Here is a 230686-nt window from a genome sequence, read left to right as displayed (position 1 = left end):
TCGCGCCCTTGCTGCGCCCGGTGGTGCCGCTGGTGTACAAAATCGCGGCCATGTCGTCAGCCTGTCGGGCGACGACTTCATGCCGGTCGCTGCAATGCGCGGCGCGCTCCAGCAGCGAGCCGGTGCGGTCATCGTCGAGCGTGAAGACGTTTTGCGTGCCGGCCTTGAAGGCGATCTTGCTGACCCAGCCAAAATTGGCGCTGCCGCAGACCACCACCGACGGCTCGGCGTTGCCTAGAAAATACTCGATCTCGGCGCTCTGGTAGGCGGTGTTCAGCGGCAAAAACACATAGCCGGCGCGCAGCGTGGCCAGGTAAAGCACCATCGCCTCGACCGATTTCTCGACCTGCACGGCAATCCGGGCGCCTTCAGGAAGATTGAGCGACTGCAGCAGGTTGGCCATCATGGCGCTGCCGTGCTCCAGGTCGCGCCATGAATACAGCAGGCCGGGGCCGGTTTCAATGGCGACTTCGTCCAGGTCGCCGGGAAAGGCCGAACGCAGCGCGGCAAACAGGTTGTGGTTGGTCATGGAATTGGGGATGTCAAAAATGGGGAATGCAGCCATCTAGGTGCTGAAGGCCGGCGGACGCTTTTCCATGAAGGCGCCTATGCCCTCACGGTGTTCGCCAGAGGCCGCGTAGTCATACGCGGTCGCTATTATATTAATAGCTGCTTGCGCAGGCGGGACGTGCGCAAGAGCCCGAAATGATGCTTTATTCAGGCGCGCGGCCTGCGGCGCCAGCTGCCCGATGCGCTGGAGGCGCTCCTGCACCGCAGCGCCCAGCGCATCAAGCGCCAGCACCTGGTTCAGAAAGCCGCGCTGTTTCATCTCGGCCGCGTCCAGAACGGCGGCCGACAGCAGCATTTCGCGCGCCGTCAACTCGCCCACGGCGCGCATCACCAGCGCCGCCTCGCGCGGCGCCATCGGAAAGCCCAGCTTGCCAATCGGCGCGCCAAAGCGGGCGCTGTCGGCGGCGATGCGCAGGTCGCAGCAGCTGGCGATCTCGACGCCGGCGCCCATGCAATTGCCCTCGATGCGCGCCACGATGGGCACGTCGCAGTCGAGCATCGCCTGCAGCCCGCCCCAGACGTCGTTTTCATGAAAGTCGCGCAGGCTGGCTTGCTCGAAGCGGAAACCGGCGTATTCGGAAATGTCGCCGCCCGCGCAAAAGTGGCCGTTCTCGCCCTGGACCAGCACGCAATGCACATCGCGACGCTGCTGGATGGATGCAAACACGGTGCGTAATTCGCGCCACATCACACGCGACATGGCGTTGAACTTGCCGGGATGCGACAGCGTCACCGTCGCCAGCGAACCCGAAACCTCAAGAAGTACAGCGCCACTCATCGAATCAATTTCCTGCGGCAAGTTTCAAGCATGGTGAAAGGCAGCATTCCCCAGCCAGCAGGGGCCGTGGAACCGGCTTCGCCGGGCCACAGGCGCAGTGGCCCCCTCGGGGGGCAGCGAACCACACGAAGTGGGGAGCGTGGGGGCAACACCCTGCAGCGAACCACGCGAAGCGGGGAGCGTGGGGGCCATTCCTAGTCGAGTTTGGCGCCAGAGGCTTTGACGACAGCCGCCCAGCGCTTGACTTCGGCGCTGACAAACGCGCCGAACTGCGCGGGCGTCAGGTTGCCGAACTCGGCGCCGTTGCTCGCCCAGATGGTTTTCAGCTCGTCGGTCGCTGCGGCCTTGCGCAGGTCTTCGACGATGCGCGCCTGCACCTCAAGCGGCGTGCCCTTGGGCGCCCACATGCCGTACCAGGTGGTGACGGTGTAGTCGGGCAGGCCGAGTTCGGCCGCGCACGGCACGTCGGGGAAAGCCGGGTTGCGCCTGGCGCCCGAGACCATCAGCGCCTTGATGCGGCCGCCCTTGATGTGCGCCGCCGACGAGCCCAGGCCGTCGAACATCATGTCCACGTTGCCCGAGATCAGGTCCTGCAGCGCGGGCCCCGCGCCCCGGTAGGGAATGTGCGTGATGAAGGTTTTTGTCTGCTGCTTGAACAGCTCGCCGGCCAGATGGTGCGAGGTGCCCGCGCCCGCCGAGCCGTAGTTGAAGCGGGCCGGCTTGGCGCGCACCTGCGCCAGGAAATCCTTGAAGTCGCCCGGAAGGTTCTTCGGGTTGACGACCAGCACCTGCGGCACATTGGCCACCAGCGCCAGCGGCACGAAGTCTTTTTCAATGTCGTAGTCAAGCTTGGGGTACATCGACGGCGCAATCGCATGGTGAACCGCGCCCATGAACAGCGTGTAGCCGTCGGGCTGCGCACGCGCCGCAATGCCGGCGCCCAGCGTGCCGCCCGCGCCGCCCCGGTTGTCGATGATGAGCTGCTTGCCGGTCAGCTTGGCGAATTGCGCCGACAGCGGGCGGGCAAAGGCGTCGGTGCCGCCGCCGGCCGGAAACGGCACGATGACGGTGACGGGCTTGGCAGGCCAGGCCGACTGGGCGTGGCTTGCCCAGGACAGCGCCGCCATGCCGGCTGCGGCGGCGCGCAGGATGCTGCGTCGGGTGCCGCTGTTCTCAATGTGAAATGTCATGCAAGTCTCCTTTTTATTTCTAGCTCGGGCCTGTTGAAGGCAAGTTGTCAAATATACAAATCATGGATCTCGGTGGATACCGGGACTTTCCCCTGCGCCAGCATGGCCCGGTGCTTGTCGAGGCGCTTGAGGTCGTACAGGTAGTTCACCATCAGTCCGTAGGACTGCTTGAGACCCTTGGGCGACGGGTCGGCGGCCCAGTTGAGCCGCTCGACCCGGGCGCCGTTGCCCAGGTGGAAGCGCGCCACCGGGTCGAGCGGCTTGCCGTCCTTCAGCCCCTGCCCGAGGTAGTGCGCGGCACATTGCAGCAGCAACTGGCGAACCGGCGAGTTGTCCGCCAAGTCCAGCGGATGTTCAATCGCCGCCAGGAAGCTGCCCGGCGTGGGCGCGCCGGTCCCAATGGCATGGCCCAGCGCCGCACGTTCCTTGTCGGTCAGCCCCTCAAACAGCGCTGCGGCATTCCTGCCCAGCCAGCCGCGCAAACCCGGAATCGGCGACAGCGTGGCAAACACCTTGAGCTTGGGAAATTCGTCCTTCAGCGTTTCCGCCACGCGCTTGATCAGCGAGTCGCCAAAACTCACGCCGCGCAAACCGGGCTGGGTGTTGCTGATCGAATAGAAAATGGCCGTCGTCGCCTTGCCCAGGTCGGCCGCAGCCGCCTGTTCGTCCAGCAGCGGCATGATGCCTTCGGCCATTTCATCGACCAGCGCGACCTCGACAAAAATCAGGGGCACCCCTGGCAGGCGCGGGTGAAAAAACCCGTAGCAGCGGCGGTCGCTGTCCAAGCGGTTCTTCACATCGGACCAGCTCTTGATGTCATGCACCGCTTCGTACTCGATCAGTTTTTCAATCAGCGACGCCGGCGAATCCCAGCTGATGCGGCGCAGGTCCAGAAAACCCACGTCGAACCAGGTCGAGAACATGTACTCCATTTCCACATCCAGCGCCATCAGCCGCTTGTCAGCTTTGAGAAAAGGCAGTATTTCGGCGCGCAGTTCGACCAGGAACTGAACGCCCTGCGGGTACACGCTGAAGCGCTGGAGCAGGCGGCGGCGCGGCGACACGGTGGCGCGGCGGTAATGCACCTCGGCCACGGCTTCGTCAGGCGTGCCGACTGCGGCGGCGAACCGGGCCTGGGCCTCTTTGGCTTTTTGCGCATCGGCGACAAACATCTCGCTCATCAGCAGCCACAGGTCGCGGCGCTGCGCCAGCGGCGCGCTGGCATGCCAGGCGGCCACGTCCATCGCGCGGCGCCCGCCCTCGATCTCGCTCACACGCGGGTCGATGATGGCCTGGAGTTCCTCGAAGGCCCGGCGCAGCAGGCGCGGCGACAGCGCCTCGCCTTCCTGGCGAAGCGTGGCGTCCAGGCGCGCCTGAGTGGATCGGGCGGCCGGCGCTGGCGTTCCCGATGTGCCGCTCGCAGCCTGCGCGTCAGCCTCCGGTTTCGGCGAGGCGCCAGGCAGCAGCCGGGAGACGCTGCGGCCAATCCAGTTGCTGGTGCTCATGGAAGAAACTCCTGGAAGTGACGGAATGCCGGCATTCCTTGCCGTTCCGAAAAAAGGAAAAATCTGATTTGCTATTAAATAAATAGCTGCCTACGCCCGTGCTATATGCGCAAAGCCCTGTTTGAGGCCCAAACCCAGAGCCAGACACCCGCTGCGATCATGGGGATGCACAGCCACTGTCCCATGCTCATGCCCAGCGCCAGGATGCCCAGGAAATCATCGGGCTCGCGGAAAAACTCGGCAATGAAACGGAACACGCCATAGCCGACCAGGAAGGCGCCCGAGACCTGGCCCATCTTGCGCGGCTTGCGCGCATACAGCCATAGCAGCACGAACAGCAGCAGGCCCTCCATCAGGAACTGGTAGACCTGCGACGGATGGCGCGGCAGCATCGAGCCGCTGTGCCTGAAGACCATGCCCCACGGCAAATCAGGCGCGCTGAAGCGGCCCCACAGCTCGCCATTGATGAAGTTGCCGACGCGCCCTGCGGCCAGTCCGGTCGGCACGCAAGGCGCGATGAAGTCCATCACCTGCAGCCATGGCCGGTGGCGCGAGCGGGCAAACCAGAGCTGCGACGCCAGCACGCCCAGCATGCCGCCGTGAAAGCTCATGCCGCCCTGCCAGACATAGAAAATTTCCAGCGGATGGGTGGCGTAGTAGCCGGGCTTGTAGAACAGGCAGTAACCCAGCCGCCCGCCAATCACCACGCCCATCACGCCCAGGAACAAGATGTCCTCGATGTCCCGGCGCGACCAGGCACCCGGCCCGGAGATGGACGCATACGGTTCGTGTCGCAGGCGCAGGCTGGCCAGGAAAAAAAACAGGCCAAAGGCGGCCAGGTAGGTCAGGCCGTACCAGTGAATGGCCAGGGGGCCAAGTTGCAGCGCAACAGGATTGATTTCAGGATGAATGAGCATGGGGTGCCATTGTGCATGCAAGCCAGGCCACCGCTGGCGCCCGCAGCCTTCAGACTTCAGGCGCCACGGCTAGCGCCGGCCTGGCCTGCAAGGCGAGTCGCTCGCCAACGGTTGCCAGTATTTCTTCCACCTCGCGCACCCCGGCCGGCTTGACCAGATGGTAGGAAAAACCGGCGTTTCTGGAGCGCTGCCGGTCCGACTCGCGTCCATAGCCTGTCAGGGCGACCAGCACGGTGTTTTTCAGCGCGGGTTCCTGGCGCAACTGCCTGGCCACCTCGTAACCCGTGAGCCCCGGCAGGCCAATGTCGAGCAGCACCACGTCGGGGCGCATGGCCAGCGCGGCTTGCACGGCGCCGGGGCCGTCGTAGGCGACTTCAACCTCGTGCCCGGACAGCCTGAGCAGCCTGGCCAGGAACTCCACCGCATCGACGCTGTCATCGACGGCCAGCACCCGGCAGCGCCTGCCCGCAGGCCTGGCCGGCCTGGCCACAGCCGGCGGCAAGGACAGCAGCCGCGCGGCAGCCTGCCCGACCGGCAGGCGCACGACAAATTCACTGCCCTGCCCCAGGGTGCTGTACGCCTTGACGCTGCCTGCGTGCAGCTCGACCAGTTGCCGGACCAGGCTCAAGCCGATGCCCATGCCGCCTTGCGAGCGGTCGATGGCGCGCTCGGCTTGCGTGAACAGGTCAAAGATGTGCGGCAGCAGTTCGGCGGCGATGCCCATGCCGTTATCGCGCACCTTGATCACGGCCACCGCCCCGCCGGCCGTTGCATCGCCTTCCTGCACGACGCTCAGCCACAGGTGGCCGCCCTCGTCGGTGTACTTGGCGGCGTTGTTGAGCAGGTTCACCAGCACCTGCTCCAGCCGGGTGGCGTCGGCATCGAGCCAGACCGGATGCGGCGGCAGCGACACGGTGAGCTGTTGCCGTCGCCTGGCGATCAGCGGCTGGGCCGTTTCCAGCGCCCTTTCGACGATATCGGCCACGCGGACCGGCTCCTTGCGAAGCCGCACATTGCCGCTGGTGATGCGGGAAACCTCCAGCAGGTCATCGATCAGGTGCTTCATCTGGCTCACCTGCCGCTCGATGACCTGACAGGCCTGCCGGTACACCGGGTCCTGGTTCTCCTGTCGCCCAAGCAGTTCCGCCGCGCTGGTCAGCGGCGCCAGCGGGTTGCGCAGTTCATGGCTGAGCATCGCCAGGAATTCGTCCTTGCGTCGGTGCAAGTCAGCCAGGGCCTGCGCCTGCGCCTGCGTCTGCCGCTCCAGGCGGCTGCGCTCGGTGATGTCGTAAAAGCAGTTGATGGCGCCGGTAATCTCGCCCCGGTTGTTCTTGAGCGGAACAATATTGCCGACCACAGCCTTTCGCAACCCGTCGGACCTTTCAATGACCACTTCAACGTTATGCGCCGCCGTGATCTCACCCCTCAAAACCTTGGCCATTCCGGTTTGCGCGTAGGAGCGCAAGCTGCCGTCAGGGTGATGGAATTTGAACGAGCCGCGAAACTGTTCGTCGGTTTCCCCTGGCTTTGGTTTGCGTCCCCATAAATCGACGGCGCCGCGGTTGAATTCCAGAATCGTTCCGGAATGGTCGCACGAGTGCATTGCGACCGGGCCCCAGTCGAACAAGGCGCGAAAACGCTGCTCGCTTTGGAGCAGGGCTTCGGCTGCCCTGCTGCGTTCGGTGATGTTGTTGAAGACGATGGCGACTTTTCGGCTTTCATCGCTACCCAGCGGCGCGGCATAAATATCGAACTTGATGCCAAGCGCTTTTTCATCGTGGGTGAACCGAATGGGTTGGCCTGTCAGGGCCACCTTGCCGCAAGTTTCCAGCCATCCCGCTTGATGGTCCGGGGCGATTTCACGCAGGCGTTTTCCGGCAATGCCGTGTATTCCCGTCTGCACCGAAAAAGCCGGATTGACTTCCACAAAGCGGCAATCCACCGCTTGTGCCCGGTCGTTGAACACGATGTCAATAATGCAGAAACCCTCGTCCATCGAATTGAACAGCTTGCGGTAGCGTTCATCGCTTTCGCGCTGGGCGTTTTCGGCCAGTTTTCGTTCGGTGCAGTCGTCATGCACGATGACGATGCGGACCGGCCCGGCGCTCTGGAAGCGCGTGACCCGCATGACAAACCAGCGCTTCTCGGTCGGCGAGTCACAAGGGTATTCCATCTCGAAGCGCATGCGCCGTCCGGCGATGATGTCCTGGATGGCCAACGCATAAGCCGGGGTGTCGCCACCCTGCAGCAAGGTCTGCCGGCAATGATCAAGGTAATTGACGCCGATCCCGATGCCGGACGCAGCCACGCCCGGCGGCTGGTTTTCATCGGCAAAGCGTTGCCAGGCCTCGTTGATTTCCAGAATCGTTCCCGACTCATCCAGCACGGCGATATGGCCCGACAAGGCATCAAGGGAGGAGCGCAAAAACCGTTGCGATTCGCACAGGGCTTTTTGCGAGCGCTGGCGCTCGGTGATGTCGCGAACAAGAACGGCGATGGTTGCACTCTCCGGCCCGCCGATCCGGCAGGCATAGCCTTCCAGGCAGCGGTCCAGCGCTTTCGAGGGGTTGACAAAGCGGATCGCCTCGCCGGTCCGCAAGACTTTGGCATACATCTCGATGCCGTCCGCTGTCTGACCCGGGGCGATCTCGCTGATCCGTTTTCCTGCCGCGCCGCAGATGCCGGTATGCCTCTCAAACGCCGGATTTGCTTCCAGACAGAGGCAATCAACCGGCTGCCGGCTTTCGTCAAAGATCAACTCGATGATGCAAAAGCCTTCGTCAATCGAATTGAACAAGCGGCCATAACGCTCCTCGCTCGCGTCCTGCGCCGTCTCGGCCCGGCGTCGGCTGGCCCGCTCCCACCGCAGGCAGACCAGCAGCAGCAGCAGCGCGAAACCGCCCAGCGCGCTGGTCAGCAAAAGCGATTGACTCGACTTGCGATTGTCAGACTGGCTTTTGATGACGCGGTCTTTCAAGAATTGCATCTCTTGCGCCTGCGCTTGGGCCACCAGCAGGCGAATCTGGTCCATGGTCGACTTGCCTGACCCCACCATGAGCGACTCGCTGGCAGCCTGCAATCCTTTAGCCTCGCGCAGCGCAACAAGCGCTTTCATATCGGCGAAATTAGCTGCGGCCAGCGGCACGAGCGCGGCGAGCCGTTGCTTCTGCTCATCGGGATTGGCTGCTGTCAGGCGGCGCACTTCCGCCAGCCGGACCGGGAAGGTTTTCAGACTTTCATGGTACGACGCCAGGTAGTCAGGATTCCCGGTGATGATGAAGCCGCGCTGCCCGGTTTCGGCGTCCTTGAGGCTGGAGAGCAGTTCGCCAAGTTCCTGGATCACCACGCGGGTGTGCGCTTCCCAGCGTTCGGAATCGGTTGCGGCCTGCATGTTTCGGTACGCCAGCCAACCCACGCCCGCCAGGCAGCCGAGTACAAACACCAGCAGGGCTCGGACCAGCAGGCGTTTGTTGATGAAGGCCGGCAGTGCTTTACCGGGCAAGCTTGCGCAAATGCCCGCACTGCCCGGGCCGCGCAAGGCCTTGTCCGTTTGCGGACCCGACGCGGTCATGCCGGCATCCAGGCCTGAAAGAAAGCGTTCGTCATTGCGTGAAGCCTTTCAAAGGCGGAAACATAACTGGCCATAGAGTAACAAAAGTAATTTTCACTACCTAGCACGCCTAACGTTACGCCTTTTAGCCTTCATGCACCTTGCAAATTTCAACTTCCGGCCGGGACCCGCAAGGCATGCTTCCTGTTCGGCCAGCGAAATGCCGTCAGCCCGGTGCAAACGCCATGAAGCGCAGCAGGGCCGGCCCGCCAGGCACTGGATAATCTCCCCTGACGTCACTCTTTTGAAAACCTCAAGGCAAACCCATGGAAACCAAAGTCATCCAGATCAACCGCCGTTCGGCCAACATCACCGAAGGCAAATCGCGCGCCCCGAACCGCTCGATGTACTACGCCATGGGCTACGAAGCCGATGACTTCAAAAAACCCATGATCGGCGTGGCCAACGGCCACAGCACCATCACGCCGTGCAACAGCGGCCTGCAGAAGCTGGCCGACGCGGCGATTGCCGCGATTGAAGAAGCCGGCGGCAATTCGCAGGTGTTCGGCACGCCGACGATTTCCGACGGCATGGCCATGGGCACCGAAGGCATGAAGTATTCGCTGGTCAGCCGCGAGGTCATCTCGGACTGCATCGAAACCTGCGTGCAGGGCCAGTGGATGGACGGCGTGCTGGTCGTCGGCGGCTGCGACAAGAACATGCCCGGCGGCCTGATGGGCATGCTGCGCGCCAACGTGCCGGCGATTTACGTCTATGGCGGCACCATCCTGCCCGGCCATTACAAGGGCAAGGACCTGAACATCGTCAGCGTGTTTGAAGCCGTCGGCGAGAACGCCGCCGGCCGCCTGAGCGACGAAGACCTGCTGCAGATCGAGCGCCGCGCCATTCCCGGCACCGGCAGCTGCGGCGGCATGTACACCGCCAACACCATGTCCAGCGCCTTCGAGGCGCTGGGCATTTCGCTGCCCTACTCCAGCACCATGGCCAATCCGCATGACGAAAAGCTGAACTCGGCCCAGGAGTCGGCCCGGGTGCTGATCGAGGCGGTCAAGAAAGACATCAAGCCGCGCGACATCATCACCCGCAAATCCATCGAAAACGCGGTGGCCGTCATCATGGCCACCGGCGGCTCGACCAATGCGGTGCTGCACTTCCTGGCGATTGCCCATGCCGCCGGCGTCGAATGGACGATTGACGACTTCGAGCGCGTGCGCCAGAAAACCCCGGTGCTGTGCAACCTGAAACCATCGGGCGAGTACCTGGCGGTGGACCTGCACCAGGCCGGCGGCATTCCGCAGGTCATGAAGATGCTGCTGGTCGCCGGCCTGCTGCATGGCGACTGCATCACCATTTCGGGCCAGACCATTGCCGAAGTGCTGGCCGACGTTCCCGATGCGCCGCGCGCTGACCAGGACGTGATCCGCCCCATCGGCAAGCCGATGTATGCCCAGGGTCACCTTGCCATCCTTAAGGGCAACCTGTCGCCCGAAGGCTGTGTGGCCAAGATCACCGGCCTGAAGAATCCGGTCATGACCGGCCCGGCCCGCGTGTTCGACGATGAGCAGTCCGGCCTGAAGGCGATTCTGGACGGCAGGATCGTGGCCGGCGACGTGATGGTGCTGCGCTACCTCGGCCCCAAGGGCGGCCCCGGCATGCCGGAAATGCTGGCCCCCACCGGCGCCTTGATTGGCGCCGGCCTGGGTGAAAGCGTCGGTCTGATCACCGACGGGCGTTTTTCCGGCGGCACCTGGGGCATGGTGGTTGGCCATGTGGCGCCTGAAGCGGCAGCTGGCGGGAACATCGCCTTCATCCGGGAAGGCGATTCGATCACCATCGATGCCAAGCAACTGCTGCTGCAACTGAACATCAGCGACGCCGAGCTCGAAAGCCGCAAGGTCGGCTGGACGGCACCGGCACCGCGCTACACGCGCGGCGTGCAGGCCAAGTTCGCGTTCAACGCGTCAAGCGCCAGCAAGGGCGCCGTGCTGGACGACTATTGATGCCTGAGCGCTGAGATGCGCTGAAAAAAGCCCGTGAGTTACAAACTTCACGGGCTTTTTACCTTGCTCAAAGCAGCCCTATTGCGGGTGCAAACCGACGGCTTCAAGGCCGTTTTTTAGATGTCAGGCCCATGGCCGCGCGCTGCCTGTCGATACGTTTTTGCTTGCGGCCATCCATCTTTTCAATTTCCTTGCGCTTGGTGTAGCCTGAGGCGTCAGCCCATGCCCACCAGGCGACAGCCAGTGCAAACGGCGACAAAACCAGCCACCAGCTCAAACCGGCCACCGGTTCGACGGCCAGGTATTTCAGGGCCAGTCCCAAAACGCCAATCAATAACAAATACATGCCGAACTCCTGAAAATCGGGCGGACCCTCTGCGGTCTGTGACCAAGGTATATGGTCAACGCCCGCCCCTACAATCGCGTTAAATCACTGTAACCGAATCCATCACCCTTTACGACTGAGGCAAGCCATGAAACTGAAACGCACTCTTTTGACAATTGCTTCCGTGGTGGCAACCTGGACAGTCTGCGCTCCGGCCATGGCTGACCTGCAACTGGCAACGGCAAAAAACTGCATGGCCTGCCACGCTGTTGACAAGAAGCTGGTTGGGCCTTCCTACAAGGAGGTGGCGGCCAAATATGCCGGACAGGCAAACGCAGTGGCCAAGCTCGAAGCCAAGGTACTCAAGGGAGGAGCTGGTGTCTGGGGCCCCGTTCCCATGCCGGCCAATGCGCAGGTCACGCCGGCAGAAGCCAAGCAGCTGGTCGCCTGGATCCTGGCGCAAAAGTAGCGTCTCGCAGTCGCTGGAATGCCCTGGATTCAGGGTGGACAAGTAAAAAAAGCCCGTCAATGACGGGCTTTTTCAATGGTCGGCCTGGCCTGTAAAAAGCTTACAGGTTCTGCGACAGTTGCTCCAGAATCGCTGGATTTTCCAGCGTCGAGGTGTCTTGCGTGACCGCTTCGCCCTTGGCCACGCCGCGCAACAGGCGGCGCATGATCTTGCCGCTGCGCGTCTTGGGCAGGTTGTCGCCAAAGCGGATGTCCTTGGGCTTGGCAATGGGGCCGATCTGCTTGCCGACCCAGTCGCGCAATTCCTTGGCAATGGCCTTGCCTTCTTCCCCTTCAGGACGCGAACGCTTGAGCACGACGAAGGCCACGATGGCTTCGCCGGTCAGGTCGTCGGGACGGCCGACCACGGCGGCTTCGGCCACCAGCGGATGGGCCACCAGCGCCGACTCGATTTCCATCGTGCCCATGCGGTGCCCCGACACGTTCAGCACGTCGTCGATACGGCCGGTGATGCGGAAGTAGCCGTTGTCAATGTTGCGCACCGCGCCGTCGCCGGCCAGGTAGATCGTGCCGCCGAGTTCTTCAGGGAAATAGCTCTTCTTGAAACGCTCGGGGTCGTTCCAGATGGTGCGGATCATCGACGGCCAGGGGCGCTTGACGACCAGCAAGCCGCCCGAGCCGTTGGGCACGTCGTTGCCGGTTTCATCGACGATGGCGGCCATGATGCCGGGCAGCGGCAGCGTGCAGCTGCCGGGCACCAGCGGCGTGGCGCCGGGCAGCGGCGTGATCATGTGGCCGCCGGTTTCGGTCTGCCAGAAGGTATCGACCACCGGGCAACGCTCGCCGCCGATGTTTTTGTAGTACCACATCCAAGCTTCGGGGTTGATCGGCTCGCCGACCGAGCCCAGGATGCGCAGGCTGCTCAGGTCGGAGCGGTCCGGATGCACGTCAGCATCGGCGTCGGCGGCCTTGATCAGCGAGCGGATGGCGGTCGGCGCGGTATAGAAGATCGAGACCTTGTGCTTTTCGATCATCTGCCAGAAGCGGCCGGCATTCGGGTAGGTCGGAATGCCTTCGAACACCACTTGCGTCGCGCCGGCGGCCAGCGGGCCGTAGGTGATGTAGGTGTGGCCGGTGATCCAGCCGATGTCGGCGGTACACCAGAACACATCGCCAGGCTGCAGGTCGAAGGTCCAGTCCATGGTCAGCTTGGCCCACAGCAGGTAGCCGCCGGTGCTGTGCTGCACGCCCTTGGGCTTGCCGGTGGAGCCGGAGGTGTAGAGCACGAACAGCGGATGCTCGGCGCCGACGAATTCGGGCTCGCACACCGGGTTGGCCTTGTCCATGACTTCATGCATCAGGCTGTCGCGGCCTTCGACCATGTTGCACGCGCTCGGCGTGCGCTGGTACACGACCACGTTCTTGATCGACTCGCAGCCGCCCATCGCAATGCCTTCATCGACGATGGCCTTGAGCGGCAGTTCCTTGCCGCCGCGCAACTGGTAGTTGGCGGTGATGACCGCCACGGCGCCGGCGTCCTGGATTCGCTCCTGCAGGCTCTTGGCCGAGAAGCCGCCAAACACCACCGAATGCGTGGCGCCGATGCGGGCGCAGGCCTGCATGGCGACGATGCCCTCGACCGTCATCGGCATGTAGATGACCACGCGGTCACCCTTCTGGACGCCCATTTCCTTCAGGGCGCTGGCAAACTGGCTGACCTTGGCGTGCAGTTCCTTGTAGGTGACGTTGGTGACCTTGCCGTCGTCGCTTTCGAAAATGATGGCTTTCTTGTCTTCCGTCGGCGTGCCGAGGTGGCGGTCCAGGCAGTTGTAGGAGGCATTCAACTCGCCATCGGCAAACCACTGGTAGAACGGCGCATTGGATTCATCCAGCACCTGGGTAAACGGCTTGTTCCAGCTCAGGTTTTCACGCGCCAGCCGGGCCCAGAAGCCTTCGAAATCATTTTCGGCTTCGGCGCACAGGGCGTTGTAGCCTTCCATGCCGGAGATTCGGGCGGACTGCACGGTGGCATCGCTGGGTGGAAACACGCGGTTTTCAACCAATGTGGACTGGATGGAATTGTCAGGGGTGCTCATTAATCATGTCTCCTTGGGTCATTGAATCGAGCGTACTTTCGGCCTTCGCACTTACAGGCCACTGACGTGCTTCACCCTTAATCCATGCAATTCGGCCGGAGTTCGGCGCGCCCTACAATTCCCAGCCTCTCATAACGGTTTGCCCCATGTCCCTGCCCATCCCCCCAAAACTCACGCCGCTGCGCCCTTTGCCCAACCTGATCTTCGCCAGCCGCTGGCTGCAGGTGCCGCTGTATCTGGGGCTGATCGCGGCCCAGGGTGTCTATGTCTTCCATTTCCTGGTGGAGTTGCTGCACCTGGTCGAGGCGGTCTTTGGCAGCCAGACGGCCTTGCAGGCGCTCGTCACGAGCATTGGCTACAAGACCGGCGCGCCGGTGACCACGCTGAACGAGACCGTCATCATGCTGGTGGTGCTGGCGCTGATTGACGTGGTGATGATTTCAAACCTGCTGATCATGGTCATTGTCGGGGGTTATGAGACCTTTGTCAGCCGCCTGGACCTCGAAGGCCACCGCGACCAGCCGGAGTGGCTGAGCCATGTGAATGCCTCGGTGCTCAAGGTCAAGCTGGCCACGGCCATCATCGGCATCAGCTCGATCCACCTGCTCAAGACCTTCATCAATGCCGACAACTACACCGACCGGGTGCTGATTGCGCAAACGGTGATCCACATCACCTTCCTGCTCAGCGCCCTGGCGATTGCCGCAACCGACCGCATGATGTCGCAGAACCAGAACTCCCACTGAACCCGTCAGAAGGCTCCACATGACCCTCCTGCTCTTCATAGGCGGCCTGATCGGCCTGGTTGTGGGAGCCGAACTGCTGGTGCGGGGTGCGTCGAAGCTGGCGCTGTCTTTCGGCATTTCGCCGCTGGTGGTGGGCCTGACCATCGTGGCCTTTGGCACCAGTGCGCCCGAGATGGCGGTATCGACGGCTGCGGTGCTGAACGGCCAGACCGACATTGCCATCGGCAACGTGGTCGGCAGCAACATCTTCAACGTGCTGTTCATCCTGGGTTTGTCGGCGCTGATCACGCCGCTGGTGGTCAATATCCAGCTGATCCGCCAGGAAGTGCCGATCATGATTGGCGTGTCGCTGCTGCTGCTGGCACTGGGACTGGACAGCCGGATCAGCCTGATGGATGGCGCGATTCTGTTCTCGCTGCTGCTGGCGTATACGGTGTTCCTGGTCGTGCAGTCGCGCGCCGAAAGCAAGGCCTCGCAAGACCACTATTCGGCTGAATACAAGCCTGCCGCGCCCGGCGGCTGGGACTCGAAACTGCCGGTCCAGCTGCTGCTGATCGCTGTCGGCCTGGGCCTGCTAGTGCTCGGTTCGGACTGGCTGGTCACGGCATCGACCATTTTTGCCAAGGCGCTGGGCGTGAGCGACCTGGTGATTGGCCTGACCATCGTGGCCGCAGGCACGTCCATGCCCGAAGTGGCCACCTCGGTCATGGCGGCCATCAAGGGCGAGCGCGACATCGCAGTCGGCAATGTGGTCGGCAGTTGCACCTTCAACATTCTGGGCTGCCTTGGCCTGGCAGGACTGGTGTCCGGCAATCTTGGCCTGGCCGTGCCGGCGCCCATCCTGAATTTTGACATCTGGGTGATGATTGCCGTGTCCCTGGCCTGCCTGCCGGTCTTCATGACCGGGCGTGAAATCGCCCGCTGGGAAGGCGGCGTGTTCCTGCTGTATTACCTTGCCTATGTGACCTACCTGATTCTGGCCACACAGAAGCATGCGGCGCTAAGCCTGTTCTCGACGGCCATGATGAGTTTCGTGGTCCCGATCACGGTGATCACGCTGGTAGTGGTGCTGGTCAGGCGCGGCAACCGTCCGGGCAAACACGTCTTGAGCAAGATCACGAGCGCCATCTTTGCACGATGCGCTGATGCATTGGAAGCCCGCATGGCCGGTGATTGTCGTGCTCCGGAATCGACCCCTGGAATAAATCGTCTCTCAACCAGAGAAAACGCCAGACCTTGTTACTGCTGATCATTTTCCTGCCGTTGCTGGTGGGCACCCTGGCCACCGGCTGGAGCGGCGCCCAGCGGTCCGCCGGCCATCGCGGCCGCACCGCCTGGCTGGCTGCGGCCATCACCGCTTCATGCCTGGCCTTGCTGCTCTGGCAGACGCCGTCGGTCATGCGTGGCGAGGTGCTGTACGACTTCATTCCCTGGGTGCCGGAAATCGGCCTGAACCTGGGCCTGCGGCTCGATGGCCTGTCGCTGATGTTCGCGCTCCTGATCACCGGCATCGGCCTGCTGATCATCCTGTACGCGCACTTCTACCTCGGCAAGGACGATCCGGTCGGCAAGTTCTACAGCACGCTGATGCTGTTCATGGCGGCGATGCTGGGCATTGCGCTGTCGGACAACCTGCTGCTGCTGATCGTGTTCTGGGAACTGACCAGCATCTCGTCGTTCCTGCTGGTCGGCTACTGGCAGCACCGCGCCGATGCGCGCGAGGGCGCGCGCATGGCGCTGGCCATCACCGGCGGCGGCGGCCTGGCGATGCTCGGCGGCTTCGTGCTGCTCGGCCAGATCGCCGGCACCTATGAGTTGAGCCAGATGCTGGGCCAGGGCGCGGCCATCCAGGCCGATCCACGCTATCCCGCCGCGCTGCTGCTGATTTTGCTCGGCTGCTTCACCAAAAGCGCGCAGTTCCCGTTTCACTTCTGGCTGCCGCAGGCCATGGCCGCGCCCACGCCGGTGTCGGCCTACCTGCATTCGGCCACCATGGTCAAGGCCGGCATCTTCTTGCTGGCGCGCCTGACGCCGGTCATCGGCGGCACCGACCTGTTTTCCGGCCTGGTCAGCACCACCGGCTTGGCAACGATGGCGTTTGCCGCCTTCATCGCGATTTTCAAGCACGACCTCAAGGCCCTGCTGGCCTACTCGACCATCAGCCATCTGGGGCTGATCACGTTCTTGATCGGCCTGGGCTCGCCGCTGGCGGCAGTGGCGGCGCTGTTCCACATCCTGAACCATGCCAGCTTCAAGGCCTCGCTGTTCATGATTGCCGGCATCATCGACCATGAAACCGGCACGCGCGACATGCGCCTGCTCGGCAACCTGGGGCGCCTCATGCCCTGGACAGCGACACTGGCGATGGTCACGGCAGCGGCCATGGCCGGCGTACCGCTGTTCAACGGCTTTGTGTCCAAGGAAATGTTCCTGACCGAGGCCGTGACCTTTGGCCAGGCGGGCGGCTGGCGCTGGGTCGTGCCGGCCCTGGCGACCCTGGCGGCGCTGCTGAGCGTGGCCTATTCGGTTCGGCTGGTCCACGACATTTTCTTCAACGGACCAGCGCGCGATCTGCCCAAGGCGCACCCGCATGAGCCGCCCCTGGGCATGAAGGCCCCGGTGATCCTGCTGGCCGTGGTCTGCATCGCGGTCGGCATCCTGCCGTCGCTGCTGCTCGGGCCGATGGTGCTGGTGGCCGCCACCGCCATGCTGGGCACGGCGCCGCCTGCATTCCACCTGGCGATCTGGCACGGCTTCAACCTGCCGCTGGCGCTGAGCGTGCTGGCGCTGGCCGGTGGCGCGGCGCTGTACTTCGTGCTGGCGCGCGGGGGACTGCTGCATCGCCTGAATTCCGAAAATTGGTTCGGCCTGCTGACCGGCCTGAAGCTGTTCACGCGGGGAAGCGACCGCCTGTTCGAAAGCGCCGGCCGGCTGACGGGACTGCTGGAAACCGCGTCGCTGCAACGCTACATCGCCTGGATGCTGATCGCCACCGTGGTCGTGGCAAGCACGCCCTTGCTGTCTGGCGATGCGCCGGGCACCGGCTCGCGCACCTTGCTGCCGGTCAACCTGCCGGCGCTGGTGCTGTGGGGACTGGTGCTGATGTCCTGCGGGTGGCTGGCGCTGCGCCACCACGACCGCTTCCAGTCGGTGGTGGTCGCCGGGGTGATCGGCCTGGTCACGGCCATGACCTTCGTCGGCCTGTCGGCGCCCGACCTGGCGCTGACCCAACTGACGGTCGAAGTCGTCTCCACCGTGCTGCTGCTCATGGGACTGGCGCTGCTGCCCCGGCAGACGCCGCGCGAATCGAGCGTGGCCCGCCGCTGGCGCGATGGCGTGCTGGCGCTGGCCGGCGGCTCGGGCATGGCCTGGCTGGCCTGGGTCATGCTGACGCGCGACCACGATTCAATCGCCTGGTATTTTCTGAACAACTCGGCCGTGGCCGGCGGCGGCACCAACGTGGTCAACGTGATTTTGGTGGACTTCCGGGGCTATGACACCTTTGGCGAAATCACCGTGCTGGCCATCGCTGCCGTCGGCGTTCTGGCGCTGATGGACGGCATGCGCGCGCGCCGCCCGGCGGTCGATGGCGGCGGCCTGCCCTGGACCTTTGCGACGCAGCCGCTGATGCTGCGCGTGGCGGCGCGCATGCTGCTGCCGCTGGCGCTGGTGGTGACGCTCTACATCTTCATGCGCGGCCACAACCAGCCGGGCGGCGGCTTCATTGCCGGCTTGATCACCGCCGTGGCGCTGGTGCTGCAGTACATGGCCATGGGACAGTCGCGCGCCGAGGCGCTGCTGCGGGCCGATGGCGGCAGCCGCTTCGTACGCTGGATCGGCATGGGGCTGGGCATCGCGGGGCTGACGGGCATCGGCGCTTTCGTATTCGGCCAGCCTTTCCTGACCAGCGCCCACGGCCATCCGTCCGTGCCGCTGCTTGGCGAGCTGCCGCTGGCCACCGCCGCGCTGTTTGACCTGGGCGTGTACATCACCGTGGTCGGCGCCACGCTGCTGACGCTTTCCACCTTGGGCACCGTGTCCCGCGAAACCGGCACGCCAGCGCCGGCACGCCCCTTGAAAGAAATACAACCATGAGCCTCGAATTCCTGGTGGCCAGCGGCATTGGCGCGGTGACCGCCGCCGGCATCTACCTGATCTTGCGCGGGCGCACCTGGCCCGTCGTGCTGGGCATGACCCTGCTCGGTTATGCGGTGAACGTGTTCCTCTTCGCCATGGGCCGACTCTGGCAGGATGCGGCCCCGATTCTCTCAAGCGCCGGGCGCGTTGCCGACCCGCTGCCGCAGGCGCTGGTGCTGACCGCCATCGTGATCGGCTTTGCCACCACCGGCTTCGTGGTCGAACTGGCGCTGCGCAGCCGCCATGAAACCGACAGCGACCATGTGGACGGCCACGAGCCCAGCCACCGCACGGGCCATGCCCGGGACGATGCCGCATGAGGGAACTGCTGAGCCTCTTTTTTGAAACGCACCTGCCGGTGCTGCCGGTGCTGCTGCCGATGTTCACCGCCGTGGCCCTGCTGCTGATGGGCGACGAGGGCGGCGAAGCCAACCACGGCGGGCGGCTGCTGCAACGCCGGCGGCTGCTCAGTTTTGCCTCGGTGGTGCTGGGCGCCGTGCTGGCCTGGCGGCTGATGAGCGAAGCCGCACTGGGTGGGCTGAACGTGTATCCCCTGGGCGGCTGGCCCGCGCCCTTTGGCATCGTGCTGGTCGTTGACCGGCTGAGCGCGATGATGCTGGCGCTGACCTGGACCATCGCGGTGCCGGTGCTCTGGTATGCCGCCGGCGGCTGGGACTCGCGCGGACGGCATTTCCACACCATGTTCCACTTTCTGCTGATGGGCCTGTCGGGCGCCTTCGTGACGGGAGACCTGTTCAACCTGTTCGTGTTTTTCGAGGTGCTGCTGATCGCCTCCTATGTGCTGCTGGTGCATGGCCAGGGGCAGGAGCGTTTCAAGGCCGGCGTTCACTATGTCGTGCTGAACCTGGTCGCCTCGGCGCTGTTCCTGGTGGGCCTGGCGATTATTTACGGCGTGGCTGGAACGCTCAACATGGCCGACCTGGCCTTGCGCGTGGGGCGGCTTGACCCCGAACAGGCCTCGCTGTTCAAGGCCGGCGCCATGGTGCTGCTGGTGGTGTTCGGCCTGAAGGCGGCCATTGTGCCGCTTTACCTGTGGCTGCCCAAAACCTATGCGGCAGCCAGCGCGCCGGTCGCGGCCATGTTTGCCATCATGACCAAGGTCGGTGTGTACAGCATCATCCGGGTGCATGGCGTGATTCTGGGCGAAGGCGCGGGCCATGCGGCGCTGGCGGCCGAGCCCTGGCTGCTGCCGGTGGCGCTGCTCACCATCGGCCTCGGGGTGCTGGGCGCGCTGGCCGCGCACAGCCTGGCGCGGCTGGTGTCTTACCTGACCGTGGCGTCGGTTGGCACCGTCCTGGCGGGCGTTGGTTTGTACACGCCGGCCGCCCTGTCGGCAGCGCTTTACTACATGATGCACAGCACGCTGGTGGCGGCGGCGCTGTTCCTGCTGGTCGAGCTGGTGGCCACCCAGCGCGGCGAGTCCGGCGACCGCCTGCAGCCCGCAGCGCCTGTCGCGCAGCCGGTACTGCTCGGCATCATGACGCTGCTGGGCGCGGCCTCTGTGGCCGGCCTGCCGCCGCTGCCCGGCTTCCTGGGCAAGCTGATGATCCTTGAAAGCTCGGCGCTGACGCCTGCGCATGCCTGGGTCTGGAGCGTGGTGCTGGTGACCAGCGTCATGACGCTGGTCGGGCTGGCGCGCGCCGGCTCCATCCTTTTCTGGAACGTGCTGCCCGAGGGCCGGCATTCGATCCGCGCCGGTTCCAGCGTGCGCCTGACCCGGGCCACGCTGGGGCTGCTGGGCCTGAGCCTGGCGCTGGCCGTGGCGGCGTCTCCGCTCAAGCGCTACACCGATGCCGCCGCGGTGCAACTGGTCGACCGCGACGCCTACGCGCAGGCGGTGCTGGGCAAAGTCGGCGGCGCGGCGGCGGACACCACCCGGCCCTACCGGGGCGGAGAAGGCGAAGTGATCCTGCCAAAGCCGAAGGGAACTCCATGAAAAACCCGCGCTGGCTTCCCCACCCCTGGCTGACGGTGCTGCTGGCGCTCAGCTGGCTGCTGCTGCAGCACACGCTGGCGCCCTTCCACCTGATCTCGGCCGCGCTGATCGGCCTGGTCGTGCCGCGCCTGCTCAAGGGCTTTCTGCCCGCCGCGCAACCGGTCCGGTTGCTTCCCTCGGTGCGGCTGCTGGGGGTCGTGTTGTGGGACATCGTGACGTCGAACATCACCGTGGCGCGGCTGGTGCTGGGTCCGATGTCGCGGCCGCACCCAGCCTGGTTCAAGGTGCCGCTGGAACTCACGCACCCGACCGCCATTTCCCTGCTCGCCAACATCATCACCACCACGCCTGGCACCGTGTCATGCACCGTTGACGAGCCGGGCCGCTACATCCTGGTCCATGCGCTGGACTGCAGCGACCCGGCGCAGATGGCGGCCGACATCAAGGCGCGCTACGAACTCCCCCTGCTCGCCATCTTTGAATTCACCCCGCCCGAAGCAGGGCAAGCTGCCAACCCAGGAGAAGCCCCATGAAACTCAATCTTCTGCCGCTGGCACTGGACATCGCCTTTGGCATGGTGGCGCTGGCGCTCGCGCTGTGCGCCTGGCGCCTGGTGCGCGGCCCCGGCATCATGGACCGCGTGCTGGCCATCGACACGCTCTACATCAATGCGGTCGCATTGGTGGTGCTGCTGGGCATCCGCCAGCAAAAGCCGGTGCTGTTCGAAGCTGCGCTGATCATGGCGATGCTCGGGTTTGCGTCCACCGTGGCGCTGGCGCGCTACCTGACGCGCGGCGATGTCATCGAATGAAACAGAGGGCATGAGCATGGAACTTCATCCTGTTGTCGAAGCGCTGGCGGCCGCCTTGCTGCTGGTAGGCGCTTTTTTCCTGCTGGTGGGGGCCATCGGCCTGGTTCGCCTGCCCGATTTTTTCATGCGCCTGCATGCGCCGACCAAGGCGTCCACGCTGGGCATTGGCAGCTTTCTGCTGGCCAGCATGCTGCTGGCCGCCACCCAGGGCCGGGCCGGCTTTGCCGAGTTGCTGATCACGCTGTTTGTGTTCGTCACCGCGCCGGTGTCGGCCAACATGATGGCGCAGGCCGCGCTGCACCTCCTGGTGCCGGTGAAGGTGGCGCCTCCCGAGGACGTTGTGCCCGAGCGCCGGCCCTCCTGACTTGCGCAGCAGCGTCCTTGAGGCCGCTCTTCTCAAGCCAAAAACCTTATTCGGATGCAGAAAATAGGCTAATGGGTATAATCCGACCTCGATTTACAACCTGAAACATAGCTAATCACCTCTCACCCGAGGTAAAACTTCAGGCCGGCCGCCGCGCCAGCCCTGATTTCCCGGCGCCATGCACCGCATGTCGCCTGCGCAATTCAAGAGTCCTCTGCCCAGACCTCTTTTGTTGAAGCGCTCCACGGCACCCGAATGGCCTTGCCGCCAAGTCGGGTTGCCGTAGCAGATATCCCGTCTGTCCGCCCTTTTTCCGTGCTGTGCCGGCGTGCCCTTGCACCCGGCCCGGCAGCCGCATCAGGATTTTTTTTGAATCCCCCTGCCCGGCTGCCGCATGGCGCAAGGCTTTTTATCTTTCAACCCGGAGAGAACCCGCCGCATGGCCAAACAAATCATCATCGACCAGGTATTCAAGGTGTTCGGCGACGAGCCGCAAGCCGCGCTTGAACTGGTCCGCCAAGGCGTCCCCAAGCAGGACATCCTGGCCCGCACCGGCTGCTCCATCGGCGTGTTCAACGCCAGCCTGACCATCGAGGCCGGCGAAATCTTCGTCGTCATGGGCCTGTCGGGCTCGGGCAAATCGACGCTGGTGCGCATGCTCAACCTGCTGATCGAGCCGACCGCCGGCCGCATCCTGGTGGACGGCACCGACATCAACGCGCTGTCCGACAAGGCCTTGCGCGCGCTGCGGCGCAAGGACATCAGCATGGTGTTCCAGTCGTTCGCGCTGATGCCGCACATGACCGTGCTCGACAACACCGCACTCGGCCTGGAACTGGCCGGCGTGGGCCGCGACGAGCGGCGCGAACTGGCCGGACAGGCGCTGGAGCAGGTCGGCCTGAACGGCTGGGGCGAGAGCTACCCCGACGAACTCTCGGGCGGCATGCAGCAGCGCGTGGGACTGGCCCGCGCCCTCGCCTCCGACCCGTCGATCCTGCTGATGGACGAGGCGTTTTCCGCGCTCGACCCGATCATCCGCACCGAGATGCAGTCCGAGCTGCTGCGCCTGCAGAAGGTCAAGCGCCGCACCATCGTCTTCATCTCGCACGACCTGGACGAGGCCATGCGCATCGGCGACCGCATCGCCATCATGAAGGACGGCCAGGTGGTGCAGGTCGGCACGCCCGAGGAAATCCTGCGCAACCCGGCCGACGACTATGTGCGCAGCTTCGTGCGCGGCGTCGATGCCTCGGCCGTCTTCAAGGCCGGCGACATTGCCCGCAAGAGCCTGGTCGTGGTGTCGGAGCAGCCCGGCAAGGGCTCGCGCGCCGCCCTGAAGCTGCTCGAAGACCAGGACCGCGACTATGCCTATGTGGTCAGCCCCTCGCAGCGCTACCTCGGCGTGGTGTCGGCCGAATCGCTGCGCTCGGTGCTCGACGGCCATGTCGGCCCGCTGGGCCTGGCGCCGGCGTACCTGCCCGATGTGCAGCCGATTGCAGCCAGCGAGCCGGTCAGCGGCCTGTTCGGCCAGATTGCCAAAACCCCTTACTCCGTGCCAGTCGTCGCCGATGACGGGCGCCTGCAGGGCGTCATCAGCAAGACCACCTTACTGAAGTTCCTTGACCGCGACACCCCGCCCGTCCCGGCGCATGCCGCCTGAAGAAAGACCTTTCATGAATCCAATCCAAGAAACCCAGGAAACCCTGACGCCGCCGGCGCAAGACATGGCGGCGCCAGCCGCTCCCCAGGTCGATGCCTGGGGCATGCCGATGCAGGCGGCAGAGGCCGGCGCGCCAGCCGCCCAGTTGTCCGATTCGCCCGCCGATGCCTGGGGCTCGGCGCCGCCGGCTGGCGCGGAGAGCGCGATGGACGCGGCCAGCAGCGGCAGCGACTGGCTTGACGCGCCCGCCAGCGCCCTTGATGCCGCAGACACCGTGACCGGCTTCCAGATCCAGCAGCTCTGGGACGGCTCGCTCCCCGTCGAAAGCTGGATCAACCAGTCGCTCGACTGGGTGGTGCTGAACTTTCGCCCGTTTTTCCAGACCGTGCGCGTGCCCATCGACAACACCCTGGGCGGCGTCGAAGGCGTTCTGCTAAGCATGCCCGCATTGGCAATGATCGGCCTCATCGCCCTGCTGGCCTGGCAGTTCGCCGGCCGCGCCGTGGCCATAGGTGCGGCCGTGTCGCTGCTGCTGGTGGCGATGCTGGGCATCTGGCCCGAAGCCATGGTGACGCTGTCGCTGGTGCTGACCTCCCTGGCGTTTTGCCTGGCCGTCGGCCTGCCCATTGGCATCTTGCTGGCCAGCAGCGACCGCCTGCAGCGCTTCACCCGCCCGCTGCTCGACGCGATGCAGACCACGCCGGCCTTTGTCTACCTGGTGCCGGTGGTGATGCTGTTCGGCATCGGCAACGTGCCCGGCGTGATCGTGACCATCATCTTCGCGCTGCCGCCGCTGATCCGCATGACCAACCTGGGCATCCGCCAGGTCCGGCCCGACCTGATCGAGGCGGCTAGAGCCTATGGCGCCTCGCCGCTGCAGCTGCTGACCAAGGTGCAGCTGCCGCTGGCCATGCCGTCGATCATGGCCGGCATCAACCAGACGCTGATGCTGTCGCTGTCGATGGTCGTCATCGCCTCGATGATCGCGGTGGGAGGCCTGGGCCAGATGGTGCTGCGCGGCATTGGCCGGCTCGACATGGGCCTGGCCACCGTCGGCGGACTGGGCATCGTGCTGCTGGCCATCACGCTTGACCGCATCACGCAGTCGATGGGCCAGCCCAGCCGGGGCGTTCGCCACTGGTGGCAAACCGGCCCGGCCGGCCTGGTGTGGCGGCTGATGCAACGCAAGCCCAGCGCCCCGGCCCCAAAAACTTCTGCGCCATCGCAATCCGCACCCATGCTTTCACCCCTTGCGCAGTAACGGCTATCCGCCGGTCAACTGCTTTTTCGCACCCCCTCACAAAGGACTTCACCGAATGATGAACAAACGACATTTCACCCGCACCCTGATCGCCGGCAGCCTGCTGGCCTTGAGCCTGGCCGCCCACGCCGCCGACCTGCCCGGCAAGGGCGTCAAGGTGCAGCCGCTGCAAAGCGCCATCGCCGAGGAAACCTTCCAGACCCTGCTGGTCAGCCGCGCGCTGCAAAAGCTGGGCTATGACGTGCAGCCGATCAAGGAAGTCGAGCCCGCCACGGCGCATATCGCGATTGCCAACGGCGACGCCACCTTCCTGGCGAACCACTGGAACCCGCTGCATGCCGACTTCTACAAGAACGCTGGCGGCGACGCCAAGCTGACGCGAAACGGCACGTACTCGGCCAATGCCGCGCAGGGTTACCTGATCGACAAGAAAACCGCCGACCAGTACAAGATCACCCGCATCGACCAGCTCAATGACCCCAAGCTGGCCAAACTGTTCGACACCAACGGCGACGGCAAGGCCGACCTGACCGGCTGCAACCCCGGCTGGGGCTGCGAAAGCGTGATCGAGCACCAGCTCACGGCCTTCAAGCTGCGGGACAGCGTGACGCATGCACAGGGCAGCTATTCGGCGCTGATGGCCGACACCCTGACGCGCTTCAAGCAGGGCAAACCGATTCTTTATTACACCTGGACGCCCAACTGGGTCAGCGGCGTGCTGCGCCCGGGCCAGGAAGTGGTCTGGCTGGAAGTGCCGTTCTCATCGCTGCCCGGCGAGCAGGCCAAGCTGGACACCAAGCTGCCCAACGGCAAGAACTACGGCTTCACGCTGAACAACCAGCACATCATGGCCAACAAGACCTTCGCCGAGAAAAACCCGGCTGCGGCCAAGCTGTTTGAAGTGATGGCGCTGCCGATTGGCGACATCAACAGCCAGAACCAGCGCATGAATGCGGGCGAGAACAAGCAGCAGGACGTGGCGCGTCACACCGACGGCTGGATCAAGGCGCATCAGAAAACCTTCGACGGCTGGGTCGCGCAGGCCATGGCGGCCGCCAAATAAGCATCAAACAAACCTCTTGCGCAAGCTGGACGGGCGCTACCAGCTATTTAAACCATAGCAGGTAGCGCTTTTTCAGGACGGTGTCGCATCCTGTTGTGCGGCGTGCCCCATCGTTGGCTTTTGTGCCGCTGGCGCGCTGCGCATGGCGCAGCCAGTTCAGCCCGGCCTGGCCTGACGCTCTGACAGCGCGGCCGCGCGCAGGCACTCCAGATCGGGCTCAAACAGGCCGGCATGCGCGGCCCGCTGGATGGCCTCCCGGGAGATCTGATCGAGCACCGGGTTGAAGGCCGCATGGTTCAGCCGCCGGAGGGAAGCCAGGGCGTGCTGCAGCGCCACGCCCACATCCACCGCCAGAGCGCCATGGCGGGCCAGCGGGTCAAACACATCGGTCAACATGCCCGCCTCCCGCAAATCCGGCGCGGACACACGGTCAAACTCGGCTTGAACAGCCTGGGAGTCATCGGGCAAAGTGGATTTGTTTGGCGCCCGCTGCCCATCGACCCAGTAGATCATCGTCCTGACGGCGGTCGCCAGCACTTCGATGGCCGTGCCGGGGTCATTTACAGCCGGCGACAAGGCGCGTGCGGCGATCTCGCCCATCACCCGCAGGCCAAAGCGCGGGTCGTAGTCGAAAGTCCTGGCCGCACCAATCAACACGGCATCAGCGACTGCCTTGCAGCCTTCGGTATCGAGCGCTCGCGTGCTGCTGGCGATCACCGTCGAGGGCTCGACAAAGTCCCCCGGCTGAACATGCAGGTGAATCATGGCGTCCGTGCGCTCTGCGCATTCCTGCAGGATGTCCATCGACACATGCTGTACAAAACCGGTGGCCGGGGCACGCAGGGTCTGCTCGCCACTGGCGCCTTCAGCTTGCTTTCGTCCCCCCATAAAAGGCTTTTGCAGGCGTTGCGCCATGGCCTTGGTGGTGGCTGCTTCGACCCGGCTGATGGTTTCGCCCATTCGCCCCAGCACCGACAGATAGTCCAGCCAGCGCAGCAGCACGATCACTACCACCAGCAGGATGACGAGGGTGAAACCAAAAAGCACCAGACGCCCGCCACCGCCATAAATCTGGGCATTGAGCCCGACAAGGGCAATCACGCTGTATAAAAAAGCCCCGACAAACGTGGCCAGCGTATTTTGGATGGTGCTGTCTTCGATCAACAACTGGGACGCGCGCGGCGTGGCCGTACTGGCCACGGCCGCAAACGAGGACACCATGGTGCTGGCAGAAAAAACCGCCACGGTCAGCATGCTCGTGGCAAGGATGTTGAGCAGGCTGCCGATGGAGTCGGAGCCCAGCTTGAGCGCAATGTCTTCGGGAATGAACTGCCCGAACAGCTTCGCCAGCGTCACGGCCAGCAGGGCCACCAACGAAAACAGCGCGCACCGCAACCAGGTTTTGCGCAGCAGCCGCTGCAGAAGGTAGAGAAGCTTTTCCGACATGCAGGAAGTATCGCGCTGACTGCCTACCGACCGATCATCTTCGCCGGATCGACCCAGGCGTCAAACTGCGCCGCCGTGACATGGCCTGACGCCAGCGCCGCTTCGCGCAGGCTCGTGCCTTCGTGGTGCGCCTTCTTGGCGATGAAAGCCGCCTTGTCGTAGCCGATGTGCGGGTTCAGCGCCGTCACCAGCATCAAGGAGCGGCTGACCAGCTCGGCAATGCGCTCGCGGTTGGGTGCTATGCCCACGGCGCAGTGGTCGTTGAAACTCACCATGCCGTCGGCCAGCAGGCGCACGCTTTGCAAAAAGTTGTAGGCCACCATCGGCCTGAACACATTCAGCTCGAAGTTGCCCGACGCGCCGCCGAAATTGATCGCCACGTCGTTGCCGAACACTTGCGCAGCCAGCATGGTCAGCGCCTCGCTTTGCGTCGGGTTCACCTTGCCCGGCATGATCGACGAGCCCGGTTCGTTCTCGGGAATGCTCAGCTCGCCGATGCCGCTCCTCGGGCCGCTGGCCAGCCAGCGCACATCGTTAGCGATTTTCATGAGGCTGGCGGCCAGTGTCTTCAGCGCGCCGTGGGCATGGACCAGCGCGTCGCATGAAGCCAGCGCCTCGAACTTGTTCGGCGCGGTGACAAACGGCAAGCCGGTCAGCCGCGCCAGCTCGGCCGCCGCCTGTTCGGCATAACCCTTGGGCGCGTTCAACCCCGTCCCCACCGCCGTTCCGCCCAGGGCGAGTTCATATAAATGCGGCAGCGCCGCCCGCACATGCGCATCGCCGTGCGCCAGCTGCGCCGCGTAGCCCGAGAATTCCTGGCCCAGGCTCAAGGGCGTGGCGTCCTGCAAATGGGTGCGGCCGATCTTCACGATGTCGTCGAAGTCACACGATTTCTGCGCCAGCGTGGCGCGCAGCTTTTCCATCGCCGGCAACAGTTTTTCAGTGATGGCAATGACCGCCGACAGATGCATCGCCGTGGGAAACACATCGTTCGACGACTGGCTTCGGTTCACGTCGTCGTTCGGATGCACCAGCCGCGCATCGCCGCGCTCGCCGCCCAGCAGTTCGCTGGCCCGGTTCGCAAGCACTTCATTGACGTTCATGTTGGTCTGCGTGCCCGAGCCGGTCTGCCAGACCACCAGCGGAAACTCGTCCGGATGCTGGCCGCTGATGACTTCATCGGCCGCCGCCACGATGGCATCGGTTTTTTTCGCATCCTGCAGGCCCAGCGCCTGGTTGACCAGCGCCGACGAGCGCTTGATCTGCGCCAGCGCCCGGATCAGCTCGACCGGCTGACGTTCGCCCGAGATGTCGAAGTTCTGCAAGGAGCGCTGGGTTTGCGCGCCCCACAGCCGGCCGGAGGGGACCTCGATCGGCCCGAAGGTGTCGCGCTCAAGGCGCGTGGTGGCGGTTGTACTCATGGTGTAAGCCCTGACCTGTCAAAATAGAGGGGGATCGTTTCAGCATAGCCGCTAATAAAAGTAATCAAAAGCAAACCCCGTCAACGGGCGTTGCCTTCATTCACTCTACCCACCCAAGCCATGACCACCATCAAACAAGCCGACCTCATCGAATCCGTTGCCGCCGCCCTGCAGTACATCAGCTATTACCATCCGACCGACTACATCGCCCACCTGGCGCGCGCCTACGAGCGAGAGCAAAGCCCGGCCGCCAAGGACGCGATTGCGCAAATCCTGACCAACAGCAAGATGAGCGCCACCGGCCACCGCCCGATCTGCCAGGACACCGGCATCGTCAACGTGTTCCTCAAGGCCGGCATGGACGTGCGCTGGGAAGGCTTCACCGGCAGCATTGACGACGCCATCAACGAAGGCGTTCGGCAAGGCTACAACCACCCCGACAACACGCTGCGCGCCTCCGTCGTCGCAGACCCTCAGTTCGACCGCAAGAACACCAAGGACAACACGCCGGCCGTGATCTTCACCGAGATCGTTCCCGGCAACACGGTTGAAGTTACCGTCGCGGCCAAGGGCGGCGGCTCCGAGAACAAAAGCAAGATGGTCATGCTCAACCCCGGCGACTCGGTGGTGGACTGGGTCTTGAAGACCGTTCCCACGATGGGCGCCGGCTGGTGCCCGCCCGGCATGCTGGGCATCGGCATCGGCGGCACGGCCGAAAAAGCCGTGCTGATGGCCAAGGAAAGCCTGATGGACGACCTGGACATGTACGAGCTGCAGGCCAAGTCGGCGGCCGGCGAGGCGCTGACCAAGGTCGAGGCGCTGCGCCTGGAACTGTTTGAAAAGGTCAACGCGCTGGGCATTGGCGCGCAGGGCCTGGGCGGCCTGACCACGGTGCTCGACGTCAAGATCAAGCTGTACCCGACGCACGCCGCCAGCAAGCCGGTCGCGATGATCCCGAACTGCGCGGCCACGCGCCACGCCCATTTCGTGATGGACGGCAGCGGCCCGGTCTACCTCACGCCGCCGTCGCTCGACACCTGGCCCGACGTGAACTGGACGCCCGATTACGTCAAGAGCAAGAAGGTGGACCTGAACACGCTGACCAAGGAAGAAGTCGCCAGCTGGACGCCCGGCCAAACCCTGCTGCTCAACGGCAAGATGCTGACCGGCCGCGACGCCGCGCACAAGCGCATTGCCGACATGCTGGCCAAGGGTGAAAAGCTGCCGGTCGATTTCACCAACCGGGTGATCTACTACGTCGGCCCGGTCGATCCGGTCAAGGGCGAAGCTGTCGGCCCCGCCGGCCCCACCACCGCCACGCGCATGGACGGCTTCACCGAAATGATGCTGGCGCAGACCGGTTTGATCTCGATGGTCGGCAAGGCCGAGCGCGGCCCTGTGGCGATTGAAGCCATCAAGAAGCACAAGAGCGCCTACCTGATGGCGGTCGGCGGCGCCGCCTACTTGGTGTCCAAGGCCATCAAGCACGCCGAAGTCGTCGGTTTTGCCGACCTCGGAATGGAAGCGATCTATGAATTCGACGTGGTGGACATGCCCGTGACCGTGGCGGTCGATTCGGGCGGCACCAGCGCCCACATCACCGGCCCGGCCCTGTGGCAGGAACGCATTGCCACCGGCGAGTTCAAGAACATCGCCGTGACCAACGCCTGACCAGCGGCCGGGTGGCACGTAACCGTGGGGGCCATCTCCCTTCAAACAGGGGCCGCGGATCTGGCTTAGCCAGTCCGCAGGCGCAGCGGCCCACTCGGGGGGCAGCGCAGTACGCGAAGCGACAAGCGTGGGGGCCAGTGTTTTGATCGGCGTGTTTGACAGCGGCATCGGCGGCCTGAGCGTGCTCAAAGCGCTGCGGGCCGACATGCCGCACGAAGACTTCATCTACATCGCCGACAGCGGCCACGCGCCCTATGGAGAGCGGGACGTAGCGCATGTGCTGGCCCGTTCGCGCGCCGTCGTGCAGTATCTGGTGAGCCAGAATGTCAAGGCGCTGGTGATAGCCTGCAACACGGCCACGGCCGCCGCGATTCATTTATTGCGCGCCGAGCATCCGGGGCTGGCGCTGATCGGCGTCGAGCCGGCGCTGAAACCGGCCGTGGCGCTGAGCCGGACCGGGCGCATCGGCGTGATGGCCACGCGCGGCACGCTGGCCAGCGACAAATTCCAGGCGCTGCTGGCGGCGCAGGCCGCAAACACCCAGTTCGTCCTGCAACCCTGCGACGGTCTGGCCCACGCCATCGAGGCCAGCGCCGACACGGGCGACGCTACCAGAACCATAGCACTCTGCGCACACTACGTAAGCGCCATGGGCCGATTTGGCACTGAAACAGGCGAAATTGACACGCTGGTGCTCGGCTGCACGCACTATCCGTTTGCCAGCGAACACCTGCGCGCGCTGGTCGGCCCTGGCGTGCAGTTCATCGACAACGGCCAAGCGGTGGCGCGCCAGACGCGGCGGCTGCTGCCCGATGCCTTGATGGCGGCGAACGCGCCGCCCGGACAGGTCAGCCTGTTCGCCACCAGCCAGGCGCGCACGCTGCAAGCAGCGGCGCAACGCTGGCTGGACTTGTCGGTGCCGGTCAGCTTACTATCGTTTTAATAGCTGTTTGCGCACGCCCATCATGCGCAAACAGCATAAAACATCAATTTTTTATCCGCCATGCACTGCTGGTGGAAGTGAAAGCCTTGCAGCCTACGGTTTGGGCGCAAGCGCTGCATTCGCCACCGGCGCCGCCTCGCCGGGTTCCTTCCAGCCGCCGCCCAACACTTTGTACAGCGTGACCTGGCTTTGCAGCTGCGCCAGCCGGGTTTGCACCACGGCCTGCTGCGCGGTGAACAGCGAGCGCTGCGCATCGAGCAGGTCAAGCTGGCTGGCAATGCCGCTCTGGTAGCGCAGGTTGGACAGCCGGTAGCGAACGCCTTCGGCACTGGCCTGGGCCTGCTGGGCGCGCAGTTGCTCGCCCAGCGTGGCGCGGCCGGCGAGTGCATCGGCGACTTCGCGAAACGCTGTCTGTATCGATTTTTCGTATTGCGCCACGGCAATGTCGCGCCCGACTTTGGCCGACGCCAAGCCGGCACGGTTGCGGCCCGCGTCAAAAATCGGCAGGAACAGCTGCGGCGCCAGCGTCCAGCCAAAGCTGCCGCTCTGGAACAGGTTGCCCAGGTGCGAGCTGGCGCTGCCGGCGCTGGCAGTGAGCGAGATCTTCGGGAAAAACGCCGCCCGCGCCGCGCCGATATTGGCGTTGGACGCCAGCAGCAACTGCTCGGCCTGGCGCACGTCAGGGCGGCGCGTCAGCAGATCGGACGGCAGGCCCGCCGGCACGTCGGCCATCACCGGCATGTCGGCCAGGCCCTTGCCGGCCGGCAGGGCCACGGCCAGCTCGCCGGTGGCGGGCTGGCCCAGCAGCAGCACCAGCGCGTTCTGGTCAAGCGCACGCTGGCGCGCCAGCTGCGCCAGCGACACGCGCGCCGCTTCAATCAGCGACTCGGCCTGGCGAACGTCGAGTTCAGAACTCACGCCATTGTCAAATCGCAGCTTGCTCAGGCGAAACGAGTCCTCGCGCGTGGCCAGCGTCTGCCGGGTGATGCCGATCAGTTCCTCGTCGGCCAGCAGGCTGAGGTAGGTGTTGGCGACGGCCGCAACCAGGCTGATCTGCGCGGACTTGCGCCCTTCCTCGGTGGCCAGGTACTGGCTGAGTGCGGCTTCCTTCAGGCTGGCGACGCGGCCGAAAAAGTCGAACTCGTACGACGTCATGGCCAGGCCGGCGGTGTAGACGCTGGTGATGCCTTCGTTGGCTCCAGGCTGGCGCGAGCCGGTCACGGCGGCGCCCACTGTTGGCAACTGGTCCGCACGGCGAATCTGGTATTGCGCCCGGGCCTGCTCGATGTTGAGCACGGCCACGCGCAGGTCGCGGTTGTTGCGCAGCGCCGCGTCAATCAGCTGGCGCAGCCGGGGGTCGCTGAAAAAGCCCTGCCACTCGATGTCGGCGGCAGCGACGCCGCTGCCAGTCGTTCCGGCCGCAGCCGCAGCACTGAGCGCGGGCCAGTCAGTGGCGATAGGTGCGGCCGGACGCTCGTAGGTCGGGATCATCGAGCAGCCGGCCAGCAGCACTGCGGCGCTCACGGCCAGGCGTTGGAAAAGTCTTGTCTGGTTCATGTTGTGGCTTTCATTCATGGCCGCCGACCCCTGCCGACTTGGCATGCTCTGCGTAAACTTGCTGCTGCCGCGCGCTGCCCTTGAAAAAGCCGCGCACCACGACAAAGAAAATCGGCACGAAGATCACGGCCAGCGCGGTGCCGGTGATCATCCCGCCAATCACGCCGGTGCCGATGGCCCGCTGGCTGGCCGAACTCGCGCCGGTGGCAATCGCCAGCGGCAGCACGCCCAGCATGAACGCCATCGAGGTCATGATGATGGGCCGGAACCGCAAATGCGCAGCGGTCAGCGCCGACTCGATCACGCCCTTGCCCTGCGCCTGCAGGTCCTTGGCGAACTCGATGATCAAAATCGCATTCTTCGCCGACAGGCCAATGATGGTGATCAGGCCCACCTGGAAATACACGTCGTTGGCATAACCCCGGAACAAGGTCGCCAGCAGCACGCCGACCACGCCCAGCGGCACGACCAGGATCACCGCCAGCGGAATCGACCAGCTTTCATACAGCGCGGCCAGGCACAAAAACACCGCCAGAATCGCAAAGCCGTACAGGATCATGGCCTGCGAGCCGGCGAGCTTTTCCTCGCGCGACTGGCCGCTCCATTCAAAGCCGAAACCCTGCGGCAGCTGGGCCGCCATCTTTTCCATCTCGGCCATGGCGGCGCCCGTGCTGTAGCCTGGCGCGGCGGCGCCGCTGATGCGCATCGCCGGGTAGCCGTTGTAGCGAACCGTCTGCATTGGCCCCTTGACCCAGTGCGTGGTCGCAAAGGCCGACAGCGGAACGGATTCGCCCCGGCTGTTGCTGGCATTGATCTGCAGCAGGTCATCGGGCTGCATGCGGGCTGGCGCGTCCGCCTGCACCACGACGCGCTGCAGGCGGCCCTGGTTCGGGAAGTCGTTCACATAGCTCGAACCGAGCGAGGTGGACAGGGCGGTGTTGATGGCGTCAAAGCTCACGCCCAGCGCGTTCGCCTTGTCGCGATCAATGTCAAGCTGCAACTGCGGCGCGTCTTCCAGGCCGTCGGGCCGCACCTGCGCCAGCACCGGGTTCTTGCCTGCCATGCCCAGCAACTGGTTGCGCGCCGCCAGCAGCGCCTCGCCGCCCACACCGGAGCGGTCCTGCAGGCGGAAGGTAAAGCCGCTGGCCGAACCGAGTTCGGGAATCGGCGGCGGGCTGAGCGGAAACACGAACGCGTCGCGAATGCCCGATAACGCGCCAAAGGCCCTTCCGGCCAGCGCATCGGCCTTCTGGCTGGCTTCCTTGCGTTCGGACCAGTCCTTGAGCGTCACGAAGGCCAGTCCGGCATTTTGCCCCTGGCCGGAAAAGCTGAAGCCCAGCACGCCGACCATGCCCTCGACCTCGGGCTGCTTGAGCATGAAGCCTTCGACCTGCTCCATCACGGCGCGGGTCCGCTCCAGCGTGGCGCCCGGCGGCAGCTGCACGTTGACCAGCAGCGTGCCCTGGTCTTCGGCCGGCAGGAAGGATGTTGGCAGGCGCGTGTAGACCAGCGCCACGACGCCAATGATGGCCGCGTAAATCACCAGGTAGCGGCCGGCGCGTTTCAGCAGGCGCGCGACCAGGCTTTCATAGCCCTTGGCGGTGCGCGAAAAGCCCCGGTTGAACCAGCCGAAAAATCCGGTCTTTTCATGGTGATGGCCGGCTTCGACCGGCTTGAGCAGCGAAGCGCACAAAGCCGGCGTGAGCGACAGCGCCAGAAAGGCCGAAAAGCCGATCGAAGCGACCATGACGGCGGAAAACTGGCGGTAGATGTTGCCCACCGAGCCGGCAAAAAACGCCAGCGGGACGAACACCGAGATCAGCACCACCGTCACGCCGATGATGGCCCCGGAAATCTGGCCCATCGCCTTGCGTGTGGCCTCTAACGGCGGCAGGCCTTCCTCGCTCATGATGCGCTCGACGTTCTCGACCACCACGATCGCATCATCGACCACGATGCCGATCACCAGCACCATGCCGAACATCGTCAGCACGTTGATGGAAAAGCCCAGCGCCAGCAGCGTGGCAAAGGTGCCCAGCAAGGCAATCGGCACGACGATGGTCGGAATGACGGTGTAGCGCCAGTTCTGCAGGAACAGGAACATCACCAGGAACACCAGCACCACCGCTTCAATCAGCGTGGTGGCCACCTGTTGAATCGAGATGCTGACGAAGCGCGAGCTGTCATAGGGAATCGAATAGTTCACGCCCTGGGGAAAGTAGGGCTTGAGTTGTTCCATCTTGGTGCGCACGGCCTTGGCGGCATCCAGGGCGTTGCCGCCCGGCGCGAGTTGCAGGCCGATGCCGGTGGCCGGCTTGCCGTTGAGGCGGGCCGAAGTTGCATAGGTTTGCGCGCCGAGCTCGATGCGCGCCACGTCCTTGAGCCGCACGGTCGAGCCCTGGGTCGTGGCGCGCAGCACGATGTTGCCGAACTGCTCGACGCTGGACAACTGGCCATTGACGACCACCGTGGCGGCAATGCCCTGGCCGGCCACATTGGGCAAATCGCCAATCGTGCCGGAGGCGATCTGCGCGTTTTGCGCCCGGATGGCATTCGTGACGTCAGCCGACGACAGCGCAAAACCCGCGAGCTTGGCCGGGTCGATCCAGATGCGCATGGCGCGCTCGGTTCCGAAAAGTTGGGCCTGGCCGATGCCGGTCAGGCGCTGGAGTTCGGGAATCACGTTGCGCGATGCATAGTCGCCCAGCGCCACCGGATCGATCGCCGGATTGCTGGATGCCAGCATGGTGAACAGCAAAAAGTTCGAGCGTGACTTGTCCACCCGCACGCCCTGCTGCGTCACCGCCTGGGGCAAGCGCGGCGCGGCGCGCGACAGCCGGTTTTGCACATCGACCTGGGCCAGATCGGCATTGGTGCCGGTCTCGAAGGTCAAGGTCAAGGTGCCCGAGCCGTTGGCCTGGGCCACCGATTCCATGTAGATCAGACCGGGCGAGCCATTCATCTCACGCTCGATCACGCTCAGCACGCTGTCTTCCAGCGTCTTGGCGGATGCGCCGGGGTAGCTGGCCGACACCACGATGGAAGGCGGCGCCACCGGCGGGTATTGGGCAATCGGAAGCTGCGTGACCGCCACGCTGCCCAGCACCAGGATGAACAGGGCAATCACCCACGCGAAGATGGGCCGATCAATAAAAAACTTTGCCATGCGGTGTTCTCCTTACTTCGCTGCGGCAGAGGCGGCAGGGGCGGCAGGCGCTGCGCCTGGACCGGCCGGAGCCGAAGCGCCTGCCGCGGGCGCGGAAGCCGCGCCCGCGGCGGCGGGTGCGCCCGCAGGCTGCCAGGGCACGGCCTTGACCGGCGTGCCCGGCGGCATCATCTGCAGCTTCTGGAAGCCATCGACCATCACCTGCTCGCCGGCTTTCAGGCCCTCCAGCACCACCCATTGCGAGCCTTTGGCCGAGCCGATCTTGATCGGGCGCGGCGTGACCTTGCCATCGCTGCCCACCACCATGACGGTGTCGCCCTGCGCCGTGCGCGTGACGGCCTGCTGCGGCAAAGTGATGGCATTGGCAGCCTGGGCCTGCTCCAGGCGTACGCGCACATACAGGCCGGGCAACAGCTGGCCGCCCGGGTTGGGCACTTCGGCCCGCAAGGTGATCTGTCCGGTGGTGGCATCGACCGTCAGGTCTGAAAACAGCAATTTGCCAGGCTGCGCGTACTCGGTGCCGTCTTCCAGGACGATGCGGACACTGGCCGCATCGGCGCCGCTGGCCCGCTTGAACTGGCCGCTGGCCATCGCGGAGCGCAGCTTCATCACATCGGAGGCCGACTGGGTGAAGTTCACATACATCGGATTGATCTGCTGGATGACGGCCAGTTGCGTGGCGTCGCCCTGCCCCACCAGCGCGCCTTCAGTGACCAGCGAGCGGCCGATACGGCCGGAGATCGGCGCCGTCACCGAGGCATAGCCCAGGGTGATATTGGCAGTCTGCACATTGGCCTTGCCCACGGCCACATCGGCGGCGGCCTGCTTTTGCGCGGCGACGGCGTTGGCGTATTCCTGCTTGCTGATGGCGTTGGCTTCAACCAGTGGCTTGTAGCGCTCGGCCAGTGCCGTGGCCTGCGCCAGATTGGCCTCGGCGCGCGCCTGACCAGCCCGGGCGCTCGCGGCGGCGGCGGCATAAGGGGCGGAGTCAATGGTGAACAGCGGCTGGCCAGCCTTGACGTCACTGCCTTCGCGGAACAGGCGTTTTTGCAAAATGCCGGCGGCGCGCGCCCTGACCTGCGCGACGCGCGAGGCCTCCAGACGACCGGGCAACTCGGTGAGCAAGCTCACATCGCCAGGCGTGACCGTCACCACCCCGACCTGGGGCGGCGGAGGCGCGGCGCCTGCGCCGGCAGCCGCAGCCGGCGCATTGCCCTTGCCGCAGCCAGCCAGAAACAATGCAAGAACCGCAGCCAGTACAAGCGACTGCTGACGCCCGAACCTGACGGGCAAAAAAGAAGGGGCAACGCGGGGCGTAGGCATATCTATTCCTCGGATTTTTAGGGGAAAAGGCGAAAAAAGTAGTGCGGTACCGGCAGGAACAAAACAAATCTGCCGAAAACGAAAAATCTAATAGTAAGGGTTTACGAGTGATATAGTTTACATACGTTTTTGAATGTATGTAAAAGTTAATTGAAATCGATTTCAGGAGATGTCCATGGTCCGTCGAACCAAAGAGGAAGCGCTCGAAACGCGCAACAAACTGCTGGACTCGGCGGAAGGCCTGTTTCAGTCCCAAGGCGTTTCACGCACCACGCTGCAGGACATTGCCCTTCACGCAGGCGCCACGCGCGGCGCCGTTTATTGGCACTTCAAGGACAAGGCCGACCTGTTCGACGCCATGATGGAGCGGGTCACGCTGCCGCTGGAAAGCTACTTCAGCCACGAACAGAGTCCGGAGGAAACCAGCAGCGATTCCGGCACCCAGGCGCTCATGCACACGCGAAGCGCGATCCTGAAAGCGCTTCACCAAATCGTGAACGACCCGCAGACGCGCCGCGTCTTGGAGATCGCCACGCAAAAGGTGGAGTACGTGGAAGGCATCCGGAACATTCGCCTTCGCCACCTGACCGCCTGCAATGGTTTTTTGTGCCGGGTCACCCAAGGGCTGGACATGGCCGCGCGGCAGAAAAACCTGACGATGCCCGTGCCAAGCGCCCTGGCGGCGCGGGGATTGCACGCCCTGATTGATGGCTTGATACAAAACTGGCTGCTCGATTCGCAAGCGTTCGACCTGCTGGAAACCGGTCAAAGCACGATGGACATTTACTTCAAGGGCCTGGGATTCACCATCGGGTAGAAAAGCCCTGCGCCACTCCAGTGGAAATGGACCAAAAAAAACGCGCAACCGGTGAAGATTGCGCGTTAGATTTGGCGGAAACGGAGGGATTCGAACCCTCGATGAGGCTCTACACCCCATACTCCCTTAGCAGGGGAGCACCTTCGGCCACTCGGTCACGTTTCCAATTCAAAGATTATCGCACGACTTCGGTGCTGTTTCAGTCAACGGGCTGATCGAGGTCAAATGCCTTGTGCAGCGCGCGCACGGCGAGTTCCATGTATTTCTCGTCGATCACGACCGAGGTCTTGATTTCGCTGGTCGAGATCATCTGGATGTTGATGCCCTCTTCGGCCAGCACGCCAAACATCTTGCTGGCAATGCCGACATGGCTGCGCATGCCGATGCCGACGATGCTGACCTTGCAGATCTTGGCGTCGCCGGTGACTTCCTGCGCGCCCAGCGCGGGCACGACCTTCGATTTGAGCAGGTCCAGCGTCTTGGCAAAGTCGTTGCGATGCACGGTGAAGCTGAAGTCGGTCAAGCCGCCCTTGCTGATGTTCTGGATGATCACATCGACTTCGATGTTGGCCTCGGCCACGGCGCCCAGGATCTGGTAGGCGATGCCCGGGGTGTCGGGCACGCCGAGCACGGAGATTTTGGCTTCGTCGCGGTTGAATGCGATGCCCGATACGATGGCTTGTTCCATGTTTTCATCTTCCTCAAAACTGATCAATGTGCCTGATTTGGCTTCTTCGTCGATGTCGATATCCCAGTCGGTAAAGCTGGACAGCACCCGCAGCGGCACCTTGTACTTGCCGGCAAACTCGACCGAACGGATCTGCAGCACCTTCGAGCCCATCGAGGCCATTTCCAGCATTTCCTCGAAGCTCACGGTCTGCAGGCGGCGCGCCTCGGGCACGACGCGCGGGTCGGTGGTGTACACGCCATCGACATCGGTGTAGATCAGGCATTCATGCGCCTTGAGCGCGGCGGCAACCGCCACGGCCGAGGTGTCGGAGCCGCCACGGCCCAGCGTGGTGACGTTGCCGCCCTCGTCCATGCCCTGGAAACCGGTGATGATGACGACCTTGCCGGCGTCCAGGTCGGCACGGACCTTTTCGTCGTCAATCGACTCGATGCGGGCCTTGGTGTAGGCGCTGTTGGTCTTGATGGTGACCTGCCAGCCGGCATAGCTCACGGCCTGCATGCCCTCGGCCTGCAGGGCAATGGCCAGCAGCGCGCTGGAAGCCTGCTCGCCGGTGGCGGCCAGGGCGTCGAGTTCGCGGCCGTAGGCTTCGTCGGATTTCGTGGGGGCCAGTTCCTTGGCCAGGCCCAGCAGGCGGTTGGTTTCGCCGCTCATGGCGCTGGGAACCACGACCATCTGGTGGCCGGCGCGTGCCCACTTGGCAACGCGTTTGGCGACATTGCGGATGCGCTCGGTCGAGCCCATCGAGGTGCCGCCGTATTTGTGAACGATCAAAGCCATGGCGGTTGGTCAATCAGGAGTTGGTGGTGAAATTTTTTTTCCTGCTGGCGGTCCGGAAAAAGAGCTTCAGAAAAAGCCCGCTGTTCAGCTCGGCAGCAAAGCTTTCAATTATAGCCAGCGCAATTTTCGTTCAGCGCCCTGCCGGGGCGGCCGCGTAGTGCAGGCTGCCGCCCTGCCGCGTCACACGGCCCGTCGCCACTTTGAGGTGAATCCGGTGGCCGCGCGTGGTGCAGGCGGTGACCTGGTGCAGCAATTGGTCCAGCTGCGCCGCGCTCGGCGTGGCCTGTTGCTGCAGCAGCCAGTAGCGCAGCAGATTGGCCTGGCGCGCTGGTGACAAAGCCTGCAAAGCCTTGATGGCGGGCGGATTGCCGGCGGCGGCCAGGTCCAGCGCGGCAACCTCGACCAGCACCGCCTGCGCCTGCGCGGCATGGCGGGCGCTGCGCGCGAACGTGGCCCGAAACTGCGGAAACGCCTGCGCCAGCGCGGGCAGCAGGCGCGCCCGGATGCGGTTGCGCGTGTAGCGTTCGTCGATATTGGTCGGGTCGTCCACAAATTCAATCGGCTGGCGCACCAGCCATTCACGCAGGACGGCGGAAGGAATCTGCAGCAGCGGCCGGTAAAACACCACGCCGCCGCGCTCGAACCGCGCCGGCATGGCCGACAGGCCGGGCAGGCCGGCGCCCCGGCTCAGCGCCAGCAGCAGGGTTTCGACCTGGTCGTCGGCGTGTTGGCCGAGCAGAATGCCGTGCATGCCCCGGGCTGTCGCCGCCGTGGCCAGCGCGGCATAGCGCGCGCGCCGTGCCGCGTCTTCGGGGCTTTCGCCGCAGGCATGGCGGGCATCGACCTGAACAATATGCAGGGGCAAACCAGCCTTGGCGCACACCGCTTCGCAGACGCGTACAAAGTCATCGGCAGCGGCCTGGAGCCCGTGGTGAATGTGAAAGGCCTGAACCTGCCCCGGCCAGCGCTCGGCGGCGGCCAGCAGCAAGGCGGTCGAGTCGGCGCCGCCGCTGTAGGCCACGCCCAGCGGCAAAAATGGATCGGCGGGAAAAAGGGCGTCAATACCCGCCAGCGCCGGATTCAGCGACTTGATGAGGCGCGCCGCGCCGGGCGGCGGCGTATGCAACAGGCTATTTTCCGGCGTCGGCTTTGGTGTCGGTGAAGCGGCCATAGCTTTGCAGCCGGTCATAGCGACGGTTGAGCAGTTCCTTGACCGGCAGGTCGCTGACCTGGCGGAAGGCATCGTTGAGCGCACGCTTCAGGAAAGCCGACATCTGCTTCGGGTCGCGGTGCGCGCCGCCGACCGGCTCGTTCACGATCTTGTCGATGACGCCAAGCGCCTTGAGCCGGTGCGCGGTAATGCCCAGCGCCTCGGCCGCATCCTGCGCTTTTTCAGACGTTTTCCAGAGGATGGATGCGCAGCCTTCAGGGCTGATGACCGAATAGATCGAATACTGCAGCATCACGACCTGGTCGCCGACCGAAATCGCCAGCGCTCCGCCGGAGCCGCCCTCGCCGATGATGGTGGTGATGATGGGCACCTCAAGCTGCGCCATTTCAAAGATGTTGCGGCCGATGGCCTCGGACTGGCCGCGCTCCTCGGCTTCGATGCCGGGATAGGCGCCGGGCGTGTCAACAAAGGTGAACACCGGCAGCTTGAATTTTTCTGCCGTCTTCATCAGGCGCAGCGCCTTGCGGTAGCCCTCGGGCTTGCTCATGCCGAAGTTGCGCAGTCCACGTTCCTTGGTGTCGCGCCCCTTCTGGTGGCCCAGCACCATGCAGGCATTGCCGTTGAAGCGCGCCAGGCCGCCGACGATGCTCAGGTCGTCGGCGAAATGCCGGTCGCCGTGCAGTTCGACAAAGTCGGTGAAGATGTCCCGGATGTAGTCCAGCGTGTAGGGCCGCTCGGCATGGCGGGCAATCTTGGTGATCTGCCAGGGCGTCAGGACGCTGTAGATGTCCTTGGTGAGCTGCTGGCTTTTTTTGGCCAGCTGCTCGATTTCGTCCGAAATATCGACCGCTGACTCGGTTTGCACATAACGCAATTCTTCAATTTTTCCTTCAAGCTCCGCAATCGGCTGCTCGAAATCGAGAAAGGTCTTTTTTGCCATGGTAATCCTCAGACTTTTAATTCTTGATCAGGCAGATTGCGAAGCGAACTGCACACCGTTGCTCAGGCGCCGGGCACGATTTTAGGGTCCAGCGACCGCCAAATATACCAAGTCGCCACGCTGCAGTATGGCGTCCAGGCGGCGGCGACTTCGCGCGCATCGCTGCGGCTGACCGATTCGCCGGAAAAATAGTTGTGGCTGATGCCGTTGATCAGCCCGACGTCATCGAGTGGCAGCACGTTGGGCCGCGTCAGGTAAAACATCAAAAACATCTCGGCCGTCCAGCGGCCGATGCCCCGGATGGCGATCAGCTCGGCAATGATGGTTTCATCGTCCATCGCCTGCCAGTCCTGCACATGGACGCGGCCGGCGTCGAAATGGATCGACAGATCGACCAAATATTCGACCTTGCGCGCGCTCAGGCCGGCCGCGCGCATGTCGTCGATCTTCAGGCGCAGCACATGGGACGGCGTCATTTCGGCGGGCAAGGCGGCGAAGCGGTGCCAGACGGTCTGCGCGGCCTTCACCGAAATCTGCTGGCCGACAATGCTGCGCGCCAGCGTGCTGAACGCGTCGCCACGCGACTGCAGGCAAGTGTTGCCAAACTGCGGAATCAGGCGTTTCATGACCCGGTCCTTCTTGACCAAGTGCTTGCAGGCGTCCTGCCAGTACGGCGGCACGACGATGGCCGGCTCGGGCGCGCCGGCCTTGTCGGTCAGCTCGATGGGCGCCGGGCTGGCAGTTTCAGCAATTACTATGTTTTTCATAGCTGCTCACGCCCGCTACACGTGCGCAAAAGGCCTGAAAGGCTGAAGAATTCTGAACGTTTCACGATTTCACCTCCCAGGTCGTTCCCTGGGGCGAGTCCTTGAGCACAATGCCCTGGTCCAGCAGATCGGTGCGGATGCGGTCGGCGGCCGCAAAGTCCCGGGCTTTCTTGGCATCGGCGCGCTGCACGATCAGGGCCTGGATGCTGGCGTCGTCCAGCCCGGCACCGGCCTGCAGGTAGGCTGAAGGATCGGCCTGCAGCAAGCCCAGGCAGGCGCCCAGGCTTTTCAGCAGCCCGGCCAGCTGGGCGGAACCGGTCCGGTTGACTTCGCCCGCCAGGTCGAACAGCACGGCCACGGCTTCGGGCGTGCCGAAGTCCTCGTCCATCGCGGCCTTGAAGCGGGCGGCAAACGGCTCGGCCCAGTCGATTTCGACTTCGGCCGGCGCCGCCAGGCCGAGCGCGGTGTACAGGCGCTTGAGCGAATTGCGGGCGTCGTCCAGGTGCGCGTCGCTGTAGTTGAGCGCGCTGCGGTAGTGCGCGCGCAGGATGAAAAAGCGCACGGTTTCGGCGTCGTACTTGGCCAGGACCTCGCGAATGGTGAAGAAATTGCCCAGCGACTTGGACATTTTCTCGTTGTCCACGCGCACGAAGCCGTTGTGAACCCAGAAGCGCGCCAGCGGCTTGCCGTTGGCGCCTTCGCTCTGGGCAATCTCGTTTTCATGGTGCGGAAACTGCAAATCAGCCCCGCCGCCGTGAATGTCAAAGGTCTCACCCAGCGTCGCGCAGCTCATGGCCGAGCATTCGATGTGCCAGCCCGGCCGGCCCCGGCCGTAGTCGTGGCCCAGCGCGGCGCTGTCCCACTTGGCGTCCTCGGGTTCGCTTTCCTTGGCCGACTTCCACAGCACGAAGTCCAGCGGGTCATCCTTGCCTTCAAGCACGGCCACGCGCTCGCCGGCGCGCAGCTCGTCGAGCGACTTGCCCGACAGCTTGCCGTAGCCCGGAAACTTGCGCACCGAATAATTCATGTCGCCGCCCGATCCGCGGTAGGCCAGGCCCTTGCCTTCCAGCGTGCCGATCATCGCCAGCATCTGCGGCACGTACTCGGTCGCGCGCGGCTCCAGCGTCGGCGGCTCGATGTTCAGCGCGCCGATGTCCTGGTGCATGGCGTCGATCATCTCGTCGGTCAATGCGCGGATGGTGATGCCGCGCTCGACGGCGCGCTTGATGATCTTGTCGTCGATGTCGGTGATGTTGCGCACGTAGGTGACCTGGTAGCCGCTTACCTTGAGCCAGCGCTGCACCACGTCAAAGGCCATCATCATGCGCGCATGGCCGATGTGGCAGAGATCGTAAATCGTCATTCCGCAAACATACATGCGGACCTGGCCGGGAACAAGAGGGGAAAAATCTTCTACGGCACGCGACAGCGTGTTGTAAATGCGAAGGCTCATGGAAATTGTCTGGATGCGTGGTCTGACGTTGGAATGCCAGGGGGAGGAAAAAGGAAAAACCTGAATATCCGGGCGCCACCGGCGGCGATGGCGCTGAAACGGAAGCGAAATCCTTGCGGTGGAACCGGGAAAGAACATCACGGCAAGGAGGGTGACTATACCCCCTCGGCTAGAATTAAACAGTATATCGAGCCGGGCCCGGCGCCTGTTGCGGCGCTGCAAACCCGGCCCGGGGCGGCTTGTCTTGCGGCCACCTTCCGCCCCGGCGCGGCCCCCTGTTTCCCCAAAAACAACGAGAGTCTTATGCCCACGCGAGCCGTCCTTTTCCGCCGTCCCCTGTCATTCCTGTCGGCCAGCCTGCTGCTGCTCGCGCTTTTTGGCGCGCCGGGAGTCCATGCCGACGAGTACACCGATGTCAACCGGCTGATCAGCGCCAAACAGTTTCCCCAGGCCCTGGCCGGCGCCGACAAATACCTGGCCGCCAAGCCGCGCGATCCGCAGATGCGTTTCCTGAAGGGCGTGATCCAGAGCGAAACCGCCCTGACCGCCGAAGCCATGGAAACCTTTGCCCAGCTCAACCGCGACTATCCGGAACTGCCCGAGCCCTACAACAACCTGGCCGTGCTGTACGCCGGCCTGGGCCAGTTCGACAAGGCCCGGGAATCGCTGGATATGGCTATTCGCCTGAACCCGCGCTATGCCACGGCCCACGAAAACCTGGGCGACATCCATGCCCGGCTGGCCAGCCAGTCCTACAGCCGCGCGCTGCAGCTCAATGCCGCCAACGCCGCGCTGCCGCCCAAGCTGGCGCTGGTCAACCAGTTGCTGACACCCGCCGCCAAGGCTGCCGCGCCAGCCAAGGCACCTTGAGTTCCAATTTTTACCTTTTGAAAAAGAACCACTTCATGAATATTCCAGGCACCGCTTTCACCCGCCGCAGCGCCACCCTCCTGCTGGCCGCCCTCACCCTGAGCGCCGGCGCGGCCCTGGCGGCCGACCCCGCTGCGCCCAAGGTCAAGTTCGCCACCAGCGAAGGCGACTTCGTGGTCGAGGTCTATCCCGACAAGGCGCCCAAGACGGTCGAGAATTTTCTCCAGTACGTCAAGGACAAGCACTACGACGGCACGGTGTTCCACCGCGTGATCAACAACTTCATGGTGCAAGGCGGCGGCTACGACGCCGCCTATGCCGAGAAGAAAACCCGCGCCCCGGTGGTGCATGAAGGCCGCGAGGCGCTGGCCAAGGGTGGCCCGAAAAACGTCGTCGGCACGCTGGCCATGGCCCGCACCAATGAGCCCAACTCCGCCTCGTCGCAGTTTTTCATCAACGTGAAAGACAATGACTTCCTGAACCCGAACGCCCTGGCCCCCGGCTACACCGTGTTCGGCAAGGTCACCAGCGGCATGGACGTGGTCAACAAGATCAAGTCCGTGCCCACCGGCAGCGGCGGCCCCTTCCCGTCGGACGTTCCCAAGACGCCCGTCGTGATCAAATCCGCAACCCTCGTCAACTAACCCACTCCAAAGGACAACTCCATGAGCAACCCGAAAGTCGAACTGCACATTGCCAAGCACGGCGTCATCACCCTGGAACTCGACGCCGACAAAGCGCCCAAGTCGGTCGCCAACTTCCTGAACTATGTCAACAAGGGCCATTACGACGGCACCGTGTTCCACCGCGTGATTCCCGGCTTCATGGTCCAGGGCGGCGGCTTTGCCGTCGGCATGACGCAAAAGCCGACCGACGGCGAGATCGAGAACGAAGCCACCAACGGCCTGAAGAACGACATGTACACCGTCGCCATGGCCCGCACCAATGCGCCGCATTCGGCCAGTTCGCAGTTTTTCATCAACGTTGGCAACAACGGCTTTTTGAACCACACCGGCCAGAACGCGTCGGGCTGGGGTTACGCCGTGTTCGGCAAGGTTGTTTCTGGCACCGACGTCGTGGACAAGATCAAGGCCGTCAAGACCGGCCGCAAGGGCTTTCATGACGACGTGCCGGTTGAAGACGTCGTGATCGAAAAAGCCGTCGCGCTGGCTTGATTGGGCAGCCGGACTGAGCTTGTGTGAGCTTGATTGAGTCCGACATGCACCCTTTTTCGACCGTGCCCCCCCTGGCCGAGCTTGCTGCTTCGCCATCGTGGCGCACGGTCGATTTCATTTCCGACCTGCACCTGTTCGCCGACGAGCCCGCGACCTTCAGCGTGTGGCAACACTATCTGCAGCACACGCCGGCCGATGCGGTGTTCATCCTCGGCGACCTGTTTGAAGTCTGGGTCGGCGACGACGCCGTCAGCGCCGACTTTTCCGCCCCTGCCCAAACCAGTTTTGAAAACCGCTGCGCCCGCGTGCTGGCCCAGGCGGGCAGCCGGCTGGCGCTTTTCTTCATGCACGGCAACCGCGACTTCCTGGTCGGCCCGGCCTTCATGGACGCCTGCCACGCTACCTTGCTCGACGATCCGACGGTACTGAGCTTTGCCGGCCAGCGCTGGCTGATGTCGCACGGCGATGCGCTCTGCCTGGACGACCTTGACTACATGGAATTCCGCCAGCAAGTGCGCAGCCCCGGCTGGCAGCGCTCTTTTCTGGCTAAGCCGCTGGCCGAACGCCAAGCCATGGCGCGCGAGATGCGCCGGCAAAGCGAGGCGCGCAAGCGATCAAGCATGGACTACGCCGACGTGGACATTGACGCCGCCCGCCAGTGGCTGCAGGCAGCGAATGCCCCCACGCTGATCCACGGCCACACCCACAAGCCCGCGCTGCACGACCTGGGCGATGGCCTGTCGCGCGTGGTGCTGAGCGACTGGGACGCGCAGGCCAGCGTGCCGCGCGCCGAGGTGCTGCGCCTGGACAGCAGCGGCCTGCGGCGCATCGCCCTGCCTGTCGCATGAGGCCGGCGCCATGCTGAACTGGCTGAAAAACCTGGCCGGCGCACTGGGCCTGCCCGGCGCCCGGCCCAAGGCGATTCCCGAAGCGCTGTGGCAGTCCACGCTGCGGCATTACCCTTTCCTGGAAAAACTTTCCGCCGCCGACCGGCAGGCGCTTCGCCTGCTGGTCGGCCGCTTCCTGCTGCACAAGGAATTCACCGGCGCGCACGACCTGGAAGTGACCGACGGCATGGCCGTGGCGATTGCCGCGCAGGCTTGCCTGCCGGTGCTGCGCCTGGGGCTGGGCTGGTATGACGATTTCACCGGCATCGTCGTACACCCGGGCGCGATGCTGGCGCGGCGCAAGGCCATCGACCCCGCCGGCGTGGTGCACGACTACCGCGAAGCGCTGCTCGGCGAGGCGATGCACGGCGGCCCGGTCACGCTGAGCTGGCAGGACGTGGCCGCGTCGGGCGCGTCGGCCGAGCGCGGCCACAACGTCGTGATCCACGAATTCATCCACAAGATCGACATGAAGGACGGCGCGGCCGACGGCTGCCCGCCCCTGCCGTCCCGCGCCGCCCAGGCGCACTGGCAGGAAGTCATGCAGGCGGCCTACGACCAGTTTCGCGAGCGCGTCGCCATGGCCGAGCGCTTCGGCGCCGAGCCGCCCTGGCTGGACGCCTATGGCGCCAGCGCGCCGGCCGAGTTCTTTGCCGTGGCTTGCGAGGCTTACTTCGTGAACCGCGAACGCTTCACCGAAGACTTTGCGCCGCTGACCGATCTGTTCGACCAGTTTTTCAAGCGAAACAAGGCTGTTTCGCAGGCTGCAACTGCACAGCCTGCTACTGATTAAGTAGCAGCCCAGCGTGCCGCACCGACCGGCAAGGCGACGGGGTAACCCGCATCACCAAGTGCTTGTAAAGCCCGCCAGTACGGACACAAAAAAAGCGTAAATTCCAGCCACGTTCGGCACAGGTGATGGTGGCTAGTGCTGCCAGGCGGAAAAACAAAAAAAAACAGCCCATTTCCATGAACATCTTCAGCCAGCTTTTTGGGCGCTTCCTGGCCTCGCGCCGCACCAGCCATCTGTTTCGCAGCCGGGCGATTTTCGAGTCGCTGCCGAAACAAGGCCGCGCCGGGGCGGTGCCCGATCCCTTGTCCCGGCAACTGGAACGACAGGCACGGGACGACCTGGGCAGCGTGCTGGCGCAACTGGGCAGCCGCAAGGAAGGTCTGAGCGACGCCGAAGCCGACGCCATCCGCGCCCGGGTCGGCCCGAACGAGGTCGAGCACGAAAAGCCGATGCCGTGGTGGCTGCACCTGTGGCTGAGCTACAAGAACCCGTTCAACCTGCTGCTGACGCTGCTGGCGGTCGTGTCGTATGTCACCGAGGACCTCAAGGCGGCCATCGTGATCGGCAGCATGGTGGCGCTGTCCACCCTGATCCGCTTTGTGCAGGAGCGGCGTTCCAACCAGGCCGCGCTGGCGCTGAAGGAGCTGGTCAGCAACCAGGCCACCGTGATCCGGCGTGGCGGCGCCGGGGCACCCGCCGCGACCGGCATGCCGCCGGCCGGCCAGGTCGAGCTGGCGATCAGGCAGCTCGTGCCCGGCGACATCGTGCTGCTGTCGGCCGGCGACATGATTCCGGCCGATGGCCGCGTCATGAGCGCCAAGGACCTGTTTGTCAGCCAGTCGGCCATGACCGGCGAATCCCTGCCGGTCGAGAAATTTCCGGAGGCCGGGGCCAAGGCCGGGAGCGCGCTGGAAATGGCCAACCTGGTGTTCATGGGCACCAACGTGGTGTCGGGCTCGGCAACCGTCGTCGTGCTGGCCACCGGCAACCACACCTACTTCGGCGCGCTGGCCACGCGCATCACGGCCGACACGTCCGAGGTCAACGCCTTCCAGGCCGGCGTCAACCAGGTCAGCTGGCTGCTGATCCGCTTTGCCTTGGTCATGGTGCCGATTGTTTTCCTGATCAACGGCTTCACCAAGGGCGACTGGCCGCAGGCTTTTTTGTTCGCGCTGTCGGTGGCGGTCGGGCTCACGCCCGAGATGCTGCCCATGATCGTCACGTCCACGCTGGCCAAGGGCGCGGTGCTGCTGTCGCGCAAGAAGGTCATCGTCAAGCGGCTCGACGCCATCCAGAACTTTGGCGCCATGAACGTGCTGTGTACCGACAAGACCGGCACGCTGACGCAGGACAAGATCGCCCTGGCGCGCCACACCGACGTGTTCGGCCGCGAATCGGAGGAAGTGCTGGGCTTTGCCTACCTCAACAGCTACTACCAGACCGGCCTGAAAAACCTGCTCGACCACGCGGTGCTGGAGCATGCCGAAGTCCACCAGGCGCTGCAGCTGGCCGAGAACTACCAGAAGATCGACGAGATTCCGTTTGACTTCCAGCGCCGGCGCATGTCGGTCGTGGTGTCCGAACGCAACCACCACCACGAGCTGATCTGCAAGGGCGCGGTGGAAGAAGTTACCGCCATCTGCACGCAGGTGCGCGATGGCGACAACATCGTGGCGCTGGACGCTGCCATGCTCGAGCGCGTGCACCGCGTCACGCGCGAGCTGAACGAGAAAGGCCTGCGCGTGGTCGCCGTGGCGATGAAGGAAATCCCGCCCAGCCAGTCGGTGTATTCGGTGGCCGACGAGTCGGCGCTGATGCTGATGGGCTACATCGCCTTTCTCGACCCGCCCAAGGAATCGACCGCGCCGGCGCTCAAGGCGCTGGCGGTCCACGGCATCACCGTCAAGATACTGACCGGCGACAACGAACTGGTGACGTCCGAGGTCTGCCGCCAGGTCGGCCTTCAAGTGCAAGGCATCGTGCTCGGTCCGCAGATCGACGCCATGGACGACCCGGCGCTGGCCGAAGCGGTCGAGCGGCACACCATCTTTGCCAAGCTGTCGCCGATGAACAAGGAGCGCATCGTGCGCAGCCTGCGCGCCAATGGCAATGTGGTCGGATTCATGGGCGACGGCATCAACGACGCGCCGGCGCTGCGGGCCGCCGACATCGGCATTTCGGTCGATACGGCAGTCGATATCGCCAAGGAAGCGGCCGACATCATCCTGCTCGAACGCAGCCTGATGGTGCTCAAAGAAGGCGTGCTCGAAGGCCGCAAGACCTTCAGCAACATGCTGAAATACATCCGCATGACGGCCAGTTCGAACTTTGGCAACGTGTTTTCGGTGCTGGTGGCCAGCGTTTTTTTGCCGTTTTTGCCGATGTTGCCGCTGCAGCTGCTGGTGCAGAACCTGCTGTACGACGTGTCGCAAATCGCCATTCCGTTTGACAACGTCGATGCCGACCAGGTCAGCCAGCCGCTGAAGTGGAACCCGGACGACATCGGCCGCTTCATGGTTTACTTCGGGCCGATCAGCTCGATCTTCGACATCACCACGTTCGCGCTGATGTGGTTCGTGTTCAAGGCCAACGCCATCGAATCGCAGACCCTGTTCCAGTCGGGCTGGTTCGTGGTCGGGCTGCTGACGAAAACCCTGATCGTTCACATGATCCGCACGCCCAGGATCCCGTTCATTGAAAGCCGCGCCGCCTGGCCGCTGCTGGGAATGACGCTGCTCATCATGGCCGCAGGCATTTTCCTGCCGATGGGCCCGCTCGCCAGCTACTTCAAGCTCCAGGCGCTGCCGCCGGCCTACTTTGGCTGGCTGGCCGCGATCTTGCTCGGCTATGCGCTGCTGGCGACGCTGATGAAGCGCTACTACCTGCGGCGCTTTGGCTGGCAATAGGCTGCGCCTGCTTTGGCGGCTAAGCCACCGGCCAGAAGCTCGGTTAGCCAGAGGCAACCTGGTCAGCCGCCGCCGCTGTCGCAGCGCCAGCCGCAGCCAGCGCCATGCCTTTTTTAGGCGACAGCGCCGGCTTTTGCAAGATCAGCTGCAGCTTGCCGGTGGCCCAGCCAAAACTCCATATCCATTCCGCCAGCATGGCCTGCCCCTGGGGATGCCGCAAGGCCCGCGACAGCGCTGCCCAGGCGCCTGCCGGCAGCGACCGGGCCATGGACACCAAGTGCCGGGGCAAACTGAGCCGGCCCATCGCCGTTCCATAGTGGTGGTGCAGCCGGGTGGTGTCGCGCCCCCAGTTCTGCCCCTGGCGAAACCGCGCCATGAGCGACGACTTTTCGCGGTAATGCACCAGCGCTTCGGCTTCAAAGTGCAGCGCATAGCCGGCCAGCTGCGCCCGCCAGCAATATTCCCCGTCGTGAACAATGGGGAAATCGATGTTCAGCGGACCCAGCCTCTCGTAAATCGAGCGGCTCAGGCCAAAACCACAGGCGCTGGCCGAGAACAAATGCGGCGCCACCGGCATGCGAAAAAGCCCTGCCGACTGGTAGCCCTCGCCGTGCGGCGGATGAAGCCAGTCGGCGTTCAGCTTGCGGTGGTCCAGCCGCGCCAGCACAAAGTCATGCGCCGTCAGGGCGCGGCCCATGGCGGCCAGCCAGCCCGGCGCGACTTCATCGTCGGCCTCGCAAAACACAAACGCATCGCCCGTGGCCGCCTTGATGCCCGTGTTGTAGGAATGCGGCACGCCCAGCCGGGGCGTGCCGGGTACATACGCCTCGACGATTTGCAGCACGGGAAGCCGCGCCCGGTAGGCCTCGACCATCGCCATGGAGCCGTCGGTCGAGCCGTTGTTGACGACGATCAGTTCCCAGCCGCCCGGCCAGTCCTGGAGCGTGAGCGCCTCAAGCTGCACGGCAAGCGTGGCCGCACCGTTGAAGCACGGAAGGATGACGCTCAATTTCAGAACATCCGGGACTGATCTGCTTTGCATGCTGTGGCGCTTCTTGTTGTTGAGTTTCCCTGAATTATTGAATTCCGACACGCTTTTAACAAGTTGACGCGTTAGCCTCTTTGCCCTATTGAAGAGGTGAGGCCAGAACGCACCGGATGACCTGAAAATCTCCAGTTTTGAGAAAAATAGGCCGTTTGCGCACGTCCCGCCTGCGCGAGCAGCTATTTATTTAGTAGCGCCCTGCACCTTGGCGCGCTGCAGGTTCAGGGCCAGCAGGCGCTTGAGAATTTCCTCGTCCGGCAGGTCGGCGCGGTAGTCAAGCCAGCCATAGGCGGCGGCCACGGCGTCGTCGAGCGCCTGGTGGGCGGCATCGAGCCACGCTGGGCGCTGGTTGTAGAGCTTGGTCAGCGTGCGTTCGGCCAGTTCCTTTTCGTGGCCGTTTCTGGGCACGATGCGGTCGGGGTACGGCGACGCGTCCATGCCCAGCGGAATCACCTCGGGCAGGCGCTGCGTCCATTCGGGCGGATTGAGCCAGTTCTCGCGCAGGTCGTTCAGGCGCTTGGCGGCGCGGGCGATGTGCATGGCGTGTTCGCGAATCGCTATGCTTTTAATAGCTGCCTGCGCCCGTGCCTTCTGCGTAAGAGCCTTTTTTGGTGCTGAAATATCGGCCGGGATCAGCGCCCCGCCCTCGATGGCCTCGGTTTTCTGGTGCGCGGTGTCGGCGGGGGTCAGGCCTGCGGGGAAGGGGAAGGTTTCGAAGCAGGATTTGGCGTTGTAAGTTGGATCGTTACCCACGCCATGCATTGACGCCTGCGCTAGCGACCAAACTTCGTGGATGCGCGAGCTAAGAATGCCAAAACTTCCGTCATCCAAGCGAGCGAAAACGTTCAAACGGGTATCCGGCAAAATCGTTGAATCCAAGAAGCAGAAATATCGATGCTTTGACACGCGCACCGTAGCGACATAACGGGAAAGTGGCAACATAGCAATGCGCATGGCCCCGCGTGGACGTTCATGCAACCACCACTTTTCGGTCAGATTTGCTTTCATCCGTTCGGGCTTTACCACACGCTGAAGGTGTGTAAAAGGTGCTTCGAACAATACAGCTTCGAATTCGCTTGCCTCTGAGCCGAAATCAATAATCCAAGTGTCGGTTGGCCTCTTGGCAAGGCCTTGTCCGTTACGCCACGGCTTAACCACCTCGGAATTGGGCCGACCGTGTGGGTTGGGCTGTAGCAACCAAGAGCGAGCCAGTTCACCCGAAATATCAAAATCGCCGTATTTTTTGGTGCCTTCAAAGCTGGTGCCGGAATTTTCAACCAGCGGCTTGGCAAGTGACATATCATACCAATCCCGTGTCATGAAATAACCGAAGCCGAGGGCAGCACTGCCCAGCTGCGGGAGCACAAAGAGCGGATGGCGCCAGGGATTTGCGTGAAGGCATTCCAGGCGTCGCAGCAGGCGTCAACAATCTGCTCGTAGCCGTCGTAGCAGCGGTTGGCCAAGTGCCGGTCGCGTAGTTGCGCCCACACCTGCTCGGCCGGGTTGAGCTCGGGCGACCCCGCTGGCAGCGGCAACAATGAAACGTTCGGGAACTGCGGCAGTTTGGGCGTGGTGTGCCATCCCGCGCGGTCCAGCACCAGCACGGCATGGCGTCCCGCAGGCACCGCTTCGCTCAGGACCTGCAGATGATGGCTCATCGCCTCGGTATTGGCGTGCGGCATGACCAGACCGATGGCACTGTCCTGCCGTGGACAGACGGCGCCAAAGATGTACGCCGATTCGGACTGCTGCTGGCGCACCACCCGGGGCCGCGTTCCCTTGCGCGCCCACAGGCGCGTTTGCGTGCCGCGCTGGCCGATGCGCATTTCATCCTGGAACCAGATGTCCACCTGTTCAGGCGCAACGCCTGGCGGCAGCGTTGCGGCGACTTCCTGGACGAAGTTTTTTTTTGAATTCGGCTTGTGCAACCAGATCGGCGTAGGGACTGACGGCGCGGGCCGAAATCCATACCAGCCCCAGGCGCTTCATCAGGTCATACACACCGTTCAGGCTGTAGGCCACGCCAAACTGCCCGGCCAGCAACTGGCGGATGTCTTCGCCCCGCACCCGACCGCCGCCGCGTTCGCCCTGCAGTTGCTCGACCGCCTGGCGAAACGCTTCCTCCTGTGCTTTGGCAAGGCGCTGCGTGCTCCAGTCATGCGGCATGCCGGCCAGACGGGCCACGCCGCCAGCGAGGAACCATTGCACCCAGCGCATGACCGCGTGGCGGGTCACGCGCAATGCAGCCGCCACTTCGGTATAGCTCTTGCCGTCCTTTAGGTGCGCCAGCGCGATCAGGCGCAGTCGCCGGCGCCCATCCTTTTCCTTGTGGGCCAGTCGGTCGAAATCATAGGGCTGCAGCTGATCAATGATGTGCTGAGATAACATTTTCGTAACCTCCTGCGAGAGCCAATATGTCTCAGACTCCGATCGCTGGCTTTGGTTCTTTGTCTGTCGGGATTGGTATCACTCGCCACTGAATCACCCAGCTCTGCGGTAATTTGATCGACCCGTTTACCGTTCAAAAAGCAACCTTCGCCCATGCCAAAACTTACCAGCGAAACTCTTACGGCCGCACCGTCGTTCACCCAAGCCTCGTCACTCCATGCGTCAAAAATTCGGGTTTGTTTTCTGATGGCAATGGGGACCGCGCGGTTTGAGCCGCTTCGGATACTTTGCGTTGTCACCATTCCAGCAGCGCCTAAATCGTTGCATTCAATAGCAACTCGGGCCTTTTCAAACCAGTAGCAAACCAAATCCGCGCCAGCGGGAACACGCCCAGCAAACACGGTTGACAAGGCTTCAAAGTACCCATCGCCCAGTTCGCGGCGCTTCTTGCTGCCGCCCAGAAACGGCGGATTCCCCATCACCACGCTGGCTTTCGGCCATTCGGCCTCGACCGGCACGGCGCCGCCAGCCCCAAATGCCAGCAGCGCGTCGCGGCACTCGATGTGGTCGAGCGGTTCCAGCACCGGGTTGGTCTTGAACTCGTAGCCGTGCAGCAGCCACCATTGCAGCTCGCCAATCCACACCGTGACGCGCGCCAGTTCGGCGGCGTATTCGTTCAGCTCGATGCCAAGCATGTTGTGCGGGCCGGTCACCAGGTCGGCTTCGCGCTCAAGCCCCAGCGTGGCCGCCTCGATGTGGCTTTTGTGCTCGATGTCCTTGAGCGCCTTCAGACCCATGAACAGGAAATTTCCGCTGCCGCAGGCCGGATCCAACACGCGGAAGTCTTTCAGCTGGTCGAGCTAGCCGATGAATTTGACTTGCGCGGCCTTGTAGTTTTTATCGCCTTTCCGGGTGCTTTTGGCCAGATGCGCTTGCAGCACGGGCACGAGCTGCTCCCAAACCTGTAGCAGCGGGCGCTTCAGCACCGGCTCGACGATGCGCTCGATGGTGGCCGGGTCGGTGTAGTGCGCGCCGAGCTGGCTGCGTTTGCCGGGGTCGAGCCCGCGCTCGAACAGCGTGCCGAAGATCGACACGTCAATCGCGCTCCAGTTCAGGCCGGCGGCATTGCGCAGCTCGGTCATTTCCATCACGCTGAGCGGCGGCACCTTGATGGTCTTGAACAGCCCGCCGTTGAACCACGGAATGTCGTCGTTGCCGTACAGCCCGCCGTCACGCATCACGCTGAACAGGTTGTGCATGCCGCCGGTCAGTTTTTCGCTGGTGAGCTTGCGGTTGTTCACCAGCCCCTCGAACATGCGGCCGGGCAGCAGGCCCACGTCTTCGGCAAAAAAGCAGAACAGGCATTGCGTGAGGAAATGCGCGACCTCGTCGGCATGCGTTTGCCAGCCCTGCGGGTCGGCGTCTTTCGCCGGGCCGCGATTGCGCATGCCTTCGGCCAGCGTGGCAAAGCTGCGCGCGGCGGCCTCGGTGATGTCGCGGCTGGTTTTCTTCGGGCGAAAGCTCTCGGGCGCCGTCCAGATGCGGCGCAGCAGCGCCAGCTTGTCGGGCTGCGCCAGCTCGGCCAGCAGCACCGTGTGCGTTTCGGTCGGGTGGCCGGTGAACTGGGTGTGGATGCGGATCGTCAGGCGGTCGCAGACCACCTGAATCGGCGGGTTGCTCAGGGCGAGGCTGTAGCTGAGCAGCTGCTTGAGCGCGGCGTCCAGGTTCTTGCCGGGTGCCTTGTTTTCCCAGGCAAAGGCGCCGGCCTGAACACGTCGGCATAACCCGTGCGCCCGCCAATGACGCTGTTCTTTTCCTCGAACAAGTAGCCCGCTTCGCTGCCGGGCTTGGGCACGGCCAGCAGTTCGCACAGGTCGAGGAAATGGCTTTGCGCGCCCTGCTCTTCGTTCAGGCCGCAGGCCGGGCCGCCGGGACCCCATTTTTGAATAAAGTCCTGGGGCGTCATGGCGTCCTGGCGTTGGAGGGAATGAGGGGAATCGGAGTGGGCGCGGGCTGGGCGGGCAACAGGCAAAAACCCGGCACCAACGCCTTGAAAAACGTCGGTGCCGGGTTGCCGTGCAGTGTTAGGGAAGCGGAAATTTCCGATGTAGCCATGTCATGCCGGGCTGAGCCTGCCCCGGACCTGATCCGGGGACCCGGCATCCATGAACCCGGGGCCATGGATTGCGGGTCAAGCCCGCAATGACAGCCAATTGAAACCGGCACTTTTCAATTTCCGTCTCCTTTAGCCCGGAAGCGCGCGGCTTCAGCGCTTGAGCAAGGCCTTCAGCGCGTTCTGCAGGCGCCGCGCGTTGCCGGCGTCGAACTCGGCGGCCAGCACCTTGGCGGTGTCTTCGCCCCAGGTTTCGGTCGGTGCGGGCGCATTGCGGCGGGTCAGCAACTGCAGTTGCAGCATGCGGCGCGCGCTGATGTGCTCGGCTGGCGTCGGCAGTTCGGCGGCCATTTCCAGGCGCAGCAGCGATTCGGCGGCATCTTTTCCAGCCGGCTCGCCCAGCGCCTTCACCCAGCTGGTGCGCACCGCAGGCGCGACCTGCTTGCCCAGTTCCTGCACGGCGGGCAGCTGCTCGGGGTCGCGCTTTTCCCATGCGGTCAGCAGGTTGGTCAGCACTTCGCCGTGGGCCTGCATGGCGAGCTTTTTCAGCGCATGGTTGGCGGCCTCGAAAGCCTCGCGCTGGGCGCGGAAGGCGGCATCGCCCAGGCGCGGGCCGCGCTCTTCAAATGCCGGACGCTCGCTGCGTTCGCTGAAACGCTCGGTGCGCTCGGGGCGGTAAGGCTCGAACTTGTTGTCGGTGCTCTGGCGCGGGCCGCTGGGCTTGCCGCCCGGACGCGCGTCCTTGCGGTCGCCAAACTTGCCGCCACGGCCGGCGGCGGCGGCGGGCTCGGCCTTGCGGGCGCCGGGACGGTCGTCGCCGCGCATGGCGATGATCTTCTTGGGGGCAGGTTTCGGCGGGGCAGCAGGCTCTGCGGGCGCGATGGCGGGTTCCGAAGATTCGGAAAAACCGGCCTCAATGGCTTCAGGCGTCGGGTTGCCGTCGGCATCGACTGTAGCGTCGGCTGCTATGCTTTCAGTAGCTGCCTGTGCAGGCGCATCCTGCGCGGAAGGCTGATTTTGCTCAGAAACCGAGGATTCGGCGCGGCTGGCGGCGGCATCGGCCACGTCGGCGGCGGTCTTGGCATCGGCTGCGGCGGCGGCAACCTGCCCGCGCACGGCGGCTTCCAGCGCCTTGGCGGCGGCGTGGATTTTTTGCGCGTCGCCGCTGGCGGTGGCCAGCTCGACGGCCTTGGCGGCCTCCAGCACGTAACGGTCGTGTTCGCCCAATGCAGAGGCGGCTTTTTCGCGCTCGACGGTCTTGCGCTGGAAGGCGTCATCAATCGGCTTGCGGAAGGCGTCCCAGAGCTTTTGCTCCTGCTTGCGCTCGATCGGCACGCTTTGCGCTTCATGCTGCCAGCGCTGCTGCAGCGACTTGACGGCGTCGATGCGCAACTGCGGCTCGGCGCCCAGCACCGAGGCTTCCTCGATCATGGCGCGGCGGCGCGCCAGGCTGGCGCCTCTAGCGGCGGTCAGGCCGGCATCGGCCTGGTCCATCGCGGCTTTCCAGACCGGCTGGATTTCGGCAAACGCCTTGTCGCCCAGGTGGCCGGCTTCGCGCCATTTCTCGACAAAGCCGTTCAGGCTGCGGATGTGCATTTTCCAGTCGGCGTTGTCCTTGTGGGCTTCGGCCCAGGCCAGCACTTCGTCGATCAGCGCCTGGCGCTGGGCCTTGTGGGCTTCGGCCTGTTCCTTGACCTTTTCCAGCCAGGCTTCGACGACCTTGTGCGCTTCGTTGCAGGCGTCGTCAAAACGCTTCCACAGCGCGTGGTTGGGCGTGCCGCCCTGGTCGCTGGTCTTCCACTGCTCGCGCATGTGGCGCAGCGCGTCCTGCTGCTTGCGACCACCCAGCGGCTTGGCGAGCAGCGCTTCGGCCTTGACGACCAGTTCCTCGCGGATCTGGTCGGCACGCCAGCGCTGCCAGCCTTCGAGTTCGCCAGCGGCGGTCAGCGCGGCATGCGCGGCGGCCTCTAACTTGCTGTCGATGTGGCGGATGTTGTCTTTCAGCGCCTGGCGCAGTTCGGCGGCGACCTTGGGCGTGGACTTGCCGTGGCCTTCGGTGACTTCATGCTCCAGCTTGGCGAGCGCCTGCTGCACGATGGCGGACGACTTGGCGCGCAGGTCGTTCAGCGCGGCCGGGTCCATTTTGGTCTTGGGCGCGCGGGCCGGCTGGCCGGCGTCGGCAGCGCTGTGTTGTTCGGATTTCGAGGTCGGCTGGCCGCGCGCGGCGCGCAGCTCGTCGGCCCAGACCGGCACGGCGGGCAGTGGCGCAGTCGCATCTTCAGCAGCTTTCATGGCCACGGCCAGCGCGCTTTGAAAGGCTTCCCAGACGGCCAGCAGCTGGCCGCGCGAAGCTTCCAGCAGCGGCGGGAACTTGCCATCGACGCTGGCCCAGTTGGCATCCTGCGTCAGTTCGTCGGCCTGGGCCTGCCAGTGCGCGACATCTAGGCGCAGCGTTTCGAGCACGGACTCGGCATCGCGCCACGGCTTGATCGACAGCACTTCGATGCGCTGGGCGATCAGCACGGCGGCCTCGCGCTGAACCTGGGTGCGGTGCTGCAGGTCTTCAATCGTCTTGACGCGCTCGGCGAGCTGCACCTTCAGGCCGGCCAGCGGCTCCTTGGACAGCGGCGCGCCGGCCTTGGCGGCATCGCGCTGCCAGGCCAGGGCGTTGGCCAGGTTGAGCTTGGGCAGCGCCAGTAGCGCCTGGGCTTTTTCAGCCCATTCGGCGGCGACGGCTTCCTGGCCCCTGCTGCGACGGGCTTCGTCGAGCTTTTCCTTCAGGGGCTTGGCGGCGCCCTTGTCGCGGTTGGCCAGGTCCTTGTAGACCTCGGCCATCTGCTCGACGCTGGGGTCGGTGGCTAGCCACTGGCGGATGCGGGAAGCCCGCTCGCCCGAGGTGGAGGCTGAAAAAGCGCCGCCCGTCAGGCCGTCCAGCGGATGGACTTCGGCACTTTTGCCGGGGCTGGTTTTCACGGCGGCGGCCGGCGTGGTGTCGGCTTTGGAAGATTTGGACAAGGGAAAGCGCAGCATAGTTAACAATCGTTTCGGAAAAAAAGCCGCCAGCAACAGCACCTGCGCCACGCATTCAAAGCCCCAAACCAGCGTGCCTGCCGGCAGCGTCAAGACTCAAGGGGCGAAGAACAGGAAGTTCTGTCAGCGAAGAAAAATTTGGTTTGTGGCTTGCAAGGCCTGGCTACCTACAGCTTTAGACATTAAAGCAATCCGCGTATTTTCGCTGTTTTTACGGCATTGCCAAATTAAGTTCGGCATGCGGCGTCCATTTGGCGTCTGGCGGCACGGCTTTGGCCGCGCCCAGGAACAGCCGGGCGGGCGGCAAGTCACGCGAAACCAGGTAATCCTTGACCGCCTGGCCGCGCTTCACAGCGAGCTGGCGCAGGTCTTCGGCGCTGACCGCAATGCCGGAGAGCAGCAGCTTTTCCATCTCGCCGACCGGCAGGTCCCGGGCCAGGCCGACCAGGTTGCGCGGCTTGGGCAGCTCGCTTTGCCGGTACACCGCCTTGAGCAGCGCCGGGTATTCGTCCGCACCGACGCTGGCGGCTTCAGTCGCGGCGCCGCCCTGCTGGCGGCGCTTTTCGGCGCGCACGCGTTCGGCCAGCTGCTCGCGCTGGTAGGCGTCGCGCTCGGCATCCAGGCTGCCGGTGCCGACCACGGTGAGCTGCAGCGCCGGGCGCTCGGCCAGTGCCTTGGCGACCTTGTCGAGTCCGGCGCGGGCGTCTGGCGACAACTGCGCGCTGCCGGCCGCGAAGTTCACCGTCGCCAGTTCGTCGCCGCCGCCGCCCAGCGCGCGGGCCAGCAGGCTGAAGGGCGCGGTGATCGCCTTGGTGATGACATTGAGGATCACCTTGACGATGACCGGCCCCAGGCTGAACTGCGGGTCGTTGAGCGAGCCGCTGATGGGCAGGTCCAGGTCGATCACGCCGTTGCGGTCGGCCAGCAGCGCCACGGCCAGCTTGACCGGCAGGCTGGCCGTGGACCCTTCGGCCTTGTCGCCGAAACTGAGCTGGTTCAGCACCAGCTTGTTTTTGGCGGTGAGCTGCCCGTTGGGCAAGACCACGTAGTTCACATCGACGCTCATCTTGCCGCGCTCGATGCCGTAGCCCGCGTACTTGATGGCATAGGGCGACAGCGGCGGCAGTTCCAGGTCGCGCACCTTGCCGGTGATGTCCAGCGCCAGCGGCGTGACCAGCGGGTTGAGCTTGCCGGTGATTTCAAGCGACGCGCTGCCTTCGGCCTTGCCGCGCAGTTCCAGGTCGGCCATGGCGGGCGCCGCCGCCGCGCCGTTGGCCGGCGTGGCAGGCGCTACGGAAGAAAACGCGCTGAGCGTGCCGGTCAGCTCGCTCAGGTCGGCCGAGTAGTTGGGCTTGACGAAGCGGTCGGAAAACCGCACCTGGCCGTTGAGCAGGCTGATCGGGCCGAAGTTGATGACCGGCTTGGGGCCGGACGGCGCGGCGGCGGCAATTTCCGGGTTTTTCAAGTTTTTTAGGCCGTTTCCGCTGGTCTGTATTGCGTTTTCAGCTATGTTTTTTGTAGCATCGGCTGGGGTTTTACCGGCCCCGGTCGTTGCCGGCTTCACCAGGTCCTGCAGGTTGATGCGGCCGTCGGGCAGGATGATGACGCGGGCAAAAAAGTCGCTCAGCACGGTTTCCCGCACGTCCACCCGCGTCGGCCTGGCCGGTTCCAGCGCCACCTTCAGGCCGCGCACGTTCAGCGACTTCCAGGCCAGCAGTTCCTCGGCCGGCGCCAGGGTGTTGGCGCTGAACGACTCCAGCGCCGCGTCGCCCGCCACCTCGGCCTGCGGCCCGGCGGCGGTGTCGCGGTAGGCGACCCGGCCCTTGAAGCTGGCATCGGCGCGCAGCAGTTCGATGTTCAGCGCGCCGGCAAAATAAGGCTCGAACGCCTGCACCGGCAGTCGCTCGACCGCCAGCTGGCCTTTGGCCTGCAGCGGCGCCAGGGCCAGATCGCCCTTGAAATCGAGCTTGCCCGGCGCAAACCGGCCGCTGGCCAGCCGCAGCGAAGCCGACAGCGGCATGGCCTGCGCGGCCTGCTTGCGCCCGGCCGGGCGGTCGCCCAGCACCAGCGCGCCGAGCCGGGCATTTGCCGCCGTGACCTCGAAGGCCACCGGCTTGTCGCCGGCCTTGTCGGAAAACGACATGGCGCCGCCGTCCAGCACCACTTCATCGATGGCGACGGCCCACGAAGGGGCGGCCGGCTTGGCAGATGCGGCGGCGGGCGCTGCGGCTGACGGTTCGCGGGCCACCAGCCAGCGTTCAACCATCCAGCGCTTGCCGGCATCGCGCTCGACCTTCGCCCGGGGCTGGCCGAGCTGCAGGCTGGCGGCGCTGAAGGACTGGCCCGGCAGGTCGATGTCCACGCCGGCCAGTTCCGCGCGCTGCACCGACACCAGCGCGTCGCCGCCTTGCGCCAGTTGCACATCGCTGAGCGCCAGCGCGGGCGCGATGATGCGCAGGGCCTGCGGCTTGCCGGCCTGGGCGGCCCGCCATGTCAAGCCGATGTCGGCATCCAGCCGGCCGCTGAGCGCGGGCAGCAGGAACTGGCCGACGTATTTCGCCGCCATGTCGAGCGGCCAGGCACTGACGGTGGCCGTGGCATTGGCGGCCGTGTCGGTGGCCGAGCCCTTGAAGGTGAAAAGCGTAGCAGTTGGCGGACTTGACGGCGGCACGGCGGCAACGGCGACCTGCGGTTTCGTGGCCGACCTTGCAGCGGTTTTGACCTGCACGGGCAAAGAAGCCGGCATGGACGGGGCTAGCCCGAGCGAGCCGCTGAACTGGAGCGGCGCGTTGTCCGCGAACGGAAAGGCGATTGACGTGGCATTCAGCGTCAGGTCCTTGAGGCGGATGCGGGCAGGCGACGGCAGGCTTTCATCGCGCCAGTCCAGCGCGCCGCCCTTGACGTCCACGCTGTCCACCTGGATGCGCCAGGGTTGGGCGGAAGTCGTTGCGGCCTGATTTTTAGCATCATTTTGGCCTTCTCCGCTTGCTGGACGTGAGCTTGCAGCTACGCTTTTTGTAGCAACCGGCTGCCCGGCCGGCAGCAGGTTAAGCCGCCCTGCCCGGTCGCGCGTGACGGAGAGCAGGGGCGCGCCCAGTTCCACCGCCGACAGCTTGACCAGTTGCTCCAGCGGCCGCACATCGTCGAGCACCAGATGCAGGCGGTCAAAGGCCAGCAGTTCGGGACCGGCGCCGGGCGCGCTGCCGGGCGGCCGGGCTTCCAGCAGCCGCACCTTGCCGGCCGTGACGCTTCCGGAAATCTTCAAGCTTGGCGCGGGGTTCTGCTCGAACGCGAGCTGGATGTCGGCCTGCAGCACGGCGCTTTGCAGCCGGAACGGCAGGCTGTCGGGCCAGTACGCCAGGTAGGGCTGCAAGTCAAGATCGCGCAACTGGAGCGTTGCGTCGGTCTGGCGCGTCGGCGCGAACGGCGTCGCCACGGCGGCCGTGTCAAACCGGCTGCCGTTGAGCACGAACGCCAGCCGGGGCGCGGTCTTGATCTCGCGCTGAGAAGGCAGATTGCTCAGGAAGGGCACCGCCAGGTGCAGGTCGTGCAGGCTGTGCGTGGCGTGGACCGATTCATCGGCAACGTCCACCCGGCCGCCGCTGAGCACCAGGTTGTAAAGCGCAAACCGCGCGCCGTCGCCGGCCGGTTGCGGCTCGGCCGTCTTGAGCCGCTCCAGGATGCCGTCGATGTCATAGCGCCCCTGGCCGAAATAGGTCAGCGAGAGCGCCGGCTCCTCGACCGCCAGCGCATCGGCGACAGGCGCCAGCCGCAGCAGCGACGCCAGTTCCGCATCTATATAGAGGCGGCGGATTTTCAGCTGGGGAACGGCCTGCGGGGAAGCCGGCTCGGCAGCGGCCGGACCGGCTTTGGCCACCGCCAGGTCATGCACCGTCAGCTCCAGCGACCAGGGCCTGAAATCCACCGAACCGACACTCACCCGGCGACCCAGCTTTTCAAAACCCAGGCGTTCCAGTTGCGACTTGACGAGCAGCGGCACGGCCACATAGGCCAGCGCCCAGACCAGCAGCCAGATGCCGACGGCCCAGGCCACGCGGCGATGCCAGCGGGGCGAACGAAGCACCGCGCCGGCGCCGGCCCAAAAAGTGTTTAGACGGTTGCGCCACCCGGGATTGATTGCATTGCCTGACATAGGGGCCTAGTTTTTGACACCCGGCGCCAAAGGTCAATGCCCTGCCGTGAAGCGTGTCGCCGGAAAAAAGAAAAACCCCGGTCAGCAGAACTGGCCGGGGTTGATGGCGGGCATAAAACCCATGCCATCTGGCTTCGCAAAAGGAGAGATGAATCGTCTCGCAGTGCGATGGAAGCAAGTGATTGCTTCCGGGTATTACCGGGACTGGTTACCCGGTTGGCATCCGAATAACTCGGACAACTGAAGGTTAAAGCCGCCGCATCATGCCGGCAAGCCTAATTTTTCAATCACGCAAACCGGGGTGATTGAGATTTTCTTTGGCCATTTTCAGGCTGCAGCCGAAGCACTGCCCAAACCCATCGGCCCCAAACGTTACCTGAAGCAAGCTTTGCAAAGAAACACAGCAAAGCATGAAATGAAGCATTATTCCACGAAAAAAGCCATCTTCAAACATTATTAGATATATCAAACAAATTCTTTATTATTGACAGGTTATTTAACCGGAAACTAGAATGCGCTCAAGTCCCACAAAGATAAGGGCTTACCCGAACGCGCTGCCTTCCCCGGCAGTATCAACGAGGGTCAACAACCGGCAGGCATCTGCCTGGTTTGATGGCGACCCAATCAAAGCCTGCGCAACCCTCCAAGGTCTGCATGCAAAGAAAGGAGTGCTATGACAGCGCTAGTGAACAACCGTCCTGATTTCAACGTCAAGGATCTTTTTAAGAATGTGCGGAGCGGCCTTGGGACGGTTGCCGACGACATTGCCCGCGGATTTTTCGTGATAACGCACAGCAGTTTTGCCCTTCTGGGCCTGGTCGTGGCCTTTGCGGTGGTCACGCTGATGGCCCGGCCCGACCTGCGCGACACCGGCGAGGTCAAGCTCATGGCCTGGCTGCAGGAACGGCGCGCAATCGTGGTTGAACCGGAAAGCTTCACGCCCCGGGAAACCGTGGTCGTGGTGGCCGAGCGGCCGGTAGCCGACAAGCCCAAGGCACTGTCGAGCCAGCAGGCGGCCGTCGCCTCGTGGATCAGCAAGAAGTATTCGGTGGCGCAAGAGCCCGTCGGAACGCTGGTGGCCGAAGCCTTCGAGATCGGCCACAACGTCAAGCTCGACCCGACGCTGATCCTGGCGATCATGGCGATCGAATCGGGTTTCAACCCGTTCGCCCAGAGCCCGGTGGGCGCCCAGGGCCTGATGCAGGTGATGACGCAGGTCCATCATGACAAATACGCCAAGATCGGCGGCCGACTCGCGGCCTTCGACCCGGTGGCCAACCTGCGGGTTGGCGTCAAGGTGCTGCAGGAATGCATCACACGCGCCGGCTCCATCGAAGGCGGGCTGAAATACTATGTGGGCGCCGCCAATCTGGAAAGCGACGGCGGCTATGCGAGCAAGGTGATGGCCGAACGCGCCCGCCTGCTGGCCGTGGTCGGCGGCAAGCGCCCGCCCACCACCACGCCGCGCTTTGTTGCAGCGTCAGCGCCCGCGCAAACCACATCGGTGTCCTTTCCAGCCGAGACCCAGCGCCAGTCATCCGACCGCAAGCCTTCACAGGATGTGGCGCAACTAGACCAGTCCTGAAGGCTTGAGAACTGGCCGGGCAAGCACCCTGCGCTACACTAGCGCGGTGCGCGACTGGCGATAGGCACCGGGGTTTTACAACCATCGGTGCGGACGTGGGACACCACGGGGAAGCGCACCGTTTGCGGCCATTTGGCCAAAAAGCGTTCAGCCGTTCGCCTGGGCAGCCCTTGCTTCCTCTGCTCTGAAACAGAGCCAAAGGACAAGGAACCGAAGTCTTGAAGGACTGCCATGTACCACCGCAACATTCTCATCGAACAGACCGACCCCGAAATCTTTGCCGCCATCCAGGCTGAAAACGCCCGCCAAGAGCACCACATCGAGCTGATTGCCAGCGAAAACTACGCCTCGCCCGCCGTCATGGCCGCGCAAGGCTCGCAGCTCACCAACAAATACGCCGAAGGCTACCCCGGCCGCCGCTACTACGGCGGTTGCGAACACGTCGATGTGGCCGAGCAACTCGCCATCGACCGCGTCAAGCAGATTTTTGGCGCCGATGCCGCCAACGTGCAGCCCCATTGCGGTGCGTCGGCCAATGAAGCCGTGTTCCTCGCTTTCCTCAAGCCTGGCGACACCATCATGGGCATGAGCCTGGCCGAAGGCGGCCACCTGACGCACGGCATGTCGCTCAACATGAGCGGCAAGTGGTTTAATGTCGTGTCCTACGGCCTGAACGACAAGGAAGAAATCGACTACGACGCGATGGAGCGCAAGGCCCACGAAAGCAAGCCCAAGCTGATCATTGCGGGCGCGTCGGCCTACAGCCTGCGCATTGATTTCGAGCGTTTCGCCAAGGTGGCCAAGGATGTCGGCGCGATTTTCCTGGTGGACATGGCGCATTACGCCGGTTTGATTGCCGCCGGCATCTACCCCAACCCGGTGCCGCATGCCGACGTGGTGACCTCGACCACGCACAAGAGCCTGCGCGGCCCGCGCGGCGGCATCATTTTGATGAAGGCCCAGCACGAAAAGGCCATCAACAGCGCCATCTTCCCCGGCCTGCAGGGCGGCCCGCTGATGCATGTGATTGCGGCCAAGGCCATCGCCTTCAAGGAAGCACTGTCGCCCGAGTTCAAGACCTACCAGCAGCAAGTGCTGAAAAATGCGCAAATCGTTGCTGAAACGCTGACCGAGCGCGGCCTGCGCATCGTCAGCGGCCGCACCGAAAGCCACGTCATGCTGGTCGATTTGCGCGCCAAGGGCATCACCGGCAAGGAAGCCGAAGCCGTGCTGGGCAGCGCCCACATGACCATCAACAAGAACGCCATTCCGAACGACCCGGAAAAGCCGATGGTCACCAGCGGCGTGCGCATTGGCACCCCGGCCATGACGACGCGCGGCTTTGGCGACGAGGAAGCGCGCATGACGGCCCAGCTGATTGCCGACGTGCTCGACAATCCGCGCGATGCGGCCAACATCGAAGCGGTTCGCGCCAAGGTTCACGCCCTGACCAGCCGGTTTCCGGTTTACGGCTGAACGCCATGAACGGCGCGGCAGCTATTGAATCGATAGCTGCTTGCGCCCGTGGCTGTTGCGCAAACGGCCTGAAACGCTTCAAAAATTGCCGGGAGGACGCATGAAATGTCCTTTTTGCAGTCACCTTGAAACCCAGGTGGTCGAAACCCGGGTTTCAGAAGACGCCGAATTCATACGCCGCCGCCGCCAGTGCGCGGCCTGCGAAAAGCGCTTCACCACCTACGAGCGCGCCGACGTCAGCTTTCCGGCCATCGTCAAGAAGGACGGCCGCCGCACCGACTACCAGCGCAGCAAGATACTGGGTTCGATGACCTTGGCGCTGCGCAAGCGCCCGGTCAGCACCGCGCAGATCGATGCGGCGGTCGAGCAGATCGAGGAAAAGCTGCTGAGCCTGGGCCTGCGCGAGGTAGCCTCAAACCGCCTGGGCGAACTGGTCATGCTGGAACTCAAAAAACTCGACAAGATCGCCTACATCCGCTTTGCCAGCGTGTACCGGAGTTTTGAGGATATTGACGAGTTCAGGGCGATGGTGGATGAGGTGGGGCGGTAGACGTATAGGCTAACAAATAGTCGCCATAGTTACGCTTATCCGCCATTTTTAACCATCTGTCGGATCCTGCCTAAATAAGTGTGAGGCGCAGATACACTTCGGCTATGCAACGATCTGGCCAGTTCCTCCATCTACAAAAAAATCAAGGATTTGCCTTGATAGAAATTCTGGTTTCTCTGGTGATTTTTGCTATCGGGATGCTGGGAACGGCAGGCCTGCAACTCGCGACTTTACGCAGCAACCAGTTCTCGACCCAAGCCGCTACTGCAACACAACTCGCCCGGGATTACGAAGAAATCGCGCAGTTGGTTCCATCGGCCTCAATCTCAGCGTCCGAAGGCACAAGCGCTTTAAGCGTTCTGGATACCAGCATTGCAAACACAGGCACGATAACGGAGTGCAAAGGCACCTCGGCTGCGTGTACGCCAGCCCAATTGACGGCCTTCATGCTCAATGAATGGAAAAACAGGGTAACTACAGACCTTCCCGGAGGACGTGCAAAAGTTTGCCGGGATAGCGCGCCTAAAGACACTTCGGGTTCTAGTGAAGGCCTGTATCGCTGGGCCTGCGACGACCAGGGCGACATGATCATGATCAAGTTGGGATGGGCGGCCAAGACCGCTAAGAACGACAAAGTCATGCAGGCAATCGCAACGGATGATCGCCCCAGGATTGTCATTACCGTGTTTGGAAATCAAAAAGATTTCGAGGATTGACGATGACGCCCGCTGCCCTTTTTGCGCAACGTGGTCTCACCCTAGTTGAACTGCTGGTTTCGCTGGTCCTGGCCAGCCTGATCACGTTGGCTGCGACAGCACTATATTCCGTGACACTTTCAAGTTATCGAACTGTAGACGCCGGCCAGGAAATTCAGGAAAACGGACGCTTTGCGCTTGAAGTCATTGGTCAGGCGGCACGCTTGGCAGGCTATCAGAACTACACCCAGCGCGATGGAGATGGAGATGACAATAGTCGGCGTTTCGTGGCTTCCTCGTTCCCGACCGTGCGTGGATTCAACAATTCTAAAGTTACCGTAGCCACCAGCATCACGAATGACGGAGCAACGAACAACGGAGGGATCAACCAGAGTGACACACTTGCTTTACGGTTTCACGGCTCAAGCTTAGCCACCGACGCTACCAAACCTGACGGATCCATGATCGACTGCCAGGGCGTTGCCCAAAATTATCCGCTCAATGCTGATGATGTGGCCCTTAGCCTGTTCTGGGTTGCTAACGATAGTACAGGCGAGCCGTCGCTGCAGTGCATTTCACGTGGAGATCCGACAGCAACAACCCTGACCCGCAATACGCAACCCATTCTCAAAGGCGTGGAAACATTCCAGGTCATGTACGGCCTGGACACCAACGGCGACAGCGTGCCCCGGCAATGGGTGAGCGGACAAAGCGTTACCAATTGGCAGCAGGTGGTTGCTATCCGTGTTGGATTGGTTATTCGTGGAGACTTGGGCAGTTCTCAAGGTCAATCCGCCACAGCGACTGAAAACAATCTTTATCCTTTGGGAAAAGAATTTACAGGTAGCAGCACCGAGGCAGGCCTGGTATTCACTGCACCGAATGACGGCAGACTCAGGCGCGTGTTCAACGCAACGTTCAAACTGCGCAACCCCCAGGATTGATGGTCATGGTTGCCAACCGACTTGTTTTTCATGCTCAACGCTCCGGCCAGCGGGGCATGTCGCTCATTGTCGTGCTCATCATGCTCAGCGCGATTTTTATGATGACGGCATTTGGCGCGCGCCTGACCTTGCTGAGCGAAAAGGCTGCGCGCAACGACCGGGACCGGCAAATTGCCTTTCAGGCTGCCGAAGCGGCCTTGGGCGATGCCGAGATAGACATCATGGGTCCCAACACAGAAAGCAACAGCCGTGAGGCTGAGTTGGACAGCCGCAACCTTCAGTTGTTTGCCCAAGGCTGCGGCGCTACGGCCGAAAACCGTGGCTTGTGCAATACCAATACATCGACAACCACGCCCTTTTATCAATCCATTAATTTTGAAGACACCGGTTCCTCCAGGCGTTACGTTACGTTGGGTGAATATACCGGGCGCGGCAGCGGCTTCTCTACGGGTAACAGTGCCCTGCCCGCAAAGTTGCCCCGTTATATCGTGGAGACAATTCCATACCACGTTCCGGGCGGCTGCACCAATCAAAAAGCGTTTCTGATCACGGGTCTGGGTTACGGCATGAACCAGCAAACCCAAGTCATGCTGCAGAGCGTGGTCTTCAAGCCGAGCCCGATACTCAAATGCTGAAACTATGAAAATCCGCAAAACACTCTCATGGTTTGCATGCTGCGCTGCAGCGATGCTTGTAGCTGGAAGCGGTGCGCAGACCACGCCTATTCCCTCAGTCGATCTCAGCCTGGGTCCGCTGACGGTCACAGCGCAGGCAGTGAACATTGCGCTGGCTTTGTCGGTAGAGTTTCCGACCGCAGGGGCTGCTTACCGTTCAGGCACCTACGATCACGCCCAAGAATACTTGGGCTACTGGGACCCGAAAGGATGCTACGAGTATTTCGATGCCAATGACACCAGTGTATTAAAGGGCGAGTATTTCCGGCGTACTGGTTCTGTTGATAGCAATAAATACTGCAACGTGTCTGGAAGTGGCACAGGCTACAGCGGCAATGTACTGAACTATGCCGCGACCTCTTCGATTGACTTGTTGCGTTATGCGCTCACCGGGGGAAACCGAGCATTGGATATTGCCAATAAAACTGTATTGGGAAGGGCTTACCTTCCCTCCAATTTTGGCGGCATACGCAATGCCACTTACTTTCCGCAAAAACAGGTTAATTCCGATCTGGTCGGCAAGGTAACGCCGCAGTTCGTCACCCCTGGCGCAACAAGCAATTACAGTGGCACAGTCTATTTTAATTCGTGCAACAACTTGATGTACGTAGGCAACGCCAGTTCAGGCGGCGATTGCACCACGCCAGGCAATACCAACATCTTTGCACCGCTTGTTCCTAATCTGAACAGTACTCCCACGATTCAATACTTTCCGTTTATACCCACGAATACAGCCTCCATCATCTATGTGCTCGACCCCGCAGGCAGCAAGCAATGGGTTCGCAACGTACCGGAAGCCACGACAACTGTCATGCCCACGGGTACTGACCCGGTGGCTGGTACCCTGGTGCCAGAAGCGGTGAGTCCGACGCCGCGCAACATGGCGGTTGTAACTGGCACATCTACCACCCCACAGCGCACAGGTGACAATCCATCTAGTTATAGCTATATCCCAACCGGGCAATTGACGAACGTTATACCACCGACCGACGCACCAGACACAAGTATTCAGAGCTATATCTGGCAAGACAACACGGGAGCCCATGGAACAGCCTATTACGAAGGCATCAAGGAAGAACTCAATTCCTCAAACTGGGGTAGCGCTGGGGCCGTTGGAACACAATCCCACAACACCACCCATCGTGTTTGTCGTTCTGGCTCTGGCGCCAATGTCACAAATGTTCGACTCCGAATTAATTCTTCGGATGACAAGTGTCCCGATGGAGGTAATGGATCAAACATAAACAACATTCAGACTTATCGGCTTTACACCCGCATGGCTCAATATAAGGCATATTTCAGCACGCCTCTTTATAACTACTACCAGGAAACTCCGACTTGGTACCAAGCCAGTGTAGGCACCGGCTATAGGGCTTACACCAATGGTACGTCGCCGGCCAAGATGAAAGCCTACGTTCAGGTGTGCGACAACACCGAAGGCCCGAGCCGGCAAGGTTCGGATGGCGTTCGTTTTTGCAAGCGTTACCCGAATGAGACAGCAAGCTCTGGCGTTTACAAACCTATTGGCGAGCTGCAAACCAGAGCCGAAGGCGTTCGGGTATCCGCTTTTGGATACGCTCTTGAAAATGGCAATGGCCGCTATGGCGGCGTACTGCGCGCACCCATGAAGTTTTTAGGCTCGCAATACCGCGATACCAGTGGCGTTCTCCAATCCAACACCCAAGCCGAATGGGATGCCAGCACCGGCGTTTTTGTCACGGACCCGCTTAATGCCGTCGGCGGATCAAGCGCCTTCCCCGCAGGAGCACCCGCCTTTACCACCAGTGGGGTGACCAATTACCTGAACAACTTTGGCAGCACTGGCATTTACAAAAGCAATGATCCGGTAGGCGAGTTGTACTACGAGACACTGCGCTATTTTCAGGGCCTGCAACCCACGGATACGGCGGTTGGCAATCTGACGACAGCCGCCATGTATGACAACTTTCCGATTTACAAGACCTGGACCGATCCAATTCAGAATGGCTGCCAGCGACGCAATTTCATTTTAGCCATTGGTGATGTCAACACCCACTATGACAAGCAACTGCCAGGGCACGGAACTGGTGGTGTGTCTGAGACCAGCACTGATCCCGCCAGGGCAGCGCTGGCCATCCCGGGTTCATCCACTAAAACTTTCAGTGCGGTGGATTGGACAAATCTGCTGACAGGCTTTGAAACCGGCGTCAGCTACCCCTATACCGATGCTTTGGGCCGCGCTCAAAATACCTTGGGCAACCCGAATGTTGTTTCAGACAACACCACACTGCAAAGCAAGAGCACCGGATCGCAATCCAGCGCCTATTACTGGGCGGGTGCAGCCTACTGGGCCAACACCCAGCCTATCCGCGAGGACTCGCTCACCGTGGATGGCAAGACGCAATCGCTCAAGGACATTCGCGTCAAGACCTTCACCATTGACGTTGACGAAGGAGGAAATGGCTTGATTGACGGCAATACGCGTGGCATCAAGCCACGCAACAGCAGTTTCTACCTAGCAGGCAAATATGGCTGGTTCAGCGACGCCAATGATGATGGCAACCCGTTTAAGACCTCAGGCGGGCAGATCAATAACAAGGAATGGGAAGACCCCTCCCTGGCCAACGTACCCGATGGCTATGCACTGGCCAGCCAAGCCCAACGCATGATCGCTGGCATCCGCAAGTTTTTTGCCTCGGCTAGTGCTCAAAGCGGAACGGTGTCGGTGTCCTCGCTCAGTTCCCAACGCTTCAGTACCAGTTCGCCAAATGGGGATCTTTACGCCCCGCGCTTCGATTCTCGTGACTGGTCGGGTACGGTGATCAAATCGTCATTGGCACTCAACACCACCACAAACACCATCGACGCCCTGCAAAATGTGGCATGGGATGCCGGCACGATACTGACAGCAGGCTCAACCCTTGTCACATCGACTGCGGCGGTTGATCCGTATGTCAAACCTGCTGAAAGAAAAATCTTTACCTATCGGAGGCAGGCCAGCAGCAACCCGGGCATTGCGTTCACCCCTGAAAACCTGGACCAATTTGATGCCGTCATGCGTGATGGACTCAATGCGAATCCGTTAACTGGCACAGCCGATAGCCTTGGAGCTCTGCGGGTCAGCTACCTCCGAGGAGACAGGTCGCAGGAAGGCGCTGCCAGCAACACCTTCCGCCGCCGCACCAGCCTGATGGGTGACATCATTAACTCAGGCCCGATATACAAGAGGGAAGCCGATCCAAGCCTTGTGGGCGATGATGACTATCTGGCTTTTTCAAGGACAGCAGCCACGCGAACAGCCGCTCTTTACGTGGGCGCAAATGACGGCATGCTGCATGCCCTCCGAGCTTCCGATGGAAAGGAGCTGTTTGCCTATATTCCACTGGCCGTAGCCAAAAACCTCAATCAGTTGACCAGCGTTGCTTACCAACACCGCCCTTTTGTCGATGGAGTTCCCCAGGTGGGGGAAGCAAAGTTGGGAACGGGTTGGCGCACCGTATTGGCAAGCGGCATGGGAGGCGGTGCGCAAGGCATCTTTGCGCTTGACGTGACCAACCCCAATACATTCGAAGATGGCTCTACAGGAGCGAGCAAAATTCTTTTCGAGTTCACCGACCAGGACGACCCCATGATGGGAAATGTTGTAACGCAACCCAAAATAGTCAAATTGAAGATTCCTGCCAACACGACAGGCGGGACACCAAGCTATAAATGGTTTGTTGCTGCAGGCAGCGGATACAACAACTATGTGAACGACGGGTCAGGAAGGTACACCACTACCGGGGATCAAGCGCTGTTCCTGCTTAGTCTTGACAAGACTCCTGGCGAATCTTGGACGGAAGGCACCAACTACTTCAAAATCGTGGTTCCAGCAGCAAGCACGAGTCTTGCCAATGGCTTGGCAAATCCGGGCTTTTTAGTTGGGGATGCTGGGGAAACAACCACTATATATGGCGGTGACTTACAGGGCCAACTCTGGAAGTTTGACTTCACTGAGGGACTGAGCAGCGCAAACATCAGCAACAACAAAATTGTCAAGGTAAATGCAGGGGCCAAGAAGCCACTTTTCACGGCTCTGGACAGCGCAGGAACGCGTCAACCTATAACGATTGCGCCGGTAATCACCACTGCCAAGCAGCGCGGCGTCATGGTGGTTTTTGGATCTGGTAAGTTCATAGAACAGGCTGACGCATCGTCCAGTGGCACGCAGACCATCTATGGCGTCTGGGACAGCGGCGGCACAGCCACATCCGATTATGGGTTGCTTAGGAACAGCCTTCAGCAACAGACAGCGGCAGAAAGCACCAGCGCCGTTACCATCACAATAACAAACTTTACGCTCGGTACGGGTTCTGGCGAAAAGAAAGGCTGGTATTTCGATCTGCCCAACGGTCGTGAGCGCATCGCAGTCGAAGGAGATCAGGGCTTAACCTCAGTGACCTTGAACTCAATCATTCCTTCGGGAGATTGCTCTGGTGACGGGAACGGAAGAAGTTACACACTCAATTCACTGACTGGTGAAGCTGCGGGCACTATACAGGTCAGCAGTTCCATAGGACTGTTGAGCCGGCCAAACTACATTTCACTGGAGTTGGACAACGCCTACACAACCCGCCGTGCGGACGGAACACGCAAATACACGGTCCGCGATACCGTTGTCAGCACAGGAACACGCCTCACCAGCGCCGGAAACGTCGGTTCCCAGACCACCACTCCAACAGCAAGCCAAATTACGGCTGGCCGTATCAGCTGGCGGGAAATAAGAAATTTCAAAAATTGACATGAACCATCACCGGCAACACGGCAGCGACGGATTTACCCTGATCGAATTGATGATCACGGTTGCCATCATTGCAATCTTGGCATCCATCGCGTATCCGGCATACACCGAGCAGATTCGCAAAGGTAGAAGGGCAGAGTGCCGCAGCGGCTTGCTCCAATCAATGCAACAGCAGGAAAGGTATTACACGCAATTCAATCAGTACGTTACGTTTGCGACTGGCGCCGCCACGTCAAAAACCCAGTCGTTTTCTGGCGATTCTCTGGCCGCAAGTGCATGTAGCATTGCTGCAGTTCAATGCACAAGCGGCACTACAGCCGTGGCGCTCAATCAGTGCGTTGAGTTGCAGGCAAGCATGCGGTCAGGCAATGACCCGGTCAGCCTGCTTTACATCACAAGCAATGGCGATAAGGGCTGCACTTACAACGGGACAGCCCGAACAGAGAATGAAAAGCAATGCTGGCCTTGACGCGTTCCTATCCTGCAAAAACGCAGGGCTTCACGCTGATTGAACTCATGGTCGTCATCGCATTGATTGCCATCATCGCCGGTCTTGCAGCACCTGATTTCCAGCGCATGATTGCTCGGCAAAAACTCAACGTCACTGCGAGCGATCTTTTGGTTTCCGTCATGCAGGCACGCGGCGAAGCCATCAAGAACAATAGGCAAGCCATTGTGCAGCCGCTAGTTTCTACTGACTGGAGTCGGGGCTGGCGCGTCTACGTTGACATGAATAATGACAAGGCCTATACCGAGGGAACCGACACACTTATTACCACCGTCAGGGAGGCAGACAGCAGTGTCTTGCAATATCAAGTTGCCCGAAACACAACCGTTGGAAACTTGATCGGTTTCGACGCGAGTGGCTTTGTTCTTGGCGCCGATGCCGGCCGGGTGGTTTTTTCTTCCAACATTCTGGGCACGAGCTACCGAAAAGGTGTCGTCATCTCCAGAACGGGACGGGGGCGCATATGCACCTACTCAGCACCCTCTTCAGGCACTGATCAATGCGCGGGTGCCAGCGAATGAAACGCACACTGGCGCTCGCATATGACGCCTTGCGGCTGACATCACCAAATCCACGTGTTGGCGCGCTTATCAGTACGAACGATGGCACCATTCTGGGCCAGGGCCACACCCAGCGCGCCGGCGGCCCGCATGCCGAAATCATGGCTCTGCTCGACGCAGCCGCCCAAGGCCATTCAGTCGAAGGCGCAATCGCCTACGTCACCCTTGAACCCTGCTCCCACCACGGCCGCACCGGCCCGTGTTGCGATGCACTGATTGCCGCAGGCATCAAGAAAGTCGTCGCCTCCATCGCCGACCCCAACCCGCTGGTATCAGGCCAGGGCTTTGCACGCTTGCGCGCCGCCGGCATCGAGGTCGAAGTCGGCCCCGGCGCTGCTGAATCCCGTGAACTTAACATCGGGTTTTTCAGCCGCATGATCCGCCGCACGCCGTGGGTGCGCATGAAAATGGCGGCGTCGCTCGATGGCACGACGGCGCTGTCCAATGGTCAGAGCCAGTGGATCACCTCGCCTGACGCCCGCGCCGACGGCCATGCCTGGCGCGCGCGCGCCTGCGCGGTGTTGACAGGCATCGGCACGGTGCTTGAAGACAACCCGCGCCTCGATGTGCGCGAAGTCGCCACGCCCCGCCAGCCGCACATCGTCGTGGTGGACAGCCGGCTTCAGACGCCGCTGGACGCTCATCTTTTCATAGCTGGTCGCGCTTGCCTGATATACGCTGCAGTCCAAAATGATGCAAAAAAAGCGGCACTGGAAGCGCGTGGCGCGACGGTGGTCATGCTGCCTGACGCGAATGGCAAGGTGGACCTGGCCGCGATGATGCGCGACCTGGGCCGCCGCGAGATCAACGAGTTGCATGTCGAGGCCGGCAGCAAGCTCAACGGCTCGCTGATCCGCGCCGGGCTGGTCGATGAGTTTGTGCTTTACCTGGCACCCAAGCTGCTCGGGCCGGGCCAGGGCATGGCGGCGTTCGGTCCCCTGCAGTCGCTGGCTGATGCGGTGGCGCTGCAGTTCCAGTCCGTTGACCGGGTGGGCGCTGACTTGCGCATCGTGGCCCGTGTCGCCGGGCGGGACCAGTTCTAGAAGCCTTCCTGCCCGAGTCGGTCCAAGGCCATCCGGCAGCCTTTTCAACGCCTTTACTGCCCGTCCAGGCGATATGGCTCTTTTCCCTGCGAAAATACGGCATGTTTACCGGAATCATCACCGGCATGGGGCGCATCGTCGCCATCCATCGCCTGGGCAGCTCTTCAGACCATGGCAACCGTCTCACCATCGAAGCACCTCCGGGTTATCTCGATGACGTGGGATTGGGCGACAGCATTGCGCTCAACGGCGCCTGCATGACGGCCACGACGCTGGACCCCGCCAACAACTGCTTCACCATCGACATTTCCGCCGAGTCGCTGGACAAGACCTGCGGGCTGGCCGAGCCCGGCGTCATCAACCTTGAAAAAGCCTTGCGCGCCCATGACAGGCTTGGCGGCCATATTGTGTCCGGCCATGTGGACGGCATTGGCCGCGTCACGCATTTCGCCCAGGTGGGTGAAAGCTGGGAGCTGCGTATCCGCGCGCCGCAGTCGCTGGGCAAATACCTGGCCTACAAAGGCTCCATCACCGTCAACGGCGTGAGCCTGACGGTGAACCGTGTACAGGATCTGGCGGGCCATGCCGAAGAGGCGCCGGGCTGCGAGATCAGCATCAACCTGATTCCCCACACCGTTCAAAATACCGCACTGGGCCAGCTGGGCCAGGGCTCGCCGGTCAACCTGGAAATCGACCTCATCGCGCGCTATGTCGAGCGCATGCTCCAGGACTCTCCCCTCAAACAAGCAACTCTCTAAATGACCCCTCTGATTTCCCCTGTTGAAGACATCGTCGCCGACATGCGCGCCGGCCGCATGGTCATTCTGGTTGACGAAGAAGACCGCGAGAACGAAGGCGACCTGGTGCTCGCCGCCGACCATGTGACGCCCGAGGCCATCAATTTCATGGCACGCTTCGGCCGTGGCCTGATCTGCCTGACGCTGACGCGCGAGCGCTGCGAACGGCTGCAACTCCCGCCGATGGTGGCGCGCAACGGCGCCCAGTACTCAACTGCCTTTACGGTGTCGATTGAAGCGGCCGAAGGCGTGACCACCGGCATTTCGGCCGCTGACCGCTCACGCACCGTGCAGGCGGCGGTGGCCAGCGATGCAAAGGCCAGCGACCTGGTGCAGCCCGGCCACATCTTTCCGCTCCAGGCCGTTGACGGCGGCGTGCTGATGCGCGCCGGCCACACCGAGGCGGGTTGCGACCTGGCAGGCATGGCCGGCTGTTCGCCGGCAGCGGTGATCTGCGAGATCATGAACGACGACGGCACCATGGCCCGGCTGCCGGACCTGCAGGTGTTCGCCGCCGCGCATGGCCTTAAAATCGGCACGATTGCCGACCTGATTGAACACCGCAGCCGCACCGAATCGCTGCTGGAGAAGGTCGGCAGCCGCACACTGCAGACCGCTTTTGGCGAATTTTCCGCACATGCCTTCAAGGACAAGACCAGCCACGACCTGCACCTGGCGCTGGTCAAGGGGCGATGGGGAGCCGACGACACCGTGGCGGTGCGCGTACACGAGCCGCTGTCGGTGCTCGACCTGTTAGAGACCGGCCGCACCATGCATTCGTGGAGCCTGGACCAGAGCCTGAAGCACATTGAGGCTGAAGGCCGGGGCGTGGTGGTGCTGCTGAACTGCGGCGAGAGCGCCGCGCAGCTAATGGCACAGTTTGAAGGCACCGCCAGAGCCGCCCAGGCGCCGGAACGCGGCCGCATGGACTTGCGCACCTACGGCGTGGGTGCGCAGATTTTGCGTGAATGCGGCGTGCAGAAAATGCAGCTGATGGGCAACCCGCGCCGCATGCCGAGCATGAACGGCTATGGCCTGGAGATCGTCGGCTACATCGGCAAGCACCAAGCCCAGCCCCAACCCGAAACCGTTTAAGGAAAGCGCACCATGCTCAATGCAGACAAAGGCCTGGGCGAAAATCTCGACGGCAAAAAACTCTCGATCGGGATCGTGCAGGCGCGCTTCAATGAAGGGATCACCAACATCCTGGCGGCAGCGTGCCGCCAGGAACTCGCTGCCCTGGGCGTGAAAGAAGAGAACATCACGCATGTGAAAGTGCCCGGCGCGCTGGAAGTACCTTGCGCGCTGCAGGCACTGGCGGAAACCGAAAACTTCGACGCGCTGATCGCCTTGGGCTGCATCATTCGCGGTGAAACCTATCATTTCGAACTGGTCGCCAACGAAAGCGGCGCGGCCGTGACGCGCCTGGCGCTGGACTACCAGTTGCCGATTGCCAATGCGATCCTGACGGTCGAAAACCTGGCGCAAGCCGAGGCGCGGCAAACTGAAAAAGGCCGAGATGCGGCGCGCGTGGCGGTCGAAATGGCGAATCTCCTCGAAGCGCTTGCCTGAACATCCCACCTTACAAAAATCCAACGGAGCTTCATGGCTGAACCCCTCATCAAAACCAAGCGACCGCCGCAATACCGCACCGGCCTGACCGATACCGGCGTCAAAAAGGCTGCCGACAAATCGGCCCGTACCCGCGCGCGCGAATTTGCGCTGCAGGGCCTGTACCAGCACCTGGTCGGCCAGAACCCGCCCGATTCGATCGACGCCTTCACCCGCGACCTGGTCGGGTTTCACAAGGCCGATTCGGCCCATTTCGATGCCTTGCTGCACGGCTGCATCGAATCGGAGACAACGCTCGACGCCGCCATCATTCCCTTGCTCGACCGGAAAATGGCCGAAATATCCCCGGTGGAGCATGCCATCTTGTGGATTGGCGCCTATGAATTCACCCATTGCGTGGATGTGCCTTACCGCGTCGTGATCAACGAATGCATCGAGCTGGCCAAGGCCTTTGGCGGCACCGACGGCCACAAATACGTCAATGGCGTGCTGCACAAGATGGCACCTTCGCTGCGCGCCAGGGAAGTCGCTGCCGACCAATCGCGCCAGGCCTGAAAACCTGTTCCTTGCCCTCCTGAAAGCCCAGCCTTGAAAATTTCCCAGCGGGCCGCCCGCATCGAGCCTTTCTACGTCATGGAAGTTGCCAAGGCCGCCAGCGCGATGGCGCAGCAGGTGGCCCATACCGCCGCACCAATGATTTTCCTGAACATCGGCGAGCCTGACTTCACCGCGCCGCCACTGGTGCAGCAAGCGGCCAGCCGGGCCATTGCGCAGGGCAACACGCAATACACCCCGGCGATGGGCCTGCCGGCCTTGCGCGAGCGGATCAGCGGCTGGTATGCGTCGCGTTTTGGTGCCGACGTTTCGCCCGGCCGCATCGTCATCACGGCAGGCGCTTCGGCCGCGCTGCAACTTGCCTGCCTGGCCTTGATCGAATCCGGCGACGAAATCCTGATGCCGGACCCCAGCTATCCGTGCAACCGGCATTTCGTCAGCGCCGCCGAAGGCACATCGGTGCTGATCCCGACCACCGCCGGCGAACGCTTCCAGCTGACCCGCGAGAAGGTCGAAGCCGCCTGGAACGACCGGGCGCGCGGCGTGCTGCTGGCATCGCCATCGAATCCGACCGGCACCTCGATTGCGCCCGAGGAATTCAAAAGCATTCACGAATTCGTCCACAGCCGGGGCGGCATTACGCTGATCGACGAGATTTACCTGGGCCTGAGCTACGAGGAACACTTCGGCCACTCGGCGCTGGCCCTGCCCGGCGAACTCGGCCAGAGCGTCATCAGCATCAACAGCTTCAGCAAATACTTCAGCATGACCGGCTGGCGGCTCGGCTGGCTGGTGGTGCCCGAAGCGCTGGCGCCGGTCATCGAACGCATCGCCCAGAACCTGTTCATCTGCGCCAGCACGGTCGCCCAGCATGCCGCGCTGGCCTGCTTCGAGCCTGAAAGCCTGGCCGAATACGAACGCCGGCGCGCGGAGTTCAAGGCCCGGCGCGACTACTTCATTCCCGAACTCAACCGCCTGGGCCTGCGCGTTCCCGTCATGCCCGATGGCGCGTTCTACGCCTATGCCGACTGCACCGCTGCGGCGGCCCGGCTGGGCGTGAGCGGCAGCTGGGATTTCGCCTTTGAACTGATGAAGCGCGCGCATCTGGCCGTCACGCCCGGCCGCGATTTCGGCCATGCCGCGCCAGAGCAGTTCGTGCGATTTTCAACCGCCAATTCCATGGCGCAGCTGAAGGAAGCCGTGACGCGGCTGGAGTCTGTGCTTGGTTGATCAAGTAAAAGAACCCCCCACATTCCAGTGGGATGTCCGCGTCTATTGGGAAGACACCGACGCGGGCGGCATCGTGTTTTATGCCAATTACCTGAAATTCTTTGAACGTTCGCGCACCGAATGGCTCAGATCACTCGGTATTCAGCAGCAAAGCCTGAAGGACAGCAGCGGCTGCATGTTCGTGGTGACCGACGCCACGCTGCGCTACCACCGCCCTGCCCGTCTTGACGATCAACTGGTGGTGACCGCCAGCATGATCGACATCGGCCGCGCGTCCATGACGCTCAAGCAGCAGGCGCTACTAAAATCAGAGCGCGCAGAGCACCCGCCGGCCACCTTGCTGTGTGAAGGATTGATACGCATTGGCTGGGTCCACGGCGCCAGCCTGAAACCCCGGCGCATCCCTGTTTCCATTCTGGACAGCTTGAAAAACTGATGATAAAAAAAGCTTCAACATGAACCAAGACCTCTCCATTGTCAGCCTCCTCCTCCATGCCAGCTGGGTTGTCCAGGCCGTCGTCGCCTTGCTGATCGGCATTTCGATTGCCAGCTGGGCGGCGATTTTCCGCAAAATCGTGGCGCTCAAGCGCGCCCAGCAACTCAATGATGAATTCGACCGGGGCTTCTGGTCGGGCACCAGCCTGAACGACCTGTTTGCCGGCGCGGCGCAGAACGCCAAGACCTCGGGCTCGATGGAACGCATCTTTGCCAGCGGCATGCGCGAATACCAGAAGCTGCGCGAGCGCCACATCAGCGACGCCGGCACGCTGCTCGACGGCGCGCGCCGCGCCATGCGGGCCAGCTACCAGCGCGAGATGGATGCGATCGAGGCGAATCTGTCATTCCTGGCGACGGTCGGCTCGGTGTCGCCTTACGTCGGCCTGTTCGGCACGGTCTGGGGCATCATGCATGCCTTCACCGGGCTGGCGGCGATGGAACAGGTGACGCTGGCCACCGTCGCGCCCGGCATTGCCGAGGCGCTGGTGGCCACGGCGATTGCGCTGTTCGCGGCCATTCCCGCCGTGGTGGCCTACAACCGCTTTGCGCATGACATCGACCGCATCGCGAACCGCCTGGAAACCTTCATCGAAGAATTCTCGAATATTTTGCAGCGCAACCTGGGCGCGCAATCGCCTTCAGGCCACTAAAGATATGGCCCCCACGCTTGTCGCTTCGCGTACTGCGCTGCCCCCCGAGGGGGCCGCTGCGCCTGCGGCCCGGCAAAGCCGGCCCCGCGGCCCCTGCTGGTGGGGAGAAGATGTCTCCACGCTTGTTGTAACGCGGCCCATGCTGCGGCCGTCACCGTCAGTTTAAGGAAACCGCCATGCCAGCAGTCAGTTCACGCGGCCGGGGACGCCGCACCATCAGCGAAATCAACATGGTGCCCTTCATCGACGTGATGCTGGTGCTGCTCATCATCTTCATGGTGACGGCGCCGCTGATCACGCCGAGCATGATTGCCCTGCCCAAGGTGGGCCAGGCGTCCAAGCAGCCCCTGAGCCCGGTGCGCATCGATATTCAGAAGGACGAAAGCCTGCAGATCCGCTTCAAGACCGACACGGTGTCGAGCACCGTGGGCGGTGTGGCGGCCGATATCGTCAGCCGGGAGCCCGACGTGAAAGCGCAAGGCGCCGAGGCCGTGCCGGTGGTGATCAGCGCCGACAAGTCGATCAAGTACGAAACCGTGGTGCAGGTCATGGACACGCTGCAAAAAGCCGGCGTGGCCCGTGTCGGCCTGTCGGTGCAAACCAGCAAGTAATTCATCCCGCCCAACCGCAAGCCCCTCCGGAAAGCCATGTCCAGCAACGCAGAACGCCTTGAATTTGCCCCGCCGCGCGACAAGGGATCGCCGCGCGCGTTCGGGCTGGCGCTGCTGGTCCATGTGCTGCTCATCGCCGCGCTGACCTGGGGCGTGAACTGGAAGCGCACCGACGAAGCGGCATCGTTTGAAGCCGAACTGTGGTCGGGCGTGCCGCAACCGGCGGCGCCCCGGCAGATTCAGGCCCCGCCGCCGCCTCCACCGCCCGCGCCGGCTCCAGCACCTGCGCCAGAGCCCACACCACCAGCCCCTCCCGCGCCAGCGCCGCCGCCCCGGCCTGCGCCGCCCGTTGCCACGGCGCCCGAAGTCAAGGAAACGCCGCCGCTGCCCGATGTGGACATTGCGCTGGAAAAAGAGAAGAAACGCAAGCTGCTCCAGCAGCAAAAAGAAGCTGAAGTGCTGAAGGCGCAAAAGCTGCAGGAAAAACGCGAGGCCGAACTGCAGGCCAGGCAAGCGCGGGAACTGGAGCGAAAGAAGGAAAAGGAACAGCAAGCCCGGGAAGACCTGGCCGAGCGCAAGGCCCGGGAAGTGGCTGAAAAGGCAGAGGCGAAAAAGCAGGAGGCCCGGCAACTGGCCAACGAGAGGGAAAGAGAGAAGGAGAAGGAGAAGGAAAAACGCACCGCCGCCGCCAATGCCGCCGCTGCCGAGAAGCAAAAGCAGGCCGCTGCCGCCTCTGCCGCCGCTGCGGCTGAAAAGCAGAAACAGGCAGCCGCTGAAAAACAAAAAGCTGCTGCTGCCGCAGCCACGGCTGCGGCCAATGCCGAAAAACAGAAAGAGGCAGCGGCCGCCGCCGCAGCCTCTAAACAAAAGGCCGCCGCAGTAGCGGCAGGCGCGGAAAAGGCACGCCAGGCGGCCATTCAGAAGCGCATCATGGACATGGCCGGCGCGGGAAATTCCGACGGACCGTCTGGCGCCGGTGCGGCCAAGGCCAGCGGCCCATCGGCGGGTTATGCCGGCAAGGTCAGGGCACGGGTCCTGCCCAATGTGGTTTTCAACGACGACATCCCCGGCAACCCCAAGGCGGAAGTCGAGGTGCGGACCACCGCCGATGGCACCATCATGAGCCAGCGCCTGATCGCGTCGAGCGGCAACAAGGCCTGGGACGACGCCGTGCTCAAGGCCATCGTTCGCACCGGCTCGCTGCCGCGCGATGTCGATGGCCGGGTGCCGACACCCATGATCATCGAATTCCGGCCCAACTAGGCCGGCTCTTACGGTTTGATCGTCACTATCAAATAGATAGCTGCTTGCGCCCGCCCATCCTGCGCAAAAGCACTATTTCATTCATAAACAATGCGCGCCAGGCCGTTGTCGGCCTGCGCCGTCCAGCTGGCCAGCGCCGCGTCGGTCGGGAAGAAACGGGCGGCGTCGCCCAGGTGCAGCTCGGCCGTCGCGCCTTGGCGGCGCAGGCTAAGCCGCACCGGCAGGCCGCGCACCGGCTCTGACGGATCGGCCAGGCCGCTCTGGCGCGGGGGGAAATCCCTGACCAGCCTTGAAATGTCCGGCGCCGTGCCGTTGACCGCCACGCGCAGGAACTTGCCGAAGCGGCAGCGCGCCGACTCCAGGTCCCACACCTGCGTGATCTTGAAGCGCCGGCCAAAGCGCTCGGACGCGCCCTGCAGCGTTCCCTGCACGACCACCAGCTCGTCTTCCTTGAGCAGGTTGCGGTTGGCGTTGAAGGTCGCCTCGTCCACCGACACTTCCAGCGCATCGGTCTTGTCGTCGAGCTTGAAGATGATCAGCTTGCCGCGGTTGCCGTTGATGATGCGCAGGTCGGTCACGATGCCGGCCAGCAGCTGCGATTCGCGCGAGTCGATCAGGTCTTCGATCTTTCGCTTGGCGAACTGGCGCACTTCCTGGTCCACCTCGTCGAACAGGTGGCCCGACAGGTAAAAGCCGATGGCGGTTTTCTCCAGCACCAGCCGCGCCTTGACGCCGAACATCGGCGCCTCGACCAGTTCGGGCTCCTGCGTGCTGGCCGCGTGCGAGTCGGACATGTCGAACAGCCCGCACTGGTTGGCGTTGGCCTGCGTGGCAGCGGAAAAGTCAAAGGCGCGCTCGACCGAGGCCAGCAAGGCGGCGCGGTTCGGCTCCAGATTGTCAAAAGCGCCGCCCTTGATCAGCGCTTCGACGGTGCGCTTGTTCATCTTGCTGCGGTCCACGCGCAGGCAAAAATCGAACAGCGAGGTGAACGGTCCGCCTTCCTTGCGGGCGGCAACGATGGCGGCAATCGCCTGCTGGCCGGTGCCCTTGATGGCGCCCAGGCCGTAGCGAACCGACTTGGACGTGATCGGCTCGAAGCGGTAGTCGCCCTGGTTGATGTCGGGCACCTCAAACGTCAAGCCCATCTTGTGCGCGTCGCCGAACAATATCTTGAGCTTGTCGGTGTCGTCCATTTCGACGGTCATGTTGGCCGCGAAGAACTCGGCCGGGTAATGCACCTTGAGCCAGGCCGTGTGGTAGGCCAGCAGCGCGTAGGCGGCGGAGTGCGACTTGTTGAAGCCGTAGCCCGCGAACTTTTCCATCAGGTCGAACACCTCGTCGGCCTTTTCCTCGGTCAAGCCGTTGATGCCGGCGCCCTTGCGGAAGATTTCCCGGTGCTGGGCCATCTCCTTCTCGTCCTTCTTCCCCATCGCGCGGCGCAGCATGTCGGCGCCGCCCAGCGAGTAGCCGCCCAGGATCTGCGCGGTCTGCATCACCTGCTCCTGGTAGACCATGATGCCGTAGGTTTCCTCCAGCATGGGCTTGACGCGCGGGTCCGGGTATTCGGGCACTTCCTTGCCCTGCTTGCGGGCAATGTAGGTCGGAATCAGGTCCATCGGGCCGGGACGGTAGAGCGCGTTCATCGCGATCAGGTCTTCGAGCCGGTCGGGCCGCGCGTCCTTCAGCATGCGCTGCATGCCGATACTTTCAAACTGGAACACGGCTTCGGTCTTGCCGTCGGCAAACAGCCGGTAGACCCGCGCATCGTCGAGCGGCAGGTCCTCGAACTTGAAGTCTTTTTGCGCCGGGTAGCGCGCCATGATGAACTCGCGCGCGATTTCCAGGATGGTCAGCGTCGCCAGCCCCAGGAAGTCGAACTTGACCAGGCCAATCGCCTCGACGTCGTTCTTGTCGAACTGGCTGACCGCCGACGTGCTGCCGGGCTGCAGATACAGCGGGCAAAAATCGGTCAGCTTGCCCGGCGCGATCAGCACGCCGCCGGCATGCATGCCAACGTTGCGCGTCAGGCCCTCTAACTTTCGGGCGAGCTCCAGCAGCGTGCGGACGTCTTCTTCCTTGCTCTCGCGCTCGGCCAGAATCGGCTCGGCCTCCAGCGCATAGACCATCTTGTCGTTTTTCTTGCGGTCGGCCGGAACCAGCTGAAGCGTGACGGCCTGGCCGGGCTTGTTCGGGATCAGCTTGGAAATGCCGTCGCAAAAGCCGTAGGGGAAATCAAGCACCCGGCCCACGTCGCGAATCGCCGCGCGCGCCGCCATGGTGCCGAAGGTCACGATCTGGCTGACGGCTGCGTGGCCGTACTTGTCCTTCACATAGTCGATGACGCGGTCGCGGTTGCTCTGGCAAAAGTCGATGTCGAAGTCGGGCATCGAGACGCGTTCGGGGTTCAAAAAGCGCTCGAACAGCAGGTTGTAGCGCAGCGGGTCCAGGTCGGTGATCTTCAGCGCATAGGCGACCAGCGAGCCGGCACCGGAACCGCGCCCCGGCCCGACCGGGCAGCCGTTGGCCTTGGCCCACTGGATGAAGTCGCCGACGATCAAAAAGTAGCCGGGGAAACCCATCTTCAGGATGGTGTTGATCTCGAATTCGAGCCGCGCCACGTATTCGGGCCGCTTGGCGCCGCGCACCGACGGGGACGGGTAAAGGTGCAGCAGCCGCTCTTCCAGCCCCTCGAAGGACGTGTGGCGGAAATAGTCTTCAGGCAGCATGCGAACGCCATTGACCTCGGGCGTCGGAAAATCGGGCAGCATCGGCTTTCCCAGCTCCAGCGTCAGGTTGCAGCGCTTGGCAATTTCGACCGTGTTGGCCAGCGCCGACGGCACATCGGCAAACAGCGCTTCCATCTGGCTTGACGACTTGAAATATTGCTCGCGGGTGAACTTGCGCACGCGGCGCGCATTGCCCAGGATTTCGCCTTCCGAAATGCAGACGCGCGCCTCGTGCGCCTCGTAGTCGTCGTAGGTCAGGAACTGGACCGGATGCGTGGCCACCACCGGCAGCTTGAGCTGCGCCGCCAGTTGCACGGCGGCGGTGACATGGCGTTCGTCATCGGGATGACCGGAGCGCTGCAGCTCCAGATAAAAGCGCTGCGGAAACATCGCCGCGAAATGCAGCGCGCATTCGGCGGCCCGCGCACTGTCGCCCTGCACCAGCGCCTGGCCGACGGCGCCGCGCTGCGCGCCCGACAGGGCCATCAGCCCTTCGTTGAGTTCCTGGAGCCATTGCAGCTTGACGACCGCCTGGCCCTGCACCACGTTTTTTGTCCACGCGCGGGTGATTAGCTCGCACAGGTTGAGGTAGCCCTGGCTGTCCTGCACCAGCAGCAGCAGGCGCGACGCCGGGGCGCCGGCGTCCTTGCCGGGCGATTCGAGCCAGATGTCGGCGCCGATCAGCGGCTTGACGCCGGTCTTGCGCCCTTCCTTGTAGAACTTGACCGTGCCAAACAGGTTGCTCAGGTCGGTGATGGCCAGCGCGGGTTGCTGGTCGGCGGCAGCAGCTTCAACAATTTCATCAATGCGGTTGGTACCGTCAACGACTGAAAACTCGGTGTGGATTCTAAGATGGACAAACATGCGCTTCATTTTAGGTCTGGGGAAACGGCCCGGATGCTGCCGCCCCGCCAGCGCGCCCGGGCCCTGCGCCGGAGCGCCTGCCTACAATTGCGCCATCATGAAAATTCTGAATATTGCCGCCTACAAGTTCGTGGCGCTCGACCGGTTGCCCGAACTGAAGGACGCCATCGCGCAGGCGCTGGCGGCGCGCCAGATCAAGGGAACGGTGCTGCTGGCAGAGGAAGGCATCAATCTTTTCCTGGCCGCCGACAGCGCCGCGATTCATGATTTTTTGGCATGGCTGCGGCTGGATGCGCGTTTCCAGGACCTTGACGTCAAGCAAAGCTGGTCGGCGGCCCAGCCTTTCGGCAAGCTGCTGGTCAAGATCAAACCGGAAATCATCCGCATGAACCACCCGGCTATCCAGCCCTCGGCGGGCCGCGCACCAGCGGTGAACGCGGCCACACTCAGGCGCTGGCTCGACCAGGGCCATGACGACGACGGCAGGCCGGTGGCGATGCTGGACACGCGCAACACCTATGAAGTCGATGCGGGCACCTTCCACCGGGCCATCGACTGGCGGCTGGAGAAGTTCACCGAGTTCCCGCAGGCGGTGCTGGACCACCGGGACGCGCTGGCCGGCAAGACCGTCGTGAGCTTTTGCACCGGCGGCATCCGCTGCGAGAAGGCGGCGATCTACCTGCGCGAAGCCGGCATTGAGCATGTCTACCAGCTCGACGGCGGCATCCTGAAATATTTCGAGGACTGCGGCCCCGCGCATTTCGACGGCGAATGCTTTGTGTTCGACGACCGCCGCGCGGTGGACGCGGCACTCAAACCCCGCGTCGATATTGGGGCATCGTCTGACAGCCATGCCCCACAGGCCGTGGGAAGCTTGCCAGCCTGACCCTGACGGAACCCGCCATGCCCTCCTTTCAAACCGCATTTCCCACCGCCGCGCCGGCATTGCCGCTGGCGCTGCGCTTCGAGCAGGTTCGCGCGCAAACCGAACGCCTGATCGGGCCGCTGACCGCCGAGGACTGCCAGTTGCAGTCCATGCCCGACGCCAGCCCGGCCAAATGGCACCTGGCGCACCTGACCTGGTTTTTTGAAACCTTCGTGCTGGAGCGCTTCGAGCCGCGCTTCAAGCCGTTTGACGCCGGGTTTCGCGTGCTGTTCAACAGCTATTACAACGGCGTGGGCGCCAAATACCCGCGCCCGCAACGGGGCCTGATCAGCCGGCCGTCGCTGAAGGAAGTGCTGGCCTACCGGGCGCAGGTCGATGCGCGCGTGCTTGACGTGATTTCCAGGGCCGGTGAGCCCGACCTTGCGGAACTTAGGCAGCTCATCGGCCTGGGCCTGCACCACGAGCAGCAGCACCAGGAACTGCTGCTGACCGACATCGGGCATGCGCTGTCGTTCAACCCGCAGCATCCGGCCTATGCCAGGCACTGGCCGCTGGCAAGCACCGCGCCCCAGCCGCTGCGCTGGCATGCCTATGAAGGCGGACTCGTCCACCATGGCTTTGACGCCGGGCTGGATGGCGAATTCACCTTTGACAACGAAACCCCGCGCCACCCGGCCTACGTGGCGCCGTTCGAGCTGGCCAGCCGGCTGGTCACCAATGGCGAGATGATGGCATTCATGGCGGACGGCGGCTACCAAAGGCCCGAACTGTGGCTGTCGATGGGCTGGGACTGGGTGCAGGCCGGGCAGCGGCAGCTTCCGCTTTACTGGCAAAACGACGCGTGCAGCTACCGCCATTTCACGCTGCAGGGGCTGCTGGAGGTAGACCCGAACACGCCCGCCTGCCACCTCAGCTATTTTGAAGCGGATGCGCTGGCGCGCTGGGCCGGGGCGCGGCTGCCGACCGAGTTTGAATGGGAACTGGCGGCGCGCCGGCTGCCCGCTTCCAGCGCCAAGCCGGGCAATTTCGTGGAAACCGGGGCGTACCATCCGCTGCCGCAGCAGCACGCCAGCCTGGACGCGCCCGCGCAGATGCTCGGCGATGTGTGGGAATGGACGCAGTCCAACTACAACCCCTACCCCGGCTACCAGCCCTGGGAAGGCCTGGTCGGCGAATACAACGGCAAGTTCATGTGCAACCAGTTCGTGCTGCGCGGCGGCTCCTGCGCCACGCCGCAAAGCCACATCCGCGCCAGCTACCGCAATTTTTTTCCGCCGGATGCGCAATGGCAGTTCAGCGGCGTGCGGCTGGCGCGCGACCTCGGCGCGAAATCAGCCTGACAGGTGATCACGGCGCGCAAGGCATCCGTCGTTTTTTGCTACTGAATTTATAGCTGCTTGTGCATGATGGATGTGCGGTAACGGCCTTTTTGATGAAAAAATTGTAATTACTTACGCTGCTGGTTTGACCGCTGCGGTTTCTGTTTCTGTTTCTGTTTCTGTTTCTGTTTCTGTTTCTGTTTCTGTTTCTGTTTCTGTTCTTGGGCTTTGGGTGGATTCTTTTGTGGATTAAGGGGTGAGCGCCTTAATCCACAGAAGAAACAGGCAAAAGGAGACGCAAACCTGTGCTTGGCCAAGCTAAGGACAACACCAGGGACCGATCAAGCCGTTGACCTGCAGCAAGGCAAGCAGTTACAAAAAATCTGATTGCTGGCAAAAACGGATGCGCGCAAAGAAGCAAATCAGAGGTAAAACGCTTTGGGCGGCGGCGCGGGTTGCGCCGGCTGCGGCCTGCGCTCGGGCAGCGGAATGAATTCAGGGTCGCCGGCGACCTGCCCCATCGTTTGCGCCAGCCAGTCGTCGCCGGCCTGCACGATGCGCTCCTTGCGGCTGGAGACAAAATTCCACCAGATATGGCGGTGCCCGTCGAGCGCATCGCCACCCAGCACCATGAAACGCGCCGGCGCTGCGGAGCTGATACGCGACGCCGTGCCAGGCGCCAGAATGGCCAGGGTGCGCGCCGCCAGCGCTTCGCCATCGACCGCCAAGTCGCCCTGCACGCCGTACAGCGCCAGTTCGTCTGCCAGCGGCGGCAGGTCGAGATGGCCCCCGGCGGCGAGGCTGATGTCGAGGTAAACGGTTTTCGAGAAGGTCTTGACCGGCGATGCCTGCCCGAATGCCTCGCCGATCAGCACGCGCACCTCGGCCGCCCCTAGAGTCACGACGGGAATGTCGCTGGCGGGCGTATGGACGAAGTCGGGCGCCGCCTCTTCATGCGCCTGGGGCAGCGCCGCCCAGAGCTGCAGGCCATGCTGCCGATAAGCCTTGTCCCGCAGGTCGTCGGGCGCCCTTTCGGAATGCACGATGCCGCGCCCGGCCGTCATCCAGTTGATGGCGCCGGGCTCGATGCGCTGGACCGACCCCAGGCTGTCGCGGTGCAGGATGGCGCCGTCGAACAGGTAGGTCACCGTGGCCAGCCCGATGTGCGGATGCGGCCGCACGTCATGGTTGGCACCGGCCTGCACCTGAAGCGGTCCGAAATGGTCGAAGAACACAAACGGCCCGACCGATTGCCGGCGGACCGCCGGCAGCAGGCGGCTGACCAGGAAGCCGCCGCCCAGGTCCTTGTCGTGTCCGGTCAGTTTGAGGTCGATGCTCATGGCAGCCGCTCCATCCGCGTGGTGATTTCCGTCGTGACCGTGGTCATGAGCTTGTGAACCGGGCATTTCTGCGCCACGGCTTCGAGTTCCTTCAGCTGCGCATCGCTCAGGGCGCCATGCACCTTCAGGGTGGTGGCCAGGCGGTAGATGCCCTTGCGCTCGTCGGCATCGTCGCGCTCGACCTGCACCTGGATGTCGTCGACGGGAATGCCTTTCTTGCGGGCGTACCACATCACCGTCAGGGCCTTGCAGGCGCCCAGCGCGGCATCGTAGAGGTCATGCGGGCTGGGGCCGGTGTCACCGCCGCCTTCGACCTCGCTGACATCGGCCACCAGTTCGTGGCTGCGGATATGCACCGTCTGCGCGAGCGTGGCGGTTTGGTCTAGCCGGAGTTCAATCGTCATGCGTTTTCCTTTTGAAAAAAATAGACAAGTCCCGAGATGCCGCAGGGCACCGCGCATCAGCGGTGGAAACGCTCTGCCACACCGGCCACACGTTCGCCGAAACTGCGCGCTGTTTCCAGGTCGCCGGGCGCCATTTCACCGGCGCCGGCGTCCGAGGGCGAATGCGCCATCGCGCCGCTGTAGGAGCCCAGAAAGTTCGGGTCGTTGCGCTGCGCGGCCTTGCTGTTGCTGGGCAGGATGCCCTGGCTGACCCAGATGCCGCCGTGCTGCATGGCCAGGGTGAACAGATAGTTCAGCGTGGACGACTTGTCGCCGTTGGGCGCCGAACTGTTGGTGAAACCGGCAAACAGCTTGTCCTTCCAGGACTCGGTGTACCAGGGCTTGGACGACGCGTCGGCGAACTTCTTGAACTGCCAGCTGACGCTGCCCATGTAGGTCGGCGAGCCCATGATGATGGCGTCAGCGGCGGCCAGCGCCTCCCAGCCGCCCGCCGGCAGGTTGCCTTCGGCATCAATGGCGATCAGTTCGGCGCCGGCACCCGCCGCAACGGCTTGCGCCATGCGCTGGGTGTGGCCGTAGCCGGAGTGGTAGATGACGACAACGAGCGGCTCGCTGGAAGCGGCGGCGCCTTGCATCACGCACCCCGCCGGTTGCCGTCAACGCTCCAGGCGCCAGCGCCCCAGGCGGCCACCGTCAGCAGGCCGCCGACCACGGCGATGTTCTTGAAGAAGGACTGCTGCTGCGCCATGACCTGCTCGGCCGGCACGGCCCAGAAATTGTGAAAGATGAAGGTGATGACGACGGTGAACAGGGCGATGCCGAGCGCCGCCCAGCGCGTCTGCCAGCCGATCAGCAGCAGCAGGCCCAGACCCAGTTCGACACCGACGGCGGCGGCGGCGGCCAGCTCGGGAAGCGGCACACCCTTGGAAGCGATGTAGCCCGCAGTGCCGGCAAAGCCGCCGATCTTGCTGAAACCGGCAGGAATGAACAGCAGCGCCAGCAGCACGCGGCCGATGAGCGAGAGGGGGTTTTGAAGCGATGCAAACATGTTGAGTCCTTGAAAAATTAACGGAATGATGAATTAAAAGAAGCCGCCGGGCAAGCCGGCTGCGTGGTTGACGGTGACCGGCCTGGCCTTTCAGGGCGCCAGGTCGAACACCAGTACCTCGGCGTCCTGGCCTTTTGCCAGGCTCAAGCGGTCTTCTGCCTGGAGTAGCGCAGCGTCGCCGGTATGCAGCACCTGCCCATTGACCTCCAGCTGGCCGCGCACCAGATGCACATAGGCTTTGCGCTTCGAATCGAGCGCCAGCACGGCGGATTCGCCGCCATCGAACAGTCCGGCATACAGCCTGGCGTCGGCATGGATCAGCACCGAGCCCTGCGCGCCATCGTTTGAAGCCACCAGCCGCAGGGCGCCGCGCTTTTCAGCCTCAAGAAACGTTTTCTGCTCGTAGCCGGGCGCAATCCCGGTGACGTTGGGCAGGATCCAGATCTGCAGGAAATGCGTGGTCTGGCCCTCGGCATGGTTGAACTCGCTGTGCTGCACGCCGGTGCCGGCGCTCATGCGCTGCACGTCGCCGGGCGGAATGCCCTTGACATTGCCCATGCTGTCCTTGTGCGCCAGCTCGCCGCTGAGCACGTAGCTGATGATTTCCATGTCGCGGTGGCTGTGCGTGCCAAAGCCCCGGCCGGCGGCAATGCGGTCTTCGTTGATGACGCGCAGGTTGCCAAAGCCCATGTGCTCCGGGTCGTGATAGCCGGCAAAGGAAAAGGAATGAAAAGACTTGAGCCAGCCGTGGTCGGCATAGCCGCGTTCGCCCGAAGGCCGTAAGGTGATCATGAAATGCTCCTTTCAAGGTGCGTTGCAATGCCTTTACTGTAGGTGCCGCCAGCGCTTGCATCATTGCGCCGGTTTGCTGGCATCATTCAAATTATTTGAAGGATTCTCATGCCAGCACCCCACAATCCGGTGCGCGACGCGCTGACGCCCGAAGTCATCCGGCTGATCGACAGCATCCACCGCAGCGGCAGCATGGCGGCGGCCGCGCGCGAACTGGGCGTGGTGCCCAGCGCCCTGACCTACCGCATCCGGCAGGTCGAGGACGCGCTTGACGTGCTGCTGTTCGACCGCTCGTCGCGCCAGGCCCGGCTGACCGTGGCCGGCCAGGAACTGCTGCGCGAAGGCAACCGGCTGCTGCTCGAACTCGACGCGATAGCCAACCGCGTCAAGCGCGTGGCCACCGGCTGGGAGCCGCAGCTCACGCTGGCGGTGGACAGCGTGATCTCGCGCACCACCGTGCTGGAACTGTGCGAAGCCTTCTTTGCATTGAATCCGCCGACGCGCCTGAAAATCCGCGAGGAAGCGCTGTCGGGCACGTTAGAGGCGCTGACATCGGGCCAGGCCGACCTGGCCATCGGCGTGGCGTTGGATCCCGCACCCAACCTGTCGGTGCAAAGCCGGCCGCTGGGCACCATTCACTTCGTCTATGCCGTCGCGCCGCACCATCCGCTGGCGCAGGCCGCCGAGCCGGTGCCCGATGCGCAGCTCATGCTGCACCGCGCCGTGGCGGTGGCCGATTCGGTCAAGCAGGGCAGCGGCGTGACCAGCGGGCTGCTGGGCGGGCAGGACATTTTCACCGTGCCTGGCATGCAGGAAAAGCTCGACGCGCAGTTGCGCGGGCTGGGCGGCGGCTTCTTGCCGGAATACCTGGCGCGGCCGCACATCGACGCCGGACGGCTGGTCGAAAAGCAGATGCAGCGCGCCCCGCGTGTGATTCCGATGCGCTATGCCTGGCGCTGCGCGACGCCCGCTGCCGAAGGACGGGCGCTGCAATGGTGGCTGGAGCAGCTCGGCCATCCGGCCACCCGCAAGGCGCTGCTGGAGCGCGCCCACTCGCTATAAATCCGCGCTTGCGGCCGCCAGGCACCGGCTGCGGTGTAGAGTGTGCGCATGGCGTTCGTTGATGCCTGACTTTTCGTCACGATGCCATTTCTTCCCGACCTTTTCCTTCACCTCAGAAAAAGTAAAAAAGTCATGACAAACAAACCCTTTACCGACTCCTTTTTCGAACCCGCCGCACAGCGCCACATCGCCGTGATTGGCGCCGGCATTGCCGGCATCACCTGCGCGCGAACGCTGGTCCAGGCCGGGCACCGCGTCACCGTCTTTGAAAAAAGCAAGGGCGCCGGCGGCCGCATGGCCACCCGCACCACCGAATTTGGCGGCTTTGACCACGGCGCGCAGTATTTCACCGTACGCGACGAACGCTTTGAGAAAGCACTCGCCACCGCCACCGGACTGGTGCGGCCGTGGAGCGCCAACAGTGTGCAAGTGCTGGACGACCTGGGCCGCGTAGTCGCCGCCTCGCTGCCGGCCAAGGAAGCCCACTGGGTGGCCAAGCCGGGCATGAATGCGCTGGTCCGCCAGTGGGCCCAGCCCTTGCTTGACGCGGGCCAGCTGGTGCTGGACACGCGCGTGGTCTATATCGAGGAAGACAAGCTCGACCCCAAGCGCTGGCAGTTGCAGACCGACGGCCCGGGCGCCGGGGTGCATTCCGGCTTTGACGCCGTGGTGCTGGCGATTCCCGCGCCGCAAGCCCATGCCCTGCTGCGCGATTCGGAGCAGGCCACGCCACTGCTGGCCGACCTGGCAGGCGTGAACGTGGCGCCCTGCTGGACGCTGATGGTGGCCTTTCCGCAGGCGCAGCAGCCCACTCTGTCGAGCCTGGGTCCGCAGTGGAACGTGGCGCGCAGCACGCATCACCGCATCGCCTGGCTGGCGCGCGAGTCGTCCAAGCCCGGACGCGGCCCGATCGAACGCTGGACCGTGCAGGCCAGCCCCGCCTGGTCGCAGCGCCACCTCGAAGACGATGCCGAACGCATCAAGGGCAAGCTGCTCAAGGCCTTCACCGAAGTCACCGGCATTCGCGCCGAACCGCCCTACGCGTCGGTACACCGCTGGCGCCATGCCCAGACGACCAAGCCGCTGGGCAAGACGCATGCGTGGGATGCCGAATCACGCATCGGCGCCTGCGGCGACTGGTGCCTGGGCCACCGGGTAGAGGACGGCTTCGTGTCGGGACTGGAAATGGCGCTGGCGATTCTTTGACGGGTTGAGGCGGACAGCATGGAGGCCAGCGAATGCCGCATGGAGGCGCACCCTCCCCACCAGCAGGGGCCACGGAACCGGCTTCGCCGGGCCGCAGGCGCAGCGACCCCCTCGGGGGGCAGCGAACCACACGAAGTGGGGAACATGGGGGCCACATCCTGCAGCGAACCACGCAAAGCGGGGAGCGTGAGGGCTTATATTGGCCGGTTTGCGCCTTCGCCTACCGGCCCGCTGCATGCCGGTTCGCTGGTCGCAGCGCTGGCCAGCTGGCTCGACGCCCGCGCGCACGGCGGCCAGTGGCTGGTGCGCATCGAGGACGTGGACACGCCGCGCTGCGTACACGGCGCCGAACTGACGATCCTCACGCAACTGGCCGCCTGCGGGCTGGTACCCGACGCGCCTCCGGTCTTTCAGTCGCACCGCAGCGCGCTATATCAGCGGGCGCTCGATCAGCTCATTGAAAGCGGCACGGCCTATCCCTGCGGCTGCACGCGGCAGGACATTGCGCGCGTGCTGGCCGCGTCGGGGCAAGCCCGGCAGCGGCACGGCGAACTGGTCTATCCGGGCACCTGCCGCAGGGGCCTGGACGGGCGGCCTGCGCGCGCCTGGCGCTTGCAGCTCGATAAAAATGAACATAATAGTGCTTTTGCGCAAACTGGGCGTTCGCTATCAGCTACTGAATTCATAGCAAATTCGGTTACCAACATGCTGGAAACAGAAGTCGTCTGGCACGACCGGCGGCTCGGCCCGCAACACCAGAACGTCAGCCGCGAGGTGGGTGACTTCGTGCTCAGGCGCGCCGACGGGCTGTGGGCCTACCAGCTGGCCATGGTGGCTGATGACGCCGCGCAAGGCATCACGCATGTGGTGCGCGGCGCCGACCTGGCCGACAACACGGCGCGGCAAATCCTGCTGCAGCGCGCGCTTGGCCTGCCGACGCCGCATTACCTGCACACGCCACTGGTGCTGGGCGCGAACGGCGAAAAACTCTCGAAACAAAACGGCGCGCAGGCGCTCGACACCCTCGATCCGCTGGCGGCGCTGAACCGGGCGGCTACCGTTCTGGGGCTGGCGGCACAGGCCGGCCCGGTGGCCGATGCGCTGGCCGCCTGGGTGAACGCCTGGCGGGACACACTGGCTTGCGAAGAAAACCCTCCGCTTCCCGGCATCCTTGCCAACCATCCCCACCAGGCGGTGCCCTGACATGCCCCCTTTACGCATCCTTTTGCTCACCGCAATGTCTATGGCCGCGTTTGCCGGCAATTCACTGCTCTGCCGGCTGGCGCTGAAGGAAACCGGCATCGATGCCGCGTCATTCACCGCCATCCGTCTGGTGTCCGGCGCAATGGTGCTCTGGGCGGTGGCGCGCGGCGCGCAAACGGGCAAGGGCAACTGGCTGTCGGCGCTGGCGCTGTTTTCCTATGCAGCGTGCTTTTCCTTCGCCTATGTCAGCCTGCCGACGGGAACCGGTGCGCTGCTGCTGTTCGGCGCGGTCCAGGCCTTGATGATCGGCTACGGCATCTGGTCGGGCGAGCGGCTGCGGCCGCTGCAACTCGCCGGCCTGGTGCTGGCCTTTGGCGGGCTGGCGGGCCTGCTGCTGCCCGGCGTGTCGGCGCCGCCGCTGGCCGGTTCGGTGCTGATGCTGCTGGCCGGCATGTCGTGGGGGATTTATTCGCTGCGCGGCAAGGGTGCAGGCGACCCGACGCGGGTGACAGCCGGGAACTTTTTGCGTGCCGCGCCGCTGGCCGTGGGGCTGGGCCTGTTCATGCTGCTGTCCCGTGGCGCCTCGCTGGACGCGGCGGGTGTCTGGCTGGCGGTGGCGTCGGGCGCGCTGACCTCGGGCATCGGCTACGCGGTCTGGTACACCGTGGTGCCCGCACTGAAAGCCACGAGCGCGGCCAGCGTGCAGCTGAGCGTTCCGGTGCTGGCCGCGCTCGGCGGCATCGCCTTTCTGGGCGAGCCGCTGACCCTGCGACTGGTGCTGGCATCAAGCGCCATTCTGGGCGGCATCGCGCTGGTGGTGCTGCAAAAGCGCGCCGCGCCCGCGCTGGCACCCGGCGGGCAAAAGGCGGCGCACTAAAATCGCCGGGTGATTGAATCTTCCTCCCCCACCCCGCCCGCCACGCCCGCCATGTCTGACATTCGCGAAGGCGCTCCCGCCGACGTGAGCCATCCGCGCACCATCCGCAGTTTCGTGCGCCGCACCGGCCGCACCACCGTCGGCCAGGCCAAGGCCTTCGCCGATGTCGGCCCGAAGTTCCTGCTGGCCTACACCGGCACGCCGATGGACTTCGCGGCTGTCTATGAACGCGCCGCGCCGACGATTCTTGAAATCGGCTTTGGCATGGGCGAAGCCACCGCGCATATCGCCGCCCTGATGCCGGAAAAGAATTTCCTCTGCTGCGAAGTGCATACGCCCGGCGTTGGCGCGCTGCTCAAGCGCATCGACGAGCACAGCCTGAGCAACATCCGCATCCTGCAGCACGACGCGGTCGAGGTGATCGACCACATGCTGCCCCTGTCCAGCCTGGACGGCGTACACATCTTTTTCCCCGACCCGTGGCACAAGACCAAGCACAACAAGCGCCGGCTGATCCAAAGCCCGCTGATCGTCAAGCTGGCCGCCCGCCTCAAGCCAGGGGGCTACCTGCACTGCGCGACCGACTGGCAGCCCTATGCGGAGCAGATTCTGGAAGTGCTGACCGCCGAGCCCCTGCTGGTGAACACGGCAGGCGCAGGAAGCGACGGCTACGCGCCCAAGCCCGGCTACCGCCCGCTGACCAAGTTTGAAAACCGGGGCATCAAGCTCGGCCACGGCGTGTGGGACGTGGTGTTCACGCGCGCGTGAGCCATTCCCTGGCCCACGGCGGTCTGCCAACGCGCCACGGCGTCAGCCCGAGTTGCGTCGGCTTGCCGGCGGGCGACTGGCCGACGTTCACTGATTTCCTGGTCGAGCGCTTTCCGGCCATTTCCCGGCAGACCTGGCTGGAGCGCATGGCGGCCGGGCTGGTGGCCGACGAGTTCGGCGGCATGGTCACGGCGCAGCGAGCGTACCAAGGCCACATGCGTCTGTACTACTACCGCGCCCTGCCGGTTGAAACGCGCATTCCGTTCGAAGCCGCCGTGCTGTTCCAGGACGAGCACCTGGTCGTGGCCGACAAGCCGCATTTTTTGCCGGTCACGCCTTCGGGCCACTACCTGCAGGAAACGCTGCTGGTGCGGCTGAAGAACCAACTCGGCATCGACAGCCTGATCCCGATCCACCGCATCGACCGCGAGACCGCCGGCCTGGTGCTGTTTTGCGTCCGGCCCGAGGAACGCGACGCCTACCAGGCACTGTTCCGGCGGCATGAAGTCGTCAAGCATTACGAAGCCATTGCCCCGTGGCGCGCCGATTTGCAATTTCCCCTGCGGCGAAAGACGCGCATCGTGGAAGACGAGCCTTTTTTCCGGCAACGCGAAGCGCCGGGCGAGGCCAACAGCGAAACACTGATCGAGGTGCTGCAGGTCCGGGGCGAACAGGCGCTGTATGCGCTGAGCCCCGTGACCGGGAAAAAGCACCAGCTGCGCGTTCACATGAATGCGCTGGGCCTGCCGATCTGCAACGACCGGATGTACCCGCCGGTTGAAGTGACGCCTGATGATGACCATGCCCAGCCGCTGCAGTTGCTGGCCCGGTCGATTGCCTTCACCGACCCGCTGACCGGTCAGGCACGCAGGTTTGTCAGCCGGCTTTCGTTGATGCAGCTGTGAGGCTGGAATCCATGCGCTGCCGCAGGCGAGTCTGAAAACTATCATTTCGATAGCTGCCTGCGCTGACAGGACCAGCGCAAAGGGCCAATTTGGCTTGAAAAATCAGCCCTTCAGCCGGGCACCGCGCGCGTCGGCCTCATACCAATCCCGACAGACAAAGAACCAAAGCCAGCGATCGGAGTCTGAGACATATTGGCTCTCGCAGGAGGTTACGAAAATGTTATCTCAGCACATCATTGATCAGCTGCAGCCCTATGATTTCGACCGACTGGCCCACAAGGAAAAGGATGGGCGCCGGCGACTGCGCCTGATCGCGCTGGCGCACCTAAAGGACGGCAAGAGCTATACCGAAGTGGCGGCTGCATTGCGCGTGACCCGCCACGCGGTCATGCGCTGGGTGCAATGGTTCCTCGCTGGCGGCGTGGCCCGTCTGGCCGGCATGCCGCATGACTGGAGCACGCAGCGCCTTGCCAAAGCACAGGAGGAAGCGTTTCGCCAGGCGGTCGAGCAACTGCAGGGCGAACGCGGCGGCGGTCGGGTGCGGGGCGAAGACATCCGCCAGTTGCTGGCCGGGCAGTTTGGCGTGGCCTACAGCCTGAACGGTGTGTATGACCTGATGAAGCGCCTGGGGCTGGTATGGATTTCGGCCCGCGCCGTCAGTCCCTACGCCGATCTGGTTGCACAAGCCGAATTCAAAAAAAAACTTCGTCCAGGAAGTCGCCGCAACGCTGCCGCCAGGCGTTGCGCCTGAACAGGTGGACATCTGGTTCCAGGATGAAATGCGCATCGGCCAGCGCGGCACGCAAACGCGCCTGTGGGCGCGCAAGGGAACGCGGCCCCGGGTGGTGCGCCAGCAGCAGTCCGAATCGGCGTACATCTTTGGCGCCGTCTGTCCACGGCAGGACAGTGCCATCGGTCTGGTCATGCCGCACGCCAATACCGAGGCGATGAGCCATCATCTGCAGGTCCTGAGCGAAGCGGTGCCTGCGGGACGCCATGCCGTGCTGGTGCTGGACCGCGCGGGATGGCACACCACGCCCAAACTGCCGCAGTTCCCGAACGTTTCATTGTTGCCGCTGCCAGCGGGGTCGCCCGAGCTCAACCCGGCCGAGCAGGTGTGGGCGCAACTACGCGACCGGCACTTGGCCAACCGCTGCTACGACGGCTACGAGCAGATTGTTGACGCCTGCTGCGACGCCTGGAATGCCTTCACGCAAATCCCTGGCGCCATCCGCTCTTTGTGCTCCCGCAGCTGGGCAGTGCTGCCCTCGGCTTCGGTTATTTCATGACACGGGATTGGTATCAGGCCTTGATTTCCTTGGCGGTGATCTGGTACTTGAAGTCATCCGGCGCGTACGAGTCAAAACGTCCGGCGGCGTTTTCACCCACGGGGTACATGAAGAAACCCAGTTGGCTGCCTTTGGCATGGGGCAGCGACACGTCATGCGCGGTGTTGTAGGCCATCCAGTTGCCTTCCCAGCCGCCGAACAGCGCCTTGTTGACCGGGGCCACCACGGGGTCGGTGGTGTTCTTGATCCAGTCGGCGGTTTCCAGGCGCATGACCTTGGCGACGTCGGCCGGGTCCATCGCGACCCAGCCGTAGCCCTTCAGGTAGGCTTCGCTTCGGCAGTGCTGCGCGCCCTTGAGGCTGGCCGGGTTGCCCGACAGTTCCTTGTAGCCAAAGCTTGACGGTACCAGCCGGATGCCGTACACGTCGCGCGCCGGAACGCCGGCGGCGCGGCACAGGCCGACAAAGATCGCATTGAGGTCGGCGCACTTGCCGCCCAGGTTGCCGGTTTCCAGCATGCTCTGGATGTCGCCTTCGCCACAGCCGCGCACCTTGGGTTCGCGGTAGGTGTTGGTGACCACCCAGTCGTAGATCTGCCGGACTTTTTGCAGGTCGGTCCTGGCGCCCTGCGTGGCTTCGAGTGCGGTCTTGCGCACGATGCCATCCGTCGGAATCAGGTCGGTGGCCCGGGTGAAATAGCGCAGCGTTTCTGCATCTTCTGCCTTGGCGGTTTTTTGCGACCAGTCCACGGCACGGTTTTGCGTCTGCACGCGGCTGGTGAGTTCGGCAAACGGCCTGGCCTCGCCAGGGGCGAAGTCAACGTACAGCATCTTGGCGCCGTCCTGGCCGTCCTGCAGAAACTTGCCGGCGCCGTTGCTGGAGAAGCTGCTTTCGAGCGAATGCTGGTAGCCGCTGTTGACCGACGGAATCGGCAGCCACACCCGGGTGGCGCCATTGGGCTTGGCAATGTCCACCCGGGTCGTGACCTCGAACGTGCGCCAGGCGCCGCTTTGCGGTGCAAACAGGGTGCGGGCGGGAGCGGCGGGCGCCTGGGCAAAGTTGAGGCTGGGCAGGGAGGCGGCCAGGGCGGCGGCAGCCGTATTTTTCAGAAAGCTGCGGCGTACGGTGGTCATCGATGAACTCCGGGAGGGATGGTGAAAGGGTCACAGCACCGGCGCAGGTAAAGATGCGCCGGGAAGTGGTGCCGGGCTGGACAGTCGCTGCAGGGCAGCGCGCCAGTCACCGGCAACCTTCGATTATCGCTGGAGCCGCCCGTGCAGCGGTTTTTCACGCAGGCAACGTGGACCCTACAGCAGGCTGGCGATCAGTTTCGCGGCCGCCGGGCCGGTCCAGTCCAGTTCGCCCTGCACCCGGTTCCTGGGACGGCCCCGGCGGTCAATGGTCAGCGTGGTCGGAAAAATCCGGACACCCCAGCGTCGGGCGGCCTGGCCATCGACATCGAGCAGCACCGGCAGCGTGATGCCGGCCCGCTCGGCGAACTGCAGGGCGCTGGCCGGTTTTTCCTTGAAGTTGATGGCCAGCACCAGCAGCCTGCCGGCGCCATGCAGGGCGGCCACCTGCTGGAGCGAAGGCATCTCGGCGCGGCACGGTTCGCACCATCTGGCCCAGAAGTTGAGCAGCACGGCGCGCCCCCTGAAGTCGGCAGCGCGCCAGATCTTGCCGGTGGTATCGACCAGTTCGAAGCCATCCACCGGACCGGCCCACGGGCTGACCTGATAAGCCTCGCCCGTCAGGTGCTGGGCGCCCGCTGGCAGCCACAACGGGGCGCTGGCGGCGGCACAAGTGGTTTGCAGGAAATGGCGACGCGACTGGAAGAGAGCAGGCATGCACCCGAGCTTACCCGTGAATCTGGAGCGCGCTCGGCAGGTCGTCAGGTTCAACCACCCTTCGCTCTTGAGCGCCGCGACGCGCGTGCGCACAGGCAATTGGACGCCGCGCTGCGCTCCGGCCGAAACGCCGACAGGCGCCAGGTCAGCGGCATTTATGCCTCGCTGTTCCAAGCGGCGGTCTTGGCATGCCTGATGCCGAATGCCCGACCAAGACCTAGGCCTGCGCTGCCCTCAATTCAGGCCGTGACGCAAGCGAAGTCGAACTCAGGATGGTGCGAGAGACGGGACTTGAACCCGTATGACCTTTCGGTCGGCAGATTTTAAGTCTGCTGCGGCTACCGATTACGCCACTCTCGCCGGTGATTTTTGGAAAATTTGTTGACTGAGCCAAGCTGTATTGTCAAACAAAAAGCCCCTTTTCAGGGGCTTGACGATCATCATTTGATGGAGGCGCGGCCCGGAGTCGAACCGGGCTAGCCGGATTTGCAATCCGGTACATAACCGCTTTGTTACCGCGCCCTTTTTTTCTTATTTTCCAACCAAAAAGGGCAGCATTTTGAAGTGCTGCCCTTTGAATTGGAGCGGGAAAAGAGGCTCGAACTCTCGACCTCAACCTTGGCAAGGTTGCGCTCTACCAACTGAGCTACTCCCGCGAGTCTAGCTATAAATTATAGCTTGGTTTTTCGCCATTCCAGCTTTTTCCAAATGAAAAACTGACGACCATCGTTTGATGGAGGCGCGGCCCGGAGTCGAACCGGGCTAGCCGGATTTGCAATCCGGTACATAACCGCTTTGTTACCGCGCCCTTTTTTTCTTATTTTCCAACCAAAAAGGGCAGCATTTTGAAGTGCTGCCCTTTGAATTGGAGCGGGAAAAGAGGCTCGAACTCTCGACCTCAACCTTGGCAAGGTTGCGCTCTACCAACTGAGCTACTCCCGCGAGTCTAGCTACATATTATAGCGTGATTTTTTACACTTTCCTGAATCACGGAGAAGTTTTCTCAATGCTTGACCGTGCCGACGGCTTGCGACGGGGCGGCGGCGCTGGCGGCGGCAATCAACGCAACTTCTTCATCGGTCAAGGGCACCGGCTGCCGCTCCAAGGCAACCTGCAGCACTTGGTCAATCCACTTCACGGGGATGATTTCGAGACCTGCTTTGACATTGTCTGGAATTTCCTGAAGATCCTTGGCATTTTCCTGCGGTATCAGCACGGTCTTGATGCCTCCGCGCAGGGCAGCAAGCAGCTTTTCTTTCAGACCGCCAATGGCAGTGACCTCGCCCCGCAGCGTGATTTCACCGGTCATGGCCACATCGCCACGGACAGGAATTCCAGTCAATGCAGAAACAAACGCGGTGGTCATGGCGGCCCCGGCACTCGGGCCGTCTTTGGGGGTCGCGCCGTCAGGGACATGGATGTGAATGTCACGCTTTTCAAACATCTCATCCTTGATACCCAAGCCCCTGGACCGGCTTCGAACCACGGTTCGGGCCGCCTCGACCGACTCTTTCATGACATCGCCCAATGACCCTGTGCGTGTGATGACGCCCTTGCCCGGCATGACGGCCGCTTCGATCGTTAGAAGGTCACCACCCACTTCAGTCCAGGCCAGACCGACGACCTGGCCCACCTGATTGTTCTTTTCCGCACGGCCGTAATCGTATTTCCTCACACCCAGGAATTCATTCAGGTTGTCGGGTGTGACGAGCACTTTTGGCGTCATCTTCTTGAGCTGTATGCCCTTGACGACCTTGCGGCAAATCTTGGACAGTTCCCGCTCCAGCGAGCGAACACCGGCTTCACGCGTGTAGTAGCGCACGATGTCGCGCACCGCCTGCTCCTGCACTTCCAGTTCGTCCTCCTTCACGCCATTGTTCTTGACCTGCTTGGGCAGCAGGTAACGCATGGCAATGCTGGTTTTTTCGTCCTCGGTGTAGCCCGATAAGCGGATGACTTCCATGCGGTCCAGCAGGGCCGGCGGAATATTCATCGAATTGGACGTCGCAACAAACATCACGTCACTCAGGTCAAAATCGACCTCGACATAGTGGTCGCCAAAGGTATGGTTCTGTTCCGGGTCCAGCACTTCAAGCAGCGCGCTGGAGGGGTCGCCGCGAAAATCAGTGCCAAGCTTGTCAATCTCGTCAAGCAGGAACAAAGGATTGCGCGTGCCGGCCTTGCTCAGGTTCTGCAATACCTTGCCAGGCAGGGCGCCAATATAAGTACGGCGGTGGCCACGGATTTCGGCCTCGTCGCGCATACCGCCCAAGGCCATGCGGACATACTTGCGACCGGTGGCTTTGGCAATCGACTGGCCGAGCGATGTCTTGCCGACACCCGGAGGCCCTACAAGGCACAGAATCGGCGCCTTTAGTTTGTCAACCCGCTGCTGCACCGCGAGGTATTCGACAATGCGATCCTTGACCTTTTCAAGGCCGTAGTGGTCCTCATTGAGCACGGCTTCGGCGTTGACCAGATCATGCTTGATCTTGGTTTTCTTGCTCCAAGGTAAACCCAGCAGCACATCGATGTAGCTGCGCACCACTGTGGCTTCCGCCGACATTGGCGACATCAGTTTCAGTTTCTTGAGTTCGCTTTCTGCCTTTTTACGGGCTTCCTGCGGCATTTTGGCGTTCTTGATCTTCTTTTCGATCTCTTCGAGATCAGCGCCTTCTTCGCCCTCACCCAGTTCTTTCTGGATGGCCTTGACCTGCTCGTTCAGGTAGAAGTCGCGCTGGTTTTTTTCCATCTGCCGCTTGACGCGACCGCGGATCTTTTTGTCCACATTGAGAATATCGACCTCGCGCTCGAGCTGCTCGTACAGATTCTCAAGACGCGCTTTGACATTGTCCATATCCAAAATGACCTGCTTGGCATCCAGCTTGAGCGGCAAGTGCGCAGCGATTGTGTCAGCCAGGCGCCCGGCATCATCAATGCTGGAGATCGATGTCAGTATCTCGGGCGGTATTTTCTTGTTCAGCTTGACGTAATGGTCAAACTGCTGCGTCACGGCGCGGCGCAAGGCCTCGATCTCGCTGCCCTTGCTACCCGCGACAACGGCCACGGGCTCGACCGGTGACACATTGGCGGTGAAATGCTGCTCGCCGTCCTCGATCTTGTTCACCCTGGCGCGCTGCTGCCCTTCTACCAGGACTTTGACCGTGCCGTCTGGCAACTTCAGGAGTTGCAGAATGGTGGCCACGCAGCCCACCTCGAACATGTCATCAACGGACGGTTCATCCTTGGCTGCGGTTTTCTGGGCCACCAGCATGATTCGGCGCTCGGATTCCATGGCCAGTTCCAAAGCCTTGATGCTCTTGGGCCGGCCCACAAACAGCGGGATCACCATATGCGGAAAAACCACAACATCGCGCAAAGGCAGCAAAGGCAGGTCAATAGGCGTGGGAGGAAGAAAAGTTTGTGCAGACATATAAAACCTTAAACCTTCATAACAAGGCAAAACGCGACGAGCCTTCTCAGGATCGGGCGAAATTGTAGTGACCGGGGACAAAGGCTGCCGTTTCAGGCACGTGCCTCGTCCTGTCCGGGACTCAGGCTTTCTTGGCGGCTTCGCGGTAGACCAGCAGAGGCGGCTTGTTTTCCTCGATCGTCGCTTCGTCAACGACCACCTTGTCAACATTGCTGGTGGTCGGCAAATCAAACATGGTGTCGATCAGGGATTGCTCCAGAATCGAGCGCAGGCCGCGCGCGCCGGTTTTTCGGGCAAGTGCCTTGCGGGCGATGGCCTTGAGGGCCGATGGCCTGATTTCCAGATCGACGCCTTCCATGGCGAGCAATTTGCTGAACTGCTTGACCACGGCATTTTTCGGCTCCGTCAGGATCCGGACCAGCGCATCTTCGCTGAGTTCGGCCAAGGTGGCGATGACCGGCATCCGTCCGACGAGTTCGGGAATCAGGCCGAACTTGATCAGGTCTTCGGGTTCGACATCCTTGAACGCTTCAGTCAGGCTACGGGCCTTTTTACTTTTGACGGCGGCGCCAAAACCAATACCCGAAGCTTCGGTACGGCCCTCGATGACTTTTTCAAGTCCGGAAAACGCGCCGCCACAAATAAACAGGATGTTGGTGGTGTCAACCTGCAGAAAATCCTGGTTCGGATGCTTGCGTCCGCCCTGCGGCGGCACGGAAGCCATCGTGCCTTCCATCAGCTTGAGCAGCGCCTGCTGGACGCCTTCGCCCGACACATCGCGGGTGATGGACGGGTTGTCGGATTTGCGAGAAATCTTGTCGATTTCGTCAATGTAGACAATCCCCTGCTGGGCGCGGTCAACCTCGTAGTTGCAGCTTTGCAGCAGCTTCTGGATGATGTTTTCGACGTCTTCACCGACATAACCGGCTTCGGTCAGGGTGGTGGCATCGGCCATCACAAAAGGCACGTTGAGGGTCCGGGCAAGTGTCTGTGCCAGCAACGTCTTGCCGGAACCCGTGGGCCCGATCAGCAAGATGTTGCTCTTGGTCAGTTCGACGTCATCCTTCTTGGCCGATTCCTTGTGGCGCAGCCGCTTGTAGTGGTTGTACACAGCAACGGCCAGCGTTCGCTTGGCGGGTTCCTGGCCAATGACATAGCCGTCCAGCGTCGCCTTGATTTCTGCTGGCGTTGGCAGGTCACTGCGCGTCTCGGTCACTTCGCTGCCTGCAGGCAATTCATCGCGAATGATCTCGTTACACAGATCAATACACTCATCACAGACAAAAACGGATGGACCGGCAATCAGTTTCTTGACTTCATGCTGGCTTTTGCCGCAAAAGGAGCAATACAACGTCTTTTCGCTGGAGGAGCCTTTTTTATCGGCCATTGTGGGGGACACCTTTAACGTGACATGGTGAAACTATGCGCTTCGCCAATGATAACCAATAAAAAAACGGCGTTTCTGTAACAGAAAAACGCCGTTATTGCAAAGCTGTCTTACGCTCTACAAGGCAGATCAGGGTCGTTTGGAGATTACCTGATCGACCACGCCATAGGCTTGGGCTTCGTCGGCAAACATGAAATAGTCGCGCTCGGTGTCGCGCTCGATTTTTTCAACCGTCTGGCCGGTGTTGTGCGCCAGGATGCGGTTTAACTGATCGCGTGTCTTCAGGATGTCTCTGGCATGAATTTCGATGTCCGATGCCTGTCCCTGCGCACCACCCGACGGCTGGTGAATCATGACGCGCGAATTGGGCAGCGAAAAGCGCTTGCCTTTGGTGCCGGCTGACAGCAAAAATGCGCCCATGCTGGCCGCCATTCCGACGCACAGGGTGGAAACGTCGGGCTTGATGAACTGCATCGTGTCGTAAATCGCCATGCCGGCCGTCACCGAACCGCCGGGCGAGTTGATGTAAAACGAAATGTCCTTGTCAGGATTTTCGCTTTCCAGGAACAGCAACTGTGCAACCACCAGGTTGGCGGTCTGGTCGTTGACCGGGCCGACCAGGAAGATCACGCGCTCCTTGAGCAGGCGCGAATAAATGTCGTAAGAACGTTCGCCACGGCCGGATTGTTCAATGACCATGGGAACCATGCCCAGGCCCTGAATTTCCTGGCTGTCGGATTGGGGGCTGCTGTAGCCGCCGTAATTAATGTTTCTGACCATTGGTTTTTCTCCAGAGATGTAGGTACTGTACCGAAAATGAGTTGGGGCCTGTACCGCAAAGCACAAGCCCCAGCGTCAGGAGAAGTCAGCGGCTCAGTTCTGGCCCATCAGTTCGTCGAAGGAAATGGCCGTCTCGTTGACCTTCGCTTTGCCGAGGACAAAGTCGGTGACATTGTTTTCAATCACCACGGCCTCGACTTCGGCCATGCGGCTGTTGTCGCTCAGGTACCAGCGAACGACTTCCTGCGGCTTTTCATAGCTGGCGGCGAGTTCTTCGATGTGCGCCTTGAGCTGCTCGGGCTTGGCCTGCAGTTCGTTGGCGCGCACCAGTTCGGCCACCACCAGGCCCAGGCGGACGCGCTTTTCGGCCTGCGGACGGAAAATGTCGTCGGGGATCGGCGCCTTGTCAGCGTCCTTGATGCCGCGCTTTTTCAGGTCGGCGCGTGCGCCTTCCACCAGGCGCTCGAGTTCAGCCTGAACGCTGGCGTTGGGCAGGTCCAGTTCGGCATTGGCCACCAGCGCATCCATCACCGCATTCTTGTTGCGGGCCAGCAGGCGGAACTTGACTTCGCGCTCAAGGTTCTTCTTGATGTCCGAACGCAGGCCTTCGACCGTGGCGTCGGCAATGCCGAGCGACTTGGCCAGCGCCTCGTTGACCTCTGGCAGGTTCGCTGCTTCGATTTTCTTGACCGTCACCAGGAAATCGGCCTGCTTGCCGGCCACGTCCTTGCCGTGGTAATCGGCAGGGAAGTTCAGGGGAAAGGTCTTGCTGTCGCCGGTCTTCATGCCGCGCACCGCATCTTCAAATTCCTTGAGCATCTGGCCGTCGCCGACGATGAACTGGAAGTCCTCGGCCTTGCCGCCGGCGAAGGTCTCGCCGTCCATCTTGCCTTCGAAGTCGATGGTCACGCGGTCGCCGTCCTGCGCGGGCGCATCGGCTGCGCGCTGGGCAAAAGTGCGGCGCTGCTTGCGCAGGATGTCGAGCGTCTTGTCGATGGCGGCGTCGCTGACTTCGGCGCTGACCTTTTCGACTTCGGCATTGGCCAGATCGGCAATCTTGACTTCCGGGTAGACCTCGAAAATCGCGTCAAAAGCCAGTTCGCCTTCAGGGGCGTCTTCCTTTTCGCTGATGCGGGGCTGGCCGGCCACGCGCAGCTTGGCTTCGTTGGCGGCAACGGCAAAAGCCTCGCCGACCTTGTCGTTCATGACTTCGTAATGCACCGAATAGGCATAACGCTGGCTGACCACGCTCATCGGCACCTTGCCGGGACGAAAACCGTCCATCTTGACGGTGCGGGCGAGCTTCTTCAGGCGGGTGTTGACTTCCGACTGGATGGTATTGAGGGGAAGCGTGAGCGTCATTTTGCGCTCGAGCTTTTCAAGATTTTCGACAGTCACGGCCATGATGGTTTCCTAAAAATCAAAATTTATTCAAAACAGGGCTTTCACCTGTTCAGGGATGGTGCGCGGGGCGGGACTCGAACCCGCACAGTATTGCTACCGTCAGGACCTAAACCTGGTGCGTCTACCAATTTCGCCACCCGCGCTCCTGAAAAAAACAACGGGAATCCGGATACTTTCCAAATTCCCGCCTGAAATCGGTCAACTTTCTATTTTAGCCTGTATCGGGAACACGTTTTCCGGCGGGACGGATTCAAGCCGCAGCGGGCTTGCCGCCCTCGTCCCGCCGGACACGAAACCAGGCCGCATACATGGCCGGCAAGGCCAGCAGCGTCAGTACCGTGGCGACAATCAGCCCGCCCATGATGGCTACTGCCATCGGCCCCCAGAACACGCTGCGCGACAGCGGAATCATGGCCAGCACGGCTGCCGCCGCCGTCAGCACGATGGGCCGCAGGCGGCGCACGGCTGACTCGACAATCGCGTCCCAGGCGGGAATGCCTTGCGCCCGGTCCTGCTCGATCTGGTCAATCAGGATGACGGAATTGCGCTGGATCATGCCCATCAGCGCAATCACGCCGAGCAAGGCCACGAAACCGAACGGCCTGCCCAGCAGCAGCAAAGCCCCGGCCACGCCGGCAATGCCCAGCGGCCCGGTCAGGAACACCAGCATGGCGCGGCTGAAGCTGTGCAACTGCAGCATCAACAGCGTAAAGGTCAGGAACAGCATGATCGGAATGCCGGCGGCAATCGACGCCGAGCCCTTGGAGCTTTCCTCGACCGCGCCGGCCACGGCAATGCGGTAGCCGGCCATGCCGCTGGCGTGCCACTTCGTTTCCAGCGCCTTGAGCGCGGGCAGCAGTTGCGCCGTGATGGTCGCGCCTTGCAGGCCTTCGGCGATGTCGCCCTGCACCGTGATGGCGTAGTCACGGTTTTCGCGCCACATCACGCCCGGCTCCCAGGCAAACACCGGCTTGGCAATCTGCGTCAGCGGAATCGACTGGCCCGACGCGGTGGGCATGTAGGCATTGCCGATGTCGCTGATGGCGCTGCGCTCGTCCAGTGGCTGACGCAGCACGATGTCGATCAGTTTGTCGCCCTCGCGGAACTGCCCCACCGCCTGGCCGCTGAGCAGGGTGCGCGCCGCCTGTGCGATCGACTGGCTGGTCACGCCCAGCGCCCGCGCCTTGGACTGGTCCACTTCCAGCCGCACCACCTTGACCGATTCGTTCCAGTTGTCGTTGACGCCGCGCATGCTGGCGTTGCCCCGCATCAGCGCCTTGACCTCGTCGGCGCGCTCGCGCAGCACCAGCGGGTCGCTGCCGACGACGCGGAACTGCACCGGATACGGCACCGGCGGCCCGTTGGGCAGGAGCTTGACGCGGCCGCGCACTTCCGGGAATTCGGTCGCCAGCAGCGCGGGCAGCTTGACGCGCAGCGATTCGCGCTCTTTCAGGTCGCTGGGCAGCACGATCATCTGCGACACGTTGGTCTGCGGAAAGACCTGGTCCAGCGGCAGGTAGAAACGCGGCACGCCCGATCCCAGCCAGGTGCTGACCGACGCCACGCCCGCCTCCTGCATCAGGCGCTGCTCGACGCGCCTGGCAGTGGCTTCATTGGCCGCGAACGAGGTGCCTTCGGGGAACCAGATGTCCACGATGATTTCAGGCCGGCTGGAGTCCGGAAAAAATTGCTGCTGCACCCGGCCCATGCCGACAATGCCCAGCGCAAAGATCAGCACCGTCGCGCCAATCGTCAGCCAGCGGTGTTCCACGCACCAGTTCACGGTGCGGCGAAAGGTGTTGTAGAACGGGGTGTTGAACATTTCGTGCGGGCTGTCATGACCAGCCTGCACTTCCTTCACGTGCGGCGGCACCTTGAGCAGCAATGTGCCCAGATACGGCACGAAGTACACCGACACGATCCAGCTCAGCACCAGCGCCACCACCGTGACGGCGAAAATCGCATAGGTGTATTCGCCGGTCACCGACCTGGCCAGGCCAATGGGCAGGAAGCCGGCGGCGGTGATCAGGGTGCCGGTCAGCATCGGCATGGCGGTGATTTCGTAGGCGAAGGTGGCGGCGCGCACCTTGTCGTAGCCCTCCTCCATCTTGCGCACCATCATCTCGACGGCAATGATGGCGTCGTCAACCAGCAGCCCCAGTGCGATGATGAGCGAGCCGAGCGATATCTTGTGCAGGCCGATGCCCAGGTACCACATCGCCAGGAAGGTCAGGCTCAGCACCAGCGGAATGGTGATGCCCACGACCAGCCCCGGCCGCATGTCGATGTAATAACGCTTCCAGATCGGCAGCTGCCCCGGCCCCGCGTGCGGCCGCTTGTGCAGCCCCAGGCTGATGAAGCTCACTGCCAGCACGATCAACACGGCCTCGATCAGCACGCCGACAAATTCGTTGACCGAACCCGCCACCGCCTTCGGCTGGTCCTGCATGTGAACCAGCTTGACGCCGGCCGGCAGGCTGCGCTCCACGTTGGCCGAGAGTGCTTCCAGCGACTTGCCCAGCCGGATGATGTCGCCGCCCTTGGTCATGGCCACGCCCAGCGCAATCACTTCCCGGCCCTGGTGATGCACCTTGACGGTCGGCGGATCGACATAGCCGCGCCGGATCTCGGCAATGTCGCCGAGCTGGAACTGCCGGCCCGAGCTGCCCCGGATCGGCATGGCGCGCAACTGCTCTATGGCCTCGAACTGGCCGGCAACACGCACCTGCACCACGTCGAGCGGCGTCTGCACCGCGCCGGCCGATTCAACCGCATTTTGCTGGCCCAGCTGCGTCAGCACCTGGTTCAGGTCCAGCCCCAGCGTGGCCAGGCGTTTTTGCGAGACTTCCACAAAGACTTTTTCGTCCTGCACGCCAAACAATTCCACCTTGCTGACATCGGGCACGCGCAGCAGTTGCTGGCGCACGTCGTCGGCAAAGGTCTTGAGTTCGGCGTAGTTGAAGCCGTCGGATTCCAGCGCATAGATCACGCCATAGACGTCGCCAAAGTCGTCGTTGAAAAACGGCCCCTGCACGCCGGCGGGCAGCGTGCCGCGCATGTCGCCGATTTTCTTGCGCACCGAATACCAGACATTGGGCACCTCGCTGGCTTTGGACGAATCCTTGATCTGGAAAATGATCTGCGACTCGCCCGGTTTGGAATAGCTGCGGATGCGGTCGGCATAAGGCACCTCCTGCAGCGTGCGCTCCAGCTTGTCGGTGACCTGCTCGGCCACCTGCTGCGCGGTGGCGCCCGGCCAGTAGGTGCGCACCACCATGGCGCGGAAGGTGAACGGCGGGTCTTCGTCCTGCCCGAGCTGAAAGTAGGCTGAAAAGCCCAGCACCATCAGCACCAGCAGCAAATAACGTGTCAGCGCCGGATGCTCCAGCGCCCAGCGCGACAGGTTGAAACGCTCCGAAGGCGCAGCGCGCGCGTCAGCGGCAGGTTCGTTGTGGATGGGTTGCGTCATGCCAGCCTCACTTCGTGCCGGAAGCGGAAGCCGCCGGCGCGGCCAAGGCCGGCTTTGCTATTGAATCAGGAGCTGCTTGCGCCCGTCCAGCTTGCGAAGAAGGCCTGTTTGGCTCATAAATACTGACTTTCTGGCCGGGCGACAGCACATGCACGCCGGCGCTGACCACCTGCATGCCCGGCGCCAGGCCGGCGCCCACCACCACCTCGTTGCCGTCGGCGGTCGCCACCTGGATCACCTGCGGCCTGACCGTCATGCTTGCCTTGTCCAGCACCCACACCGTGGTGGCCTGAGCTTCCTGGCGCAGGGCGCTGGTCGGCAGCTTGATGACCGGCGTGCCGGCAGCGGCGCCGGACGCCAGGATGGCGTAGACCGTCGCGCCCAGCGGCGGCGCCTTGCCCTCGATTGCCACCTTGACCGGATACGTGCGCGTCACCGGGTCGCTGCTGGCGGCCACCTCGCGCACCGCACCTAGCAGTTCGGTGCCCTGCGCCCAGACGCGAATGCGCACTGGCGCACCCACCTTGATGCCGGCCACCTTGTCCTCTGGCACCGAGAACACCATGTCGCGCACGCCATCGGCGGCAATCCGCACCACGGTCGCGCCAGCGGCGACGACCTGACCCGGCTCGGCCTCGACCGCCGTCACGATGCCGGACACGTCGGCTGTCAGCACCGCATAGCCGGTCTGGTTGCCCTGCACCGCCGATTGCGACTGGGCCTGCTCCAGCTGCGCCTGCGCGGCCTTCAGGGTCGCTTCACGGCGCTCCAGTTCGGCGCCGCTGATGAAGTTCTGGTCTTTCAGCGCCTGGTAGCGCTTGAAATCGGCGGCGGCCAGGTTGCGGTTGGTGGCGGCGGCGGCCACCTGCGCGCGGCCAGCCTCGGCGGCCAGCCGGTAATCCTGCGGGTCGAGTTGCGCCAGCACCTGCCCGGCCCTGACCTGCTGGCCGACCTCGGCCTGCCGCTTGACCAGCTTGCCGCCAACCCGAAAACCCAGCCGGGACTCGACCTGCGCCCGGACTTCGCCGGCATATTCATGGCTCGGGGAATAGGCGCTGGTGCCGACGGTGATGACCTTCACGGCGCGAACCGGTTCCTCGGGCGGCGCGGGCCGGGAGCAGGCGGCCAGCAGCAGGGCGGCGCCTGCCAGGGAGACAACGGTTTTGTTCATGATGGGCGGGTGGGCTGATGGGAAAAGGTTCCGGGCGGTCACGGCTTGGAGCGGCTCAGCCAGCGGTTACTGACTGAGCGGTTAGTAATCTATGAGAAATGCAAAAGCTTGTCAAGCGACAATCCGGCGCATGAATCCAGGCCCTAGCTCGTCCACCCCACACGCCGCCAGCCTGCAAGGCGTCAGCCACTATGAGAATTTTCCGGTGGCCACGGTGCTGTGCCCGCCGCATCTGCGCCCGGCGATTGCCGCCATCTACTGGTTCGCCCGCACCGCCGACGACATCGCCGACGAAGGCATTGCCGCGCCGCAAACCCGGCTGGACGACCTGGCCGCCTACCGCGCCGACCTGATGGCGACCGCCGCCGGCCGGGCGCCATCAACGCGCTGGGCCGGCGTGTTCGGGCAGTTGGGGCCGATGATCCGGCAATTCGACCTGCCGGTGAACCTGCTGGCTGATCTGCTCAGCGCCTTCGAGCAGGATGTCGTCAAGCAGCGTTATGCCAGCCAGGCCGAACTGTTTGATTACTGCCGCCGTTCGGCCAATCCGGTCGGCCGGCTGCTGCTGCACCTCTACGGCGTGAAGGATGCGGCGGCGCTGAGCGAGAGCGACTGCATCTGCACCGCGCTGCAGCTGATCAATTTCTGGCAGGACCTGGGCGTGGATATTCCACGTGGGCGAATCTACCTGCCGGCTGATTCCTGGGCTGGCCATGGCGTCAATGAAGCGCAGCTGCTCAGGCTGGACAGCAACCCGAACACTATAAATTTAATAGCTGCTCACGCCCGCCAGGCAAGCGCAATGATGCTAAAAGGCTCGAAACTGGTGAAAAAGGTGCCCGGGCGCGGCGGCTGGGAGTTGCGGCTGGTGGTGCAAGGCGGCCTGCGGATTCTGGACAAGATCGAGGCGCTGGGCTTTGACACCTTGCGGCAGCGGCCCAAGCTCAACGCCTGGGATGTCGCGGTGATGGGCTGGCGCGCGCTCTGGATGTGAATGTGGCCCCCACGCTTGCCACTTCGTGTGCTGCGCTGCCCCCCGAGGGGGCGCTGCGCCTGCGGCCCGGCAAAGCCGGTTCCGCGGCCCTGGCTGGTGGGGACGGGAAGCCCCCACGCTTTTTAACCTTGCATCCCCGACTGGCGCAAATCGGACATTTCCGCCTGCGACAATCGCCGGCATGACGCCCGAGAACTATGTCCAAGAGAAAGCTGCCGCTTCCGGCAGCAGTTTTTACTACGCCTTCCTGTTCCTGCCCACGGAAAAGCGCGCCGCCATCACGGCGTTTTATGCTTTCTGCCGCGAAATCGACGATGTGGTCGATGAAGTCACCGACCCCGGCGTCGCGCATACCAAGCTGGGCTGGTGGCAGGGCGAGGTGGCCAAGTCGTTTGCCGGCAACCCGACGCATCCGGTGATGCAGGCCTTGATGCCGATGACCGACGCCTACGGCATCGAGGCGCGGCATCTGCAGGCGGTCATTGACGGCTGCATGATGGACCTGTCGCAAAACCGCTATCTCGATTTTGTGGCGCTGCAGCGCTACTGCCACCTGGTCGCCGGCATCGTCGGCGAAGTGGCGGCGCGCATCTTTGGCCAGACCGACCCCGCTACCACCGCCTATGCGCACAAGCTGGGCCTGGCGTTCCAGCTCACCAACATCATCCGCGACGTCGGCGAAGACGCGATGCGCGGGCGCATCTACCTGCCGGTCAACGAGTTGCAGCAGTTCGAGGTGAAGGCGCACGAAATCTTGAAGCGCGAATATTCAGACCGTTTCACCGCGCTGATGAAGTTCCAGACCGAACGCGCGCTGGCTTTGTACGACGAAGCGCTGGCGTTGCTGCCGGACGCCGACCGCCGCGCCCAGAAGCCCGGCCTGATGATGGCCAGCATCTACCGAACGCTGCTGCGCGAGATTGCCGCCGACAACTACCAGGTGCTGCACCAGCGCGTCAGCCTGACGCCGCTGCGCAAGTTCTGGCTGGCGTGGAAGACGCAGGCCTTCGGCAAGGTGGTATGAACATGGCCCCCACGCTTGTCGCTGCGCGTACTGCGCTGCCCCCCGAGGGGGCCGCTGCGCCTGCGGCCCGGCAAAGCCGGCTCCGCGGCCCATGCTGGTGGAGAGGGAAAGCGCCCGCTGTTACTAAATTGGCCACATGAAAGTCGCCATTGTGGGCGCAGGCTGGGCCGGTTGCGCCGCCGCCGTCGAGGCCGCGCGGCTTGGCCACCAGGTGACGATTTTCGAGGCTTCGCGCACAGCCGGCGGTCGCGCCCGGCGCGTCATGGCGACGCTGAACGGTCTGCCTGTCGCCCTGGACAACGGCCAGCACATCCTGATCGGCGCCTATGCCGAGACGCTGCGGCTGATGAAGGAGGTCGGCGTCGATGAGGCTGCGTCCTTCCTGCGCCTGCCGCTGACGATGCGCTTCCCCGACGGCAGCGGCCTGCAGTTGCCCGACTGGCCGGCGCCGCTGGACGCCGTGGCCGGCATCCTGAACGCACGCGGCTGGTCTTTAGCCGACAAGCTGTCGCTGCTCAGAGTGGCACTTGGCTGGCGGCTGGGCGGCTTCTCCTGTTCCCCTGGCCAGTCGGTCAGCGATTTGTGCAGCGGCCTGGCGCCCGGCCCGATGGCGGCGTTGATCGAGCCGCTGTGCGTGTCGGCATTGAACACGCCGCCCGGGCGCGCCAGCGGGCAGGTGTTCCTGCGGGTGATGCGCGATGCGCTGTTTGCGCAAAGCGGCGGCTCGAACCTGCTGCTGCCGCGCGCCGACCTGAGCGCCCTGCTGCCCGATGCGGCGCTGGCCTGGCTGGATGCACACGGCGGGGCGCAACGCCTGGGCGTGCGGGTCCAGGCGGTGTCGCCGGCCGGTCCGGGCTGGACGGTGGACAGCGAAGCCTTTGACCGCGTCGTGCTCGCCTGCCCCCCAAATGAAGCGGCACGGCTGGTGCAAGGCAGCGGCGTCGCCGCCGAGGCGTGGATGGCGCAGGCGCGCGGCTTGCCGCATGAAGCGCTAACGACCGTTTATGCGCACGCGCCTGAAGCCGGTTTGCGACAGCCGATGCTCGCCCTGCGTTCAAGCGCGGCCGAACCTGCCCAGTTCGTCTTTGACCGGGCGCAGCTCGGCGGCCCGGCCGGACTGCTGGCCTTTGTCATCAGCGCCAGCACCGGCGACAGCGCCACGCTGACCGCGCAGGTGCTGGCGCAGGCCGCGCGGCAGCTAGGGCTGACGGACTTGCGGCCCGTGCGAACGATTGTCGAAAAACGCGCCACCTTCGCCTGCACGCCAGGCCTGCAGCGCCCGGCGGTTCACATTACCGACGGCCTGCTGGCCTGCGGCGACTACCTGGCCGGTCCGTATCCGGCGACGCTGGAAGGCGCGGTGCGCTCCGGGTTTGAGGCCGCCCGCAGCTTGCGCTGAACCACTGGCAGCGCGGCTAGATACTCATTAATTGATAGCTATAGGTGCTTACAGGATAAGCGCATCAGGCATTTTCGGCCATGAAACGAACCTGCTGGAAGGCCGGCCGCGCCAGGCAGCCCTGCAGCCAGTCGCGCACCTGCGGGCATTGCGCCATCAGCTCGCTCGCGCCTTCGACCCAGGCGATGACCGACGCCACGCAGATGTCGGCCACGGTGAAGCGGTCGCCGGCCAGCCAGGGGCGGCCCTGCAAATGCTGGTCCAGGATGCGCAAGGGGCCGGCCAGGTGCCTGAGCGATTCCTCGACCAGTTGCGGCTTGCGGCGCTCGGGTGGCATGAGCATGGCGTGCATCAGGAAAATCAGCGCGTCCTTTTCGCACTCGGTCACGACCCAGAAGGTCCAGCGCAGGATCTCGGCACGCTCGGCATTGCTGCGCGCGGCCAGCGACAGGCCGTTGCCGTCCAGGAAGCGCTCGGCCAGGTAGACCGTGCAGGCCATCGATTCCCAGACCAGCACGCCGTCGTCGTCCACCACCGGGATGCGCCCGTTCGGGTTGACCTTCAGGAACTCGGGCGTGCGCGTGGCGCCGCCCACGTAGGGCAAGGCGATGTGCTCGTAGGCCAGGCCCAGTTCCTGCGCGACCCACAGGGGACGGGCGGCACGGGAAGCGGCGGTGCCGTAGATTCTCAAGGTCATGTCGGCTTTCAGTTGGACTCAGAGGGAAAGAGATCGCACAGCTCAAGCAGCGTCGTCACGGTTTCGTGCGGCGTTGCGGGATGCGTCCAGGGATGGTCTGTGCGGTTCACCCAGACCGTCTGCATGCCGCAGTCGAGCGCCGCCAGCACATCGAGCGCGGCGTCGTCGCCCACATGCAGCACCTCGTGCGCCTGCACGCCGGCGGCGCTTGCCGCCGCATGGAAAATGCGCGGATCGGGCTTGCCGACGCCAAACTGCTGGGCACTGACGCTGGCTGTGAAATACGAACCAATGCCGATGCGGTGAACGTCGGCATTGCCATTGGACAGCGCCACCAGCGGAAAGCGGCGCGACAGGAACTGCAGCGCCTGCGCCACGTCGTCAAACAGCGTGACCTGGTGGCGCGCGGCAAAAAACACCTCGAACGCCGCTTCGGCCAGGCCCGGGTCGTCGCCGCTGCGGCTCAGCGCCAGCCGGATCGACCGGGTGCGCAAGGCACTCAGGTTGTGTTTGAGTTCAGGATACAGCGCGTTGACATGCTCGCGAATCTCGTGGCGCGCCTCCGGCTGGGCCAGCAGGGCCGCCGTCTGCGGGGCATGCCGGGCGAGCCAGTCATGCAGCGCCTGCTCGGCTTTTTCTATGGTCGGCCAGATCGGCCAGAGCGTGTCGTCCAGGTCTAGGGTGATGGCTTTGATGGGGGCAAGTTCAAGCATGGCGTAGGCGAGAATACCGCATGTCTTTTGCCCCCGAACCCTCGTATACCCACGGCGCGCCGCCCAAGGCGCTGGCCACTACCGCCATTTTGTTGTGCAACCTGGGCACACCCGACGCGCCCACCGCGCCGGCGCTGCGCCGCTACCTTGGCGAATTCCTGAGCGATGCGCGGGTCGTCGAGATTCCCAAGGCGCTCTGGTGGCTGATTTTGCACGGCATCATCTTGCGCACCCGGCCCAAAAAATCGGCCGCCAAGTACGCCAGCGTCTGGCTGCCCGAAGGCTCGCCGCTCAAGGTCTGGACCGAAAAACAGGCGCTGATGCTGCGCGGCTACCTGGGCCAGCGCGGCCACCACGTCGAAGTGCGCTATGCCATGCGCTACGGCAACCCGTCGATTGCCTCGCAGCTCGACCAGCTCAAGGCGGATGGCGTGACGCGCATCCTGATCCTGCCGGCCTACCCGCAGTACAGCGGCACCACCACGGCCAGCGTGTTCGACGCGGTCTACACCTGGGCGGCCAAGGTGCGGCGCATTCCCGAATTCCGATTCATCAACAATTACCACGACGATCCCGGCTACATCGACGCGCTGGCCGACAAGATTCGCCAGCATTGGAAACTCAACGGCCAGGCCGACAAGCTGGTCATGAGCTTTCACGGCGTGCCCGAGCGCACCCTGATGCTGGGCGACCCCTACCATTGCGAATGCCACAAGACCGCGCGCCTGCTGGCCGAAAATCTTGGCCTGTCGAAGGACCGCTGGCAGCTGACCTTCCAGTCGCGCTTTGGCAAGGCCAAATGGCTGGAGCCCTACACCGAGCCGACACTGGTCAAGCTGGCGCAGTCGGGCCTGAAAAGCGTTGATCTGGTCTGCCCGGGCTTCACCGGCGACTGCCTGGAAACGCTGGAAGAAATCTCGATGGAGGCGCGCCACGCCTTCCTGGAGGCGGGCGGCAAAACCTTCAGCTACATCGACTGCCTGAACGACAGCCCCCGGTGGCTCGCAGCCCTGAGCGACATCGGCATCCGGCACATGGGCGGCTGGGACACCGGGGCAGCACCCGATGCCGCCAATCTGGCGCAAACATGTGCCCGTGCCCGGGCTCTGGGCGCCCCGCAATAATTCCCACTGCCACAGGAAAAGCATGGTGCGGGAAAGCGGGCCGGCGAGAGCTTTCCCAAAAATGGCTTCTGAGGCAGGTGCGGCCTGCACAGGCAGCCATGGATTCAGCAGCAGAATCAGGCCTTTAACTTCAGCAGATGCATCATGACCCGCGAAGTGGCCAGGTCGAAGTCGATGAAACTGCTGAAGGCCGGCCCCGACAGCCAGGAGGATTCCCAGCGATTTTGCTGGAGCGTTTGTTGCCAGGATTCATGCGCCGTGGCCGCCTTGACCGCCTGTACCATGGCAGCTTGGCGCGCTGCCGGCACGCCCTCGCCGGTGAAGACACCGCGCCAGTTGGCCATGTCTACATCTACGCCCCGCTCCCGGATGGCCGGAATGCCAAAGGTCGAGCGCTTGGAGGACACGCCGATGGCGCGCAGCTTGCCGCTGAGCAGTGCTTCCCTGAATTCGCTGTAGCCTGAAATGCCCGCTACCGCCCGGCCGTCCAGCACGGCCTGAACGACTTCGGTACCGCCCGCGAACGGCAGGTAAAGCAGGTCTTCGGGCTTGCCCTTGGCACCGCGCGTGAAAACGCCCGAGAACACATGGTCCACGCCACCGGCCGAACCACCAGCAATCGGCGTTTCTTTTTGCTGGGTGCGAATGCGCTCGGCCAGGTCGGACACGGTGCGGACCGGGGAATTGGCCGACACCACCACCACCAGGTAGTCGCTGGTCAGCCGGGCAATCGGCCTGATGCGGCCCATGTCGATGGCCGGTTTTTGCAGCGCAATGGCGCCCACCATGACCATGCCGCCCATCAGCAGGGTGTTGGCATCGCTGCCGTATTTTTCAGCGTAATGCGCCAGCCCCAGGGTGCCGCCCTTGCCGCCCTTGTTTTCATACTCGACTGCGTCGGTGACACCTGCGCCCACCAGGGCTGCGCCCAGGGCGCGTCCGGTCTGGTCCCAGCCCCCGCCGGCATTGGCCGGAATCACGATGCGCAGGCTGGGCGCCAGCCTGGCAGGCTTGGTCTTGTCCGCAGCAAGGGCAACGGATTTCGCCGCTTGGGCCCACAGCGGTGTGACGCTACCGCCCAGCAGGGCCATTCCAAGACCACCAACTATTGTGCGACGCTCAATCTTCAGCATATTCAAGTTCTTTCTTTGCAAGAATTAAAAGGTTCAGGACACGGCTTTTCTTCCAGCCCAGCGTTTGAACAGGCGCGGCAGCACCAGCACGGCCACCACCACGACGATCAGGATCAATGACACCGGGCGCTCGATGAACACCATCGCACTGCCCTCGCCAATCGACATCGCGTTGCGCAACTGCGCCTCTGCCAGGGGGCCGAGGATCATGCCGACGACGACCGGCGCGGTCGGAAAGTCAAAGCGCCGCATGACCACGCCCAGCACGCCGATGCCGTAGAGCAGGAACAAATCGAACGCGCTTTGCCGCATGCCGTACACGCCGACGGTGGCAAAAATCAGGATGCCGGCGTAGAGGTAAGGCTTGGGAATCTTCAGCAGCTTGACCCACAGGCCGACCATCGGCAGGTTGAGCACCAGCAGCATCACGTTGCCGATGTAGAGCGAGGCGATCAAGGCCCAGACCAGCGACGACGAGGTGGTGAACAGCTGCGGGCCGGGCTGGATGCCGTAGTTCTGGAAGGCGCCGAGCAAGATGGCGGTGGTGTTCGACGTCGGGATGCCCAGCGTCAGCAGCGGAATCATGGCCATGGTGACGGTGGCATTGTTGGCCGCTTCCGGACCGGCCACGCCCTCGATGGCGCCCTGGGTGCCGAACTCGGCCTTGTCTTCGCCCTTGGCCAACTTTTTCTCCACCGCATAGCTGAGAAACGTCGGGATTTCGGTGCCGCCGGCGGGGATGCAGCCGAACGGCGCGCCAATCGCCGTGGCGCGCAGCCACGCTGGCCAGGAACGGCGCCAGTCGCGCCGGGTCATGTGGACCCGGCTCAGCTTGTTCTGGGTATCGACGATGCGGCCTTCGTAGAGCACCGCGTACATCGCTTCGGCGACGGCGAACAGGCCGACGGCGACCAGCACAATCTCGATGCCGTCGAGCAGTTCGGGAACGCCGCCGGTGTAGCGCGCCTGCGCCGAAATCTGGTCCAGCCCCACCAGGCCGGCGGCCAGGCCGATGAAAAGCGCCGTCATGCCGCGCACCGTGCTTTTGCCCAGCACCGCGCTCACGGTGGTGAAGGCCAGCAGCATCAGCATGAAGTATTCGGGCGGGCCGAGCTTGACCGCCAGGTCGGCGACGATGGGCGCGAACAGCGTCACCAGCACCGTCGCAATCGTTCCCGCCACGAACGAGCCGATGGCGGCGGTGGCCAGCGCGGCGCCGGCACGGCCGCTCTTGGCCATCTTGTTGCCTTCCATGGCCGTGACCATGCTGGCGGTTTCACCCGGAGTGTTCAGCAAAATTGAGGTGGTCGAGCCGCCGTACATGGCGCCGTAGTAGATGCCGGCGAAAAAGATCATCGACGCCGTGGCCTCGACCTTGACGGTGATGGGCAGCAGCATGGCGACCGCCACCGCCGGGCCGATGCCGGGCAGCACGCCAATGGCCGTGCCCAGGGCGCAGCCGACAAAGCACCAGATCAGGTTGATGGGCGTGGCCGCCGTGGCAAAGCCCTGCAGCAGCTGGTTGAAGATATCCATTTAGAGCCATCCCGTCGAGGTAAGGCCTGGCAGGTTGATCGCCAGGAATTGGGTGAACATCCAGAACACCGGGGCGGCAATCGCCATGCCGATCAGCGCGTCCTTGAGCCAGACCGCCGGCCCGCGGCGGGTAGCGCCCTCGGCGCCTTTGAGCCCCTGGACTGCCAGCACGAAGCACAGCGTGCAGCTGAAGATGAAGCCAATCGTCGTGATGAGCGCCGCATTGGTCAGCAGCCCGGCCGACATCCAGGCAAAGCCCAGCCAGTACGGCGCGGGTCCGCCGACCGGCTCGTCCATCGCCCGAAAGCCGCCCGAGCGCGATTCCCAGATGATGAAGCCACTGCACACCAGCAGCGACAGGGAAATCAGCCACGGCAGGAAATTGGGGCCGACGCCGCCGTAGCCGGCCGCCGACGGAATGGTGAGCGCGCCTGCGGCCAGGCCAAGTCCGATCAGCAGCACGCCGATGCCGACCAGCGTCTGGAGCGGATAGGATTTTTTTTGAAGTGTCATCGCTTGTTACCTTCTTGGGCATCTTCTCCGGCACGAAAAGACGAATTGAATAAGGGCGTTGCGCAGGCCTCTGGCCTGCGGCGGCCGCATCAAGGCTTCATGGTGCCGGGCATGGAGGATGCCGTGAAATGGAATGCGGGACGCCAGCCCGGCAAGGCCGTGTCCCGTCTTTCGCTGAAAAACAGCCGGACAAACCGGCCGTCAGGCTCAGACCATGCCGGACTTGACCATGGTGGCGCGCAGGGCGGCGAAGTCGTCATCGACAAACTTCTCGAACGCCGGGCCGGTCAGCACCGCAGCCGTCCAGTTGTTTTTCTCGGACGCTTCGAGCCAGCTCTTGGACTTGACGGCCTTCAGGATCATTTCGGTCAGCGCCTGGCGCTGGGCCGGCGTGATGCCGGGCGCGCCGTACACGCCGCGCCAGTTGCCGATCACCACGTTGATGCCCTGCTCCTTGAGCGTCGGAATGTTCACGCCCGGCAGGCGCGTCTCGGATGTGACGGCCAGCGCGCGCATCTTGCCGGTGTTGATGTACTCGGCGAATTCGCTGTAGCCGCTGCCGCCGATGGTGACATTGCCGCCCAGGATGGCGGCCGTGGCTTCGCCGCCGCCCCGGAAGGCGACGTAGTTGATCTTGGCCGGGTCGGCGCCGACTTCACGGGCAATCATGGCCGCCGCGATGTGCTCGGTGGCGCCGCGTGAGCCGCCGCCCCACTTCACGCTGCCCGGGTCTTTCTTGAGCTGCTCGACCACTTCCTTGATCGACTTGAAGGGCGAGGCGGCCGGCACGACGAACACGTTGTATTCGCTCGACAGGCGCGCAATCGGCGTGGCCTGGCTCAGGCTGACCGGCGGCTTGCCGGTGATCAGGCCGCCAAGCATGACCGCGCCCATCACCATGAGGGCGTTCGGGTCGCCCTTGCTGCCGTTGACGAACTGCGCCAGGCCGAGCGCGCCGGCCGCGCCGCCCTTGTTGTCATAGCTGACGGTGGCGGCCGCACCCGAATCGACCAGCGCCTTGCCCAGCGCCCGGCCGGTGGTGTCCCAGCCGCCGCCGGGGTTGGCCGGCACCATCATCTTGACATTGGCGGCGGCAAAAGCCGACAGTGGAAAGCTGCCTGCAGCGGCCAGGGCGGCCATGGATTTCAAAAAGGTGTCGCGACGCATGGATGTCTCCTTGTAGTGGAATGAACCCCTTGATGATGCATGCCGTGGCTGTCAAACGGCTGTCCTGAAACCTAGGGGAAAGTGCTAATGTCCGGGCCATGACTTCGACTCTGAAATTGCTGCTGATTGAAGACGATGCCTCGATGCAGACCGCCTTGCAGCGCACGCTCGGCCGGCGCGGCATCGAGGTGTTCGCCTGCACCGACGGCCGGCTGGCCCTGGCGCAATGGACGGCCGTCCAGCCCGACGTGGTGGTGCTTGACCTGAGCCTGCCGGGCCTCGACGGCCTGCAGGTGCTGGCGCAGGCACGCCGCCAGGGGCTGGCCACGCCAGTGCTGATCCTGACGGCGCGCGGCACGGTGGGCGACCGCATCATCGGCCTGAACACAGGGGCCGACGACTACCTGCCCAAGCCCTTCGACCTGGACGAACTGGAGGCGCGTTTGCGCGCGCTGGTCCGCCGCCGCCCGGAATCCAGCACCAAATCTGGCTCTACCGCTTATTTGGCGGGCACTCTTCGCTATGAAAAAGAGAGTGGCGCCATCTACCACCAGGGCCTGGTGCTGGAACTCACGCCGCGCGAGCTGGCGCTGCTGCAGGCGCTCATCGTCAAGCCCGGCCATGCGGTGTCCAAGGAAAAGCTGTTCGAGCTGGTGTTTCCGGGCGAAGCCGAGGTGCAGTACGAAGCGGTCGAAGTGGTCGTCTACCGGCTGCGCAAGAAACTGATGGGGACCGGCGTGACGCTGGTCACGCTGCGCGGCCTGGGCTATTTGCTGAAGGTCGATGCGTGAGCCAGGATAAAGACAGCACAGCAAACGAAGCAGCCAGCGCGGAGGCTACTCCACACCAGCCAGGGCTATGGAACCGGCTTCGCCGGGCCATAGCCGCAGCGGCCCCCCTGGGGGGCAGCGAACCACACGCAGTGGGGAGCGTGGGGGCAAGTCCACGGCTTCGCCGGGCCATAGGCGCAGCGGCCCCCTCGGGGGGCAGCGCAGTACGCGAAGCGACAAGCGTGGGGGCAATCTCACTTCGCAGATATCTGTTGCTTGGCATCTTGCTGCCTGTCGGACTGCTGGTCATCGTGAACACCGTGGGACTGTACAGCCAGGCGTTCAGCGCCATCAACACCGCCTATGACCGCACGCTGCTGGCGTCGGCCAAATCGATTGGCGAACAGCTCGACGTGACCGGCTACGACGAGCTGTCCGTGTTGCGCGTCGCCGTTCCCTATGCCGCGCTCGAAGCCTTCGAGGCCGACAACCAGAGCCGCCTGTTCTACCGGGTGTCCAGCCTGGACGGCGAGATGGTGTCTGGTTTTGCCGGCCTGCCGTTCTGGCGCGGCCGCATTCCGGCCAAGCCGCCGTATTCGGCGCTGGTGGATTTTTACGACGACGTGTTTGGCGAAGACGCGGTGCGCGTCGCCGTGCTGCTGCAGCCGGTCGCCAGTTCCAAAGGCCGGGGAATGGCCGTCATCCAGGTGGCGGAAACGCTGGAATTGCGCACCACGCTGGCGCGCAAGATTTTGTTCGACACGCTGTGGCGCCAGGCGCTGCTGCTGGCCGTGATTGCGCTGGTGGTGGTGGTCGTGGTGCAGCGCGCCACGCGGCCGGTGCGCCGGCTCAGCGCCGAACTGCAGGCCAGGGCCGAAGGCGACCTGAGCGTCATCGACGCCCGGGATGCGCCGCGCGAACTGCTGCCGCTGGTCGATGCCACCAACCAGGTGATGGGCCGGCTGCAGCACCTGCTGGAAAACCAGAAGCGCTTCGTGCGCGACACCGCGCATCAGCTGCGCACGCCGCTGGCGGTGCTCAAGGTGCAGGTGCAGTCGGCGCTGCGCGGCGACCTGGACGCGAACGAGGCGCTGGCCGACATCAGCCATACGGTAGACCGCGCCACGCAGCTGGCCAACCAGATGCTGGCGCTGGCCAAGGTCGAACAGCTGCGCCAGCAGCCCGACCCGCAGGCCATCGACCTGGCCCAGGTGGCGCGGCAGGTGGCGCTGGACCTGTCGCCGCTGATTGCCGAAAAGGACATCGACTTCGGCATCGAGACGCAGCCCGGACGCGTCCAGGCGCATGAATGGATGCTGGGCGAGCTGACGCGCAACCTGCTGCACAACGCCATCAAGCACACGCCGCCGGGCGGAACGCTGACGGTGCGCACCGCCTGCGAGGCCGGCCGGGTGGTCTTGAGCGTCAGCGACAGCGGCCCCGGCATTCCGGACGAGCTGGCGGCGCGGCTGTACCAGCCCTTTTCGGCCGGCGACGTTCCCCACGGCTCCGGCCTGGGCCTGGCGATCTGCCTGGAGATCGTGCAGGCGCTGGGCGGCAGCATCGCCCTGGAAAATCGGCTTGCGAACGGCAAGGTGATGGGCCTGGAGGCCACGGTGCGCCTGCCGCTGGTTCAAAATAAAGATTGAAAGGATGTTGAATGGAAAAATTGCGTATTGACAAATGGCTCTGGGCCGCCCGCTTCTACAAGACGCGTTCGCTCGCCGTCGAGGAAATCGACAAGGGGCGCGTCCGCGTCAATGACCTGGAAGCCAAGCCTTCGCGCGAGGTCAAGCCGGGCGACACGGTGACGCTGCGGCAGGGAACGGTCATCCGCACGGTGGTGGTGCAGGGCGTCAGCAGCCAGCGCGGACCGGCGCCGGTGGCCCAGCAGCTTTATGAGGAAACCGAAGAAAGCCTGCGGCTCAAGGCCCAGGCCGCCGAGCAGCGGCACCTGACCAGCGACCCGGCCAGCAGCCTGGAGCACGGCCGCCCGACCAAGCGCGACCGCCGCAGCCTGGACAAGGCGCAGGGAAACGGCTGGGACAGCCGCTGGAGCGCCTCGGCCGACAAATAAGTGCTGCCGCTGCGGCCTTTGCTGGCTGACAAGCGGTCACAGCCACAGGCACGCAGCCCCCAGCAGGCGGCCTTCCGGACCAGGATTCCTGGCCGCTCATGAACCCTTGTTTCACAAGATTCAATAGTCCGTTTGCCAGATTGACCTGATCTGGTGAGGTTGCGATCATTGCCCGCGCCCCTCAAGCCGCCAACAGGCGGGAATATCTTGAAACCTTACCCGTGAAAATCCTGGCTGGAAAACGCACCGCCTTGTCCCGCATGCTGCATTACAACCAGTGGCGGCGCACTGTCAATGCGTCTAAAAATGGACCCGCAACCCACAGATGAAACCCAATATCGTTTTTCTCGTGATGTCCGCTGTCTGCAAGCCGGAAACAGTCGATCAGCTTGCAAGGTCCCTGGCGCCGCACACCGTACTGGTGCATCATGATTTTTCCCAGACGCCCGCATTTCCGCTCAGCGCTCCGAACGTCGTGTTCGTTCCCCATCCCAAGCGCACCGGCTGGGGGCTGTTCAGCTTTGTCGAGGGAATTTTTCACTCGATGCACTACGCGCTGGCCAACCTCGACTTCGACTACCTTCAGCTGTTGAGTCCCTCATGCCTGCCGATCAAGCCCATCGAGGAGTTTGAAGCGCATGTATCGGGCCCTGCCGAGGCACATTTCGACTGTGTTGACGTGTTGCACGACCAGGACGCGCTGATGTCCATCGGCTACCGGGCCTTCACACCCGACAACTCATTGCAGTTCCGGGTGGCCAGGCGGCTGTCCAACGTCTACTTCGGCGCCTCGCTGGGCAGGCGGGAAGAGGCGGGCATCTGGCTGCGCAGCGGCGAACGGCGAAATCCCGCGTCATGGCTCGCGCTTCAGTTCACGAAGGCACTGGGCCGGCAGTCCATCGGGCGGCATATTTTTGACGAAAACTATCGCGCCTATTACGGCACCACCTGGTTCGGCGCCCGCCGGCATGTCATCGCCGAAATGGTCGAGCAGTTCGAGCGCCCTGAGATACGAGGCTATTTCAGCCGACTGTGCCTGCCCGAGGAAATCGTGCTGCCCACGCTGCTGATGCATCTGCAATTGAACAAGGGGCCGATGAACCACTGTTTCCAGAACTTTGAACAGGCGCATCCGCGCCTGTTCGAGCCAAGGGACATCGAGCAACTGAAGCTATCCCCTGCCTTTTTTGCGCGCAAGTTCCCCGACGACCCGGCAGCGCCGGTTCGCACCAGAGTGCTTGGCGAGATGGTCGGTGTTTAGGCGCCGTGGTCGCCAGGCAGGAAAAAAGCGATGAAAGCGTGGCGCTCTGGCGAAGGTTCACGGCAAGGGCCGGGACAGCCGCTGGAGCGCCTCGGTAGAACGCCAGGAAATTGCTACGCTTTTAATAGCTACTTGCGCACGTTCCTATTACGCAAGAAGGCTTTTTTGTTCGAAAATCACAGCGCCGGCGCGTCGCTCATGGCCTTCAGGTTCGCCTTGAGCTGCTCGCTCATCGGCAGGTTCAGGTTCACGCCCTTGGGAGGAATCGGCGAGGCGAACCACTTGCTGTACATCTTCTCGAATTCGCCCGACTTCATCAGGCGGTTGATCGTGCCATCGACCAGCTTCTTGAATTCCGGGTCGTCCTTGCGCAGCATGCAGGCATAGGGCTCGACCTGCAGCGAGTCGCCGACCACTTCCAGCGCCGCTGGATTCTTGGAGTTCGCCATCAGGCCGAACAGCAGGATGTCGTCCATCGCAAACGCCAGCGCGCGGTCGTTTTCCACCAGCAGCAGCGAGTCGTCATGGTCCTTGCCCAGGATCAGCTGCAGGTCCAGGTTCTTGTCGGCGCTGTACTTGCGGATCACCTGCGCGTTGGTGGTGCCGGTGGTGCTGGCGACGGTCTTCCTGGCCAGGTCGGCATAGTTCTTGATGCCCGAGCTTTTCTTGGTCAGCAGGCGCGTGCCGGTGTAGAAATGGTTGGTGGCAAAGGCCACGTCCTTGGCACGGGTGCTGTTGTTGGTGGTCGATCCGCATTCGAGGTCGTATGTGCCGTTGACCAGCAGCGGAATGCGGTTTTGCGACGTGACCGGCATGGTGGCGACTTCAAGGTTCGGTTTTTTCAGCTTTCTGCGCACATCTTCCACGATGGCTTCGGTCAGCTCGACCGAAAAGCCGACGGCCTTGGTCGAGCCGATCAGGTAGCTGAACGGCACCGACGCCTCGCGGTAGGAGACGGTGATCTTGTTGCTGTCGCCAACCTTTTGCAGCGTCTGGGCGCTGGCGGCAGCGGCCATGCCAGCGGCCAGCAGGGCGGCGGTCATCAGTTTCGAGAGTTTCATGCTTTTTCTTTCAAGGATAAGAAGGGCTGAATCCGGGCCATCATGCCACGCAATATTCCGGCCAGCCGCCTGTAAACCCTGACAAACCGGGCCAAGCCAGCGCACGGCACCACGCCGATACAGCGACTCGCTTATAGTGCCAAGTCTTCCCCGTTCACCCTGCGCGCAAGCCTTCAACACCTCTATCCACCCATGAAAACCAAAGCCGCCGTTGCCTGGAAATCAGGCGAACCCTTGAGCATTGAAACCGTTGACCTCGAAGGTCCGAAGTTTGGCGAGGTGCTGGTCGAGATCAAGGCCACCGGCATCTGCCACACCGACTACTACACGCTCTCGGGCGCCGACCCGGAAGGCATCTTCCCGGCCATCCTCGGGCACGAAGGCGCGGGCATCGTGGTCGATGTCGGCCCCGGCGTGACCACGCTGCAAAAGGGCGACCACGTCATTCCGCTGTACACGCCCGAATGCCGCCAGTGCAAGTTCTGCCTGTCGCGCAAGACCAATTTATGCCAGCTGATTCGCGGCACGCAGGGCAAGGGATTGATGCCCGACGCGACCAGCCGCTTCAGCCTCGATGGGAAGCCGATCTTTCACTACATGGGCACGTCAACCTTCAGCAACTACACGGTGGCGCCCGAAATCTCGCTGGCCAAGATCCGCAAGGACGCGCCCTTTGACAAGGTCTGCTACATCGGCTGCGGCGTGACCACCGGCATTGGTGCAGTGCTGTTCACCGCCAAGGTCGAGGCCGGCGCGAACGTGGTGGTGTTCGGCCTGGGCGGCATCGGCCTGAACGTGATCCAGGGCGCGAAGATGGTCGGCGCCGACAAGATCATCGGCGTGGACATCAACCCGGCGCGCCAGACCATGGCGCGCAAGTTCGGCATGACGCACTTCGTCAACCCGAAGGAAGTCGAGAACGTGGTCGATGCCATCGTGCAGATCACCGACGGCGGCGCCGACTACAGTTTTGAATGCATCGGCAACACCCAGGTCATGCGCCAGGCGCTCGAATGCACGCACAAGGGCTGGGGCCGCAGCATCATCATCGGCGTGGCCGAGGCCGGTGCGGAAATCTCGACGCGGCCGTTCCAGCTGGTGACTGGCCGTAAATGGGAAGGCTCGGCCTTCGGCGGCGCGCGCGGGCGCACCGACGTGCCGAAGATTGTCGATTGGTACATGGACGGCAAGATCAACATCGACGACCTGATCACGCACACCATGCCGCTCGAAGACATCAACAAGGGGTTTGACCTGATGAAAAGCGGCGAGTCGATTCGCGGTGTCGTGCTTTATTAACAAAATCGGCCTTCTGCGCACGCTGGATCTGCGCAGGCAGCTATCAAATCAGTAGTAATTAGATGAATCCTGAAAACTTGGAACTCCTCAGCGAACATGCCTGCTTTGGCGGCACGCAGCGCTTTTACCGGCACGAGTCCCTTGAGATCGGCCTGCCGATGAAGGTCTCGGTGTTTTTGCCGCCGCAGGCATCTGCAGGCCCGGTGCCCGCCCTGCTCTACCTGGCGGGCCTGACCTGCAACGAGGAAACCTTCATGGCCAAGGCCGGCGCCCAGCGCCTGGCCGCCGAGCTGGGGCTGGCCTTGATCGCGCCCGACACCAGTCCGCGCGGCGCCGGTATTGCAGGCGAAGCCAACAGCTGGGATTTTGGCGTCGGCGCCGGGTTTTACCTCGATGCGACGCAACCGCCGTGGGCGCGGCATTACCGCATGGAAAGCTGGCTGACGGCCGAACTGCTGCCGCTGCTGGCCAGCGCCTTGCCGGTTGACGCAGCGCGCATCGGCATTTTCGGCCACTCGATGGGCGGCCACGGCGCGCTGACGCTGGCGCTGCGCCATCCGGGACTGTTCAAGTCGGTTTCGGCCTTCGCGCCCATCTGCGCGCCCAGCCAGTGCCCGTGGGGCCGAAAGGCGTTTGCCGGTTACCTGGGCAGCGACGAATCGGGCTGGCTGGCGCACGACGCCACGGCCCTGATGCAGCACCAACCCGTCGCGCCCTACCCCGGCGGCATCCTGATCGACCAGGGCCTGGGCGATAAATTCCTTGCCGGGCAACTACATCCCGAATTATTCGAAGCGGCCTGCGCTTCAGCCGGCCAGCCCCTAACACTGCGCCGCCACGCGGGCTACGACCACAGCTACTACTTCATCGCCAGTTTCATGGACGATCACCTGGCGCATCATGCCCGGCAACTGGCCCCAGCCGGAACGTAAACCCAGCGGGAGCCGCCATCTTGTTGGATGATTTGGATGGAGTGGGTTTGCAGCACAAAATGCATCTACAAAAATCGGTTGACCTTCAGAATTAAGGCATCTACAGTAAATAGATGGAAGTCAAACTGATCTGGGACGAGACCAAGCGCCGCTCCAACCTGGCCAAGCATGGGCTGGATTTTGGCGATGCGGGCGAAGTGCTCGAATCGCGCTTTCGCCTGGACATTGCGGTGGTACGTGGCGGCGAGTCGCGGATGCAGTCGGTTTCCTACGCACTGGGCTTTCTGGCGGTGCTGACGGTGGTTCACACCGAGCGCGAGGGTGCAACGCGCGTCATCAGCTTTCGCCCGGCAAGCAGCAAAGAACGTGAGGTTTACGATGCCTGGCTCGAAAACGAATGCAATGAACCGTGAGGAAGTGCTGGCCGCCGTGCGCGCCGTGCCACCGGCTAAAAACTTCGTCTGGGACGGCGTGGACGAGGACGAGCGCCCGGCCAGCGATGAGGAGTTGCGCGCTGGCGTGACTGCCCATCGCAAGCGCGGGCGCCCGGTTGGCGGTGCCACCAAGGAGCAGGTGGCGATTCGCTTTGACCGCGAGGTGCTGGCCGCCTTTCGCGCCGCCGGGCCGGGGTGGCAAACGCGCATGAACGATGCGCTCAAGGACTGGCTGCACACGCGTTCGCAGGGTTGAATTTGCAGGGCAGGCTGGGCCGCCTGGCCGGACAGTTGCATCCGCATCTGTTCGAAGCCGCCTGCGCTTCAGCCGGCCAGCCCTTGAGCCTACGCCGCCACACCGGCTACGACCACGGCTACTACTTCATCGCGACCTTCATGGCTGAGCACCTGGCGCACCATGCCGGCCAGTTGCAGCCTTAAGGCGGCCCTAAGCCGTTGGCCCGACAATACTGCGCTATGCCGCTGCACCTGCCTGACCTTTCCAAACCACCCGCCCCGTCCGCGCCGCGTTCTCTTTCCTTGAATGCAACAGCGCCGGTAGCCGGAATGCGCCCGCTCTGGGTGGTCGTGCTCGCCAGCTTCTGGATCGCCACCATTTGCAACGTGGCGCTGTGGCGCGCGCTGGCCCGGCTGCCCGACCTGACCAGCGGCCAGGCGGTCACGGTCAGTGTGGCGCTGGGGCTGGTGATCGGGCTGGCCACGGCCGGATTGCTCAGCCTGCTGGCCTGGCGCTGGACGCTCAAGCCGGTCATCATGCTGTTTTGCGTGTCGGCGGCTTTCGGCGCCTATTTCATGATGGCTTATGGTGTCGTCATCGACAAGGCCATGATGATCAACACGCTGCAGACCGATATGCGCGAAACGCGCGACCTGCTGAACTGGCGCCTGCTGGCCACCGTGCTGGTGCTGGCGGTGCTGCCCTGCGTGCTGCTGTGGCGCCAGCACATCCGGCTGCAAAGCCCGACGCGCCAGGCCGTCTCCAACCTGGCCGCGCTGCTGGCCAGTTGCGCCCTGCTGGTCGTGGTGCTGGTGCTGTTCTTTCAAAGCATCGCCTCGGTGATGCGCAACTATCCCCAGGTGCGCTACCTGATCAACCCGCTCAATTCCTTCTATGCGCTGGGATCGGTGGCGGCCCGGCCGTTTCAGCGCGACGAGTCGGCCATCCTGCCGCTGGGCGAAGACGCAAAGCTGGGCGCCAGCTACACCGCCCAGGCCAGGCCGCCGCTGCTGCTGCTGGTGCTGGGCGAAACCGGCCGCAGCGTCAATTTCGGGGTCAACGGCTACGGCCGCCCGACCACGCCCGGACTGTCAAAGGAAAACATCGCCAGCCAGCGCAACGCGTGGTCGTGCGGCACCAGCACGGCGGCCTCGGTGCCGTGCATGTTTTCCCATTTCGGGCGGGCGAACTACGAATCGCGCCCGGCCAATTACGAAGGGCTGATGGATGTGCTGCAGCATGCCGGCCTGGCCGTGCTCTGGCTCGACAACCAGTCGGGCTGCAAGGGCGTTTGCGACCGCGTTCCCCATGTCGATACCAGCCAGCTGAAGGTGCCCGGCCTGTGCGACGGCGGCGAATGCTTCGACGAAGTCATGCTTGCGGGCCTGGACGCGCGCATTGCAGCGCTGCCCGCCGAGCGCCGGGCCAAAGGCGTGGTGGTCGTGATGCACCAGATGGGCAGCCACGGGCCGGCCTACTTCAAGCGGTCGCCCGCCGCGTTCAAGAAATTCCTGCCCGAATGCACCGACAACGCCCTGCAAAGCTGCACGCAGCAAGGGCTGGTCAATGCCTACGACAACAGCATCGTCTACACCGACCACCTGCTGGCATCGAGCATCCAGTGGCTCAAGGCGCAGGAGCCGCTCGCATCGACCGCAATGCTCTACCTGGCCGACCACGGCGAGTCACTGGGCGAAAACAACATTTACCTGCACGGCATGCCCTACACCGTGGCGCCCGACGTGCAAAAGCATGTGCCGTGGATCACCTGGCTGTCACCCGGCTTCGAGCAGCGCAGCCAGATCACCACCGCCTGCCTGAAGCAGCAACTCGACGCGCCGATCAGCCATGACAACTACTTTCATTCGGTGCTGGGCCTGATGAACGTGCAGACCCGCGTGTACCAGTCCGGGCTGGACATCTATGCCCGCTGCCAGGCCGGGTCGGCCCAGGGCAAACCGGCTGCGCTTTAGCCAGCGGCCGGGCTCAGCACCCCGCCAGGGCGCAATAAGCCTTGCGGGTTTCAGGCGCGACGGCGTTCACGACTTGCTCATACGATGTTTTCTGCCGACCCAGCATGCGGGCGGAGGCAATGGTTTTTGACTTGCAGAACCAGTGGCAGGTGTGCTGCAGCAGGAACAGCTCGGCCGATACGGTGAATGCCTTGGCCTTGGGGCTGCGGTTGGCGCCATTTCTGGCTGCCTGGCTGATGCCTTGCGCGTGAATCGCCAGCGCCTTGCGCAGGTCAAAGGTGGCGGTGGGAAACAGCTTGTCGGCATAAGGAATGGTCAGCGGCAGCTTGCTGACCCGGGCCTCGGCTTCATCGACTTTCGAAAACTCGGCGCTGAAACGATTGAGCTGGTCGCACAGCGACGCCTCGGTGCTGCCGAGCAGGTTGAAAATCTGTTCGCGGCGCTCGCCATCGGATTCACCCAGCGCGCGCATGTAGCCCTCGGTCAGCGTTTCCATCAGCTTTTCGATCTGGTATTTTCCGAGGTGGCTGCCCAGCAGGGCAATGCGCCGGCTCTGGTATTTCGACTTGAGCATGTGCGCGGCGATGGCGACCAGCATCGCCAGCATAAAAATATCCATGGGTACGGTTTTTTAGGAAAGATTGGAAAGCGGGAAAGAGGAAAGCGAAGTCGGAAGTGTAGTCACCCGGCATTTTCGGTCAGGACGGCTAATGCTGAATCACCAGGCGGGCTGGCGGCATTGCAGTCACGCCGGCCACAGGCGTTGCCATTTGCACCCTGGCCTGAATCCAGTCCAGAACCAAGCCAAAAAACCAATGACAGCCGCCCCCTGCGTCGTGGCTGGGCCATGAAGCGGCGTTGAAGCTGGCCATGTTCAAGCATTAGGCGCTATTGATTCCATAGCTGCTTGCGCACGTTCAGTCTGCGCAAACGGCACTTTTTACTTGAATTTACGGTTTTTCACGCCGCATCAGGCAGCAAAGCGCAATTTGAGTCGGCCGGAATAAAGCGAAGCCCTGGATTCAACGTTTCGGTACAACACGCTGCCCGCGCCCACCGACAGCGCAAACGCCGCCAGCAAACCCGCCACATTGGCCAGCAAGTGCGCAGGCCAAAACCAGCTCACCACCGCGTTGACCAGCAGGCAGACCGGAAAGTGAATCAGGAAAATCGAATATGACATTTGTCCGACTCCGGCCAGTTGCCGCTGTGGCCAGCGTGGCGCACCTGGCCCTGAAGCCATGCGCTGCAAGAATACGAGCCCGAACGCCACAGCCAACGCCACCAGCAGCCGCCCCCTGAAATCAAGCAGCAGCGCAGTGCCGGCCAGCAAGCCGATGCACAGCAGCCACGCCCCGCGCCGGCCTGAGTTCGCGGCCCAAAAAGCCAGCATGCCCAAGCCGTAAGCGCCAAAGAAATACACCCCGGCCGTGTCCCAATGGCTGTTGTTATTGAACACGAACAGCGACGCCGCGCAAACCATCACCGTCAACACCAGTCCCGGCGCAACCGGCCAATCGAGCAAACCCGGCCAGCGCCGCTCAAGCCGCCGTGACAGGCTGAACAGCAGCACCGCCATGGCAAACAGCTGGAAATCAATCGCCACATACCAGACGCCGGCGGACAGCCCTTCAAATTCCAGCATGTCCTGCAGCAGCAGCCCATGCGCCAGCAACTGAAACAATGTCGGTGCAGACGGCAGCGAAGCATGGTCAAACCACGGACGCACCAGCGCGGCCACTGCCACGCTCGCCGCCACCGCCACCAGATAAGGCAGCAGCAGCCGCCGGTAGCGGCGCGCCATCAGCCTGCCCGGCGACGCAAAGGTCGCCTGGCCTTGCGGCGCCAGAGACTTGGCCGCCAGAAAACCGCCGATGACCAGAAACACCTGCACCGCCATGCGGCCGTAGTCATACAGCCAGTCGGTCAGGTCAGGCGCAAAGGGATAGAGCACATCCGACATCGGCCCGTAAAAAGCCAGGTGATGCCAGATGATGAGCACACAAGCCAACCCCTTGAGCGCGTCAATGCCAGGCTGGCGCAGATGAGCGGGCCGACCCATCAGGCCAGCAGACGCTGGCGCGCTGGTTCAGCTTCGCACGGGCGCCGGGCGATGAAACCGGCGTTCACGCGGGCTTGACGGTCAGCGCCTGCCGCCGCAGCTCGAACTCCCGACGCAACTCGCGGCGGATTTTGGCGTCGGCGTAGCGTCGGATCTGATCAGGCGTTTCGGGTTCGAGCGGCGCAATGGCTTTGGGCTTGCCGTCTTCGCCCACGGCGACCATCGTGAAAAAGCAGCTATTGGCATGCCGCACGCTTTGACCACGGATGTTTTCGGTGATCACCTTGACGCCCACTTCCATCGACGTGTTGCCGGTGTAGTTGACCGACGCCAGCAGCGTGACCAGCTCGCCCACATGAATCGGCTGGCGGAACATGACCTGATCGACCGACAGGGTGACGACGTACTCGCCCGCGTAGCGGCTGGCACAGGCGTAGGCGACCTGGTCGAGCAGCTTGAGGATGGTGCCGCCGTGGACATTGCCGGAAAAGTTAGCCATGTCCGGCGTCATCAGCACGGTCATGCTGAGTTGGTGATTGGGCAGGGGCATGGAGGGACTGGAAAATGGAAACCGCGATGTTACCGCTGATCGCTGCGCTGGCTGTGCGGCTCATCCGTTCCGAAACCGAGTCCGAGACCGAAAAGTCCACGATAAACCGCCCCCTCAACCCAGCAACCGCGCCCGCGCCTCTTCGTATTCGCGCCGGAGCTGGGCCACAAAGGCTGCCGTGGGCTGCACCTTGCTGACGCTGCCGATGCCCTGGCCGCAGCCCCAGATGTCTTTCCAGGCTTTGCTCTTGTCGCCGCCGAAGTTCATCTTGCTCGGGTCGCTTTCAGGCAGCTTGTCGGGGTCCATGCCGGCGGCTCGGATCGACGGCGCCAGGTAGTTGCCGTGAACGCCGGTGAACAGGTTGCTGTAGACGATGTCGTCGGAATTGCTTTCGACAATCGCCTGCTTGTAGGCGTCTGACGCCCGGGCTTCTTCGGTGGCGATGAAGGCCGAACCGATGTAGGCAAAGTCGGCGCCCATGGCCTGCGCGGCCAGCACCGCACCGCCGGTTGAAATCGAGCCTGACAGCGCCACCGGGCCATCAAACCACTGGCGGATTTCCTGGATCAGGGCAAACGGGCTTTTCACGCCGGCGTGGCCGCCCGCGCCGCAAGCCACCGCCACCAGGCCGTCGGCGCCTTTTTCAATCGCCTTGTGCGCATGCTTGTTGTTGATGATGTCGTGCAGCGTCACGCCGCCCCAGCCATGCACCGCCTGGTTCAGGTCCTCGCGCGCGCCCAGCGAGGTGATGATGATGGGCACCTTGAAGCGCGCGCACACTTCCAGGTCGTGCTCCAGCCGGTCATTGGACTTGTGGACGATCTGGTTGATGGCGAAGGGCGCGGCCGGATTGTCCGGATTGGCCAGGTTGTAGGCCGCCAGCGTCTCGGTGATCTCGGCCAGCCAGTCTTCGAGTTGCGCGGCTGGACGCGCATTGAGCGCCGGCATCGAGCCGACGACGCCGGCCTTGCATTGCTCGATGACAAGCTTCGGGTTGCTGATGATGAACAGCGGCGAGCCGATGATGGGCAGGGGCAGGTGGTTCAGGGCGCCGGGCAGTCTGGACATGGTTGTCTCCGTGATCGTTTGTCTATTTTTTTAAGTAAAAAATGGCTTTTGCGCACGGCTGGCATGCGCAAGCAGCTATCAATTCAGAAGCAAAACCGGATCGCGCTCAAAACGCGTCCAGCGCCAGCGCATTCACGCTGCTTGCGCCTTCGACGATGCTGTCGCGCATGCCGGGCGCCTTGGTCAGCAAGTGGTCGGCGTAAAAGCGCGCGGTGGTGATCTTGGCCTGCATGAACGCGACATCGACACCCTGCGCCAGCTGCTCCTGGGCCACCAGCAGCGAACGCGCCAGCTGCCAGCCCGCCACCACGTTGCCCGCGAGCATCAGGTAAGGCACGCTGCCGGCGAACACCGCGTTCGGGTCGCTCCGGGTGTTGGCGGCGACGAACTCGACGACATCGACAAGGGCTTCGCGGCCGGCCTTCAGGCGCCTGGCCACGGCCAGCGCGTCGGCGCTGCCTTGCGCGACCAGTTCGCTTTCAGTCGTCTCGATCTGCGCGGCAACGCCCTTCGCCGTCTGGCCGCCGTCGCGCGCGGTCTTGCGGCCGACCAGGTCGTTGGCCTGGATGGCGGTCGTGCCTTCGTAGATCGTCAGGATGCGCGCATCGCGGTAGTACTGCGCCGCGCCGGTTTCCTCGATGAAACCCATGCCGCCATGGACCTGCACGCCCAGCGAGGTGACTTCCTGGCTCATCTCGGTGCTGTAGCCCTTGACCAGCGGCACCATGAATTCGTAAAACGCCAGGTTCTGCTTGCGCACCTCGGCATCCGGATGGTGGTGCGACGCGTCATAGGCCGCAGCGGCGACGGTGGCCATGGCGCGGCAGCCTTCGGTGTAGGCGCGCATCGTCATCAGCATGCGCTTGACGTCGGGATGGTGAATGATGGGTGCGCTGGCCTTGATCGAGCCATCGACCGGGCGGCTTTGCACGCGGTCCCTGGCAAAGGCCACAGCCTTCTGGTAGGCACGCTCGGCCATCGAGATGCCCTGCACGCCCACGGCGTAGCGCGCCGCATTCATCATGATGAACATGTATTCGAGGCCGCGGTTTTCCTCGCCGACGATATAACCCACGGCGCCGCCATGGTCGCCAAACTGCAGCACGGCCGTCGGCGATGCCTTGATGCCCAGCTTGTGCTCGATGCTGACGCAATGCACGTCATTGCGCGCGCCCGGCGTGCCGTCCGCGTTGACCATGAACTTGGGAACGACAAACAGGCTGATCCCCTTGACGCCCTCGGGCGCGCCGCTTGCGCGGGCCAGCACCAGGTGGACGATGTTTTCGGCCATGTCGTGCTCACCGTAGGTGATGTAGATCTTGGTGCCGAAGACCTTGTACGTGCCGTCGGCCTGCGGTTCGGCGCGGGTGCGCACGGCGGCCAGGTCGGAGCCGGCCTGCGGCTCGGTCAGGTTCATGGTGCCGGTCCACTGGCCGCTGACCAGCTTTTCCAGGTAGACCGCTTTCAGCTCGCTTGACCCGGCCGTCAGCAGCGCCTCGATGGCGCCATCGGTCAGCATGGGGCACAGCGCAAAGCTCATGTTGGCCGAGTTGAGCATTTCGCCGCAGACCGCGCCAATGGTCTTGGGCAGGCCCTGGCCGCCAAAATCGGCCGGGTGCTGCAGGCCCTGCCAACCACCTTCGGCATATTGTTTGAAGGCTTCCTTGAAGCCGGGCGTCGTCGTGACCACGCCGGCCTTGAAGCTCGATGGATTCTGGTCGCCGTCCCAGTTCAGCGGCGACAGCACGCCCTCGGTGAACTTGGCGCACTCCTGCAGCACCGCCTCGGCCGTTTCATAACCCGCGTCTTCAAAGCCCGGGATTTGCGCAATCTGGTCGATACGGGCCAGGTGCTGGATGCCAAACAACATGTCTTTAAGGGGTGCTTTGTAGCTCATCTTTTCTCTCCAATAAATCAACAGTTGCCCGGCCTCCCAGGCAGTCCAGATAAAAAAAAGGCGTCCATTAGACGCCCTTTCGCTTTGTTTTGCTTTACAGCGCGGCGACCAGTTCAGGCACAGCGGTGAACAGGTCGGCCTCCAGCCCGTAGTCGGCCACGCCGAAGATCGGCGCCTCGGCGTCCTTGTTGATCGCCACGATGACCTTGGAGTCCTTCATGCCGGCCAGGTGCTGGATCGCGCCCGAGATGCCCACGGCCACGTAGAGCTGCGGCGCGACGATCTTGCCGGTCTGGCCGACCTGCCAGTCGTTGGGCGCGTAACCGGCATCGACCGCGGCGCGGCTCGCGCCCATCGCGGCGCCGAGCTTGTCGGCCAGCGGCTCCATCACCTCATGGAACTTCTCGCTCGAGCCCAGCGCGCGGCCGCCCGAGACGATGACCTTGGCCGCCGTCAGCTCGGGGCGGTCACTCTTGGCGATTTCCGAACCCAGGAAGGACGACTTGCCGCTGTCTGCCACGCCGCTGGCAACTTCGATGCTTGCCGAGCCGCCGGTGGCAGCGGCGGCATCAAAGCCGGTGGTGCGAACGGTGATGACCTTCACCGCGTCCAGGCTCTGCACGATGGCAATGGCGTTGCCGGCGTAAATCGGGCGCTCAAAGGTGTCGGCCGCATCAACCTTGGTGATGTCCGAAATCTGGCCGACGTCGAGCAGCGCCGCGACGCGCGGGGCGATGTTCTTGCCCGACGCCGTGGCCGGGAACAGCAGGTGCGAATAAGCGCCGGCGATGGCGATGACTTGCGCGGCCATGTTCTCGGCCAGGCCGTGGGCGAAATGCTCGCCATCCACGTGGATGACTTTGCTCACGCCGGCAATCTGGCTGGCCGCTTGCGCGGCGGCGGCGGCATTCAGGCCGGCCACCAGCACATGCACGTCACCGCCGCACTGGGCAGCGGCGGTCACGGTGTTCAGGGTCGCCGGGCGGATGCTGGCGTTGTCGTGTTCTGCAATGACTAAGGAGGTCATGGTTGTGGTGCTCCGTTTTAATTTAGATGACTTTGGCTTCGTTGCGCAGCTTGTCCACCAGCGCGGCGACGTCGGCGACCTTGATGCCGGCGCTGCGCTTGGGCGGCTCGCTGACCTTGATCGTCTTGATGCGCGGGGCGGCATCGACGCCCAGGTCGGCCGGCTTGACGTTTTCGAGCGTCTTTTTCTTGGCCTTCATGATGTTGGGCAGCGTGACGTAGCGCGGCTCGTTCAGGCGCAGGTCGGTCGTGATGATCGCCGGCAGGGTCAAGGAAAGCGTTTCCAGGCCGCCATCGACTTCGCGCGTGACCTTGGCTACGCCATCGGCCACTTCGACTTTCGAGGCAAACGTCGCCTGGCCCCAGCCCAGCAGCGCAGCCAGCATCTGCCCGGTCTGGTTGCAGTCATCATCGATGGCCTGCTTGCCCAGGATCACCAGTTGGGGTTGTTCCTTGTCCACCAGCGCCTTGAGCAGCTTGGCCACGGCCAGCGGCTGGAGTTCTTCCGCAGTCTCGACCAGGATGGCGCGGTCGGCGCCAATGGCCATGGCGGTGCGCAGCGTTTCCTGGCACTGCAGCACGCCGCATGAAACGGCGATCACTTCCGTCGCCACGCCCTTTTCCTTCAGGCGCACGGCTTCCTCGATGGCGATCTCGTCGAACGGGTTCATGCTCATCTTGACGTTGGCGATGTCGACGCCGCTGCCGTCGCTTTTCACGCGCACCTTGACGTTGTAATCGACGACGCGCTTGACGGGGACCAGGATTTTCATGACGGGGCTCCAAAAATTGTTGATTGACGTTGACGTAAACGTAAGCTCTGCATTCTATGCCGGGGCACCCGGGGTGCCGTGCGGCCGTCCTGCGAAATAAAAACGTATCTTGCCGCAGAAATAAAAAAGAACGATCGTTCTATTTTATTATAAAGGGCATCCCACCCCAAATTAGAGCACTTCCTCCATTAGCCGTCATCCAGGTTCCGGCAGGGCTTTCCCGGAGCCGGCGGCCGGTATCGATGGCCCAGAGTCCGTTTCTGGGGCCCGGTCTGCCCGGGTGTGAATCACCCGCTGCGGATAAGGAATCTCGATATGGTGCGCGCGCAATGATTGCAGGATAGCCAGGTTGATCTTCGAGCGCACGTTCTGCTGGCCGTTTTCCGGGTCGCAGATCCAGTAGTTCAGCGTGAATTCCAGCCCATCGGCGCCAAAATTGGTCAGGTTGACCCCCGGCGCCGGCTCCGGCAGCACGCGCTCCTGCGCCAGCGCCGCCTCGGTCAGCAGGCGCATCACCAGTTCCTCGTCGCTGTCATAACCGACCGACACCACGGTGGACTGCAACACCCGCGTATCGGTCAGCGACAGGTTTTCGATCCGGTTGATGATGAACATCTCGTTGGGCACGATGGATTCGCGCCCAGACGGCGCACGCACCACGGTGTACCTAGCATTGATGTCGGTGATACGGCCTTCGAAGTTGTCGACGCGTATGTTGTCGCCGATGCGCACGCTGCGCTCGGCCAGCATGACAAAGCCGCTGACGTAGTTGGAAGCGAGCTTTTGCAGGCCAAAACCCACGCCCACGCCAATCGCGCCGCCCAGCACCGACAGCGCCGTCAGGTCGATGCCCACGGACGACAGCGCCATCAGCAGGCCGACAAACATCAGCGCCGCGCGCGTAGCATTGCTGACCGCCTTGCGCAGCGACAGCTCGCCGCCGGTGGCCGAGCGCAGCAGCCGGCTTTCAATCGCCGACGAGATCCACAGCGTGATCAGCAGCACGACGCCGGCCGTCAGCACGCCCTGCAGCAAGGCGCGCACCGACAGCAGCGAACCGCCAACATTCCACTTGATGCCGTCGAGTTCGTCCAGGATGATGGGCAGCAGGCCGCTGACCCACAGCACCATCAGCGCCCAGGCCAGCCACGAGAAGGTGCGCTCCAGCGCGCGCACCACCGGCGCGTCCTTGAAAGCGGCGTGCAGCACCTTGACGCTCAGGCGTATGGCCGCCAGCGCCAGCAGCACCGGAATGGCCAGCCGAAACAGCGCCAGCGGAAACAGCCGGGCCAGCAGCGTCTGCGCGACATACGCCAGGGTCAGCAGCAGCAGCGGAAACAGCGCGCCATCGACAATGCGCCGGCCAAACAGGATGGACGAGTCGTTTTGCACTTGCTGCGCGCGGCTCAGCACCTTCACCGCCAGCCAGGCGAGCAGCACGCAGGCCATCAGCGATGCCAGCTCGATCAATGCGTTGGGCCGGGTCATGGCCCGCAGCCAGGCATCCAGGCTTTCCATGGATGCAGGCGCGGCAGCCGAGGCAGGCGTGACAGCGGAAGCAGGAACCTCAGCCGGGCTCACGGCACCGGCCACTGAGGTTTTCGTTTCTCGACGAAGGCCTGCACGCCCTCCTGCGCAACGGGGTGCATCATGTTGCAGGCCATGGCCTGCCCGGCCAGCTGATAGGCCGCTTCAATGCCGGTTTCACGCTGCTGGTAAAACAGCGCCTTGCCCATGGCGACGGCTTCGCGCGGCTTGGCCAATATCGCCTGCACCATTTTTTCGACCTCGTCGTCGAGCGCCTCCAGCGGCACGACGCGGTTGACCAGCCCCCGCACGCGCGCCTCGTCGGCACTGATGAAGTCGCCGGTCAGCAGCATTTCCATGGCCTGCTTGGCGGGCATGTTGCGCACCAGCGGCACGCTGGGCGTGGCGCAGAACAGGCCGACATCGATGCCGTTGACGCCAAAGCTGGCGCCGCTGGCGGCCACGGCCAAATCACTTTGCGCCACCAGCTGGCAACCGGCGGCCGTGGCCAGCCCCTGCACCCGGGCAATCACCGGCACCGGCAGCTTCTGGATGCTCATCATCATGCGGCTGCACTGGGCAAACAGCTTCTGGTAATAGCCAAGTTCCGGCAGGGCGCGCATTTCCTTCAGGTTGTGGCCGGCGCAAAACGCCTTGCCCTGCGCCGACAGCACCACGATGCGCGCCGATTCGTCCAGCGCAATGGCGTCGAGCGCCGACTGCAGCGCGGCCAGCATGTCCTCGCCCAGCACATTGAAGGACGCCGGCCGGTTCAGGACCAGGCAGTGAACGCCGCGCTCGTCACGGGTATGCAGCAGCGGTGATGAAACCTCGGCCAAAGAAATAACACTCATGAAAAAATTCCTATAAATCAGCCAACACGCGGATATGCGCCTCGACACTGCGCCCCAGCGCGCCGAGGTGGTAACCGCCTTCGAGCGCGGACACGATGCGGCCTTTTGCATGGCGGTCGGCGACCTGCTTGATGCGCCCGGTGATCCAGGCGAAATCCTGTTCGGTCAGGTTCATCTGGCCCAGGTCGTCGTCGCGGTGGGCGTCGAAACCGGCGCTGATGAAGATCATCTCAGGCCTGAATTCCTCCAGCCGGGGCATCCACATCAGGTCGATCAGTTCGCGAACGTCCATGCCCCGGGTGTAAGCCGGCACTGGCAGGTTGACCATGTTGGGCGCCACGCTGTCGGCGCCGCTGAACGGGAACAGCGGATGCTGGAAAAAGCTCACCATCAGGATGCGCTCGTCGCCCCGGACGATGTCGGCGGTGCCGTTGCCGTGATGCACGTCGAAGTCAACAATCGCCACCCGCTTCAAACCATGGCGCTCCAGCGCGTACTTGGCGGCGATGGCAATGTTGCTGAAAAAACAAAAACCCATGGCTTTGCCCCGCTCGGCATGGTGGCCCGGCGGCCGCACCGCGCAAAAGGCATTGGCCATCTCGCCGGCGATGACGCTGTCGGTAGCCGCAATGACGGCGCCTGCCGCGCGCAGGGCGGCGCTCCAGGTGTGGACATTGAGCGAGGTGTCGGGGTCGATCTGCGCATGGCTCGGGCCGCCGGCCAGGATGTCATCGGCGAGCTGGTCGCTCAGGCCACGGATGGCCGCCACCAGCATGCGGTCGTGCGCCAGCTCGATGTCGCCGATGGGCGCGAGCGGCGCTTCCCGGCGGTCCAGCAAGTCGGCCAGGCCGCTGGCCAGAAGCTGGCGCTCGATGGCGTCCAGCCGCTCGGGGCATTCGGGATGGCCCGGCCCCATTTCATGTTTCCAGCAATCCGTGTGGGTGAAATAGCCGGTTTTGTTCATGACAAGTAAATCATGTTAAAAATTACGTTATGGTTCAAAGCATGCATGTGAAAGAAAAACTCCAGGCCCTCCTGAATCAGCTTAACACGGTGATTGTGGGCAAGACCGCCCATGTCAGCGACTGCGTGGCCTGCCTGCTGGCGGGCGGCCACCTGTTGATCGAGGACGTTCCGGGCGTCGGCAAGACCACCCTGGCGCATGCGCTGTCGCGCTCCTTCGGGCTGCAGTTCTCGCGCGTGCAGTTCACCGCCGACCTGATGCCCAGCGATTTGTCGGGCGTGTCGATCTACGAGCGGCAAAAGGAAAGCTTCGTGTTCCACCCCGGGCCGATGTTTGCCCAGGTGCTGCTGGCCGACGAGATCAACCGCGCCAGCCCCAAGACGCAGAGCGCGCTGCTGGAGGCCATGGAAGAAAAGCAGGTGACCATCGAAGGCCAGACGCGCCCGCTGCCGCTGCCGTTTTTTGTCATCGCCACGCAAAACCCGCACGACCAGCTTGGCACCTACGCGCTGCCCGAGTCGCAGCTCGACCGCTTCCACATGCGCATCTCGCTCGGCTACCCGGACCGCGCCGCCGAGCGCGAACTGCTCAGGGGCGCCGACCGGCGCGAGATGTTGGATGCCCTGCCGGCCATGCTGGCGCCGCGCGAGTTGCTCGAACTGCAGCAACTGGTCCAGCAGGTGCATGCCGCCGAGCCGCTGCTGAACTACCTGCAGGACCTGATCGCCGCGACCCGCTCGGGCCGATGGTTTGTGCAGGGCCTGAGTCCGCGCGCCGGCATCGCCATCATGCGGGCGGCCAAGGCGCAGGCCTTCTTGAGCGGCCGGGATTACGTCGCGCCCGACGACATCGCCGCCATCTTGCCGCAGACCGCCGCGCACCGGCTGGTGCCGGTGAGCAGTGCCGGCCGGGGCGCCCTTGAACAGGTGCGCGCCATGCTGGACGCCGTGCCGCTGCCTTGACGCGCGGACCTGCTCTTTTCATGGCCGCGTTCGCCTTCCTTTCCAAGCCGGCATCGTTTGTCAGGACACGCTTTGGGCACTGGTTCGAAGCCCGCCTGCCGCTGTCCGACAGCGTGACGCTGACCCAGCGGACCGTCTACATCCTGCCGACGCGCCCCGGCCTGATGCTTTTTCTGACCCTGCTGGTGCTGCTGGTCGCCTCGATCAACTACCAGCTCAACCTGGGCTACCTACTGACCTTCCTGCTGGCCGGAACGGCGCTGGTCGGCATGCATGTCTGCCACGGCACGCTGCGCGGTCTTGCCATGAATTTGATAGCGCCTCATGCCCACTACGCGGGCGCAAGCACCGCTTTTGACATCAAACTCACGAATGCGCGGCGCTCCGTGCGCCACGGCATCGGCCTGGGACTGCTGGACCCGCAGGCGGTCGACGGGCAAGCGGGCGCAGGGCGGCGCTTAGCCTGGACCGACGTGCCAGCGCAAGGCAGCAGCCTGGTGCAGGTGGCCTTCACGCCGCAGCGGCGCGGCCTGCACCGACTGCCGACGCTGACGGCGGAAACCCGTTTTCCGCTGGGCACCTTTCGCGTCTGGACGGTCTGGCGGCCCGCCGCGCAGGTCATGGTCTACCCGGCGCCCGAGGCCAGCGCGCCGCCGCTGCCACCCGGTGAACCGCGCGCGCAGGGCGCGGGCGATGCGGCGCGCGCCCAGAGCAGCGGCGAATTCGACGGCGTGCGCGGCTACCGGCGCGGCGATCCGCTGAAGCACGTGCTCTGGAAAAAAGCCGCCAAGGCCGGCGAACAAGGCGGTGAAAGCGCCGGGCTGGTGGTGCGCGACACCCAGCAGGCGCAGCGCCATGAACTCTGGCTCGACATCCGGCAGGCCGGTGCGCCGGACCTGGAGCGCCAGCTGTCGCGGCTGTGCGCCTGGGTGCTGCAGGCCGACCGGCTCGGCCTGCGCTACGGCCTGCGCCTGCCTGCTCGCGACATTGCTCCGGCCAGCGGCGAAGCCCACAAGCGCCATTGCCTGGAGGCGCTGGCCACATGCTGACGCCCGGGCTGGCCACGCTGCGAAGCTTGCCGCGCGACGGCCGCGACACGCTGTTCCTGCTCGCGGTGATTGCCTGGGTGCTGCTGCCGCAGGCAGGCCGGCTGCCGCTGTGGTGCAGCCTGGGCGCCGGCGCGGTGCTGCTTTGGCGCGGCTGGCTGGCGCTCGATGCCCGCGCCCTGCCCGGCAAGCGCTGGCTGGCGCTGCTGCTGGTAATGACCCTGGCCGGGACTTACGTCACGCACGGCACGCTGCTGGGCCGCGACGCCGGCGTGACGCTGCTGGTGGTGCTGATCACGCTCAAGACGCTGGAACTGCGCGCCAAGCGCGACGCCTTCGTGATTTTTTTCCTCGGCTTTTTCTGCATACTGAGCAACTTCTTTTATTCGCAGTCGCTGCTGACCGCCGTCAGCATGGTGCTTGGGCTGCTGGGCCTGCTGACGGCGCTGGTCAATGCCCACATGCCGGTTGGCAAGCCGCCGCTGGCGCAGGCTGCCAAAACCGCCGGCGCCATGGCCCTGTTTGGGGCGCCCATCATGCTGGTGCTGTTCGTGCTGTTTCCGCGCATGGCGCCGCTGTGGGGCGTTCCCAGCGATGCCATGACCGGGCGCAGCGGCCTGAGCGCCAGCATGGAAGTCGGCACCATCGCCACGCTGGCGCTGGACGACAGCGTCGCCATGCGCATCAAATTCGACGGCGAGACACCTCCGCAACGCGAGCTGTACCTGCGGGGGCCGGTGCTGTCCAGCTTCGACGGCCGGCAGTGGCTGCCCTTGCGCGCCAGCCTGCCAGCGCACTACGCCCTGCCCGCCGATTTGCAGGTATCCGGCCAGCCGGTGCCGTATGAAGTGACGCTGCAGCCGACCAACCGGCCCTGGCTGTTCGTGCTCGAAGCGGCGGCGCAAAGCCCGGTGCTGCCGGGCTACCGCAGCGTGATGCAGGACGACCTGCAGTGGATCACCAACCGGCCCGTGACCGACCTGGTCCGCTACAAGGCCATCAGTTACCCGAATTTCAACCATGGGCCGCAGCAGCAGGTGCTGGGCCTGCAGGAGTTCGTCGATCTGCCGCCGGGCTTCAACCCGCGCACGCTGGCGCTGGCCGCCTACATACGGCGCGACCCGCGCTATGCGCAGGCTGGCGCCAGCGCGCTGGTGCAGGTGGCGCTGGAGCGGCTGCGCACGGGCGGCTACAGCTACACGCTGGAACCCGGCGTCTATGGCCGGGACACCGCCGACGAGTTCTGGTTTGACCGCAAGGAGGGTTTTTGCGAGCACATTGCATCGAGTTTCGTCATCTTGATGCGCGCGCTCGACATACCGGCGCGCATCGTCACCGGCTACCAGGGCGGCGAGATGAACAGCGTGGACGGCTTCTGGGTGGTGCGGCAAAGCGATGCGCATGCCTGGGCCGAAGTCTGGCAGGACGGACGCGGCTGGATGCGCGTCGATCCGACCTCGGCCGTGGCACCCGGACGCACCGGCGCCTTCCAGCGGCTGGCCCCGCCCCGGGGAGCGGTCGCGCAGGCCTTTGGCAACTTCAGCCCGACCCTGTCGGCGCAGTTTCGCGCCACCTGGGAAGCGGTCAACAACGGCTGGTCCCAGTGGGTGCTCAACTACACGCAGGGCCGGCAGCTGAACCTGCTGAAGGACATCGGCTTCAAATCTCCCGGCTGGGAAGACCTGGCCACGCTCTTGATCGGCGTCATCGTGCTGGCCAGCGTGGCGGGCGGCGGCTGGGCCTGGTGGGAGCGCATCCAGCACGACCCGTGGCTGCGGCTCCTGAGCCAGGCGCGCAGGCGGCTGGCCCGCGCCGGCATCGACAGCACGCCCGCCACGTCGCCGCGCCAGCTGGCCCGGCAGGTGATGCAAAAATATGGACCCCGGGGACAGCCGCTGCATGACTGGCTGATGCAGCTGGAAATACAGCGCTATGCCGCCCCATCGGCCACGCCCAAGAGCCAGGCCCGGCAATTCGGCCTTCTGAATCAGCAACTTCGCCGCCTCAGCTGGCCTGCTTAAAATCCAAAAGCCTGATCGCCAGGCTCACCCATACTTTCCTGCATGACACTTCAACCACCGTTTTTCCGCTTCAAGCCGGCTGTTGTTCTAACAGCCTGCCTGATCCTTGCAGCTTGCGCCGGCGGCAAGAAACCGCTCCCCCCAAAGGTGGAAACCGAAACCGCCCAGCCCCAGCCCCAGCCCCAGCCCCCAGCGCCCATCGAACAAGCCCAGCCGCAGTTGCCACCCCAGCCGTCGCTGCAGCCACAGCCGCAGCCGCCTGGCGGTTCCTACGCCACCCGCCCCGACGTCATGGCATTTGCCGACGAGCTGGCCAGCCGCCGCAAGCTCGACCCCCAGTGGGTGCGGCTCGCCATGGGCCAGTCGAGCTTCAACCCCACGGTCTCGCGGCTGATGCAGCCGCCGACCAAGACCTTTGTCAAGAACTGGCGCGTTTACCGCAGCCGCTTCATTGACCCGGTTCGCATTGCTGCAGGCGTGCGTTTCTGGAAAGCCAACGCAGCGACGCTGGCACGCGCCGAAAAGGAATATGGCGTTCCGGCCGACATCATCGTCGGCATCATTGGCGTGGAAACCATTTACGGCCGCGACACCGGGAGCTTTCGGGTGATGGACGCGCTGATGACGCTGGCCTTTGATTTCCCGTCGAACCACCCGCGCGCGCAGGAGCGCAGCACCTATTTCAGGGGCGAGGTCGAGCAGTTCCTGGCACTGCAAAACCAGCGGCAAGCCAACCCCATGGACGTCAAGGGCAGTTACGCCGGCGCCATGGGCATGCCGCAGTTCATGCCGTCGAGCCAGGCCAACTATGCTGTCGATTTCGATGGCGACGGCAACATCGATTTGTGGAACAGCCCGGCCGACGTCATCGGCTCGGTCGCCAACTACTTCAAGGCCTACGGCTGGCAGAGCGGCATGCCGACGCACTATCCGGTGCGCTTTGACGCCAGCCGGCTGGACATGGACGCGCTGATGGCGCCTGACATCCTGCCGACCTTCGGCGTGGACAGCTTCATGTCCAAGGGCGCGGTGCTCGAAGGCCCGGCACTGGAACACAAAGGCCCGCTGGCACTGGTCGAACTGCTCAACGGCCCGGACGCACCGAGCTATTTCGCCGGGACCGAGAACTTCTACGTCATCACGCGCTACAACTGGAGCAGCTACTACGCGCTGTCGGTGATTGAGCTGGGGCGCGAAGTGGCGCAGGCCATGCGCAAGGATGCCCGGCGCTAGCGCGCGATTTTTAAAGCGCATTTGTTTGACTCAGCAGACAAATTTAAGTACCAAAAAAGCGTTTTCTGCAGGTACAGACTGCGACAGCAGCTATTGATTCAGTAGCAAAAATATGCACTTGGAACACTGTGGCAGCAAGCGCGGCTGATATGGGTTCAGACGCCTTGAATTGCGCAAGGCGTTTGACTTGACAACCAACACTTTGTGCCGCTCCGGCGCCAGCCCGTCAAGCCCGGAAACATGAAGCAAAAAGGCCTGAAACCGGGGTTTCAGGCCTTTTGCCATCGACAGGCCGCAGCAGGTGCAGCCCGGGAGCCAGAGCGCAAATTAGTTCACGGTATGCGCACCCAGACCGTCGGACGTGTCCTGGGCAAAGCCGTCCCACTGCAACGATGGATCAAACACGGCAGCGGCGTTGTTGTCGCCCGAAGTGAAGGCGCTCTTGCGGCGCAGCGTGCGGTTCAGGGTGCTGATGCCGTTGCCTGACCACTCCGTGCCGGGATCAACGCCAAGCTGGCCAATCCGGTCGATCACCGTGCCCGATTTTTCCAGCGTGACCGCATCGTCTCCATTGAAATTGACCACCGTGTCGGCCGTCACGCTGCCCGTTACCTGGAAGGGCGCGGTGGCTTTGCTGTTGACCAGCACCAGCACCTGGCCTGGCGCCAGGCTGCCCGAAAGCGGCAAAACAAAGGTGGTGGTGCTCGCGCCGTTGCTGAACAGCTTGACGGTGTAGGCCGACAGGTCGACCGCTCCGGCCGTCGGGTTGTAGATCTCCAGCGCCTTGTTGCTGGCGCCACCTTCGATGTATTCACTGAAGAACAGCTCCCGCGTGCCGGACGGCGTCACCGGCGGCGTGACCGCAACGGCCGTGACGGTGACAGTGCCGGTTTGCGTGGCGGTTTGCCCTGCTGAATTGGCCAGCGTCAGCAGCACATTGAACGTCCCTGCGCTGGCGTAGGTGTGCGCCACGCTGCCAGCGCCGGGCACCGAGGCAGCGGCCGTGCCATCACCCCAGTCCACCGACACCGAGGAGATGGTGGCGTTGGTGCCGGCACTGGCTTCGGTGATGGTGACGCTGTAGGGCTGCGCGGCCTGGGCGCTGGCTGGAATCGTGGCGCTCAGCAAGGGCAGGCTGACCGCCGCGTCGGCTGCCAGCGTGAGGCCTACCAGCACCGGATCGTGGTCGGAGGCACGGAAAGGCGTGGGCGCAAAGCGGTCGTCGGTGTTGTAGTCGGTGTTGTAGTCCAGCACGCTGGGCTCGTCGGCATTGATGTGCCACACGCTGACGCCGCTGACCTGCTGGCGCAGCGAGGACGATGCGTACGCATGGTCCAGCGCGCCGGTTTCGCCGCCAAACACATAGGTGAAGCGGTCGTTGGCGGGCATGCGCTTGAGCAGGCTTTCATGGCCGGCCGTTTCAAGCACCTTGGTCGGGTCTTCCAGCAGGTAGCTGTTGAAGTCGCCCATCATCAGCACGTCTTGCTCGCCTTGCGCCTTGAGCTTGTCAACAAAGCTGTTGAGCGCGGTGGCCTGCTGGGTTCGGCCGGTATTGAAGCAGCCCTGGCCCAGATCGACATCGCCGCTGCTCGGGCAACTGCCCTTGCTTTTGAAATGGTTGACAACGAACCAGAAGCCGCCGTTGTTGCCGGCGCTTGTAAAGCGCTGCGCCAGCGGTGGCCGGTTGCTGGGGGCGGTGTAGTTGGCCAGGTCCGCGCCGGTGGGCAGCTGGACGCCGCCCACGCGCTGGACCTTGGCCGGTTTGTACAGGATGTCCACCTTGATCGCATCGGTGCCGAAGGCGCCGCTGTTGACGGCGGCATAGGTTCCGGCGCCCATCCTGGCGTTGAGCGCCGCCACCAGGTTGGTGGTGGCGACATCGGTGTTCTGGATCTCCATCAGGCCCACCACGTCGGCGTCCAGGCCGGCAATGGCCGCGACGATTTTGGCCTGCTGGCGCTGGAACTCGTCAAGGTTGTTGGCGCCCCGGCAGTTGCTGGACGTCACGCTGGCGCTGCCAAGCGTGCAGCCCTGGCCGGTCTGGCCTGAGGCGGTCTGGCCGTCGGTGAAGGTCGTGAAGTAGTTCAGCACGTTGAAGCTGGCCACTTTCAGGCTGCCGTTGACCAGTGGAGCCGACGCCTGGCGCAGGTTGACATTGGCGAAGGCGGGCGCCACCGTGGGATGGACGCGGTAGGTGCCGAAATTGTGGCTGAGCACGCCGGTGACTTTTTGCACCTGGTCACCCATGCGCCGGGTGCCTGTGGCATCAAGGGCGCTGAGGTAGGGAATCGGGCTGGGGTTTTGTCTGGAAGAACCATCGTCCAGAACAATGCGCGCCAGCAGGTTTTGCGCGTGGGTGACCACCACGTTGCCGTTGTTGGGGTGAAACTGGCGGCCGCCCAGCGCCAGCGCCATCTGGCCAAAGCGCCCCAGCTCAAACAGCTCGGTCACGGCCAGCGTTTGCGAGAACTCAACCAGCATGCCCTCGTAGCGCTCCAGCGTTGAGCTATCTGCCACCGGCAGGGTGACCTGCGTGGCAGCCAGCGTCACGCCGCTGCCGCACACGCTGATGACGACCGGCGCAGTCGTGCTTCCGGTGATCTGCGTGATGCTGTCCGGCGCGGCGCTGGCGCCGGAGGACTGGCCGAATTCTGCGACCAGGCCGGAGACCTGCACAAAGTCGCCCGCCTTGACGCGGGTGGCATTGTCGGGCGCAAAGACAAAAATGCCTTCGGATGTCAACGGGTCGGCATCGGGAACGGCCTGCTGCACAAAAAAGCCGTTGAGGCGGGTGCTGGTCGTTCCCGTGTTTTGAAACTCTCCCACCACCACGCCCCGCACGGTGACGTGTTGCGCGGCCAGCGGGCTCAGGTTGCCGCTGCCCTGAACCGCAGATATAGCCGTGAGCGGCGCGGTGGCCGGGATGGTGCTGGTGCAGGCAGGCAGGGTGGCGGCGACTGGCGGCGGTGCCAGGACGGGCGGAACTTCGGCGCCCGGAACTTCGCCGACCGGAGCGACGTTGACACCGCCGCCGCAAGCCGCCAGGGAAATCACCAGCGCGCTGAGCGCAATGCGCCCTGCCAGTGCTGAAGCGCCCAAAAATTCTCTTGTCATATTTTTGTCTTTACTGAAGTTGAAACCGAGGGCGCTTTTTTACATGTCCAACATGTCAAGCACATGAAGAACTTTGCTCGCCCTGTCTCCTCACGAGCCAACTGCCAACTGCCAACTGCCAACTGCCAACTGCCAATCATCAGCGTTCCAGCCAAAAAATTTTAGAGCGGCTCCGTGCAGACTAGCAAAGAAGACAGAGGAACTTGGGCGGGGAAAGTGTGGTCAAGGCCCGATTTGGAGACAAGAATGATGTCTTGGCGATGCGGCAAAGCTTATGCGCAGGATTTGCGGGATCGCGTGTTGGCCGCAAAGGGGCGGCTTCGGGTAGTGGCTGAGCGCTTTGGTGTCAGCCAGGCCTACGTGTCGCGGGTGCGTTCGCGCCATGAGCGGCTCGGTCAGGCCAGCGCTGGAGCGCAGCACAACCATGTGCCGCTGCGCCTGGCCGGGCTGAAGGCGCCGCTATTGGCGCAAGTCGCCCTGGCGCCCGAGCAGACGCTGGTGCAGTTGTGCCAGTGAGTGCGGTCCGAGCACGGCATCGAAGTCGGGCCGACAGCGATGGGCAAGACGCTGGCCCGGCTGGGGCTGACGCGAAAAAAAAAGACGGTGCATGCTGCCGAGCAAAAGCGAAGCGACGTCGCGCAGGCGCGCGCGGACTGGGCCGCTGAACAAGCTTGGCCGGCCAGCGGGCGGCTGATCTTTCTCGATGAAACGTGGGCCGCGACCAACGTGACACCGACCTGGGGCCGCTCGCCCAGGGGCGAGCGCTGCCTGGGCTATGCGCCGTGCGGTCACTGGCACACGACGACGTTTGTCTGCGCGTTGAGCAACGAAGGCCTGCTGGCGCCGCTGGTGCTCGACGGGCCGATCAATGGTCATGCCTTTGTGGCCTGGATCGAGCAATTCTTGGTGCCCGAGTTGCGCGCCGGCGACATCGTCGTGATGGACAACCTGAGCTCTCATAAGGTCGCCGGCGTCAAGCCGGCCATTGAAGCTGCGGGCGCGGCGCGGCGCTACCTGCCGCCGTACAGCCCGGACTTCAACCCGATCGAGCAGGTGTTCTCCAAGCGCAAGACGCTGCTGCGCAGCGCCCAGGCCCGCACGCTCGAAACGCTCTGGAGCGCCATCGGTTCGCTGCTGGACAGGTTTCCTCCCGAGGAGTGCGAGCGCTACGTTCGCCACTGCGGCTATTGCCAGTCAGGATGATTCTGCTCTAGCGTTTCAATCAGCTTGAGCAAAGAAGCCGGGACAAGCCGCCGGCTGTTTGACGCTTTATTTCGACGCGCTATTTCGACTGCTCGCTGCCGTAGGTCTTGGCAAGGTAATCGACGATCAGGGGAATGTCGGCATCGTCCACAGGCGCATTGAACACCCCCTTCATGCGCTTGACCATGGCTTCCCAGTAAGGGCGAGGCGCCGAGGCGGGCTGGTACTGCATGTACTCGGCCGAATGGCAGGCAACACAGAGCGCCTGGGCTTTGGCATAGCCCGGCAGGCTGCTGGCCTTGAGCTGCACGCCATCGGACGGCAGTTCAATGGTCTTGGAAGCGGCGTTGGCCAGCGCTGCGGCGCCCAGCATCAGCAGCACGGCAACCGCCTTGCGGGTTTGTTTCTGGTTCATGGTCTTCCTTTCAGACGGCAGTGATCTGGACGGACTCGACCACGTTGCGCATATAGCCGGCGGGCTGCCACAAGGCCTGCAAGGGCTGGCTCTGGCCGGAACGGTTCCAGGCGCGCACGCGCAGGTCATGGCGGCCCTTGGCCGGCGTCAAGCCGAAGGTGAACTCACGGAATGAATACCGGCCCATGTCGGCGCCCAGCCTGGCGCCGCGCCAGCTCTGGCCGCCGTCGCTGGAATACGCTACTTCGCGGATGCCCTGGCCGCCGTCAAAGGCAATGCCGCGCACGACGGTGCTCTGGCCAGCCCGAAGCCGGCCGCCGTCCTGCACCGAGGTGATGAAGGAGCGCACATTGAAGCGGCCAATCGGGCGCGTCGCCGCCGGGGCCGCGCCAGGCTCGACGCAGGCGCAGTCGTTGTCGGGAATGCGGTAGGCCGGCTTCATCCAGAAACCCTCGAAGGTCTGGTCCACCAGCTCGATTTCCGACAGGTGCTTGACCCAGTAGGTGCCGTAGTAGCCCGGCACGATCAGCTTGACCGGGTAGCCGTTGAGCAGCGGAATGTCCGCCCCGTTCATCTGGTAGGCGATCATGACTTCGCCATCCATCGCATGGTTCATGTTGATGGACTTGACGAAGTCGCCGCCGCCAAACAGCGCCAGGTCAAGGCCATTGAAAGTCACCTCGCGGGCGCCGTTTTTGGGTTCGGCACGGGCCAGCACATCTTTCAGGGCAACCCCCACCCAGCGCGCATTGCCCATGGCGCCGTTGGACAGCTGCCCGCCGGTCACGCGCGGCGCAAAGTGGCCCCGGCTGTTGCCGGAGCACTGGTTGACCGCCAGGTATTCGATGGGCTTGAACTGCGTGCGCAGATCGGCCAGCGTCAACTCATAGGGCTTGCCTGCGGCATTGCCGCCTATCTTGATGACATGCTTGTCGGCATCAATGGATGTTGGAATGCCGGCGTTGTGGTAACGCACGAAGAAGGCATCGTTAGGCGTGACCAGGCCGTCGTTGAAGACCTCGAACGGTGTCTCCAGTTGCGGCGGACGTGACGTCAGCACGATCAGGGGCCGCTTTTCCGGGTAGGCCACCAGGTTGCGCCTGCCGTTGGCAAAAGGCAGCTCCAGGCTGGCAGCCTGAGCAAAAGAGCCCGGGCTGAAGGCCGCTGCCGCGAGTGCGCCGGCGCCGCCGGCAAGCAGCCTGCGACGCAAGGGATGGGGGGTGCGGTTGTCCGTCATTTTTTGTCTCCTGGTCGTTGTAAAAAGAGTTCAGTGCGCGCTTGCGGCGCCCTGATCCTGAACATATCGCCGCGTGTTTACCGGCGCTTCCGGGTTTGTGCGAATCAACCGCCGCGCACGGCGCCCAGCGCGGGATAGCCGCCGGGCTGCGGATCGGGTCCTCCCCGCAACACCGCCATTCTCCCGCGCATGGCGGCCATCTCCACCGTCTGGCTGGCAATGATGTCCTCGGCCAGCTGGCGCACCATCGGGTCGCGCCCATGGATCAACACCAGGCGCGCCATCTCGACAGCGCCGGCATGGTGCGGAATCATCATGGCCAGAAAATCCGTGTCGGGCTGGCCGGTGTAGCCCGGCGCGTGCATCTCTTGCATCATGCGGACCATGCCCCCATTCATTTCCGACTCAAAGGCACTGGCGGCCCCGCCACGCCGGCCAGCGTGCTGATGGCTGCCGTGGTCCGTCATGCGGTTTGCCCCTTGGCGCCGGGACGCACATACACCAGGTTGATGCTCTTTTTGTTGCGCAGCTCGCCAGAGGGCAGCTTGAGCGAGCCGAGCGGAATCTGGGTGATGAGCCGGGGCTGCAGCGGCGCCGACACGTCGAAGGCCGAACACACCACCTGACCGGCGTGGGCGGTGCCGGGCAGTTCATCCTGCTCATGGGCCACATACAGCAGATTGTTGGCCGGGTTGGTCCACAGGCCGTGGGCTTCGCGCCCGCCAGTGAACACCATGCCCACGACCTTTTGCTGCGCCAGCGGCACCGAGCGGTCGATGATGGCCAGCCGGCTGGACGCCGCGCCATTGGGCCCGCCGTCATCGACCCGCGCCAGGCTCATGTAGGTGACCTGGCCGCCGGCGTTGTCAACGAATTCAAGATGATTGGGCCGCGCCATCTCGCCCAGGGCGAGCGTCGCCAGCACGGTGCCGGGGTCTTTCACCGAAACAATCGAGACCGCGTCAGCCAGCTTGTGCGACAGCCACATCTGGCTGCCATCGGGCGAGAGCTTCTGAAACGGCGTGAAGGCCGGCTTGTCCTGCATGCCGAGGTCCACCAGCCGCAGGCGCTTGGGCCTTGAATGGCCTTTCGCATCGGGGTTGACCTGGAAGATCTCGAGTTGCGCCACCTTCTGGCTGATAACGAATGCCAGCAGGCCGTCCTTGGAGAACCAGACCTGCGCCGGGCCATTGAGCGTGGGCAGATAGCCCCGGACGGCGCCGGCGGGTTCGCCGCCGGCCTGCCTGGTCGCCTGCGCCACGTCCAGAATGGCGATGCGGTCTTCGCCGCGCAAGGTCACCCACAGCTCCTTGCCATTGCGCGTGAACGTCGGCTCATGCGGTTCCCGGCCGAGCAGGATGCCGCTGGACAGGCGCTCCGGGCTGGTCGTCGGGCCGGCCTGCGGGTTGACGGCATTGCCGAGGACGCGGCGGTTCACCGCATCGATCAGGTAGATGTTGCTGCTGCCGCGCCCCGAGGTGGCCAGCAGGGTGCCGTCGGGGTTGGGCACGGCGCCATGCGCGTCCACGCAGCCGTGGTAAAGCGGCTTGTGGATCATCGCGGCATGGGTGGGCATGACGCCGCCGGTGACAAAGCGAAATGGCGGGCGCGCGTCCTCGTCGAAGCTGGTGAGGTTGATGGTGGTGTCGACCGTGTTGCCCATCGGGTTGATCACGCTGATGGTGTTGGAGTCTTCATTGGTGATGAAGACGCGGTCCACCGGCGCAATGTCCGGCCCTGCGGTGGGCGCCACGGTGGCGGCAGGCTCCTGGGCCATGGCCCACGGCGCGGCGACGGCAGCTGCAGTAGCTGCCGGGAAGGCCACCGCGACCTTCAGGAAATCGCGGCGCGTATCGTTCAGTTTTTCATTCATCGGTCAGCCTTTCGGTAAATTTTGGGAAGCGGCAGGTTGCACAAGCCGCCGCAGCGGCGTTTCACGGCCGGCAACGCGTACGCGCATCCGGAGTAGTCTTTGATGGCCCATTTGGACGGGCGCCAGCGCACTCAGCGCACGGCCCCCAGTTGCCGGTACACCTCGGCCGATACCCGGGCCAGTTCGGCCTTGTCGGCATCGGCGGAGATGGCATAGCCGAAAGGACCGTTGACCCAGTAAAACACGTTGACCCGGCCTTCCCGGGCAAAGCTGAAGGCCGTTTCGCGGTTGCTTCCGGTCTGCCCTGCCGGGTCGGCGTGCGCCACTTCGTTGGAAACGTACAGCGTCAGCTTGGCCCCCGTGCTGTCGTGGTACATGAACTGCGCGACCGGTCCCTGACCACCGGGCAACAGCCGGCCGCCATCGAGCGCATAGCCGAGGGCCTGCAGATGGGGCGGCTTCATGGGAGCGCCCATGCGCTTGGACAGCCAGGTCACCAGCTGGTCTTCCTGGTCCGCGCCGACTTCCACGGCGCGGCGCGCGTCCGGGCTGTACACCGCATGCGCGATGGCCGCGCGCTGGGCAAAGCCGGTGGCCGAAGCCATGGTGATCGCGCCGGGCGCACGCTGCGCCAGCGTCGCGTCGCCGGGCTCGGCGCCGATACCGCGCAGCCCCCAGCCTGCGGCCCCGCTGACCACCGCGATGGCGACACCGGCAGCCAGGCGCTGCAGATACCAGGGCGTGCGCGGCGTGGCGGCCCGCCTCAGCCGCTGCGGCACAGGCTCATCGATCACCGGATCGAACAAGCCACGGAGTTCGCGCTTGTGCGCCAGGTAGGTGTCCACGCGCAGAGCCTCTTCGGGCCGCTTCGACAAATAAGCCTCGATCTCGCGCTGGCGCTCAGGCGTCAGCTGACGATCGACATAAGCCTGCAATTCGGCTTCGGTCACCGGTGCTGCCGGCGGGGGTGGGGGCATGACAGGATTCATAAGGGTCTGTTAGATTGACGACTCATTTGACAACTTTGAGGCGAATGGGTTCGGCCCGGCCTTCCATCAGCGCGCGCAGCCGTTCGCGTCCGCGCGACAGCCGGGACATGACCGAACCGATGGGAATGCCCAGCGTGGCCGCGACTTCGGCATAGCTCATGTCCTCCAGCGCCACCAGCAGCATGATTTCCCTTTGCTCGATCGGAAGCTGCTCCAGCGCGGCCTGCAGGTCAAGCACCGCCAGGCGGTCGCCCTGCGTCGGCGCCACTGGCGCCTCGGGCGTGTCATCGTCCAGCACCACGGTCGCGAGCCGGGGCCGCCGGATGCCGTCCACATGCAGGTTGTGCATGATGCCGAACAGCCAGGCGCGCATGTCGGCCACGCCGTGCCAGAGGCCGGATTTGGCGCAGGCCCGCTCCAGCGTGTCCTGCACCAGGTCATCGGCATCGTCGCGGTTGCCGGCCAGCGCCCGCGCGTAGCGGCGCAGGCGCGGCACCCAGGCCAGCACCTGCTGGCCGCTGCCCATCTCGTTGGAGTGATCGTTGTGCACGCTGCCGTCTGGAGGGTGGTATGGCGTTGTCAGAACAAAAGCCCGGCGCTCACTCCTTGACGATGTGCCAGACGTCCTTGAAGTTGTCACCCGTGCGGTCACCGGCCTTCTGGTCAGCCTTGTAAAAATAAAGCGGCTTGCCCTTGTAGGCCAGCTGACGGGCGCCATCGTCGCGCATCACGACACTGTAGTCGCCCGCCGGCTGCTCGGCCGCAGTGGCCAGCAGGGGCGGCCACAGGCCGGCGCAGGGACCATTGCAAACGCTTTTGCCGCTGCCCGCCTTGTCGTTGTCAAAGGTGTAGAGCGTCATGCCATTGGCGGCCACCAGCGCGCCGCCACTGAGCCTGGCCGGTGCATCGGCAGCCACGGCAAGTGTCATGGAAGCGGCACCGAGGGCCAGCGTGGCGATAAGCAGGGAAATTTTCATGGGATGCTCCAGTGGGTTGTTCGAGGGTACGGTTGGGCGATCAATACGCTGCGGCCACGGCCAGCTTGGGGTCGATCTGCCAGGTTTCGCTGACGATCTTGCCCTCGCGGAAGGTCAGCACATAACGCACCTTGATGGGCGCCTTGCCTTCAAACTGCACATTGGCCGAAACCGTGGCGCCCTTGGGATTGGCGGACTCTTCGAGCTTGTCAACGCTGACTTTCAACGGACCTTGCGATTTGGTGAACTTTTCCCAGACGCCGCGGATGGCGTCGGCGGAGGCATACGTGCCGTCCAGCGGGCCCCCGATCCAGTTGAACTGCGCCTGGTCGGCGTAGCCGCGCATCACTATGGCCAGGTCACCCGAGCCGATGGCCTGGAAATGGGTCCTGGCATCGTCGGCGGGTGCCGCCATCGCGCCGCTGGCGGCGAACAGCATGGCGGCGGCGCATGTAGCCAGGGAAAAATTTTTGAACATGAAGGGCTCCAGTTGACGTTAAGGATTGAACTTGGGGTTTCAGGCTGCAAGTGCGCCTGACACTGAGGTAGACGCAGCCGCCTGCCGCTTTATTCCCCTGAAAAGAAAATCTTTTTAACCATCGGCTTTTTTCTATGTTCCAGGCAGCACGAACGACTGCCAGCTGAACAGCACGAAGGGGGCAAGCCGCGCCACGGCGCCAGGCATTCCCGGCTTTACCCCAGCAGCCCCAACGCCCAGCGGTTGATGAGCGCACCGCCCATGACCAGCCACGCAAAGAGCATCAGCGCCAGCAGCAGCGGCTTGATGCCCGCCTTGCGAATCGACGAAATATTCGTGGCAAGACCCAGCGCGGCCATGGCAGTGGCCAGCAGGATGGTGTCGATTTCGGTGCTGGCGGCCACCACCGGCGCGGGCAGCAATTGCAGCGAATTGAACAGCACGACACCGACGAAGGCAAAGGCGAACCAGGGCACGGCCAGCTTGGCTTCAGGCTGCGCCGAAGCTAAATCGACGCGCCGGCCGCCCGAATCTGGCTGGTCAGCACGCGCCTGCCGCTGTGCATCGTCCCGGGCCAGCCAGGCCGACAGCAGCAGGAGAAAAGGGGCCAGCATCATGACGCGGACCATCTTGGCAATGACGGCGGTGTCGGCCGCATGGGCACCGACAGAACGCGCAGCGGCGACCACCTGCGCCACTTCATGGATGGTGGAGCCCGCATAAACGCCAAAGCCATCCGCGCCGCCGGGAATCAGCGGCCATTGCTGGTTCAAGCTAAACAGCACCGGGTACAAAAAGATCGCCAGGGTACCGAACACCACCACGGTTGCCACGGCAACGGTGACCTGCTCCGCGCGCGCCTTCACCACCGGTCCGGCCGCCATCACCGCGGCGGCGCCGCAAATCGAGCTGCCCGCGCCAATCAGCATGGCCGTTTTGCGGTCCATGCCCAGCCACCGGATACCGATGAAACAGGCCAGCGCAAAGGTCGAGCCCAGGACCAGCGCGTCAGTGACGACCCCGGCCATGCCGACATGGCCGATGTCCTGCACCGTCAGGCGCAGGCCGTACAGCACCACGCCCAGACGCAGCAGGCTTTGCTTGGAGAAGTCCACGCCGGCGCCGCTCAGCGCAGCAAAGCGCGAAGAGGCCGTGCTGGCGGTGTTGCCGACCAGCATGCCGAGGACGATGGCCAGCGTCAGCGCACTGAAACCATGGTCTTGCAGCCAGCCCATTCGGCCCAATGCCATGCCGGCCGCCGCCAGCGCGCCGCTGAGCGCCAGGCCCGGCAGCAGACGCAGCAGCGCGTTCGGCGCCGGCTCGGCAGGTATGGCAGCAGCTGTTGACAAGGAGGCGTTGGCGGTGGTGGTCATGGCGGACTTGCGTAGGTGGGTGGGTGGGTGGGTGGATGGATGGATCGAACTCGAATGTAAACACCCGTCAACAAGCTGTCCAACAGCTTGTTCAATTAAGATCTACCGCTTAAATCGCTATACAGCCGCACTCAAGAGGACTCGAATCATGGACGTTTTGCGCCTGACGCTGCGCCAGCTGCAGATCTTCACGGCCGTGGCGCGCAGCGGCAGCACCACGGCAGCCAGCCTGCAGCTGGCACTGTCGCAGTCGGCCACCAGCGCGGCGCTCAATGAACTGGAGCGGCTGCTGTCGCTGCGGCTGTTCGACCGCGCCGGCAAGCGCCTGCTGCTGAACGACAACGGCCGGGCGCTGTTGCCGCGCGCGCTTGCCATGCTCGATGGCGCGGCGGGCATCGAGCAGATGTCGCGCAACGGCGTCGCGCAGGCGCAGTCGCTGCGCATCGGCGCCAGCACCACCATCGGAAATTATGTGCTGCCCGGGCTACTGGGCCAGTTTCTCGAAGGGCGCCCGCAGGACGAAAGCACGGCCTGGCATTCCAAAGTCATGATCGGCAACACGCAGGCCGTCTGCGATGAAGTAGCGGCCTACGCGCTGGACATCGGCCTGATCGAAGGACCCTGCCACCAGGCCTGCCTGGCGGTTACCCCGTGGCTGAAGGACGAGCTGGTGGTCGTGTCTTCTGGGCAAAACGCGCGCGCAGGGTGTTCGTCCGCACGGTTGCCAGCCGGGCGCAAGCCGGAAAAAATCACGCTCCAAGCCCTGCGCGAGCGCGTCTGGCTGCTGCGCGAAACCGGATCGGGCACGCGCGAGGCGACCGACCAGCTGCTGCTGCCGCATCTTCAGTCTTACCGGCGCAGCATCGAGCTGGGCAGCTCGGAAGCCATCAAGCATGCGGCGGCGCAAGGACTGGGCGTGGCCTGCCTGTCGCAGTGGGCGGTGAGCGACCTGATCGAGAGCGCGCGCCTGCAGCGGATCAAAACTACCCTGCCCAGAATGACACGGCAGTGCTACCTGGTTGTTCACCGCGACAAGCAGCCCACGCCTGCCCTGCGCCGCTTCATGGCGCAGGCCCTTTCACCCGCCGGCTTGACGGCAGGTGCGGCGTGAAGGCTGCCAGGCTTTGCCGACAGCTCCTCTCAGACCGGCACAAGGGTCCAGCGATAGTCCAGCACGCAAGACAGCGGATAGAAGTATCCGCGCACCACATCCAGCGGGTTGCCGCCCAGCCCTGAATGGATCATCAAAACTGCCTCTGGCGCAATATTCGCCTTCACAAGCTGCTACTTAATCAGTAGCAAGAAAAGTAGCAGGTTAAGAGAAAAATGGCCCCGGCGCGCAGCCGCTGCCGCCGCAGTCAGGCCACCAACCGCAGCTGATCCTCCATTTCCACGACGATTTCCAGCGCCAGCAGGCGGTCTATTGCTTCATCCGCTCGGGCCTGCGCATCTGGAGCGATGCGCGTCATGCCCAGCAGCCGGCAGACCGAACGGGCAAGGTCTTGCCGCGACGAGGCGCCCGACTGGCCAAGCACATGGTGCACCAGCGTTGAAATCTCTTCAAGGCACACCTCGTCGATACGGCGGCGAGTCAGTTCGTCCCCGGCGTCGGCAATCCGCACCCGCTCCCACGAGGTGGTGTCGGTGCCCGCAGGCCAGTAAAAAATCGCTTCCGCCTCGATTGAACGCACCATGCCGTCGGGCACCAGCGCACTGAGCCGCTCGACCACCCTGGCGCTGGTGCGCTCCAGCCCCCAGGCCCTGGCCACCTTGCGGAACAGATTGGCATCGGTCAGGGGACCTTCTGCCTCGATCACCATGGAAAGCTGCTCGACCAGGCTGGCCAAAGCGCTGGCATCGTGGAACAGCAAGGAATCGCCGCCGGGCAAGTTCACCGGGCGGTAGATTTCCGGGGCTTGAAGCAGGTTGGCCGTTTCGTCTTGAACCGCCTGCTGGCTGAGCGCTTGCAGCCCTGAAATTTCTGGCGCGTCAGCCGTATCTTTTTGCGTTTCCACCGAATCCGTCACGGATTCAACAGGCGCGGGTAGCGCTTGCGCTGACTGCGTGGCTTCCGGCATTTCCACCATGGCCTTCAAATGCCGGGTGATTTTGTCGATTTCCCCTTCCGGGTTGAGCCACCAGTCGGTCGACCAGATGCGCAGGATGCGCCAGCCCAGGCCTTCGAGCACATGCTGGCGCAGCCGGTCGCGGTCGCGCGAGCTGGCGGCCGAATGGTAGGTGGCGCCGTCGCATTCGATGCCGGCCAGGTAGCGGCCCGGCGCGCGCGGATCGACCACGCCAATGTCCAGCCGATAGCCCGAGCAGCCGACCTGCGGATGCACGTCCCAGCCCTGGCTTCGCAGCAGCCGGATCACCGCCACCTCGAACGGGCTGTCGGGCTCGCGGCCGGTCGGCAGGCTCTGGCCGGCCAGCGCGCGGTAGCCCCCGATGGCGAATTCCAGGTAATGCTTGAGGTCGCGCACCCCGGAGGCGCGCACCCGGGCCAGGTCGATCTGCTCGGGCAGCAGCGTGCTGTAGATGACGACGGCTTCGCGCGCCCGCGAGATCGCGACATTGAGCCGGCGCTGGCCGCCCTCGCCGTTCAGCGGCCCGAAGTTCATCATCGTCTTGCCGGCCGCGTCGGTTCCGTAGGTGATCGAGAAAAAGATCACGTCGCGCTCGTCGCCCTGGACGTTTTCCAGGTTCTTGATGAACAGCGGCTCCTGCGCGCTGGCCGCGATGGCGCGGTCGAGTTCCGGGCTGGCGCGGCGCCGGGCATCGACCAGCGTCTCGATCAGCAGCTGCTGGGTCTGGTTGAAGGTGACGACGCCGAGCGTCAGGTGCTTTTTCTCGGGCGCCAGGTAATGCGCGCTGATGCCTTCGACAATCGCGTCAGCCTCCGCCCGGTTGGTGCGGCTGCCGCCCCGGTCGTACACGCCCGCTACGTGCTCGAAGCGCACCGCGCTGTCGTTGGTGACGGGCGAGGGAAAGGTGACCAGGCTGGATTCGTAGTAGTTGACGTTGCTGAAGGTGATCAGGCTTTCATGCCGGCTGCGGTAATGCCACTGCAGGCTCAGGCGGTTCATGCCGGCGCCCAGGCATTCGTCCAAAATGCTTTCCAGGTCTTCGACCTGCTCGTCGCCGCCTGCCGCGCCATCCGGGTCGCTGGACTTGCTGAAAAAGCTGGTCGGCGGCAGCTGCTTGGGGTCGCCCACCACCACCAGCTGCCGGCCCCGGGCAATGGCGCCGATGGCGTCCCAGACCGGAATCTGCGAGGCCTCGTCGAACACCACCAAATCGAAGGGCGCATAGCCGGCGTCCAGGTATTGCGCCACCGACAGCGGCGACATCAGCAGACACGGCTTGAGCCGGGGCAGCAGCGTCGGCAGGCTGTGGACCAGCTGGCGCACCGGCATCTGCCGGCGCTGCTTTTGCAACTCGCGGCGCAGGCGGCCCAGTTCGCTGTCGGGGCCGACCGCATCGCCGGAAATCGACGGAATGCGGCTAGAGAGCGTGGCGACGATGTATTGCGCGGTCAGCGTCTGGAAGCGGGCGTCGAGCTCGCGGAACTCGCGTATCTTGCGCGCCTGTTCGGCGCTGGAAAAACCGCGCAGCAGCGGGTCCTGGTCGATGATTTTTTTGAGCCACCAGTTGCGGTAGCTGTAGTTGAAATGCATGGCAACCTCGCCCAGCGGCACGGCGCCGCTTTCAAGGCGGGCGACCAGCGCCTGCAGGCCCAGGTCAATGGCTTGATCGCGAACGTTGCGCCACAGGCACCAGGGCTGGAGCTGCCGGCGACCAGCCTGCCACGCGCCCAGCACGCCCTGGATTCGCGCGAGCGCGGCGCCGGCATCAGCCGGGCCTTGCAAGGGTTCGACCGGCCGGGCGAGCGCGGCCAATGCCGCCAGTTGCTGGCTGAATTCACGCCAGGCGTTGCAGTAGGCCAGCAAAGCACGGCCTGCAGCGCCACCTTCAGCCAATGCCGCCCGGCCGCTGGACACCAGCGGCGCCAGCGCCTGGTGCAGGGGCGCGACCCGCGCCAGGTCAGAGCCGGCCACCCGCGCGGTCGCATCGGCGAACTGCTTGGCCCACAGCTCATGGCCGGCCAGGCTGGCCCAGTCGGTCGCCAGGCCGGCATACGATTCCTGCAGCAGCGTCTCGGCGTCTGGCTGCATCGCGCGCAGCGCCCGGTCTTCTTCGTTCAGCGCCGCCAGCGGCGCCAGCAGCGCCTGCACGTCAAGCTCCAGCGGGCGCTGGCCGTCGCGGCGAAAGCCGCTCAGGCGGCCAGTGATGGCCCGCTGCGCCAGCATCGACTTGGGCCACCAGTCGGACCGGGCTTGCGCCCATTGCGCCTGCAGCTCGGCCGCGTCGAGCGTGGCGACTTGCTCCGTCCAGCCAGTCCCGACCTGCTGCCAATGCTGGTTGCGCGCCAGTCCATGCCTGGCCAGCGCATGCACCCGGGCGCGGGTGCCCGGCTCATGCGCCTGGCCCGCCAGGCCGGCGGGCACGCCGGGCGCCCGCAGCAGTACATCGGCCAGTTCGTCCAGCGCGGCATGCGCCTGCAGGCTCAGGCCGGACGCCGGCTGCCCGGTCAGGGCTTCCAGTTCAGAAGATGTTTCGTGCAGCGCCCGGGTGCTGGCATCGAGCGACCGGGCGGCGCCCAGCAGTTCATCCTGCCATGAGGGCGACCAGTCGGTCTGGCCGATGAGGGCCAGCGGATGCGCCTGAAGCGTTGGCAGCGCGCCGGCCAGCGAGGCCATGCGCCGGACGGTTTCCTCCAGCAGGTCCAGGGCCGCTCGGTCATGCATCAAGGGGTCGGCCCACGGCATCGCCGTAGCGTCCTGGCCGCTGTGGGCGATGCAGATGCCGGTCGCCTCGAAAACGGTGAAGCCGTTGGGGTATTGCCGGTGCAGCGAATCGACCAGCCCGTTGAGCGACTGGCGCAGCTGGCCCAGCCGGTCGGCCTCTCGCGCCCAGTCGTCGGCGGTGCGCTGGCCGCTGATGGCCAGCGATTGGCCGAGTTGCTGGAGCACGTCGGTCTTGCGCGCTTTCGATGAATGCAGTTCCAGGCAGAACGGACCCAGCCCGATGCTGGAAAGGCGCCGATGCACCACTTCGAGCGCGGCCATCTTTTCCGACACGAACAGCACCGTCTTGCCTTTGGCCAGGCTGTGCGCGATCAGGTTGGTGATGGTCTGGCTCTTGCCGGTGCCGGGCGGGCCTTCGAGCACCAGGTCCCGGCCGGCATCGACCGCGCAGATCGCCTTGAGCTGCGACGAGTCGGCCAGCAGCGGCGCCAGGATGTCCTGCGGGCGGTGGGTCGCATCTAAGCGGTCGAATTCGCCGGGCGTGCCTTCGCGGGGAAAGGCCTCGCCCGGATGGTCGATCAGGTGCCTGACGACGCGGTTTAGCCTGAGCTGCTCGGTGCGGTCCTGCAAATCCTTCCACATCAGGTACTTGGTGAATGAAAAAATGCCCAAATGCGCCTGTTCCAGCACTTCCCACTGGGCAATTTCGCGCACCGCCAGCCGGAACGACTGCAGCACCTGGGCCACGTCAACGCCCTTGTCGTCCGACGGCACCGCCTCCAGGCCGGCGACCTTCAGCTCGAAGCTGGTCCTGAGCAGGTGCAGCAGCGTCGGGTTGACGATGGCCTCGTCGTCATGGCGTATCAGGCGAAAGCCGCTGCGCACCGACTGGCGCTGCAGCGTGACCGGGATCAGGAGCAGCGGCGCCAGATGCACCGCCTCGGAATTGTCGGCTTCGGTCCAGCGCAGCAGGCCGATCGCCAGGTAGAGCGTGTTGGCGCCGCCCTCTTCCAGCCCGGTCCGGGCGGCGCTGTAGACCGCCAGCAGGTTGCCGTCGAGCGCGTCCTTCGACGCCCGCGCCAGCAATTCCCGGTTGCCCAGCGCCTCCAGCGCCATGTCGTCGAGCGGCGTACTGCCGGCGCGCTGCGTATGCACCTGCGCCATGCGCGGGTCGGCGCCTTCCATCAGTTCGGGCAGCGGCCGGATCTTGAACTCGGCGCCGTCGGCCAGCGCGTCTTCGAGCCGGGCCAGGTCGGGCGCGACGAACTGCAGCGTGGCCTTGGTCGGCTTGAAATTGAGCAGCCGGTTGCGCAGCGTCAGGTCGAGCAGCCGCGATTTCCAGGTGGACAGCCGGCCCTCGGGCGTGTCGTCCGCGCGCGCATCGAGCGGCGCCAGCGAATCGGCGTCGAGCGGCGGCAGCAGCGGCATCGCTTCGATGGCCGCCGGCGCGCCCTCGGGCAGCGCCTCGCCCGGCACGGCGGGAAGCGCGCGCGACGGCAGCGGCCTGATCTGCGCTTCGCGGGCGCGGTGGATGTCAACGGCATAGCGAAAGCTGGCGTCATCGAGCAGTTGGGCATGCCCTTGCTCCATGGCGATGCGCAGCGAAGGCCGGTATCTAGCATGCCTGGCCACGCCAGTGGCTTCAAACACCAGCAGTTCGCCGCTGTCAACGCGCTTGCGAATCGCCTGCACGTCATCGACCAGCACATCGGCAAAAGACGCCAGGTGCAGCCAGACGCCGACCCAGGCATGGCCTTCATTCAGCAAGACGACCGGGCGCAGGCCGGCCTGCTCCAGGCAGGAGGCGAACAGCATCGCCAGGTCCAGGCAGGTGGCGACGCGCGCCTCCAGGATGCGGTCGGGCGTGCGGATTTTCTGGCCGTCCGAGCCGAACGATGCGGGCGGCTCGACATACTGCAGGTTTTCCGCCGCGATCGTGCTGTAGATGCTGGACACCTGTTTCCAGACGACATCGCGGCTTTTCGACTGGTAGCCGTTCATCGACAGCTCGGGGTGGTTGGCGCGCAGCAGCCGCGACGCCTTGCCGATCAGGCCATCGACCGCCGGATGGTTGGGCATGCAAAAAGCCGCCAGCAGTTCGGGCAGCGCGCGCGTTCCGGCCCACTGGTCATAGGCCAGGACCTGGACCGGCTGGGCGGCGCTGGCCAGTTCCAGGCCGCCGGCTTCAGCCACGACGCGCACGGTGGCGTTGACCGACTCCTGCAAATCGGCCAGAAAGGCATGGTCAGGCGACAGGTCCAGCGGCGAGATGCGCCGGGTTTCGCCAGCGGCCAGCCTGTCGAAACGCAGCGTCAGGCCTCTGGCAAAGGCAGGGCTGCACGAAAGGGTCACCGCCAGTTGCAGGGCCGCTTCGGGCTGCAGGTTGGTCAGGCGAAGCGCACGCACCACCGGCACGGCATTCTGGATCGCGGCATAACCGGTCGTGGCGTCGGCCTCGATGTCGATCCGGATTTTTTCTTCGAGGGGTGCAAGGGGCGCGGGCGCCATCGCGCCGTCCATGGCCAGGGGTTCGTTCTGCAAATAACTCATCAAGGCTCAACTTTTCCGGGGGGTTTTCACGGGGCGAATGTCCCGAATTCAAGGGCAGTCCGCGCGGGCGCGGGACAGCGGAATTATGCGGCGAGTTGTCTTGTGAAACCGGGTGCGCCAAATGCAACCGCAGGAAACAGGCGCAGGCCCCGTACCGTTGCTGGCGCTGTACGATGCTGGCGCGGCCACGCCGCCCATTCAACCACGATGACAAGGGAAATCACATGTTCCAGGCCCTGCTACTGACCAAAAATCCGGAAGGCGCCACGCTGGCGGAAATTGCCTCGCTTGACGAGGCGCAGCTGCCCGAGGGCGAGGTGCTGGTCAATGTGTCGTATTCGACCGTCAACTACAAAGATGCCCTGGCGATCACCGGCACTTCGCCGGTGGTGCGCAAGTTTCCGATGGTGCCGGGCATCGACCTGGCCGGCAGCGTGGCCGAAAGTAGCGATGCCCGCTTCAAGCCAGGTGACGCGGTGCTGCTCAACGGCTGGGGCGTCGGCGAAAACCAATGGGGTGGTCTGGCGCAAAAAGCGCGGGTCAAGGCCGACTGGCTGGTGCCGATGCCCCAAGGCATGGATGCCAGGAAGGCCATGGCCATCGGCACGGCCGGTTACACCGCGATGCTGTGCGTCATGGCCTTGCAGGACCGGGGCGTCACGCCGGCCGCCGGACCGGTCCTGGTGACGGGCGCGAACGGCGGCGTCGGCAGCATCGCCATCGCCCTGCTCGCCCGCCTGGGCTTCGAGGTGCATGCCTCGACCGGCCGGATGGCCGAGGCCGGGCACCTGAAGCAGCTCGGCGCGGCCGAACTGATCGACCGCGCCACGCTGAGCGCGCCAGGCAAGCCGCTGCAAAAAGAGCGCTGGGCCGCCGCCGTGGACAGCGTGGGCAGCCACACGCTGGCCAACGTATGCGCCAGCCTGAAATACGGCGGCACCGTGGCCGCCTGCGGCCTGGCGCAGGGCATGGACCTGACGACCAGCGTGGCGCCGTTCATCCTGCGCGGCGTGACCCTGGCCGGCGTGGACAGCGTGCAGGCGCCGATGGCGCGGCGCCTGACGGCCTGGGAGCGTCTGGCGCGCGAGTTGCCGGCCGATCTGCTGGAAGCCAACACCGAGACCATCGCGCTGGACGGGGTCGCCGCGCTGGCACCGCGCCTCCTGGCAGGTCAGGTGCGCGGCCGGGTCCGGGTGAACCTGGGCGCCTAGACGGCGGCCGGGACGGCGAACGCCAGGCTCAGGCAGGCTCGATGGTGATGCTGACGGTCATCGATTCCTCGCCGCCGCCGTGGCGCACGCCCTTGATGGGCGGGCAGGCGCTGTAGTCGGTACCCATCGCCAGGCGCACATGGCGCTCGTCGATCACGCAGCGGTGGGTCACGTCAATGCTGACCCAGCGCCGCCCGGCCACGTCCAGGCAGACATCGGCCCAGGCATGGCTGGCCAGGTCGGGCTCGTTGGCGGCATAGAAATAGCCGCTGACATAGCGCGCCGGAATTCCCAGGCTGCGGCAGACGGCGACCATCACATGCGCCTGGTCCTGGCACACGCCGGCGCCGGCCTCGAAGGCCTGTAGTGCCGTGGTGGTGACATTGGTACTATTTTTTTGATAGCTGACAGCGCCCGCCACACCTGCGGCCAAGGCCAAAATCGCTTGCAAATCGGCTTTTCCGTCAGGTGCCGGGGATGTGATGAAACGGCGGCCGAACTCGGCCAGGCTCGGATGCGGCCGGGCCAGCGGCGACTCGCGCAGGTAGAGCTGCGGCAGCGGCATGCTCTGGGCGTCGGTGAATTCGGCAACGCCCAGGGTCTGCACCACGCCGGCGGCGTTCACCAGGCTCCAGCGCACGTTGTCGGACAGTTCGCCGACAAACGTATAGGAATGGATGCTGTTGCCAAAGGCGTCGGTCTGGGCAAACAGCTCCTCGGGCGCGCCCAGGCTCCAGAAGTCCACGGTTTGCGCCGGCCCGGTCAAAGGCGTGAGCCACAGCGTCTGCAGCGCATAGCGCAGGGGCTCGGTGTAGCGGTAGTCGGTGGTGTGCTTGATGTGCAGCTTCATCGCAAGGCCTTTACAGAAGCGCCGGCCAATACCGCCTTCAACGCGTGACCGGAACCAGGAACTCCCGGCTGATGTGCGCGCCGAGTTCGTTGACGCGGTCCAGGAACTGCATCAAAAAGGCATGCAGGCCGGCCGACAAAATCTCGTCGATGCGGGCGTACTGCAGGTCCGAGCGCAGCTTGCCGGCGCGGCGCTGGGTTTCGCTGAGCGGGTCGCTGGTGACCATCGACAAATTGGTGATCAGCTCGTTCAGGCAGGCCAGCAGCGAGCGCGGCATGTCCGGGCGCAAGATGAGCAGCTCGGCCACGCGTTCGGGCTTGATCACGTCGCGGTACACCTTGCGGTAGACCTCGAAGGCCGAGACGCTGCGCAAAATGGCGCTCCAGTGGTAAAAATCGTGCTCCTGCTCCTCCTCGCCGGCCACGTTCGGAAAGTCGCTCTGGATGGCGTGGAACTTTACATCGACCAGCCGGGCGGTGTTGTCGGCGCGCTCCAGGAAGGTGCCGACGCGCAAAAAGTGATACGCCTCGTCCTGCAGCATGGTGCCGGAGGTCACGCCGCGCGACAGGTGCGAGCGGAACTTGACCCATTCAAAAAACTTGCCCGGGTCGCGCTCGAAGTCCCCGGCGCGCAGCATGCGGATGACTTCGAGGTAGGTCTGGTTCTGGGTTTCCCAGACTTCGGTGGTCAGCGTGCCGCGCACGGCACGGGCGTTCTCACGGGCATTCTTCAGGCAGGAAACGATGCTGGACGGATTTTTTTCATCGCGCACCATGAAGTCCATGACATCCTGGGCGGTGATGCTCTCACCATAGCGGGCGGCATAGGCTGGCTTGAGTTCGCTGATGCTGAGCAGGCCGCGCCAGCCGGTCTGCACATCGGCGGTGGACTGCGGCAGCAGCGAGGTCTGGTAGTTCACGTCCAGCAATCTAGCGGTGTTCTCGGCGCGTTCGGTGTAGCGGGACATCCAGAACAGGTGGTCGGCGGTGCGTGACAGCATGTTCAGATTCCTTCGGTGACGGTGACGGATGACGACTGCGACTGTGACTGCGTCTCCGGCGGCATGAAGGAAGTGGCATCGGCCTCCAGGATCCAGGTGTCCTTGGTGCCGCCGCCCTGCGACGAATTGACCACCAGCGAGCCGTCCTTCAGCGCCACGCGCGTCAGGCCGCCGGGCACCATCTGCACTTCCTTGCCGCTCAGCACGAAAGGCCGCAGGTCGATGTGGCGCGGCGCCACGCCGCTTTCCACATAGGTCGGGCAGGTGGACAGGCTCAGCGTCGGCTGGGCGATGTAGTTTGACGGATTGGCGATCAGGGCGCGCCGGAAATCCTCGATTTCAACTTTGGACGCGGCTGGCCCCACCAGCATGCCGTAGCCGCCGGCGCCATGGACTTCCTTGACCACCAGATCCTTCAGGTTGGCCAGGGTGTATTTCAGGTCCTCCGGTTTGCGGCACATGAAGGTCGGCACATTCTTGAGGATGGGCTTTTCGCCGAGGTAGAACTCGATCATCTGGGGTACGTAGGGGTAGATCGACTTGTCGTCGGCCACGCCGGTGCCAATCGCATTGCAGATGGCGACGTTGCCGCTGCGATACACACCCAGCAAGCCGGCGCAGCCCAGTGTGGAATTGGGCCGGAAGGCCAGCGGGTCGAGGAAGTCGTCGTCAACGCGGCGGTAGATCACATCGACGCGCTTGGGTCCGCGCGTGGTGCGCATGTACACGAAGTTGTCCTTGACGAACAGGTCCAGGCCCTCGACCAGCTCGACGCCCATCTGCTGGGCCAAAAACGCATGCTCGAAATACGCCGAATTGTGCATGCCGGGCGTCAGCACGACCACGGTCGGCTCGGCGGTGGCCGGCGGCGCCATGGCGCGCAGGGTCTCTAACAGCAGGTCGGGGTAATGCTCGACCGGCGCGACGCGGTTCTTGCTGAACAGCTCTGGAAACAGCCGCATCATCATCTTGCGGTCTTCGAGCATGTAGCTGACGCCGCTGGGCACCCGCAGGTTGTCTTCCAGCACGTAATATTCGCCTTCGCCCTGCGCGTTGGGCGCGCGGACGATGTCGATGCCGCTGATGTGCGAGTAGATGTTGCCCGGCACGTTCACGCCGATCATTTCAGGGCGGAACTGCGAGTTCTGGAAAATCTGCTCGGACGGAATCAGGCCGGCCTTGATGATTTCCTGGTCGTGGTACACGTCGTGGATGAAGCGGTTGAGCGCGGTGACGCGCTGGACCAGGCCTTTTTCCATCGACGCCCATTCGTGCGCCGGAATGATGCGCGGAATCAGGTCGAACGGAATCAGCCGCTCGGCGCCCGAGCCGTCCTCGTCCTTGTCGCCATACACGGCAAAGGTGATGCCTACGCGGCGGAAGATCATTTCAGCTTCGGCGCGGCGCGCCTGCATGATGTCGGCCGGCTGCTGCGCCAGCCAGCGCTGGTAGCCCTGGTAGTGTTTGCGCACGCTGGTCGTGCTGGCATTCATCTCGTCAAACATCGGTGGGCTCATAAGCTTGAATTTCCGTCTGGTTTGGAATGGGTAGGTACTTTCACCATAGCTTAGCAAGTTATGCGCCATATGAGTGCATCAGCCCGCATTTTTAGAGCGGCTGCGCGGCCTGCCAGTAGCGCGGCTCGGCCTGGCGCTGGCAGCGGATTTCCGCCGGTTTCACACTCTGCCAGGTCGCCGCGCCGCAGTCGGGCGAGCGCACCAGCCGGATGCCGCGTTCGTCGTAGCGCGCCGCCACCCCGGCGACCGGATGGCCAAAGCGGTTGCGGTAGCCCGCCTGGGCCAGCGCCAGCCGGGGCTGCACCGCGTCCAGGAAGGCCGGGCTGGACGAGGTCTTGCTGCCATGGTGCGGCACCAGCAGGAAATCGGCCTTCAGCCGCGCCGCGTCGCCGGCCACCAGCCGGGCCTCCTGCGGCGCCTCAATGTCGCCGGCCAGCAGGGCCGTCTGCACGCTATTGGAAATGCGCAGCACGCAGCTCATGGCGTTGGACTTGTTCGGCACGTCGTAGTCGCCAGCCGCTGGCGCCAGCACCTCGAAATCGACGCCGTCCCAGGTCCAGCGCTGGCCGGCGATGCAGCGCGTTGACGGGCGCAGGGCCTGCAGTTCATGGCCGTCCTCGATGGAAGCCAGCAGCCTGGCCTGCGGCTGCATCGCCAGCACGGCCGGGGCGCCGCCAGTGTGGTCGCTGTCGCGGTGGCTGAGCACCACGATGTCGAGGCGTTCGCCCAGCGCCCGCAGCAGCGGCACCAGTACCCGGTGGCCGGCATCGCTTTCGCGCGAAAAACGTGGCCCGGTGTCGTACAGCAGGCTGTGGCCGGCGGTGCGCACCAGCACCGCATTGCCCTGGCCGATGTCGGCCCCGAGCAGTTCGAACTGGCCCGGCGCCACGCGGGCCGGCTGCCACAGCAGCACCGGCAGCAGCAGCGGAACACCAAGCAGCCGCCAGTGCCAGGGCAGGCGCAGGGCAATCAGCCCGCCGCCCAGCACGCCGGCCAAGGCGCACCACAAAGGTGCAGCCGCGACGCTGACCGAGGCCATCGGCCAGCCGGCCAGCCCCTGCAGACCCCACGCCAGCAGCCCGACAGCCCAGGCGGCCACGTCCCATAGTGGTGCATACATGACACCCATCAATGCCAGCGGCGTGACCAGCAGCGTGACCCATGGAATGGCGACGGCATTGGCCAGCAGGCCGACCAGCGAGACCTGGTTGAACAGCAGCAGCGACAGCGGCGTGAGCGCCAGCGTGACCACCCATTGCTCGCGCGCCCCGCGCCACAGGCTTGAGAGCGGCCGGTGCAGCCACCAGGGCACGAATTTTGAATGAAACACGGGCTCTGCGCTTTTCTGGCCTGCATCTCCAGCTCCTGAATCCGTAGCAAACAGCACGCCGACCGCCACAAACGACAGCCAGAAGCCCGCCTGCAGCAAGGCCCACGGATCCAGCATGACGACCACCGCCATCGCCAGCAGCCAGGTGTGCTGCCACGGCCACTGCCGGCCGCCCTGGCGCAGCAGCACGACCGTGGCGAGCATCCAGATGGTGCGCTGCGCTGGAACGCCCCAGCCCGAAAACAGTGCATACAGCACTGCCAGCAGCAACCCGCCCAGCGCGCCGGCGCTGCTGGCCGGCAGCGCCAGGCACCCCCTAGGCGTCAGCCGCACCGAAGCGCGCCACAGCCTGCCAGCGAGCAGCGACGCCACCCAGGCGAACATCGTGATGTGCAGCCCCGAGATGCTCATCAGGTGCGCCACGCCGGTGGCGCGAAACACGTCCCAGTCGGCGCGCTCGATGGCGTTCTGGTCGCCGACCACCAGCGCGGCCAGCACCCCGGCCAGCTGCCGGTCGGCCACCTGACGGTAAATGGCCTCGCGAACCGACTGGCGGGCGCGCTCCACCGGATGGCGCCAGCCGTTTGAGAGCCTGAGCGGCGGCGCATCCTTCGGCCCGGCGCGCACATAGCCGGTGGCCTGGATGCCCTGCTCCCAGAGCCACAGCTCGTAGTCAAAACCATGCGGGTTGCTGTTGCCGTGCGGCGCCTTGAGCCGCACCGTCATTTGCCAGCGCTCGCCGGCGCGCAAGGGCTGCGGCTGGCGCTGCAGGTCCAGCGCGAGTTCGGACGCATCGCTGCTTTCAGCCGATGCATTTTTCGGTTCGCGCGGGGTGAAGCCCGCATACCAGCCCAGCTGTATCTGCGGCGGCAGCGACACCGCCCGGCCGTCGAGGCGGACCGACTCCAGCCCCAGGCGAAAGCGCACGGCGTCCTCGCCGATCTGCGGCATGGCCACTACCCTGCCGGTCACGTCGATGTCGCGTCCTTCCAGCGACGGATCGAGCGCGGTCGCCTGAAAGGCAACGGCCCGCCAGCCGGTAAGGCCAAAGCCCAGCAGCAGGGCCATGAGGAGCACCAGCAGCGCGCCAGCCATGCGCAGCGCCTGGCCTTGAAGGGGTTTTCGAGTCTGGAATGCGTACCAGCCAGCGGCCAGCGCAAGGGCCAGCTCCACCATCGCGGCATAGCGGTCGGCGGGCCACAGCGCGGGCTGCTGCAACTGCAAGGCCACACCCGCGACAAAGCCGGCCAGCGCAGGCCCGAAGCCTGTACGACGGGTGGCAGTCAAAGAGCGCAGGGTTGTCTTTCTTGACGGGTGATAGGCCCGGGCCGACCTGGAAAAAACCGGCCCATGGCAGAGCTTACCTTCCTTCAAACCTGCGAACGCAGTGCGTTACCATGCCAGGACGTGCCGGCCGCCAATGCTTTGTTATTCATAGCAGCTCACGCCCGTAGCGATTGCGCAAGCACCGTATTTGACCTGATTTATTTAATTTTCCGGCTGGAGAATCCCGCCTTTTCCCGCCGGCGCAAATCCATCACCCGTTTTTCCTTTCACACACCTACCACCATGACCACCAGCACCCACCCTGTTTACGCCAAGCTCCAGTCCCTGGGCATCACGCTGCCCGAAGTCGCCGCGCCGGCGGCCGCCTACCTGCCCTTCGTGCGCACCGGCAACCTGCTGTTCCTGAGCGGCCATCTGGCCAAGCGGGACGGCCAGGTCATCGTCGGCCAGCTCGGCAAGAACGTGACCACGGACGAAGGCAAGGCTGCCGCCCGCCTGATCGCCATCGACCTGATGGGCACGCTGCATGCCGCCGTGGGCGACCTCGGCAAGGTCAGGCGCATCGTCAAGGTCATGAGCCTGGTCAACTCGACCGGCGACTTCACCGAACACCACCTGGTCACCAACGGCTGCAGCGAGCTGCTCGGCGAAGTCTTCGGCGACGCCGGCAAGCATGCGCGCAGCGCCTTTGGCGTGGCGCAGATTCCGCTGGGCGCCTGCGTCGAGATCGAGCTGATTGCCGAGGTCGATTGACATAGCGCAAGCGCAGTTTAAATGGCAGGCCGCCGCCGCGCAAGCCGGCTGCTGCCCAGCTTGAAAGCACGCACCCTGCGGGTGTAGAGTGGGCGCCCACTCGTCAAAAGGGGCGCGCCATGCCGACACCCACCTTCCAGCGTTTGTCGCCGGATCAGTTCGAGCAGCTTCTCCAGAAGTTTCCCTTCACCCGCAAGATCGACGCGGTACACATGCACCACACCTGGCGGCCCCGGCACGCCGACTTTCGTGGCCACGACACGATTGTCTCGATGTGGCGCCACCACACGCAGGTCAACGGCTGGAGCGACATTGCCCAGCACCTCACCATCGACCCCGAGGGCATGGTCTGGCTGGGCCGCAACTGGAACCTGCCGCCGGCCAGCGCCGCCGGACACAACGGCAACAAGGCCTTCGGCCCCTTCATGTTCGAGATGATCGGCGACTTCGACACGGGACGCGACCCGTTCGGCGGCGCGCAGAAGGACACCGCGCTGCGGGTCGTGGCGGGGGTCCAGTCGCGCTTTCACCTGCCGGCCAGCACGCTGCGCTTTCACAATTCGATGTCGCCCAAGTCGTGCCCCGGCAGCGCGCTGGTGTATGCCGACATCCTGGCCGAGGTCGATGACATCCGGCAGGAAATGCAGGCCAGTGCCTCGCGCGGCGCGGCCCAGCCCCAGCCCTTTCCCGATGAAACCGACCGCTTCGTCGCCGGGGCCATCCGCTCGCTGTCGCGCACCCTGGACAATGCCGGCGAGCGCGGCGATGCCGAGCTGTCGCATGACGAGCAGGAAGCCGGCCAGGCCACCGCCGCAAGCCGGGCAGGGGGCGCTGGCGATACCGGCGACGCATCCGGCACTGCGCAAAGCCGGGACTCGGGCCTGGGCACGGCAGCGCTCAACGCCATGCGGCCGCACCTGGTCAACCTGCGGGTCGGCCGCCTGTCGGGCGAAGGCGAGGCGGCCTCGACGCCAGGCGACATCGACGCCATCTTCGAGCAGCACCTGCCTCAGGCGGTCAGCGAACTGCCGGCCGGCCACAAGCTGCGCCTGGTGTTCTACGCGCATGGCGGGCTGGTGTCCGAATCGAGCGGCCTGCAGATCGCCAACAAGCACATCGACTGGTGGCGGCACAACGGCATCTATCCCGTTTACTTCATCTGGGAAACCGGTTTTTTCGAGACCATCGGCCAGTTGCTGGGCCGCGCGCAGCAGGGCAGCCGCGCCCTGTCGCGTGGCTTGGCCGACTTCACCACCGACCCGCTGGTCGAGATCGGTGCGCGCGCCCTGCAGGGGCCGCGCATCTGGGGTGGCATGAAGTCCAGCGCCGAGCATGCGATGGATGCGCCGGCGGCCGGCGACGACATCGGCGGCGGCGCGCATTACGTCGCCGCCAAGCTCAAGGCGCTGTGCGACGAGCATGCCGAGCGGATCGAGCTGCATGCCGTCGGCCACAGCGCGGGCTCGATCTTCCACAGCCATTTCCTGCCGCTGGCCCACGCGCTGGGCGTGCCCGGCTTCAAGACCGCGCATTTCCTGGCGCCCGCAGTGCGCGTGGACACCTTCCGCCAGCGGCTGATGGAGCACATCGGCCCGGGCCGAGCGGCCGAGTCGCTCACGCTCTACACCATGCGCCGCGACTTCGAGCGCAAGGACAACTGCGCGCAGGTTTACCGCAAGTCGCTGCTCTACCTGATCTTCAATGCGCTGGAAGACCGGCGCGCCACGCCGATCCTCGGGCTGGAGGAGAGCCTGCGCGGCGATGCCGACCTCAAGCGCCTCTTCGGCCTGGCAAGCGCGTCGCCATCGCCTTCGAGCGTGGTCTGGTCGCCCACGCCGGGCGACACCGGCCGCTCGGCCAGCAGGTCGCTGTCGCACGGCGGCTTCGACGACGACGCGCCGACGATGAACAGCATCGTGCGCCGCATCCTGGACCAGCCCGACGCGGCCGACATCGCGGCCTTCCCGGCCAGCCGCAGCGCATCGCGGCCCTGGACCGAAGAGGTCGACTGGCCGGCAGAGTTCGGTTTCAGCGCATTGCCCGGCGGATCCGGCGCCGCCTACGCGATGCCGCCGACCAGCCTGCCCGCGCCGATGCCAGGCGCTGCGGCGATGCCACCTTTTGTGCTTCCCCCGGTGGCGCCCGTGCCGGCCACCCCGGCAGGCAGTGCCAGCAGCGGCGGCCGGCGGGTCGCGCTGTGCGTCGGCATCGACGCCTACCCGGCGCCCGAGCACCAGCTCGCCGGCTGCGTCAACGATGCCCGCAACTGGGCGCGCACCCTGTCGGCGCTCGGATTCGAGACCCGGCTGCTGGTCAATCTGGACGCGAGCCGCGCCGCACTGGACCGCGAACTGGACCGGCTGGTCGATGAGTGCCGCCCGGGCGACGTGATCGTCTTCCAGTACGCCGGCCACGGCACGCACGTGCCCGACCTGAACGGCGACGAGGACGACGCGATTGACGAGGCGCTGTGCCCGGTGGACTTTGCCAGCGGCGCGCTGTACATCGACGACGACATTGCCGAGCTGTTTGGTCGCATCCCCGACGGCGTGAACATGACCTGCTTCATGGACTGCTGCCATTCGGGCACCAACAGTCGGTTTGCCGTCGGTTTGTCGCCGGGCGAAATGGCCGTGCCGCCCGGCACCAAGGCGCGCTTCGTCAGGATGACGCCGGAGATTGCCGAGGCGCACCAGCGCTTTCGCCGGCAGTCGCGCAGCGCCACGCGGGCGCTCAGCAGCGGCGGGCCGCAAGGGATGCGCGACGTGAAGTTCTCGGCCTGCCTGGACCATCAGGTCGCGCTGGAAAGCGGCGGCAATGGCGACTTCACGCGGCGCGCCACCAAGGTGCTGGCCGCAGGCATCGAGGGCATGAGCAACGAGGAATTCCTGCGCCGCGTGCTGGCCGAGTTTGGCAGCGCGGCACGCCAGGCGCCGATGCTCGACTGCGCCGATGCAGCGCGCCAGGGCGCCCTGCTCCAGCCGCTGGCCACCGGCAGCTGTTCGCCCGCCAGCCGGCAAGCGCCCATGGCGGCAGCCCCCGGCGACACAGGCTTGCTGCAAGCCGTGAACGAGCTGGCCCAGGCCGTGAAAGCGCTCGCGCCGGGCAGGCGCTGATGGCGTCCGAGCCTGCGGCCGCAGCAGCAACGGCAACGACCACCGAGTCCGTCGCCGCCGATGCCGCAAGTCGCGAGGAAGGCGGCGCTGCTGCCGCGCCCCCGTCCGTCCTCCGACATCCGGGCGAGGGCCAGGACTATGCCATCGGAACCGGCGTGCGCCAGCCGCTGGTCACGCCCTATGAACGCCAGCACGGCGACCCGCTCTACCGTCCGCTGCGCATCTACACGGTCGATCCGTCGGTGTCGCGGCTTGAAGGCTCAATTGCGACGCTTAACGTCCCGTTCGAGCCGCTGGCGCCCGGTCCGGTGGGCAAGCTGTTCGAGGTCGATCCGAACGACGGGCAGTTGGGCATTCACTACCGCGAGGCGGACCTGGAAGACCGCAAGGTGCTGATGGCCAATGGCTACGACCCCTCGCCCTCGGACCCGCGCTTTCACCACCAGATGGTCTATGCGGTCTGCAGTAATGTCTATTCGACCTTCAAGACCGCGCTGGGCCGCAACCTCGGCTGGGGTTTTGGCGACGGCAAGACGCCGGCCCGGCTGGTGCTCAGGCCGCACCACGGCCAGGAGCAAAACGCCTATTACGAAAACGAAGTCACCCGTGGAGAGCTGCGTTTTGGCTATTTCCCGGCCAGCGACAGGCCAACCAAACGAACCATGCCGGGCGGCTATGTCTTCACCTGCCTGTCGCACGACATCGTGGTGCATGAGGTGACGCATGCGCTGCTCGACGGGCTGCGCGCGCATTTCATCGTGCCGACCAACGCGGACGTGGTCGCGTTCCATGAAGCCTTTGCCGACCTGGTCGCCATCTTCCAGCATTTCAGCTACGCCGAGGTGGTGCTGGCCGCCATCCGGCGCTGCAAGGGTTCGCTGCAGCACGCGGAAATATTGACCGAGCTGGCAGGACAGTTCGGCCACACCACCGGCCAGAATGGCCCGTTGCGCAGCGCCGTCGAGAAAGACACCGGCAACCCGACCCGCTACCAGAGCAGCCTGGAGGCGCACCAGTTGGGCACGGTGCTGGTCAGCGCGGTGTTCGACGCCTTCGTGCAGGTCTACCAGCGCCGCACCGAGCGTTTCGTGCGCCTGGCCACCGGCGGCAGCGGCCTGTTGCCGCCGGGTGAACTCTCGCACGACCTGCAGACCATCCTGGCCGAGCGCGCCAGCAAGCTGGCCAGCCAGTTCCTGGGCATCTGCATCCGCGCCATCGACTACTGCCCGCCGGTCGGCATGACCTTCGGCGACTACCTGCGCGCCATGATCACCGCCGACTACGACCTGGTGCCCGACGACCCCTGGGACTACCGGGGCGCGCTGATCGACGCCTTCTGGCGGCGCGACATCTATCCACGCACGGCGAACCACCTGTCGCAGGACGCGCTGCTGTGGCGCCGGCCCCGGCTGGAACTGCCGCCGGTAGCCGGCCTCGATTTCGCGGCGCTGCGCTTCAGCGGCGACCCGGCCAATGCGGCCGGGCTTGACGAATTGCACCGCCAGGCCTGCATGCTCGGCCACTACATCACGCACCCCGGCCGCACGGAGGAATTCGGGCTGGTGGCCAATGGCGACGCGCGCCTTGACGGCGACACGGTCGGCCTGCCCTGCATCGAATCGATCCGTTCGGCAAGGCGCGCCGGACCCAACGGGCAGATCGTCTTTGACCTGGTCGCCGAAATCACCCAGGAGCGCCATGTGCGCGCCTCGGCCGAAGGACCAGCCTTTACTTATTACGGCGGCTCGACGGTGATCCTCGGGCCGACCGGCGACATCCGCTACGTGGTGCTGAAAAATGTCGTCGGCGCCGGCCGGCTGGAACGGCGGCGGGCGTTTTTCGACACCGCCTGCGGCCAGAAATACTGGCATCTGGCAGGCCAGCGCTGGCTGCCGCTTCCAAGTCTGTTTGCGCTGGTGCATGGCGGGCATTGAAGGCTTGCGTCGGTCTTGCAGCAATGGATGGCTGCGCTGGAACGCCTGACTGATATTTAGCTATGAAATAAATAGCATCTTGCGCTCGTCCATATTGCGGAAACAGCCAATTTCATCAATAAATCCGCACAATTCACCCCGGCTTGAAGCCGGTAGAAAATTTGATCGTTCTACAACGCCGACAAATCAACCCGCTCGGACCCAATGCGCTCGGCCACGCCCAAAGCCAGGCTGGCACTTTCCACCACATCCACACGAAACGGCAGGCGGCTGGCCTCAAAGCCGTCTGTCAATGCCGCACGCTGCGCCCAGTTGAGCGTTGGGGGTTGCGTGAGCAACAAGTCCAGGTCTGAAAATGGCCGTGCCTTGCCGGTGGCGCGTGAGCCAAAGACCCAGACCTGCGCGCCAGGAATGACTTGGGCAATGATTTGCCGCACATCGCGCAGTTGCTCCGGGCTCAGCGCCACCCCCAGGCGGAGTGGGTCAAGCCGTTGGGTAACTTGCGGGTCAGCGTCCAAGGCTTTTCTCCAGTTCGGCCAGCAAGGCCACGGCGCCTTCGGCAAATCGGTCAACCCCTGCGGCTACTTCAGCGGCTTTGGCTTCATCGTAGGTGTGGCTGGTGGCATTGCGCATTTCACGCCACTGCCGCCACAGGCCGGGGTCGGCCAGCAAACCTGCGTCGGCTGCCTTGCGCAGCAGGTCATTGAAGGACAGGTCAATGACCAGGTCCGCCGCCTCCGAGCGCTCGATCAACACGCGTCTGAGCATGCGCACGGACAACTCGTAGGTGAATTCAAACGACTGGATGACCGCCGAACGCAAATGCGGCTTGAGTGCGGCGCCTTGCGGCAGTTCATGCCAAAAGCGCAACGCCTCCTGCAACTGGGCAAGCGCTTTAACAAGCGACGACAGGTCGATGGGCTTGGCGGTCATGACTGGATTGTCTGATGGTTTGGCGGGCCATGTCAAAGATCAGCGCCTGATGGGACAGCTATGAAATAAATAGCTGCTTGCGCCCGTCCCTATTGCGCAAACAGCCTGTTTCATCACTCAACCCGGACAATTCCCGTCGGCTTGAAGCCCAGGTCGGCTGATTTGCCTTTTCGGGCGCGCACGGTGCGCGCGTTGTTCAGGCTGCGGATTTCCAGCGTTTCCTCGCGCGCCTTGGCGCCGCGCCCGATGCCGTCGATGCGCACGCTGCGGGTGTAGGCGGCCGCGCCGGCCAGCGTGTCCGTGCCCTCCAGGTCGATCAGCATCAGGCCGCGCCCGCCCTTTTCCATCTGCTTGATCTCGGCGATGTCGAAGGTCAGGATGCGCTGGCCGGTCGAGGCGCAGGCCACGTGCGTGGCGGGCGGCAGCGGCTGGCTGCCAGAGGTGCCCTTGACGTGCGACGGGCGGCAGAGCGTCTCGCCCCCACCCTCACGCTCATTCAGCGTGATGAAGGCCTTGCCGCTCTTGTTGCGCGAGACCATGTTCTCCACCGTCGCCAGGAAGCCGTAGCCGCCCGAACTCGACAGCAGCAGCATCGCGCTGGACGGCCCGGCAAAGTAATGCAGCAGTTGCGTGCCCGATTCGAGTTCGATGAGCGTCGTGACCGGCTGGCCGTCGCCGCGCGCGCCGGGAAGCATCGCCACCGGCACTGAATACAGCCGGCCGTTGCTGCCAAAGGCCAGCAGCGTATCGACGGTGCGGCATTCGAACGTGGCATACAGTTCATCGCCCGCCTTGAAGGCAAAGCTGGCGGGCGCATGGCCGTGGCCGCCGCGCGCGCGCACCCAGCCCTTGCTGCTTACCACGACCGTGACTGGCTCGTCGAGCACCTTGACTTCGAGCACCGATTTCTTCTCGGCCTGGATCAGGGTGCGGCGCGGATCGGCGAACTGCTTGGCGTCGGCCTCGATTTCCTTGATCATCAGGCGGCGCAGCGCTAGTGGGTTGCCCAGGATGTCTTCAAGCTTGTTTTTTTCATCGCGCAGGTTTTTCAGTTCCTGCTCGATCTTGATGGCTTCGAGCCGGGCCAATTGGCGCAGGCGGATCTCCAGGATGTCCTCGGCCTGCCGGTCGCTCAGGGCGAAGCGTGCTATCAGCGCCGCTTTCGGCTCGTCCGACTGGCGGATGATGGCAATCACCTCGTCGATGTTGAGCAGCACGATCTGCCGCCCTTCGAGGATGTGGATGCGCGCCAGCACCTTGTCGAGCCGGTGCTGCGAGCGTTTTTCAATCGTCGTCTGGCGAAACGCGATCCATTCGTTGAGCATCTGGCGCAGCGACTTTTGCGTCGGCCGGCCGTCCAGGCCGATCATGGTCATGTTGATCGGCGACGAGCTTTCCAGGCTGGTGTGCGAAAGCAGCGTGTTGATCAGTTCTGACTGGGCCGTCCGGCTGGTCTTGGGCTCGAACACCAGGCGCACGGCGGCGTCCTTGCTCGATTCGTCGCGCACCACGTCGAGCACCGCCAGCACGGCCTGCTTGAGCTGGACCTGGTCCAGGCTGAGCGCCTTTTTGCCAAGCTTGATCTTGGGGTTGGTGATTTCCTCGATTTCCTCCAGCACGCGCTGGGTGCTGACGCCGGGCGGCAGTTCCTGCACCACCAGCTGCCACTGGCCGCGCGCCAGTTCCTCGATCTTCCAGCGCGCGCGCACTTTCAGCGAGCCGCGCCCGGTGCGGTAGGCCGCCGCAATCTCGGCGCCGCTGGAGATGATCTGGCCGCCGCCCGGATAGTCGGGGCCGGCGATCAGCGCGTACAGCTCCTCGTCGGTGAGCTTGGGGCTTTTGATCAGCGCGACGCAGGCATCGGCCACCTCGCGCAGGTTGTGGCTGGGGATTTCGGTCGCCAGCCCGACGGCGATGCCGCTGGCCCCGTTGAGCAGCGTGAACGGCAGGCGCGCCGGCAACTGGCGCGGCTCCTCGGTCGAGCCGTCGTAGTTCGGGATGAAATCGACCGTGCCTTCGTCGATCTCGTCCATCAGCAGCGTGGTGATGCGCGCCAGCCGGGCTTCGGTGTAGCGCATCGCGGCGGCGCCGTCGCCATCGCGGGAGCCAAAGTTGCCCTGGCCGTCGATCAGCGGATAGCGCTGCGAAAAGTCCTGCGCCATGCGCACCAGCGCGTCATACGCGGCCTGGTCGCCGTGCGGGTGAAAGCGGCCGAGCACGTCTCCGACCACGCGGGCGCATTTGACCGGCCGCGCGCCGGTCGCGCCGTTGGGGCCGCCAAAGGCCAGTCCCATGCGCGCCATGCTGTAGAGAATGCGCCGCTGCACGGGCTTCTGGCCGTCGCAGACATCGGGCAGCGCCCGGCCCTTGACGACGCTCAGCGCGTATTCAAGGTAGGCGCGCTGGGCATAGGCAGCCAGCGAGTCTTCGTCAGGCGTTGCAGGGATTTGCGGTTCAGTGTCCGGCGTGAAAAGATCCATTTTTTTAATCAGTCAGTAAGAAGGCATGCATTGAAAAAGGAAAAGGCGGATGCCTTGTCCGGTTTCCAGATCAATCCGGGAGTGGACAAGAAGCGGCAGGGTGGTGCCGCAACGGCAAGGCGAAGGAACGCACCTGGCGGATTGATTTGAAAACGGTATCGAGCGGCATTTTCCGGCACATCGCGTACCGCAACAAAAGTAACGAAACGCTCATTGTGGCGGATGAATGGGGGAAATCAGGTGGGCGGCCTTTGCCGGAAAGCTTCAGACACCCCCGGAACTGCGGAAAAATCCGGGCCTACTCGCGTGTCAACTCGGTGCGAGACAGCGGATAGGCCGAATCGGCCAGCGTCGGCATACTGGCGCGTCCGGTGCTGGCGCCCTTCAGTTCCACATGCACCCGGCCGGTCGCGGCCTTGAAGCCGGGAGGCGTCAGGCCGCCGTAGAGCTGCATGACGGTCTTCACGTAGTTCTGGGTTTCGGGGTAGTTTGGAATCCGGTTGCCGGCACGCTGCACCGCGCCTTCGCCGGCGTTGTAGGCGGCCAGGGCCAGTTCCAGCCGGCCCGGGAACATCTTGATCAGATCGGCCAGGTAGCGCGCTCCGGCCCTGATGTTGGTTTTCGGATCGGTCAGCTTTTTTTCAATCGAACCGTCCTTGCCCGCCGTGACGCCGTAGCGCTGGGCGGTCGGCGGTATCAGCTGCATCAGGCCCACCGCACCCTTGGGCGACACGGCAAAGGTGTTGAAGCCGGACTCGGTGGCGATCAGCGCCTTGAGCAGCGAATAGTCGATGCCGTGGGTGTTCGATGCTTCGCGCAGCAGCGGGCTGACCGCCTTGTAGCCTGGCGAGCGTTCGAAAAAAGCCTCCATCCGGGGCGAGAGCACACCGGTACCCGTCATGCCGGCCACGGCAGGCAAAGCGGCCGCGTCCAGACTGCGTTCCTGCGCCTTGCGGGGCACGTCCATCAGGCGGTAGGGTTCGACGCTGTCGCGCAGGAAAAGCTCGTAGCGGTCGTCAAGGCGGCTGGAGGCGAAATGCGGGATGCGGTCCTCGTCCACATAGCCCCAGATGTCGGCACGCGCCGGCGCGGCACTCAAGGCCAGCAACACCAGCGTGGCCAGGATTCCCGCGCGCCGGTAAGGCATCGTCCAGGATTGTTGGATTGTGGCGATTGTTGCGGCGGCCAATGGGGGTAATGGGTCAGTGGTCATCAAATATCAATGTCCACAGCGTCTCCATGCAGTTCCATCAACTCCCTGCGCGCTGCGGCCTCTCCCTTACCCATGAGTTTAGTGATCAGGCTTTCGGTCTGCAAGAAATCCTGGTTACCCAATTGCACCGGCAGCAGGCGCCGGGTGTCGGGGTTGAGCGTGGTGTCCCAGAGCTGCTCGGCGCTCATTTCGCCCAGCCCCTTGAAGCGGCTGATGCTCCAGGCGTTCTCGCGCACGCCGTCCTTGCGCAGCTTGTCCAGAATGGCGGTCAGCTCGCCCTCGTCCAGCGCATAGACCTTGGACGCCGGCTTCTTGCCGCGCGCCGGCGCATCGACGCGAAACAAAGGCGGCCGGGCCACATACACATGGCCGGTTTCGATCAGCTTGGGGAAATGGCGGAAGAACAGCGTCAGCAGCAGCACCTGGATGTGCGAGCCGTCCACGTCGGCATCACTCAGGATGCAGACCTTGCCATAGCGCAGGCCGCTCATGTCGGGCGTATCGTTCGGTCCGTGCGGGTCAACGCCGATGGCCACGGCAATGTCGTGGATCTCGGTGTTGGCAAACAGCCGGTCGCGGTCCACTTCCCAGGTGTTGAGCACCTTGCCGCGCAGCGGCAGCACCGCCTGGCTTTCCTTGTCGCGGCCCATCTTGGCGCTGCCGCCGGCCGAATCGCCCTCGACCAGGAACACCTCGTTGTGCGCCAAATCCTTGCTTTCGCAGTCGGTCAGCTTGCCCGGCAGCACGGCCACGCCCGAACCCTTGCGCTTTTCGACCTTCTGGCCGGCCTTCTGGCGGGTCTGCGCGGCCTTGATGGCGAGTTCGGCCAGCTTCTTGCCGTAATCAACATGCTGGTTCAGCCACAGTTCGAGCGACGGGCGCACGAAGCTGGAGACCAGCCGCACCGCATCGCGTGAATTGAGCCGCTCCTTGATCTGGCCCTGGAACTGCGGGTCCAGCACCTTGGCGCTCAGCACGTAGCTGGCCCGGGCAAACACGTCCTCGGGCATCAGCTTGACCCCCTTGGGCAGCAGCGAGTGAAAGTCGATGAAGCTCTTCACCGCCGTGAACAGGCCGTCGCGCAGCCCGCTTTCATGCGTGCCGCCGGCGCTGGTCGGGATCAGGTTGACGTAGCTTTCGCGCACCGGCTGACCATCCTCGGTAAAGGCCACGCACCAGCTCGCGCCCTCGCCTTCTGCAAAAGTCTCGTGCGCGCTGTCGGCAAAGCCTTCGTTCTCGAACATCGGGATCACCGGGTCGGCGGTGAGCGTCTGCATCAGGTAGTCGCGCAGGCCGCCCTTGAAGACCCAGGTCTGCACGTCCTTGGTTTTCTCGTTCGTCAGCGTGACGGTCACGCCGGGCATCAGCACCGCCTTGCTGCGCAGCAGGTGCGTCAGCTCGGCCATTGGCAGCGCCGATGATTCAAAGTATTTGGCGTCCGGCCAGGCGCGCACCGTGGTGCCGCTCTTGCGGTCGCCGTTGCCGTTGCTGACCGGGCGCACCACCAGCGGCTCGATCACGTCGCCGCCTGAAAAGGCCAGGCTCGCCGCCTTTCCTTCGCGGTAGGAGGTCACTTCAAGCCGCGTGGACAGCGCGTTCGTCACGCTGACGCCCACGCCGTGCAGGCCGCCCGAAAAGCTGTAGGCGCCGCCTTTGCCCTTGTCGAACTTGCCGCCGGCATGCAGCCGGGTAAAGACCAGCTCGACCACCGGCGCCTGCTCTTCCGGATGCATGCCGAACGGAATGCCGCGCCCGTCGTCTTCCACCGTCACCGAGCCGTCGATGTGCAGCGTGACCTTGATCTTCTTGCCGTGCCCGGCGAGCGCCTCGTCGGCCGAGTTGTCGAGCACTTCCTGGATGATGTGCAGCGGATTGTCGGTGCGGGTGTACATGCCCGGGCGCTGCTTGACGGGCTCCAGGCCCTTCAAGACGCGGATCGAGCTTTCGGAATAAGCGGGGGAAGCGGTGATGTTTTTGTCGGCCATGGCAGTTCAAGTGTTGGCTGAATTGTAGACCGGGGCGGCCAAGGAAGCTGTACAAACATACAGCCTTCGAACCCGGCCATTTCCACGCCCAAATCCTGGCAAGTCAACTTTTGCGCAGGCGACTGCCGCTGCAGAACATTTTCGTTAAAGTCTGTACATGACTTCCAGCGCGCTTTCATCCCCCCAAAAACTCTCGATGTTCCAGGTCCTGGCCTGCGGCGCGGCCATTGTCACGCTGTCGATGGGCATCCGGCATGGATTTGGCCTGTGGCTGCAGCCCATCACGCAGGCGCAGGGCTGGACGCGCGAAACCTTTGCCTTTGCGATTGCGGTGCAGAACCTGTCGTGGGGCATCTTCGGCATTTTTGCCGGCATGGTGGCCGACCGCTTCGGCGCCTTCCGGGTGATCGCGGGCGGTGCGGTGCTCTACGCGCTGGGGCTGGCCGGCATGGCGCTGTCGCCGACGGGTTTTCTGTTCACGCTGACGGCCGGCGTGCTGATCGGCGCGGCGCAGGCGGGAACGACGTATGCGGTGATCTACGGCGTGATCGGCCGCAACATCTCGGCCGACAAGCGCTCGTGGGCCATGGGCGTCGCGGCGGCGGCGGGGTCATTCGGCCAGTTCCTGATGGTGCCGACGGAAGGCTTTTTGATCAGCGCGCTGGGCTGGCAGACCGCCCTGCTGGTGCTTGGCGGCGCCGTGCTGCTGATCGTGCCGATGGCGCTGGGCCTGCGCGAAAGCGGTTTTTCCGGCGGCGCGCCTGCCAGGCGCGACCAGAGCATCGGACAGGCGCTGCGCGAGGCGCTGAAGTACCCGAGCTTCCAGATGCTGATGGCGGGCTACTTTGTCTGCGGCTTCCAGGTGGTCTTCATCGGCGTTCACATGCCCAGCTATTTGAAGGACAAGGGGCTGTCGCCGCAGGTGGCCGGCTACGCGCTGGCGCTGATCGGCCTGTTCAACGTCTTCGGCACCTACGCGGCGGGCGTGCTCGGCCAGCGCATGGCCAAGCGAAAAATCCTGGCGACGATCTACCTTTCGCGCGCCGTGGTCATCGCCGTGTTCCTGGCCGCGCCGCTCAGCCCGGCCAGCGTCTACATCTTTTCCAGCCTGATGGGCCTGCTGTGGCTGTCCACGATTCCGCCGACCAACGCGGTGGTCGCGCAGATCTTCGGCATCCAGCACATGTCGATGCTCAGCGGCTTCATCTTCTTCAGCCACCAGATTGGTTCGTTCATGGGCGTGTGGCTGGGCGGCTTCCTGTATGACCGCACCGGCAGCTACGACATCGTCTGGTACATCGCGATTGCGCTGGGGGTGCTGGCCGCGCTGGTGAACCTGCCGGTGCGCGAAACGCCGATTCACCGGAGCAGCCCCGGCGGCTTGCCGCAGGGCGCTTGAGATGCTGCAAAAAACCCTGCTGTGGAGCCTGGCCGTCGTGGCATCGCTGGGCGTGTTTTCCCTGTACACGCGGCCTGATTTCCTGGTGACGCTGGCCAACCAGGTCTGGTCGTGTTTTTAGGCCTTCTTCTCCAGATTTCAAGCCTTTCAGGCCGTTTGCGCAAGCAGGGCGTGCATTAACAGCTGCATAAATGATAGTAAACAAACCTGCTTTTGACGGACTTCGTGCGGACGCGTCGGCGCCTTCCGCCTGGGTTCGGCGCTGGTCGCACCTGGTCACGCCGGGCGGCGTGGTGCTCGACGTGGCCTGCGGCCATGGCCGCCATGCGCGCTGGTTTCATGAACGAAATCACCCTCTGGCGCTGGTGGATCGGGCGCAGGCAGCTATTGAATCCATAGCAATCCCGGCGCCGGCCTGCGAAGCCGTGGTGGCCGACATTGAAAATGGCCCCTGGCCTTTCGCGGGCCGCCAGTTCGATGCGGTGGTGGTCACCAATTACCTGTGGCGGCCCTTGATGCCGACGCTGCTGGACAGCCTGGCACCCGGCGGCGTGCTGATTTACGAAACCTTTACGCAGGGCAATGAAACGGTCGGCAAGCCCTCGCGGCCTGATTTTTTGCTGCGCCCCGGCGAATTGCTGGACATCTTCCGCACACTGCGCATCGTCGCCTTCGAAGACGGTTTTCAGGAGGCGGCGCCTGGACAGGCCGCGCGTTTCGTCCAGCGCATCGCCGCCGTCCGTGAAGCGGCGAATGCGGCGCGTTCAGGCGATGCGCTGCCGGCGACAGCGTCCGGCCCGCCCAGATACCACCTGCGTTGAGCTCTGGGTAGAATGCACATTTGGCTTTTTGGGCCGGCCTTCAACGCCTTGAAGCCGCCCCATCACTCCAGCCATGACGTTACAAGCACGACATGAACCCCATTACTGGCAGCATTGTTGCCCTGGCAACCCCCTTGCATGAAGACGGCAGCGTGGACTACCCCGCGCTGCGCAAACTCGTTGACTGGCACATTGCCGAGGGCACCGACTGCATCGGCGTGGTTGGAACCACCGGCGAATCGCCCACGGTGAACGTCGAGGAGCATTGCGAGATCATCCGCGTCTCAGTCGAGCAGGCCGCCAAGCGGGTGCCGATCATGGCCGGCTGCGGTGCCAACTCCACTGCGGAAGCCATCGAGCTGGCGAAGTTCGCCAAGCAGGTCGGCGCCGACTGCCAGCTGCAGGTCGTGCCCTATTACAACAAGCCGACGCAGCAAGGCCAGTACCTGCACTTCAAGGCGATTGCCGAAGCCGTGGGCGACCTGCCGCTGGTGCTCTACAACGTGCCCGGCCGCAGCGTTGCCGACATGGCGCATGCCACCGTGCTGCGCCTGACCGAAGTGCCGGGCATTGTCGGCATCAAGGAAGCCACAGGCAACATCGAGCGCGCCCAGTGGCTGATCAAGGAAGTGCCCAAGGGCTTTGCGGTTTATTCAGGCGACGACCCGACGGCCGTGGCGCTGATGCTGTGCGGCGGCCAGGGCAATATCAGCGTGACGGCCAATGTCGCGCCCCGGCTCATGCACGAGCTGTGCATGGCCGCCGTGGCCGGCAACGTCAGGCTGGCCATGGAACTGCAGTTCAGACTCCTGCCGCTGCACCGCAACCTGTTCGTCGAGGCCAATCCAATCCCGGTCAAATGGGCCATGGCCCGCATGGGCCTGTGCGGCAACACGCTGCGCCTGCCCATGACACCGCTTGAATCCAGCAACGAAGCTGCCGTCGAGAACGCCCTGCGCGCTTGCGGCCTGATCTGATTTTTAAGGGAACCCCCACGTGAAGACATTGCCGAGAACCCTCCAGCGCCCTGCCCTGCGCAAAGCCCGCAGCGCGGCCGCTCTTTCCGCGCTGGTCGCCGCCAGCCTGCTGGCAGGCTGCTCCACGATCCGGGACACCATGGAAGGCGAGCGGGTCGATTACAAGTCGAGCGGCGCCAAGGGCCCTTCGCTCGATGTGCCGCCCGACCTGACCCAGCTCAGCCGCGACACCCGCTACGTGGTGCCGGGCACGGCCGTCAGCGCCAGCAGCTACCAGCTCGCCCAGCCAACGCAGACCGTCACCACGGCGGCCGCTGCAGTCGGCGATGTACGCATCGAGCGCGCCGGCAACCAGCGCTGGCTGGTCGTCAACCGCCCGGCCGACAAGCTCTGGACGCCGGTGCGCGATTTCTGGCTGGAAAGCGGATTTTTGCTGGCGCAGGACCAGGAAAATCTCGGCATCATGGAAACCGACTATGCCGAAAACCGCGCCAAGCTGCCGCAGGATTTCATCCGCAATGCCCTGGGCAAGGTCTTCGACAGCCTGTACTCGACCGGCGAGCGCGACAAGTTCCGCACCCGCCTGGAGCGCCGGCCCGACGGCGGAACCGAAATCTACATCAGCCACCGGGGCATGGAAGAAATCGTCACCGGCACCAAGAGCGGCGGCAGTTCGGCCAACGGCGACGGCACGATCTGGCAGCCACGCCCGACCGATCCCGAACTCGAAGCCGAGTTCCTGCGCCGCCTGATGGTCAAGCTGGGCGTGACGCAGGAGCAGTCCAAGGCGCTGATTGCCGCAGGCGCCACGGCGCAGACATCGCGCATTGCCATGGTCAACAACCTGCCCGTGGTGCAGATGGACGAAGGCTTCGAGCGCGCCTGGCGACGGGTCGGCCTGGCGCTGGACCGCACCGGCTTCACCGTCGAAGACCGCGACCGCAGCCAGGGCACCTACTTCGTGCGCTATGTCGAGCCGACCGCGGGCAAGGGCGAGCCGGGCTTTTTCAGCAAGCTGTTCAGCGGTTCGGCTGCGGCCGCGATGCCGCTGAAATACCGCATTTCGCTCAAGAGCGAAGGTGAAAAGACCACGGTTTCGGTCCTCAATGCCCAGGGAATGCCTGAATCGTCTGCCAATGCCCAGCGCATTGTCCAGGTGATTGCCGACGATTTGAAGTAAGCCCAGTTCAGGCGGCAGACCAGCAAGCAGTTGATTGGCAGTGTTGCGATTCAGGAGCCTAGGCAGCGGTAGCGGCGGCAACGCCACCCTGGTGGAAGCCGGCGGCCTGCTGCCCTTTCGCCTTCTGGTGGACTGCGGCCTGGGCATCCGGCAACTCGCGGTTCGCCTGGCCCAGGCCGGGCTGCTGCCTGAAAACATCGATGCGGTGTTCATCACCCATGAACATGGCGACCACATCGGCTGCGCGCATGCGCTGGCGCTGCGCCACCGGATTCCGGTCTGGATGAGCCAGGGAACGCATTTGGCCATCGGTTCGCCTGACTTCGACGGCCTCCTGCATACCGCGCGGGACGGAAAAGCGATTGACCTGGGTGGCCTGCAGCTCATGCCCTTCACCGTTCCCCACGATGCCCGGGAGCCGCTGCAGCTCAGTTGCACCGACGGATCGGCCAAGCTGGGCATTGTGACCGACCTGGGCCATGCAACGCCGCATGTGATGGCGCATCTGCAGGCCTGCCATGCCTTGCTGCTGGAATCCAACCACGACACCGACCTGCTGGGCCAGTCGGCGTATCCGCCTTTTTTGAAGCGACGGGTGGGCGGCGACTACGGCCATCTGTCGAATACGGCGGCCGCCGCCATTGCCTGTGCGGTGACCCATGGCGGCCTGAAGCACCTGGTGGCGGCGCACCTGAGCGCCAAAAACAACCGTCCCGGCCTGGTTCAGGGCGTGCTCTCGAACGCCCTGGGCTGCCAGCCCGGCGACATCGTGGTGGCGGGACCGGCCAGCGGGACACCCTGGCTGGCACTTTGAAAATGCCATGAAAAAAGCCGCCCGGAGGCGGCTTTTTTGGAATCAGGAAGTCTTACTTCGCAGCGGATGCAGCAGCACCGGCGGAAGTCGCAGCGCTGCCAGCAGCAGAAGCTGCGTCGGTAGCGGCGCTCACAGCGGCATTGGCAGAGTCGGCAGCGGCCGAAGCGGCACCGGTGGCAGCGGAAGCGGCGCCGGTGGCGGCTGCAGCTGCGGCGGAAGCAGAAGGAGACTCTGCAGGAACAACAACGACGGAAGGCGCAGGTGCAGGCGCAACGACTTCTTCTTTTTTACCGCAAGCGGCCAGGGCAACAGCGGCAACGATAGCGGCCAGTACGAGAGACTTGTTCATTTTTACGATCCTTGATGATATTTAAGAAAACAATTTCCGGAAATTGTCAAAACCCCAAGCTCAAACAAAATTCGAGCGATGTCCTGACCTGTGAGGAAAGGACTCGAGCTCTTTCTACCCAGCCTCAAATTATATGCTGCCGAGCACAAGCATGAAAACCCTTAATTGCTTGAAATAAGTTGTGTTGCGCCCGCCTGCAACCGTAAAACCACACTTACAGTCCGAGAACGGTCGCTGGAAATCCAGCCGAACTGGCTGAAAGGTGCTCGTTGAGGCGCTCTTTCAAAGCAGTGCGCCGGGCAAGGTCCGTACCGGCAACGCCTGTGCAGCGCGGGCTGTCGAGTCGCTCAAACACCCACTCTGGACTCCAGAACGCGCTGGGCAGGCAACCTTTTGAAGCCGCGCCGCTCTTGCGGCACTCGACAACATGCGCCCAAGTTCGCCGCCAGGTGACGAAGCGCGCATGCTGACGCAGAACGGCATCGTAGTTATCGGCCAGCATCGTGAGCTTGCGGCCGCTTTCCGCCCAGTCGTTCAGCGCCTGCGCCACGGCCCGCTCGCCCAGCGGCCAGTCGCCGAAGTCCGGATCGCACCAGATCATTTCGCGCCAGCCCTGCGTTGCGGCCGCAGCCATGGCGTGGCGAACCAGTTCGGCGAATTCACTGCGGCCGCTGAAACGGCCCTCTGGAAGCATCGACGGCGCAGCGCCTGCCTGTCCGGGTGTCATGTTGCTTGCTCCTTGAATTCAGTGGAAGCACAAACCGTCAAGCCTTGCCCGGCAGCGCGGGCTCGCTTTGCTGGAGCCAGCCCGCTTCATGCCAGTCGCCCAGCAAGGCAGTGGCGCTTTTACCGGCCTTGCGCAAGTCGCTCGCCGCCAGACAGCGCTGATTGGCCAGGCGCTGCATCAAGGCGGCATCGGCGCCTTTGGCCCGGTAGCTTTCGCCATTGATGAAGATGTGGTCGCTGTCATACATCATGCGGGTTCGCGCGTCGAGCGCAATGCCTGTCTGGCCGGCCTTGGCGGCTTCGGCATCCCAGGCTTGTCCGGGTTCGTCGAACCAGATGCCCGGCTTGGGCTCGGACATGGATTCCCCTAGCGCGCACGCCAGCGCCAGCGGGTCCTTGAGGGCGTCAAACACCGCCTGCCGGGCAAAATCCGCCAGGCCGGCCGGCATGGCGGCCGGCGTTTCGGTGGCGGGCTGCGCGGGGTCGCGGTACATGCGCCTGGGGACGGCGCGCGTGCCCTCGCTTTCTTCGTCGCACGATTGGGCGGCATCCTCGCCCATTTCAGCCAGCCGGTGCAGCAGGTCGGAGGTCAGTTCGCACTGCACCGGGCAGCGAAAGCCAATCGAATACGTCATGCAGTCAGCGGGTTTTCCATCCGGCCCGACGCTGGCCTCGGCAATACCGTCATGCGCATAGCGCGGCGGAAGGTAGAGCATGTCGCCGGCCTCCAGCACGAATTCCTCGTCGGCCTCGAAGTTCTGCAGGATTTTCAGTGGCACGCCCGGCTGCAGGGAAAAGTCTTTCTGCTTGCCGATTTTCCAGCGCCTGCGGCCGCTGGCCTGGAATAAAAACACGTCGTAGCTGTCAAAATGCGGCCCCACGCCGCCGCCCGGCGTGGCAAACGAGATCATCAGGTCATCCATGCGCGCATCAGGAACGAAACGGAATTGCTGCAGCAGCGCGTGGCCGGCCGGCTCGTGCAAATCCACGCCCTGAACCAGCAGGGTCCAGCCTTGCTGGCCCAGCGGCGGCAGGCTCCGGGCGGCAAACGGCCCCTTCTTCAGGGTCCAGCCATTGTCCTGCTGGACGATCAGGCGCGACTCGACCTCTTCCCGTGAGGCCAGCCTGGTCAGGGCCGCGCGGCTGAGAAACGGCTGGAAGCCGGGGATCGCCTGGCGCACCAGCAGCGGCTTTTTCTGCCAGTGGCGGCGCATGAACTGGGCGGGGGTAAGACCGGCGAGAAGGGAGAGGGGCAAATTGACATCCATGGGACAATTGTCGGATGAAAATCACCCCGCAATGCGTCGTTGCCCTGACCTGGACGCTGAAAGACACTTTGGGCGATGTGCTGGACGAACTGGACGAGCCGGTCGAGTTCCTGCTCGGCGGCAAGGACCTGCTGGCCAGCATCGAGGAAGCGCTGCTCGGCCATGCAGCCGGCGATACGCTGGAGCTGCACCTGGAGCCCGAAAACGCCTTCGGCGACTACGATGAAAACCTGGTGTTCCTGGAGCCGCGCAGCATTTTTCCGGCCGAACTCGAGGAAGGCATGACGTTTGACGGCGCGGCCATGCCGTCGGGCGCCACCGCGCAGATTCCGCCCGAGCACATCTACACCGTGACCGACATCTACCCCGAGCATGTGGTGCTGGACGGCAACCATCCGCTTGGCGGCATTGCCATCCGGCTGGCGCTGAAGGTTGAATCCGTGCGCGAAGCCACCGAGCCGGAAGTCGGCCAGGGTTCACTGGGCACCGGTTTCTTCAAGCTGGAGTCCACGGCGACCGGCAACGACACGCTGCACTGAAAACGGCCGCAGCCACTGGCCCACAAAAAAAGCGGCGCCGCAGATCAAACTGCGGCGCCGCTTTTGCGTCAGAACGCCTGCGGATCAATAACGGAACAGCTGGTTGTTCTGGATCCTGACGCGGTCACCGATGCGCAATTCACCGGTGGCCGGCACGTCGTAGGCGCGCGCACCGCCGTTGTCGAGCTGGACCGTGACCCGGTAGGTCTGGCTGACGTTGGCATTGCGGTTGTTGTTCTGGATCGCATTGCCCGCCACGGCGCCACCGAGGGCGCCAGCTATCGTGGCAAAGTCACGTCCGGTGCCCCCGCCGATCTGGCGGCCAACCACCGCGCCGGCGACGCCACCCAGCACCGCGCCGATGCCAGGGCTCTGCGCCTGCGGCTGGCCCTGGAACACCTCGATGTTGTTGACGCGGCCGTATTCCACATAGTTGCCCTGCTGGTTCTGGGCGGGATATTGCGATTGCGCCGGGTACTGTGATTGCGTGGGGTACTGGTTCGGATACTGGTTCGGGTACGGGCTCTGGCCCGGGTACGCTGGCGCCGGGTATGACGACTGGTTGTCCATGGGCACGGTGCCGCAGGCGGCCAGACCGGCCAGAACAAGCACTGAAGCGGTCACTGAGACAAAGCGGGAAATACGGCGCATGAAACTCTCCTCGGATAAAGTCATTGAAGTTCCGTCCTGCCTGGACTTTTCTTTTTTAATTCAGCACAGCGTCAAGGAACCTGAAGCCCTGATTTGAAAGGTTGGCCGCCGGTTTCTAGGTCAGGTCCAAAGCTTAGCATGCGTGGGATGGTGCATTCAATTCGCGTAGGACTGAGCTCACGCACATCCTGGGCCTGGCGCAGTGCCTGCTCAGGCTTTTCCTGTCGAGCCGTAACCGCCCTCGCCGCGTTCGGTGGCGACGAATTCGCTGACCACCCTGAATTGCGCCTGCACCACCGGAACGATCACCAGCTGGGCGATTCGCTCCATCGGCTCGATGGTGAAGGGCACGTCGCTGCGGTTCCAGGCGCTCACCATGAGCTGGCCCTGGTAGTCGCTGTCGATCAGCCCGACCAGGTTGCCCAGCACGATGCCGTGCTTGTGGCCCAGCCCCGAACGCGGCAGGATCATCGCGGCATAGCCGGGGTCGTGCAGGTAGATGGCCATGCCGGTGGGAATCAGCTGCCAGGCGTTGGCTCCCAGCGTCAGCGGCGCGTCCAGGCAGGCGCGCAGGTCCAGTCCGGCGCTGCCAGGCGTGGCGTAGGCGGGCAGATTGTCCTGAAGGCGCGGGTCGAGTATCTTGAGGTCGATGTTCATGGCTTGTTTTTGGGACGGGTTGAGGGTACTTTTCGAGCTTCTTCGGCTGCGCGTTTGGCCAGTGCGGCCATTTTGTTGACGAAAGCGCCCGGTGGCTGCGATCTCAAGCGGTAGATGAGCCAGGCGACATACGCCGCGAGCATGGGAATGAACAAGAACCCGGCGCCGGGCACGAAGCGGCCCAGGATTTGCGTGCCGACCCACAGGCCGACGATCCATTTCACATGCCGCAGAAAAGGAATGCGCGCCACCGATTGCAGCCCATCCGCCACCGACGGCAAGCCCGGAATCGCCATCGGCGCGCCAGGCGCTGGCGCACTCCTGGCGACTGCCTGTGCAGCTGTAAGGCGTTCGACGTAGCGCACAAAGTCACCGTCAGGCGGGGTATTCGAAGGCTGCATCATGAGAGCGTGGTGTTCTGCCTGGCGGGCGCATGGGTTTCAATCCGGCGGGCAATCTCGCCGACCAGCCGCTGCGCCAGCGAGCGCTTGGACGCCCGGGGCAATTCAAGGCTGCCCTGCGCATCGATCAGCAGCAGGGCATTGTCGTCCTGGCCGAAGGTATCGGGGCCGATGTTGCCGACCAGCAGCGGCACCTGCTTGCGCAAGCGCTTGGCCTGCGCGTTTTCCAGCAGGTCATGGCTTTCGGCCGCAAAGCCGACGCAATACAGCCGGCCCGCCTGCGCGGCCGGCGACTGGGCAACCGTCGCCAGGATGTCGGTGTTTTCGGTGAAGGCCAGCTGCGGCGTCTGGCCGGAGCCGTCCTTCTTGATTTTCTGCAACGAAGGGTCGGTCGGCCGCCAGTCGGCCACAGCCGCCGTTGCTATGAAAATAGTAGCTGACTGCGCACATCCAGAAACCGCAGAGAGCATATTTGATGCTGATTTCACGTCGATGCGCGTGACGCCGCGCGGCGTGGCCAGAACGACCGGCCCGGCCACTAGCGTGACCTCGGCGCCGGCCTCGCGCGCGGCGCGGGCAATGGCAAAGCCCATCTTGCCGCTCGACAGGTTGGTGACGCCGCGCACCGGGTCAATCGCCTCATAGGTCGGCCCGGCCGTTACCAGCACGCGCTGGCCGCGCAATACCTTGGGCGTGAAAAAGGCAATGATGTCTTCGAGCAGCTCGTCCGGCTCCAGCATGCGGCCGTCGCCGGTTTCGCCGCAGGCCTGGAAACCCGTGCCCACGCCGAGCACCGTGGCGCCGTCCTGCGCCAGCTGCGCCAGGTTGCGCTGCGTGGCCGGGTGCGCGTACATCTCGCGGTTCATTGCCGGCGCCACCAGCAGCGGCACGCGGTCCACGGGACGCGCCAGGCACATCAGGCTCAGCAGCTCGTCGGCACGGCCCTGGACCAGCCGGGCGATGAAGTCGGCGCTACACGGCGCAATCACGATCGCGTCGGCTTCGCGCGACAGGTTGATGTGCGCCATGGCGTTCGGCTCGCGGCCGTCCCACTGGTTCAAATACACCGGCCTGCCGCTGAGCGCCTGCATCGTGACCGGCGTGATGAACTGGGCGGCCGCCTCGGTCATCACCACCTGCACCGTGGCGCCGGCCTTGATGAGCCCCCGGCACAGCTCGGCCGACTTGTAGCAGGCAATGCCGCCCGACAGGCCGAGCACGATATGTTTGCCGGCCAGCTCAGCGGGTTGGTTGCTGCCCGGCGTGTTTGCTTGATGTGTCATGGCAGGCAATGTAGCAGTTTCAAGGTAGCGCCAAAGCGCCCTGCTCCATGCGGCCTTGTCTGACAACCGGGCGGTATTGCAGCTTTCAATCGGCTCGGTGGCAGCGCTCTAGCATTCAATTTCATGACCGGCCCTGCGGTCAAAAACCCCACCACCAGGAGCTTGCCATGGCTGACCAACCCCCTTCCGCCGCGCTGGCCGGACCGCCGCAACACACCATCGAGTTGCGCATCAACCGGCAGGATTACCGGCTGGAAGTGCAGGCCTGGGTGTCTTTGCTTGACCTGCTGCGTGACAAGCTGCAGCTCACCGGCACCAAGAAAGGCTGCGACCACGGCCAGTGTGGTGCCTGCACGGTGCTGGTCGATGGCCGGCGCATCAACGCCTGCCTGACGCTGGCGGTGATGCAAAACGGCCGCGAGATCACCACCGTCGAAGGCCTGGCCAACCTGGTGACCGGCCCGGAGCTGCACCCGCTGCAGCAGGCTTTTATCGACCACGACGCCTTTCAGTGCGGCTACTGCACGCCGGGCCAGCTTTGTTCGGCTGTCGGGCTTATCAACGAAGGTCACGCCCGCACGCCGGATGACATCCGCGAGCTGATGAGCGGCAACATTTGCCGCTGCGGCGCCTACCCGCAAATCGTGCAGGCCGTCAGCGACGTGGCGCTGGGCAGCGCAAAACCGGGCACGGCCTCCACGGCCAGCCGGCCCGTCACCACCGGCGTGGTGCCGGCATGATCAACTTTGCCTACCTTCCCGCGAGTGCCGTGGAAACGGCACTGGAACAGATCGGCCCCGGCCCCGGATCTACAACGTCGGCAGGCTTTGGCAAGTTCATTGCCGGCGGCACCAACCTGCTCGATCTGATGAAGGAAAACGTGATGCGGCCGGCGCGGCTGGTGGACATCAACCCGCTGGCGTTGAACAGCATCGCGACCCTGCCGGACGGCGGCCTGCGCCTGGGCGCACTGGCGCGCAATGCCGATACTGCCTATCACGCGCAGGTAGTCAGCCGCTACCCGCTGCTGAGTGCGGCGATCCTGGCGGGTGCTTCGGCGCAGATCCGCAACATGGCCAGCAACGGCGGCAACCTGCTGCAGCGCACGCGTTGCTATTATTTTTATGACACCGGCGTGCCGTGCAACAAGCGCGTTCCCGGCAGCGGCTGCCCGGCCATCAGCGGACTGGCGCGCCTGCATGCGATTCTGGGAGCCAGCGAACAGTGCATTGCCACGCACCCGTCGGACATGTGCGTGGCGCTGCGGGCGCTCGACGCCGTGGTGCAGGTGCAGTCGCCGCGCGGTGGCCGCGCCATTGCCATGGCCGACTTTCACCGCCTGCCGGGCGAGCAGCCCGACATCGATACCACGCTGGCGCACGACGAGCTGATCACCTCCATCGACCTGCCGCCTGCGCCCGGCTTTGCGGCGCATTCGGCCTACCTCAAGCTGCGCGACCGGGCCTCGTATGCGTTTGCGCTGGTGTCGGTCGCTGCGGCGCTGGACATCGGCACGGATGGCTTGGTGAAAGAGGCGCGCATTGCCCTGGGCGGCGTGGCGCACAAACCCTGGCGCGACCCCGAGGCCGAGGCGCTGCTGGTGGGCCAGCCCGCCAGCCCTGCTGCCTTTTCGCAGGCCGCCAAGCACCTGCTGCGCGGCGCGCAGGCGCAGGGCGTTGGGCCGGGCAGCAATGCCTTCAAGATTCCGATGTCGCAGCGCGCCGTGGTGCGGGCGCTGGAAATGGCGCTTGCGGGCACCGTGGCAAATACAGTCAATAACGACAACGACAACGCGGAGGATGCGCCATGAACGCAGTTTTAAAGGAGGATGTGCAGCCGGTGGCCGAACCCGGCACCGGCCTGGTGGCCAAGGGCGATGCAATTTCGCGCATCGACGGCCCGGCCAAGGTAACGGGCCAGGCGCGCTATGCCGCCGAACACAGCGCGCCCGACATGGCGTACGGCGTGGTCGTGAACAGCACGATTGCCAAGGGGCGCATCACCGCCCTGCATCTGGACGAGGCGCGCGCTGTACCGGGCGTGCTCGACATCCTGTCGCACCTGCACCGGCCCAAGACGCGCAAGCTGGACCTGTTCTACAAGGACATGACCGCGCCGGGCGGCTCGCCCTTCAAGCCGTTTTACAGCGACGGCGTGCTCTACAGCGGCCAGCCGGTGGCGCTGGTGCTGGCCGAGACGTTCGAGGCGGCGCGCTACGCCGCTTCGCTGGTGCAGGTGACCTATGAAGAGGAAGCGCACCAGACGGACCTGCTGGCCAACCTGAACCGCAGCCACAAGCCGAGCCGGCTGAAGGCGGGATTTTCGCCGCCGCCCAAACCGACGGGCGATGCCGATGCAGCCTATGAGGCCGCGCCGGTGCGCATCCACGCTGACTTCTACAGCGGTGTGGAGCACCACAACCCGATGGAAATGCACGCCAGCACCGTGATTCGCTCGGACGACGGCCACCTGACGATCTACGACAAGACGCAAGGCGCGCAAAACAGCCGCTGGATGGTGTCGCAGGTGTTTGGCCTGTCCAAGGACAAGGTGACGGTGAAAAACCCGTTTGTCGGCGGCGCTTTCGGCTCGGGCCTGCGGCCGCAATACCAGCTGATTCTGGCGGTGATGGGCGCATTGCAACTCAAACGTTCGTTGCGCGTGGTGCTCACGCGCCAGCAGATGTTCACCTTTGGCCACCGGCCCGAAACCTGGCAGCGGGTGAAACTCGCCGCCGAGCGCGACGGCACGCTCAAGGCCGTGGTGCATGAAGCGGTAGCCGAAACGTCCAGGCTGGAAGACTACGTGGAAGTGGTGGTGAACTGGTCGGGCCAGCTCTACCAGTGCGACAACGTGCGGCTGGACTACAAGCTGGTCGCGCTCGACCAGTACAGCCCCCTGGACATGCGCGCGCCCGGTGCGGCGCACGGTGTGCATGCGCTGGAAGTGGCGATGGACGAGCTGTCGTATGCCCTTGGCATGGACCCGCTGGCGCTGCGGCTGAAAAACTACGCAGAGCGCGACGCGGCCAGGAACCTGCCCTACTCCAGCAAGGAACTGCGCGCCTGCTACGCGCAGGGCGCCGAGCGCTTTGGCTGGGCCGGCCGTCCGGCCGCACCGCGCTCGATGCAAGAGGGCAACGAACTGATCGGCTGGGGCATGGCTACCGGCACCTGGGATGCGCTGCAGATGCTGGCGCGCGCGGGCGCGGTGCTGCACGCCGACGGCCGGCTTGTCGTCAGCAGCGCGACCAGCGACATCGGCACCGGCACCTACACCGTGATGAGCCAGATCGCCGCCGCTGCCATGGGCCTGCCTCTGGAGAAGGTGACGTTTCGCCTTGGCGACTCGACGCTGCCGTTTGCGCCGGTCGAAGGCGGCTCGTCGCATGTCGCCACTGTCGGCTCGGCGGTCGAAGGCGTGTGCGAGAAGCTGCAGAAAAAGCTCTGGAAGCTGGCCCGGGCCATGCCCGATTCGCCATTTGAAATCACCGCATCCCATGAGGTCGAATGCGTCAATGGCTGCCTGCAGCTGATCAAGATGCCGGGCTCGGCCGTGCCATTCACCGACATCCTGGCGGCCGCTGGCCTGGACAGCATCGAGGAAAAATACCTGATGCTGCCCAACGCCCTGAAGCAGAAGCAGTATGTGCGCGCCACGCATTCGGCGGTGTTTTGCGAGGTGCGGGTGGACGAGGCCTTTGGCACCGTGCGCGTGACGCGGGTGGTCAGCGCGATTGCGGCAGGCCGCATCATCAGCGCCAAGACCGCACGCAGCCAGATCGTGGGCAGCGTGGTCTGGGGCATCAGCCAGGCACTGCACGAGGAAACCCACAGCGACCACGCGCTGGGCCGCTTCATGAACCACAACCTGGCCGAATACCACGTGGCGGTGAACGCCGACATCCATGACATCGACGTGATCTTTGTAGAAGAAGACGACCGTATCGTCAGCCGCCTGGGCGCCAAGGGGGTGGGCGAGATCGGCATCGTCGGCGTGGCGGCGGCCGTCTGCAATGCGATCTACCACGCCACCGGACGGCGCGTGCGCAGCACGCCGATGACACCGGACAAGGTCATGGCGCCGGACTGATTGCTCTTTTTTCAATAGCTGCCTGCACATGCCCGTATTGCGCAAAAGGCCTTTTTTATCAAAAAAACCCCGCGCTGCGCTCATCCGGCCAACGGAAAATTCCTCAAGCCGATCAGCCGCTCGGCGCGGCGCAGGTCCGCAAGCGTGTCGATGTCCAGAATGCAACCGGCGTCCTGCACCGGCCAGAGCGTTTCGCCCCAGGCGCGCACCAGGGCGGCAGCGCCCTGCGCGCCAGTGAGCTGCATCAGTTCAGGCCCGCAGCGCGCCGAAAACCGCACCGGGTGGCCGCGCTGCAGGCCATTGACCGGATCATCCGCGTGACCCGTCCTGACCAGCGGAACCACCACGTCCAGCGACTGCGGCGCCTGCGCGATCTGGCGCAGCGTCTCCGGCTGCACCAGCGGCAAGTCGCCCGGCAGGATCAGCCAGGCCGGGCTGCCCGCCGTCGCGCGCACACCGGCGGCAATCGAGTCGCCCATGCCGGGGTGCATCGCCGCTTCAAGATGCCAGGGCAGGCCCGAAGCCTGCACGGCGCTCAACGTATGCTCCAGCACGCTGCAGCCGCCCAGCCGGGCCTGCAGCTTGGCGCCGCTACCGCCGCTGGCCACGAACCGCTCGCCGCGTCCGGACGCCAGCACGATCACCATGGGTTTTGCAGCCATGACTTCAGCCCTGCGCCACCGCACTGGCGGGACGTGCCGCCACAAGCTGCGCGTTCTTGACCTCGATGATCTGCGCCATGACCGACACGGCAATTTCCGCCGGCGTCCGGGCGCCGATGCGCAGCCCCACCGGCCCGTGCAGGCGGTCCAGTTCCTGCGCACTCAGTTCAAAATGCTCGGCCAGGCGCTGCTTGCGCGCCATCTGGTTGCGCGCCGAACCGAGCGCGCCAACATAAAACGCATCCGAGGTCAGCGCTTCCAGCAGTGCCATGTCGTCGAGCTTGGGGTCGTGCGTCAGCGCGACGATGGCAGTGTGCACGTCGGGCAGGAGTTCGCGCACCACGTCGTCGGGCATGCCTGGCAGGCGCCGCACGCCTGCCAGGGCCAGCGTGGCCGCGTAGTCCTCGCGCGGATCGCACACCAGCACCTCGAAGTCGAGCATCAGCGCGATGCTGGCAACGGCCTGGCTGAGCTGGCCGGCACCAATCAGGAGCAGGCGCCAGCGCGGGCCGAACACCGTGGTCAGGGTGAGGCCGTCAAAATGCAGGCCGGCGCCGCGCGGCGCATCGCTGAGCGTGACATGCCCGGTGGCCAGCGTCAGGCTGCGCGCCACCCGTTGATGCCGGGCCGTGCGCCGCAGCACGTCCTCGACCCAGGCGGTCTCCTCAAGCGACTCCTGCACCAGCCGCAGCGTGCCGCCGCAAGGCAGGCCAAAGCGCGCCGCTTCCTCGCTACTCACGCCGTAGGCCATCATGTCCGGCTTGGGGCTGCTGTGGGCGCCCTCGCCCGAGCGGATGCGGGCAATCAGGTCATCCTCGACGCAGCCGCCCGACACCGAACCGCTCACCGCGCCGTCACCGCGAACGGCCAGCAGCGCACCGGGCGGGCGCGGCGCGCTGCCCCAGGTTTGTACAACCGTGACCAGCGTGACCGGCCAGCCGGTGCGGCGCCAGTCCAGGGCATCGGCCAGCACACGCAAATCCAGACTTTCCATTTGAAGCTCCAGGGTTCGGGCAGATACAACCGTGTCAGTGTCCCCAAGGCAGGATGTTCTTTTGTGAAGGACGCGGCCGGCTTTGGCAGACAGCCAACCCCTATAATCTCCGTTTACCACCTCAGCGAACTTGCAGGTTCGCACAACGGCATGACCAAATTTGTCTTCGTCACCGGCGGTGTGGTGTCTTCCCTGGGCAAGGGAATCGCCTCAGCCTCCCTGGCTGCGATCCTTGAATCGCGCGGCCTCAAGGTCACCCTCATCAAGCTCGACCCCTACATCAACGTAGACCCGGGAACCATGTCCCCGTTCCAGCACGGCGAGGTGTTCGTGACCGAAGACGGCGCCGAGACCGACCTGGACCTGGGGCACTACGAGCGTTTCGTCGAAACGCGGATGCGCAAGGCCAACAATTTCACCACCGGCCAGATCTACCAGAGCGTGCTTGAAAAAGAACGCCGCGGCGACTACCTCGGCAAGACGGTGCAGGTGATTCCGCACATCACCAACGAAATCCAGGACTTCATCAAGCGCGGCGCGCGCTTGGGCACGCCGGACGCGGTCGATGTGGCGATTGTCGAGATCGGCGGCACGGTGGGCGACATCGAGTCCCTTCCCTTTTTGGAGGCGGTTCGCCAGATGAGCCTGCGCATGGGGCCGAACAACACCGCCTTCGTGCACCTGAGCTACGTGCCGTGGATTGCCGCCGCCGGCGAACTCAAGACCAAGCCGACGCAGCACACCGCCAAGCAGCTGCGCGAGATCGGCATCCAGGCCGATGTGCTGCTGTGCCGCGCCGACCGCCGCATTCCCAGCGAGGAACGCGAGAAAATCTCGCTGTTCTCCAACGTGCCCGAATGGGGCGTGATCTCGATGTGGGACGTGGACACCATCTACAAGGTGCCGCGCATGCTGCACGAGCAGGGGCTGGACGGCCTGATCTGCGACAAGCTGCGCCTGAACACGCCGCCGGCCAACCTCAAGCGCTGGGACGACCTGGTCTATGAAACCGAGCATCCGCAGTCCGAGGTCAGCATTGCCATGGTCGGCAAGTATGTGGAGCTGAGCGACAGTTACAAGTCGCTCAACGAAGCGCTGCGCCACGCCGGCATGAAAAACCATGCCAGGGTGCGCATCACCTACTTCGATTCGGAAACCTTGAACCCCGACACGGTGTCATGCCTGGCCGCCTTCGACGGCATCCTGGTGCCCGGCGGCTTCGGCATTCGCGGCGTCGAAGGCAAGATCTGCGCGGCGCGCTTTGCCCGCGAGAACAAGATTCCCTACCTGGGCATCTGCCTGGGCATGCAGGTCGCCACCATCGAATTCGCGCGCCATGTCGCCGGACTGAAAGACGCCAACAGCACCGAGTTCGATCCGGCCACCAAGCATCCGGTGATTGCCTTGATCACCGAATGGAAGGATGCCGACGGCACCATCAAGACGCGCCATGCCAAGTCCGACCTGGGCGGCACCATGCGCCTGGGCGCGCAAAGCTCCGACGTGGCGCCGAACAGCCTGGCGCACCAGATCTACGGCGACGTGGTGACCGAACGCCACCGCCACCGCTACGAAGCCAACGTTAACTACCTGGACGCGCTGCGCAAGTCCGGCCTGGTGATTTCAGCGCTCACGCAGCGCGAGCACCTGACCGAAATCGTCGAATTGCCGCAGGCGGTACACCCTTGGTTCGTCGGCGTGCAGTTCCACCCCGAATTCAATTCGACGCCATGGAACGGCCATCCGCTGTTCAACGCCTACATTGCCGCCACGCTGGAACACCGCCATGCGGCCAGCCTGGCGCAGACGGCGGAAGCGGCCAAACCCCTCAAAGTGGTGGCATGACCAGGAAAAGCGGTTTTACTGAAAATAATTTTGGTTTGTAATTTTTGATTGAAAGAAAAAAAATGAGCGCAATTGTTGACATCGTCGGCCGCGAGATTCTTGACAGCCGTGGCAACCCCACCGTCGAATGCGACGTGCTGCTGGAATCCGGCGTGATGGGCCGTGCGGCCGTGCCTTCGGGCGCATCCACCGGATCGCGCGAAGCCATCGAACTTCGCGACGGCGACAAGTCGCGCTACCTGGGCAAGGGCGTGCTCAAGGCCGTCGGCCACATCAACAACGAAATCTCCGAAGCCGTGCTGGGGCTGGACGCCAGCGAGCAGGCTTTTCTCGACCGCACGCTGATCGAACTCGACGGCACCGAGAACAAGTCGCGCCTGGGCGCCAACGCCATGCTGGCCGTCAGCATGGCCGTGGCCCGCGCCGCCGCCGAGGAAGCCGGCCTGCCGCTGTACCGCTACTTTGGCGGCATGGCGGCGGTGCAAATGCCCGTGCCCATGATGAACGTCATCAACGGCGGCGAGCACGCCAACAACAACCTGGACATCCAGGAATTCATGATCATTCCGCTGGGCGCGCCGAGCTTTCGCGAAGCCCTGCGTTATGGCGCCGAAGTGTTTCACGCCCTGAAGAAAATCCTGCACGACAAGGGCATCAGCACCGCCGTCGGCGACGAAGGCGGCTTTGCGCCCAATGTGACCAACCATGAAGCGGCGATCCAGATGATCCTGGAAGCCATCGACAAGGCCGGTTTTGTCGCCGGCGAGCAGATCGCCCTGGGCCTGGACTGCGCCGCGTCCGAGTTCTACAAGGACGGCAAGTACGTGCTGGCCGGTGAAGGCGGCCTGAGCCTGAGCGCGCAGGAATGGACCGACATGCTGGCGACCTGGGTGGATAAATACCCGATCATCAGCATCGAGGACGGCATGGCCGAAGGCGACTGGGACGGCTGGAAAATCCTGACCGACCGCCTGGGCAAGAACGTCCAGATCGTTGGCGACGACCTGTTCGTCACCAACACGAAAATCTTGAAAGAAGGCATCGACAAGGGCATCGCCAACTCGATCCTGGTCAAGATCAACCAGATCGGCACGCTGACCGAAACCTTTGCCGCCATTGAAATGGCCAAGCGCGCCGGCTACACCGCCGTGATCTCGCACCGCTCGGGCGAAACCGAGGACTCGACGATTGCCGACATCGCCGTGGGCACCAACGCCGGCCAGATCAAGACCGGCTCGCTGTCGCGCTCGGACCGCATGGCCAAGTACAACCAGTTGCTGCGCATCGAGGAAGACCTGGGTGAAGTCGCCGTCTACCCTGGCCGCGCTGCTTTCTACAACCTTCGCTAAGGCATCCGCCAGCCCATGAGCAAGCGCTTATTGGTTCCTGCCGTTCTGGTCGCGCTGCTCGGGCTGTTCCAGGCCCAGCTCTGGATGGGACGCGGCAGCATTCCCAACGTGCGCGAGATGCAGCAGCGCCTGGAGGAGCAGATGGCGAACAACAAGCTGCGCCAGGCGAGCAACGACCAGCTGGCCACCGAGATCAAGGATCTGCAGGAAGGCCTGGAGATGGTCGAGGAAAAGGCGCGCAGCGAACTCGGCATGGTCAAGCCCAATGAAATGTTCGTGCAGTTCACCGATTGATCGGCTTGGCCGGCAGCCAGCGGGCCATGCGCCTGTTCAGGGCGCGCTGCATCGGCATGCACGGCCATGCTGAACATTGCGCTGCTGGATGCCTGTCCGGCCCAACTGTCGGAACTTGCAGTAGCCCTGGAAAAGGCGATGCACGCCCTCGACCCCCACATGATGCGGCTCACGGCTGCCGGCGCGGGCGCACTCCCCGCCAGCCTTTCCGGTTTTGACCTGGTGTTGCTGGCAGGGGTGGAACCACCCGATCCCGCGCAAAGCCGGGAAACGGCCGACCATTCGATTCGCACCGCGCTGGCACAAGATGCCGTTTCCTACCGCGTGCTGTACGGCACGGCCGGCGAGCGGCTGGCCCATGCGCTGCAGGCGGTGGAAAGCTTGCTGCCGGCTGCCGGCCGGCCCAGGCAAGCCACTCGCCCGTCCGGCCTGAAAAGCCAGCCCTGGGTCTGGATGTGCGACAAGTGCAGCGACCCGCAGTGCGAGCACCGGCTGCTGACCGCCTTGCTGGCCCGGCGCGACAGCGTGGATTCAACGCCCGGCCAGCAGGCGCGTCCCTTATTGAACCGTTGACGTCGGCGGCGGCTGCTGGACCGGGTGCGTGAAAATCTGCGCCGCATCGACCGGATCGAATCCGTACTGCGCCCCGCAGAATTCACAGGCCACATCGACCTGGCCGCGCTCGGCAATGATGCTTTCAATCTCCGCCGTTCCGAGGCCGCGCAGCATGTTGCCCACACGTTCGCGCGAGCAGCTGCAGGCAAAGCTCGGCGTGAGCGGCTCGAAGCGCGTGACGGGTTCTTCCCAGAACAACCGGCGCAAGATCGTGTCCACATCCAGGGTCAGCAGCTCCTCGCGCTTGAGCGTGCCGGCCAGCAGGGCGATGCGCTGGTAGTCTTCATTCACGCCGATCTGGTCTTCATTGGCCTGGCGGTCCATCTGGCCTTCGAGGTTGCCCTGGCCCTTGACCGGCAGGCGCTGGATCAGCAGGCCGGCGGCCACGTTGCCGTCGGCCGCCAGGATCAGGCGGGTGTCGAGCTGCTCGCTTTGCAGCATGTAGTGCTCCAGCACCTCACTGAGCTTTTCGATTTTTTCATGCCGGTCGCCAAACAGCGGCACCACGCCCTGGTAGGGTTGCTGGCCCGGGAACTTGTCCTTGGGGTCAAGCGTGATGGCGCAGCGCCCTTCGTTCTTCACATTGACCAGCTGGCTCAGGGAACTTCCCTCGGGCACCTCGCCGGTCACGGTGGCGGTGGCGCGCAGGCTCAGGTCGGGCTGGACCTCGGCCACGGCCAGCTTGACCGGGCCGTCGCCGAAAATCTGCAGGATCAGCGCGCCGTTGAATTTGATGTTGCTTTGCATCAGCGCGCCGGCCGCCGTCATTTCGCCCAGCAGCTGCATGACTTCGGGTGGGTAGCCGCCGGCCGCCTCGCGGCGCTTGAGGATTTCCTGCCACGAGTCGGTCAGGCGCACGATCATGCCGCGCACTGGCAGGCCGTCGAAAATAAATTTGTGGAGTTCGGACATGGCTGGAAAATATAAAAGTGGCTGGCGGGCTTTGCCCAAAAAAGCAAAACCGGGCGTTCAGCCCAGTTTCTTGAGGCCGGCCTTGTAGCGCCGGGCATTGTCCATATAGTGCTGCGCGCTCATTTTTAAACCCTCGATCTGCGCGTCGGTCAATTGCCGCACCGCCTTGGCGGGGCTGCCCAGGATCATGCAGCCATCGGGAAACTCCTTGCCTTCGGTGACCAGCGAGCCGGCGCCGACCAGGCAATTTTTGCCGATCTTCGCGCCGTTAAGCACCACCGCCTGGATGCCGATGAGCGATCCGTCGCCAATCGTGCAGCCGTGCAGCATGACCTGGTGGCCGACGGTGACGTTCTCGCCAATCACCAGCGGCATGCCTTCGTCGGAATGCAGCACGCTGTTGTCCTGGATGTTCGAGCCCTTGCCGACACTGATGGGTGCGGTATCGCCCCGGGCCACCACGCCAAACCAGACGCTGCTGCCCTCAGCCAGCGTCACATTGCCCATGACCTGCGCGCTGTCGGCCACCCAGGCCGATTCATGGAGGGAAGGTTGCAGATCGTCCAGCTGGTAAATGGCCATGGGGTTCCTTCGGAGTAGCGGGTGGTGAAAACGGTTTTCGATTGTAGGCAGGCGCCGGGCCGCGTGTCCGGGCCGGGTTTTTGCCGCCAAACCGCATCAACGACAATCCGGGCATGACCGACACGCCACCCGCGCCCGAACTGCGCCAGCTTGCCCTGCAGGCGATCCTGGAGCCTGATTCACAACAAAAAGTGCTTCTTGCGCAGGCGCTACATGCACAAGCAGCTACTATTTTAATAGCACCTGACAAACACATCACCGCGCCCTCTGGCGTTCCGGGCTGTCCGCCTCGGCCCGAATTGCGCACGCACCTGGACATGCCCCGGCGCTCGCCCTTCACACCGGACGGGCTGGCCGCGCTGCTGCATGCGGTGACGCATATCGAGTTCAACGCGATCAACCTGGCGCTCGATGCGGTCTGGCGCTTTGCCGGCATGCCGCGCGCCTATTACCTCGACTGGCTGCAGGTGGCGGCGGAAGAGGCCGAACACTTCAGCCTGCTGCGCGGCCACCTGCAAACCCTGGGCCATGACTACGGCGACTTCGCGGCGCACACCGGCCTGTGGGACATGACGCGCAAAACCGAGGGCGATGTACTGGCGCGCATGGCGCTGGTTCCACGCACGCTGGAGGCGCGCGGGCTGGACGCCACGCCGCCGATGCAGGCCAAGCTGCGCAAGGTCGGCACGCCGCAGGCCCTGCGCGCAGTCAGCATCCTGGACATCATCCTGCGCGACGAAATCGGGCATGTGGCCATCGGCAACCACTGGTACCGCGCCCTGTGTACCCAGCGCGGGCTGGAACCGCTGGCCACCTATGCGCTGCTGGCGGCGCAATACGGCGCGCCACGACTGAAAGGGCCGCTGAACCTGCAGGCCAGGCGCCAGGCGGGTTTCAGCGATGCCGAACTGGAAGCGCTGAATGCCAGCGCCTGAAGGTGCCCGGCCATAGTCCAAACGGCTCAATCGCCTTTTTGCACAGCTGGACAGGACGGCGATATATTTAAAACCGCTGGCAGCAAATCCATTGGGCGACTGAAAACAGGAGACTCGCGATGATGATGAAGCAACTGATTCAAAAGGCAAAAATCAAATTTTTTGAACCCGATGAAGTCAGCGGACCTGCGGTCCGTCGCATGGCCAGCCCGCTTAAGGGGGCCCTGTTGAACCGGCCAAGCCCCGAGCAGCAGCGCATCCAGCATCTCGAAAACCAGATACAGCAGCTGCGCGCCGACGTTGCACGCTGGAAAAGTTCCTCGCTGTGCTTTGCGCATGAAGTGCGCGACCTGCTGACCGACTGAAGCGCTGCTTCGCCAGCGGCCGCCCGGGCCGGACCTTGGGCATTTCAGGTGATGGCAGAGCGCCTGTCGGGGCGCTAGACTTTTTGCAACCCCAAGGAGTTGCTCATGTCACAGTCCCTGGCTTCCGGCCGTTTGTCCGCCCTTTCCGGCCTGCCCGAAGAGATTGCCGTGCGCTTGCCGCAGGGCCAGCAACTGGGGGCGGCAGACGCGCCGGTCAGGCTGTCGCTGTCGCGGTGGTCGAGCATTGCCCGCCTCAGGGCCGGGCAGATCGGCGCGCTGGCCGAAGAGTATGTCGAGGGCAAGCTGCAGTTCGAAGGCGCCATGCGCGATGTGATGGGCGCCATGCTCAAGCTCCTGCCCGACAAGCCGGTTCAAAGCGACACCGGCTGGTGGTCCCGCCTGATGACCCGGACATGGTCCGCATCGACCCACACGCGCGACAAGGACTCGGCGCAGATACAGTTTCATTACGATGTTTCAGATGCTTTCTATGGGCTATGGCTGGACCCGCGCCGCGTTTATTCATGCGCCTATTACCAGGGCAGCGGCATGACGCTGGCGCAGGCGCAGGAAGCCAAGCTCGACCACATCTGCCGCAAGCTGATGCTCCGCCCGGGCGAGCGTTTCCTGGACATCGGCGCCGGCTGGGGCGCGCTGCTGCTGTGGGCCGCCGAGCATTACGGCGTCGATGCAACCGGCATCACCCTGTCGGCCAACCAGTATGCGCATGTGCGCCAGCTGATCGCCGAGAAGGGCCTGGAGCGCCGGGTGCGCATCGAAATGCGCGACTACCGCGACCTGCCGGAAGCACAGCCGTTCGACAAGATATCGTCGGTCGGCATGTTCGAGCATGTCGGCCAGGCCAACATGGAGGCCTACTTTGGCAAGATCATGCGGCTGCTGGCGCCGGGCGGGCTGGTCATGAACCATGGCATCACCGCCGGCGACCTGCAGCACCGGCAAATGGGCGCCGGCATGGGCGACTTCATTGAAAAATATATTTTTCCGGGCGGCGAGTTGCTGCATGTCAGCGCCGTGCTCGGCCACCTGGCGAATGCCGGCCTGGAAATGGTTGACACCGAAAACCTGCGCCCCCACTACGGCCGCACGCTGTGGGACTGGTCCGATGCGCTGGAAGCGCACCTGGACGAAGCGCGCCTGGCGCTGGAAACCGAAACCAGCGCCGAACGCGCCGAAAAGATTCTGCGTGCCTACCGCCTGTATCTGGCGGGCAGCGCCATGACGTTCGAGCAGGGCTGGATTGCGCTGCACCAGGTGCTGGCGACGCGGCCCGCAGCGGACTTTCAGGGCGAGGCCATCCGGGGGGCGAAGTCTGCCTACCCCTTCAACCGCGAATTCATGTACGGCTGACGGTACCGGAAAGCGGCGCCGGACCGGTTCAGCCGCGCGGATGATGCTCCGCATGAATCGCCTTCAGGCGCTCGCGCGCGACGTGGGTGTAGATCGTGGTGGTGGAAATGTCGGCATGGCCGAGCAGCATCTGCACCGCGCGCAGGTCGGCGCCGTGGTTCAGCAGGTGCGTGGCAAAGGCATGGCGCAGCGTGTGCGGCGACAGCGGCGAATGGATGCCGGCGAGCAGCGCATACTTTTTCACCAGCATCCAGAACATCACCCGGCTCATGCCGTGGCCGTGGCTGGTGACGAACAGGTCGTCGGTCTGCTGGCCGCCCAGGATGGCGGGCCGCGCCTCGGCGATGTAGCGAACGATCCATTCGCGCGCCACCTGGCCGAACGGCACCAGCCGCTCGGTGCTGCCCTTGCCCAACACCCGCAGCACGCCCTCGTTCAGGCCGACATGGAAAGTCTTCAGCCCGACCAGCTCGCTCACGCGCAGGCCGCTGGCATACATCGTTTCCAGCATGGCGCGGTCACGCAGCCCGAGCGGCGTGCCATCGTCGGGCGCCGACAGCAGGGCCTCGACCTGCGCCTCGGACATCACCTTGGGAACGCGCAAGGCCTGCTTGGCCGACTCCAGTTTGAGAGTCGGGTCGGCAGCCACCAGGTTTTCGCGCAGCGCCCAGCGAAAGTAGCGCTTGAACACCGTCAGGCAGCGGTTCGCCGAGGTGGCCTTGGTCACCGCATGGCGGAACGCGAAATAGGCCTTGATGGCGTCTTCATCCGAATCGTCGAGCCTGCGCTGCTGCTGTTCCCCGGCATTGAGCCAGACGGCATACAGCGACAGGTCGCGCCGGTAGGCCGCCAGCGTGTTGTGCGACAGCCCGTCTTCGAGCCACAGGGCGTCGATGAACGCGTCGATGGCCGACTGGCTTTGCGGGTGCATGCCGGGCGCCGCAGAAATGGGCGCGGCGGCCGACGCATCGTCAGCTTGCGGCGGTGGCGACGATGGCGGCGGCTTACTCAAGCTTGAGCTTCGAGGTTTCGACGACCTTTTTGTACACGTCGAATTCGGCCTTGATCTGGGCGGCGAACTGCTCGGGCGTGTTGGCGACGATCAGCGAGCCGGTGTCTTCGATGCGCTTGCGCACCGCCGGATCTTCAAGCGCCTTTTTCACACCGGCATTGACCTTGTCCACCACCTCCTGCGGCAGGCCTTTGGGACCGACCAGGCCATAGTAGGCCATGCGGTTGACCGGCTCCAGGCCGACTTCCTTGAACGTCGGCACATCGGGCAGCACGGCCAGGCGCTGCGGTGCGGCCACGACGATGGGAATCAGGCGCTTTTGCTGCACGAAAGGCAGGGTGGACGGCAGGTTGTCGAAAATGATCAGGACCTGGCCGGCCACGGTGTCGTTCAGGGCCGGACCCGAGCCGCGGTAGGGAATGTGCGTGATGAACGTGCCGCTCAGGTTTTTATACAGCTCCATCTGCAGGTGGGCAATCGAGCCGGTGCCCGACGAGGCAAACGAGTACTTGCCGGGATTTTTCTTCAGCTCGGCGACAAACTCCTTGTAGTTGCGCGCCGGAAAGCTCGGATGCACGGCAATGATGTTGGGCGTGGCTGCAATGTTGATGATCGGCGTGAAGTCGGTCAGCGGGTTGTAGGGGATTTTCGGGTTGATGGCCGGGTTGGCCGCCGTGGTGGACACGGTGGCCATGCCCAGCGAATAGCCGTCAGGCTGCGCGCGCGCGGTTTCGGTCGCGCCGATCACACCGCCGCCGCCGGCCTTGTTTTCGACAATCACCACCTGGCCCAGCGCCTTGCCCAGCGGATCGGCCATGACGCGGCCGATGATGTCGGTCGTGCCGCCCGGCGCAAACGGAATCTGCAGCTTGACGACCTTGTTCGGATAGCCCTGGGCCATCACGGCGCCTGAGGCGGCGGTCAAGGCAAGCGCGGAAAAAGCCAGCAGGCAGCGACGTTTCATGATCAGTTCCTTGGGATAAGACAAGCGTGAATCGTAAACGCTACCGTGGTCGCGGCCACCTGTGGAATACGCATAAGGGCTAACCCCGATGCATTGCGGTTATTCTTCGCCCGGTGATTTACGCCCAACTGCTTCTGCCCGACTTTTCGCTCATTTTGTGTGGCTACCTGCTGTGCCGCCATACCCCGCTCAACCGCACGGTGTGGGGTCCGGTGGAAAGCCTGGTCTATTATTTTTTGTTTCCGCTGCTGCTGTTCCAATCGATCATCAAAAGCCCGCTTGACCTGGCGGCGACGTCCAGCCTGATCGGCGCCGGCGTGGCGCTGGGGCTGGCCGGCATCGCCATGGCCTACAGCCTGCCTTACCTGCCGGGCCTGCGCCGGCACATCGACCTGCGCGAGCATGCCGCCAGCGCGCAGGTGGCTTTTCGCTTCAACTCCTTCATCGGCCTGGCGCTGGCCGAGCGGCTGGCCGGCAGCCAGGGGCTGCAACTCATCGCCGTGCTGATCGGCGTGTGCGTTCCGCTGCTCAATGTGGCGGCGGTGTGGCCGATGGCGCGGCATGGGGGCAGCGGCTTTCTGCGTGAACTGGCGCGCAACCCCCTGATTCTGGCCACGGCGTCGGGCCTGACGGCCAATCTGCTGGGTTTGAGCCTGCCCGCCTGGTCGATGCCGACGCTGTCGCGCCTGGGCGCCTCGGCCATCGTGCTCGGCCTGATGACTGCCGGCGCCGGCATGCAGTTCGGCCATCTGGCGCAGGCCAAGACCCTGGCGGGCGCCGTGTTGCTGATACGGCACCTCCTCACCCCGCTGGTGGCGCTGGGACTGGCCCGGGCCTTTGGCCTGGACGCCGTGCAAAGCAGCATCCTGCTGGCGTTTTCCGGCCTGCCGACGGCATCGAGCGCCTATGTGCTGGCCGCGCGCATGGGCTACAACGGCGGCTACGTGGCCGGCCTGGTCACGCTGTCCACGCTGCTGGGCGTGGTGAGCCTGCCGTTTGCGTTGGGCCTGCTGCCTTGAGGCTGCTGGGAATACACCACTAATCGCTATGTATTTAATAGCTACTAACGCTTATGTAGTATGAGAAAATGGCATTTTTTATGATGAAAACGGTAACTACTAACGTATCCGGTTCGATCGCTGCGTTGATTGACTTTGGCTTGGCGGGTTCTTCTGTGGTTTGAGGGGTGAGCGCATTCCCGGCGAGGGGTAACTTTATTTTTTTGCCAGAAAAGAAAGTTACCCCCCGCCGGGAAGGCGCTCCACACCCAAAACCCAAGAAAAGCAGGAAAAAGAGACCGCAACCCTGCGCCATGCCAAGCAAGGGCAACATCAAGGACCGACAAAGCCGTTGACCTGCAGCAAGATAAGCAGTCACTAAAAACGCTATTGAGCGGCCTCACTGGCCCAGCGCCCAGGCCACCTGCTCGCGCACCACGTCGCTCGGGTGATCGGCGCGGCCCTGCAAACTGGCGCGCAGCAAGGCATCGTCTGCCGTGCCGCCGCGCAAGGCATTGCCCATGGCCACCGCGATGTTGCGCAGCCAGCGTTCATGGCCGATGCGGCGAATCGGGCTACCCTCGGTCAGGCGCAGGAAGGCGTCTTCGCTCCAGCCGAACAGCGTGACAAGCTGCTGTCCCGTCAAGCCCTGGCGTTCGTCGAAATCGCTCAAGCTGCTGCGCTGGGCGAACTTGTTCCACGGGCAGGCCAGCTGGCAGTCGTCGCAGCCGTAGATGCGGTTGCCCATCAAGTGGCGCAGTTCCAACGGAATCGGCCCGGCGTGTTCTATCGTCAGGTAAGAAATGCAACGCCGCGCATCGAGTTTGCCCGGCGCCACGATGGCCTGCGTCGGGCAGATGTCGATGCACGCCTGGCAGCTGCCGCAATGGGCCGTGACCGGCGCGCTCGGCAGCAGGGCAATGTCCACGTAGATTTCGCCCAGGAAAAACATCGAGCCCGCCTCGCGGTTGAGCACCAGCGTGTGCTTGCCGCGCCATCCCTGGCCGCTGCGCGACGCCAGTTCGGCCTCCAGCACCGGCGCCGAGTCGGTGAAGGCGCGGTGGCCGAACGGGCCGACATGCTCGCCGATGCGCTCGGCGAGCTTTTGCAGCCGGGCGCGCAGCACCTTGTGGTAGTCGCGCCCCCGCGCATAGCTTGACACAATGCCTTCGGCCGGCCGCTGCAGTCGGCCGAGTTCTGTCGCCTGCCATTCGCCGGGCTGGCGCGGAGTCGAGGCGGGCAAATAATCCATTCGCGCGGTAATCACGCTAACCGTTCCCGGAACCAATTCGGCCGGACGCGCTCTTTTAAGGCCATGCGCCGCCATGTAGTGCATGCTTCCATGAAAGCCGGCGGCCAGCCAGGCCGATAATCCGGGTTCGGCTGACGACAAGTCAACATCCGCGATGCCGGTTTGCGAAAATCCCAGCTCGCGCGCCCAGGTTTGAATTTGAGAAACGAATTGATGACTGTTCCACTGATTGCAGGTCGGCATCCGCTGATTGTAAAAAACATCACCTGGCCAGACGAGGCCGCCACGCAATCCTTTGCGCAGGCGCTGGCCGGGAAGCCGGCGATCAGGCACGCGCTGGTCGAGCTGCACGGCGACCTGGGTGCCGGCAAGACGACGTTCGTGCGCCACCTGCTGACCAGCCTGGGTGTGCAGGGACGCATCAAGAGCCCCACTTATGCGGTGGTGGAAGCTTACACATTGGATGCACCCGGTCTTGACTCGGGCCACAATCTTGAATTGTCGATCTGGCACTTTGACTTTTACCGTTTCAATGATCCGCATGAGTGGGAAGAAGCCGGGTTTCGCGACATTTTCGCCAGCCCCGGGCTCAAGCTGGTCGAATGGCCGGAAAAGGCAGGCGATCACCTGCCCCTGCCCGACCTGGTGATTGCCATCGAGATGCAGGCCGACGAATCGCGGCGCATCACCCTGACGGCCCATACCCCCACGGGGGCGGAGTTACTGGCATGAACAACAAGAAGTCTCCCTCGGGTCCGAACCGTCGCCATGCGCTGCAAATGGGCGGCATCGTGCTGCTGCTGGGCACCCAGCACATCGCGCGGGGCGCCTCGATCGTCGCTGTCCGTGTCTGGCCGTCGAAAGACTACACCCGCCTGACCATCGAATCCGACACCGAGATCAAGGCGCGCCAGTTCTTCATTCCCGAGCCGCCCCGGCTGGCCGTGGACATCGAGGGCATCGACCTGATCCCGGCGCTACGCGAACTGGTCGCCAAGGTCAAGTCCGACGACCCGAACATCTCGGGCATTCGCGTCGGCCAGAACGCCCCCGGCGTGGTGCGGCTGGTCATGGACCTGAAAAAACCCATGCTGCCGCAGGTCTTCAGCCTGGCGCCGGTGGCCGCCTACCAGCACCGGCTGGTGTTCGACCTGTACCCGGCTCAGCCCGTGGACCCGCTCGAAGCCTTGATTGCCGAACGGCTGGCCGACCCGGTCAAACCGGCCGCGCCCGTGGCCGCTGCGCCACCAGTGCCGCCGCCGGGCAATGCAGCGGCACAGGCCAATGACCCGCTGGGCAGCCTGATGGCGCAGCAGTCAGGCAAGGCCGCTTCCGCGCCTTCCGCGCCGGCGCCTGCCGCGCCGCCACCCAGCGTTGCGGCCAACGCCGGCCGGCCGCCCGCCCCCAGGCCGCCGGTCGTCGCGTCCGTGGAACCGCCGGCCATAACGCTGCCGCCTTCCCGGCCCCAGGCGGCCACCACGCCCTTTTCAAGGGGCGATACAGCGCCCGAGATTGAAAACAAGACCGACCGCCTGGTCATCGTTGCTCTCGACCCGGGCCATGGCGGCGAAGACCCGGGCGCCATCGGCCCGGGCGGCACGCGTGAAAAGGACGTGGTGCTGCAGATCGCGCACCGCCTGCGCGACCGCATCAACCAGCAGCCCAACATGCGCGCCTATCTTACGCGCGACGCCGATTTTTTCGTTCCGCTGCATGTGCGGGTGCAAAAGGCGCGCAGCGTGCAGGCCGACCTGTTCATCAGCCTGCATGCCGACGCTTTCTTTACTGAAACACCCGCAGGCGCCAGCGTTTTTGCATTGAGCGAAAAAGGCGCATCGAGCAGCGCCGCCCGCTGGCTGGCCAACAAGGAAAACTCGGCCGACCTGGTCGGTGGCATCAATGTCAAGGCCAAGGACGCGCAGGTGCAGCGCGCCCTGTTCGACATGAGCACCACGGCGCAGATCAACGATAGCATGAAGCTGGGCAGCGCCATGCTGGGCGAGATCGGCAACGTCGGCAAGCTGCACAAGCCGCGCGTCGAGCAGGCCAGCTTCGCCGTGCTGAAGGCGCCCGACATTCCCAGCGTGCTGGTCGAGACCGCCTTCATCAGCAACCCGGTGGAAGAAGCGCGGCTGCGCAGCGACGGCTACCAGATCCAGCTGGCCGATGCGCTGATGCGCGGGATTTCGCGCTACTTTGCCAGGAACCCGCCGCTGGCGCGCAACCGCGCCCTGTAAAAACGGCTGACCTGGCAAGGGGTCGTCCATACGACACCGGCCGGCGATGTCCGCCTACAGTCCGGCTTCAATATGTGGACTAGACTGAGACCACAGGCTGCGCCGAGATGTCACGATGTGACGACCTCTGGTGAATTAGCCTGGATCCAACAGAAAAGGTGAAAACCATGATCACGAAAATTTTGATGTCAGCCGCTGCAGCTTCCCTGATTGCCCTGACCGGCTGCGGAACCAACCCGACCAACGCGCAAATCGGCACCGGCGCTGGCGCAGTGCTTGGCGGCGTGGCCGGCAATGCGGTCTTTGGCGGCACGCTCGGAACCGTTGGCGGCGCCGCTGCCGGCGCGCTGATCGGCAACGAGGTCGGCAAGCGCAAATAAGCTTTCCAGCCTGCATGCCGCCCTGGGCGGTGCCGTGCAAACTGCTTTCAGCCAGACCGGCTGAAACAAAGAAGACGATTCCTGATTGATTTCAGCGGGTCGTTTTTTTTCGTCCGCGCAAAACCGCAAGTCCTGTGGCTATCCACGAAGGCCTATGCGGGCACCTTCACCTGGCGCACTTTCGGGTGATACATTGCCTCGATCTCGCCGGCATAGCGCGCCATCAGGTTGTTGCGCTTGAGCTTGAGGGTCGGCGTCATGAGCGTGTTTTCCACCGTCCACGGCTCGCGTGTCAGGAAGATCGCGCGGGGCATGGCATAGCGGGCAAAGTCGCGGGCCTGGACGGCAATGCGCGCCAGCGCCGCACGGTGGACGGCCGGCTGATTCAGGCTGGCGTCGGCGTCGAGCCCGAGCGAGGCCGCCAGGCGCAGCCATTCAGCCGGGTTGACCACTGCCACGCAGGCAATGAAGGGCTGGTTCTCGCCCACCACCAGCACCTGCGCGAACAGCGGATCGACCGCAATCGCCAGTTCCAGATCGCCCGGCGGCACCTTTTCGCCGGTCGATGTCACGATGATTTCCTTGATCCGGCCCCTGATGCGGATGCGGCCGTCCTGCAGGTCGGCCTGATCGCCGGTGGAAAGCCAGCCGTCCGGGGTCAGGACGCGGGCCGTGTCTTCGGCGCGCTTCCAGTAGCCTTGCATCACCGATTGGCCGCGCACCTGCAGTTCGCGGTTGCCGCCGATGCGCACCTCGACGCCGGGCAGCGGGCGCCCGACCGTCGCCGGGTCGTTGTCATCGACGCCGTTGGCCGCCACGACCGGCGAGGTTTCCGTCATGCCGTAGCCCTGCAGCAGCGGCAGGCCCAGCCCCAGGAAGCAGCGCGCCACGGCATGCGACAGCGGCGCGCCTCCGCTCACCGCCACGCGCACCCGCCCGCCGAACTGCGCCCGCAGCTTGCCGGCCACCAGCCGGTCGAGCAAGGGCCACAGCAGCGGGTCCAGCACCGCCCAGGCGCTGCCTTCGCCGTCGGCCAGCGCCCAACGCTGCGTCCTGCAAAAACGCCGCCAGCCAACGGCCTGCGCGGCATGGAACAGGCGCGTCTTGAAGGCCGAACCGGCCAGCGATTCCTGCAGTTTGCCGAACACCCGCTCATAGATGCGCGGCACCGAGATCAGCACCGTCGGCCGCACGGTCTTGAGGTCTTCAGCCAGCAGCGCAACCGAACGCGCATAGGCCACGCAACTGCCGACAGCCAGCGGCAGGTAGTAGCCGGCGGTGCGCTCGAAGGTATGCGACAGCGGCAGAAAGGACAAGAACACATCGTCCGCCGTGGGCACCACGCGCGCCAATATGGCGAGCACGTTGGACACCACGTTTGCATGCGTCAGCATCACGCCCTTGGGCTTGCCGGTCGTTCCCGAGGTGTAGACGATGGCCGCCAGGTCGCCGGCATCGGGCGGCTGCGCGGCATGCGGCAGGCCCTGCCCCGCCGCCAGCCAATCAGCCAGCGAAACCACCGGCACGCCAGCGCCGACAGCACCAAGCGGCAGGGTATCGAGCGCCGTCACGACCACCCGCCGCAGCGCCGGCAGCACCAGGCCGACGCCTTCGATGGCGCGCCACTGGGCCAGGCTGGACACCATGAGCACCGACGCTTCGCAGTCCGACAGGATGTAGGCAATGCTGCCGGGGTTGTCGATGGCATGCAGCGGCACCGGCACCAGGCTCAGCGACAGCGCGGCCTGGTCGATGCACACGGCGTCCAGGCCGTTGGGCAGCAAAATGGCGATGCGCGCCTGCCGCTCCAGCCGCATCGCCGCCAGCGCCCTGGCCCACTGCGCGATGCGCGCGCCGGCCTCGGCCCAGCATGTCGTCTGCCACTGGCCGGTGGCCTCGTCAAACGCGCGGTAAGCCGCGCCCCCGGGGCTTTGCGCCAGCCGGAAGGCGAGCAGTTCGGGCAGGGTGCGCACGGCGGAAAGCGGGATCGGCATCGCGGTCATTCAAAAAAAGCGCAGCGTAGCCGCTTGGGCATGGCGTGCAAAGCGATGGATTGTCTGTCGCCCGGCAAGGTCGTGGCCGCCGCAACGTCGCGCAGGCGTCAAGGCTGGACCGGCATGCTGCCGGACTGACGCCGTGCCCGCCAGGCGCCAAACAGCACGAACAGGCCGGGCACCAGGATCATCGCCCAGATGATCTTGTCCAGGTTCGCCTTGACGAAAGGCACGTTGCCGAAGGCATAGCCGGCCGTGACGATACCGCCGACCCACAGGGCGGCCCCGACGACGTTGAACAGCGAGAACTTGCCGCGGCTCATGTGCGAGATGCCGGCGACGAAGGGCGCGAAGGTGCGCAAAAAAGGCATGAAGCGCGCGGCGATGATGGTCACGCCGCCATAGCGCTCGTAGAACGCATGCGCCTGGTTGAACGCCCGCTTGTTGAAAAAGCGCGAGTCTTCCCACTGGAACACCTTGGGCCCGATGTAACGGCCAATCGAGTAGTTGCACTGGTCGCCCAGCACCGCCGCGACAAACAGCAGGCCAACGGCCAGCGGATAGCTCATCAGGCCGACGCCGCACATCGCGCCGACGACGAACAGCAGCGAATCGCCGGGCAAAAATGGCATGACGACCACGCCGGTTTCGACAAAGATGATCAGGAAAAGCAGCGCATAGACCCACAGGCCATAGCTGGCCACGAAGGTTTCCAGGTGCTTGTCGACATGAAGGATGAAATCGATGAGAAAGGCGGCTAGTTCCATGACGCTGATTTTGACAGGTCCGCCACGGCTTTTCCCCGCTGTCCTGATCAGCCGCGCGGAAAACCGTCCGCGGGGCACGCACCTTCAGCAAGGCCATGCCCCTGCGGTCAAGGCGGGCCGACGGGCGGCTGCGCCTAAAATTGGCGCCTCATGACGCCTCAAACCCCGGCCGCGCGCCGCCCCATCCGCGACCTTCCCGATGAACTGATCAGCCAGATTGCCGCCGGCGAGGTGGTCGAGCGTCCGGCTTCGGTGGTGCGCGAACTGCTAGACAACGCGCTTGACGCCGGCGCGACGCAGGTCACGGTGCGCCTGTCGGCAGGCGGCGTGCGCCTGATCCTGGTCGAGGACGACGGCCTGGGCATTGCCAGAGAGGAACTGCCGGTGGCGCTGCGCCGCCATGCGACCAGCAAGATCGCGTCGCTGCAGGACCTGGAAGCCGTCGGCACCATGGGGTTTCGCGGAGAGGCGCTGGCCGCGATCAACTCGATCGCCGACATGAGCCTGGTCTCGCGCACGCTGGACAACGAGCACGCCTGGCAGCTCGACGGCCGCACCGGCGAATTGAAGCCGGCTCCGCGCGCGCGCGGCACCAGTGTCGAGGTGCGCGAACTGTTCTATGCCACGCCGGCCCGGCGCAAGTTCCTGAAAACCGACGCCACCGAACTGGCGCACTGCATCGAAGCCGTTCGCCGCCATGCGCTGGTGCGGCCTGACGTGGGCTTTGCCATCTGGCACGAAGGCAAGCTGGTCGAGCAGTGGCGCGCCTGCGTGGGGCTAGAGGGCACAGATGGTTTTGAAGCCCACACCCAGCGCCTCGCTGATGTGCTGGGGGACGACTTCGTGGCGCAGTCGGTGGCTGTGAGCTACCAGAGCAGCGCCACCCGGCTGGACGGCCAGCCCGCCGTGCGCGTTTGGGGACGGGCCGGCATTCCCGACGCCGCCCGCTCGCGCGCCGACCAGCAGTTTGCCTATGTCAACGGCCGCTTCGTGCGCGACAAGGTGCTGGCCCATGCCGCCCGCAGCGCCTACGAGGATGTGCTGCACGGCCACCGCCAGCCGGTGTATGCGCTGTATGTCGAGATTGACGCGGCGCGGGTCGATGTGAATGTGCATCCGACCAAGATCGAGGTGCGCTTTCGCGACAGCCGCGAAGTACACCAGGCGGTGCGCCATGGCGTGCAGGATGCGCTGGCCGCGCCCCGTGCCGGCGCGGCCAGCGCGAACGCCACGCCCGCCGAGGCCGCCCCTGAGCCGCCGCTGAACTTCAATTTAAAGCCAAAACAGGCTTTTGCGCAGCAGGGATGGGCACAACCAGCTATCAATTTCAGAGCAAATCAGGAACACCGCGTGTCGGACTTTGAAGCCCTGTGGCCGGTGCCGTCCGGCACGGGACGGCCCGCTGCGCCCGACCGCGACATGCCCGGCGCCCCCGCCGCAGCGGTCGAAACCCCGCAGTCCGGCCCGCCGCCCGACACCGCCCTGCCCCACGGCGACTGGCCGCTGGGCCGCGCCCTGGCGCAGCTGCAGGGCGTTTACATCCTGGCCGAAAACAGCCAGGGCCTGGTCATCGTGGACATGCATGCGGCCCACGAGCGCATCGTCTATGAACGGCTGAAAATCCAGTTCGAGGCCTCGCGCATCGCCAGCCAGCCGCTCTTGATTCCCGCGACCTTTGCCGCCACGCCGCACGAAGTGGCCACGGCCGAAGCCTGCATCGACACGCTGGCCCTGCTGGGCCTGGAAATCACGCCGTTTTCGCCCAGGACGCTGGCGGTGCGGGCCGTGCCGACCAGCCTGGCGGCGGGCGACGCGGTGGAACTCGCCAGATCGGTACTGGCCGAACTGGCGCAGATGGACGCCAGCACCGTGGTCGAGCGGGCGCACAACGAACTGCTCGGCACCATGGCCTGCCACGGCGCGGTGCGCGCCAACCGGCAGCTGACCGTCGAGGAAATGAATGCCCTGCTGCGCCAGATGGAAGCCACCGATCGCTCAGACCAGTGCAACCACGGCCGGCCGACCTGGCGCCAGGTCAGCCTGAAGGAACTGGACAGCCTGTTTCTGCGCGGACGCTGAAAGCCCGTAGACCGGGTTTCAGCGCTTCAACGCATTGCCCAGGCGCCGGCGGCCAGGCAACACAAGGTGGCGACGCTAGTGAGTTGCAGGCGCAGGCCCAGCCAGCCCGACAGCCCGGCGCTGGCATACAGCGTTCGGTCCACCGCATAGCAGGCCGCCAGCAGCGCGGCCAGCAGCCATAGCGCAGGGCTGACCGGCAACAGCAGGGCGACCCAGGCCAGCAGGCTGGGCGAAACGCCCCAGCCCAGGCGAACGTTGACGGGCGGCACGCCCCGCATCGCCAGCCCCCAGTGGATGCCGCCAAGAAAGGTGGCGATCAGCGCGCCGTAGGCCACCAGCGCCGTTCCCGCCCAGGCGCGCAAGCCGGGCGCATCGAGCACGGCAAGCGCAATCGCACCGGCCAGGAAAGGCAGCAGGCCGGCCAGCCCCAGGACGCGGGCGGCGGTGGAAGGGGTGGAAAAACCGCTTGTCATCATGGCTGAAGTGTAGGGGCGAGGCAGTGCAACCCCGCCTTTTGACGGGAACGAAGGCCTGTTTTCACCAAGGAATAAAAAGCCCTGATTTGGTGCAATCCAGATCAGCCGATGTGGATAAAAGCCAGAAACAGGTCTGTTTCGCGGCAAAATTCAATTCCTGCATGAGTTTATGCACCAATATGAGGAATTGAACGGATGAAATACAAAACCCTGGACAGCTTTTTAAGCCACGTCGCCGGCTGCAATCCAGGCCAGCCGGAATTCCTCCAGGCCACGACCGAGGTGCTGGAAAGCCTCTGGCCCTACATTGAAAAGCATCCAAAATATGCCGAGCACGGCCTGCTGGACCGCCTGATCGAGCCCGAGCGCACGGTCATGTTCCGCGTCTCGTGGATTGACGACCGGGGCGAAGTCCGGGTCAACCGCGGCTACCGCATCCAGCACAGCTCGGCCATCGGCCCGTACAAGGGCGGCCTGCGCTTTCACCCTTCGTGAACTTGTCGATCCTGAAATTCCTCGCCTTCGAGCAGACCTTCAAGAACGCGCTGACCACGTTGCCCATGGGCGGCGGCAAGGGCGGCTCGGACTTTGACCCCAAGGGCAAGAGCCCGCTCGAAGTCATGCGCTTTTGCCAGGCCTTTGTCACCGAACTGTTCCGCCATGTGGGCTCGGACACCGACGTGCCGGCGGGCGACATGGGCGTGGGCGGGCGCGAGGTCGGCTTCATGGCCGGCATGATGAAAAAGCTGACCAACCGCGCCGACTGCGTGTTCACCGGCAAGGGCCTGAGCTTTGGCGGCTCGCTGATCCGCCCCGAAGCCACCGGCTACGGCACGGTTTATTTCGCCGAGGAAATGCTCAGGCAAAAAGGCCGCAGCCTGGACGGCCTGCGCGTCAGCGTGTCGGGCTCGGGCAATGTGGCGCAGTACGCGGTGGAAAAAGCCATGGCGCTGGGCGCCAGGGTCATCACCGTGTCGGACTCCAGCGGCACCATCGTCGATGAAGAGGGCTTCACGACCGAAAAACTGGCCGAGCTGATGGAAGTCAAGAACCACCTGTATGGCCGCGTCAACGACTACGCCAAGCGCACCGGCGTGGCTTTCCAGCCTGGCGTGCGGCCGTGGCATGTCCCGGTCGATGTCGCCCTGCCCTGCGCGACGCAAAACGAGCTTGATGCCGTTGACTCCGCCCTGCTGGTGAAAAACGGCGTGATCTGCGTGGCTGAGGGCGCCAACATGCCTTCGACGCTAGACGCGGTGCGGGTGTTTGAAGGCCACGGCGTGCTGTATGCACCGGGCAAAGCCAGCAACGCCGGCGGCGTCGCCACGTCGGGGCTGGAAATGAGCCAGAACGCGATGCGCCTGTCGTGGTCGCGCGACGAGGTCGATGCGCGCCTGCTGCAGATCATGCAGGACATCCACGGCGCCTGCCTGCAGTACGGCCGGCGCGAGGACGGCACACTGAGCTACGTCGATGGCGCCAACGTGGCGGGCTTCGTCAAGGTGGCCGATGCGATGCTGGCGCAGGGCGTGGTCTGATTGCGGCCCAGCCTGCCGCCTGACCCGGGCGCTGCCGCCGGCCGCCCAGGCCGGCAGCGGCAGCCGGCTTTACCGGAACTTCGTCATTTCTCAGCTTCAGCGGCCAGAACTTTTTGTTTCAAGGCGGGTCAGTTCAAGGCAATGAAACACTGGCCCATCATTTCCTCCCTCGCATTGGCATTCGCCGTTCTGGCCGGATGCGCAACACTCGACGAAAAACAGCGCGGCTGGATCTTCCAGCCCAGCGACCGCAGCTGGGGCTCCAGCGCGGCGCTGACGCAGGACATGAAGGATGTCTGGATCGACTTTGATTCGGCCGCCACGGGCCAGCCGGTCAAGCTGCACGGGCTGTGGCTGCCGGCCGATGCCGCCCAACCCGCCTGGAACGGCGCCAAGGCGCCGGTGCTGCTGTATTTGCACGGCGCGCGCTGGAACGTCGAGGGCTCGGCGCCGCGCATCCGCCGCATGCAGGAACTGGGCTTTTCGGTGCTGGCGATCGACTACCGGGGTTTCGGCAAAAGCTCGCCGGGCCTGCCCTCGGAAAGCATCGCCGCCGAAGACGCCAGAGCCGCCTGGGACTGGCTGGGCGCGCGGCAGCCGGGCCAGCCGCGCTACATCTTCGGCCATTCGCTGGGCGGCGCGGTCGCCATCGAACTGGCGGCGCGGGTGGACAACGAGGCCGGCACCATTGTCGAAGGCACCTTCACCTCGATCGCCGACGTGGTCGGCACCATGAAATGGGGCTGGCTGCCGCTGCGCCTGTTGATCACCCAGCCCTTCGAATCGGTGGAAAAAGTCACCCGCCTGGGCTCGCCGCTGCTGGTGGTGCATGGCTCGGACGACCGCTTGATCCAGCCGGCGCTGGGCCGCAGGCTGTATGAAGCGGCGCAGCAACCCAAGGCCTTTGTGCTGGTCGAGGGCGGCTCGCACCACAACACCAACTCACTGGGCCAGGCGCAGTACCGCGTGGCGCTGGCCGGCCTGTTTGGCGCGCGTTCCGGTGGCGCCGGCCTGCTCGCCGCGCACTGATGGGCCGGGCGCCTTTCTGGTAGCCTAGCCCGCATGTCTGTTTCTTTTGAGCCGGCGCGCACCGCGCCCCCCCTGAACCTGCGCTGCATCGCGCTGGCCGGCCCCACCGCATCGGGCAAGACGGCCGCCGCGCTGGCCATTGCCCGGCATTGGCCCGTCGAGATCATCAGCGTCGATTCGGCGCTGGTCTATCGCGGCATGGACATTGGCACAGCCAAGCCGTCTGCTGGCGAACTGGCCGCAGTAAAGCACCACCTGATCGACATCCGCGACCCGCTCAACGCCTACAGCGCCGCCGAATTCGTACACGATGCGCGGCGCCTGATCAGGGAGATCAGCGCGCGTGGCCATCTGCCGCTGCTGGTCGGCGGCACCATGCTGTACTTCAAGGCGCTGTTCGACGGCCTGGACGACATGCCGCCGGCCGACCCGGCGGTGCGCGCCGTGCTGGCCGATGAGGCCGCCGCAAAAGGCTGGCCGGCGCTGCATGCCGAACTGGCGCAGGTGGACCCGGTCACGGCCGCGCGCCTGGCGCCGAACGACTCGCAGCGCATCTCGCGGGCGCTGGAAGTGTTCCGGGTATCTGGCCAGCCGCTGTCCTTCTTCCACCAGCGAAATGCTAGCAAAAACATAGCTGACAACACAGATGGAATAAGCGCAAAAGCACTTATTTCTTTGGAACCGGCAGATCGCGCCTGGCTGCATGGCCGCATCGCCCAGCGTTTCGACGTCATGCTTGCTTCGGGCTTTGTCGATGAGGTCAGGGCGCTGCGCGCGCGCGGCGACCTGGCGCCCGACCTGCCGGCCATGCGCTGCGTCGGCTACCGCCAGGCCTGGGAAATACTGGACGCACGCGAGGCGCGCGGCCTGGACTGCAGCTTTTCGGCCCTTGAATGGAGCGAGCTGCGCGACAAGGGCATCTTTGCCACGCGCCAGCTGGCCAAGCGGCAGATCACCTGGCTGCGCGCGATGCCGCAGCGCCGCGTCGTCGCCTGCGATGACCCCACGGCGCTCGAACAGGTGCTTGCGCTTGTCAAGGCCGAAGCCAGGGCCTTCGCATGAGCTTGCGCCTCCACAATCTCGGCAAGCGCTACGGCGACACGGCCGTGTTCAGCCAGGTCACGCTCGACGTGGCGCCCGGCGAATTCGTCGCCATCGTCGGCGAGTCGGGCGTGGGCAAGTCCACGCTGCTCAACTGCATGGCCGGGCTCGACAGCTGGGACGAAGGCACGGTCAGCCTGGGCGGCGCCGACCTGGGGCAAATGACCGACGACCAGCGCGCCCTGCTGCGCCGCCGCCATGTCGGTTTTGTATTCCAGGCGTTTCATGTGCTGCCGCACCTGGACGTGGCGCAAAACGTCGCCCTGCCGCTGCTGCTGCTGGGCCAGCCCGACGACGCGCGCGTCGAAGCGCTGCTCGAAGCCGTCGGCCTGGGTGGACTGGGCAAGCGCCTGCCGCAGCAGCTGAGCGGCGGGCAGTTGCAGCGCGTGGCGATTGCCCGGGCGCTGGTGCACCGGCCCGGCCTGCTGCTGGCCGACGAGCCGACCGGCAACCTCGACCCGGCCACCGCCTCCAAGGTGATGGACGCTTTGATTGCCCAGACCCGCGAGCATGGCGCGGCCATGGTGCTGGTGACGCATTCGGCCGCCGCCGCCGCGCGCGCCGACCGGGTGCTGCACCTGAGCAGCACCGGCATCTCGGCCTGAGGCGTGGCAAGCATCCAGCCCATGCGCGCCCTGCTGCAAACCTTTTCCTGGCAGGAGCTGCGCCACCACCCGTGGCGCAGCGTGGCCGCCGTCGTCGCGGTGATGCTGGGCGTGGCGCTGGCGTTTTCGGTGCATTTGATCAACAACTCGGCCCTGTCGGAGTTCTCGCAGGCGGTGCGCGCGGTCAACGGCCAGCCGGACCTGGAACTGCGCGCCGTGCAGGGCAGCTTTGACGAGGCGCTCTATGCCCAGGTGGCCAACCATCCGCAGGTGGCCATGGCCAGCCCGGTGTTGGAGCTGTCAACTTACGCGCTCGATGAAAACGGCGACCGCGCCAGGCGCCAGTCCTTGCGCATCATCGGCGTCGATGCGCTGGCCGTGGCGTCGGTGGCGCCCGGCCTGATGCCGGTGCCCGCGAAGGACGCCGACCGCATGGCGCTGTTCGCGCCGGGCACGGTGTTCCTCAATCCGGCGGCGCGCCGGGCCTTCGCCAGCGGCCGTCTGCAGCTGCAGGACGGCCTGCAACTGCGCGGCGTCAGCGTGGCGGGCAGCGTGAACGCCGGCGGCGGGCCGCTGGCGGTGATGGACATCGGCGCGGCGCAGGAGCTGTTTGGCCGCAGCGGCCAGCTGTCGCGCATCGACGTGCGGCTCAGGGCGGGCGCCGACACCGGCCGCTTCATCGACAGCCTGCGACTGCCGGCCGGCATCACCGCCACCGCGCCCGGTGACGCCGCCGAGCGCGTCAGCAACCTGTCGCGCGCCTACCGCGTCAACCTCACGGTGCTGGCGTTGGTGGCGCTGTTCACCGGCGCTTTTCTGGTGTTTTCGGTGCTGTCGCTCAGCGTGGCCAAGCGGGCGCAGCAGTTCGCGCTGCTCGGCGTTCTCGGACTGACCGGCCGCGAGCGCCTGCAGCTGGTGCTGATCGAGTCGCTGGCGCTGGGCATTGTCGGCAGCCTGGCCGGCATCGCCCTGGGCGGCGGGCTGGCGGCGCTGGCGCTGCGGCTGCTCGGCGGCGACCTGGGCGGCGGCTATTTTGCCGGCGTCGCGCCAACGCTGCAGTGGAGCGGCGGCGCGGCGCTGGGCTACGGGCTGCTGGGCGTGGCAGCTGCCGGCGTCGGCGGCTGGTGGCCGGCGCGGGGGGGGCCAAA

Annotated in this window: 196 protein-coding genes, 7 tRNA genes, 3 pseudogenes and 1 riboswitch (1 of these 207 running past the window's edge); of the genes and pseudogenes, 104 read left to right on the top strand and 102 right to left on the bottom strand. The window is 64.2% G+C overall.

Translation table 11 applies throughout. The features are described from left to right. The 6 genes from EC86_RS0102375 to EC86_RS26860 form a co-directional block, all read right to left on the bottom strand. Window positions 1–529 carry the beginning of a malonate--CoA ligase gene (locus tag EC86_RS0102375; RefSeq protein ID WP_029524107.1) on the bottom strand. It extends 992 nt beyond the left edge of the window, so the window shows 529 of its 1521 coding nt (coding positions 1–529); the start codon lies at window positions 527–529; its stop codon lies off the left edge, out of view. Between the two features lie 36 nt (window positions 530–565). Continuing rightward, on the bottom strand, window positions 566–1348 hold the full coding sequence (locus EC86_RS0102370) for an enoyl-CoA hydratase/isomerase family protein (RefSeq protein ID WP_029524106.1): 783 nt from the start codon (window positions 1346–1348) through the stop codon (window positions 566–568). Between the two features lie 194 nt (window positions 1349–1542). Further along, complete coding sequence (locus tag EC86_RS0102365) at window positions 1543–2538, bottom strand: Bug family tripartite tricarboxylate transporter substrate binding protein (RefSeq protein ID WP_029524105.1); 996 nt, start codon at window positions 2536–2538, stop codon at window positions 1543–1545. Window positions 2539–2585: 47 nt separating this feature from the next. Beyond that, entirely contained in the window at window positions 2586–4043 is a 1458-nt protein-coding gene (locus EC86_RS0102360; RefSeq protein WP_029524104.1) for a malonyl-CoA decarboxylase, read from the bottom strand. 101 nt (window positions 4044–4144) lie between these two features. Next, window positions 4145–4960 carry a prolipoprotein diacylglyceryl transferase gene (gene lgt / locus EC86_RS0102355; RefSeq protein ID WP_029524103.1) on the bottom strand — a complete coding sequence of 272 codons (816 nt, stop codon included), beginning with the start codon at window positions 4958–4960 and terminating at the stop codon, window positions 4145–4147. Between the two features lie 49 nt (window positions 4961–5009). Further along, window positions 5010–8531 (bottom strand): CHASE3 domain-containing protein, encoded by a 3522-nt coding sequence (locus EC86_RS26860; protein ID WP_051675684.1) that lies wholly within the window; start codon window positions 8529–8531, stop codon window positions 5010–5012. A 305-nt stretch (window positions 8532–8836) separates the two neighbouring features. On the opposite strand from EC86_RS26860, the gene ilvD reads away from it, so the two are divergent. Next, a complete protein-coding gene (gene ilvD / locus EC86_RS0102345; RefSeq protein WP_029524101.1) occupies window positions 8837–10531 on the top strand; it encodes a dihydroxy-acid dehydratase in 1695 nt (564 codons plus the stop codon). Between the two features lie 103 nt (window positions 10532–10634). Here the strand turns inward: ilvD and EC86_RS0102340 are convergent, their stop codons facing one another. Then, window positions 10635–10877, bottom strand: a complete 243-nt coding sequence (locus tag EC86_RS0102340) for a TIGR04438 family Trp-rich protein (protein ID WP_029524100.1) — start codon at window positions 10875–10877, stop codon at window positions 10635–10637. Window positions 10878–11010: 133 nt separating this feature from the next. Between EC86_RS0102340 and EC86_RS0102335 the strand changes: the two genes are divergently transcribed. Then, window positions 11011–11325, top strand: a complete 315-nt coding sequence (locus EC86_RS0102335; protein ID WP_029524099.1) for a c-type cytochrome — start codon at window positions 11011–11013, stop codon at window positions 11323–11325. A gap of 100 nt (window positions 11326–11425) precedes the next feature. Here the strand turns inward: EC86_RS0102335 and acs are convergent, their stop codons facing one another. Then, a complete protein-coding gene (acs, locus tag EC86_RS0102330; protein ID WP_029524098.1) occupies window positions 11426–13420 on the bottom strand; it encodes an acetate--CoA ligase in 1995 nt (664 codons plus the stop codon). 146 nt (window positions 13421–13566) lie between these two features. On the opposite strand from acs, the gene EC86_RS0102325 reads away from it, so the two are divergent. The 11 genes from EC86_RS0102325 to proX all read left to right on the top strand — a co-directional run bounded on the left by EC86_RS0102325 (window position 13567) and on the right by proX (window position 25419). Next, window positions 13567–14166, top strand: coding sequence for a TIGR00645 family protein (locus EC86_RS0102325; RefSeq protein ID WP_029524097.1), 600 nt, complete (start codon window positions 13567–13569; stop codon window positions 14164–14166). 19 nt (window positions 14167–14185) lie between these two features. Continuing rightward, on the top strand, window positions 14186–15415 hold the full coding sequence (locus tag EC86_RS0102320; protein WP_084181112.1) for a calcium/sodium antiporter: 1230 nt from the start codon (window positions 14186–14188) through the stop codon (window positions 15413–15415). Next, window positions 15403–18261 (top strand): monovalent cation/H+ antiporter subunit A, encoded by a 2859-nt coding sequence (locus EC86_RS0102315; RefSeq protein WP_029524095.1) that lies wholly within the window; start codon window positions 15403–15405, stop codon window positions 18259–18261. The genes EC86_RS0102320 and EC86_RS0102315 overlap by 13 nt, the downstream gene beginning before the upstream one ends. Beyond that, complete coding sequence (locus tag EC86_RS0102310) at window positions 18258–18623, top strand: Na+/H+ antiporter subunit C (protein ID WP_029524094.1); 366 nt, start codon at window positions 18258–18260, stop codon at window positions 18621–18623. The genes EC86_RS0102315 and EC86_RS0102310 overlap by 4 nt, the downstream gene beginning before the upstream one ends. Then, on the top strand, window positions 18620–20260 hold the full coding sequence (locus tag EC86_RS0102305; RefSeq protein WP_084181110.1) for a monovalent cation/H+ antiporter subunit D: 1641 nt from the start codon (window positions 18620–18622) through the stop codon (window positions 20258–20260). Before EC86_RS0102310 ends, EC86_RS0102305 begins: the two co-directional genes overlap by 4 nt. Continuing rightward, a complete protein-coding gene (locus tag EC86_RS0102300) occupies window positions 20257–20793 on the top strand; it encodes a Na+/H+ antiporter subunit E (protein ID WP_029524092.1) in 537 nt (178 codons plus the stop codon). The genes EC86_RS0102305 and EC86_RS0102300 overlap by 4 nt, the downstream gene beginning before the upstream one ends. Further along, the gene (locus EC86_RS0102295) at window positions 20790–21071 is read left to right on the top strand and encodes a K+/H+ antiporter subunit F (RefSeq protein WP_029524091.1); all 282 of its coding nucleotides are present in this window, start codon (window positions 20790–20792) and stop codon (window positions 21069–21071) included. Before EC86_RS0102300 ends, EC86_RS0102295 begins: the two co-directional genes overlap by 4 nt. 10 nt (window positions 21072–21081) lie before the next feature. Further along, window positions 21082–21435 carry a Na+/H+ antiporter subunit G gene (locus EC86_RS0102290; RefSeq protein ID WP_198026744.1) on the top strand — a complete coding sequence of 118 codons (354 nt, stop codon included), beginning with the start codon at window positions 21082–21084 and terminating at the stop codon, window positions 21433–21435. Between the two features lie 439 nt (window positions 21436–21874). Beyond that, window positions 21875–23095: a glycine betaine/L-proline ABC transporter ATP-binding protein ProV gene (gene proV / locus EC86_RS0102285; RefSeq protein ID WP_029524089.1), complete on the top strand. Its 1221-nt coding sequence runs from the start codon at window positions 21875–21877 to the stop codon at window positions 23093–23095. Window positions 23096–23108: 13 nt separating this feature from the next. Next, window positions 23109–24356, top strand: coding sequence for a glycine betaine/L-proline ABC transporter permease ProW (proW, locus tag EC86_RS0102280; protein ID WP_036772575.1), 1248 nt, complete (start codon window positions 23109–23111; stop codon window positions 24354–24356). A 55-nt stretch (window positions 24357–24411) separates the two neighbouring features. After that, window positions 24412–25419, top strand: coding sequence for a glycine betaine/L-proline ABC transporter substrate-binding protein ProX (proX, locus tag EC86_RS0102275; RefSeq protein WP_051675683.1), 1008 nt, complete (start codon window positions 24412–24414; stop codon window positions 25417–25419). 156 nt (window positions 25420–25575) lie between these two features. Here proX and EC86_RS0102270 read toward each other — a convergent pair whose 3' ends face one another. Together EC86_RS0102270 and fumC are read right to left on the bottom strand one after the other, a co-directional pair. Continuing rightward, window positions 25576–26865 carry a DUF2254 domain-containing protein gene (locus EC86_RS0102270; RefSeq protein ID WP_029524086.1) on the bottom strand — a complete coding sequence of 430 codons (1290 nt, stop codon included), beginning with the start codon at window positions 26863–26865 and terminating at the stop codon, window positions 25576–25578. 23 nt (window positions 26866–26888) lie between these two features. Beyond that, window positions 26889–28286 carry a class II fumarate hydratase gene (gene fumC / locus EC86_RS0102265; RefSeq protein WP_029524085.1) on the bottom strand — a complete coding sequence of 466 codons (1398 nt, stop codon included), beginning with the start codon at window positions 28284–28286 and terminating at the stop codon, window positions 26889–26891. Window positions 28287–28406: 120 nt separating this feature from the next. Between fumC and EC86_RS0102260 the strand changes: the two genes are divergently transcribed. Both EC86_RS0102260 and murI read left to right on the top strand, forming a co-directional pair. Continuing rightward, on the top strand, window positions 28407–29957 hold the full coding sequence (locus tag EC86_RS0102260) for a fumarate hydratase (RefSeq protein ID WP_029524084.1): 1551 nt from the start codon (window positions 28407–28409) through the stop codon (window positions 29955–29957). A 127-nt stretch (window positions 29958–30084) separates the two neighbouring features. Further along, a complete protein-coding gene (gene murI, locus EC86_RS0102255) occupies window positions 30085–30900 on the top strand; it encodes a glutamate racemase (RefSeq protein ID WP_029524083.1) in 816 nt (271 codons plus the stop codon). Between the two features lie 93 nt (window positions 30901–30993). Here murI and EC86_RS0102250 read toward each other — a convergent pair whose 3' ends face one another. Genes EC86_RS0102250 through EC86_RS0102240 form a run of 3 tightly spaced genes read right to left on the bottom strand, consistent with a single transcriptional unit; the run spans window position 30994 to window position 36946 of the window. Further along, complete coding sequence (locus tag EC86_RS0102250) at window positions 30994–32457, bottom strand: efflux transporter outer membrane subunit (protein WP_029524082.1); 1464 nt, start codon at window positions 32455–32457, stop codon at window positions 30994–30996. A gap of 10 nt (window positions 32458–32467) precedes the next feature. Continuing rightward, a complete protein-coding gene (locus EC86_RS0102245; protein WP_029524081.1) occupies window positions 32468–35623 on the bottom strand; it encodes an efflux RND transporter permease subunit in 3156 nt (1051 codons plus the stop codon). A 12-nt stretch (window positions 35624–35635) separates the two neighbouring features. Continuing rightward, the gene (locus EC86_RS0102240) at window positions 35636–36946 is read right to left on the bottom strand and encodes an efflux RND transporter periplasmic adaptor subunit (RefSeq protein WP_029524080.1); all 1311 of its coding nucleotides are present in this window, start codon (window positions 36944–36946) and stop codon (window positions 35636–35638) included. Between the two features lie 175 nt (window positions 36947–37121). On the opposite strand from EC86_RS0102240, the gene EC86_RS0102235 reads away from it, so the two are divergent. Further along, the gene (locus EC86_RS0102235; RefSeq protein WP_029524079.1) at window positions 37122–37763 is read left to right on the top strand and encodes a TetR family transcriptional regulator; all 642 of its coding nucleotides are present in this window, start codon (window positions 37122–37124) and stop codon (window positions 37761–37763) included. A gap of 72 nt (window positions 37764–37835) precedes the next feature. Here the strand turns inward: EC86_RS0102235 and EC86_RS0102230 are convergent. The 6 genes from EC86_RS0102230 to cysS form a co-directional block, all read right to left on the bottom strand. Continuing rightward, window positions 37836–37928, bottom strand: a tRNA-Ser gene (locus EC86_RS0102230). A gap of 34 nt (window positions 37929–37962) precedes the next feature. After that, window positions 37963–39231 carry an aspartate kinase gene (locus EC86_RS0102225; RefSeq protein WP_029524078.1) on the bottom strand — a complete coding sequence of 423 codons (1269 nt, stop codon included), beginning with the start codon at window positions 39229–39231 and terminating at the stop codon, window positions 37963–37965. 130 nt (window positions 39232–39361) lie between these two features. After that, entirely contained in the window at window positions 39362–40315 is a 954-nt protein-coding gene (tilS, locus tag EC86_RS0102215; RefSeq protein ID WP_029524077.1) for a tRNA lysidine(34) synthetase TilS, read from the bottom strand. Between the two features lie 46 nt (window positions 40316–40361). Then, on the bottom strand, window positions 40362–41342 hold the full coding sequence (locus EC86_RS0102210; RefSeq protein WP_029524076.1) for an acetyl-CoA carboxylase carboxyltransferase subunit alpha: 981 nt from the start codon (window positions 41340–41342) through the stop codon (window positions 40362–40364). Between the two features lie 62 nt (window positions 41343–41404). Continuing rightward, on the bottom strand, window positions 41405–42109 hold the full coding sequence (locus tag EC86_RS0102205) for a DNA-3-methyladenine glycosylase family protein (protein ID WP_029524075.1): 705 nt from the start codon (window positions 42107–42109) through the stop codon (window positions 41405–41407). Window positions 42110–42170: 61 nt separating this feature from the next. Then, complete coding sequence (gene cysS / locus EC86_RS0102200) at window positions 42171–43562, bottom strand: cysteine--tRNA ligase (RefSeq protein WP_029524074.1); 1392 nt, start codon at window positions 43560–43562, stop codon at window positions 42171–42173. Between the two features lie 303 nt (window positions 43563–43865). Between cysS and EC86_RS0102195 the strand changes: the two genes are divergently transcribed. From EC86_RS0102195 to mgtA, 6 genes are all read left to right on the top strand, one after another. Beyond that, window positions 43866–44432 carry a tetratricopeptide repeat protein gene (locus tag EC86_RS0102195; protein ID WP_029524073.1) on the top strand — a complete coding sequence of 189 codons (567 nt, stop codon included), beginning with the start codon at window positions 43866–43868 and terminating at the stop codon, window positions 44430–44432. Between the two features lie 35 nt (window positions 44433–44467). Continuing rightward, window positions 44468–45076 carry a peptidylprolyl isomerase gene (locus EC86_RS0102190; protein WP_029524072.1) on the top strand — a complete coding sequence of 203 codons (609 nt, stop codon included), beginning with the start codon at window positions 44468–44470 and terminating at the stop codon, window positions 45074–45076. A 21-nt stretch (window positions 45077–45097) separates the two neighbouring features. Then, window positions 45098–45607, top strand: coding sequence for a peptidylprolyl isomerase (locus tag EC86_RS0102185; RefSeq protein WP_029524071.1), 510 nt, complete (start codon window positions 45098–45100; stop codon window positions 45605–45607). 44 nt (window positions 45608–45651) lie between these two features. After that, window positions 45652–46455, top strand: a complete 804-nt coding sequence (locus EC86_RS0102180; RefSeq protein ID WP_029524070.1) for a UDP-2,3-diacylglucosamine diphosphatase — start codon at window positions 45652–45654, stop codon at window positions 46453–46455. Between the two features lie 10 nt (window positions 46456–46465). Beyond that, window positions 46466–47287 (top strand): M90 family metallopeptidase, encoded by an 822-nt coding sequence (locus EC86_RS0102175; protein ID WP_029524069.1) that lies wholly within the window; start codon window positions 46466–46468, stop codon window positions 47285–47287. Window positions 47288–47463: 176 nt separating this feature from the next. Further along, a complete protein-coding gene (gene mgtA, locus EC86_RS0102170; RefSeq protein ID WP_029524068.1) occupies window positions 47464–50193 on the top strand; it encodes a magnesium-translocating P-type ATPase in 2730 nt (909 codons plus the stop codon). A 43-nt stretch (window positions 50194–50236) separates the two neighbouring features. Here mgtA and EC86_RS0102165 read toward each other — a convergent pair whose 3' ends face one another. The 9 genes from EC86_RS0102165 to EC86_RS0102135 form a co-directional block, all read right to left on the bottom strand. Next, entirely contained in the window at window positions 50237–51202 is a 966-nt protein-coding gene (locus tag EC86_RS0102165) for a glycosyltransferase family 2 protein (RefSeq protein ID WP_051675682.1), read from the bottom strand. Window positions 51203–51421: 219 nt separating this feature from the next. Then, window positions 51422–52537 carry a DNA methyltransferase family protein gene (locus EC86_RS0102160; protein ID WP_232229758.1) on the bottom strand — a complete coding sequence of 372 codons (1116 nt, stop codon included), beginning with the start codon at window positions 52535–52537 and terminating at the stop codon, window positions 51422–51424. Window positions 52538–52554: 17 nt separating this feature from the next. Next, complete coding sequence (locus EC86_RS0102155) at window positions 52555–53166, bottom strand: IS630 family transposase (RefSeq protein WP_198026741.1); 612 nt, start codon at window positions 53164–53166, stop codon at window positions 52555–52557. Next, window positions 53093–53626: a helix-turn-helix domain-containing protein gene (locus EC86_RS0102150; protein ID WP_029524030.1), complete on the bottom strand. Its 534-nt coding sequence runs from the start codon at window positions 53624–53626 to the stop codon at window positions 53093–53095. The genes EC86_RS0102155 and EC86_RS0102150 overlap by 74 nt, the downstream gene beginning before the upstream one ends. Next, window positions 53533–54477, bottom strand: a complete 945-nt coding sequence (locus EC86_RS26855; RefSeq protein ID WP_332258698.1) for a DNA methyltransferase — start codon at window positions 54475–54477, stop codon at window positions 53533–53535. The genes EC86_RS0102150 and EC86_RS26855 overlap by 94 nt, the downstream gene beginning before the upstream one ends. A 9-nt stretch (window positions 54478–54486) precedes the next feature. Further along, window positions 54487–55287: a type IIL restriction-modification enzyme MmeI gene (locus EC86_RS26850; RefSeq protein ID WP_051675680.1), complete on the bottom strand. Its 801-nt coding sequence runs from the start codon at window positions 55285–55287 to the stop codon at window positions 54487–54489. A 17-nt stretch (window positions 55288–55304) separates the two neighbouring features. After that, complete coding sequence (locus EC86_RS26845) at window positions 55305–55592, bottom strand: hypothetical protein (protein ID WP_051675679.1); 288 nt, start codon at window positions 55590–55592, stop codon at window positions 55305–55307. 300 nt (window positions 55593–55892) lie between these two features. Next, window positions 55893–58769, bottom strand: coding sequence for a DUF349 domain-containing protein (locus EC86_RS0102140; protein WP_029524065.1), 2877 nt, complete (start codon window positions 58767–58769; stop codon window positions 55893–55895). Between the two features lie 211 nt (window positions 58770–58980). Beyond that, a complete protein-coding gene (locus EC86_RS0102135) occupies window positions 58981–62853 on the bottom strand; it encodes a DUF748 domain-containing protein (protein WP_332258586.1) in 3873 nt (1290 codons plus the stop codon). Between the two features lie 370 nt (window positions 62854–63223). Here EC86_RS0102135 and EC86_RS28470 point away from each other — a divergent pair, with 370 nt between their 5' ends. The 20 genes from EC86_RS28470 (at window position 63224) to tolA (ending at window position 82892) form a co-directional block, all read left to right on the top strand. Then, window positions 63224–63382, top strand: coding sequence for a hypothetical protein (locus tag EC86_RS28470; protein ID WP_156955174.1), 159 nt, complete (start codon window positions 63224–63226; stop codon window positions 63380–63382). A 213-nt stretch (window positions 63383–63595) separates the two neighbouring features. Then, window positions 63596–64507, top strand: coding sequence for a lytic transglycosylase domain-containing protein (locus tag EC86_RS0102125; protein WP_029524063.1), 912 nt, complete (start codon window positions 63596–63598; stop codon window positions 64505–64507). Window positions 64508–64547: 40 nt separating this feature from the next. Continuing rightward, window positions 64548–64679, top strand: a riboswitch (ZMP/ZTP riboswitch). Window positions 64680–64738: 59 nt separating this feature from the next. Beyond that, window positions 64739–65983: a serine hydroxymethyltransferase gene (glyA, locus tag EC86_RS0102120; protein WP_029524062.1), complete on the top strand. Its 1245-nt coding sequence runs from the start codon at window positions 64739–64741 to the stop codon at window positions 65981–65983. 100 nt (window positions 65984–66083) lie between these two features. Continuing rightward, window positions 66084–66533 (top strand): transcriptional regulator NrdR, encoded by a 450-nt coding sequence (gene nrdR / locus EC86_RS0102115; protein WP_029524061.1) that lies wholly within the window; start codon window positions 66084–66086, stop codon window positions 66531–66533. Between the two features lie 104 nt (window positions 66534–66637). Beyond that, window positions 66638–67249, top strand: a complete 612-nt coding sequence (gene pilV, locus EC86_RS0102110; RefSeq protein ID WP_156955172.1) for a type IV pilus modification protein PilV — start codon at window positions 66638–66640, stop codon at window positions 67247–67249. Between the two features lie 2 nt (window positions 67250–67251). Further along, window positions 67252–68172, top strand: a complete 921-nt coding sequence (locus EC86_RS0102105; protein ID WP_029524059.1) for a PilW family protein — start codon at window positions 67252–67254, stop codon at window positions 68170–68172. Between the two features lie 5 nt (window positions 68173–68177). Continuing rightward, window positions 68178–68807: a pilus assembly PilX family protein gene (locus EC86_RS0102100; RefSeq protein ID WP_198026743.1), complete on the top strand. Its 630-nt coding sequence runs from the start codon at window positions 68178–68180 to the stop codon at window positions 68805–68807. 139 nt (window positions 68808–68946) lie between these two features. Continuing rightward, window positions 68947–73605: a pilus assembly protein gene (locus EC86_RS0102095; RefSeq protein ID WP_198026742.1), complete on the top strand. Its 4659-nt coding sequence runs from the start codon at window positions 68947–68949 to the stop codon at window positions 73603–73605. Between the two features lies 1 nt (window position 73606). Beyond that, on the top strand, window positions 73607–74074 hold the full coding sequence (locus tag EC86_RS0102090; protein ID WP_029524056.1) for a type IV pilin protein: 468 nt from the start codon (window positions 73607–73609) through the stop codon (window positions 74072–74074). After that, the gene (locus tag EC86_RS26840; protein ID WP_051675677.1) at window positions 74062–74634 is read left to right on the top strand and encodes a GspH/FimT family pseudopilin; all 573 of its coding nucleotides are present in this window, start codon (window positions 74062–74064) and stop codon (window positions 74632–74634) included. Before EC86_RS0102090 ends, EC86_RS26840 begins: the two co-directional genes overlap by 13 nt. After that, a complete protein-coding gene (gene ribD, locus EC86_RS0102080; RefSeq protein ID WP_232229757.1) occupies window positions 74631–75716 on the top strand; it encodes a bifunctional diaminohydroxyphosphoribosylaminopyrimidine deaminase/5-amino-6-(5-phosphoribosylamino)uracil reductase RibD in 1086 nt (361 codons plus the stop codon). The genes EC86_RS26840 and ribD overlap by 4 nt, the downstream gene beginning before the upstream one ends. Window positions 75717–75817: 101 nt before the next feature. Next, window positions 75818–76474 (top strand): riboflavin synthase, encoded by a 657-nt coding sequence (locus EC86_RS28465; RefSeq protein WP_029524053.1) that lies wholly within the window; start codon window positions 75818–75820, stop codon window positions 76472–76474. After that, window positions 76475–77608, top strand: coding sequence for a bifunctional 3,4-dihydroxy-2-butanone-4-phosphate synthase/GTP cyclohydrolase II (ribBA, locus tag EC86_RS28460; RefSeq protein WP_029524052.1), 1134 nt, complete (start codon window positions 76475–76477; stop codon window positions 77606–77608). It begins immediately after the preceding gene. Between the two features lie 12 nt (window positions 77609–77620). Next, window positions 77621–78085 (top strand): 6,7-dimethyl-8-ribityllumazine synthase, encoded by a 465-nt coding sequence (gene ribH / locus EC86_RS0102065; protein WP_029524051.1) that lies wholly within the window; start codon window positions 77621–77623, stop codon window positions 78083–78085. Between the two features lie 33 nt (window positions 78086–78118). Next, a complete protein-coding gene (gene nusB / locus EC86_RS0102060; RefSeq protein WP_029524050.1) occupies window positions 78119–78640 on the top strand; it encodes a transcription antitermination factor NusB in 522 nt (173 codons plus the stop codon). 33 nt (window positions 78641–78673) lie between these two features. Further along, window positions 78674–79870, top strand: coding sequence for a pyridoxal phosphate-dependent aminotransferase (locus tag EC86_RS0102055; RefSeq protein ID WP_029524049.1), 1197 nt, complete (start codon window positions 78674–78676; stop codon window positions 79868–79870). Next, window positions 79863–80306 carry a tol-pal system-associated acyl-CoA thioesterase gene (ybgC, locus tag EC86_RS0102050; protein WP_029524048.1) on the top strand — a complete coding sequence of 148 codons (444 nt, stop codon included), beginning with the start codon at window positions 79863–79865 and terminating at the stop codon, window positions 80304–80306. Before EC86_RS0102055 ends, ybgC begins: the two co-directional genes overlap by 8 nt. 19 nt (window positions 80307–80325) lie before the next feature. Continuing rightward, on the top strand, window positions 80326–81018 hold the full coding sequence (gene tolQ / locus EC86_RS0102045) for a protein TolQ (RefSeq protein ID WP_029524047.1): 693 nt from the start codon (window positions 80326–80328) through the stop codon (window positions 81016–81018). A gap of 176 nt (window positions 81019–81194) precedes the next feature. After that, window positions 81195–81629 (top strand): biopolymer transporter ExbD, encoded by a 435-nt coding sequence (locus EC86_RS0102040; RefSeq protein WP_029524046.1) that lies wholly within the window; start codon window positions 81195–81197, stop codon window positions 81627–81629. Between the two features lie 36 nt (window positions 81630–81665). Continuing rightward, the gene (gene tolA / locus EC86_RS0102035) at window positions 81666–82892 is read left to right on the top strand and encodes a cell envelope integrity protein TolA (protein ID WP_029524045.1); all 1227 of its coding nucleotides are present in this window, start codon (window positions 81666–81668) and stop codon (window positions 82890–82892) included. 77 nt (window positions 82893–82969) lie between these two features. Here tolA and dnaE read toward each other — a convergent pair whose 3' ends face one another. Further along, window positions 82970–86482, bottom strand: coding sequence for a DNA polymerase III subunit alpha (gene dnaE / locus EC86_RS0102030; protein ID WP_029524044.1), 3513 nt, complete (start codon window positions 86480–86482; stop codon window positions 82970–82972). Between the two features lie 97 nt (window positions 86483–86579). Between dnaE and EC86_RS0102025 the strand changes: the two genes are divergently transcribed. From EC86_RS0102025 to EC86_RS28455, 3 genes are all read left to right on the top strand, one after another. Then, entirely contained in the window at window positions 86580–87368 is a 789-nt protein-coding gene (locus tag EC86_RS0102025) for a sulfurtransferase (protein ID WP_029524043.1), read from the top strand. A gap of 17 nt (window positions 87369–87385) precedes the next feature. Continuing rightward, window positions 87386–88708: an ergothioneine biosynthesis protein EgtB gene (egtB, locus tag EC86_RS0102020; RefSeq protein ID WP_036771733.1), complete on the top strand. Its 1323-nt coding sequence runs from the start codon at window positions 87386–87388 to the stop codon at window positions 88706–88708. Window positions 88709–88778: 70 nt separating this feature from the next. Next, on the top strand, window positions 88779–88940 hold the full coding sequence (locus EC86_RS28455; protein WP_156955169.1) for a hypothetical protein: 162 nt from the start codon (window positions 88779–88781) through the stop codon (window positions 88938–88940). Between the two features lie 169 nt (window positions 88941–89109). Here EC86_RS28455 and EC86_RS0102015 read toward each other — a convergent pair whose 3' ends face one another. From EC86_RS0102015 to EC86_RS0101995, 5 genes are all read right to left on the bottom strand, one after another. Next, window positions 89110–90027 carry a pirin family protein gene (locus EC86_RS0102015; protein ID WP_029524041.1) on the bottom strand — a complete coding sequence of 306 codons (918 nt, stop codon included), beginning with the start codon at window positions 90025–90027 and terminating at the stop codon, window positions 89110–89112. Further along, complete coding sequence (locus tag EC86_RS0102010) at window positions 90024–90431, bottom strand: OsmC family protein (RefSeq protein ID WP_029524040.1); 408 nt, start codon at window positions 90429–90431, stop codon at window positions 90024–90026. The genes EC86_RS0102015 and EC86_RS0102010 overlap by 4 nt, the downstream gene beginning before the upstream one ends. A gap of 56 nt (window positions 90432–90487) precedes the next feature. Continuing rightward, entirely contained in the window at window positions 90488–91066 is a 579-nt protein-coding gene (locus EC86_RS0102005) for a flavodoxin family protein (protein ID WP_029524039.1), read from the bottom strand. Beyond that, window positions 91066–91479, bottom strand: coding sequence for a DoxX family protein (locus EC86_RS0102000; RefSeq protein ID WP_029524038.1), 414 nt, complete (start codon window positions 91477–91479; stop codon window positions 91066–91068). The genes EC86_RS0102005 and EC86_RS0102000 overlap by 1 nt, the downstream gene beginning before the upstream one ends. Before the next feature lie 90 nt (window positions 91480–91569). Then, entirely contained in the window at window positions 91570–92271 is a 702-nt protein-coding gene (locus EC86_RS0101995) for a pirin family protein (protein ID WP_029524037.1), read from the bottom strand. A 108-nt stretch (window positions 92272–92379) separates the two neighbouring features. Here EC86_RS0101995 and EC86_RS0101990 point away from each other — a divergent pair, with 108 nt between their 5' ends. The 8 genes from EC86_RS0101990 (at window position 92380) to EC86_RS0101955 (ending at window position 99581) form a co-directional block, all read left to right on the top strand. Continuing rightward, complete coding sequence (locus EC86_RS0101990) at window positions 92380–93333, top strand: LysR family transcriptional regulator (protein WP_029524036.1); 954 nt, start codon at window positions 92380–92382, stop codon at window positions 93331–93333. Between the two features lie 132 nt (window positions 93334–93465). After that, window positions 93466–94539: an NAD(P)/FAD-dependent oxidoreductase gene (locus EC86_RS0101985; protein WP_084181098.1), complete on the top strand. Its 1074-nt coding sequence runs from the start codon at window positions 93466–93468 to the stop codon at window positions 94537–94539. A gap of 144 nt (window positions 94540–94683) precedes the next feature. Beyond that, on the top strand, window positions 94684–95742 hold the full coding sequence (gene gluQRS / locus EC86_RS0101980; protein ID WP_051676094.1) for a tRNA glutamyl-Q(34) synthetase GluQRS: 1059 nt from the start codon (window positions 94684–94686) through the stop codon (window positions 95740–95742). A gap of 1 nt (window position 95743) precedes the next feature. Beyond that, window positions 95744–96619, top strand: coding sequence for a DMT family transporter (locus EC86_RS0101975; protein ID WP_029524033.1), 876 nt, complete (start codon window positions 95744–95746; stop codon window positions 96617–96619). Window positions 96620–96670: 51 nt separating this feature from the next. Further along, the gene (gene trmB, locus EC86_RS0101970) at window positions 96671–97387 is read left to right on the top strand and encodes a tRNA (guanosine(46)-N7)-methyltransferase TrmB (protein ID WP_232229755.1); all 717 of its coding nucleotides are present in this window, start codon (window positions 96671–96673) and stop codon (window positions 97385–97387) included. Next, window positions 97384–98292 carry an RluA family pseudouridine synthase gene (locus tag EC86_RS0101965; RefSeq protein ID WP_029524031.1) on the top strand — a complete coding sequence of 303 codons (909 nt, stop codon included), beginning with the start codon at window positions 97384–97386 and terminating at the stop codon, window positions 98290–98292. The genes trmB and EC86_RS0101965 overlap by 4 nt, the downstream gene beginning before the upstream one ends. A gap of 217 nt (window positions 98293–98509) precedes the next feature. Further along, the gene (locus EC86_RS0101960; protein WP_029524030.1) at window positions 98510–99043 is read left to right on the top strand and encodes a helix-turn-helix domain-containing protein; all 534 of its coding nucleotides are present in this window, start codon (window positions 98510–98512) and stop codon (window positions 99041–99043) included. Then, window positions 98970–99581, top strand: a complete 612-nt coding sequence (locus EC86_RS0101955; RefSeq protein ID WP_198026741.1) for an IS630 family transposase — start codon at window positions 98970–98972, stop codon at window positions 99579–99581. The genes EC86_RS0101960 and EC86_RS0101955 overlap by 74 nt, the downstream gene beginning before the upstream one ends. Before the next feature lie 13 nt (window positions 99582–99594). On the opposite strand, the gene EC86_RS0101950 is transcribed toward EC86_RS0101955, so the two are convergent. From EC86_RS0101950 to EC86_RS0101885, 14 genes are all read right to left on the bottom strand, one after another. Beyond that, window positions 99595–100713 (bottom strand): transglutaminase-like domain-containing protein, encoded by a 1119-nt coding sequence (locus tag EC86_RS0101950; RefSeq protein ID WP_029524028.1) that lies wholly within the window; start codon window positions 100711–100713, stop codon window positions 99595–99597. Between the two features lie 174 nt (window positions 100714–100887). Next, window positions 100888–101427 (bottom strand): TlpA family protein disulfide reductase, encoded by a 540-nt coding sequence (locus EC86_RS0101945; RefSeq protein WP_029524027.1) that lies wholly within the window; start codon window positions 101425–101427, stop codon window positions 100888–100890. Between the two features lie 273 nt (window positions 101428–101700). Next, window positions 101701–101787 (bottom strand) — tRNA-Leu (locus EC86_RS0101940). An 88-nt stretch (window positions 101788–101875) separates the two neighbouring features. Beyond that, a tRNA-Cys gene (locus tag EC86_RS0101935) sits at window positions 101876–101949 on the bottom strand. A 58-nt stretch (window positions 101950–102007) separates the two neighbouring features. Continuing rightward, window positions 102008–102083 (bottom strand) — tRNA-Gly (locus tag EC86_RS0101930). Window positions 102084–102161: 78 nt separating this feature from the next. Continuing rightward, a tRNA-Cys gene (locus EC86_RS0101925) sits at window positions 102162–102235 on the bottom strand. Window positions 102236–102293: 58 nt separating this feature from the next. Continuing rightward, window positions 102294–102369 (bottom strand) — tRNA-Gly (locus tag EC86_RS0101920). A 61-nt stretch (window positions 102370–102430) separates the two neighbouring features. Then, complete coding sequence (lon, locus tag EC86_RS0101915) at window positions 102431–104860, bottom strand: endopeptidase La (protein ID WP_029524026.1); 2430 nt, start codon at window positions 104858–104860, stop codon at window positions 102431–102433. Between the two features lie 121 nt (window positions 104861–104981). Beyond that, on the bottom strand, window positions 104982–106247 hold the full coding sequence (gene clpX / locus EC86_RS0101910) for an ATP-dependent Clp protease ATP-binding subunit ClpX (RefSeq protein ID WP_029524025.1): 1266 nt from the start codon (window positions 106245–106247) through the stop codon (window positions 104982–104984). A gap of 129 nt (window positions 106248–106376) precedes the next feature. Further along, window positions 106377–107027 (bottom strand): ATP-dependent Clp endopeptidase proteolytic subunit ClpP, encoded by a 651-nt coding sequence (gene clpP / locus EC86_RS0101905; protein WP_051675676.1) that lies wholly within the window; start codon window positions 107025–107027, stop codon window positions 106377–106379. 93 nt (window positions 107028–107120) lie between these two features. Beyond that, the gene (tig, locus tag EC86_RS0101900; RefSeq protein ID WP_029524023.1) at window positions 107121–108431 is read right to left on the bottom strand and encodes a trigger factor; all 1311 of its coding nucleotides are present in this window, start codon (window positions 108429–108431) and stop codon (window positions 107121–107123) included. A gap of 56 nt (window positions 108432–108487) precedes the next feature. After that, window positions 108488–108574, bottom strand: a tRNA-Leu gene (locus EC86_RS0101895). A gap of 107 nt (window positions 108575–108681) precedes the next feature. Beyond that, window positions 108682–111900, bottom strand: a complete 3219-nt coding sequence (locus EC86_RS0101890; RefSeq protein WP_051675675.1) for an efflux RND transporter permease subunit — start codon at window positions 111898–111900, stop codon at window positions 108682–108684. A gap of 7 nt (window positions 111901–111907) precedes the next feature. Next, entirely contained in the window at window positions 111908–113071 is a 1164-nt protein-coding gene (locus EC86_RS0101885; protein ID WP_029524021.1) for an efflux RND transporter periplasmic adaptor subunit, read from the bottom strand. A gap of 130 nt (window positions 113072–113201) precedes the next feature. Here EC86_RS0101885 and hpnC point away from each other — a divergent pair, with 130 nt between their 5' ends. The 3 genes from hpnC (at window position 113202) to hpnE (ending at window position 116488) form a co-directional block, all read left to right on the top strand. Further along, on the top strand, window positions 113202–114065 hold the full coding sequence (hpnC, locus tag EC86_RS0101880; RefSeq protein WP_029524020.1) for a squalene synthase HpnC: 864 nt from the start codon (window positions 113202–113204) through the stop codon (window positions 114063–114065). 181 nt (window positions 114066–114246) lie between these two features. Continuing rightward, window positions 114247–115089, top strand: coding sequence for a presqualene diphosphate synthase HpnD (gene hpnD / locus EC86_RS0101875; protein WP_029524019.1), 843 nt, complete (start codon window positions 114247–114249; stop codon window positions 115087–115089). 136 nt (window positions 115090–115225) lie between these two features. Further along, window positions 115226–116488 (top strand): hydroxysqualene dehydroxylase HpnE, encoded by a 1263-nt coding sequence (hpnE, locus tag EC86_RS0101870; RefSeq protein ID WP_029524018.1) that lies wholly within the window; start codon window positions 115226–115228, stop codon window positions 116486–116488. A 64-nt stretch (window positions 116489–116552) separates the two neighbouring features. Here hpnE and EC86_RS0101865 read toward each other — a convergent pair whose 3' ends face one another. Together EC86_RS0101865 and EC86_RS0101860 are read right to left on the bottom strand one after the other, a co-directional pair. Continuing rightward, window positions 116553–117185 (bottom strand): glutathione S-transferase family protein, encoded by a 633-nt coding sequence (locus EC86_RS0101865; protein ID WP_029524017.1) that lies wholly within the window; start codon window positions 117183–117185, stop codon window positions 116553–116555. An 8-nt stretch (window positions 117186–117193) separates the two neighbouring features. Beyond that, window positions 117194–117898 carry an HAD family hydrolase gene (locus EC86_RS0101860; protein ID WP_029524016.1) on the bottom strand — a complete coding sequence of 235 codons (705 nt, stop codon included), beginning with the start codon at window positions 117896–117898 and terminating at the stop codon, window positions 117194–117196. A 20-nt stretch (window positions 117899–117918) separates the two neighbouring features. On the opposite strand from EC86_RS0101860, the gene hemH reads away from it, so the two are divergent. Next, window positions 117919–119022 carry a ferrochelatase gene (gene hemH / locus EC86_RS0101855; RefSeq protein ID WP_029524015.1) on the top strand — a complete coding sequence of 368 codons (1104 nt, stop codon included), beginning with the start codon at window positions 117919–117921 and terminating at the stop codon, window positions 119020–119022. A 116-nt stretch (window positions 119023–119138) separates the two neighbouring features. Here hemH and EC86_RS0101850 read toward each other — a convergent pair whose 3' ends face one another. From EC86_RS0101850 to EC86_RS0101835, 4 genes are all read right to left on the bottom strand, one after another. Then, window positions 119139–120155: a Bug family tripartite tricarboxylate transporter substrate binding protein gene (locus EC86_RS0101850; RefSeq protein ID WP_029524014.1), complete on the bottom strand. Its 1017-nt coding sequence runs from the start codon at window positions 120153–120155 to the stop codon at window positions 119139–119141. 33 nt (window positions 120156–120188) lie between these two features. Further along, the gene (locus EC86_RS0101845) at window positions 120189–121691 is read right to left on the bottom strand and encodes a tripartite tricarboxylate transporter permease (protein WP_029524013.1); all 1503 of its coding nucleotides are present in this window, start codon (window positions 121689–121691) and stop codon (window positions 120189–120191) included. Continuing rightward, window positions 121692–122204, bottom strand: coding sequence for a tripartite tricarboxylate transporter TctB family protein (locus EC86_RS0101840; RefSeq protein ID WP_029524012.1), 513 nt, complete (start codon window positions 122202–122204; stop codon window positions 121692–121694). Window positions 122205–122411: 207 nt separating this feature from the next. Beyond that, complete coding sequence (locus EC86_RS0101835) at window positions 122412–123371, bottom strand: Bug family tripartite tricarboxylate transporter substrate binding protein (RefSeq protein WP_029524011.1); 960 nt, start codon at window positions 123369–123371, stop codon at window positions 122412–122414. A gap of 98 nt (window positions 123372–123469) precedes the next feature. On the opposite strand from EC86_RS0101835, the gene EC86_RS0101830 reads away from it, so the two are divergent. From EC86_RS0101830 to EC86_RS0101815, 4 genes are all read left to right on the top strand, one after another. After that, entirely contained in the window at window positions 123470–124162 is a 693-nt protein-coding gene (locus EC86_RS0101830) for a response regulator transcription factor (protein ID WP_029524010.1), read from the top strand. A gap of 230 nt (window positions 124163–124392) precedes the next feature. Then, window positions 124393–125790 carry a sensor histidine kinase gene (locus tag EC86_RS0101825; RefSeq protein ID WP_029524009.1) on the top strand — a complete coding sequence of 466 codons (1398 nt, stop codon included), beginning with the start codon at window positions 124393–124395 and terminating at the stop codon, window positions 125788–125790. An 11-nt stretch (window positions 125791–125801) separates the two neighbouring features. Then, on the top strand, window positions 125802–126218 hold the full coding sequence (locus EC86_RS0101820; RefSeq protein ID WP_029524008.1) for an RNA-binding S4 domain-containing protein: 417 nt from the start codon (window positions 125802–125804) through the stop codon (window positions 126216–126218). Window positions 126219–126543: 325 nt separating this feature from the next. After that, on the top strand, window positions 126544–127479 hold the full coding sequence (locus tag EC86_RS0101815) for a hypothetical protein (RefSeq protein WP_036771731.1): 936 nt from the start codon (window positions 126544–126546) through the stop codon (window positions 127477–127479). 176 nt (window positions 127480–127655) lie between these two features. Here EC86_RS0101815 and EC86_RS0101810 read toward each other — a convergent pair whose 3' ends face one another. Then, window positions 127656–128540 carry a transporter substrate-binding domain-containing protein gene (locus EC86_RS0101810; RefSeq protein ID WP_029524006.1) on the bottom strand — a complete coding sequence of 295 codons (885 nt, stop codon included), beginning with the start codon at window positions 128538–128540 and terminating at the stop codon, window positions 127656–127658. Between the two features lie 192 nt (window positions 128541–128732). Here EC86_RS0101810 and EC86_RS0101805 point away from each other — a divergent pair, with 192 nt between their 5' ends. From EC86_RS0101805 to EC86_RS0101780, 6 genes and pseudogenes are all read left to right on the top strand, one after another. Next, window positions 128733–129839 carry an S-(hydroxymethyl)glutathione dehydrogenase/class III alcohol dehydrogenase gene (locus EC86_RS0101805; protein ID WP_029524005.1) on the top strand — a complete coding sequence of 369 codons (1107 nt, stop codon included), beginning with the start codon at window positions 128733–128735 and terminating at the stop codon, window positions 129837–129839. 62 nt (window positions 129840–129901) lie between these two features. Next, a complete protein-coding gene (gene fghA / locus EC86_RS0101800) occupies window positions 129902–130771 on the top strand; it encodes an S-formylglutathione hydrolase (RefSeq protein WP_029524004.1) in 870 nt (289 codons plus the stop codon). Between the two features lie 113 nt (window positions 130772–130884). Next, window positions 130885–131184, top strand: coding sequence for a BrnT family toxin (locus tag EC86_RS0101795; RefSeq protein ID WP_029524003.1), 300 nt, complete (start codon window positions 130885–130887; stop codon window positions 131182–131184). Further along, entirely contained in the window at window positions 131174–131461 is a 288-nt protein-coding gene (locus EC86_RS0101790) for a BrnA antitoxin family protein (RefSeq protein WP_029524002.1), read from the top strand. The genes EC86_RS0101795 and EC86_RS0101790 overlap by 11 nt, the downstream gene beginning before the upstream one ends. Window positions 131462–131484: 23 nt before the next feature. Continuing rightward, window positions 131485–131646, top strand: a pseudogene (locus EC86_RS0101785) (S-formylglutathione hydrolase); the annotation flags it as partial. Between the two features lie 126 nt (window positions 131647–131772). Further along, window positions 131773–133416, top strand: a complete 1644-nt coding sequence (locus EC86_RS0101780; RefSeq protein ID WP_198026740.1) for a phosphoethanolamine transferase — start codon at window positions 131773–131775, stop codon at window positions 133414–133416. Window positions 133417–133429: 13 nt separating this feature from the next. Here EC86_RS0101780 and EC86_RS0101775 read toward each other — a convergent pair whose 3' ends face one another. The 10 genes from EC86_RS0101775 to EC86_RS0101725 form a co-directional block, all read right to left on the bottom strand. Then, window positions 133430–134035, bottom strand: coding sequence for a hypothetical protein (locus EC86_RS0101775; RefSeq protein ID WP_029523999.1), 606 nt, complete (start codon window positions 134033–134035; stop codon window positions 133430–133432). 351 nt (window positions 134036–134386) lie between these two features. Next, window positions 134387–135478 (bottom strand): acyltransferase family protein, encoded by a 1092-nt coding sequence (locus EC86_RS0101765; protein ID WP_029523998.1) that lies wholly within the window; start codon window positions 135476–135478, stop codon window positions 134387–134389. A gap of 64 nt (window positions 135479–135542) precedes the next feature. Beyond that, window positions 135543–136028, bottom strand: a complete 486-nt coding sequence (locus EC86_RS0101760; protein ID WP_029523997.1) for an acyl-CoA thioesterase — start codon at window positions 136026–136028, stop codon at window positions 135543–135545. A gap of 114 nt (window positions 136029–136142) precedes the next feature. Next, entirely contained in the window at window positions 136143–137096 is a 954-nt protein-coding gene (locus EC86_RS0101755) for an NAD(P)H-dependent flavin oxidoreductase (protein WP_029523996.1), read from the bottom strand. Between the two features lie 106 nt (window positions 137097–137202). After that, window positions 137203–138993 carry an acyl-CoA dehydrogenase gene (locus EC86_RS0101750; protein WP_029523995.1) on the bottom strand — a complete coding sequence of 597 codons (1791 nt, stop codon included), beginning with the start codon at window positions 138991–138993 and terminating at the stop codon, window positions 137203–137205. A 94-nt stretch (window positions 138994–139087) separates the two neighbouring features. Beyond that, on the bottom strand, window positions 139088–140020 hold the full coding sequence (locus EC86_RS0101745) for an electron transfer flavoprotein subunit alpha/FixB family protein (protein WP_029523994.1): 933 nt from the start codon (window positions 140018–140020) through the stop codon (window positions 139088–139090). A gap of 22 nt (window positions 140021–140042) precedes the next feature. Beyond that, a complete protein-coding gene (locus EC86_RS0101740; RefSeq protein WP_029523993.1) occupies window positions 140043–140792 on the bottom strand; it encodes an electron transfer flavoprotein subunit beta/FixA family protein in 750 nt (249 codons plus the stop codon). A 195-nt stretch (window positions 140793–140987) separates the two neighbouring features. After that, entirely contained in the window at window positions 140988–142310 is a 1323-nt protein-coding gene (locus EC86_RS0101735) for a mechanosensitive ion channel family protein (protein ID WP_051675674.1), read from the bottom strand. A gap of 59 nt (window positions 142311–142369) precedes the next feature. Continuing rightward, window positions 142370–143173 (bottom strand): enoyl-CoA hydratase, encoded by an 804-nt coding sequence (locus tag EC86_RS0101730; protein ID WP_029523991.1) that lies wholly within the window; start codon window positions 143171–143173, stop codon window positions 142370–142372. Window positions 143174–143183: 10 nt separating this feature from the next. Continuing rightward, on the bottom strand, window positions 143184–144137 hold the full coding sequence (locus EC86_RS0101725; protein ID WP_029523990.1) for a histone deacetylase family protein: 954 nt from the start codon (window positions 144135–144137) through the stop codon (window positions 143184–143186). Between the two features lie 41 nt (window positions 144138–144178). On the opposite strand from EC86_RS0101725, the gene EC86_RS0101720 reads away from it, so the two are divergent. The 4 genes from EC86_RS0101720 to mltB are packed head-to-tail and all read left to right on the top strand — an operon-like array spanning window position 144179 to window position 149399. Beyond that, entirely contained in the window at window positions 144179–145099 is a 921-nt protein-coding gene (locus tag EC86_RS0101720; protein WP_029523989.1) for an AAA family ATPase, read from the top strand. 20 nt (window positions 145100–145119) lie between these two features. Then, window positions 145120–146148, top strand: a complete 1029-nt coding sequence (locus EC86_RS0101715; protein WP_029523988.1) for a DUF58 domain-containing protein — start codon at window positions 145120–145122, stop codon at window positions 146146–146148. Next, window positions 146142–148166, top strand: coding sequence for a transglutaminase TgpA family protein (locus tag EC86_RS0101710; protein WP_029523987.1), 2025 nt, complete (start codon window positions 146142–146144; stop codon window positions 148164–148166). Before EC86_RS0101715 ends, EC86_RS0101710 begins: the two co-directional genes overlap by 7 nt. 42 nt (window positions 148167–148208) lie before the next feature. Continuing rightward, window positions 148209–149399: a lytic murein transglycosylase B gene (gene mltB / locus EC86_RS0101705; protein ID WP_408633860.1), complete on the top strand. Its 1191-nt coding sequence runs from the start codon at window positions 148209–148211 to the stop codon at window positions 149397–149399. A gap of 327 nt (window positions 149400–149726) precedes the next feature. Here mltB and EC86_RS0101700 read toward each other — a convergent pair whose 3' ends face one another. Then, a complete protein-coding gene (locus tag EC86_RS0101700; protein WP_084181094.1) occupies window positions 149727–152513 on the bottom strand; it encodes an ExeM/NucH family extracellular endonuclease in 2787 nt (928 codons plus the stop codon). Window positions 152514–152759: 246 nt separating this feature from the next. Between EC86_RS0101700 and EC86_RS29420 the strand changes: the two genes are divergently transcribed. Together EC86_RS29420 and EC86_RS0101690 are read left to right on the top strand one after the other, a co-directional pair. Then, window positions 152760–153029 carry a hypothetical protein gene (locus EC86_RS29420; protein WP_029523984.1) on the top strand — a complete coding sequence of 90 codons (270 nt, stop codon included), beginning with the start codon at window positions 152760–152762 and terminating at the stop codon, window positions 153027–153029. Beyond that, a complete protein-coding gene (locus EC86_RS0101690) occupies window positions 153030–153716 on the top strand; it encodes an IS630 family transposase (protein WP_198026739.1) in 687 nt (228 codons plus the stop codon). It begins immediately after the preceding gene. Between the two features lie 79 nt (window positions 153717–153795). On the opposite strand, the gene sorB is transcribed toward EC86_RS0101690, so the two are convergent. The 9 genes and pseudogenes from sorB to EC86_RS0101645 all read right to left on the bottom strand — a co-directional run bounded on the left by sorB (window position 153796) and on the right by EC86_RS0101645 (window position 161058). Next, the gene (sorB, locus tag EC86_RS0101685) at window positions 153796–154131 is read right to left on the bottom strand and encodes a SorB family sulfite dehydrogenase c-type cytochrome subunit (RefSeq protein ID WP_029523982.1); all 336 of its coding nucleotides are present in this window, start codon (window positions 154129–154131) and stop codon (window positions 153796–153798) included. Window positions 154132–154141: 10 nt separating this feature from the next. Further along, on the bottom strand, window positions 154142–155368 hold the full coding sequence (sorA, locus tag EC86_RS0101680) for a SorA family sulfite dehydrogenase catalytic subunit (protein ID WP_029523981.1): 1227 nt from the start codon (window positions 155366–155368) through the stop codon (window positions 154142–154144). A 104-nt stretch (window positions 155369–155472) separates the two neighbouring features. Beyond that, a pseudogene (locus EC86_RS29415) lies at window positions 155473–155886 on the bottom strand (DUF305 domain-containing protein); the annotation flags it as partial. Further along, window positions 155832–157241, bottom strand: coding sequence for a YncE family protein (locus EC86_RS29780; protein WP_029523979.1), 1410 nt, complete (start codon window positions 157239–157241; stop codon window positions 155832–155834). The pseudogene EC86_RS29415 and the gene EC86_RS29780, both read right to left, overlap by 55 nt. Before the next feature lie 131 nt (window positions 157242–157372). Further along, entirely contained in the window at window positions 157373–158218 is an 846-nt protein-coding gene (locus EC86_RS0101665) for an anti-sigma factor family protein (RefSeq protein WP_232229751.1), read from the bottom strand. Window positions 158219–158252: 34 nt separating this feature from the next. Further along, on the bottom strand, window positions 158253–158756 hold the full coding sequence (locus EC86_RS0101660; protein ID WP_029523977.1) for an RNA polymerase sigma factor: 504 nt from the start codon (window positions 158754–158756) through the stop codon (window positions 158253–158255). Between the two features lie 73 nt (window positions 158757–158829). Further along, a complete protein-coding gene (locus tag EC86_RS0101655; protein WP_029523976.1) occupies window positions 158830–159207 on the bottom strand; it encodes a COG4315 family predicted lipoprotein in 378 nt (125 codons plus the stop codon). Between the two features lie 40 nt (window positions 159208–159247). After that, entirely contained in the window at window positions 159248–159685 is a 438-nt protein-coding gene (locus tag EC86_RS0101650) for a nuclear transport factor 2 family protein (RefSeq protein ID WP_029523975.1), read from the bottom strand. Between the two features lie 215 nt (window positions 159686–159900). After that, the gene (locus EC86_RS0101645) at window positions 159901–161058 is read right to left on the bottom strand and encodes a YeiH family protein (protein WP_051675671.1); all 1158 of its coding nucleotides are present in this window, start codon (window positions 161056–161058) and stop codon (window positions 159901–159903) included. 148 nt (window positions 161059–161206) lie between these two features. On the opposite strand from EC86_RS0101645, the gene EC86_RS0101640 reads away from it, so the two are divergent. Next, entirely contained in the window at window positions 161207–162169 is a 963-nt protein-coding gene (locus EC86_RS0101640) for a LysR family transcriptional regulator (protein ID WP_029523973.1), read from the top strand. A 247-nt stretch (window positions 162170–162416) separates the two neighbouring features. Here EC86_RS0101640 and EC86_RS0101630 read toward each other — a convergent pair whose 3' ends face one another. Further along, window positions 162417–168416, bottom strand: coding sequence for a DUF3320 domain-containing protein (locus EC86_RS0101630; RefSeq protein ID WP_029523972.1), 6000 nt, complete (start codon window positions 168414–168416; stop codon window positions 162417–162419). A gap of 224 nt (window positions 168417–168640) precedes the next feature. On the opposite strand from EC86_RS0101630, the gene acuI reads away from it, so the two are divergent. Next, window positions 168641–169627, top strand: coding sequence for an acrylyl-CoA reductase (NADPH) (gene acuI / locus EC86_RS0101625; RefSeq protein ID WP_029523971.1), 987 nt, complete (start codon window positions 168641–168643; stop codon window positions 169625–169627). Between the two features lie 28 nt (window positions 169628–169655). Here acuI and EC86_RS0101620 read toward each other — a convergent pair whose 3' ends face one another. The 4 genes from EC86_RS0101620 to EC86_RS0101605 form a co-directional block, all read right to left on the bottom strand. Then, on the bottom strand, window positions 169656–170477 hold the full coding sequence (locus EC86_RS0101620) for a transglutaminase family protein (protein WP_029523970.1): 822 nt from the start codon (window positions 170475–170477) through the stop codon (window positions 169656–169658). 37 nt (window positions 170478–170514) lie between these two features. Further along, window positions 170515–171477 (bottom strand): alpha-E domain-containing protein, encoded by a 963-nt coding sequence (locus EC86_RS0101615; protein WP_029523969.1) that lies wholly within the window; start codon window positions 171475–171477, stop codon window positions 170515–170517. A 2-nt stretch (window positions 171478–171479) separates the two neighbouring features. Then, on the bottom strand, window positions 171480–172994 hold the full coding sequence (locus EC86_RS0101610) for a circularly permuted type 2 ATP-grasp protein (RefSeq protein WP_029523968.1): 1515 nt from the start codon (window positions 172992–172994) through the stop codon (window positions 171480–171482). A 91-nt stretch (window positions 172995–173085) separates the two neighbouring features. Beyond that, on the bottom strand, window positions 173086–175620 hold the full coding sequence (locus EC86_RS0101605; protein ID WP_408633912.1) for a DNA internalization-related competence protein ComEC/Rec2: 2535 nt from the start codon (window positions 175618–175620) through the stop codon (window positions 173086–173088). A 273-nt stretch (window positions 175621–175893) separates the two neighbouring features. On the opposite strand from EC86_RS0101605, the gene EC86_RS0101600 reads away from it, so the two are divergent. From EC86_RS0101600 to EC86_RS0101590, 3 genes are all read left to right on the top strand, one after another. Continuing rightward, the gene (locus EC86_RS0101600; protein ID WP_029523966.1) at window positions 175894–176364 is read left to right on the top strand and encodes a RidA family protein; all 471 of its coding nucleotides are present in this window, start codon (window positions 175894–175896) and stop codon (window positions 176362–176364) included. A gap of 119 nt (window positions 176365–176483) precedes the next feature. Then, entirely contained in the window at window positions 176484–179480 is a 2997-nt protein-coding gene (locus EC86_RS0101595; RefSeq protein WP_084181090.1) for a caspase family protein, read from the top strand. Further along, window positions 179480–181414: a gluzincin family metallopeptidase gene (locus EC86_RS0101590; RefSeq protein ID WP_051675669.1), complete on the top strand. Its 1935-nt coding sequence runs from the start codon at window positions 179480–179482 to the stop codon at window positions 181412–181414. Before EC86_RS0101595 ends, EC86_RS0101590 begins: the two co-directional genes overlap by 1 nt. A gap of 170 nt (window positions 181415–181584) precedes the next feature. Here the strand turns inward: EC86_RS0101590 and EC86_RS25800 are convergent, their stop codons facing one another. The 5 genes from EC86_RS25800 to EC86_RS0101565 all read right to left on the bottom strand — a co-directional run bounded on the left by EC86_RS25800 (window position 181585) and on the right by EC86_RS0101565 (window position 188025). Continuing rightward, on the bottom strand, window positions 181585–181932 hold the full coding sequence (locus EC86_RS25800; RefSeq protein ID WP_198026738.1) for a nucleotidyltransferase family protein: 348 nt from the start codon (window positions 181930–181932) through the stop codon (window positions 181585–181587). After that, window positions 181922–182347, bottom strand: coding sequence for a nucleotidyltransferase substrate binding protein (locus tag EC86_RS0101580; RefSeq protein WP_029523962.1), 426 nt, complete (start codon window positions 182345–182347; stop codon window positions 181922–181924). The genes EC86_RS25800 and EC86_RS0101580 overlap by 11 nt, the downstream gene beginning before the upstream one ends. 113 nt (window positions 182348–182460) lie before the next feature. Then, the gene (parC, locus tag EC86_RS0101575; protein WP_029523961.1) at window positions 182461–184827 is read right to left on the bottom strand and encodes a DNA topoisomerase IV subunit A; all 2367 of its coding nucleotides are present in this window, start codon (window positions 184825–184827) and stop codon (window positions 182461–182463) included. Between the two features lie 298 nt (window positions 184828–185125). Next, the gene (locus tag EC86_RS0101570) at window positions 185126–186016 is read right to left on the bottom strand and encodes a lytic transglycosylase domain-containing protein (protein ID WP_232229749.1); all 891 of its coding nucleotides are present in this window, start codon (window positions 186014–186016) and stop codon (window positions 185126–185128) included. A gap of 23 nt (window positions 186017–186039) precedes the next feature. Continuing rightward, window positions 186040–188025 (bottom strand): DNA topoisomerase IV subunit B, encoded by a 1986-nt coding sequence (locus EC86_RS0101565; RefSeq protein WP_029523959.1) that lies wholly within the window; start codon window positions 188023–188025, stop codon window positions 186040–186042. Window positions 188026–188182: 157 nt separating this feature from the next. Between EC86_RS0101565 and EC86_RS0101560 the strand changes: the two genes are divergently transcribed. From EC86_RS0101560 to EC86_RS0101535, 5 genes are all read left to right on the top strand, one after another. Beyond that, window positions 188183–189424, top strand: coding sequence for an MFS transporter (locus tag EC86_RS0101560; protein ID WP_029523958.1), 1242 nt, complete (start codon window positions 188183–188185; stop codon window positions 189422–189424). A gap of 191 nt (window positions 189425–189615) precedes the next feature. Further along, window positions 189616–190245 carry a class I SAM-dependent methyltransferase gene (locus EC86_RS0101550; RefSeq protein WP_051675667.1) on the top strand — a complete coding sequence of 210 codons (630 nt, stop codon included), beginning with the start codon at window positions 189616–189618 and terminating at the stop codon, window positions 190243–190245. A 92-nt stretch (window positions 190246–190337) separates the two neighbouring features. Further along, window positions 190338–191222, top strand: a complete 885-nt coding sequence (dapA, locus tag EC86_RS0101545; protein WP_029523956.1) for a 4-hydroxy-tetrahydrodipicolinate synthase — start codon at window positions 190338–190340, stop codon at window positions 191220–191222. A gap of 19 nt (window positions 191223–191241) precedes the next feature. Beyond that, window positions 191242–192402 (top strand): outer membrane protein assembly factor BamC, encoded by a 1161-nt coding sequence (gene bamC, locus EC86_RS0101540; RefSeq protein ID WP_198026737.1) that lies wholly within the window; start codon window positions 191242–191244, stop codon window positions 192400–192402. 40 nt (window positions 192403–192442) lie between these two features. Continuing rightward, complete coding sequence (locus tag EC86_RS0101535; RefSeq protein ID WP_029523954.1) at window positions 192443–193216, top strand: MBL fold metallo-hydrolase; 774 nt, start codon at window positions 192443–192445, stop codon at window positions 193214–193216. A 52-nt stretch (window positions 193217–193268) separates the two neighbouring features. Here EC86_RS0101535 and EC86_RS27435 read toward each other — a convergent pair whose 3' ends face one another. From EC86_RS27435 to EC86_RS0101520, 3 genes are all read right to left on the bottom strand, one after another. Continuing rightward, window positions 193269–193565 (bottom strand): hypothetical protein, encoded by a 297-nt coding sequence (locus tag EC86_RS27435; protein WP_029523953.1) that lies wholly within the window; start codon window positions 193563–193565, stop codon window positions 193269–193271. Between the two features lie 214 nt (window positions 193566–193779). Continuing rightward, entirely contained in the window at window positions 193780–194292 is a 513-nt protein-coding gene (locus EC86_RS0101525) for a hypothetical protein (RefSeq protein WP_029523952.1), read from the bottom strand. A gap of 37 nt (window positions 194293–194329) precedes the next feature. After that, window positions 194330–195559 (bottom strand): JmjC domain-containing protein, encoded by a 1230-nt coding sequence (locus tag EC86_RS0101520; RefSeq protein WP_029523951.1) that lies wholly within the window; start codon window positions 195557–195559, stop codon window positions 194330–194332. A 14-nt stretch (window positions 195560–195573) separates the two neighbouring features. On the opposite strand from EC86_RS0101520, the gene EC86_RS0101515 reads away from it, so the two are divergent. Next, entirely contained in the window at window positions 195574–196098 is a 525-nt protein-coding gene (locus EC86_RS0101515) for an FKBP-type peptidyl-prolyl cis-trans isomerase (RefSeq protein ID WP_029523950.1), read from the top strand. Between the two features lie 84 nt (window positions 196099–196182). Here EC86_RS0101515 and EC86_RS0101510 read toward each other — a convergent pair whose 3' ends face one another. From EC86_RS0101510 to coaBC, 4 genes are all read right to left on the bottom strand, one after another. Beyond that, window positions 196183–196749, bottom strand: coding sequence for an outer membrane lipoprotein (locus tag EC86_RS0101510; protein ID WP_029523949.1), 567 nt, complete (start codon window positions 196747–196749; stop codon window positions 196183–196185). Between the two features lie 210 nt (window positions 196750–196959). Next, complete coding sequence (gene dut, locus EC86_RS0101505; RefSeq protein ID WP_029523948.1) at window positions 196960–197406, bottom strand: dUTP diphosphatase; 447 nt, start codon at window positions 197404–197406, stop codon at window positions 196960–196962. Next, the gene (locus EC86_RS0101500; protein ID WP_156955165.1) at window positions 197403–197810 is read right to left on the bottom strand and encodes a hypothetical protein; all 408 of its coding nucleotides are present in this window, start codon (window positions 197808–197810) and stop codon (window positions 197403–197405) included. The genes dut and EC86_RS0101500 overlap by 4 nt, the downstream gene beginning before the upstream one ends. Continuing rightward, window positions 197807–199090, bottom strand: a complete 1284-nt coding sequence (coaBC, locus tag EC86_RS0101495; RefSeq protein WP_051675665.1) for a bifunctional phosphopantothenoylcysteine decarboxylase/phosphopantothenate--cysteine ligase CoaBC — start codon at window positions 199088–199090, stop codon at window positions 197807–197809. The genes EC86_RS0101500 and coaBC overlap by 4 nt, the downstream gene beginning before the upstream one ends. Window positions 199091–199257: 167 nt before the next feature. Here coaBC and EC86_RS0101490 point away from each other — a divergent pair, with 167 nt between their 5' ends. Genes EC86_RS0101490 through EC86_RS0101480 form a run of 3 tightly spaced genes read left to right on the top strand, consistent with a single transcriptional unit; the run spans window position 199258 to window position 203182 of the window. Continuing rightward, on the top strand, window positions 199258–199830 hold the full coding sequence (locus EC86_RS0101490; protein WP_029523945.1) for a (2Fe-2S)-binding protein: 573 nt from the start codon (window positions 199258–199260) through the stop codon (window positions 199828–199830). Continuing rightward, window positions 199827–200900 (top strand): FAD binding domain-containing protein, encoded by a 1074-nt coding sequence (locus EC86_RS0101485; protein WP_029523944.1) that lies wholly within the window; start codon window positions 199827–199829, stop codon window positions 200898–200900. Before EC86_RS0101490 ends, EC86_RS0101485 begins: the two co-directional genes overlap by 4 nt. Further along, window positions 200897–203182: a xanthine dehydrogenase family protein molybdopterin-binding subunit gene (locus EC86_RS0101480; protein ID WP_029523943.1), complete on the top strand. Its 2286-nt coding sequence runs from the start codon at window positions 200897–200899 to the stop codon at window positions 203180–203182. The genes EC86_RS0101485 and EC86_RS0101480 overlap by 4 nt, the downstream gene beginning before the upstream one ends. 80 nt (window positions 203183–203262) lie before the next feature. Here EC86_RS0101480 and EC86_RS0101475 read toward each other — a convergent pair whose 3' ends face one another. Continuing rightward, window positions 203263–203844 (bottom strand): nucleotidyltransferase family protein, encoded by a 582-nt coding sequence (locus EC86_RS0101475; protein WP_029523942.1) that lies wholly within the window; start codon window positions 203842–203844, stop codon window positions 203263–203265. Between the two features lie 4 nt (window positions 203845–203848). Next, window positions 203849–204838 (bottom strand): XdhC family protein, encoded by a 990-nt coding sequence (locus EC86_RS0101470; RefSeq protein ID WP_029523941.1) that lies wholly within the window; start codon window positions 204836–204838, stop codon window positions 203849–203851. A gap of 150 nt (window positions 204839–204988) precedes the next feature. Here EC86_RS0101470 and EC86_RS0101465 point away from each other — a divergent pair, with 150 nt between their 5' ends. The 4 genes from EC86_RS0101465 to EC86_RS0101450 all read left to right on the top strand — a co-directional run bounded on the left by EC86_RS0101465 (window position 204989) and on the right by EC86_RS0101450 (window position 208899). Further along, the gene (locus tag EC86_RS0101465; protein WP_029523940.1) at window positions 204989–206683 is read left to right on the top strand and encodes a CTP synthase; all 1695 of its coding nucleotides are present in this window, start codon (window positions 204989–204991) and stop codon (window positions 206681–206683) included. 62 nt (window positions 206684–206745) lie between these two features. After that, a complete protein-coding gene (eno, locus tag EC86_RS0101460; protein WP_029523939.1) occupies window positions 206746–208032 on the top strand; it encodes a phosphopyruvate hydratase in 1287 nt (428 codons plus the stop codon). 15 nt (window positions 208033–208047) lie between these two features. After that, on the top strand, window positions 208048–208326 hold the full coding sequence (locus EC86_RS0101455; protein ID WP_029523938.1) for a septum formation initiator family protein: 279 nt from the start codon (window positions 208048–208050) through the stop codon (window positions 208324–208326). A 66-nt stretch (window positions 208327–208392) separates the two neighbouring features. Beyond that, complete coding sequence (locus EC86_RS0101450) at window positions 208393–208899, top strand: hypothetical protein (RefSeq protein ID WP_051675664.1); 507 nt, start codon at window positions 208393–208395, stop codon at window positions 208897–208899. On the opposite strand, the gene hslO is transcribed toward EC86_RS0101450, so the two are convergent. After that, complete coding sequence (gene hslO, locus EC86_RS0101445; RefSeq protein ID WP_029523936.1) at window positions 208885–209853, bottom strand: Hsp33 family molecular chaperone HslO; 969 nt, start codon at window positions 209851–209853, stop codon at window positions 208885–208887. The genes EC86_RS0101450 and hslO overlap by 15 nt on opposite strands. A 57-nt stretch (window positions 209854–209910) precedes the next feature. Further along, window positions 209911–210435: a gamma carbonic anhydrase family protein gene (locus EC86_RS0101440; protein WP_029523935.1), complete on the bottom strand. Its 525-nt coding sequence runs from the start codon at window positions 210433–210435 to the stop codon at window positions 209911–209913. A gap of 113 nt (window positions 210436–210548) precedes the next feature. Between EC86_RS0101440 and EC86_RS0101435 the strand changes: the two genes are divergently transcribed. The 3 genes from EC86_RS0101435 (at window position 210549) to EC86_RS0101425 (ending at window position 213106) form a co-directional block, all read left to right on the top strand. Beyond that, window positions 210549–211370, top strand: a complete 822-nt coding sequence (locus tag EC86_RS0101435; RefSeq protein WP_029523934.1) for a ferritin-like domain-containing protein — start codon at window positions 210549–210551, stop codon at window positions 211368–211370. Between the two features lie 119 nt (window positions 211371–211489). Next, entirely contained in the window at window positions 211490–211735 is a 246-nt protein-coding gene (locus tag EC86_RS0101430; RefSeq protein ID WP_029523933.1) for a hypothetical protein, read from the top strand. Window positions 211736–211840: 105 nt separating this feature from the next. Next, complete coding sequence (locus EC86_RS0101425; protein ID WP_029523932.1) at window positions 211841–213106, top strand: class I SAM-dependent methyltransferase; 1266 nt, start codon at window positions 211841–211843, stop codon at window positions 213104–213106. 28 nt (window positions 213107–213134) lie between these two features. Here the strand turns inward: EC86_RS0101425 and xerD are convergent, their stop codons facing one another. Together xerD and EC86_RS0101415 are read right to left on the bottom strand one after the other, a co-directional pair. Beyond that, entirely contained in the window at window positions 213135–214037 is a 903-nt protein-coding gene (xerD, locus tag EC86_RS0101420; RefSeq protein WP_029523931.1) for a site-specific tyrosine recombinase XerD, read from the bottom strand. Window positions 214038–214110: 73 nt separating this feature from the next. Next, complete coding sequence (locus tag EC86_RS0101415) at window positions 214111–215082, bottom strand: tripartite tricarboxylate transporter substrate binding protein BugE (protein ID WP_029523930.1); 972 nt, start codon at window positions 215080–215082, stop codon at window positions 214111–214113. 113 nt (window positions 215083–215195) lie between these two features. On the opposite strand from EC86_RS0101415, the gene EC86_RS0101410 reads away from it, so the two are divergent. After that, a complete protein-coding gene (locus tag EC86_RS0101410) occupies window positions 215196–216101 on the top strand; it encodes an AEC family transporter (RefSeq protein ID WP_029523929.1) in 906 nt (301 codons plus the stop codon). A 379-nt stretch (window positions 216102–216480) separates the two neighbouring features. On the opposite strand, the gene queG is transcribed toward EC86_RS0101410, so the two are convergent. Then, window positions 216481–217575, bottom strand: coding sequence for a tRNA epoxyqueuosine(34) reductase QueG (gene queG, locus EC86_RS0101400; protein ID WP_051675663.1), 1095 nt, complete (start codon window positions 217573–217575; stop codon window positions 216481–216483). Between queG and tsaE the strand changes: the two genes are divergently transcribed. The 3 genes from tsaE to EC86_RS0101385 all read left to right on the top strand — a co-directional run bounded on the left by tsaE (window position 217546) and on the right by EC86_RS0101385 (window position 219949). Next, window positions 217546–218064, top strand: coding sequence for a tRNA (adenosine(37)-N6)-threonylcarbamoyltransferase complex ATPase subunit type 1 TsaE (gene tsaE / locus EC86_RS0101395; protein ID WP_029523926.1), 519 nt, complete (start codon window positions 217546–217548; stop codon window positions 218062–218064). The two genes, queG and tsaE, sit on opposite strands and share 30 nt — an antisense overlap. After that, window positions 218061–219569, top strand: coding sequence for an N-acetylmuramoyl-L-alanine amidase (locus EC86_RS0101390; protein ID WP_029523925.1), 1509 nt, complete (start codon window positions 218061–218063; stop codon window positions 219567–219569). The genes tsaE and EC86_RS0101390 overlap by 4 nt, the downstream gene beginning before the upstream one ends. Window positions 219570–219736: 167 nt before the next feature. Further along, a complete protein-coding gene (locus tag EC86_RS0101385) occupies window positions 219737–219949 on the top strand; it encodes a glycine zipper 2TM domain-containing protein (protein WP_029523924.1) in 213 nt (70 codons plus the stop codon). Between the two features lie 152 nt (window positions 219950–220101). On the opposite strand, the gene EC86_RS0101380 is transcribed toward EC86_RS0101385, so the two are convergent. Next, window positions 220102–221952, bottom strand: coding sequence for an AMP-dependent synthetase/ligase (locus EC86_RS0101380; RefSeq protein WP_029523923.1), 1851 nt, complete (start codon window positions 221950–221952; stop codon window positions 220102–220104). A 98-nt stretch (window positions 221953–222050) separates the two neighbouring features. Beyond that, window positions 222051–222710 (bottom strand): DedA family protein, encoded by a 660-nt coding sequence (locus EC86_RS0101375; protein WP_029523922.1) that lies wholly within the window; start codon window positions 222708–222710, stop codon window positions 222051–222053. A gap of 150 nt (window positions 222711–222860) precedes the next feature. Here EC86_RS0101375 and mutL point away from each other — a divergent pair, with 150 nt between their 5' ends. Continuing rightward, complete coding sequence (gene mutL, locus EC86_RS0101370; protein ID WP_029523921.1) at window positions 222861–224789, top strand: DNA mismatch repair endonuclease MutL; 1929 nt, start codon at window positions 222861–222863, stop codon at window positions 224787–224789. 26 nt (window positions 224790–224815) lie between these two features. On the opposite strand, the gene EC86_RS0101365 is transcribed toward mutL, so the two are convergent. After that, window positions 224816–225265, bottom strand: coding sequence for a DUF3429 domain-containing protein (locus EC86_RS0101365; RefSeq protein WP_051675662.1), 450 nt, complete (start codon window positions 225263–225265; stop codon window positions 224816–224818). Between the two features lie 195 nt (window positions 225266–225460). Between EC86_RS0101365 and gdhA the strand changes: the two are divergent. The 5 genes and pseudogenes from gdhA to EC86_RS29775 all read left to right on the top strand — a co-directional run. Further along, window positions 225461–226803 (top strand): annotated as a pseudogene (gdhA, locus tag EC86_RS25790) (NADP-specific glutamate dehydrogenase). Between the two features lie 141 nt (window positions 226804–226944). Continuing rightward, window positions 226945–227832: an alpha/beta hydrolase gene (locus tag EC86_RS0101355; protein ID WP_029523919.1), complete on the top strand. Its 888-nt coding sequence runs from the start codon at window positions 226945–226947 to the stop codon at window positions 227830–227832. A 33-nt stretch (window positions 227833–227865) separates the two neighbouring features. Next, window positions 227866–228894, top strand: coding sequence for a tRNA (adenosine(37)-N6)-dimethylallyltransferase MiaA (gene miaA / locus EC86_RS0101350; protein ID WP_029523918.1), 1029 nt, complete (start codon window positions 227866–227868; stop codon window positions 228892–228894). Further along, complete coding sequence (locus EC86_RS0101345) at window positions 228891–229538, top strand: ABC transporter ATP-binding protein (RefSeq protein WP_029523917.1); 648 nt, start codon at window positions 228891–228893, stop codon at window positions 229536–229538. The genes miaA and EC86_RS0101345 overlap by 4 nt, the downstream gene beginning before the upstream one ends. 21 nt (window positions 229539–229559) lie before the next feature. Further along, window positions 229560–230686: ABC transporter permease (locus EC86_RS29775; RefSeq protein WP_332258571.1), on the top strand; the 1127-nt coding region annotated here is incomplete at its 3' end.

Origin of the sequence: Polaromonas glacialis (assembly GCF_000709345.1) — a bacterium.
GTDB classification, from domain to species: domain Bacteria; phylum Pseudomonadota; class Gammaproteobacteria; order Burkholderiales; family Burkholderiaceae_C; genus Polaromonas; species Polaromonas glacialis.
Note: the sequence above shows the minus strand (reverse complement) of the source record. Positions and strands in the feature narration are given on the sequence as shown.

Bases quoted from the DNA above. Each gene is read 5' to 3' on its own strand.
- EC86_RS0102370 (WP_029524106.1), bottom strand. From the start codon at position 1,348: ATGAGTGGCGCTGTACTTCTTGAGGTTTCGGGTTCGCTGGCGACGGTG.
- EC86_RS0102365 (WP_029524105.1), bottom strand. From the start codon at position 2,538: ATGACATTTCACATTGAGAACAGCGGCACCCGACGCAGCATCCTGCGC.
- EC86_RS0102360 (WP_029524104.1), bottom strand. From the start codon at position 4,043: ATGAGCACCAGCAACTGGATTGGCCGCAGCGTCTCCCGGCTGCTGCCT.
- lgt (WP_029524103.1), bottom strand. From the start codon at position 4,960: ATGCTCATTCATCCTGAAATCAATCCTGTTGCGCTGCAACTTGGCCCC.
- EC86_RS26860 (WP_051675684.1), bottom strand. From the start codon at position 8,531: ATGACCGCGTCGGGTCCGCAAACGGACAAGGCCTTGCGCGGCCCGGGC.
- ilvD (WP_029524101.1), top strand. From the start codon at position 8,837: ATGGAAACCAAAGTCATCCAGATCAACCGCCGTTCGGCCAACATCACC.
- EC86_RS0102340 (WP_029524100.1), bottom strand. From the start codon at position 10,877: ATGTATTTGTTATTGATTGGCGTTTTGGGACTGGCCCTGAAATACCTG.
- acs (WP_029524098.1), bottom strand. From the start codon at position 13,420: ATGAGCACCCCTGACAATTCCATCCAGTCCACATTGGTTGAAAACCGC.
- EC86_RS0102325 (WP_029524097.1), top strand. From the start codon at position 13,567: ATGTCCCTGCCCATCCCCCCAAAACTCACGCCGCTGCGCCCTTTGCCC.
- EC86_RS0102320 (WP_084181112.1), top strand. From the start codon at position 14,186: ATGACCCTCCTGCTCTTCATAGGCGGCCTGATCGGCCTGGTTGTGGGA.
- EC86_RS0102310 (WP_029524094.1), top strand. From the start codon at position 18,258: ATGAGCCTCGAATTCCTGGTGGCCAGCGGCATTGGCGCGGTGACCGCC.
- EC86_RS0102305 (WP_084181110.1), top strand. From the start codon at position 18,620: ATGAGGGAACTGCTGAGCCTCTTTTTTGAAACGCACCTGCCGGTGCTG.
- EC86_RS0102300 (WP_029524092.1), top strand. From the start codon at position 20,257: ATGAAAAACCCGCGCTGGCTTCCCCACCCCTGGCTGACGGTGCTGCTG.
- EC86_RS0102295 (WP_029524091.1), top strand. From the start codon at position 20,790: ATGAAACTCAATCTTCTGCCGCTGGCACTGGACATCGCCTTTGGCATG.
- EC86_RS0102290 (WP_198026744.1), top strand. From the start codon at position 21,082: ATGAGCATGGAACTTCATCCTGTTGTCGAAGCGCTGGCGGCCGCCTTG.
- proV (WP_029524089.1), top strand. From the start codon at position 21,875: ATGGCCAAACAAATCATCATCGACCAGGTATTCAAGGTGTTCGGCGAC.
- proW (WP_036772575.1), top strand. From the start codon at position 23,109: ATGAATCCAATCCAAGAAACCCAGGAAACCCTGACGCCGCCGGCGCAA.
- proX (WP_051675683.1), top strand. From the start codon at position 24,412: ATGATGAACAAACGACATTTCACCCGCACCCTGATCGCCGGCAGCCTG.
- EC86_RS0102270 (WP_029524086.1), bottom strand. From the start codon at position 26,865: ATGTCGGAAAAGCTTCTCTACCTTCTGCAGCGGCTGCTGCGCAAAACC.
- fumC (WP_029524085.1), bottom strand. From the start codon at position 28,286: ATGAGTACAACCGCCACCACGCGCCTTGAGCGCGACACCTTCGGGCCG.
- EC86_RS0102260 (WP_029524084.1), top strand. From the start codon at position 28,407: ATGACCACCATCAAACAAGCCGACCTCATCGAATCCGTTGCCGCCGCC.
- EC86_RS0102250 (WP_029524082.1), bottom strand. From the start codon at position 32,457: ATGAACCAGACAAGACTTTTCCAACGCCTGGCCGTGAGCGCCGCAGTG.
- EC86_RS0102245 (WP_029524081.1), bottom strand. From the start codon at position 35,623: ATGGCAAAGTTTTTTATTGATCGGCCCATCTTCGCGTGGGTGATTGCC.
- EC86_RS0102240 (WP_029524080.1), bottom strand. From the start codon at position 36,946: ATGCCTACGCCCCGCGTTGCCCCTTCTTTTTTGCCCGTCAGGTTCGGG.
- EC86_RS0102235 (WP_029524079.1), top strand. From the start codon at position 37,122: ATGGTCCGTCGAACCAAAGAGGAAGCGCTCGAAACGCGCAACAAACTG.
- EC86_RS0102225 (WP_029524078.1), bottom strand. From the start codon at position 39,231: ATGGCTTTGATCGTTCACAAATACGGCGGCACCTCGATGGGCTCGACC.
- EC86_RS0102210 (WP_029524076.1), bottom strand. From the start codon at position 41,342: ATGGCAAAAAAGACCTTTCTCGATTTCGAGCAGCCGATTGCGGAGCTT.
- EC86_RS0102205 (WP_029524075.1), bottom strand. From the start codon at position 42,109: ATGAAAAACATAGTAATTGCTGAAACTGCCAGCCCGGCGCCCATCGAG.
- cysS (WP_029524074.1), bottom strand. From the start codon at position 43,562: ATGAGCCTTCGCATTTACAACACGCTGTCGCGTGCCGTAGAAGATTTT.
- EC86_RS0102195 (WP_029524073.1), top strand. From the start codon at position 43,866: ATGCCCACGCGAGCCGTCCTTTTCCGCCGTCCCCTGTCATTCCTGTCG.
- EC86_RS0102190 (WP_029524072.1), top strand. From the start codon at position 44,468: ATGAATATTCCAGGCACCGCTTTCACCCGCCGCAGCGCCACCCTCCTG.
- EC86_RS0102185 (WP_029524071.1), top strand. From the start codon at position 45,098: ATGAGCAACCCGAAAGTCGAACTGCACATTGCCAAGCACGGCGTCATC.
- EC86_RS0102180 (WP_029524070.1), top strand. From the start codon at position 45,652: ATGCACCCTTTTTCGACCGTGCCCCCCCTGGCCGAGCTTGCTGCTTCG.
- EC86_RS0102175 (WP_029524069.1), top strand. From the start codon at position 46,466: ATGCTGAACTGGCTGAAAAACCTGGCCGGCGCACTGGGCCTGCCCGGC.
- mgtA (WP_029524068.1), top strand. From the start codon at position 47,464: ATGAACATCTTCAGCCAGCTTTTTGGGCGCTTCCTGGCCTCGCGCCGC.
- EC86_RS0102160 (WP_232229758.1), bottom strand. From the start codon at position 52,537: ATGTCACTTGCCAAGCCGCTGGTTGAAAATTCCGGCACCAGCTTTGAA.
- EC86_RS0102150 (WP_029524030.1), bottom strand. From the start codon at position 53,626: ATGTTATCTCAGCACATCATTGATCAGCTGCAGCCCTATGATTTCGAC.
- EC86_RS26845 (WP_051675679.1), bottom strand. From the start codon at position 55,592: ATGACGCCCCAGGACTTTATTCAAAAATGGGGTCCCGGCGGCCCGGCC.
- EC86_RS0102140 (WP_029524065.1), bottom strand. From the start codon at position 58,769: ATGCTGCGCTTTCCCTTGTCCAAATCTTCCAAAGCCGACACCACGCCG.
- EC86_RS0102125 (WP_029524063.1), top strand. From the start codon at position 63,596: ATGACAGCGCTAGTGAACAACCGTCCTGATTTCAACGTCAAGGATCTT.
- glyA (WP_029524062.1), top strand. From the start codon at position 64,739: ATGTACCACCGCAACATTCTCATCGAACAGACCGACCCCGAAATCTTT.
- nrdR (WP_029524061.1), top strand. From the start codon at position 66,084: ATGAAATGTCCTTTTTGCAGTCACCTTGAAACCCAGGTGGTCGAAACC.
- pilV (WP_156955172.1), top strand. From the start codon at position 66,638: ATGCAACGATCTGGCCAGTTCCTCCATCTACAAAAAAATCAAGGATTT.
- EC86_RS0102105 (WP_029524059.1), top strand. From the start codon at position 67,252: ATGACGCCCGCTGCCCTTTTTGCGCAACGTGGTCTCACCCTAGTTGAA.
- EC86_RS0102100 (WP_198026743.1), top strand. From the start codon at position 68,178: ATGGTTGCCAACCGACTTGTTTTTCATGCTCAACGCTCCGGCCAGCGG.
- EC86_RS0102090 (WP_029524056.1), top strand. From the start codon at position 73,607: ATGAACCATCACCGGCAACACGGCAGCGACGGATTTACCCTGATCGAA.
- EC86_RS26840 (WP_051675677.1), top strand. From the start codon at position 74,062: ATGCTGGCCTTGACGCGTTCCTATCCTGCAAAAACGCAGGGCTTCACG.
- ribD (WP_232229757.1), top strand. From the start codon at position 74,631: ATGAAACGCACACTGGCGCTCGCATATGACGCCTTGCGGCTGACATCA.
- EC86_RS28465 (WP_029524053.1), top strand. From the start codon at position 75,818: ATGTTTACCGGAATCATCACCGGCATGGGGCGCATCGTCGCCATCCAT.
- ribBA (WP_029524052.1), top strand. From the start codon at position 76,475: ATGACCCCTCTGATTTCCCCTGTTGAAGACATCGTCGCCGACATGCGC.
- ribH (WP_029524051.1), top strand. From the start codon at position 77,621: ATGCTCAATGCAGACAAAGGCCTGGGCGAAAATCTCGACGGCAAAAAA.
- nusB (WP_029524050.1), top strand. From the start codon at position 78,119: ATGGCTGAACCCCTCATCAAAACCAAGCGACCGCCGCAATACCGCACC.
- tolQ (WP_029524047.1), top strand. From the start codon at position 80,326: ATGAACCAAGACCTCTCCATTGTCAGCCTCCTCCTCCATGCCAGCTGG.
- EC86_RS0102040 (WP_029524046.1), top strand. From the start codon at position 81,195: ATGCCAGCAGTCAGTTCACGCGGCCGGGGACGCCGCACCATCAGCGAA.
- tolA (WP_029524045.1), top strand. From the start codon at position 81,666: ATGTCCAGCAACGCAGAACGCCTTGAATTTGCCCCGCCGCGCGACAAG.
- dnaE (WP_029524044.1), bottom strand. From the start codon at position 86,482: ATGTTTGTCCATCTTAGAATCCACACCGAGTTTTCAGTCGTTGACGGT.
- EC86_RS0102025 (WP_029524043.1), top strand. From the start codon at position 86,580: ATGAAAATTCTGAATATTGCCGCCTACAAGTTCGTGGCGCTCGACCGG.
- egtB (WP_036771733.1), top strand. From the start codon at position 87,386: ATGCCCTCCTTTCAAACCGCATTTCCCACCGCCGCGCCGGCATTGCCG.
- EC86_RS28455 (WP_156955169.1), top strand. From the start codon at position 88,779: ATGTGCGGTAACGGCCTTTTTGATGAAAAAATTGTAATTACTTACGCT.
- EC86_RS0102015 (WP_029524041.1), bottom strand. From the start codon at position 90,027: ATGAGCATCGACCTCAAACTGACCGGACACGACAAGGACCTGGGCGGC.
- EC86_RS0102010 (WP_029524040.1), bottom strand. From the start codon at position 90,431: ATGACGATTGAACTCCGGCTAGACCAAACCGCCACGCTCGCGCAGACG.
- EC86_RS0102005 (WP_029524039.1), bottom strand. From the start codon at position 91,066: ATGCAAGGCGCCGCCGCTTCCAGCGAGCCGCTCGTTGTCGTCATCTAC.
- EC86_RS0102000 (WP_029524038.1), bottom strand. From the start codon at position 91,479: ATGTTTGCATCGCTTCAAAACCCCCTCTCGCTCATCGGCCGCGTGCTG.
- EC86_RS0101995 (WP_029524037.1), bottom strand. From the start codon at position 92,271: ATGATCACCTTACGGCCTTCGGGCGAACGCGGCTATGCCGACCACGGC.
- EC86_RS0101990 (WP_029524036.1), top strand. From the start codon at position 92,380: ATGCCAGCACCCCACAATCCGGTGCGCGACGCGCTGACGCCCGAAGTC.
- EC86_RS0101985 (WP_084181098.1), top strand. From the start codon at position 93,466: ATGACAAACAAACCCTTTACCGACTCCTTTTTCGAACCCGCCGCACAG.
- gluQRS (WP_051676094.1), top strand. From the start codon at position 94,684: ATGGGGGCCACATCCTGCAGCGAACCACGCAAAGCGGGGAGCGTGAGG.
- EC86_RS0101975 (WP_029524033.1), top strand. From the start codon at position 95,744: ATGCCCCCTTTACGCATCCTTTTGCTCACCGCAATGTCTATGGCCGCG.
- trmB (WP_232229755.1), top strand. From the start codon at position 96,671: ATGTCTGACATTCGCGAAGGCGCTCCCGCCGACGTGAGCCATCCGCGC.
- EC86_RS0101960 (WP_029524030.1), top strand. From the start codon at position 98,510: ATGTTATCTCAGCACATCATTGATCAGCTGCAGCCCTATGATTTCGAC.
- EC86_RS0101950 (WP_029524028.1), bottom strand. From the start codon at position 100,713: ATGACCACCGTACGCCGCAGCTTTCTGAAAAATACGGCTGCCGCCGCC.
- EC86_RS0101945 (WP_029524027.1), bottom strand. From the start codon at position 101,427: ATGCCTGCTCTCTTCCAGTCGCGTCGCCATTTCCTGCAAACCACTTGT.
- lon (WP_029524026.1), bottom strand. From the start codon at position 104,860: ATGTCTGCACAAACTTTTCTTCCTCCCACGCCTATTGACCTGCCTTTG.
- clpX (WP_029524025.1), bottom strand. From the start codon at position 106,247: ATGGCCGATAAAAAAGGCTCCTCCAGCGAAAAGACGTTGTATTGCTCC.
- clpP (WP_051675676.1), bottom strand. From the start codon at position 107,027: ATGGTCAGAAACATTAATTACGGCGGCTACAGCAGCCCCCAATCCGAC.
- tig (WP_029524023.1), bottom strand. From the start codon at position 108,431: ATGGCCGTGACTGTCGAAAATCTTGAAAAGCTCGAGCGCAAAATGACG.
- EC86_RS0101890 (WP_051675675.1), bottom strand. From the start codon at position 111,900: ATGACGCAACCCATCCACAACGAACCTGCCGCTGACGCGCGCGCTGCG.
- EC86_RS0101885 (WP_029524021.1), bottom strand. From the start codon at position 113,071: ATGAACAAAACCGTTGTCTCCCTGGCAGGCGCCGCCCTGCTGCTGGCC.
- hpnC (WP_029524020.1), top strand. From the start codon at position 113,202: ATGAATCCAGGCCCTAGCTCGTCCACCCCACACGCCGCCAGCCTGCAA.
- hpnD (WP_029524019.1), top strand. From the start codon at position 114,247: ATGACGCCCGAGAACTATGTCCAAGAGAAAGCTGCCGCTTCCGGCAGC.
- hpnE (WP_029524018.1), top strand. From the start codon at position 115,226: ATGAAAGTCGCCATTGTGGGCGCAGGCTGGGCCGGTTGCGCCGCCGCC.
- EC86_RS0101865 (WP_029524017.1), bottom strand. From the start codon at position 117,185: ATGACCTTGAGAATCTACGGCACCGCCGCTTCCCGTGCCGCCCGTCCC.
- EC86_RS0101860 (WP_029524016.1), bottom strand. From the start codon at position 117,898: ATGCTTGAACTTGCCCCCATCAAAGCCATCACCCTAGACCTGGACGAC.
- hemH (WP_029524015.1), top strand. From the start codon at position 117,919: ATGTCTTTTGCCCCCGAACCCTCGTATACCCACGGCGCGCCGCCCAAG.
- EC86_RS0101850 (WP_029524014.1), bottom strand. From the start codon at position 120,155: ATGCTGAAGATTGAGCGTCGCACAATAGTTGGTGGTCTTGGAATGGCC.
- EC86_RS0101845 (WP_029524013.1), bottom strand. From the start codon at position 121,691: ATGGATATCTTCAACCAGCTGCTGCAGGGCTTTGCCACGGCGGCCACG.
- EC86_RS0101840 (WP_029524012.1), bottom strand. From the start codon at position 122,204: ATGACACTTCAAAAAAAATCCTATCCGCTCCAGACGCTGGTCGGCATC.
- EC86_RS0101835 (WP_029524011.1), bottom strand. From the start codon at position 123,371: ATGCGTCGCGACACCTTTTTGAAATCCATGGCCGCCCTGGCCGCTGCA.
- EC86_RS0101830 (WP_029524010.1), top strand. From the start codon at position 123,470: ATGACTTCGACTCTGAAATTGCTGCTGATTGAAGACGATGCCTCGATG.
- EC86_RS0101820 (WP_029524008.1), top strand. From the start codon at position 125,802: ATGGAAAAATTGCGTATTGACAAATGGCTCTGGGCCGCCCGCTTCTAC.
- EC86_RS0101815 (WP_036771731.1), top strand. From the start codon at position 126,544: ATGAAACCCAATATCGTTTTTCTCGTGATGTCCGCTGTCTGCAAGCCG.
- EC86_RS0101810 (WP_029524006.1), bottom strand. From the start codon at position 128,540: ATGAAACTCTCGAAACTGATGACCGCCGCCCTGCTGGCCGCTGGCATG.
- EC86_RS0101805 (WP_029524005.1), top strand. From the start codon at position 128,733: ATGAAAACCAAAGCCGCCGTTGCCTGGAAATCAGGCGAACCCTTGAGC.
- fghA (WP_029524004.1), top strand. From the start codon at position 129,902: ATGAATCCTGAAAACTTGGAACTCCTCAGCGAACATGCCTGCTTTGGC.
- EC86_RS0101795 (WP_029524003.1), top strand. From the start codon at position 130,885: ATGGAAGTCAAACTGATCTGGGACGAGACCAAGCGCCGCTCCAACCTG.
- EC86_RS0101790 (WP_029524002.1), top strand. From the start codon at position 131,174: ATGAACCGTGAGGAAGTGCTGGCCGCCGTGCGCGCCGTGCCACCGGCT.
- EC86_RS0101780 (WP_198026740.1), top strand. From the start codon at position 131,773: ATGCGCCCGCTCTGGGTGGTCGTGCTCGCCAGCTTCTGGATCGCCACC.
- EC86_RS0101775 (WP_029523999.1), bottom strand. From the start codon at position 134,035: ATGGATATTTTTATGCTGGCGATGCTGGTCGCCATCGCCGCGCACATG.
- EC86_RS0101765 (WP_029523998.1), bottom strand. From the start codon at position 135,478: ATGGGTCGGCCCGCTCATCTGCGCCAGCCTGGCATTGACGCGCTCAAG.
- EC86_RS0101760 (WP_029523997.1), bottom strand. From the start codon at position 136,028: ATGCCCCTGCCCAATCACCAACTCAGCATGACCGTGCTGATGACGCCG.
- EC86_RS0101755 (WP_029523996.1), bottom strand. From the start codon at position 137,096: ATGTCCAGACTGCCCGGCGCCCTGAACCACCTGCCCCTGCCCATCATC.
- EC86_RS0101750 (WP_029523995.1), bottom strand. From the start codon at position 138,993: ATGAGCTACAAAGCACCCCTTAAAGACATGTTGTTTGGCATCCAGCAC.
- EC86_RS0101745 (WP_029523994.1), bottom strand. From the start codon at position 140,020: ATGACCTCCTTAGTCATTGCAGAACACGACAACGCCAGCATCCGCCCG.
- EC86_RS0101740 (WP_029523993.1), bottom strand. From the start codon at position 140,792: ATGAAAATCCTGGTCCCCGTCAAGCGCGTCGTCGATTACAACGTCAAG.
- EC86_RS0101735 (WP_051675674.1), bottom strand. From the start codon at position 142,310: ATGGAAAGCCTGGATGCCTGGCTGCGGGCCATGACCCGGCCCAACGCA.
- EC86_RS0101730 (WP_029523991.1), bottom strand. From the start codon at position 143,173: ATGAGTGTTATTTCTTTGGCCGAGGTTTCATCACCGCTGCTGCATACC.
- EC86_RS0101725 (WP_029523990.1), bottom strand. From the start codon at position 144,137: ATGAACAAAACCGGCTATTTCACCCACACGGATTGCTGGAAACATGAA.
- EC86_RS0101720 (WP_029523989.1), top strand. From the start codon at position 144,179: ATGCATGTGAAAGAAAAACTCCAGGCCCTCCTGAATCAGCTTAACACG.
- EC86_RS0101715 (WP_029523988.1), top strand. From the start codon at position 145,120: ATGGCCGCGTTCGCCTTCCTTTCCAAGCCGGCATCGTTTGTCAGGACA.
- EC86_RS0101710 (WP_029523987.1), top strand. From the start codon at position 146,142: ATGCTGACGCCCGGGCTGGCCACGCTGCGAAGCTTGCCGCGCGACGGC.
- mltB (WP_408633860.1), top strand. From the start codon at position 148,209: ATGACACTTCAACCACCGTTTTTCCGCTTCAAGCCGGCTGTTGTTCTA.
- EC86_RS0101700 (WP_084181094.1), bottom strand. From the start codon at position 152,513: ATGACAAGAGAATTTTTGGGCGCTTCAGCACTGGCAGGGCGCATTGCG.
- EC86_RS29420 (WP_029523984.1), top strand. From the start codon at position 152,760: ATGATGTCTTGGCGATGCGGCAAAGCTTATGCGCAGGATTTGCGGGAT.
- sorB (WP_029523982.1), bottom strand. From the start codon at position 154,131: ATGAACCAGAAACAAACCCGCAAGGCGGTTGCCGTGCTGCTGATGCTG.
- sorA (WP_029523981.1), bottom strand. From the start codon at position 155,368: ATGACGGACAACCGCACCCCCCATCCCTTGCGTCGCAGGCTGCTTGCC.
- EC86_RS29780 (WP_029523979.1), bottom strand. From the start codon at position 157,241: ATGAATGAAAAACTGAACGATACGCGCCGCGATTTCCTGAAGGTCGCG.
- EC86_RS0101665 (WP_232229751.1), bottom strand. From the start codon at position 158,218: ATGCCCCCACCCCCGCCGGCAGCACCGGTGACCGAAGCCGAATTGCAG.
- EC86_RS0101660 (WP_029523977.1), bottom strand. From the start codon at position 158,756: ATGGGCAGCGGCCAGCAGGTGCTGGCCTGGGTGCCGCGCCTGCGCCGC.
- EC86_RS0101655 (WP_029523976.1), bottom strand. From the start codon at position 159,207: ATGAAAATTTCCCTGCTTATCGCCACGCTGGCCCTCGGTGCCGCTTCC.
- EC86_RS0101650 (WP_029523975.1), bottom strand. From the start codon at position 159,685: ATGTTCAAAAATTTTTCCCTGGCTACATGCGCCGCCGCCATGCTGTTC.
- EC86_RS0101645 (WP_051675671.1), bottom strand. From the start codon at position 161,058: ATGACCACCACCGCCAACGCCTCCTTGTCAACAGCTGCTGCCATACCT.
- EC86_RS0101640 (WP_029523973.1), top strand. From the start codon at position 161,207: ATGGACGTTTTGCGCCTGACGCTGCGCCAGCTGCAGATCTTCACGGCC.
- EC86_RS0101630 (WP_029523972.1), bottom strand. From the start codon at position 168,416: ATGAGTTATTTGCAGAACGAACCCCTGGCCATGGACGGCGCGATGGCG.
- acuI (WP_029523971.1), top strand. From the start codon at position 168,641: ATGTTCCAGGCCCTGCTACTGACCAAAAATCCGGAAGGCGCCACGCTG.
- EC86_RS0101620 (WP_029523970.1), bottom strand. From the start codon at position 170,477: ATGAAGCTGCACATCAAGCACACCACCGACTACCGCTACACCGAGCCC.
- EC86_RS0101615 (WP_029523969.1), bottom strand. From the start codon at position 171,477: ATGCTGTCACGCACCGCCGACCACCTGTTCTGGATGTCCCGCTACACC.
- EC86_RS0101610 (WP_029523968.1), bottom strand. From the start codon at position 172,994: ATGAGCCCACCGATGTTTGACGAGATGAATGCCAGCACGACCAGCGTG.
- EC86_RS0101600 (WP_029523966.1), top strand. From the start codon at position 175,894: ATGACCACCAGCACCCACCCTGTTTACGCCAAGCTCCAGTCCCTGGGC.
- EC86_RS0101595 (WP_084181090.1), top strand. From the start codon at position 176,484: ATGCCGACACCCACCTTCCAGCGTTTGTCGCCGGATCAGTTCGAGCAG.
- EC86_RS0101590 (WP_051675669.1), top strand. From the start codon at position 179,480: ATGGCGTCCGAGCCTGCGGCCGCAGCAGCAACGGCAACGACCACCGAG.
- EC86_RS0101580 (WP_029523962.1), bottom strand. From the start codon at position 182,347: ATGACCGCCAAGCCCATCGACCTGTCGTCGCTTGTTAAAGCGCTTGCC.
- parC (WP_029523961.1), bottom strand. From the start codon at position 184,827: ATGGATCTTTTCACGCCGGACACTGAACCGCAAATCCCTGCAACGCCT.
- EC86_RS0101565 (WP_029523959.1), bottom strand. From the start codon at position 188,025: ATGGCCGACAAAAACATCACCGCTTCCCCCGCTTATTCCGAAAGCTCG.
- EC86_RS0101560 (WP_029523958.1), top strand. From the start codon at position 188,183: ATGACTTCCAGCGCGCTTTCATCCCCCCAAAAACTCTCGATGTTCCAG.
- EC86_RS0101550 (WP_051675667.1), top strand. From the start codon at position 189,616: ATGATAGTAAACAAACCTGCTTTTGACGGACTTCGTGCGGACGCGTCG.
- dapA (WP_029523956.1), top strand. From the start codon at position 190,338: ATGAACCCCATTACTGGCAGCATTGTTGCCCTGGCAACCCCCTTGCAT.
- EC86_RS27435 (WP_029523953.1), bottom strand. From the start codon at position 193,565: ATGAACAAGTCTCTCGTACTGGCCGCTATCGTTGCCGCTGTTGCCCTG.
- EC86_RS0101525 (WP_029523952.1), bottom strand. From the start codon at position 194,292: ATGACACCCGGACAGGCAGGCGCTGCGCCGTCGATGCTTCCAGAGGGC.
- EC86_RS0101520 (WP_029523951.1), bottom strand. From the start codon at position 195,559: ATGGATGTCAATTTGCCCCTCTCCCTTCTCGCCGGTCTTACCCCCGCC.
- EC86_RS0101515 (WP_029523950.1), top strand. From the start codon at position 195,574: ATGAAAATCACCCCGCAATGCGTCGTTGCCCTGACCTGGACGCTGAAA.
- EC86_RS0101510 (WP_029523949.1), bottom strand. From the start codon at position 196,749: ATGCGCCGTATTTCCCGCTTTGTCTCAGTGACCGCTTCAGTGCTTGTT.
- dut (WP_029523948.1), bottom strand. From the start codon at position 197,406: ATGAACATCGACCTCAAGATACTCGACCCGCGCCTTCAGGACAATCTG.
- EC86_RS0101500 (WP_156955165.1), bottom strand. From the start codon at position 197,810: ATGATGCAGCCTTCGAATACCCCGCCTGACGGTGACTTTGTGCGCTAC.
- coaBC (WP_051675665.1), bottom strand. From the start codon at position 199,090: ATGACACATCAAGCAAACACGCCGGGCAGCAACCAACCCGCTGAGCTG.
- EC86_RS0101490 (WP_029523945.1), top strand. From the start codon at position 199,258: ATGGCTGACCAACCCCCTTCCGCCGCGCTGGCCGGACCGCCGCAACAC.
- EC86_RS0101485 (WP_029523944.1), top strand. From the start codon at position 199,827: ATGATCAACTTTGCCTACCTTCCCGCGAGTGCCGTGGAAACGGCACTG.
- EC86_RS0101480 (WP_029523943.1), top strand. From the start codon at position 200,897: ATGAACGCAGTTTTAAAGGAGGATGTGCAGCCGGTGGCCGAACCCGGC.
- EC86_RS0101475 (WP_029523942.1), bottom strand. From the start codon at position 203,844: ATGGCTGCAAAACCCATGGTGATCGTGCTGGCGTCCGGACGCGGCGAG.
- EC86_RS0101470 (WP_029523941.1), bottom strand. From the start codon at position 204,838: ATGGAAAGTCTGGATTTGCGTGTGCTGGCCGATGCCCTGGACTGGCGC.
- EC86_RS0101465 (WP_029523940.1), top strand. From the start codon at position 204,989: ATGACCAAATTTGTCTTCGTCACCGGCGGTGTGGTGTCTTCCCTGGGC.
- eno (WP_029523939.1), top strand. From the start codon at position 206,746: ATGAGCGCAATTGTTGACATCGTCGGCCGCGAGATTCTTGACAGCCGT.
- EC86_RS0101455 (WP_029523938.1), top strand. From the start codon at position 208,048: ATGAGCAAGCGCTTATTGGTTCCTGCCGTTCTGGTCGCGCTGCTCGGG.
- EC86_RS0101450 (WP_051675664.1), top strand. From the start codon at position 208,393: ATGCTGAACATTGCGCTGCTGGATGCCTGTCCGGCCCAACTGTCGGAA.
- hslO (WP_029523936.1), bottom strand. From the start codon at position 209,853: ATGTCCGAACTCCACAAATTTATTTTCGACGGCCTGCCAGTGCGCGGC.
- EC86_RS0101440 (WP_029523935.1), bottom strand. From the start codon at position 210,435: ATGGCCATTTACCAGCTGGACGATCTGCAACCTTCCCTCCATGAATCG.
- EC86_RS0101435 (WP_029523934.1), top strand. From the start codon at position 210,549: ATGACCGACACGCCACCCGCGCCCGAACTGCGCCAGCTTGCCCTGCAG.
- EC86_RS0101430 (WP_029523933.1), top strand. From the start codon at position 211,490: ATGATGATGAAGCAACTGATTCAAAAGGCAAAAATCAAATTTTTTGAA.
- EC86_RS0101425 (WP_029523932.1), top strand. From the start codon at position 211,841: ATGTCACAGTCCCTGGCTTCCGGCCGTTTGTCCGCCCTTTCCGGCCTG.
- xerD (WP_029523931.1), bottom strand. From the start codon at position 214,037: ATGCACCCGCAAAGCCAGTCGGCCATCGACGCGTTCATCGACGCCCTG.
- EC86_RS0101415 (WP_029523930.1), bottom strand. From the start codon at position 215,082: ATGAAACGTCGCTGCCTGCTGGCTTTTTCCGCGCTTGCCTTGACCGCC.
- tsaE (WP_029523926.1), top strand. From the start codon at position 217,546: ATGACTGTTCCACTGATTGCAGGTCGGCATCCGCTGATTGTAAAAAAC.
- queG (WP_051675663.1), bottom strand. From the start codon at position 217,575: ATGCCGACCTGCAATCAGTGGAACAGTCATCAATTCGTTTCTCAAATT.
- EC86_RS0101390 (WP_029523925.1), top strand. From the start codon at position 218,061: ATGAACAACAAGAAGTCTCCCTCGGGTCCGAACCGTCGCCATGCGCTG.
- EC86_RS0101385 (WP_029523924.1), top strand. From the start codon at position 219,737: ATGATCACGAAAATTTTGATGTCAGCCGCTGCAGCTTCCCTGATTGCC.
- EC86_RS0101380 (WP_029523923.1), bottom strand. From the start codon at position 221,952: ATGACCGCGATGCCGATCCCGCTTTCCGCCGTGCGCACCCTGCCCGAA.
- EC86_RS0101375 (WP_029523922.1), bottom strand. From the start codon at position 222,710: ATGGAACTAGCCGCCTTTCTCATCGATTTCATCCTTCATGTCGACAAG.
- mutL (WP_029523921.1), top strand. From the start codon at position 222,861: ATGACGCCTCAAACCCCGGCCGCGCGCCGCCCCATCCGCGACCTTCCC.
- EC86_RS0101365 (WP_051675662.1), bottom strand. From the start codon at position 225,265: ATGATGACAAGCGGTTTTTCCACCCCTTCCACCGCCGCCCGCGTCCTG.
- EC86_RS0101355 (WP_029523919.1), top strand. From the start codon at position 226,945: ATGAAACACTGGCCCATCATTTCCTCCCTCGCATTGGCATTCGCCGTT.
- miaA (WP_029523918.1), top strand. From the start codon at position 227,866: ATGTCTGTTTCTTTTGAGCCGGCGCGCACCGCGCCCCCCCTGAACCTG.
- EC86_RS0101345 (WP_029523917.1), top strand. From the start codon at position 228,891: ATGAGCTTGCGCCTCCACAATCTCGGCAAGCGCTACGGCGACACGGCC.